Origin of the sequence: Janthinobacterium sp. PSPC1-1 (genome assembly GCF_049897625.1) — a bacterium.
Lineage (GTDB): Bacteria > Pseudomonadota > Gammaproteobacteria > Burkholderiales > Burkholderiaceae_D > Janthinobacterium > Janthinobacterium tructae.
The window spans coordinates 395,550-626,235 of the sequence record NZ_JAFCWP010000002.1 but is presented as its reverse complement, the minus strand read 5'-3'; the positions used below and the strand labels follow the sequence as shown (position 1 = coordinate 626,235).

Annotated in this window: 195 protein-coding genes, 5 tRNA genes, 2 pseudogenes and 2 riboswitches (2 of these 204 only partly in view); of the genes and pseudogenes, 44 read left to right on the top strand and 158 right to left on the bottom strand. The window is 61.4% G+C overall.

Annotated features, from left to right (window positions below):
- Positions 1-115: the 3' end of a TetR/AcrR family transcriptional regulator gene (locus tag ACP7EG_RS10345; RefSeq protein ID WP_426087515.1), read on the top strand. The gene continues 437 nt to the left of window position 1, outside the view; only the last 115 of its 552 coding nucleotides appear in the window; its start codon lies off the left edge, out of view; its stop codon occupies positions 113-115.
- Between the two features lie 7 nt (positions 116-122).
- Here ACP7EG_RS10345 and ACP7EG_RS10340 read toward each other — a convergent pair whose 3' ends face one another.
- From ACP7EG_RS10340 to ACP7EG_RS10210, 27 genes are all read right to left on the bottom strand, one after another.
- The gene (locus ACP7EG_RS10340; protein WP_426087514.1) at positions 123-800 is read right to left on the bottom strand and encodes a type 1 glutamine amidotransferase domain-containing protein; all 678 of its coding nucleotides are present in this window, start codon (positions 798-800) and stop codon (positions 123-125) included.
- A 22-nt stretch (positions 801-822) separates the two neighbouring features.
- Entirely contained in the window at positions 823-1,980 is a 1,158-nt protein-coding gene (locus ACP7EG_RS10335) for an iron-containing alcohol dehydrogenase (protein ID WP_426087513.1), read from the bottom strand.
- Between the two features lie 81 nt (positions 1,981-2,061).
- On the bottom strand, positions 2,062-2,670 hold the full coding sequence (locus ACP7EG_RS10330) for a TetR/AcrR family transcriptional regulator (RefSeq protein WP_426087512.1): 609 nt from the start codon (positions 2,668-2,670) through the stop codon (positions 2,062-2,064).
- Between the two features lie 121 nt (positions 2,671-2,791).
- Positions 2,792-3,571: an enoyl-CoA hydratase gene (locus tag ACP7EG_RS10325; RefSeq protein ID WP_099760866.1), complete on the bottom strand. Its 780-nt coding sequence runs from the start codon at positions 3,569-3,571 to the stop codon at positions 2,792-2,794.
- 73 nt (positions 3,572-3,644) lie between these two features.
- Entirely contained in the window at positions 3,645-4,841 is a 1,197-nt protein-coding gene (locus tag ACP7EG_RS10320; RefSeq protein WP_100875372.1) for an acetyl-CoA C-acyltransferase, read from the bottom strand.
- Positions 4,842-4,901: 60 nt separating this feature from the next.
- A complete protein-coding gene (locus ACP7EG_RS10315; protein WP_426087511.1) occupies positions 4,902-5,399 on the bottom strand; it encodes a PaaI family thioesterase in 498 nt (165 codons plus the stop codon).
- A gap of 11 nt (positions 5,400-5,410) precedes the next feature.
- Entirely contained in the window at positions 5,411-7,810 is a 2,400-nt protein-coding gene (locus ACP7EG_RS10310) for a 3-hydroxyacyl-CoA dehydrogenase/enoyl-CoA hydratase family protein (protein WP_426087510.1), read from the bottom strand.
- Positions 7,811-7,824: 14 nt separating this feature from the next.
- The gene (locus tag ACP7EG_RS10305; RefSeq protein ID WP_099760869.1) at positions 7,825-9,615 is read right to left on the bottom strand and encodes an acyl-CoA dehydrogenase C-terminal domain-containing protein; all 1,791 of its coding nucleotides are present in this window, start codon (positions 9,613-9,615) and stop codon (positions 7,825-7,827) included.
- Positions 9,616-9,695: 80 nt separating this feature from the next.
- Complete coding sequence (locus tag ACP7EG_RS10300) at positions 9,696-10,298, bottom strand: TetR/AcrR family transcriptional regulator (RefSeq protein WP_096233568.1); 603 nt, start codon at positions 10,296-10,298, stop codon at positions 9,696-9,698.
- A gap of 258 nt (positions 10,299-10,556) precedes the next feature.
- Complete coding sequence (locus ACP7EG_RS10295) at positions 10,557-10,946, bottom strand: RNA-binding S4 domain-containing protein (protein ID WP_096233566.1); 390 nt, start codon at positions 10,944-10,946, stop codon at positions 10,557-10,559.
- A complete protein-coding gene (gene clsB, locus ACP7EG_RS10290) occupies positions 10,943-12,106 on the bottom strand; it encodes a cardiolipin synthase ClsB (RefSeq protein ID WP_426087509.1) in 1,164 nt (387 codons plus the stop codon). The genes ACP7EG_RS10295 and clsB overlap by 4 nt, the downstream gene beginning before the upstream one ends.
- Positions 12,107-12,115: 9 nt before the next feature.
- A complete protein-coding gene (locus ACP7EG_RS10285; RefSeq protein WP_426087508.1) occupies positions 12,116-12,937 on the bottom strand; it encodes an endonuclease/exonuclease/phosphatase family protein in 822 nt (273 codons plus the stop codon).
- A 71-nt stretch (positions 12,938-13,008) separates the two neighbouring features.
- Positions 13,009-13,311, bottom strand: coding sequence for a hypothetical protein (locus ACP7EG_RS10280; protein ID WP_426087507.1), 303 nt, complete (start codon positions 13,309-13,311; stop codon positions 13,009-13,011).
- Positions 13,312-13,380: 69 nt separating this feature from the next.
- Positions 13,381-13,674: a hypothetical protein gene (locus tag ACP7EG_RS10275; RefSeq protein WP_426087506.1), complete on the bottom strand. Its 294-nt coding sequence runs from the start codon at positions 13,672-13,674 to the stop codon at positions 13,381-13,383.
- Positions 13,675-13,693: 19 nt separating this feature from the next.
- Positions 13,694-14,158, bottom strand: coding sequence for a dihydroneopterin triphosphate diphosphatase (gene nudB / locus ACP7EG_RS10270; protein WP_426087505.1), 465 nt, complete (start codon positions 14,156-14,158; stop codon positions 13,694-13,696).
- A gap of 85 nt (positions 14,159-14,243) precedes the next feature.
- Positions 14,244-16,046, bottom strand: a complete 1,803-nt coding sequence (gene aspS / locus ACP7EG_RS10265) for an aspartate--tRNA ligase (protein WP_289951355.1) — start codon at positions 16,044-16,046, stop codon at positions 14,244-14,246.
- 63 nt (positions 16,047-16,109) lie between these two features.
- On the bottom strand, positions 16,110-16,751 hold the full coding sequence (locus ACP7EG_RS10260; RefSeq protein ID WP_141171532.1) for a DUF502 domain-containing protein: 642 nt from the start codon (positions 16,749-16,751) through the stop codon (positions 16,110-16,112).
- 56 nt (positions 16,752-16,807) lie between these two features.
- Positions 16,808-17,113: an FmdB family zinc ribbon protein gene (locus tag ACP7EG_RS10255; RefSeq protein WP_426087504.1), complete on the bottom strand. Its 306-nt coding sequence runs from the start codon at positions 17,111-17,113 to the stop codon at positions 16,808-16,810.
- Positions 17,114-17,203: 90 nt separating this feature from the next.
- Positions 17,204-17,806: a methyltransferase gene (locus ACP7EG_RS10250; RefSeq protein ID WP_426087503.1), complete on the bottom strand. Its 603-nt coding sequence runs from the start codon at positions 17,804-17,806 to the stop codon at positions 17,204-17,206.
- Positions 17,807-17,825: 19 nt separating this feature from the next.
- Positions 17,826-19,397 (bottom strand): ubiquinone biosynthesis regulatory protein kinase UbiB, encoded by a 1,572-nt coding sequence (gene ubiB, locus ACP7EG_RS10245; RefSeq protein WP_426087502.1) that lies wholly within the window; start codon positions 19,395-19,397, stop codon positions 17,826-17,828.
- A complete protein-coding gene (locus ACP7EG_RS10240; RefSeq protein WP_426087501.1) occupies positions 19,394-20,032 on the bottom strand; it encodes a ubiquinone biosynthesis accessory factor UbiJ in 639 nt (212 codons plus the stop codon). The genes ubiB and ACP7EG_RS10240 overlap by 4 nt, the downstream gene beginning before the upstream one ends.
- Before the next feature lie 152 nt (positions 20,033-20,184).
- Entirely contained in the window at positions 20,185-21,129 is a 945-nt protein-coding gene (locus ACP7EG_RS10235) for a Tim44 domain-containing protein (RefSeq protein ID WP_426087500.1), read from the bottom strand.
- A gap of 31 nt (positions 21,130-21,160) precedes the next feature.
- Complete coding sequence (gene ubiE / locus ACP7EG_RS10230) at positions 21,161-21,895, bottom strand: bifunctional demethylmenaquinone methyltransferase/2-methoxy-6-polyprenyl-1,4-benzoquinol methylase UbiE (protein WP_034753359.1); 735 nt, start codon at positions 21,893-21,895, stop codon at positions 21,161-21,163.
- A 325-nt stretch (positions 21,896-22,220) separates the two neighbouring features.
- Positions 22,221-22,670, bottom strand: coding sequence for a gamma-butyrobetaine hydroxylase-like domain-containing protein (locus tag ACP7EG_RS10225; RefSeq protein ID WP_096233542.1), 450 nt, complete (start codon positions 22,668-22,670; stop codon positions 22,221-22,223).
- A 9-nt stretch (positions 22,671-22,679) separates the two neighbouring features.
- The gene (locus tag ACP7EG_RS10220) at positions 22,680-23,129 is read right to left on the bottom strand and encodes an HIT family protein (protein WP_426087499.1); all 450 of its coding nucleotides are present in this window, start codon (positions 23,127-23,129) and stop codon (positions 22,680-22,682) included.
- Complete coding sequence (locus tag ACP7EG_RS10215; protein WP_426087498.1) at positions 23,129-27,169, bottom strand: DUF3683 domain-containing protein; 4,041 nt, start codon at positions 27,167-27,169, stop codon at positions 23,129-23,131. The genes ACP7EG_RS10220 and ACP7EG_RS10215 overlap by 1 nt, the downstream gene beginning before the upstream one ends.
- Before the next feature lie 267 nt (positions 27,170-27,436).
- On the bottom strand, positions 27,437-27,928 hold the full coding sequence (locus tag ACP7EG_RS10210; protein ID WP_071079715.1) for a YqaA family protein: 492 nt from the start codon (positions 27,926-27,928) through the stop codon (positions 27,437-27,439).
- 201 nt (positions 27,929-28,129) lie between these two features.
- Between ACP7EG_RS10210 and ilvA the strand changes: the two genes are divergently transcribed.
- The 5 genes from ilvA to rapZ all read left to right on the top strand — a co-directional run bounded on the left by ilvA (position 28,130) and on the right by rapZ (position 33,536).
- Positions 28,130-29,665: a threonine ammonia-lyase, biosynthetic gene (gene ilvA / locus ACP7EG_RS10205; protein ID WP_426087497.1), complete on the top strand. Its 1,536-nt coding sequence runs from the start codon at positions 28,130-28,132 to the stop codon at positions 29,663-29,665.
- 133 nt (positions 29,666-29,798) lie between these two features.
- Positions 29,799-30,641, top strand: a complete 843-nt coding sequence (gene queF / locus ACP7EG_RS10200; protein WP_426087637.1) for an NADPH-dependent 7-cyano-7-deazaguanine reductase QueF — start codon at positions 29,799-29,801, stop codon at positions 30,639-30,641.
- Positions 30,642-30,974: 333 nt separating this feature from the next.
- Positions 30,975-31,457: a PTS sugar transporter subunit IIA gene (locus ACP7EG_RS10195; protein WP_096233534.1), complete on the top strand. Its 483-nt coding sequence runs from the start codon at positions 30,975-30,977 to the stop codon at positions 31,455-31,457.
- A 36-nt stretch (positions 31,458-31,493) separates the two neighbouring features.
- The gene (hprK, locus tag ACP7EG_RS10190) at positions 31,494-32,429 is read left to right on the top strand and encodes an HPr(Ser) kinase/phosphatase (protein ID WP_034753337.1); all 936 of its coding nucleotides are present in this window, start codon (positions 31,494-31,496) and stop codon (positions 32,427-32,429) included.
- A gap of 243 nt (positions 32,430-32,672) precedes the next feature.
- Positions 32,673-33,536 carry an RNase adapter RapZ gene (rapZ, locus tag ACP7EG_RS10185; RefSeq protein WP_426087496.1) on the top strand — a complete coding sequence of 288 codons (864 nt, stop codon included), beginning with the start codon at positions 32,673-32,675 and terminating at the stop codon, positions 33,534-33,536.
- Here rapZ and ACP7EG_RS10180 read toward each other — a convergent pair whose 3' ends face one another.
- The 8 genes from ACP7EG_RS10180 to ACP7EG_RS10145 form a co-directional block, all read right to left on the bottom strand.
- Positions 33,537-34,622 carry an enoyl-CoA hydratase/isomerase family protein gene (locus ACP7EG_RS10180; protein WP_426087495.1) on the bottom strand — a complete coding sequence of 362 codons (1,086 nt, stop codon included), beginning with the start codon at positions 34,620-34,622 and terminating at the stop codon, positions 33,537-33,539.
- A 133-nt stretch (positions 34,623-34,755) separates the two neighbouring features.
- Complete coding sequence (gene hpf / locus ACP7EG_RS10175; RefSeq protein ID WP_141171519.1) at positions 34,756-35,118, bottom strand: ribosome hibernation-promoting factor, HPF/YfiA family; 363 nt, start codon at positions 35,116-35,118, stop codon at positions 34,756-34,758.
- Between the two features lie 69 nt (positions 35,119-35,187).
- Positions 35,188-36,666, bottom strand: a complete 1,479-nt coding sequence (locus ACP7EG_RS10170; protein ID WP_096233527.1) for an RNA polymerase factor sigma-54 — start codon at positions 36,664-36,666, stop codon at positions 35,188-35,190.
- Positions 36,667-36,670: 4 nt separating this feature from the next.
- Positions 36,671-37,426: an LPS export ABC transporter ATP-binding protein gene (lptB, locus tag ACP7EG_RS10165; RefSeq protein WP_071079722.1), complete on the bottom strand. Its 756-nt coding sequence runs from the start codon at positions 37,424-37,426 to the stop codon at positions 36,671-36,673.
- A complete protein-coding gene (gene lptA, locus ACP7EG_RS10160) occupies positions 37,426-37,989 on the bottom strand; it encodes a lipopolysaccharide transport periplasmic protein LptA (RefSeq protein ID WP_426087494.1) in 564 nt (187 codons plus the stop codon). The genes lptB and lptA overlap by 1 nt, the downstream gene beginning before the upstream one ends.
- A 25-nt stretch (positions 37,990-38,014) precedes the next feature.
- Positions 38,015-38,626: an LPS export ABC transporter periplasmic protein LptC gene (lptC, locus tag ACP7EG_RS10155; RefSeq protein WP_426087493.1), complete on the bottom strand. Its 612-nt coding sequence runs from the start codon at positions 38,624-38,626 to the stop codon at positions 38,015-38,017.
- A 42-nt stretch (positions 38,627-38,668) separates the two neighbouring features.
- On the bottom strand, positions 38,669-39,202 hold the full coding sequence (locus tag ACP7EG_RS10150) for a KdsC family phosphatase (RefSeq protein WP_096233521.1): 534 nt from the start codon (positions 39,200-39,202) through the stop codon (positions 38,669-38,671).
- Positions 39,202-40,236: a KpsF/GutQ family sugar-phosphate isomerase gene (locus ACP7EG_RS10145; RefSeq protein ID WP_426087492.1), complete on the bottom strand. Its 1,035-nt coding sequence runs from the start codon at positions 40,234-40,236 to the stop codon at positions 39,202-39,204. Before ACP7EG_RS10145 ends, ACP7EG_RS10150 begins: the two co-directional genes overlap by 1 nt.
- 84 nt (positions 40,237-40,320) lie before the next feature.
- Between ACP7EG_RS10145 and ACP7EG_RS10140 the strand changes: the two genes are divergently transcribed.
- Entirely contained in the window at positions 40,321-42,300 is a 1,980-nt protein-coding gene (locus ACP7EG_RS10140; protein WP_426087491.1) for a cation:proton antiporter, read from the top strand.
- Between the two features lie 14 nt (positions 42,301-42,314).
- Here the strand turns inward: ACP7EG_RS10140 and ACP7EG_RS10135 are convergent, their stop codons facing one another.
- The 3 genes from ACP7EG_RS10135 to ACP7EG_RS10125 all read right to left on the bottom strand — a co-directional run bounded on the left by ACP7EG_RS10135 (position 42,315) and on the right by ACP7EG_RS10125 (position 45,584).
- On the bottom strand, positions 42,315-43,475 hold the full coding sequence (locus tag ACP7EG_RS10135) for a DUF484 family protein (RefSeq protein WP_426087490.1): 1,161 nt from the start codon (positions 43,473-43,475) through the stop codon (positions 42,315-42,317).
- A 34-nt stretch (positions 43,476-43,509) separates the two neighbouring features.
- Complete coding sequence (locus ACP7EG_RS10130; protein ID WP_426087489.1) at positions 43,510-44,361, bottom strand: MOSC domain-containing protein; 852 nt, start codon at positions 44,359-44,361, stop codon at positions 43,510-43,512.
- A 128-nt stretch (positions 44,362-44,489) separates the two neighbouring features.
- Entirely contained in the window at positions 44,490-45,584 is a 1,095-nt protein-coding gene (locus ACP7EG_RS10125; protein ID WP_081344939.1) for a type II asparaginase, read from the bottom strand.
- A gap of 133 nt (positions 45,585-45,717) precedes the next feature.
- Between ACP7EG_RS10125 and ACP7EG_RS10120 the strand changes: the two genes are divergently transcribed.
- Positions 45,718-46,212: a hypothetical protein gene (locus tag ACP7EG_RS10120; protein ID WP_426087488.1), complete on the top strand. Its 495-nt coding sequence runs from the start codon at positions 45,718-45,720 to the stop codon at positions 46,210-46,212.
- A gap of 17 nt (positions 46,213-46,229) precedes the next feature.
- Entirely contained in the window at positions 46,230-47,066 is an 837-nt protein-coding gene (locus ACP7EG_RS10115; RefSeq protein WP_426087487.1) for a MipA/OmpV family protein, read from the top strand.
- Positions 47,067-47,071: 5 nt separating this feature from the next.
- On the opposite strand, the gene ACP7EG_RS10110 is transcribed toward ACP7EG_RS10115, so the two are convergent.
- The 9 genes from ACP7EG_RS10110 to ACP7EG_RS10070 all read right to left on the bottom strand — a co-directional run bounded on the left by ACP7EG_RS10110 (position 47,072) and on the right by ACP7EG_RS10070 (position 58,445).
- Positions 47,072-49,519 carry a TonB-dependent siderophore receptor gene (locus ACP7EG_RS10110; protein WP_426087486.1) on the bottom strand — a complete coding sequence of 816 codons (2,448 nt, stop codon included), beginning with the start codon at positions 49,517-49,519 and terminating at the stop codon, positions 47,072-47,074.
- A 107-nt stretch (positions 49,520-49,626) separates the two neighbouring features.
- The gene (locus ACP7EG_RS10105) at positions 49,627-50,610 is read right to left on the bottom strand and encodes a siderophore ABC transporter substrate-binding protein (RefSeq protein ID WP_426087485.1); all 984 of its coding nucleotides are present in this window, start codon (positions 50,608-50,610) and stop codon (positions 49,627-49,629) included.
- A 1-nt stretch (position 50,611) separates the two neighbouring features.
- Complete coding sequence (locus tag ACP7EG_RS10100; RefSeq protein WP_426087484.1) at positions 50,612-51,382, bottom strand: ABC transporter ATP-binding protein; 771 nt, start codon at positions 51,380-51,382, stop codon at positions 50,612-50,614.
- Positions 51,379-52,329 (bottom strand): iron chelate uptake ABC transporter family permease subunit, encoded by a 951-nt coding sequence (locus ACP7EG_RS10095; RefSeq protein ID WP_426087483.1) that lies wholly within the window; start codon positions 52,327-52,329, stop codon positions 51,379-51,381. The genes ACP7EG_RS10100 and ACP7EG_RS10095 overlap by 4 nt, the downstream gene beginning before the upstream one ends.
- On the bottom strand, positions 52,326-53,282 hold the full coding sequence (locus tag ACP7EG_RS10090) for an ABC transporter permease (RefSeq protein ID WP_426087482.1): 957 nt from the start codon (positions 53,280-53,282) through the stop codon (positions 52,326-52,328). Before ACP7EG_RS10090 ends, ACP7EG_RS10095 begins: the two co-directional genes overlap by 4 nt.
- 13 nt (positions 53,283-53,295) lie before the next feature.
- The gene (locus tag ACP7EG_RS10085; protein WP_426087481.1) at positions 53,296-55,074 is read right to left on the bottom strand and encodes an ABC transporter ATP-binding protein; all 1,779 of its coding nucleotides are present in this window, start codon (positions 55,072-55,074) and stop codon (positions 53,296-53,298) included.
- Positions 55,068-56,852 (bottom strand): ABC transporter ATP-binding protein, encoded by a 1,785-nt coding sequence (locus ACP7EG_RS10080; protein WP_426087480.1) that lies wholly within the window; start codon positions 56,850-56,852, stop codon positions 55,068-55,070. The genes ACP7EG_RS10085 and ACP7EG_RS10080 overlap by 7 nt, the downstream gene beginning before the upstream one ends.
- A gap of 108 nt (positions 56,853-56,960) precedes the next feature.
- Positions 56,961-57,923 carry a FecR domain-containing protein gene (locus tag ACP7EG_RS10075; RefSeq protein ID WP_426087479.1) on the bottom strand — a complete coding sequence of 321 codons (963 nt, stop codon included), beginning with the start codon at positions 57,921-57,923 and terminating at the stop codon, positions 56,961-56,963.
- Positions 57,924-57,926: 3 nt separating this feature from the next.
- Complete coding sequence (locus tag ACP7EG_RS10070) at positions 57,927-58,445, bottom strand: sigma-70 family RNA polymerase sigma factor (protein WP_426087478.1); 519 nt, start codon at positions 58,443-58,445, stop codon at positions 57,927-57,929.
- Positions 58,446-58,918: 473 nt separating this feature from the next.
- Here ACP7EG_RS10070 and ACP7EG_RS10065 point away from each other — a divergent pair, with 473 nt between their 5' ends.
- Positions 58,919-60,631 (top strand): ATP-binding protein, encoded by a 1,713-nt coding sequence (locus tag ACP7EG_RS10065; protein ID WP_426087477.1) that lies wholly within the window; start codon positions 58,919-58,921, stop codon positions 60,629-60,631.
- A gap of 68 nt (positions 60,632-60,699) precedes the next feature.
- Here the strand turns inward: ACP7EG_RS10065 and ychF are convergent, their stop codons facing one another.
- The 8 genes from ychF to ACP7EG_RS10025 all read right to left on the bottom strand — a co-directional run bounded on the left by ychF (position 60,700) and on the right by ACP7EG_RS10025 (position 68,123).
- The gene (ychF, locus tag ACP7EG_RS10060) at positions 60,700-61,791 is read right to left on the bottom strand and encodes a redox-regulated ATPase YchF (protein WP_096233486.1); all 1,092 of its coding nucleotides are present in this window, start codon (positions 61,789-61,791) and stop codon (positions 60,700-60,702) included.
- 215 nt (positions 61,792-62,006) lie between these two features.
- Positions 62,007-62,591, bottom strand: a complete 585-nt coding sequence (pth, locus tag ACP7EG_RS10055; RefSeq protein WP_071079737.1) for an aminoacyl-tRNA hydrolase — start codon at positions 62,589-62,591, stop codon at positions 62,007-62,009.
- A gap of 115 nt (positions 62,592-62,706) precedes the next feature.
- Positions 62,707-63,318, bottom strand: a complete 612-nt coding sequence (locus ACP7EG_RS10050; protein WP_426087476.1) for a 50S ribosomal protein L25/general stress protein Ctc — start codon at positions 63,316-63,318, stop codon at positions 62,707-62,709.
- A 165-nt stretch (positions 63,319-63,483) separates the two neighbouring features.
- The gene (locus ACP7EG_RS10045) at positions 63,484-64,434 is read right to left on the bottom strand and encodes a ribose-phosphate pyrophosphokinase (RefSeq protein WP_034753270.1); all 951 of its coding nucleotides are present in this window, start codon (positions 64,432-64,434) and stop codon (positions 63,484-63,486) included.
- Between the two features lie 150 nt (positions 64,435-64,584).
- Positions 64,585-64,661, bottom strand: a tRNA-Gln gene (locus ACP7EG_RS10040).
- A gap of 78 nt (positions 64,662-64,739) precedes the next feature.
- Positions 64,740-65,624 carry a 4-(cytidine 5'-diphospho)-2-C-methyl-D-erythritol kinase gene (gene ispE, locus ACP7EG_RS10035; protein ID WP_426087475.1) on the bottom strand — a complete coding sequence of 295 codons (885 nt, stop codon included), beginning with the start codon at positions 65,622-65,624 and terminating at the stop codon, positions 64,740-64,742.
- Positions 65,621-66,271, bottom strand: a complete 651-nt coding sequence (locus tag ACP7EG_RS10030) for an outer membrane lipoprotein LolB (RefSeq protein ID WP_426087474.1) — start codon at positions 66,269-66,271, stop codon at positions 65,621-65,623. Before ACP7EG_RS10030 ends, ispE begins: the two co-directional genes overlap by 4 nt.
- A gap of 61 nt (positions 66,272-66,332) precedes the next feature.
- A complete protein-coding gene (locus tag ACP7EG_RS10025) occupies positions 66,333-68,123 on the bottom strand; it encodes a tetratricopeptide repeat protein (protein WP_426087473.1) in 1,791 nt (596 codons plus the stop codon).
- Positions 68,124-68,289: 166 nt separating this feature from the next.
- Here ACP7EG_RS10025 and mutM point away from each other — a divergent pair, with 166 nt between their 5' ends.
- The 5 genes from mutM to ACP7EG_RS10000 are packed head-to-tail and all read left to right on the top strand — an operon-like array spanning position 68,290 to position 74,695.
- Entirely contained in the window at positions 68,290-69,126 is an 837-nt protein-coding gene (gene mutM / locus ACP7EG_RS10020) for a bifunctional DNA-formamidopyrimidine glycosylase/DNA-(apurinic or apyrimidinic site) lyase (protein ID WP_426087472.1), read from the top strand.
- A 34-nt stretch (positions 69,127-69,160) separates the two neighbouring features.
- Positions 69,161-71,062, top strand: a complete 1,902-nt coding sequence (locus ACP7EG_RS10015) for a dynamin family protein (protein ID WP_426087471.1) — start codon at positions 69,161-69,163, stop codon at positions 71,060-71,062.
- A gap of 44 nt (positions 71,063-71,106) precedes the next feature.
- Positions 71,107-72,270: an A/G-specific adenine glycosylase gene (gene mutY / locus ACP7EG_RS10010; protein ID WP_426087470.1), complete on the top strand. Its 1,164-nt coding sequence runs from the start codon at positions 71,107-71,109 to the stop codon at positions 72,268-72,270.
- Complete coding sequence (locus ACP7EG_RS10005) at positions 72,270-74,075, top strand: sensor histidine kinase (RefSeq protein ID WP_426087469.1); 1,806 nt, start codon at positions 72,270-72,272, stop codon at positions 74,073-74,075. Before mutY ends, ACP7EG_RS10005 begins: the two co-directional genes overlap by 1 nt.
- Positions 74,072-74,695: a response regulator transcription factor gene (locus ACP7EG_RS10000; RefSeq protein ID WP_426087468.1), complete on the top strand. Its 624-nt coding sequence runs from the start codon at positions 74,072-74,074 to the stop codon at positions 74,693-74,695. The genes ACP7EG_RS10005 and ACP7EG_RS10000 overlap by 4 nt, the downstream gene beginning before the upstream one ends.
- A 37-nt stretch (positions 74,696-74,732) precedes the next feature.
- On the opposite strand, the gene ACP7EG_RS09995 is transcribed toward ACP7EG_RS10000, so the two are convergent.
- The 10 genes and pseudogenes from ACP7EG_RS09995 to pilM form a co-directional block, all read right to left on the bottom strand.
- Positions 74,733-77,954, bottom strand: a complete 3,222-nt coding sequence (locus ACP7EG_RS09995; protein WP_426087467.1) for a molybdopterin dinucleotide binding domain-containing protein — start codon at positions 77,952-77,954, stop codon at positions 74,733-74,735.
- Positions 77,955-77,964: 10 nt separating this feature from the next.
- On the bottom strand, positions 77,965-79,077 hold the full coding sequence (gene nrfD, locus ACP7EG_RS09990; protein ID WP_282408084.1) for an NrfD/PsrC family molybdoenzyme membrane anchor subunit: 1,113 nt from the start codon (positions 79,075-79,077) through the stop codon (positions 77,965-77,967).
- A 3-nt stretch (positions 79,078-79,080) separates the two neighbouring features.
- Positions 79,081-79,791 (bottom strand): sulfate reduction electron transfer complex DsrMKJOP subunit DsrO, encoded by a 711-nt coding sequence (dsrO, locus tag ACP7EG_RS09985; RefSeq protein ID WP_071079747.1) that lies wholly within the window; start codon positions 79,789-79,791, stop codon positions 79,081-79,083.
- 334 nt (positions 79,792-80,125) lie between these two features.
- Positions 80,126-81,262 carry a deoxyguanosinetriphosphate triphosphohydrolase gene (locus tag ACP7EG_RS09980; protein ID WP_426087466.1) on the bottom strand — a complete coding sequence of 379 codons (1,137 nt, stop codon included), beginning with the start codon at positions 81,260-81,262 and terminating at the stop codon, positions 80,126-80,128.
- A 1-nt stretch (position 81,263) separates the two neighbouring features.
- Entirely contained in the window at positions 81,264-82,883 is a 1,620-nt protein-coding gene (gene aroKB, locus ACP7EG_RS09975) for a bifunctional shikimate kinase/3-dehydroquinate synthase AroKB (RefSeq protein WP_426087636.1), read from the bottom strand.
- A gap of 102 nt (positions 82,884-82,985) precedes the next feature.
- Complete coding sequence (locus ACP7EG_RS09970) at positions 82,986-85,253, bottom strand: Ig-like domain-containing protein (protein WP_426087465.1); 2,268 nt, start codon at positions 85,251-85,253, stop codon at positions 82,986-82,988.
- A 55-nt stretch (positions 85,254-85,308) separates the two neighbouring features.
- Positions 85,309-86,634, bottom strand: a pseudogene (locus tag ACP7EG_RS09965) (type IV pilus secretin PilQ); the annotation flags it as partial.
- 98 nt (positions 86,635-86,732) lie between these two features.
- Positions 86,733-87,755 (bottom strand): pilus assembly protein PilP, encoded by a 1,023-nt coding sequence (locus tag ACP7EG_RS09960; protein WP_426087464.1) that lies wholly within the window; start codon positions 87,753-87,755, stop codon positions 86,733-86,735.
- Positions 87,756-87,770: 15 nt separating this feature from the next.
- Positions 87,771-88,343, bottom strand: coding sequence for a PilN domain-containing protein (locus tag ACP7EG_RS09955; protein ID WP_426087463.1), 573 nt, complete (start codon positions 88,341-88,343; stop codon positions 87,771-87,773).
- On the bottom strand, positions 88,340-88,981 hold the full coding sequence (gene pilM, locus ACP7EG_RS09950; RefSeq protein ID WP_426087462.1) for a pilus assembly protein PilM: 642 nt from the start codon (positions 88,979-88,981) through the stop codon (positions 88,340-88,342). The genes ACP7EG_RS09955 and pilM overlap by 4 nt, the downstream gene beginning before the upstream one ends.
- 292 nt (positions 88,982-89,273) lie before the next feature.
- Between pilM and ACP7EG_RS09945 the strand changes: the two genes are divergently transcribed.
- A complete protein-coding gene (locus ACP7EG_RS09945; RefSeq protein WP_096233453.1) occupies positions 89,274-91,619 on the top strand; it encodes a penicillin-binding protein 1A in 2,346 nt (781 codons plus the stop codon).
- A 128-nt stretch (positions 91,620-91,747) separates the two neighbouring features.
- Here ACP7EG_RS09945 and cyaY read toward each other — a convergent pair whose 3' ends face one another.
- Positions 91,748-92,077, bottom strand: coding sequence for an iron donor protein CyaY (cyaY, locus tag ACP7EG_RS09940; protein ID WP_071079755.1), 330 nt, complete (start codon positions 92,075-92,077; stop codon positions 91,748-91,750).
- 40 nt (positions 92,078-92,117) lie between these two features.
- On the opposite strand from cyaY, the gene lptM reads away from it, so the two are divergent.
- Positions 92,118-92,300 (top strand): LPS translocon maturation chaperone LptM, encoded by a 183-nt coding sequence (lptM, locus tag ACP7EG_RS09935; RefSeq protein ID WP_034778304.1) that lies wholly within the window; start codon positions 92,118-92,120, stop codon positions 92,298-92,300.
- Here the strand turns inward: lptM and ACP7EG_RS09930 are convergent.
- From ACP7EG_RS09930 to ACP7EG_RS09910, 5 genes are all read right to left on the bottom strand, one after another.
- On the bottom strand, positions 92,297-92,950 hold the full coding sequence (locus tag ACP7EG_RS09930) for a sulfite oxidase heme-binding subunit YedZ (protein ID WP_426087461.1): 654 nt from the start codon (positions 92,948-92,950) through the stop codon (positions 92,297-92,299). The two genes, lptM and ACP7EG_RS09930, sit on opposite strands and share 4 nt — an antisense overlap.
- A gap of 9 nt (positions 92,951-92,959) precedes the next feature.
- Positions 92,960-93,937, bottom strand: coding sequence for a protein-methionine-sulfoxide reductase catalytic subunit MsrP (gene msrP / locus ACP7EG_RS09925; RefSeq protein ID WP_096233447.1), 978 nt, complete (start codon positions 93,935-93,937; stop codon positions 92,960-92,962).
- Positions 93,938-94,009: 72 nt separating this feature from the next.
- Positions 94,010-95,161: a c-type cytochrome biogenesis protein CcsB gene (gene ccsB, locus ACP7EG_RS09920; RefSeq protein ID WP_034753239.1), complete on the bottom strand. Its 1,152-nt coding sequence runs from the start codon at positions 95,159-95,161 to the stop codon at positions 94,010-94,012.
- 48 nt (positions 95,162-95,209) lie between these two features.
- Positions 95,210-97,306: a cytochrome c biogenesis protein ResB gene (locus tag ACP7EG_RS09915; protein WP_426087460.1), complete on the bottom strand. Its 2,097-nt coding sequence runs from the start codon at positions 97,304-97,306 to the stop codon at positions 95,210-95,212.
- Positions 97,307-97,491: 185 nt separating this feature from the next.
- The gene (locus ACP7EG_RS09910; RefSeq protein WP_426087459.1) at positions 97,492-98,163 is read right to left on the bottom strand and encodes a c-type cytochrome; all 672 of its coding nucleotides are present in this window, start codon (positions 98,161-98,163) and stop codon (positions 97,492-97,494) included.
- Between the two features lie 186 nt (positions 98,164-98,349).
- On the opposite strand from ACP7EG_RS09910, the gene yihA reads away from it, so the two are divergent.
- On the top strand, positions 98,350-99,093 hold the full coding sequence (gene yihA, locus ACP7EG_RS09905; protein ID WP_096233441.1) for a ribosome biogenesis GTP-binding protein YihA/YsxC: 744 nt from the start codon (positions 98,350-98,352) through the stop codon (positions 99,091-99,093).
- 71 nt (positions 99,094-99,164) lie between these two features.
- Here yihA and ACP7EG_RS09900 read toward each other — a convergent pair whose 3' ends face one another.
- The 5 genes from ACP7EG_RS09900 to ACP7EG_RS09880 all read right to left on the bottom strand — a co-directional run bounded on the left by ACP7EG_RS09900 (position 99,165) and on the right by ACP7EG_RS09880 (position 106,783).
- Positions 99,165-99,971 carry a hypothetical protein gene (locus ACP7EG_RS09900; protein ID WP_426087458.1) on the bottom strand — a complete coding sequence of 269 codons (807 nt, stop codon included), beginning with the start codon at positions 99,969-99,971 and terminating at the stop codon, positions 99,165-99,167.
- 361 nt (positions 99,972-100,332) lie between these two features.
- The gene (locus ACP7EG_RS09895) at positions 100,333-103,443 is read right to left on the bottom strand and encodes an efflux RND transporter permease subunit (RefSeq protein ID WP_426087457.1); all 3,111 of its coding nucleotides are present in this window, start codon (positions 103,441-103,443) and stop codon (positions 100,333-100,335) included.
- Positions 103,440-104,612, bottom strand: a complete 1,173-nt coding sequence (locus tag ACP7EG_RS09890) for an efflux RND transporter periplasmic adaptor subunit (protein WP_426087456.1) — start codon at positions 104,610-104,612, stop codon at positions 103,440-103,442. Before ACP7EG_RS09890 ends, ACP7EG_RS09895 begins: the two co-directional genes overlap by 4 nt.
- A gap of 87 nt (positions 104,613-104,699) precedes the next feature.
- The gene (locus ACP7EG_RS09885) at positions 104,700-106,058 is read right to left on the bottom strand and encodes an ATP-binding protein (protein ID WP_426087455.1); all 1,359 of its coding nucleotides are present in this window, start codon (positions 106,056-106,058) and stop codon (positions 104,700-104,702) included.
- Entirely contained in the window at positions 106,055-106,783 is a 729-nt protein-coding gene (locus ACP7EG_RS09880; protein ID WP_035824023.1) for a response regulator, read from the bottom strand. The genes ACP7EG_RS09885 and ACP7EG_RS09880 overlap by 4 nt, the downstream gene beginning before the upstream one ends.
- 187 nt (positions 106,784-106,970) lie before the next feature.
- Between ACP7EG_RS09880 and ACP7EG_RS09875 the strand changes: the two genes are divergently transcribed.
- Complete coding sequence (locus ACP7EG_RS09875) at positions 106,971-107,486, top strand: Spy/CpxP family protein refolding chaperone (RefSeq protein ID WP_426087454.1); 516 nt, start codon at positions 106,971-106,973, stop codon at positions 107,484-107,486.
- Between the two features lie 99 nt (positions 107,487-107,585).
- Here the strand turns inward: ACP7EG_RS09875 and dsbD are convergent, their stop codons facing one another.
- From dsbD to rpsL, 38 genes and pseudogenes are all read right to left on the bottom strand, one after another.
- The gene (dsbD, locus tag ACP7EG_RS09870; RefSeq protein ID WP_426087453.1) at positions 107,586-109,532 is read right to left on the bottom strand and encodes a protein-disulfide reductase DsbD; all 1,947 of its coding nucleotides are present in this window, start codon (positions 109,530-109,532) and stop codon (positions 107,586-107,588) included.
- 158 nt (positions 109,533-109,690) lie between these two features.
- Positions 109,691-110,083 carry a 50S ribosomal protein L17 gene (gene rplQ, locus ACP7EG_RS09865; protein ID WP_010394482.1) on the bottom strand — a complete coding sequence of 131 codons (393 nt, stop codon included), beginning with the start codon at positions 110,081-110,083 and terminating at the stop codon, positions 109,691-109,693.
- A 133-nt stretch (positions 110,084-110,216) separates the two neighbouring features.
- Positions 110,217-111,194, bottom strand: a complete 978-nt coding sequence (locus ACP7EG_RS09860; RefSeq protein ID WP_008444343.1) for a DNA-directed RNA polymerase subunit alpha — start codon at positions 111,192-111,194, stop codon at positions 110,217-110,219.
- Between the two features lie 111 nt (positions 111,195-111,305).
- The gene (rpsD, locus tag ACP7EG_RS09855; protein ID WP_010394478.1) at positions 111,306-111,929 is read right to left on the bottom strand and encodes a 30S ribosomal protein S4; all 624 of its coding nucleotides are present in this window, start codon (positions 111,927-111,929) and stop codon (positions 111,306-111,308) included.
- 257 nt (positions 111,930-112,186) lie between these two features.
- Positions 112,187-112,591 (bottom strand): 30S ribosomal protein S11, encoded by a 405-nt coding sequence (rpsK, locus tag ACP7EG_RS09850; RefSeq protein WP_010394475.1) that lies wholly within the window; start codon positions 112,589-112,591, stop codon positions 112,187-112,189.
- Positions 112,592-112,608: 17 nt separating this feature from the next.
- Complete coding sequence (rpsM, locus tag ACP7EG_RS09845; protein ID WP_046681666.1) at positions 112,609-112,974, bottom strand: 30S ribosomal protein S13; 366 nt, start codon at positions 112,972-112,974, stop codon at positions 112,609-112,611.
- 14 nt (positions 112,975-112,988) lie between these two features.
- A complete protein-coding gene (gene rpmJ / locus ACP7EG_RS09840) occupies positions 112,989-113,102 on the bottom strand; it encodes a 50S ribosomal protein L36 (RefSeq protein ID WP_010394471.1) in 114 nt (37 codons plus the stop codon).
- Between the two features lie 42 nt (positions 113,103-113,144).
- Positions 113,145-113,363, bottom strand: a complete 219-nt coding sequence (infA, locus tag ACP7EG_RS09835; RefSeq protein WP_005663428.1) for a translation initiation factor IF-1 — start codon at positions 113,361-113,363, stop codon at positions 113,145-113,147.
- An 18-nt stretch (positions 113,364-113,381) separates the two neighbouring features.
- Complete coding sequence (gene secY / locus ACP7EG_RS09830; RefSeq protein ID WP_010394438.1) at positions 113,382-114,716, bottom strand: preprotein translocase subunit SecY; 1,335 nt, start codon at positions 114,714-114,716, stop codon at positions 113,382-113,384.
- A gap of 32 nt (positions 114,717-114,748) precedes the next feature.
- On the bottom strand, positions 114,749-115,180 hold the full coding sequence (rplO, locus tag ACP7EG_RS09825; RefSeq protein ID WP_034753211.1) for a 50S ribosomal protein L15: 432 nt from the start codon (positions 115,178-115,180) through the stop codon (positions 114,749-114,751).
- A gap of 30 nt (positions 115,181-115,210) precedes the next feature.
- Entirely contained in the window at positions 115,211-115,390 is a 180-nt protein-coding gene (rpmD, locus tag ACP7EG_RS09820; RefSeq protein ID WP_010394435.1) for a 50S ribosomal protein L30, read from the bottom strand.
- Positions 115,391-115,400: 10 nt separating this feature from the next.
- Positions 115,401-115,919 carry a 30S ribosomal protein S5 gene (gene rpsE, locus ACP7EG_RS09815; protein WP_010394433.1) on the bottom strand — a complete coding sequence of 173 codons (519 nt, stop codon included), beginning with the start codon at positions 115,917-115,919 and terminating at the stop codon, positions 115,401-115,403.
- A 9-nt stretch (positions 115,920-115,928) separates the two neighbouring features.
- Positions 115,929-116,291, bottom strand: coding sequence for a 50S ribosomal protein L18 (gene rplR, locus ACP7EG_RS09810; RefSeq protein ID WP_071079767.1), 363 nt, complete (start codon positions 116,289-116,291; stop codon positions 115,929-115,931).
- A gap of 13 nt (positions 116,292-116,304) precedes the next feature.
- Complete coding sequence (gene rplF, locus ACP7EG_RS09805; RefSeq protein ID WP_034778281.1) at positions 116,305-116,838, bottom strand: 50S ribosomal protein L6; 534 nt, start codon at positions 116,836-116,838, stop codon at positions 116,305-116,307.
- Between the two features lie 10 nt (positions 116,839-116,848).
- Positions 116,849-117,244 (bottom strand): 30S ribosomal protein S8, encoded by a 396-nt coding sequence (gene rpsH / locus ACP7EG_RS09800; protein ID WP_010394425.1) that lies wholly within the window; start codon positions 117,242-117,244, stop codon positions 116,849-116,851.
- Positions 117,245-117,258: 14 nt separating this feature from the next.
- Positions 117,259-117,564, bottom strand: coding sequence for a 30S ribosomal protein S14 (gene rpsN / locus ACP7EG_RS09795; protein WP_010394423.1), 306 nt, complete (start codon positions 117,562-117,564; stop codon positions 117,259-117,261).
- A gap of 2 nt (positions 117,565-117,566) precedes the next feature.
- Positions 117,567-118,106 (bottom strand): 50S ribosomal protein L5, encoded by a 540-nt coding sequence (gene rplE / locus ACP7EG_RS09790; RefSeq protein WP_010394421.1) that lies wholly within the window; start codon positions 118,104-118,106, stop codon positions 117,567-117,569.
- Between the two features lie 6 nt (positions 118,107-118,112).
- A complete protein-coding gene (gene rplX, locus ACP7EG_RS09785) occupies positions 118,113-118,427 on the bottom strand; it encodes a 50S ribosomal protein L24 (RefSeq protein ID WP_034753204.1) in 315 nt (104 codons plus the stop codon).
- A gap of 9 nt (positions 118,428-118,436) precedes the next feature.
- On the bottom strand, positions 118,437-118,805 hold the full coding sequence (gene rplN / locus ACP7EG_RS09780; protein ID WP_008444317.1) for a 50S ribosomal protein L14: 369 nt from the start codon (positions 118,803-118,805) through the stop codon (positions 118,437-118,439).
- Positions 118,806-119,058: 253 nt separating this feature from the next.
- Positions 119,059-119,331 (bottom strand): 30S ribosomal protein S17, encoded by a 273-nt coding sequence (gene rpsQ, locus ACP7EG_RS09775; RefSeq protein ID WP_010394415.1) that lies wholly within the window; start codon positions 119,329-119,331, stop codon positions 119,059-119,061.
- Positions 119,328-119,519 carry a 50S ribosomal protein L29 gene (gene rpmC, locus ACP7EG_RS09770; RefSeq protein WP_071079768.1) on the bottom strand — a complete coding sequence of 64 codons (192 nt, stop codon included), beginning with the start codon at positions 119,517-119,519 and terminating at the stop codon, positions 119,328-119,330. The genes rpsQ and rpmC overlap by 4 nt, the downstream gene beginning before the upstream one ends.
- A 12-nt stretch (positions 119,520-119,531) precedes the next feature.
- Positions 119,532-119,951, bottom strand: a complete 420-nt coding sequence (gene rplP, locus ACP7EG_RS09765; protein ID WP_017877854.1) for a 50S ribosomal protein L16 — start codon at positions 119,949-119,951, stop codon at positions 119,532-119,534.
- A gap of 2 nt (positions 119,952-119,953) precedes the next feature.
- A complete protein-coding gene (gene rpsC / locus ACP7EG_RS09760) occupies positions 119,954-120,778 on the bottom strand; it encodes a 30S ribosomal protein S3 (protein WP_034753199.1) in 825 nt (274 codons plus the stop codon).
- Between the two features lie 9 nt (positions 120,779-120,787).
- On the bottom strand, positions 120,788-121,120 hold the full coding sequence (gene rplV, locus ACP7EG_RS09755; RefSeq protein WP_170840583.1) for a 50S ribosomal protein L22: 333 nt from the start codon (positions 121,118-121,120) through the stop codon (positions 120,788-120,790).
- Positions 121,117-121,392 (bottom strand): 30S ribosomal protein S19, encoded by a 276-nt coding sequence (gene rpsS / locus ACP7EG_RS09750; RefSeq protein ID WP_008444295.1) that lies wholly within the window; start codon positions 121,390-121,392, stop codon positions 121,117-121,119. Before rpsS ends, rplV begins: the two co-directional genes overlap by 4 nt.
- 10 nt (positions 121,393-121,402) lie before the next feature.
- A complete protein-coding gene (gene rplB, locus ACP7EG_RS09745; protein ID WP_010394400.1) occupies positions 121,403-122,230 on the bottom strand; it encodes a 50S ribosomal protein L2 in 828 nt (275 codons plus the stop codon).
- Positions 122,230-122,547, bottom strand: a complete 318-nt coding sequence (gene rplW / locus ACP7EG_RS09740; protein WP_010394398.1) for a 50S ribosomal protein L23 — start codon at positions 122,545-122,547, stop codon at positions 122,230-122,232. Before rplW ends, rplB begins: the two co-directional genes overlap by 1 nt.
- Positions 122,544-123,164, bottom strand: a complete 621-nt coding sequence (rplD, locus tag ACP7EG_RS09735; protein ID WP_034753197.1) for a 50S ribosomal protein L4 — start codon at positions 123,162-123,164, stop codon at positions 122,544-122,546. Before rplD ends, rplW begins: the two co-directional genes overlap by 4 nt.
- A gap of 3 nt (positions 123,165-123,167) precedes the next feature.
- Positions 123,168-123,824 carry a 50S ribosomal protein L3 gene (gene rplC, locus ACP7EG_RS09730; protein WP_071079769.1) on the bottom strand — a complete coding sequence of 219 codons (657 nt, stop codon included), beginning with the start codon at positions 123,822-123,824 and terminating at the stop codon, positions 123,168-123,170.
- A gap of 215 nt (positions 123,825-124,039) precedes the next feature.
- Positions 124,040-125,449: a cell envelope integrity protein CreD gene (gene creD / locus ACP7EG_RS09725; protein WP_426087452.1), complete on the bottom strand. Its 1,410-nt coding sequence runs from the start codon at positions 125,447-125,449 to the stop codon at positions 124,040-124,042.
- Positions 125,450-125,535: 86 nt separating this feature from the next.
- On the bottom strand, positions 125,536-126,957 hold the full coding sequence (creC, locus tag ACP7EG_RS09720; RefSeq protein WP_426087451.1) for a two-component system sensor histidine kinase CreC: 1,422 nt from the start codon (positions 126,955-126,957) through the stop codon (positions 125,536-125,538).
- Positions 126,954-127,628 carry a two-component system response regulator CreB gene (gene creB, locus ACP7EG_RS09715; RefSeq protein ID WP_426087450.1) on the bottom strand — a complete coding sequence of 225 codons (675 nt, stop codon included), beginning with the start codon at positions 127,626-127,628 and terminating at the stop codon, positions 126,954-126,956. Before creB ends, creC begins: the two co-directional genes overlap by 4 nt.
- Positions 127,629-127,728: 100 nt before the next feature.
- Positions 127,729-128,574 (bottom strand): annotated as a pseudogene (locus tag ACP7EG_RS09710) (DUF817 domain-containing protein).
- A 215-nt stretch (positions 128,575-128,789) separates the two neighbouring features.
- On the bottom strand, positions 128,790-129,107 hold the full coding sequence (gene rpsJ, locus ACP7EG_RS09705) for a 30S ribosomal protein S10 (RefSeq protein ID WP_010394389.1): 318 nt from the start codon (positions 129,105-129,107) through the stop codon (positions 128,790-128,792).
- A gap of 179 nt (positions 129,108-129,286) precedes the next feature.
- Complete coding sequence (gene tuf / locus ACP7EG_RS09700) at positions 129,287-130,477, bottom strand: elongation factor Tu (protein WP_096233366.1); 1,191 nt, start codon at positions 130,475-130,477, stop codon at positions 129,287-129,289.
- A gap of 72 nt (positions 130,478-130,549) precedes the next feature.
- Positions 130,550-132,655, bottom strand: coding sequence for an elongation factor G (gene fusA / locus ACP7EG_RS09695; RefSeq protein WP_426074968.1), 2,106 nt, complete (start codon positions 132,653-132,655; stop codon positions 130,550-130,552).
- Positions 132,656-132,763: 108 nt separating this feature from the next.
- Positions 132,764-133,234, bottom strand: a complete 471-nt coding sequence (gene rpsG / locus ACP7EG_RS09690) for a 30S ribosomal protein S7 (RefSeq protein WP_065310159.1) — start codon at positions 133,232-133,234, stop codon at positions 132,764-132,766.
- Positions 133,235-133,386: 152 nt separating this feature from the next.
- Positions 133,387-133,770, bottom strand: coding sequence for a 30S ribosomal protein S12 (rpsL, locus tag ACP7EG_RS09685; protein ID WP_010394376.1), 384 nt, complete (start codon positions 133,768-133,770; stop codon positions 133,387-133,389).
- Between the two features lie 433 nt (positions 133,771-134,203).
- Here rpsL and ACP7EG_RS09680 point away from each other — a divergent pair, with 433 nt between their 5' ends.
- On the top strand, positions 134,204-136,129 hold the full coding sequence (locus ACP7EG_RS09680; protein WP_426087449.1) for a phosphoethanolamine transferase: 1,926 nt from the start codon (positions 134,204-134,206) through the stop codon (positions 136,127-136,129).
- A 9-nt stretch (positions 136,130-136,138) separates the two neighbouring features.
- On the opposite strand, the gene ACP7EG_RS09675 is transcribed toward ACP7EG_RS09680, so the two are convergent.
- The gene (locus tag ACP7EG_RS09675) at positions 136,139-137,725 is read right to left on the bottom strand and encodes a MutS-related protein (RefSeq protein WP_426087448.1); all 1,587 of its coding nucleotides are present in this window, start codon (positions 137,723-137,725) and stop codon (positions 136,139-136,141) included.
- 244 nt (positions 137,726-137,969) lie between these two features.
- Between ACP7EG_RS09675 and ACP7EG_RS09670 the strand changes: the two genes are divergently transcribed.
- The 7 genes from ACP7EG_RS09670 (at position 137,970) to ACP7EG_RS09640 (ending at position 146,221) form a co-directional block, all read left to right on the top strand.
- On the top strand, positions 137,970-139,235 hold the full coding sequence (locus ACP7EG_RS09670) for an efflux RND transporter periplasmic adaptor subunit (RefSeq protein ID WP_426087447.1): 1,266 nt from the start codon (positions 137,970-137,972) through the stop codon (positions 139,233-139,235).
- Between the two features lie 37 nt (positions 139,236-139,272).
- The gene (locus tag ACP7EG_RS09665; RefSeq protein ID WP_096233411.1) at positions 139,273-140,001 is read left to right on the top strand and encodes an ABC transporter ATP-binding protein; all 729 of its coding nucleotides are present in this window, start codon (positions 139,273-139,275) and stop codon (positions 139,999-140,001) included.
- A 9-nt stretch (positions 140,002-140,010) separates the two neighbouring features.
- Complete coding sequence (locus ACP7EG_RS09660; protein WP_426087446.1) at positions 140,011-141,321, top strand: ABC transporter permease; 1,311 nt, start codon at positions 140,011-140,013, stop codon at positions 141,319-141,321.
- 30 nt (positions 141,322-141,351) lie between these two features.
- Positions 141,352-142,587 (top strand): ABC transporter permease, encoded by a 1,236-nt coding sequence (locus ACP7EG_RS09655; RefSeq protein WP_426087445.1) that lies wholly within the window; start codon positions 141,352-141,354, stop codon positions 142,585-142,587.
- A 28-nt stretch (positions 142,588-142,615) separates the two neighbouring features.
- Complete coding sequence (locus ACP7EG_RS09650; protein ID WP_096233404.1) at positions 142,616-143,968, top strand: sigma-54-dependent transcriptional regulator; 1,353 nt, start codon at positions 142,616-142,618, stop codon at positions 143,966-143,968.
- Positions 143,969-143,982: 14 nt separating this feature from the next.
- The gene (locus ACP7EG_RS09645; protein ID WP_426087444.1) at positions 143,983-145,287 is read left to right on the top strand and encodes a sensor histidine kinase; all 1,305 of its coding nucleotides are present in this window, start codon (positions 143,983-143,985) and stop codon (positions 145,285-145,287) included.
- Positions 145,288-145,441: 154 nt separating this feature from the next.
- On the top strand, positions 145,442-146,221 hold the full coding sequence (locus ACP7EG_RS09640) for a spermidine synthase (RefSeq protein ID WP_298407193.1): 780 nt from the start codon (positions 145,442-145,444) through the stop codon (positions 146,219-146,221).
- A gap of 15 nt (positions 146,222-146,236) precedes the next feature.
- On the opposite strand, the gene ACP7EG_RS09635 is transcribed toward ACP7EG_RS09640, so the two are convergent.
- Positions 146,237-147,721, bottom strand: a complete 1,485-nt coding sequence (locus tag ACP7EG_RS09635) for a PLP-dependent aminotransferase family protein (RefSeq protein WP_426087443.1) — start codon at positions 147,719-147,721, stop codon at positions 146,237-146,239.
- Between the two features lie 106 nt (positions 147,722-147,827).
- Between ACP7EG_RS09635 and ACP7EG_RS09630 the strand changes: the two genes are divergently transcribed.
- Positions 147,828-148,487, top strand: a complete 660-nt coding sequence (locus tag ACP7EG_RS09630; RefSeq protein ID WP_426087442.1) for a pyridoxamine 5'-phosphate oxidase family protein — start codon at positions 147,828-147,830, stop codon at positions 148,485-148,487.
- Positions 148,488-148,567: 80 nt separating this feature from the next.
- A complete protein-coding gene (locus tag ACP7EG_RS09625) occupies positions 148,568-149,392 on the top strand; it encodes a class I SAM-dependent methyltransferase (protein WP_426087441.1) in 825 nt (274 codons plus the stop codon).
- 113 nt (positions 149,393-149,505) lie between these two features.
- On the opposite strand, the gene ACP7EG_RS09620 is transcribed toward ACP7EG_RS09625, so the two are convergent.
- From ACP7EG_RS09620 to ACP7EG_RS09610, 3 genes are all read right to left on the bottom strand, one after another.
- A complete protein-coding gene (locus ACP7EG_RS09620; RefSeq protein ID WP_426087440.1) occupies positions 149,506-151,143 on the bottom strand; it encodes a serine hydrolase in 1,638 nt (545 codons plus the stop codon).
- A 22-nt stretch (positions 151,144-151,165) separates the two neighbouring features.
- The gene (locus tag ACP7EG_RS09615) at positions 151,166-153,025 is read right to left on the bottom strand and encodes a M1 family metallopeptidase (RefSeq protein ID WP_426087439.1); all 1,860 of its coding nucleotides are present in this window, start codon (positions 153,023-153,025) and stop codon (positions 151,166-151,168) included.
- A gap of 118 nt (positions 153,026-153,143) precedes the next feature.
- Positions 153,144-155,537, bottom strand: coding sequence for a M1 family aminopeptidase (locus tag ACP7EG_RS09610; RefSeq protein WP_426087438.1), 2,394 nt, complete (start codon positions 155,535-155,537; stop codon positions 153,144-153,146).
- Between the two features lie 145 nt (positions 155,538-155,682).
- A riboswitch (yybP-ykoY riboswitch) is annotated at positions 155,683-155,852 on the top strand.
- A 21-nt stretch (positions 155,853-155,873) separates the two neighbouring features.
- On the opposite strand from ACP7EG_RS09610, the gene ACP7EG_RS09605 reads away from it, so the two are divergent.
- The gene (locus ACP7EG_RS09605) at positions 155,874-156,449 is read left to right on the top strand and encodes a TMEM165/GDT1 family protein (protein ID WP_096233392.1); all 576 of its coding nucleotides are present in this window, start codon (positions 155,874-155,876) and stop codon (positions 156,447-156,449) included.
- Positions 156,450-156,522: 73 nt separating this feature from the next.
- Here ACP7EG_RS09605 and ACP7EG_RS09600 read toward each other — a convergent pair whose 3' ends face one another.
- Entirely contained in the window at positions 156,523-165,150 is an 8,628-nt protein-coding gene (locus ACP7EG_RS09600) for a GH36-type glycosyl hydrolase domain-containing protein (RefSeq protein ID WP_426087635.1), read from the bottom strand.
- A 404-nt stretch (positions 165,151-165,554) separates the two neighbouring features.
- The gene (locus ACP7EG_RS09595) at positions 165,555-167,582 is read right to left on the bottom strand and encodes an aminotransferase class V-fold PLP-dependent enzyme (protein WP_426087437.1); all 2,028 of its coding nucleotides are present in this window, start codon (positions 167,580-167,582) and stop codon (positions 165,555-165,557) included.
- A gap of 153 nt (positions 167,583-167,735) precedes the next feature.
- On the opposite strand from ACP7EG_RS09595, the gene ACP7EG_RS09590 reads away from it, so the two are divergent.
- Together ACP7EG_RS09590 and ACP7EG_RS09585 are read left to right on the top strand one after the other, a co-directional pair.
- Entirely contained in the window at positions 167,736-168,233 is a 498-nt protein-coding gene (locus ACP7EG_RS09590; RefSeq protein ID WP_426087436.1) for an Lrp/AsnC family transcriptional regulator, read from the top strand.
- A gap of 196 nt (positions 168,234-168,429) precedes the next feature.
- Positions 168,430-170,337 (top strand): methyl-accepting chemotaxis protein, encoded by a 1,908-nt coding sequence (locus ACP7EG_RS09585; protein ID WP_426087435.1) that lies wholly within the window; start codon positions 168,430-168,432, stop codon positions 170,335-170,337.
- On the opposite strand, the gene ACP7EG_RS09580 is transcribed toward ACP7EG_RS09585, so the two are convergent.
- Entirely contained in the window at positions 170,300-170,800 is a 501-nt protein-coding gene (locus ACP7EG_RS09580) for a thioredoxin family protein (protein WP_426087434.1), read from the bottom strand. The two genes, ACP7EG_RS09585 and ACP7EG_RS09580, sit on opposite strands and share 38 nt — an antisense overlap.
- 293 nt (positions 170,801-171,093) lie before the next feature.
- Between ACP7EG_RS09580 and ACP7EG_RS09575 the strand changes: the two genes are divergently transcribed.
- The 3 genes from ACP7EG_RS09575 to ACP7EG_RS09565 all read left to right on the top strand — a co-directional run bounded on the left by ACP7EG_RS09575 (position 171,094) and on the right by ACP7EG_RS09565 (position 175,294).
- Positions 171,094-172,260 carry an HPP family protein gene (locus tag ACP7EG_RS09575; protein WP_426087433.1) on the top strand — a complete coding sequence of 389 codons (1,167 nt, stop codon included), beginning with the start codon at positions 171,094-171,096 and terminating at the stop codon, positions 172,258-172,260.
- Entirely contained in the window at positions 172,257-173,354 is a 1,098-nt protein-coding gene (locus ACP7EG_RS09570) for a M48 family metallopeptidase (protein WP_426087432.1), read from the top strand. The genes ACP7EG_RS09575 and ACP7EG_RS09570 overlap by 4 nt, the downstream gene beginning before the upstream one ends.
- A 128-nt stretch (positions 173,355-173,482) precedes the next feature.
- Positions 173,483-175,294: a DUF885 domain-containing protein gene (locus ACP7EG_RS09565; protein WP_426087431.1), complete on the top strand. Its 1,812-nt coding sequence runs from the start codon at positions 173,483-173,485 to the stop codon at positions 175,292-175,294.
- A 71-nt stretch (positions 175,295-175,365) separates the two neighbouring features.
- On the opposite strand, the gene ACP7EG_RS09560 is transcribed toward ACP7EG_RS09565, so the two are convergent.
- The 19 genes from ACP7EG_RS09560 to ACP7EG_RS09470 form a co-directional block, all read right to left on the bottom strand.
- On the bottom strand, positions 175,366-176,205 hold the full coding sequence (locus ACP7EG_RS09560; RefSeq protein WP_071079792.1) for an HDOD domain-containing protein: 840 nt from the start codon (positions 176,203-176,205) through the stop codon (positions 175,366-175,368).
- 76 nt (positions 176,206-176,281) lie between these two features.
- Entirely contained in the window at positions 176,282-176,914 is a 633-nt protein-coding gene (locus ACP7EG_RS09555; protein WP_096233374.1) for a transcriptional regulator, read from the bottom strand.
- Positions 176,915-177,826: 912 nt separating this feature from the next.
- The gene (gene rpoC, locus ACP7EG_RS09550; protein WP_096233372.1) at positions 177,827-182,068 is read right to left on the bottom strand and encodes a DNA-directed RNA polymerase subunit beta'; all 4,242 of its coding nucleotides are present in this window, start codon (positions 182,066-182,068) and stop codon (positions 177,827-177,829) included.
- A gap of 109 nt (positions 182,069-182,177) precedes the next feature.
- Complete coding sequence (gene rpoB / locus ACP7EG_RS09545; protein ID WP_282409781.1) at positions 182,178-186,284, bottom strand: DNA-directed RNA polymerase subunit beta; 4,107 nt, start codon at positions 186,282-186,284, stop codon at positions 182,178-182,180.
- Positions 186,285-186,528: 244 nt separating this feature from the next.
- Positions 186,529-186,900, bottom strand: coding sequence for a 50S ribosomal protein L7/L12 (gene rplL, locus ACP7EG_RS09540; RefSeq protein WP_010394320.1), 372 nt, complete (start codon positions 186,898-186,900; stop codon positions 186,529-186,531).
- A gap of 67 nt (positions 186,901-186,967) precedes the next feature.
- A complete protein-coding gene (gene rplJ, locus ACP7EG_RS09535; protein ID WP_029496119.1) occupies positions 186,968-187,510 on the bottom strand; it encodes a 50S ribosomal protein L10 in 543 nt (180 codons plus the stop codon).
- Between the two features lie 319 nt (positions 187,511-187,829).
- The gene (gene rplA, locus ACP7EG_RS09530) at positions 187,830-188,525 is read right to left on the bottom strand and encodes a 50S ribosomal protein L1 (protein ID WP_426087430.1); all 696 of its coding nucleotides are present in this window, start codon (positions 188,523-188,525) and stop codon (positions 187,830-187,832) included.
- Complete coding sequence (rplK, locus tag ACP7EG_RS09525) at positions 188,525-188,959, bottom strand: 50S ribosomal protein L11 (RefSeq protein WP_010394312.1); 435 nt, start codon at positions 188,957-188,959, stop codon at positions 188,525-188,527. The genes rplA and rplK overlap by 1 nt, the downstream gene beginning before the upstream one ends.
- Before the next feature lie 115 nt (positions 188,960-189,074).
- Positions 189,075-189,701 carry a transcription termination/antitermination protein NusG gene (gene nusG, locus ACP7EG_RS09520; RefSeq protein WP_034753130.1) on the bottom strand — a complete coding sequence of 209 codons (627 nt, stop codon included), beginning with the start codon at positions 189,699-189,701 and terminating at the stop codon, positions 189,075-189,077.
- On the bottom strand, positions 189,701-190,084 hold the full coding sequence (gene secE / locus ACP7EG_RS09515; protein ID WP_035823944.1) for a preprotein translocase subunit SecE: 384 nt from the start codon (positions 190,082-190,084) through the stop codon (positions 189,701-189,703). Before secE ends, nusG begins: the two co-directional genes overlap by 1 nt.
- A gap of 32 nt (positions 190,085-190,116) precedes the next feature.
- A tRNA-Trp gene (locus ACP7EG_RS09510) sits at positions 190,117-190,192 on the bottom strand.
- A 66-nt stretch (positions 190,193-190,258) separates the two neighbouring features.
- On the bottom strand, positions 190,259-191,449 hold the full coding sequence (gene tuf / locus ACP7EG_RS09505; protein WP_096233366.1) for an elongation factor Tu: 1,191 nt from the start codon (positions 191,447-191,449) through the stop codon (positions 190,259-190,261).
- Between the two features lie 88 nt (positions 191,450-191,537).
- A tRNA-Thr gene (locus tag ACP7EG_RS09500) sits at positions 191,538-191,612 on the bottom strand.
- A 43-nt stretch (positions 191,613-191,655) separates the two neighbouring features.
- Positions 191,656-191,729, bottom strand: a tRNA-Gly gene (locus tag ACP7EG_RS09495).
- Positions 191,730-191,799: 70 nt separating this feature from the next.
- A tRNA-Tyr gene (locus ACP7EG_RS09490) sits at positions 191,800-191,884 on the bottom strand.
- A gap of 233 nt (positions 191,885-192,117) precedes the next feature.
- A complete protein-coding gene (locus ACP7EG_RS09485) occupies positions 192,118-193,764 on the bottom strand; it encodes a response regulator (protein WP_426087429.1) in 1,647 nt (548 codons plus the stop codon).
- A gap of 122 nt (positions 193,765-193,886) precedes the next feature.
- On the bottom strand, positions 193,887-195,482 hold the full coding sequence (locus ACP7EG_RS09480; RefSeq protein ID WP_426087428.1) for a DUF3369 domain-containing protein: 1,596 nt from the start codon (positions 195,480-195,482) through the stop codon (positions 193,887-193,889).
- A gap of 63 nt (positions 195,483-195,545) precedes the next feature.
- Entirely contained in the window at positions 195,546-196,622 is a 1,077-nt protein-coding gene (locus ACP7EG_RS09475) for a J domain-containing protein (RefSeq protein ID WP_426087427.1), read from the bottom strand.
- A gap of 148 nt (positions 196,623-196,770) precedes the next feature.
- A complete protein-coding gene (locus ACP7EG_RS09470) occupies positions 196,771-197,922 on the bottom strand; it encodes a class I SAM-dependent methyltransferase (protein WP_426087426.1) in 1,152 nt (383 codons plus the stop codon).
- A 74-nt stretch (positions 197,923-197,996) separates the two neighbouring features.
- On the opposite strand from ACP7EG_RS09470, the gene ACP7EG_RS09465 reads away from it, so the two are divergent.
- The 4 genes from ACP7EG_RS09465 (at position 197,997) to pepF (ending at position 202,434) form a co-directional block, all read left to right on the top strand.
- The gene (locus ACP7EG_RS09465) at positions 197,997-198,785 is read left to right on the top strand and encodes an SDR family oxidoreductase (RefSeq protein WP_426087425.1); all 789 of its coding nucleotides are present in this window, start codon (positions 197,997-197,999) and stop codon (positions 198,783-198,785) included.
- A 213-nt stretch (positions 198,786-198,998) separates the two neighbouring features.
- On the top strand, positions 198,999-199,397 hold the full coding sequence (locus ACP7EG_RS09460) for a dihydroneopterin aldolase (RefSeq protein ID WP_099760963.1): 399 nt from the start codon (positions 198,999-199,001) through the stop codon (positions 199,395-199,397).
- Between the two features lie 5 nt (positions 199,398-199,402).
- Positions 199,403-200,365 carry a tRNA 2-thiocytidine(32) synthetase TtcA gene (gene ttcA / locus ACP7EG_RS09455; RefSeq protein ID WP_426087634.1) on the top strand — a complete coding sequence of 321 codons (963 nt, stop codon included), beginning with the start codon at positions 199,403-199,405 and terminating at the stop codon, positions 200,363-200,365.
- A 179-nt stretch (positions 200,366-200,544) separates the two neighbouring features.
- A complete protein-coding gene (gene pepF, locus ACP7EG_RS09450; RefSeq protein WP_426087424.1) occupies positions 200,545-202,434 on the top strand; it encodes an oligoendopeptidase F in 1,890 nt (629 codons plus the stop codon).
- A gap of 69 nt (positions 202,435-202,503) precedes the next feature.
- Here the strand turns inward: pepF and kefC are convergent, their stop codons facing one another.
- The 8 genes from kefC to hppD all read right to left on the bottom strand — a co-directional run bounded on the left by kefC (position 202,504) and on the right by hppD (position 217,701).
- Positions 202,504-204,318 carry a glutathione-regulated potassium-efflux system protein KefC gene (kefC, locus tag ACP7EG_RS09445; RefSeq protein WP_426087423.1) on the bottom strand — a complete coding sequence of 605 codons (1,815 nt, stop codon included), beginning with the start codon at positions 204,316-204,318 and terminating at the stop codon, positions 202,504-202,506.
- A gap of 62 nt (positions 204,319-204,380) precedes the next feature.
- Complete coding sequence (locus ACP7EG_RS09440; RefSeq protein WP_426087422.1) at positions 204,381-204,953, bottom strand: dual specificity protein phosphatase family protein; 573 nt, start codon at positions 204,951-204,953, stop codon at positions 204,381-204,383.
- A 10-nt stretch (positions 204,954-204,963) separates the two neighbouring features.
- A complete protein-coding gene (locus tag ACP7EG_RS09435) occupies positions 204,964-206,130 on the bottom strand; it encodes an MGDG synthase family glycosyltransferase (RefSeq protein ID WP_426087421.1) in 1,167 nt (388 codons plus the stop codon).
- Between the two features lie 85 nt (positions 206,131-206,215).
- Positions 206,216-208,012: a M14 family metallopeptidase gene (locus ACP7EG_RS09430; RefSeq protein ID WP_426087420.1), complete on the bottom strand. Its 1,797-nt coding sequence runs from the start codon at positions 208,010-208,012 to the stop codon at positions 206,216-206,218.
- A gap of 124 nt (positions 208,013-208,136) precedes the next feature.
- Positions 208,137-210,860 carry a TonB-dependent receptor plug domain-containing protein gene (locus ACP7EG_RS09425; protein WP_426087419.1) on the bottom strand — a complete coding sequence of 908 codons (2,724 nt, stop codon included), beginning with the start codon at positions 210,858-210,860 and terminating at the stop codon, positions 208,137-208,139.
- A gap of 163 nt (positions 210,861-211,023) precedes the next feature.
- Positions 211,024-212,547, bottom strand: coding sequence for a S41 family peptidase (locus ACP7EG_RS09420; protein ID WP_426087418.1), 1,524 nt, complete (start codon positions 212,545-212,547; stop codon positions 211,024-211,026).
- Positions 212,548-212,681: 134 nt separating this feature from the next.
- The gene (locus ACP7EG_RS09415; protein ID WP_426087417.1) at positions 212,682-216,278 is read right to left on the bottom strand and encodes an indolepyruvate ferredoxin oxidoreductase family protein; all 3,597 of its coding nucleotides are present in this window, start codon (positions 216,276-216,278) and stop codon (positions 212,682-212,684) included.
- Positions 216,279-216,573: 295 nt separating this feature from the next.
- Positions 216,574-217,701 (bottom strand): 4-hydroxyphenylpyruvate dioxygenase, encoded by a 1,128-nt coding sequence (hppD, locus tag ACP7EG_RS09410; RefSeq protein WP_426087416.1) that lies wholly within the window; start codon positions 217,699-217,701, stop codon positions 216,574-216,576.
- 125 nt (positions 217,702-217,826) lie between these two features.
- Between hppD and ACP7EG_RS09405 the strand changes: the two genes are divergently transcribed.
- Entirely contained in the window at positions 217,827-218,351 is a 525-nt protein-coding gene (locus tag ACP7EG_RS09405; RefSeq protein WP_070220829.1) for an Lrp/AsnC family transcriptional regulator, read from the top strand.
- Here ACP7EG_RS09405 and ACP7EG_RS09400 read toward each other — a convergent pair.
- The 4 genes from ACP7EG_RS09400 to ACP7EG_RS09385 form a co-directional block, all read right to left on the bottom strand.
- Complete coding sequence (locus ACP7EG_RS09400; RefSeq protein WP_096233337.1) at positions 218,343-219,056, bottom strand: GNAT family N-acetyltransferase; 714 nt, start codon at positions 219,054-219,056, stop codon at positions 218,343-218,345. The genes ACP7EG_RS09405 and ACP7EG_RS09400 overlap by 9 nt on opposite strands.
- Positions 219,057-219,142: 86 nt before the next feature.
- Positions 219,143-220,240: a multifunctional CCA addition/repair protein gene (locus tag ACP7EG_RS09395; protein ID WP_426087415.1), complete on the bottom strand. Its 1,098-nt coding sequence runs from the start codon at positions 220,238-220,240 to the stop codon at positions 219,143-219,145.
- A gap of 13 nt (positions 220,241-220,253) precedes the next feature.
- On the bottom strand, positions 220,254-220,970 hold the full coding sequence (locus ACP7EG_RS09390; protein ID WP_426087414.1) for a glutathione S-transferase family protein: 717 nt from the start codon (positions 220,968-220,970) through the stop codon (positions 220,254-220,256).
- Positions 220,971-220,982: 12 nt separating this feature from the next.
- The gene (locus ACP7EG_RS09385) at positions 220,983-222,938 is read right to left on the bottom strand and encodes a transglycosylase SLT domain-containing protein (protein ID WP_426087413.1); all 1,956 of its coding nucleotides are present in this window, start codon (positions 222,936-222,938) and stop codon (positions 220,983-220,985) included.
- Positions 222,939-223,075: 137 nt separating this feature from the next.
- Here ACP7EG_RS09385 and ACP7EG_RS09380 point away from each other — a divergent pair, with 137 nt between their 5' ends.
- Complete coding sequence (locus ACP7EG_RS09380; protein WP_426087412.1) at positions 223,076-223,603, top strand: 5-formyltetrahydrofolate cyclo-ligase; 528 nt, start codon at positions 223,076-223,078, stop codon at positions 223,601-223,603.
- 14 nt (positions 223,604-223,617) lie between these two features.
- On the opposite strand, the gene metF is transcribed toward ACP7EG_RS09380, so the two are convergent.
- The 5 genes from metF to metK form a co-directional block, all read right to left on the bottom strand.
- Positions 223,618-224,448 (bottom strand): methylenetetrahydrofolate reductase [NAD(P)H], encoded by an 831-nt coding sequence (gene metF / locus ACP7EG_RS09375; protein ID WP_099760976.1) that lies wholly within the window; start codon positions 224,446-224,448, stop codon positions 223,618-223,620.
- Positions 224,435-224,791 (bottom strand): phage holin family protein, encoded by a 357-nt coding sequence (locus ACP7EG_RS09370; RefSeq protein ID WP_034783534.1) that lies wholly within the window; start codon positions 224,789-224,791, stop codon positions 224,435-224,437. Before ACP7EG_RS09370 ends, metF begins: the two co-directional genes overlap by 14 nt.
- Before the next feature lie 195 nt (positions 224,792-224,986).
- A complete protein-coding gene (gene ahcY, locus ACP7EG_RS09365; RefSeq protein WP_426087411.1) occupies positions 224,987-226,411 on the bottom strand; it encodes an adenosylhomocysteinase in 1,425 nt (474 codons plus the stop codon).
- A gap of 24 nt (positions 226,412-226,435) precedes the next feature.
- Positions 226,436-226,504: riboswitch (S-adenosyl-L-homocysteine riboswitch) on the bottom strand.
- 86 nt (positions 226,505-226,590) lie between these two features.
- Positions 226,591-227,112 (bottom strand): hypothetical protein, encoded by a 522-nt coding sequence (locus tag ACP7EG_RS09360; protein ID WP_426087410.1) that lies wholly within the window; start codon positions 227,110-227,112, stop codon positions 226,591-226,593.
- Between the two features lie 142 nt (positions 227,113-227,254).
- Complete coding sequence (gene metK / locus ACP7EG_RS09355) at positions 227,255-228,421, bottom strand: methionine adenosyltransferase (protein ID WP_096233320.1); 1,167 nt, start codon at positions 228,419-228,421, stop codon at positions 227,255-227,257.
- Positions 228,422-228,609: 188 nt separating this feature from the next.
- On the opposite strand from metK, the gene ACP7EG_RS09350 reads away from it, so the two are divergent.
- The 3 genes in view from ACP7EG_RS09350 to dapF are tightly spaced (at most 11 nt apart) and all read left to right on the top strand, a layout consistent with a single transcriptional unit that may run on beyond the window.
- The gene (locus tag ACP7EG_RS09350) at positions 228,610-229,479 is read left to right on the top strand and encodes a lysophospholipid acyltransferase family protein (protein ID WP_426087409.1); all 870 of its coding nucleotides are present in this window, start codon (positions 228,610-228,612) and stop codon (positions 229,477-229,479) included.
- Positions 229,476-230,351 (top strand): lipid A biosynthesis acyltransferase, encoded by an 876-nt coding sequence (locus ACP7EG_RS09345; RefSeq protein ID WP_426087408.1) that lies wholly within the window; start codon positions 229,476-229,478, stop codon positions 230,349-230,351. Before ACP7EG_RS09350 ends, ACP7EG_RS09345 begins: the two co-directional genes overlap by 4 nt.
- Before the next feature lie 11 nt (positions 230,352-230,362).
- Positions 230,363-230,686, top strand: partial view of a diaminopimelate epimerase gene (gene dapF, locus ACP7EG_RS09340; protein ID WP_426087407.1) — the start only. It continues 540 nt past the right edge of the window; the window shows 324 of its 864 coding nt (coding positions 1-324); it begins with the start codon at positions 230,363-230,365; its stop codon lies off the right edge, out of view.

Genomic DNA, 230,686 nt, shown 5'->3' with positions numbered 1-230,686 from the left:
CGATGCGCTCGTCGATTTTTTACACGGCTATGCGCTGGCGGGCAGGCCGGCCAGCGAGACGCAATGGCACGCCTCGGTCGGCCTGATCCTGGCGGGCATGACCGCCGGTCACTAGCCGAGCATCAGGCCAGCAGCTTGAGCAGCGCCTGCGCGGCCGCTTCCGACGATGCGGGATTCTGGCCCGTGACCAGCAAGCCATCGGTGACGGCGTACGGCTGCCAGTCGCCCAGCTTGGAATACACGCCGCCGTTTTGCTTGAGCATGTCCTCGACCAGGAAAGGCACGATGGCGGTCAAGCCGACGGCGTCTTCCTCCGTATTCGTAAAGCCCGTCACCTGCTTGCCGCGCACCAGCGGCGTGCCATCCTGCGCCTTCACGTGGCGCAGCACGCCCGGCGCGTGGCAAACGGCGGCGACGGGTTTGCCGGCGGCGATCATCTGCTCGATCAGCGCGATCGAGTGCGGGTCTTCGGCCAGGTCCCACAGCGGACCATGGCCGCCCGGGTAAAACACGGCGTCAAAGTCGGCCGCCTTCACGTCGGCCAGCTTGCCCGTGTTGGCCAGCACGGCTTGCGCATCGGCGTCCTGCTTGAAGCGGCGCGTGGCGTCCGTTTGCGAATCCGGTTCGTCGCTTTTCGGGTCCAGCGGCGGCTGGCCGCCGTTGGGCGAAACCACCGTCAGCTTGGCGCCCGCTTCCTGCAAGGCATAGTAGGGCGCGGCGAATTCTTCCAGCCAGAAGCCGGTTTTCTTGCCGGTGTTGCCCAGTTGGTCGTGCGAGGTCAGTACCATCAGGATGTTCATGTTGTTTCCTTTTATGTCAGGGTTACAGTGCTGCTTCGAGGATACGGCGGCTGCGCGCGAGGTCGATATCGCGGTGTTCGCCGAGCGAGGTCATGCCGTGTGCTTCCAATTGTTTCAGTACCGCTTCCACCGCTTCCTGGCCCAGCTGGTAAGCGGACAAACGGGTCGGGATGCCCAGGCCTTCAAAGAAGGCGCGGGTGCTGGCGATGGCCATGTCGATGCGCTCGTCGTCGCTGCCCTGCGTGATGTTCCAGACACGTTCGCCATACTGTAGCAATTTGCCGCGTTTCTGTTCGCGCTGCACGTCCAGCAGTGCGGGCAGCACCAGGGCCAGGGTGCGCGCGTGGTCGATGTCATACAGGGCCGTCAGTTCGTGGCCGATCATGTGAGTGGCCCAATCCTGCGGCACACCGGCGCCGATCAGGCCATTCAGGGCCAGAGTGGCCGTCCACATCAGGTTGGCGCGGGTATCGTAATCGTCGGGCGCGGCGACCGCCTGCGGGGCGATCTCGACCAGGGTCTGCAGCAAGCCTTCGGCAAAGCGGTCCTGCACCATCGCCTGCGCCGGATAGGTCAGATACTGTTCCGTCGTGTGCACGAAGGCGTCGACCAGGCCATTGGCCACCTGCGTGGTCGGCAAGGTAAACGTTTTGCTGGGGTCCAGCACGGAAAACTGCGGGTACAGCAACGGACTGCGAAAACTCAGCTTGTCATGCGTGGCTTTTTTCGTCACCACGCCGCCGTTGTTCATTTCCGACCCCGTGGCCGGCAAAGTCAGCACCGTACCAAACGGCAGGGCTTGGCGCACATTGGCGCCGCCGCGCTCGGCGATTTCCCACGGCTCGCCGTCGTACAGGGCGGCAGCGGCGACGAACTTGGTGCCATCGATGACGGAGCCGCCACCGACGGCCAGCAGGAAGTCCAGTTTCTCGCCGCGCACCTGGGCCACGGCGCGCATCAGGGTCTCATAACTGGGATTGGGTTCGATGCCGCCAAACTCCTGCACCGTGCGCTGGCCCAGCGCAGCGCGCACTTCGGCCAGGGTGCCCGTCTTTTCCGCGCTGGCGCCGCCGTACAAGATCAGCACGCGCGCATCGTGCGGCACCAGCGTGGACAATTTGGCGACGGTATCAAGACCGAAGACGATACGGGTCGGGTTATGGAATTCAAAATTTTTCATGCTGTCGCTCCTTATTATTAGACTGGTCGTCTATGACTCACTCAAAAAAACGCGGACGTGGTGCGTCCGCTTGCTGGCTGTCTATCGGTAGCTGTGCGGCGGCAGCTGCAGCATCGCCAGGGTCGCCCGCCAGGCCGTTTGCAAGGCGCTGGCGTCGCGCCGCAGCTTGGTCAGCATGGCCGCGCCCAGCCACAGCTGGTACAAGGTGGCGGCCATTTGCGCCGGATCGGCCACCGATGGCAGCGAATCGTCCACCCTGCCCCGCGCGATGGCCAGGGCCAGCCTGGCGATGATGCGGTGGGTGCCATCGAGCAGCGCCACGCGCATCGGTTCGGACATGTCCGCCACTTCGCTGCTGAGCTTGACCACCAGGCAGCGGCAGTCGCAACCGCTGCCGTCGAGGCTTTCGCTGGTCCAGCTGGCCCAATACGCCATCAACGACTGCGCCGCGCTCTGGCCCGGCTGGCCCAGCACGTCTTCCATCCCGGCCAGGTAGCCGGTCACGTAATCTTCCAGCATCGCCTCGCCAAACAATTCCTTGGACTTGAAGTAATGGTAGAAGGATCCCTTGGGCACGTCGGCGGCCGACAAGATCTCGTTCAACCCCACGCCGGCAAAGCCCTTGCGCGTGATGATGGCCTTGCCCTGGTCAATAATGTGCTGGCGCACGTCGGTGTATTCAGCTTTCATGCGATGATTGTAGCACAATTAGACCAGTCGTCTAGATCAGGCAAACCACAAAGGCACTACTGGGGTCGGACCCTGAGGGTCCGACCCCGGCAGTGCCGCATTTGGGTTTGCTTCCTGGAACTTAGGCAAACTTCTTGAAATCCGGCTTCCTCTTTTCAAAGAAGGCCGTAAACGCTTCCTTCGCTTCGGCGCCGCCCAGCATGGCGCTGAACAGTTTGTTTTCGTCGGCGATGGCCGCCTTCATCGGCTCCATGCGGCTTTGCTTCATCAGGCGCTTGGTGGCGCGGATCGAGGCCGCTGGCAGGGCCACCAGCTTGGCGGCCTGGCCTTGCGCGTACGTCATCAGGTCGTACAGGGGCACGACTTTCGACACCAGGCCCATTTCCAGCGCTTCGCTGGCCGGGAAGGACTCGCCCAGCATCAGCTTTTCCGCCGCGCGCGGGTAGCCGGCCAGCTGCGTGAGCAGCAGGCTGGAGCCGAATTCCGGGCACAGGCCCAGCTGCGTAAACGGCATCGAGAAGCTGGCGTTGTCGGCCGCATACACCAGGTCGCAGTGCATCAACAAGGTCGTGCCGATGCCGATGGCCGGGCCGGAGACTGCCGCCACCACGGGCTTGCTGCTGCCGTACAGCGCGCGCATGAACTGGAACACGGGACGGTCATGGTCGAGCGAGCCATCCTTCGGGCGCGCCGTCTTCATGAAGTCATCGAGGTCGTTACCGGCCGTGAAAATCTCGCGCTTGCCGCAGATCAGGATGGCGCGTACTTCATCATCCGTCTCGGCCGCCACCAGCGCATCGGCCAGGGTCTGGTACATGGCGCCCGTAATCGCATTCTTGCGTTCCAGGCGGTTGAATTCCAGGGTGAGGATGCCCTCGCTCTTGCTGCACAAAATATCCATGTCGTCTCCAAAAAGATAAAGGGCGCCGGGGTAATCCCGCAGCGCCCTGTTTTATTGCTTTAGCCCGCCAAACTTATACGCGCTCAAAAATTCCGGCGGCGCCCATGCCGGCGCCCACGCACATCGTGACCATGCCGTACTTCTGCTTGGTCCGCTGCAGTGCGTGGATCACGGTGGCCGCGCGGATGGCGCCGGTGGCGCCCAGCGGGTGGCCCAGGGCGATCGCGCCGCCCATCGGGTTGACCTTCGATGGGTCCAGGCCCAGGTCGCCGATGACGGCCAAGGCTTGCGCGGCAAACGCTTCGTTCAGCTCGATCCAGTCCAGCTGGTCTTGCGTGATGCCGGCGGCGGCGCACGCTGCAGGAATGGCGAATTTCGGACCGATGCCCATGATTTCCGGCGGCACGCCGCGCACGGCGAACGAGGAGAATTTCGCCAGCGGAGTCAGGTTATGTTCGCGCAGGATTTTTTCGCTGACGATCAAGAGCGCACCGGCGCCGTCGGACATCTGCGAGCTGTTGGCGGCCGTGACGGTGCCCTTGGCGGCAAACACGGGTTTCAGTTTGCCCAGCGACTCCATCGACGAATCGGCGCGCGCGCCTTCGTCCGTGTCGACGGTGCGGCGCGATACGTCCACCTGGCCGGTGGCCAGGTTCGGCGTACGCGTGATGATTTCGACTGGCGTCGTTTCGGCCTTGAAGAAACCGGCTTGCTGCGCGGCGATGGCGCGGCGGTGCGATTCGACCGAGAAGGCGTCCTGCTGTTCGCGCGACACTTTCCATTGCTGCGCCACTTTCTCGGCCGTCAGGCCCATGCCGTAGGCCATGCCGATGTTTTCATCGCTGAACATGTCCAGGTTCATCGATGGGTGATGGCCCATCATCGGCACCATCGACATCGATTCGATGCCGCCGGCGATCATCACGTCGGCTTCGCCCACGCGGATGCGGTCGGCCGCCATGGCGATGGCCGTGATGCCCGAAGCGCAGTAGCGGTTGACGGTGACGCCACCCACGGTTTTCGGCAAGCCGGCCAGCAGCACCGAGTTACGCGCAATATTGAAGCCCTGCTCCGCTTCCGGGAACGAGCAGCCGATGATGGCGTCGGTGATCAGCGCCGGGTCGAGGCCAGGCGCTTGCGCCAGGGCCGATTGCAGCACGCGCACCAGCAGGTCGTCCGGGCGGGTGTTTCTGAACATGCCGCGCGGCGCCTTGCCGATCGGGGTGCGGGTTGCAGAGACGATGTAGGCGTCTTGAAGTTGTTTGCTCATTTTATTCTTTCAAAGATGTTGAACGAGGTTCGTGTTCTGTCGAATGTCCGGGATGCTGGTCTATCGCTTCTGCGACAAATACCAGTCCACCGTCACCTGTGCCGCCAGCGTGCCTTCGGCGTCGAAGATATCGACTGCCACGGGAAACGCCACCTTGCCATCCTGTGCCAGCTGCGCCTTCAATGCAGCCAGGTCGCCCGGTACCCGGCCTTCGGCGCGCGTCGCGCCCCGGGCCACCTTCTGGTACTGAATGCGCGACTCCTTGGCCACCGGGCGCAAGCCCAGTATCAGCTCGGCGAAGCCGCCAGCCATGGCCGCGCCGGACGCTGTTTCGGCCAGGGTGAACAAGGCGCCCGCGTGCTGCGTGCCCAGGTGATTATGCAGTTTGGGATCGTCCGGCATCGACACCTTCGAGGTGCCGGCGCCGATCTCGTCGATGCTGATCCCCAGCAGCCGCACGAAGGGCAAGGTGTCCATCATCTGTTGTTTGATACGGTCATACACCATGCTTGGCCTCACGCGCAGCAGTACTTTAAAAACAAGGGACAGGATCGTCATCGACGTTGTGCTTAGTTGCGTACCGGCTTACCGGTCTGCATCATGCCCATGATCCGTTCCTGGGTTTTCGGATGGTTCAACAGCTCCAGGAATGCCTTGCGTTCCATATCCAGCAGCCACTGTTCGCTGACGAAACTGCCCTGGTCCACGTCGCCGCCCGATACGATCTCGGCGATCATCTCGCCCAGCTTGAAATCGTGCGCCGAAATGAAGCCGCCGTCGCGCATGTTGACCAGCTGCGCCTTGATGGTGCCCCAGCCGTAACGGCCCGTGACCTGGATCAGCGACGGCAGTTGCGGACGGAAACCGGCGTCGAACATGGCGCGCGCTTCGACCTTGGCCACGTGCAACAGCTCGTAGGCGTTGAACACGATCACGTCGTCTTCTTTCAGGTAGCCCATTTTTTTCGCTTCCAGCGCCGATTTCGACACGTTGGCGGTGGCTGCATTGGTGAAGCCCGTTTTCAGGAATTGCAGGATGTCGTTACCCTTCGCTTCCTTGTAGGCGCGCTGCGCCGCTTCCTTCAAGCCGCCGCCGGCTGGAATCAGGCCGACGCCCACTTCCACCAGGCCGATGTAGGACTCGATCAAGGCCACGCGCTTCGAAGAGTGCAGCGCCAGCTCGCAACCGCCGCCCAGGGCCAGGCCAGCGACTGCAGCGATCACCGGCACGTTCGCGTATTTCAGCGACATGAAGGTGTTTTGCAGTTCGGCGATGATCGGGTCGACGGCTTTCACGCCGCCTTGCATGAAGGCTGGCAGGGCCGATTGCAGGTCGGCGCCAGCCGAGAAGGCACCGCCTTCGGCTGCGTCGGCGTGCCAGATCACCAAACCTTTGAAGTTCTTCTCGGCTTCGGCCAGCGCCAGTTTCAGGCCATTGATGACGCCTTCGCCGATCACGTGCATCTTGGTCTTGAACGAGATGATCAATACATCGTCGCCCGTATGCCAGACGCGCACGGATTCGTCTTCAAACACGGTGGTGCCGGCAGTCTTGCCGTCGATGGCGCCGCTGCCCAGGACGGGCGCGCGGAATGGCTGGCGGTCATACACGGCCAGGCTCGAACGGGGTACGAAGCTGTTCGACACGGCGGAGTAGGAACCTTCGGGCGTGTGCACGCCGCCTTTTTCAGCGACCGGACCTTCGAATACCCAGGCTGGCAAAGGTGCGTTGCACAGCGCATGGCCGGCGTCGATGTCTTCCTTGACCCAGTTGGCCACTTGCAGCCAGTTCGATGCCTGCCACGTTTCAAACGGACCAACGTTCCAGCCGAAGCCCCAGCGCATGGCGAAGTCGATGTCGCGCGCATTGTCGGCCACGGTGTCCAGATGAATGGCGATGTAGTGGAAAGCGTCGCGGAAGATCGCCCACAGGAACTGGCCTTGTGGATTCGTCGATTCGCGCAGCGCCTTCATCTTCTTGACCGGATCCTTTTCTTTCAGGATGCGGGCGATGATGTCGGCAGCCTTGGCGCCGCCAGCGACGTATTCACCAGTAGCGAAATCGAGGCGTTGAATTTCCTTGCCGACTTTCTTGTAGAAGCCCGCGCCGCTCTTCTGGCCCAGCGCGCCTTTTTCCACCAGCTGCGCCAGCACGGCCGGCGTCTTGTAGACGGCGGCGAAAGGATCGTTCGGCAGGTAGTCCTGCATGGTCTTGATCACATGGCCCATGGTGTCCAGGCCGACCACGTCCGCCGTGCGGAAGGTGCCCGACTTGGCGCGGCCCAGCTTGGAGCCCGTCAGGTCATCGACGACGTCCACGGACAGACCGAATTTCTCGGCTTCGTGCACGATGGCCAGGATGCCGAACACGCCAACGCGGTTGGCGATGAAATTCGGCGTATCCTTGGCGCGCACGACGCCCTTGCCCAGGGTGGTGGTCAAAAAGCCTTCCAGCTGGTCGGCGATTTCCGGCTTGGTGAACTCGGTCGGGATGATCTCGACCAGGTGCATGTAGCGCGGCGGATTGAAGAAGTGCACGCCGCAGTAGCGCGATTTCAGGTCGGCGTCGAAGCCTTCGGCCAGCTTGGTGATCGACAGGCCGGAAGTGTTCGAGGCGAAGATCGCGTTCGGGCCGATGTGCGGTGCGACCTTTTGATACAGGTCGTGTTTCCAGTCCATGCGCTCGGCGATGGCTTCGATGATCAGGTCGCAACCGGCCAGCAGGTCCAGGTTGTCTTCGTAGTTGGCCACCTGGATCAGCGACGCGTCATCCTTGTTGCCCAGCGGCGCAGGTGACAGTTTTTTCAGGTTCTCGATGGCGCGCAGCACGATGCCATTCTTCGGACCTTCTTTTGCGGGCAGGTCGAACAGCACGACCGGCACTTTCGCGTTGATGCAATGGGCGGCGATCTGCGCGCCCATCACGCCGGCGCCGAGGACGGCTACTTTTTTAACGATGAAATTGGTCATATTTTCCTCAAGTCTTAGAACAGGTCTGCGTCGAGTGCCATCAGGTTGGCCGAACCGGAACGCGCCTGACGGATCAGGGTTGCCGTTTCAGGCTGCAAGCGGGCGAAGTAGAAACGTGCGGTAGCCAGTTTGGCGGTATAGAACTTGTCGCCGCTGGATTCTTTTTCGAGGGCGATCTTGGCCATCTGCGCGAACAGGTAGCTGTAGATCATGTGGCCGACGACACGCAGGTATGGCACGCATGCCGCGCCCACTTCGTCAGGATTCTGGAAGGCTTTCATGCCGATTTCCATGGTCAGCTTGGTGACTTTGTCGCCCAGGTCGCCCAGTGGGGTGACGAATTCGCTCATCGCTTCATCGGTACCGTTGTCTTCGACAAAGGCCTTGATCTTTTCGCCGAACTTGCGCAGCTTGGCGCCGTTGTCGCCCAGGATCTTGCGGCCCAGCAGATCCAGCGACTGGATCGTGTTCGTGCCTTCGTAGATCATGTTGATGCGCGCGTCACGCACATACTGCTCCATGCCCCACTCCGAGATGTAGCCGTGGCCGCCGAACACTTGCATCGCTTCCGAGGTGGCGATCCAGGCGTTGTCGGTAATGAAGGCCTTGATGACAGGGGTCAGCAGCGCCACTTCGTCGGCGGCTTCCTTGCGCACGTCGGCGTCCGGGTGGTGCAGTTCGCGGTCGATCTGCAGCGCCACGTAGGAAGTGAAAGCGCGCGCGCCTTCGGCGTAGGCTTTGCCCGTCAACAGCATGCGGCGCACGTCAGGGTGCACGATGATGCGGTCGGCCGGCAGTTCAGGGTTCTTGATGCCGGACAGCGAACGCATTTGCGTGCGGTCCTTGGCGTAGATCAGCGCGTTCTGGTAGGCGATTTCCGTCAGGCCCAGCGACTGCATGCCCACGCCCAGGCGGGCCGCGTTCATGAAGACGAACATGGCGTTGAGGCCCTTGTTCGGCTGGCCGATGATCCAGCCTTTCGCGCCGTCCAGGTTCATCTGGCAGGTCGAGTTGCCGTGGATGCCCATTTTTTCTTCGATGGCGCCGCAGGTGATCGGGTTGCGTTCACCGACCGTACCGTCCGCGTTCGGCAGGAATTTCGGCACCAGGAACAGCGAGATGCCTTTCGAGCCTTCCGGCGCGTCCGGCACGCGGGCCAGCACCAGGTGCAGGATGTTTTCCGCCATGTCGTGCTCGCCGGCCGAGATGAAGATCTTGTTGCCGGTGATGGTCCAGGAACCATCCGCCTCAGGCAGCGCCTTCGAGCGCAGCAGGCCCAGGTCGGTGCCGCAGTGCGGTTCGGTCAGGCACATGGTGCCCGTCCATTCGCCCGACACCAGTTTCGGCAGATACACTTCCTTCTGGTGGTCGGTGCCGTGTTCCTTCAGGCACTCGTAGGCGCCATGCGACAGGCCAGGGTACATGGACCAGGCCTGGTTCGACGAGTTCAGCATTTCATAGAACGAATTGTTCAGCACGACGGGCAAGCCCTGGCCGCCGTATTGCGGATCGCAAGCCAAGGCTGCCCAACCGCCTTCGACGTACTGTTTGTACGCTTCCTTGAAACCTTTAGGCGTGGTCACGCTTTTCGTGACGGGATCGTGGTGGCAGCCTTCGCGGTCGCCGGAGTGATTCAGGGGGAACAACACTTCGGAGGTGAACTTGCCGCCCTCTTCCAGTACCTGGTTGATGATATCGGCGTCGACGTCGGCGTACGACGGCATTTGCTTCAGTTCTTCTTCCACTTGCAGGAACTCATGCAGAACGAATTGCATATCCCGGATTGGCGCGACGTATTGACCCATAATTTTTCTCCTGAAGGCGTTTAGCTAAAGTGTTGTACTTGTGAACTGCGTGTGCGTTGCTGCGGATACTGCCTGACGGCTTATTTGCTTGTGACGGAATTCTGGTACGACGCCAGCAGGCGGATAAAGCCCGCTTGCGCCCGTTCGATGCTGCCCGGCACGCGCAGGAAGCGCGCATCGTGATGCAGGGCCAGGATCAGGCCATACATCTCGTACACCAGCTGCTGGGCGTCCGTGTCTGCTTTCAGGTCGCCCGTGGCGATCGATTGCTCGACACAGCGCAACAGCGCGCCTTGCCAGGCCCGTACCATGGCCACCAGGGAGTCGCGGATGGGGCCGGGACGGTCGTCATACTCGACGGCGCCGCTGATATAAATGCAGCCGGAAGCGATTTCCACGCTGACCCGCTTGACCCAGCGCGCAAACATCGATTGCAATCGCTGGATGCCGCGTGGCTCTTTCATGCTGGGGAAAAAGACTTCTTGCTCGAAACGATAGTGGTAGAGCTTCAGCACTTCCATCTGCAAGTCTTCGCGCGAGCCAAAGTGGGCAAACACGCCCGACTTGCTCATGTTCATTTTGTCCGCAAGCAGCCCAATGGTCAGGCCTTCCAGGCCGTCGCGGCTGGACAGGTCCAGCGCCACGTCGAGGATGGCTGCACGGGTCAGTTCGCCCTTGCGCATGAATTTGACTGAAGTATTCAAGAGGTCCGTTCTAAAAGTGATGTTGCCGATTTGGCGGACTGAAGCGAGGGTAAAAAAAAGCACGCTTCGAAAAAATCCGAACGCTCGTACTATTATCCACTACCACGTAAAAGTCAAACGGGAACTTTAGAGCCGGCGTTCTATTGATGCAGCGCAGCATTTTTTGGCCGCGTGTTTGTAGCGATTTCAGGCAGGCAAAAGCGGTGCGCGCCCTTGCCTGACAGCAACAAGCGCGCCTCAGTCGAGGCCGCCTGCCTTGCTTAATTGACGGCGGTCGCGCTTGGTCGGCCGCCCCTTGATGGTGGTGCCCGGCTCGCGGAACAGCTTGCGCTCCTCCGCCAGCTGCTCGCGGCGGGCGATACTGGCCGGTGTTTCTCCGTACAGCAGACGCGCCACGGGTGCCGCGCCGCGCTTGTCGGACAGGCCCAGCACAGCCACTTCCCACGTTTCCGCGCCATTGTCGATGGCCAGCTCGTCGCCCACGCGCAGGCTGCGCGCCGGTTTCACGCGCTCGCCGCCCACTTTGACCTTGCCCGTATCGACGGCTTCGCTGGCCAAGGAGCGCGTCTTGAAGAAGCGCGCCGCCCACAGCCATTTATCCAGCCTTACCGTTGTCATCTCATTCATGCGTACTTGCCTACTGAAAAAATGCGCATCACCAGCCGGTACACGAGGAAGGCGGCTTCGTAGCCGATGCGCCGGACACGGCCGATGTGCTTGAAATCGTCCTGGTGAATCACGATGCCGTCGGCCACGCCCTGCTCGATGTGCTGGCGCAGGCTTTGCGCGAACGCCACGTCCTTGATGACCACGTTCGCTTCCTGGTTCAGGAACAGGCTCAGCGCGTCAATATTGCTCGAACCCACTGTCGCCCAGTCATCGTCGACCACGGCCACCTTGGCGTGCAGCTGCGTCTTGCGGTATTCGACGATTTTCACGCCGGCAGCCAGCAGTTTCGGATAAAACGAGTGCGCCACGGCATCTTGCATGCGAAATTCGCCCACGCCGATCAACAGCACCACGTCGACGCCCCGCTGGGCCGCCTGGGCCAGCGCGTGGCGCAGCTTGTGCCCGGGCGCGAAATACGGGTTGGCCAGCATCACGCTCTTGCGCGCCTGGCCCAGCGCCTGCAGGTAGGCGCGCTGGATGGTGCGGCGGTTACGCAGGTTGTCGCGCACGACGAAGCCAGCCACGACGGGATTCTTCGCCAGCTCCTTGCTGACCACGCGCATCTTGCGGTACAGCTTGATACGCCGTACCAGGTTCATCTTGCCCAACCGCGCCCACTGTGCCTGCACTTCTTCATGGATGGCGTCCACCAGCGGGCCCTTCACCTGCACGGCGAAATCCCAGCGCGGCGCTTCCAGGCTGATGCTGTGGTCATAGTCGCAAAACATGTCGTCGTTGATATTGATGCCGCCCACCAGGGCAATTTCTCCATCGGCGACGCAAATCTTGCGGTGCGTGCGCGTGATGCCGCGCCGAAACCACGGGTTGAAGATGCGGTGGTGCACGCCGGCCGCTTCCAGCTGCGCATGCATGGCTTTCACGCGGCGGTTGCCCGTGCCAAACCAGTCCGTGATCATGCACACCAGCACGCCGCGCGCGGCCGCGCGTTTCAGGGCATCGAGCACCAGGGTGCCCGTGGCGTCATCGGCAAAGATATACGTCTCGAAATACACTTCCGAGCGCGCGCCATCGATGGCGGCTATCAACGCGGGAAAGTAATCGGTGCCGCAATACAGCAGCTGGATGTTGTTGTGGGCGATGAAATTGACTGTGCGCATGCCGGCAGTCTACGCGAGTTTCAAGGCAGCAACGATCGGCGCGTGGTCCGACAATTTTGCCCATAGCGTGCCATGCATCACTTGCGCGCCTTCCACGTGGAAACCGCGCACATAGATGCGGTCCAGGCGGAACCACGGCAAGGCGGCGGGAAAGGTGCGCGCCGGTACGGGGACCGGTGTTTTCGTCTGACGTCGCGCCAGGGTGCGTACCAGGTCGCCCAGGGCCGAGTTCGACGCGCGCTGGTCGAATACCTCCACCACACCGAGCGCATTGCGCAGCTTGTCGCTGAGCGTGTTGCGCCAGTCGTTGAAATCGCCCGCGATGATGACGGGCTCGCCATTCGGCGCCGATTCCAGGACGGCGTCGATCAGCGCCTGCGTCTGGCGGCCCCGCCCCGATTCGAACAGGCCCAGGTGCACGACATAGCAGTGCACGTCGACCTGCGGCGTCTTGAGCACGCAATGCAGGATGCCGCGCTGCTCGTAGGCATGGTCGGAGACGTCGTGGTTGGTTTGCGAGGCGATGGGAAACTTGCTCAGCAAGGCGTTGCCATGGTGGCCATGGTCATACACGGCATTCATGCCATACGCGGAATGGTGTTCGGCGCCGGCAAAGAATTCATGCTGCGACGCTTCCGGCCAATGCTTGTGGCCGTTGTTCTCGGCGCCATAGCGGGCCGCATTGCGGTCATGCTTGCCTTGCACTTCCTGCAAAAAGACGACATCGGCATTGAAGAGAGCGATCGCCTGCTTCAAGGCGTGCACCCTGGGCAAGCCCCGCACGGAGGAGACACCCTTGTGGATATTATAAGTTGCTACGCGGATTTTCATGCCTTGATTCTACTCCCAGACAGGCCCCGCGCGGCGCCAACGTAGGTGCGCGTGCGCACCCAAGTCCCACTTTATCTGCCTGCCATCGCTCCCAGCAAACTATCGGCGGCGCTGATGCTGCCTACCACGATGCCGACGACCCACAAGCCCTTCACCAGTCTGGGTGCGCTGCTCCAGCTGAAGGCACCGCGTCCGCCGGCAAAGCAACGGGGATGCAGGAGAAATCCCAGCATCAGCAAGGGCAAGCCTGCCTGCGGCAAGCGGGCATGTGGCTGATCGGGAAAACACACGGCATACAGGGCGCCAAAGATCCAGGACAGGAAGATGGCGCCCAGGAGGCGCTGTTGAAAAGAAAGTTGAGGCCAGTTCAGCATGCAAGCCTTTCGTCATTCAGTAAAATTACCATTAAGGCAATAATACCATATAACAATAGTTGCAGCGGCTCACGCCAGCATGCGTCCCACGCCCGCCGTCACGCTGACGAGCAGCGCGGTAATGCCGGCAGCCCAGACGATCTTGACCAGCAGCGGTGCGCCGCGCCAGGCCACGGTGCGCTTGCCCTTGGCAAAGGCGCCCGGATGCAGCAGCCAGCCGATCGCCATCAGCGGCATGCCGATGGGCGGCGTGCGGCCAGGCACGGTGGAGCTGAACAGCAGGAAGATAAAGCACAGGCAAAAAACGATGCCCAAGGTGCCCAGCAGTTTTTGCTGCACAGTCAAGTGTAACCAGTTCAACATGGAATGCTTTCTAGGGAAATCAGGTGGGACGCGCCAGGCCCGTCATGGCCGGCAATTGCAAAATTGCTTCCGCGTTGGACGACGAGAAACAGCGGTCGGCCGCCGCCAGGTACGGCAGCCACGCGTACTGCAAGTGTTCGCGGGGACTCAGCGTAATCAGCGTATCGCGCGGCACTTGCACGCTGAACACGTGTTCCGTGTTGCGCGTCACGCCGGGCGCATAGCGGTGGCGCCAGATCGGATAGATCTCGTACACATTCGACAAGTTCCAGTCGCGCAGCACGATGTCGCATCCATCGACGACGATGCCGGTCTCCTCGCACAATTCGCGCGCGGCCGTCTGCAGCAGCGGTTCGTCGACGGCGTCGACGGAACCGGTCACCGATTGCCAGAAACCGGGCTGGCCCGCGCGCTCGATCAGCAAGACGTCCAGATCAGCCGTATGAATGACGACCAGCACGGAAACGGGAATTTTATGAGTCATATCAACAATGAAAAAGGCGCCTCGTCAGCGCCTCTTTTTGCATAGCATTATCAAACAGCGGCCGCCGCAGCGGCCGCATGCTGCATTACGCTACCTTTGGCTCGGCGCCGCGCAAACGGATATGCAGCTCGCGCAATTGCTTCTCGTCCACTTCCGACGGCGCTTGTGTCAGCAGACACTGGGCGCGCTGGGTTTTCGGGAAGGCGATCACGTCGCGGATCGAATCGGAACCCGTCATCATGGTCACGATACGGTCCAGGCCGAATGCCAGGCCGCCATGCGGTGGCGCGCCGTATTGCAGGGCGTCGAGCAGGAAGCCGAACTTCAGCTGCGCTTCTTCGGCATCGATTTTCAACGCGCGGAAGACCTTGCTTTGCACTTCTTCGCGGTGGATACGGATCGAACCGCCACCCAGTTCCCAGCCGTTCAAGACCATGTCGTAGGCCTTGGCGATGCAGGCGCCCGGATTGGTTTCCAGCATGTCTTCATGGCCGTCTTTCGGTGCCGTGAATGGATGGTGGGTCGCGGTCCAGCGGTCCGCTTCTTCGTCGTGTTCGAACATCGGGAAGTCGACCACCCACAATGGCTTCCACACGTCTTCGAACAGGCCGGCTTTCTTGCCGAACTCGCTGTGACCGATTTTCACGCGCAGCGCGCCGATGGCGTCGTTGACGACCTTGGCCTTGTCCGCGCCGAAGAAGATCAGGTCGCCGTCTTGCGCGCCCGTCTGCTCGAGAATCGTGGCCAGCACGTCGGCAGGCAGGAACTTGACGATCGGCGATTGCAAGCCTTCAGGGCCCTTGGCTTTCTCGTTGACCTTGATGTAAGCAAGACCCTTGGCGCCGTAGATGGCGACAAATTGCGTGTAAGCATCGATTTCCGAACGCGGCATGCTGCCGCCTTGCGGTACGCGCAGGGCCACCACGCGGCCGCCCTTCATGTTGGCGGCGCCGTTGAAGACCTTGAATTCGACCGTTTTCATGATTTCGGTCAAGTCCGTGAAGGCCAGCTTGACGCGCATGTCCGGCTTGTCGGAGCCGTACAGGCCCATCGCTTCAGCGAAATCCATCACCGGGAACGGGTTCGGCAAGTCGATGTTCAGGGTGTTCTTGAAGACGACGCGGATCATGTCTTCGAACAGGTCGCGGATTTCCTGTTCCGTCAGGAACGAGGTTTCGCAATCGATCTGCGTGAATTCAGGCTGGCGGTCAGCGCGCAAGTCTTCGTCGCGGAAGCACTTGGTGATCTGGTAGTAACGGTCGAAGTTAGCGACCATCAACAGTTGCTTGAACAACTGTGGCGATTGCGGCAAAGCGAAGAAGCTGCCCGCGTTCACGCGCGACGGCACCAGGTAATCGCGCGCGCCTTCTGGCGTGGACTTGGTCAACATCGGCGTTTCGATGTCGATAAAGCCCAGCGCGTCGAGGTACTTGCGCACTTCCATCGTCACCTTGTAGCGCAGGCGCAGGTTGTTCTGCATTTGCGGGCGGCGCAGGTCCAGCACGCGGTGCGTCAGACGCGTCGTTTCCGACAGGTTGTCGTCATCGAGCTGGAACGGCACGGGCACGGACGGGTTCAGCACTTCCAGTTCCGAGCAGACCACTTCGATCTTGCCCGATTTCAGGTTGTTGTTGATGGTGCCGTCGATACGGCTGGTCACGACGCCCGTCACGCGCAGGCAGAATTCATTGCGCACGGCTTCGGCGACCTTGAACATCTCCGCTTGTTCCGGGTTGCAGACGATTTGCACCAGGCCTTCACGGTCGCGCAAGTCGATGAAAATCAGGCTGCCGTGGTCGCGGCGGCGATGTACCCAGCCGCACAGGCTGACGGTTTGTCCCAGCATGGCTTCGGTGACGAGGCCGCAGTATTCAGTACGCATAGACATAAAATTCTCAGTTCAGGTTAGTGAGTGTTCAATCCGGCCACGTCCCGCGTGGGACGCCTGCCTTTATTCTTTGGCTGCCGGGGCCGGTACAGCAACAACTTCCGCAGGCGCTACCACGCCCATCGAGACGATATATTTGAGCGCCGCATCGACGCTCATGTCGAGTTCGACGACATCGCTGCGTTTCATCATCAGGAAAAAGCCCGATGTCGGATTCGGCGTCGTCGGCACGTACACGCTGACATAGTCGCCTACCAGGTGATTCGCCGCATCGCCGCCCGGCACGCCCGTCAGGAAAGCGATGGTCCAGGAATTCTGGTGCGGATACGGCACCAGCACGGCCTTGCGGAAGGCATTGCCCGACGGGGAAAACAAGGTATCGGACACTTGCTTGACGCTGGAATACAGGGAATTGACGATGGGTATGCGTTGCAGCAATTTTTCCCACAGCTTCACCACATAGTTGCCGACCAGGTTATTCGTCAGCAAGCCCGTGAAGAACACGATCAGTACCGTCAATACCGTGCCCAGGCCGGGAATGGTGCTCAGCGCGGGCACCTGGTGGCCGAACCAGACGCTGGGCTTCGTACTGCCGGGCACCAGCAACAGCGACTGGTCCATCGTGCTGATCACCAGATTCAAGACCCAGGCCGTAATGGCCAGGGGCACCAAAATCAGTAATCCGGTAATAAAGTATTTACGCATGCATCTCTCTGGTGGTGGTGGCGGGAGACGGATCTCACCGGCTCCATGGTACATCCTCAGTCGGTTTTGCTGGCGGCCGGTGCTGCGGACGCAGGCGCCGCGGCAGGCGCGCTCTCGGCGGCTGGGGCGGGCTTGGCACCATCGGCCGGGCCCGTCGGAATGGCCGTGGTGGGCGCCGTGCCGCCACGGAAATCGGTCGCGTACCAGCCAGTGCCCTTCAATTGGAAGCCGGCGGCCGTCAATTGTTTCTTGAAACTGGGCTTGCCGCACGACAGGCACACCGTCAGTACTGGATCGGAGATCTTTTGCAAGACGTCCTTGGCAAAACCACACTCGTCACAACGGTAAGCGTAAATCGGCATCTCTACTCCGAGAAAATCATCAAAAACCCTGAATTATAAAGCTTTTCCGCCATTCCCAGCGGAAAATGCCCGCTCGCTCAGCCGCTAGCCTCAGTCCGCCCGGCGGCGCCAGCGCATCCAGCGTTCCTTGCCGGCAAAGACGGCGATGGAATCGTCCACGGCCTCATCGGCCAGGCAGTCGAAATGCGGCGCCAGCAAGGCCTGCAATTGCTCACGCGACATGCCGAACGGCGGTCCCTTGGCATTGTCGTCAAAGAAAAAGTAGCCGGCCAGCATGGCTCCCGGCGCCAGCAGTTGCGCCCAGCGGGCCGCCACTTGCGGCCACATGGCGCGCGGCATGGCGCACAGGAAGGCCCGTTCATAGATCAAGTCCAGCGGCGCAACGGGTTCCCAGGCGAAGAAATCGGCTGCCACTACCTGCCCTGCCCGCGCACCGACGACGGCGCGCGCGGCGGCCACGGCGGCCGGTGAAAAATCGATGGCCGTGGCATCCCAGCCGTGATCGAGCATGAAGACCAGTTCATAGGCCGAGCCGCAGCCGGGAATCAGGCAGCGCAGCGGCGCCGGACTGTCGGCAACGAAGCGGCGCAAACGCGCAGGCACGCCGCCCTGGTCCCAGGGCGTAAATTGCTTCTCGAAACGCTCGTCCCAGAAGGCCGGCGAGAGCGGATCGCGGGTTTGAAAGTTAGCCATCACTTACATCCTGATCCAGTTAAAACGGCAGTTGATGCCAGCGCATGAACACTTGCAAGCCCAGCGCACCGAGCGCGAAGGCGCCCACGAAGTACACGATAAAACTCAACAAGCGGTTCGTCTGGCGTTGTTCCGCCAGCAAGGTTTTCATCAATTCCACATCGTTTTCGCGCGGCTCGCCATGCACCGTCAAGGCCTGGTGCAGCAAACGCGGCAATTGCGGGAAGATGTGCGCATAGCGGGGCGCCTCGGCGCGCAGGCGTTCCATGAAGCCTTGCGGCCCCACCTGGTTGCTCATCCATTTTTCCAGATACGGCTTGGCCGTTTGCCACAGGTCCAGTTCCGGATCCAGCTGGCGGCCCAGGCCTTCGATATTGAGCAGGGTCTTTTGCAACAGCACCAACTGCGGCTGCACTTCCACATTGAAGCGGCGCGAGGTCTGGAACAGGCGCAGCAAGACCTGGCCGAACGAGATATCTTTCAGCGGACGGTCGAAGATCGGCTCGCAGCAGGCACGCACGGCCGCTTCCAGCTCATCGACACGCGTGTCCTTCGGCGCCCAGCCCGATTCGATGTGTGCCTCGGCCACGCGCTTGTAGTCGCGCCGGAAGAAGGCGAGGAAATTTTGCGACAGATAATCCTTGTCGTAATCGTTCAACGTACCCACGATGCCGAAGTCCAGCGCGATGTAGCGGCCGAACGATTCGGGCGCGATCGACACGAGAATATTCCCCGGATGCATATCCGCATGGAAAAAGCCGTCGCGGAACACTTGCGTGAAGAAAATCTCCACGCCATCGCTGGAGAGCTTGCGCAAATCCACGCCGGCCGCCACCAGGCGGTCGATCTGCGACACGGGAATGCCCACCATGCGTTCCATGACGATGACGCTGCTGGAGCAATAATCCCAGTGCATTTCCGGCACCATCAGCAAGTCCGAGTTGGCGAAGTTACGGCGCAGCTGGCTGGCGTTGGCCGCTTCGCGCATCAGGTCCAGCTCGTCGTGCAGGTATTTGTCGAACTCGCCCACCACTTCCTTGGGTTTCAGGCGCTTGCTATCGGCCCACAGGCGGCTGGTCCAGTCGGCCGCGATATGCATCAGGGCCACGTCTTCGTCGATCAGTTTTTTCATGCCTGGACGCAAGACCTTCACGGCCACTTCGCGGCCATCTTTCAAGGTGGCGAAGTGCACCTGGGCAATCGAGGCGGACGCCACCGGCTCGCGCTCGAAGCGGGCAAACAGTTGATCCGGGTGCGCACCCAGCGACTTGACGATCTGCGCGATGGCCAGGTCGGAATCGAACGGCGGCACCCGGTCTTGCAGGCGCGCCAGTTCTTCGGCGATGTCGAGCGGCATCAGGTCACGCCGGGTCGACAGCACCTGGCCGAATTTCACGAAAATCGGACCCAGCTCTTCCAGCGCCAGGCGCAGGCGCATGCCCCGTGGCGACGACAGGTCGCGCCAGAAAATCAGAGTGTCGATCAATTTGGCGGTGCGGGGAACTTGCAGACCAGAAATCGCTATCTCATCCAGACCGTACTTGATGGAAACACGGATGATTTTAAACAGGCGCAGAAATTTCAATATCATGTAGACAAATCCGGTGAGGAGGACTGCGGCTGGAGGGCGGCGGCCGCCTTTTCCAGCCGGGCAAGGCGCTTGGCCAGGCGTTCGACATCATCGCGCACGCGCGTCACGCCAGCGGAATACTCTTGCAGGGTAGCAGGACGGATCAGCATCGGCTGTTCGTCGAGAAAATATTCAGCCACGTTTTCCGCCAGCTTTTGCTGGCCCGTGCGCACAAAGGCGGCGGCATCTTTCGCGCCGGAAACAAGGCGCGTAGCCAGCATGGGACCGAGTACTTTTTCCAGGTCGTGCTCGGCTTCCCAGCGCAAACCCTTGCTCAATTGCGAAATCGCATTGGCAAACTCGGCATCTCCTTCGATTTTTACATACGAAAACGCCCGCTCGCGGTTTTGCAGGATCAGCGGCACGTCGGACAATTTGACGCGGATGGTGACATTGGCCGGCATATCGGCCGGCGCCGCTTCCAGCATGCCGGCGCTGTCGACACGCAGGCGCAAGGCCACGGCGCCCGTGTCGATACAGGCCAGCTTGCCCGCGTGCACGGCCAGCTGCTGGCGCGCCCACGGCTCTTGCGCCAGCAAATGGTTGATGGTCGCGATGACGGGCGTCATCAGGGAGAGATCGGAAAATGGTGCCATCTATATACTGCGCGCCGCGCGCGCCCCTAAAAAGAAAAAACCGCCCGTAAAACAACGTGGGCGGTTTCGATCTTACCAGTTCGGCAGGAAATATCTGTCAAGCATCATGCATTGCGCATGAACTTAAGCCATTATTCAGCAAGTTTTGACAATTAATTCAATTGCTGGATGCCTGCCAAGACCCAGCCGCTGTTGCCGCTGACGGGTTTCGACATATTCCACACTTCCGCGAACGGCTCGGCTGCCGCGCCCGGCGCCGAACGGATCAGGCCCGTAAACTTCACGCTGGCCAGGTAATCGTTGACGCTCGTCTCGATGCCCAGCAATTCGGCATCGATGGTGACGACATCGGTAAAGTCTGGCTGCGCGCCCCGTTCCTGGATTTGCATCCGCAGTTCCCCATACACTTCCGGCGACGTGAATTCACGGATATCGTTGACGTCCGCCTTGTCCCAGGCCGCTTGCAGGCGAATGAAATTACTTTTCGCGTGGCGCAGGAAGGCTTCCTTGTCGAAGTCGCTTGGCACGCCCCATGGCGCAGCAACTGGCGCCGGCTTGTCCAGGCCGACGCCGGACGAAACGGGCTGCAGCGGCGGCAGCGGTGGAATACGCGAACCGATGTCGGGCACGTTGCCGGCCGGCGCAGGCTGGTTGCCGAAGCCGGCGAACGGCGCATTGCCCGAGTTGGCATTGCTGTCGCGCTTGCCGCGCACCATGCGGTAGATGAAGTAGGCCACGCCGGCCAGCAAAGCCACCATCAGCAGGGTACTGATCATGCTGGCCAGGGCGCCGCCCAGGCCGAAATGCGACAGCAGCGCGCCCAGGCCCAGGCCCAGCAAGGCGCCGCCGAGCAAGCCCTTCCAGCGGCTCGGTGCCTTGGCGGCAGGTGCCGGTGCGGGGGCTGGCGCAGGTTGCGCCTGGCGTGGCGCGGCAGCCGGTGCCGGGGTCGGCGCCGGTGCGGGCGCCTGACGGCCCACGTTTTGCGACTGGCGGCCAAACGAACGGCCACCGCCCATCGGACGGGCCAGCGCCTCGCCCAGCATGGATACCGTGGTCGCGGCCAGCATCATGCCGACCATAAATTTCTTCAATTTCATTCCATCTCCTAAAATCACCAACATTGATGCATTACATCTTGATACCGGTATGCAAAGCGGCAATGCCTGCCGTCAAATTGTAGTACTGCACGCGCTCCAGGCCCGCCGTTTCCATCATGGTCTTCAGCGTTTCCTGGTCCGGGTGCATGCGGATCGATTCGGCCAGGTAGCGATAGCTTTCCGCGTCGCCGGCGATTTTCTGTCCGAACCACGGCAAGACCGAGAACGAATACAGGTCATACGGCTTTTGCAGCGGCGCGGCCACCTTGGAAAACTCCAGCACCAGCAGCTTGCCGCCCGGCTTCAGCACGCGGCGCATTTCCGCCAGCGCCACATCCTTGTGCGTCATGTTGCGCAGGCCAAAGGCCACGCTGACACGGTCAAAATAGTTATCGGGAAACGGCAGTTTTTCCGCGTCACACAACAAGGTGGGGGTGAGCAAGCCGCGATTCAAGAGGCGGTCGCGGCCCACGCGCAACATCGATTCATTGATATCGGTCAACCAGACTTCGCCCGTGGGGCCCGCCTGCTTGGCAAACGCCTTCGACAGGTCGCCCGTGCCGCCGGCGATGTCGAGCACCTTGAAGCCGGGGCGCACGCCCGCGTTGGCAATGGTGAACGTCTTCCACAGACGGTGCAGCCCGCCCGACATCAAGTCGTTCATCACGTCGTATTTGGCAGCGACGGAATGGAACACCTTGGCGACTTCGCGCACTTTGTCGTCTTCTGCAACTGTTTTGTATCCGAAATGGGTCGTATTGGTCATGGTAGGCAGTCTGTTTGAACTTGCACGCATTATACAAGCGGCAGGCGCATTTCCCCCTGACGCCGGAGAAGGTATTGCCTTTCCACTACATTTGAAGCAAGCATTGCCGCCTGTGCATACGCCGCCAGCGGCCTCCAGGTCCTGCGTATAGCTGGCAAAGTCGGCCATCAGGCTTCCATGCTTTCATAGCGTGCCTCGTCGGCGTAGATCAGGATCAGGTATTCCATAGTCTCTTCTCCAAAAGAAAAATGCCCGCAAGCGCGGGCATTCATACGACGAACAGGGAGGCGGCAATCCGGCAAGATTACCGCACTATTTTTTCAGCTTAGTGTTTATGCCCGCAGCTGGGGCCATGCACGTGGCCGGAAGATTGCTTGACCGTCATGTCCGCCTTGGCGTCGCGGCCGCTGTCACCGGGGTAGCCGGCCGCCGCCAGCTGGTCCAGGTAGGCTTGCCACAGGGTCGCTTGCTGCGCGCCCAGCTTGTACAGATAGGCCCAGGTATACAGGCCGGAATTGTGGCCATCGCTGAAGGTGGGTTGCACGGCGTAGTTGCCGACAGGCTCCAGGCCCGTGATGCCCACCAGACGCTTGCCTAATTGCAAGGTTTCCTGGCCCTTGCCATGGCCCTGCACTTCGGCCGACGGCGAGTACACGCGCAGGTATTCGAACGGCAACGTAAATGTGCTGCCATCGTCGAAGGCCACGTCGAGCACGCGCGATTGGTTGTGCACGGTCAAGCCGGTCGGTTGGGGTGTTGCTGTTTTTTCAGTCATGACGATACTTTATGCGGATAAACGTTGAATGATGGCGTCGCGCAAGGCCGGCAACAGGGCGCGGCGCGCAGCCAGCACCTGGGGCGCCGTCTCGCGCTGGATCACCGCCCAGCTGGGGTTCGGGAAATGCGCATCGTCGCGGTAGCGGGGAATCACGTGCCAGTGCACATGCGGCGTCATGTTGCCGAAACTGGCCAGATTGACCTTTTCCGGCTGCATCACTTCACGCACGGCCAGCTCGACTTGCCACACGACTTCCATGACGTAATTGCGCTCACCGGGCGTCAAGTCCGTCATTTCCTTCACGTGCTTGTTCCAGATCACGCGGCAAAAGCCGGGGTAGCTTGGATCATCGACGGCCACCACGGACAAGCGCTCGCTGCGCCACAGCAAGGTCTCCAGACCCTGCTTGTTGGCGTAGCCGTCCAGCAACTGACACAGATCGCAAGGCGTGGACATTACACCAGCACCCGTTCGATGCCGCCGTCATTGGCGCGTTTCACGTAATCCGGCATCCAGTTCTCTCCCAGCAAGTGTTTGGCGATCTCGACGACGATGTAGTCGGCCGTCGTGCCCGAATCATCATTGTAGCGCGACAAGCCTTGCAGGCACGACGGGCAGCTGGTGAGGATTTTCACGTCACCCGTGAACCCGTCGCCGCGCAGCTTGTCGGCGCCCTTGACCATCTCTTCTTCCTTGCGGAAACGCACTTGCGTGGAAATGTCGGGGCGCGTGACGGCCAGCGAGCCCGATTCGCCACAGCAACGGTCATTTTTCTCGATCTTCACGTTATCCACCGTGCTGATCAGGGAATTGATGGTCTTGCCCGACTCTTGCAACTTCATCGGATTGTGGCATGGCTCGTGGTACATATAACGCGTGCCGTTGACGCCTTCCAGCTTGACGTTTTTCTCCAGCAAGTACTCATGGATATCCATGATGCGGCAGCCGGGGAAAATCTTTTCAAACTGGTACGTTGCCAGCTGGTCATAGCAGGTGCCGCACGACACCAGCACCGTCTTGATGTCGAGGTAATTGAGCGTGTTGGCCATGCGGTGGAACAGGACGCGGTTGTCCGTCATCATCTTCTCGGCCTTGTCGAACTCGCCAGCGCCCCGCTGCGGATAACCGCAGCACAGGTAGCCTGGCGGCAAGACCGTCTGCACGCCCACTTCCCACAGCATCGCTTGCGTGGCCAGGCCCACTTGCGAGAACAATCGCTCCGAACCACAACCGGGGAAGTAAAACACGGCTTCCGTATCGGCCGTGGTCGTCTTCGGATTGCGGATGATCGGAATGACTTTATCGTCTTCGATGTCGAGCAGCGCGCGCGCCGTTTTCTTCGGCAAGTTGCCCGGCATTTTTTTGTTGATGAAGTGAATCACCTGCGCCTTGACAGGCGGCTTGCCCGTCGATGGCGGCGGCGCCTTGGTCTGCTTCTTGGCAAACTTCTTCAGCAGATCGTGGCCCAGGCGCTGCGCCTTGTAGCCCCAGTCAATCATGACCTTGCGCGTGGCATTGATGGTCACGGGATCGGTGGCATTGAGGAACAGCATCGTCGCCTTGGTGCCCGGATTGAAGCTTTTCTTGTCCATCTTGCGCAGCAAGTTACGCATGTTCATCGACACGTCGCCGAAGTCGATGTTGACGGGACAGGGCGTGACGCATTTATGGCACACCGTGCAGTGGTCGGCCACGTCTTCGAACTCTTCCCAATGCTTGATGGAAATACCGCGCCGCGTCTGCTCTTCGTACAGGAAGGCTTCGATCAGCGAGGACGTCGCCAGGATCTTGTCGCGCGGCGAGTACAGCAAGTTGGCGCGCGGCACATGGGTCGCGCAGACGGGTTTGCATTTACCGCAGCGCAAGCAATCCTTGACGCTGTCGGCAATGGCGCCGATGTCGCTTTGCTGCATGATCAGCGATTCGTGGCCCATCAGGCCGAACGATGGCGTGTAGGCATTGCGCAAGTCGGCGCCCATGCTTGGCAGGTTCAGCAATTTGCCTTTATTAAAACGGCCTTCCGGGTCGATGCGCTGCTTGTAGCTGCGGAACTCGCCGATTTCTTCTTCCGTCAAAAATTCCAGCTTGGTGATGCCGATACCGTGTTCGCCCGAAATGACGCCATTCAGCGAGCGGGCCAGGATCATGATGCGGCCCACGGCGGCGTGGGCATCTTGCAGCATGTCGTAATTGTCCGAGTTGACGGGCAAGTTCGTGTGCACGTTGCCGTCGCCCGCATGCATGTGCAGCGCGACAAATACGCGCGAACGCAGGATGCGCGCATGAATCGCCGTCGCTTCGTCGAGTATCAGTTTAAAAGCGGCGCCATTGAAGATCTGGCGCAGCTGGGCGCGGATTTCTTGCTTCCAGGTGATGCGCACGGTGCGGTCCTGCACCACGTCGAACAGGGTGGCGTCCGGCTGTGTTTCCAGGCGTGCATCGAAGACGGGCAGCAAACGCTCCATGCCCAGTTCAGCCAGTTCGCCCTTCACGTCGGTCAGCGGACGATCCAGCTGGGCCAGCAGATAGGTCCAGCGTGCCGTGACTTGCGCCAGCAACTGCTGCGCCTGCTCGGCACGGTCGCCCAGCATTTCCGCGTCATCGACCCGGTCGTCCGAGGCGTCGTCGCTCTTGCCAATTGGCAAGTTACCCTTGGCAAAGAATTCACTCAGGGCATCGGCCAGTTGCAGCTTGTTCTTGATCGACAGTTCGATATTGATGCGCTCGATACCATCCGTGTATTCGCCCATGCGATTGAGCGGAATCACCACATCTTCATTGATCTTGAACGCGTTGGTGTGCTTGGCGATCGCCGCCGTGCGGGCGCGGTCGAGCCAGAATTTCTTGCGCGCTTCCGGGCTGACGGCAACAAAGCCTTCACCCACGCGGGTGTTGGCGATGCGCACCACTTCCGACGCCGCTTGCGCGACAGCATTTTCATCGTCGCCGACGATGTCGCCAAACAGGGCCATCTTCGGCAGCACGCCCCGCTTCGACTTGGTGGCGTAGCCGACGGCGCGCAGGTAGCGCTCATCCAGGTGTTCCAGGCCCGCCAGGCGGATGCTCGTGTATTGCTCGCCCTTGGCCGGCAAGCCATCGAGGTAATCCTTGATTTCCACGATCGACGGGATCGCATCGCGCGCCTGGCCAAAGAATTCCAGGCAGACGGTGCGGGCGAATTTCGGCATCTTGTGCAAGATCCAGCGCGCCGACGTAATGAGGCCGTCGCAGCCTTCTTTCTGGATGCCCGGCAAGCCGGCGAGGAATTTGTCCGTCACGTCCTTGCCCAGGCCCTCTTTACGGAACTTGCGGCCAGGAATTTCCAGGATTTCCGTCTTGAACGGCGCGTTCGGTTTCGTCGCGTCGCGCGTGCTTGGGTGACGCCATTCCAGCTGGAAACGTGCCAGTGCGATATCGTGGATCTTGCCCAGGTTATGGTCCAGGCGCGTGACATCGAGCCAGTCGCCGTTCGGGTCGACCATGCGCCACGACGCCAGGTTGTCCAGCGCCGTGCCCCACAGCACGGCCTTCTTGCCGCCCGCATTCATGGCAACGTTACCGCCGATGCAAGAAGCGTGGGCCGAGGTCGGGTCGACGGCAAACACGAAACCAGCCTTTTCCGCCGCTTCCGACACCTTGTTCGTGATCACGCCCGCGCCCGAATTGATCGTCGCATATTCGTGGTTCAATCCCGGCAAGACCGTCATTTCCACGGCACCCAAGGTGATGAGTTTTTCCGTGTTGATGACGGCCGACATCGGCGTCAATGGAATCGCGCCGCCCGTGTAGCCGGTGCCGCCGCCGCGCGGGATGATGGTCAGCCCCAGCTCGATACAGCCCTTCACCAGGCCGGCCATTTCCTCTTCCGTGTCGGGCGTGAGCACGACGAACGGGTATTCCACGCGCCAGTCGGTGGCATCCGTCACGTGCGACACGCGCGTCATGCCGTCGAAGCGCACATTGTGTTTTTCCGTGTAGCGGCCCAGCACCTTGACCGTGCGCTTGCGCAAGTCATAGGTCTTGCGGAATTCGTCGCCGAAGTCGGCCACGGCCTTGCTGGCCGCTTTCAGCAGCAGTTCCACGTTGGCGCTGCGCGCCTTGGCCACTTCCGGCGCTTCGCCACTGGCCGCGACGTCGCCGCCGGCCGCATCGATGCCCAGGCGGCGCTTGTCGACTTCGGCCAGGCGGTGATGCAAGGCATCGATCAAGCCCTGGCGGCGCTTCGGGTTGTCGAGCAAGTCATCCTGCAGGTAGGGGTTGCGGCGCACCACCCAGATATCGCCCAGCACCTCGTACAGCATGCGGGCCGAACGGCCCGTCTGACGGGCGCCGCGCAGCTCGTCGAGCAGGCGCCAGGAGTCCTCCCCCAACAGGCGTATGACGATCTCGCGATCGGAAAACGACGTGTAGTTATACGGGATTTCGCGCAGGCGGCTTGCTGCGGGACCATTCGGCGTTTCTGCCAGTAAAGCTTGGATATGTGCGGGAGCGTTCATGGAATGTGGTGACGATGTGGACTGGACCCTAAAGGACCATTTTATCTTATTGCGCCGCACCATGCCGGAACAGCCTTAGGCCGCCTAAGGTTTAAGCACCTCATCCGCTGCCATAGCAAATACGGAAAAGCCTACTTTTGCATGAATAAAAAACCAGTTTCCATGATTTTTTGACGCAAAAATGCCAAGAATCGGACTCTACTGCAAACTATCGAACTGCCCAAAAATAGGGCAAACAGGCGTTGCATTACGCCCGTTTGCGTGCCGTTACGCCAGCATTTGCCCGATCCGGTGCCACACGCCATCGGGCACGTACAGCAGCAAAGCCGTCATGCTCAGGTAGCGCGCGCACTTGCCGATGGCCATGTAGGCCACGCTGGGCCAGAACGGCAGCTTGAGCCAGCCCGCCAGGGTGCACAGGGGGTCGCCCACGAGGGGCAGCCAGGCCAGCAACATGGTCTTGGCGCCATAACGGGCCAGCCAGCGGAACCAGCGCGTGTCGCGCTCCTTGGCGAACGCCTGCTTGGCCCGGTAGCCCATCCAGTAGTCGACCATGCCGCCCAGGGTATTGCCCAGGGTGGCGACGCCGATGGCGGCCCAGAACAGTGCGGGATTGGCCTTGATGACGGCAAACACGGCCGGCTCCGAGCCGAGCGGCAACAAGGTGGCGGAAATAAAGCTGATCAGAAAGACCGAGGTCAGCCCGACTTCCGGTGCTGCGATCAACTGCAGCAGCCAGGCGATTGCGGATTCGATCATGGAACACTTCGCGATGCAGTAAGGCTCTCCATTATAATGAAGAGCAGCCTGCGCGCCGCACACATCGCGCCAGCCGGCAAAGGCATACCCGCCCGCAGTTCCACAGAGCATTATTGTCGCCAGGCTATCCGCCGCGGCGCCGCCGCTATCGACCGACACGCTCCAGTACCTTTCTGGCCCAGAATCACTTGCTAGCAGACTATGAACATCGACTACCTCAAGAAAATCCTGACCGCCCGCGTCTATGACGTCGCCACCGAAACGCCGCTGGAACTGGCCCCTGCCCTGTCGCAGCGCCTGAACAACCAGATTTACTTCAAGCGCGAAGACATGCAAAGCGTGTTCAGCTTCAAGATTCGCGGCGCCTACAACAAGATGGCCCAGCTCAGCGATGCGGAACGCAAGCGCGGCGTCATTTGCGCTTCGGCCGGCAACCACGCCCAGGGCGTGGCCCTGTCGGCCGCGCGCATGGGCTGCCGCGCCGTCATCGTCATGCCCACCACCACGCCCCCCGTCAAGATCGACGCCGTCAAGGCGCGCGGCGGCGTGCATGTGGAAATCGTGCTGCACGGCGAGTCCTACACGGACGCCTACAACCACGCGCTGACCCTGGAAAAAGAACAGAAGCTGACCTTCGTGCACCCGTTCGACGATCCGGACGTGATCGCCGGCCAGGGCACGATCGGCATGGAAATCCTGCGCCAGCATTCCGGCCCCATCCACGCCATCTTCGTCGCCATCGGCGGCGGCGGCCTGATCGCCGGCGTGGCTGCTTATGTGAAACAGATTCGCCCCGACATCAAGATCATCGGCGTGCAAACGGTCGATTCGGACGCCATGGCGCGCTCGCTGAAAGCGGGCGAACGGGTCACCCTGCCCGACGTGGGCCTGTTTTCGGACGGCACGGCCGTGCGCCTGGTGGGCGAGGAAACCTTCCGTTTGGCGCAGCAATATGTCGATGAGATCATCATCGTCGACACGGACGCCATCTGCGCCGCCATCAAGGATGTGTTTACGGATACGCGCTCCATTCTGGAACCGGCCGGCGCACTGGCCATCGCGGGCGCCAAGGCCTACGTGGAGCGGGCCAGCCTGAGCAAACACCCCATCGTCAACCAGACGCTGGTCACCATCGCCTGCGGCGCCAACATGAATTTCGACCGCCTGCGCTTCGTCGCCGAGCGTGCCGAGCTGGGCGAGTTCCGCGAAGCCGTGTTTGCCGTCACCATGCGCGAACAGCGGGGCAGCTTCAAACGCTTCTGCTCGCTCATCGGCGCGCGCAACGTGACGGAATTTAACTACCGCATCAGCGATGAAAAAGCCGCGCACGTATTCGTCGGCATCCAGATTGCCGACCGGCATGAATCCGGGGCGATGGCGAAGAAATTCGAAGAGCATGAATTCAAGACGCTGGACTTGACCCACGACGAGCTGGCCAAGTCGCACATCCGCCACCTGGTCGGTGGCAAGAGCCGCCTGGCACAGGACGAGCTGCTGTACCGCTTTGAATTTCCCGAGCGCCCCGGCGCGCTGATGCGCTTCCTCGACAGCATGGCGCCGAACTGGAATATTTCCCTGTGCCATTACCGCAGCCAGGGCGGCGACGTGGGCCGCATCCTGGTGGGCCTGCAAGTGCCGCCCGATGAGATGGGAGAATTCGCCCGCTTCCTCGATACCCTCGGCTATCGTTATTGGGATGAGAGCAGCAATCCTGTGTACAAACTGTTCCTCGGGTAATAGCAGGGTCAGTCGCTTCGCGATCGGAATGCACCCCACCGGGGCGCATTCCCCCGTCGGGTCTGACCCCGGTCCCTGCCGTTGGGTTGAAATAGGCTACCATGCGTCCTTGACCGAACTACGCCACACGACCATGACCACCACCAACGACCTCGCCGAACAATCTCCCCTGGGCAAAAGCTCCGCCTACCGCAGCGATTACGCACCGGAATTGCTGTTTCCGATTCCGCGCCAGGGCAAGCGCGACGAGCTGGAATTGCACGGCACCTTGCCGTTCTTCGGCCTCGATATCTGGAATGCGTACGAACTGTCTTGGCTGAACCAGCGCGGCAAGCCGCAGGTGGCCATTGCCAAGGTCAGCGCGCCGGCCGATTCGCCGAACATTATCGAGTCGAAATCGTTCAAACTGTACCTGAACTCGTTCAACCAGACCAAGCTGGATAGCCCGGAAGCGTTGCTGACCTTGCTCAAGCAGGATTTGTCGAATGGCTTTGGCGCGCCCGTGCAAGTGGAACTGACCTTGCAGGAAGATTTCGGCAAGCTGAAAATGGGCGAATTCGACGGCGTGCTGCTCGACCGCCTGGACCTGGAAATCACGCAATACACGCCCTCGCCGCTGCTGTTGAAGGCGGCACTCGATGAAGCACCGGTGGAAGAAAAACTCGTCTCGCACTTGCTCAAATCGAATTGCCTGGTGACGGGCCAGCCCGACTGGGGCAGCGTGCAGATCACGTATGCGGGACCACAGATCGACCAGGAAAGCCTGCTGCGCTACCTGATCGGTTTTCGCGAACACAATGAATTCCATGAGCAATGCGTGGAGCGCATTTTTGTCGATATCTTGCGCCAGTGCAAGCCGCAAAAACTGTCCGTGTATGCGCGCTATACACGCCGCGGCGGGCTCGATATCAATCCGTGGCGCAGCAACTTCAGCACGGGAGCGATGCCGGGCAATCTGCGTAATGCGCGCCAATAACCTCGCGCAATACCTTTAAATCATGCCAACAGGAATGTTGGCTGTGTTTTAAAACAACGTTACCGTAGTGCCGCAGAGCATGTCAAAGACGCTGAAAAATCGGAAAATCGGCATTCGGCGGCGGAAAAATCTGTTCGCCGTGTGTTTTTAATCAAGAAATAGCCGATACACCCCGGTGTTATTTTTTTGCTAAAATGATGGCGACATGGGCTGTAGCGCGCACTGTGCCCGCAGCGCGCGTATACTGTTGAGAATTGGCGTTACAGGCCGCAGAAACAGGCCTATAATTCGGCTCGCAAGCCCTCTGCGCATTGCACCATTTCATTGAGTGTCATGACTAATCTTAGCAAAATACTATCCCTCGAAAACGTCCTGCTGGACCTGGAAGTGTCCAGTAAAAAGCGCGCCTTCGAGCAGGCCGGCCTGATCTTCGAAAACAATTACGGCATCGCCCGCTCTACCGTTTCGGACAATCTGTTTGCCCGCGAACGCTTGGGCTCGACAGGCCTGGGCCATGGCGTGGCCGTACCGCATGGCAGGGTCAAGGGCAGCAAGACCCTGAAAGCCCCGCTGGGCGCCTTCGTGCGTCTGGCCGAGCCGATTCCGTTCGAGTCGCCCGATGGCAAGCCCGTCAATCTGCTGTTTTTCCTGCTGATTCCCGATCATGTCACCCAGCAACATCTGGAAATCCTGTCGGAAATCGCCGAAATGTTTTCCGACGATGCCTTCCGCACGGCGCTGGCCACGGATCCGGAACCGAAATCCGTGCATTCGCGCATCGTCAATTGGCAACCCAGTCTGCAAGCGACGGGTTAAACTTCAGGTATTCCTCCACTCCTGAAGAAGACTGCCATGTTGCAAACGCCGCTGACGATACAACGCCTGTACGACGATAATCGTGAAAGTCTGCAACTGGGCTGGTTCGCCGGATTTCCCGGCGGCGAGCGCCTGATCTCGGGCGACGTCTCGTCGGCCGCCGACCAGGTAGGCCACTTGAACCTGATCCATCCGGGCCGCATCCAGGTCTTCGGCCACCAGGAAATCAATTATTATCAGCGCCTGAAGGTCAACACGCGCACCCATGTGATCGGTGAACTGATCGCCGGCGGCCCACCCGCGCTGATCATCGCGCAAGGGCTGGAAACGCCGCCCGATATCCTCGCCATCTGCGACGAGCAAAACATTCCCCTGTTCTCGACCCCGCTGCCGGCCGCGCAAGTGATCGACTTCCTGCGCGTCTACCTGTCCAAAAAGTTGGCGCAACGCATCATCATGCATGGCGTGTTCATGGACGTGCTGGGCGTGGGCGTGCTGATCACGGGCGATTCGGGTCTGGGCAAGAGCGAGCTGGGGCTGGAACTGATTTCGCGCAGCCACGGCCTGGTGGCCGACGACGCCGTGGAATTCTCGCGCATCGCGCCCAACATGATCGAAGGCCGCTGCCCGCCCCTGCTGCAAAACCTGCTGGAAGTGCGGGGCCTGGGCTTGCTCGATATCAAGGCCATCTTTGGCGAAACGGCCGTGCGCCGCAAGATGCGTTTGAAACTGATCGTGCACCTGGTGCGCCGCAACGCGCTGGAAGAGGAAGTCGAACGCCTGCCCTTCCTGTTCCCCACGGAAGACGTGCTCGGCTTGCCCGTGCGCAAGGTCGTCATCCCCGTCGCTGCCGGCCGCAACATCGCCGTGCTGCTGGAAGCGGCCGTGCGCAATACGATTCTGCAGCTGCGCGGCATCGATACCTTGCAGGAGTTCATGGAGCGGCAACGACTCGCCATGAGTGGCGATTAACAGCGTAGGTCGGATTAGCGGGGCAAAGCCCCGCGTAATCCGACAACATTGTTAGCGGGTGTCGGCAGGAGCCCTCGCTTGCAAGCGAGGACCGTTACGCAGGCACGCAGCCATGCTGCGTGAATTCCCTGCTGCACCGCTTTGCGCTAAGCCGACCTACGAAATACACATATGAAATTGCAATCATTTGTAAAGATCATTGCCTTGGGAGCACAGTGCCGATCTTTATTGTATGATCGGCGTATGCATATCGTCCTTATCACCGGAATATCCGGCTCCGGTAAATCCGTCGCGCTCAATGTGCTGGAAGATACCGGCTACTATTGTGTCGACAACCTGCCGCCGGCCTTGCTGCCCAGCCTGGTGCAAACCTTGCTCGACGAAGGCACACCGCAACTGGCCGTCGCCGTCGATGCGCGCAGCGCCGAGTCGCTGTCCAGCCTGCCGCACAATGTGGCCCTGCTGCGCGACCAGGGGCACGACGTCAAGGTGATGTTCCTCACGGCCACCACGCATTCGCTGGTGGCGCGCTTCTCGGAAACGCGGCGCAGCCATCCGCTGTCGCACGAATTGCGTCCGAACCAGAACCCCGCCAGCCGCCGCACCCTGATCGAATGCATCTCGGAAGAACGCGAGCGCCTGTCGACCATCGAACAGCTGGGCCATGTGATCGATACTTCGGAACTGAGCGCCAATAAATTGCGCGCCTGGATCAAGGATATCGTCGCCTCCGAACGCGCGCCGCTGACCCTGTTCTTCGAATCGTTCGCCTTCAAACTGGGCGTGCCGCTGGACGCCGATTTCGTCTTCGATGTGCGGGCCTTGCCGAATCCCTATTACGACCTCGCGCTGCGTCCGCTCGACGGACGCGATGCGCCCGTGATCGCCTTCCTCGACGCGCAGCCGAGCGCGCTGGAACTGCTGGCCGACATCCGCGCCTTCATCGAGAAATGGTTGCCGTCATTCAAATCGGACAACCGCAGCTACCTGACGGTGGCGCTCGGTTGCACGGGCGGCCAGCACCGCTCCGTGTACATGGCGGAACGGCTGGCGCAATACTTCGGCCCCAACGAAAGAGTCGTGCTGCGCCACCGCGAGCGCGCTTAATCAGTCGAGGTGGCGCAGCGGATGCGCCGTGGCCGGCCAGACGGGCACAAAGAAACGCGCCACCATGGCCGCATCGACCTCGTCCAGGCTGGCGGGGTTCCAGCGTGGCGCATTGTCCTTGTCGACCACCAGCGCGCGCACGCCTTCCAGCACTTCGCCATGCGCGAAATTGTGGCGCACCACGCTGCGCTCCAGGCGCAGGCAGTCGGCCACACCCAGGTGAGCACCGCGCTGCAGCAATTCCAGGGTCACCGACATCATCAGCGGCGAACGCAAACGCATGGCCGCCAGGGCCTTGCCTGCGAACGCGCTGTCGTCCTGCGCCAGCGACGCCATGATGGCCGCCACGGAAGGGGCGCCGAAATGGCGGTCCAGCGCCGCGCGCGCCGTGGCCAAAGGAGAAGCCCCCGCCTCGGCCTGGAACGGTGCCGCCAGCGCCTTGATGGCCACCGGCAAGGCCTCGCCCGGCGTCGATTCGAACAGGGCCAGCAGCGCCCCCATCTGCGCCTCGGGCAGGTAGACATCGGCCAGCCCCGTGTACAGGGCATCGGCCGCGTTGATCGTCAAGCCCGTCAAGCCCAGGTACAGGCCCAGCTGGCCAGCCAGGCGGGACAGAAAATAACTGCCGCCCACGTCCGGGAACAAGCCGATATTGACTTCCGGCATGGCCATGCGCGTGCGGCCCGTGACGATGCGCAAGCGATTGCCGGGCCCGGCTTGTGCCACGCCCATGCCGCCACCCATGACCACGCCATCCATCACGGCGATATAAGGTTTCGGGTAAAAATGAATGACATGATTTAAGGCGTATTCTTCCGTAAAGAAATCTTCCAGCAATGCACTGCCGCCTTGCGGCGTAGCCAGGCCCGCATCGTAAAAGAAACGGATATCGCCACCGGCGCACAGGGCTTTTTCGCTGCTGGAACGGATCACGACGGCGTCCACCTGCGGATCGTCGCGCCAGGCCAGCAAGACGGCACTCAGGGCGCGCACCATCTCCAGCGACAGGGAATTGAAGGCTTTCGGACGGTCGAGCACGATGTGCCCGGTGCGGTTGCGGATGGAGGTCTGGACGAAGTCGCTCATGGCAGGCAGGAAAGAAGTGAAAGTGCCAACATTTTAGCGCCTGCGCGGGGAAGATTGCGTTCAAAAGGTCCGGGCGCAAAAAAGGGCGCAATGTGCGCCCTTAGTTGATCACAACTGCTGGAAGCGGGTGGCCTTAAACGGCGACGACGGCGTCTTCCTCGGAGTTGTCTGGCAGATGCTTGATCGCCTCTTTACCGTGCCCTTGCACTTTGGTTTTGTACTTCATCACTTGCCTGTCCAGCTTGTCGATCAGGATATCGATTGCGGCATACAGGTCGTGCGCCAGGCTTTCCACATAGACTGTTTTGCCACTCAGACGCAGGTTGACTTCGGCCTTTTGACGTTTTTCTTTCTCTTTGAGGTTATCCACGGTCAGAATCACGGCGATATCGATAACTTGATCGAAATGACGTTTCACGCGCTCCAGCTTCGTTTGTACGTATTCACGGATGGCTGGTGTCACTTCGAGATGATGTCCGCTGATGGTGAGATTCATACACACTCCTAAAGATGATCGGGTTCGTGCGGTCCATCCTATCCGGCCCGCAGAGGAACCGAAAAAAACTTACAAACACTTACGCAGGCTCACTGGCGGAATTTTCAACGCTTCCCGGTATTTGGCAACAGTACGTCGCGCAATCACCATGCCTTGTTCCCCCAGCATGTCCGCAATCTTACTGTCGGATAAAGGATTTTTAGGGTCTTCTGCTCCTGTCAGTTGCACGATCAATGCCCGTATCGCCGTCGATGATGCTTCGCCCCCCGCTTCGGTGGCGACGTGGCTACCAAAGAAATATTTCAACTCAAACATGCCATGCGGGGTCAGCATGTACTTTTGGGTTGTTACCCGCGAGATAGTACTCTCGTGTAAACCCAGTGTATCAGCTATTTCACGGAGCACAAGGGGGCGCATGGCAACGGCCCCATGCGAGAAAAAGTTCTTTTGTCTTTCTACTATCGCCTGCGCCACACGCAAGATCGTGTCGAAACGCTGGCGCATATTCTTGATCAGCCACTTGGCTTCCTGCAATTGCGCGCCCATGGCGCCCTCGCCCTTGCCCTGCTTGAGCAAGTTGGCGTACATGGCGTTGACGCGCAGGCGCGGCATGACGTCGTTGTTCAGGGTGACTTGCCAGCCATTGCGCGCGCGCTTGACGACGACGTCGGGCACCACGTAATCGGACACATCCGAGGCGAACACGGCGCCCGGATGCGGATTGCACTGGCGAATCACCGTCTGCGCTTCACGCAAGTCTTCTTCGTCGCAATCGAGGGCTTTTTTCAGCTTGTTGAAATCGCGCTGGGCAAACCAGGCCAGGTGCTTTTCCACGATGACGAGGGCCATGCGCCGCGTTACCATGGCGACGTGCGGCAAGCGCTTGATTTGCAGCGCCAGGCATTCGGACGCGTTGCGCGCACCCACACCGGGCGGATCGAAACTTTGCAGCAGGGACAAGGCCGTGCGCATCTCGTCGGCATCGATTTCCAGCTCTTCCGGCAAGCGCGCCAGGATGTCGTCGAGCGACTCTTCCAGGTAGCCATTGTCGTCGAGCGCGTCGATGATCAGCTCGACCAGCGCGCGGTCGCGCAACTCGAGCACCGTCACGCGCATCTGCTCCATCAGGTGCTCGCGCAGGGTGCAGTGGTGGGCCTCCAATTGCGGACGCGAATCTTCGTCGTCGGGCGCCTTGCCCCGGCTCGCCTCGCTCCAGTCGCTGTCGCCGCCATCCGCGGCGGCCGGGCTGTCGCCCGCTTCGCCGTCAAAGGTTTCCGCTTCGGCTGGCGCCGCGGGTGCATCCTGGCCTGGCGGCTGGGGCGGTGCTTCGGCCGGCGCGGCCGTGGAACTCAGGGCCCCGTCGGACAGCAGGCGCAGCGAATGGTCGAGCGGATCGTCGAGGCGCTCGAGCAAGGGATTGTCCGTCAGCAGTTGCTCTAGTTCCTGGTGCAATTCCAGGGTAGACAATTGCAACAGGCGTATCGATTGCTGCAACTGCGGCGTCAGTGCCAGGTGCTGCGAAGTGCGCAGCTGCAATGATTGTTTCATTGGCTCACATGCGGAAGTGTTCGCCCAGATAGACCCGGCGTACCGACTCGTTCGCGATGATGTCGTCGGGGCGTCCCGACGCCAGCACCGAGCCCTGGTTGATGATGTAGGCACGGTCGCAGATACCCAGCGTCTCGCGCACATTATGGTCGGTGATCAGCACGCCGATATTGCGCTCCTTCAAGAAGCGCACGATACGCTGGATCTCGATCACGGCGATGGGGTCGACACCGGCAAACGGTTCGTCGAGCAGCACGAAACGCGGGTCGGTGGCCAGCGCGCGGGCGATTTCCACACGGCGGCGCTCGCCGCCCGACAGGGACAGCGCCTGATTCTCGCGCAACTTTTCAATTTGCAAGTCGGCCAGCAATTTATCCAGGCGCTCCTCGATCTCGGCCTTCTTCAAAGGACGGCCTTCGACGGTCTGGATTTCCAGCACGGCGCGGATATTGTCTTCCACCGTCAGCTTGCGGAAGACGGACGCTTCCTGCGGCAGATACGACAGGCCCATCTGCGCGCGGCGGTGGATCGGCAGGCGGGAAATATCCACGCCGCTGATATCGATGGTGCCGCCATCGGACGGCACCAGACCGACGATCATGTAGAACGAGGTGGTCTTGCCGGCGCCGTTCGGGCCCAGCAAACCCACCACTTCGCCGCATTCGACTTGCAGCGAGACATCATGCACGACTTGCCGCTTGCCATAGGTTTTTTGCAGCCCGCGAACGATCAGGGTGCTGCCGCAACGAGTATTGTCCATTATTTCTTTCCTGGCGCGGGCGTGGCCGGTGCCTTGGGCTTCGGCTGGATCACCATGCGCACGCTGCCACCGTCCGGGGTGCTGGTGCCGCTGTTGGAATTTTCCATCGCAAATTCTTCCTTGCGGCTGTCATACGAGATGAAGGCGCCATTGGCCACGTCGGTCACTTTCGTGCCTTCCAGGCGCGTCAGCTTGGCCCTGGAAAACAGTTTCACCACTTCCGTCTTGTTGTCGTATTCCACGCGCTCCGCTTCGCCTTCGACCCACAGGTCGCCCGCGCCATCGCGCTTCTGGCGGAAGGTGGCCAGCTTGCCGGGATCGGCCCAGAAGGTAATGAACTGGTAGCCTTGCGGATCTTCCGTGATCAGGGCCCGGCCTGCCTTCATGGTCAGGGTGCCCTTGACCAGCACGACGTCGCCCGTCAGGGTGCGAATCTGCTTGACGTCATCAACATGGCCGCTGCGTGCCGTGATGACGGCTTCCTTCTCGGAATCGGCCTTCTCGGCATGCGCCACGCCCATCATGGCCAGAGAAAATACGGTCAACAGCAAGATATTCTTCATAGTATGGTTTCCTTGTTTCATTCTGTCATTTTGCCGCCGCGGCCGGGCGCGGTTTCGGCGGGAGGACCATGCGCAGCGCATTCTGCACTTCCACCACGCCGGTGGCGTTATTGGCCTTCATGCCGACGCCATTGATGCGCGAGGCGCCCGTCAGGATATCGACAGGCACGTCCGTTTCCATTCTTTCCTCATCCGGGAATACCGTCAGCGCTTCCGTCTTGACTGTCAGGTTCTGCGCCTTCGGACTGGCCACGCGGTCGATCACGACATTGCGGTGCAGTTGCAGCCGGGTATTGTCCTGGTCGATATGCGCCAGTTCCGCATTCATGTTCATCGGCGGCATGCCTGGCGTGAGCTTGCGCACGAAAGGCTGATCGATATCGGATGAATCATCGAGCGGATAATGCGTGAGCTTGGTGCCCGACACGATATAGCTGGGCTTACCCGTCAAGTCCATGCGCACCAGGCTGAAATTGGTGATGAAATAGTCGGGCTCATCCTGATGCTTGCTGGCCGTGATGTCCTGGGCATTCTTGTTCATTACTTCCAGCAGCCAGAAGCTGCCCAGCGCAAAGACAACTGCCCCCAGCACGGTAAAAATCATGCGCCAGCGATGGGCGCCTCCTGGCTTACGCATAGGATTTCACTCTTTCAAATGTCACTGGCGGCAAGGCGCGCCTCACTCCAGGAACGGCGCCATGACGCGCGCATAGTTGTCCTGGGCGCGCAGCAGGAATTCGCAGATCTCGCGCACCGCGCCGCGACCGCCGCCGGCCTGCGTCACATGGTGCGCCAGGCCCTGCACTTCCGGACGCCCGCCCGGCACGCTGACGGCAAAGCCCACGCGGCGCAGGATGGGCGCATCGATGACATCGTCGCCGATATAGCCGCATTGCTCTTCCGTCAAGCCCGTCAGCGCCAGCAGCTCGCGAAACGGCGTCAGCTTGTCGTGACCGCCCTGGTGCACATGCGTAATGCCCAGGTCTTGCGCGCGGCGCGCCGTGATGGCCGAGCGGCGCGCGCTGATGATGGCCGTCTGCACGCCCGATTCCTGCAGCAGCTTGATGCCCAGGCCATCATACACATTAAACGTTTTCATCATCTCGCCATCCGGGCCGAAATGCAGGCTGCCGTCGGTGAGCACGCCATCGACGTCAAAGATCATCAGTTTGACCTTGGCTGCGCGCGCCAGGTTGTCCGCTACGCTATCCATCAGATCACCTTCGCTTGCGTCAGATCATGGATATGCAGCGCGCCCACCAGCTTGCCGTCGGCATCGACGACCAGCATCTGGTTGATGCGGAACTGCTCCATCACGGCCACGGCGTCGACGGCCAGGCGCTCGGGTGCGATGCTGCGCGGCTGCGCATGCATGACGTCGCGGATCGCCACTTGCGTGAAATCCTGCACGCGCTCGAACATGCGGCGCAAGTCGCCATCGGTAAACACGCCCACGGGGCGCTCATCCGCATCGACGACGGCCGTCATGCCCATGCCCTTCTTCGTCATTTCTTCCAGCGCCTGCAGCAAGGAAGCGTCCACGGGCACCTTCGGTACACGTTCGCCGCTGCGCATGACGTCATGCACGTGCGTGAGCAGGCGGCGGCCCAGGGCGCCGCCCGGGTGCGAGCGGGCGAAATCTTCTTCCTTGAAGCCGCGCAAGTCGAGCAAGGCCACGGCGATCGCGTCGCCCAGCGCCAGGGTGACGGTGGTGCTGGCCGTCGGCGCCAGGTTCAGCGGACAGGCTTCTTTCTCAACAGAAATATCCAGGTGGACGTCGGCCAGCTGGGCCAGGCTGGAGTTCGGCTTGCCCGTCATGGAGATGAGCACGCCCCCCATACGCTTGACGACGGGCATGATGGCCATCAGTTCCGACGATTCCCCGGAGTACGATATGGCAATAAAAGCATCGTCCGAGGTAACCATGCCCAGGTCGCCATGGGCCGCTTCGGCCGGATGCACGAACAGGGCCGGCGTGCCGGTGGAAGCGAGGGTGGCGGCAATCTTGCGCGCGATATGGCCGGACTTGCCGATGCCGGAGACGACGACACGCCCCTTGCATTGCAGCAACATCGCCACCGCGCGGCCCACGCTGTCGTCCGTGGCCAGGCGCTCGCGCAGCGCAACGATGGCGTCGGACTCGATCTGCAAGGTGGTACGGGCCAGCGCGACGGCGCGCTCGGTCGTCGCTTGCATGTCAATTCGATCAAAAGCTTTCAGCATTGTTTTTTCATGGGTTACACTCATGCCCAAAGTATAAACGAATTAGGAAAGCAAAAAACTTGCCAGTCACAACAAACAACGATTTCCATTGACCGCACCGGGCAACCCATGTTTTCCTCGCTTGAACTGACCCTGATGTTACTCGGCAGCGCCGTGCTGGGCGTGGTCGCTTTCAGAATGTTGCATCTGCCGCCCATGCTGGGCTACCTGGCCGTCGGCATCGTCATCGGCCCCCACGCGCTGGGCCTGGCAGCCGAGAACGAAGCCAGCCATACCCTGGCCGAATTCGGCGTCGTCTTCCTGATGTTTTCCATCGGACTCGAATTCTCGCTTCCCAAGTTTCTCGCCATGCGGCGCATCGTCTTCGGCCTTGGCATGGCGCAGGTGGTCACCACCATCATCGCCACCGTCGTCTTCGGCTGGTTCGTCGGACGCTACCTGTCCGCCTACATCCACCTGAGCTGGCAAGCCGCCTTCGCCCTGGGCGGCGCGCTGGCCATGTCGTCGACGGCCATCGTCTCGAAAATGCTCACGGAGCGGCTGGAACTGGAAAGCGAACACGGCCGCAAGATCATCGGCATTTTGCTATTCCAGGACCTGGCCGTGGTACCCCTGCTGATCCTGATTCCCGCCCTCACGCGCGATTCCGACAATCTGGCCGAAACCCTGGCCTGGGCGGGCGGCAAGGCCCTGGTTGTCCTCATTTTGCTCTTGTTTATCGGCCAGAAGCTGGTGCGCGGCTGGCTGACCATCGTCGCCAAGCGCCGCTCGCAGGAATTGTTCATGCTCAACCTGCTCTTGATCACGCTGGGCGCGGCCTGGATCACGGAGCGGGCCGGGCTGTCGCTGGCTCTGGGGGCGTTTGTTGCCGGCATGCTCATTTCCGAGACGGAATTCAAGCACCAGGTGGAAGAGGATATCAAGCCCTTCCGCGACGTGCTGCTGGGCCTGTTCTTCATCACCGTCGGCATGCTGCTCAATATCCGCGTGGTGCTCGACAACTGGTGGCTGGTCTTGCTGCTGCTGTGCGGCCCCGTGCTGCTGAAATTTGCCCTGATCGCGGGCCTGGCCCGGCTGTTCGGCTCCAGCAACGGCGTGGCCTTGCGCACGGGACTGGGACTGGCGCAGGCGGGCGAGTTCGGCTTCGTGCTGCTGAACCTGGCTGGCGGCATCAAGCTGATGGATCCGTTCGTCGTGCAGGTGGTGCTGGCCTCGATGGTGCTGTCGATGCTGGTGGCGCCCTTCCTCATCGCCAAGTCCGACGCCATCGTCATGAAGCTGGCGGCCAACGACTGGATGATGCAATCGCTGGCGCTGACCAAGATCGCCACGCGCACCATGGCGTCGCAGAAACACGTGCTGATCGCCGGCTTCGGGCGCAGCGGGCAAAGCCTGGCCACCCTGCTGGCGGAAGAAAAGATCGAATACCACGCGCTGGACCTGGACCCGGAACGGGTGCAGGAAGCGCAGCTGGCTGGCGCCCACGTCTCGTATGGCGACGCGGGCCGGCGCGAAAGCTTGGTGGCGGCCGGCATCTACCGGGCCAGCGCCGTGGTGATCACCTATGCAAATACCCCCTCGGCACTGAAGTTATTGCATTTACTCAACGACATGGCGCCCACCTTGCCCGTCATCGTGCGCAGCCACGACGACAGCGACCTCGACCAGCTGAAAAGCGCGGGTGCGGCCGAAGTGGTGCCGGAATTGATGGAAGGCAGCCTGATGCTCGCCTCGCACGCGCTGATCATGATGGGCGTGCCCCTGCGCCGCGTGGTGCACCGGGTGCAGGCGGCGCGCGAGGAACGCTATGCCTCACTGCGCGGCTATTTCCATGGCTCCAGCGATGCGGGCGACGATGCCGAGCTGGAACGCCTGCATACGGTCACCGTCAGCGAGGGCGCGCAGTGCGTGGGCTTGCCCTTGAGCACGCTCGACGTGGCCGGCTGCGGCGCGACCGTGACGGCCATCCGCCGCGGCCGTGGCCGCCTCGATGTCACCCCCGAGACGCAGCTGGCCAGCGGCGATGTGATCGTGCTGCGCGGCAGCGCGGATGCCGTGGCCAAAGCCGAAACATTATTATTGAAATAGTCAGCCGATCTTGGTCAGCCGATCTGCGCCTGCCAGCTGATGACCTTGTTGCGTCCGCCCGCCTTGGCCTGGTACAGGGCCTGGTCGGCGTGCGCCACCAGCTGCTGCGCCACCGTTTCGATGGGTAGCAGTGCCGCGTCCGCTTCCAGGCTGGCCACGCCGATCGACACGCTGACCCACGCTTGCGCGCTGCCCGGCAAATCAAACATGGTGCCGGCGATGCTGGCGCGGATGCGTTCGGCAACAAAGGTCGCGCTGTCGAGATCGGCGTCGATCAGCAGGACGACGAATTCCTCGCCGCCGAAGCGGCCCAGCGCATCGGAACGGCGCAATTCCGTGCGGATGCGCGTGGCCACTTCGCGCAGTACTTCATCGCCGCCCTGGTGGCCATAGGTGTCATTGACCAGCTTGAAATGGTCGATATCGATATACATACACGAAATGCAATAATTCTGGCGCCGCGCGCGGCCGATTTCTTCCAACAGCCGGCGGTCGATATAGCGGCGGTTATAGACGCCCGTCAAGGAATCGGTCAGGCCGATGTATTTCAGCATTTCATTGCTGATCACGTTTTCCAGGCAAATGGCGATGATGGAGGCCATGTGCTTGATGAAATCCGTGCCCAGCGAAGGCATGAAGCGCGTCACGTCGCCGCTGGCCAGGTTCAGGCTGCCAATCAGGCGCTTGTTGCGCAGCAAGGGCACCAGCGCCACGCTGCGCAGGGAAGCGTCGATGCCGGGAAAACGGGGGCCATGCACGGCGGCGTCGAACTGCCCCAGCAGGGGCAAGGGCGGCAGGGCCGCTTCCCCTTCGGGAACGGGCTTTGGTGCAGCAAAACCCAGCTCCGCCACGGCATGCACGAACAGCAACTGCGGAAAGGCGCTGAAATCGACGCCCAGTTTTTCCATCACCAGCACGATATCGTCATCCTCGTCGAGCAGGCTCAAGGTGACGCCGTCGAGGTCGGAGATCACGGGCAAGGTACGAAAAATGGTGCCGATCAACTCGGGAAAGGTGGACGCGCTGACGATTTCCAGGTCAAACGCCTGGTGGCGGCACATGATGTCGTGGTTGCGCTCGACCTGTTCCAACAGGAAAGCCATGCGCGCGCGCAAGGCCTGGTTTTCGGCTTCGAGGCTGGCAATGCGCGGGTCCGGCGGTATTGCTTGATTCATAGAAACCTTAAACCCTTCTGTACGGGCGCCATGCTTAAAATGCCAGTTCGAAACCGATGTCCTGCCCCACCACGATGCGCTCGTCGCCGCCGTCGGTGACGATGGCGTTCATGCCGAAGCAGATGGCGCCATCGAGTTCGGGCTTGGCGCGATAGCCATGCATGACGTCGAGCGGGTCCGGTCCCGGCACGCCCGTGGCCTGGTCCACCGACGGGATCGGGCAGCGCGAGCACGGCTTGACGGGTTTTAACACGGTGGCACCAAATTGCAGGAACGCGGCGTAGTCTTCCTCGAAGGCACCGATATCGCCGATGACCAGGTTGGGGCGGAACCGGTTCATCGGTAGCGCCTCGCGGCCGGCGGCGCGCAACTTGTCATTGACATCGGCTAGCGAGGCACTGCCGGCGATCAGCACCGGGTAGCCGTCGGCAAACATGGTCGAGGCGGCCACACCGTCCGTCCACTTGGTACTGGTGGCGCGCACCACGTCCGGGTGAAAGCGCACCAGGCGGCACGGCACGCCGATGGCGTTGGAAAACCAGGTGGCAGTGACCTCGTCGCAATCGTAGGCGCGCACGCTATCGTCCCACACTTGCACCTCCAGCATGGGCGCCAGTTGCGGATGCGGCAAGCCCAGCTCGATTTCCAGGCGCAGCATGCCCGGCGCGCGCAGCTCCAGCGTGGTGGCCTTGATGGACGGCACGATCAGCGCCATGCGCGGATGTTCGCGCTGGGTCAGGAAGCGGCCCTGCGCATCGACCACCATCCATTCGCGGTCGAACACGTGTTCGCTCATCAGCCCTGAGCGCGTCAGGACCGCCTCGCGCAAATGGATGCCGGCGCACGATTTGATCGGATACAGGATGATGTCGGACAGGATAGCCATGAACAGGGGACAAGGAACAGTGTTGCTGCTTCTACCAGGAAATTATTCAGATGCGAAGTATGGCAGCAAAGCGGGCAAGCGTAAATCAGCCAAGCCCAGCCGCAGTGGCTGGGCCGGCGTGACGGCGATCAATAGGTATAGAAAATACGCTGGATTTCTTGCGTACTGTTGGTCTTGGTCAAGGCCAGCATCAGCAGGATGCGGGCTTTTTGCGGGTTCAGGGTGTCGGACACGACACTGTCGAGTTCATCGTCGTTGGCTTCGCCATTGCGCGCCACGATACCCTGGCCGACGCGGCTGGAACGCACGATCAGCACGCCCTTTTGGCGCGCTTCCACCAGGGCCGGCTTCATTTGCGCGGCCACGCTGCCATCGCCCACGCCCGCGTGGATGATGCCCTTGGCGCCAGCGGCAATAAACGCGTCCATGCCGACACGGTTCATGTTGGCGTAACCATACACGATGTCCACTTGCGGCAAGGCATCGAGCTTGCTGATGTCAAATTCCGATTCCAGGGTGTGCTTGCGCGTCGACTGGCGGTAGAAAAAGGCCTTGCTGCCCTGGATGTAGCCAAGCATGCCCAGTTCCGGCGACTTGAAGGTGTCGGTGGTCGACGTGTTCGTCTTGGTCACTTCGCGCGCCGCGTTGATCTGGTCGTTCAAGGCCACCAGCACGCCCTTGCCCACGGCTTCCTTGCTGCCAGCGAGCATCACGGCGTTGTACAGGTTGATGGGACCATCGGCCGAAATGGCGGTCGACGGCCGCATGGCGCCCACCACGACCACGGGTTTGTGGCTCTTCACGGTGAGGTTCAGGAAATACGCCGTCTCTTCGATGGTATCGGTGCCGTGCGTGACGACCACGCCATCGACATCGTTCGAGGCCAGCAGCACGTTGATGCGTTTGGCCAGGGCCAGCCAGTGGCTATTGCCCATGCTTTCGCTGGCGATCTGGAACACTTGCTCGCCTTTCACATTCGCCACTTTTTTCAGTTCCGGCACGGCCGCGATCAGGCGCTCGACGCCCACGGTGGCCGAGGTGTAGCCGACGGTGGTGGTGCTGTCGGCGCCACTGCCGGCGATGGTGCCGCCCGTGGCCAGAATCACCACATTCGGCAATTTGACGGCCGCTTGCTGCGCGCGCGCCGGGGACGCGGCGATAAAGCCCATCAGCAAGGTGGTCAGCATCAGCTGTGCACAAGAATGGAATTTGCGTGAAAACATGGTGCTCCCGTGAGGTGTACTGTCAAAAATAACAACGTCGTGTGCAAATTATATGTCATCCATGCCGGGGGAAATCTCCAATTCATGCGTAGCGCGCAAACGTGCGCGCCTGCGCATGCGCTACAGTGGCGCCATGTCCACACTACTCCCCTTCCGCGCTTGCCTCGTCCTGCCGCTGATCCTGATCGCGCTGGGCGCCTGCTCCACGCAAACCGAACTGCGCATGGCAGCGCAGCAGGAGCAGTTCGCACGCGAGGCGGCCAGCCAGGGCGACTGGGCGCAAGCCATGCGCAGCTATGCGGCCGCGGCCGACAATGCCGAACTGGGCCATGGCGACTTCGCTTGGCAGGCGCGGCTGCATCACCAGGCGGGACGCGCCGCCAGCGGGGCCTGCCGCTACGATGCGGCCGAGTTTCATTTCCGCCAGGCCATCGCGCTGGCAAAGAAGAGCGAATACTCGAGCGCCCTTAGCTACAAGGCGCTGATCGACCAATATGACCGCCAGGGCAAGGCGACGGAAGCCCTGGCAGTGCGTAACGAACTGGGCTTTCATCAATCGTGGGCGCTGGGCGCCTTTGCCGACCGGGAATCGCTGCCGGTGGGCAAGCATTGCGGCACACCGCCCTAGCACAGGAAAGTGTGCCGATGAGAGTGACACGCACGCTGCTGGCCACATCCGCCCTCTTCGCCGGCATCGCACCCGCATGCGCTGCCGAGCCAGCGTTACCCTTATGGGAAGCGGGCATCTTCGGCGGCACGGCCGTCACGCCCGCCTATCCGGGCGCCAGCGAGCGCTCGACGCGCAGCCTGGCCCTGCCCTATTTGATTTATCGCGGGAAAGTGCTGCGTGCCGATCGCTCCGGCGTGGGCGCGCGCCTGCTCGACACGGAGCGGGTGGAGTTCGACGTGGGTTTCGCCCTGTCCTTGCCGGCCAGGTCCAGCGACGTGCCGGCCCGGCGCGGCATGCCGGACCTGGGCACCCTGGTGGAATTTGGCCCGCGCCTGAAAATCAAGCTGGCCGAACCGACCCGCAACAGCCGCCTGGGCCTGGAACTGCCCTTGCGCGCCGTCATCGAAGCGCGCGGCGGCCTGCGCCGCCAGGGCGCCACGTTCGAGCCACGCCTCGTGTATGCACTGCAAGGCGATCAGCAGGCATGGCACGTCGATGCCAGCCTGGGCACCGTACTGGGCAATGCCGCCATCAACGATTACTTTTATGGCGTCAGCCCCGCGTTTGCCACCGATCAGCGTCCGGCGTATGCGGCAAAAAGCGGGCTGATGCTCACGCGCCTGGGCCTGGGCGGTTCCTACCGGCTGCACCAGGACTGGCGCGCCTTTGCCTTTTTGCGCTATGACAACTACGCAAGCGCCGCCAACCGTACCAGCCCCCTGCTGCGCCAGAACAGCGGCACCTCGGCCGGCGTCGGCTTGCTGTGGACATGGCAACGTTCAAGCAGCCTGGCGCGCAGCCCGGATGACTAGCCGGCTTAAAAGTCCGTCGTGGCCGACAGCATGAAAGTGCGCGGCGCGCCCAGGCCCAGGCTGGTCCATTGCGGCAACGCCCAATACGCCTTGTTGCCCACGTTGCTCACGCTGGCGCGCACGGTCAACGGCCGGCCGGCGGCACGGGTGGCATAGCGCGCGCCCAGGTCAAATACGCTGCGGCCCGGTATCGACAATGAATTGTCTTCATTGATGTATTGCTTCGATGCCAGCGTCGCGTTCGCCGTCAGGGTCAGCCCCGGCACTGGCGGCGCATCCCACTCCACGCCCAGCTTGGCCTGCAGCTTGGGCACACCCGCCGCCTGCTTGCCCTGGTTGACGCCGTCATCCGTCCTGGCCAGGGTCGGGTCCACATAGGCGATACCGCCCATCAGGCGCATGTCGCGCACGGGCGAGCCGAAAAATCCCCAGTCGACGCCGCGGTTGCGCTGCTCGCCGCCAAACGAAAAGATATTGCTGACCGGGTCAATATAGCTGCTGGGACGTTTGATTTCGTACACGCTGAGCGTATGGGCGAATTCGCCCAGGTCGACCTTGACGCCGGCCTCCATCTGCTTCGATTTATACGGGGCAAACACTTCCCCCGCGTTGGCCGCCGTCATGGGGGCCGTCGCACCCTGACTCAAGCCTTCGATGTAATTGGCGTACAGCGCGATATTCCTGGCGGCTTTGACCAGCAGGGCGACGGCCGGCGTCGTGGCAGCGGCGTCATAGCGGGAGGTTCGCGCGCCCGTCTTCACGTTGAAGCTATCGTTGAGCACTTCCTGGCGCCGCAAGCCCACCGTCAGTTGCACTTGATCCTGCGCAAATGACAGGGTATCAACCAGACCATAGCTGGCCAGGCGCAATTCCGTCTTCGAAATTTGCGGTGCCTCGAAGCGGGTCGCTGGACCCCAGACGGGATGGTAAATATTCGTGATCCAATCTTGCGCCAAGGTATTCCTGCGGCCGAACTGCTTGTCCGTGTGGTGGTAATACGTGGCGTTGGCCGCCCATTGATGGCTGATGCCGGCTGTGCGGAAATTGCCCTTCACGCCCACTTCCGCCGATTGTTTTTCCAGCTTAAAACCCAGGTCGGCCAGATTGGTGCGGTAGTCACCGGCCGTATTGAACACCTGGATCAGGTAGGCGCCCGTCGACTGGTAATCGGCCTTGCCGGCGCCGATGGCGGCATACGCCATCAATTGTTCGTTGACGTCATATTCGCCGCGCAGCATGGCGCCCTTGTCCTTCGTGTCATAGAAGGCCCAGCTAGGATTGAGCAAGGTCTCCGCTTTCGGCGGACGCGGCACGGGCAGGCCGGCGGCCAGGTTGACGCCACGGTTCAAACCCCGCGCGCGGTCTTCGCTGCTGTACAGGTCGGCGGACAGGCGCGCGCCAACGCCGCGCCAGTCGAGTCCCACGGATGCGAGCTGGGTCTTCTTTTTCTGATGCTCGATGGCGCCATCGCCGTCGCGGTAGACGCCGTTGATGCGGATGCCGAATTGCTTGTTTTCACCAAAACGCTGGCCCAGATCAATATGCCCACCCCATTGCGCATCCGACATATACGACGCCGTCACGCGCGCCAGCGGCGTCTCGCCCGCGCGCTTGGGCACCAGATTGATGCTGCCGCCCACCGAACCGCCCGGCGGCATGCCGTTGAGCAAGGCCGATGGGCCTTTCAGCACTTCGATGCGCTCGAACATCTCGGGCGAGGTACGGTACACGGGCGAAACGCCGAACAGCCCGCCAAACGCGACGTCGCTGGTGCCGGAACTGAAACCGCGTATCGAGTAATTCTCGCCGATGATGCCCGTCATGCCGCTGCTGAAGACGGTGGGATCGGCGGCCGAGATCACATCGGTGATATCGCGCGCTTGCCGGTCTTCGATGAATTTATCCGTATAGCTGATGGTGTTGAACGGGGTTTCCATGAAATCCTTGTCGCCCAGAAAACCCACGCGCCCGCCGGACGCCACTTGCCCGCCTGCGTAGGCATCGGTGACAGTGTTGCCTTTGCCCCACACCGTCACGGCCGGCATGGTTGCGGCGGCCTCTGCACTGGCGCTGTGCGCCGGCTCGCGGCGCAGCGTGTAGCTGCCATTGCCCTCGCGCACAGCCTGCAAGCCGTGTCCGCGCAGCAATTCGTAAAATCCTTCGGGCACGCTGTAACTGCCGGACAGGCCGGCGCTGTTCTTGCCCTGCAGCAAACCTGCATCGACCGTCAGTTCGACGCCCGCCTCGGCCGCAAAGGTGTTGAGCGCCAGGCCCAGTGCACCGGCCGGCACGCTGAACGCTTGCCGGACTTGCGCCGCTTGCGCAAAGGCCGGCGGGGCCGCCACGCTCAGCGCCCCCATGGTCAGGCCCGTGACGAGCGCCAGTTGCACGGCGGTGGCGATACGGTTCAGGTTCAAGGCGGGAAGGTGGCGTGTCGCCATGCGTGTTGCCATAAGTTAAGTCCTTTTCAGATGGGATGATTGCTTGTTCTCACCCTATCTCCCGAACGAAAAGGCAAAACCCTCAATGCAAATACGAATCATTACGAAAATAGATTATATTATTGATAGCCCTTGAGCACATCGTCGATCACCCGTTTCAGCGACGTCACGCTGGCTGCCGTGATGTACCAGGCATCGGCATCGACGAAGACGACACGGCCATTCTTCCAGGCATTGGTCTGGCGCAAGAGCGGATTGGCCATCTGTTCGGCCGTCATGACGGGACGGTGTTCCATCACGGCCGTACGGTCGACAACATAAATGATGTCGGGATTGGCTTGCTGGATGAACTCGCTGGAAATGGGCTGCCCATGCAAGCCCGCCTCGATGGCCGTGCTGGCCGGTTTAACGCCCAGCGCATCGAAGACGAAGCCGTAGCGCGACTGCACGCCGAATGCACTGAAGGCGCCATTATTGTGCAGCACGATCAGCGCCTTCTCGGGACGCTCCTGCGTCACCTTGCGCGCGTCCGCCACCTTCGCATCGAGCTCGGCGGCCTTCTGGCGAGCAAGGTCTTCCTTGCCGAAGATACGCCCCAGTGTCAGCAAGTGTTGCTTGACCACCTCGATGTGCTTGCTCTCGCTGTTCTGGTAATCCACATCGAAGTGCAAGGTGGGCGCGATCTGGCTCAACTCCTGGTAGTGGTTGGCCTGGATCGACGTCATCAGCACCAGGTCGGGCTGGAGCGCGTGGATATGTTCGAGATTCGGCTGCACGATGGCGCCCAGGTCGCGGATGTCCTGGTCGTCCTTGTAGCGGGTAAGAAAGTGCGGCACATAATCCTTCACCATGCCGGCCACGGGCACGCCCAGCTGATCGAGGAAATCGACTTCGTTCATGTCGAGCACGGCCACGCGCCGGGGACGCTGTTCGATCACCGTCGTGCCCAGCTTGTGCACGATGGTGATGGGAGCAAACGCCGGCTGTGTGGCCGAGGCGGCAGGCGCCGGCGGTACGCTCGCCGTCTTGTCGGTACAGCCTTGCAAGACGGCCATGGCGGCGAGCAGCACGGCGATTGCCAGACGGGATTGGTTGCAGATCATCTCAAGCTCCTGTTGGGGTAAAGTAATTACAGACGCAGCCGCGCTCGTTGCGCACGATGTGGAAATCGATGTCGTACAGGGCGCGCAAGCGTTCCTCGGTGACGACCTCGTGCGCGGGGCCAGCAAAGCGCACGGCGCCGCCCTGCATGGCGACGATGTGGTCCGAGTAATTGGCGGCGAAGTTGATGTCGTGGATCACCAGAATCACGGTGCGGCCCTGCTCGTCGCACAGGCGGCGCAGGGCGCGCATGATCTGCACGGCGTGTTTCATGTCGAGGTTGTTGAGCGGCTCATCGAGCAGCAAAATGTCCGTCTGCTGGGCAATCGTCATGGCCAGGAAGGCCATCTGGCGCTGGCCGCCGCTCAGTTCATCGACATACGCGGCACGCAGCGCTTCGAGCGACAAAAAGGCGATCGCCTCATCGATGGCGAGCCGGTCCTGTGGCGTCAGCGTGCCACGGCTGTAGGGGAAGCGGCCGAAGGCGACCAGTTCTTCCACCGTCAGGCGCAGGTTGAAATCGGGCGACTGGCGCAGGGTGGCCACTTGCCGTGCATAGTCAGCAATGCGAATGTCCGCGATGCTGCGCCCGCCAAGCAGAATTTCCCCCTGCTCCGCTTCCAGCAGGCGCGCGATGAGCATCAGCAAGGTCGTCTTGCCGGCGCCATTCGGTCCGATCAATGACGTCACTTTCCCCTTGGGAAACTGCGCGCTGACGTTGCCCAGCACGCGCCTGGCGCCGTAGCTTTTTTCAATCTGTTTGACATGGATCATGCGGTGCCTCGGGTGCGGACCATGAGCGCGAGGAAGTACGCGCCACACACCAGGTTGACAAGGATGCCGACGGTGGTCCGGTAGTTAAAAACGTGCTCGACCAGCAACTGGGCGGCCAGGAAGATGGCGATGGCGATGGCGCAGCCCAATGGCAAGGTGACGCGATGGCGTGCCGTGCGGGCCAGGGCATAGCTGGTGTTTGCCACAAAGATGCCCATGAAGGCTGTCGGCCCCAGCAGACTCGTCGACACCGCTACCAATATGGCGATCAGCGCCAGTTGCAACTGCACCATGCGCCGGTAATCGATACCGAGCGAGATGGCTTGCTCGCGACCCAGCGCCAGCACGTCGAGCGCCGGCAAGGTTTTCAGCACGGCCACGCAGGCGGCACCCACCAGCAGGGCCGAGGTCAACAATTGTGCGGGCTGCGCCTTGTTGAACGATGCCTGGCTGAATCCTTGCAGGATGGCAAATTCGCCGGGGCTGATGCGCAGCTGGATGAACTGGGTAAACGTGCCGATCACCATCGTCAGCACGAATCCCAGCAGCAACAGGAAATACACGTTGTTCTTGCCATCACGAAACAGCCAATAGTGGATGGCCCAGGAATACGCCAGCATCAGCGCGATCGACACGACAAAATTGCCGTTCTGTCCCAGCAGCACCACGCTGTGCATGCCCATCGCCAGGATCAACAGCGACTGCAGCAGCAGGTACACGGCTTCGTAGCCCATGACGGCCGGCGTCAATATCCGGTTGCCGGCGATGGTCTGGAACACGATGGATGAGACGGCCACGCAGACGCCGCCGATGGCAATGGCGGCCAGGCGAGAGATGCGCTTGGGGATGATGTAATCGAAGTCAAAATTCGCGCCGAGGAAGAGAAAGGTCAGCGCCAGGGCAAACACAGCCAGCCACAGCGTCCGCTGCTTGAATAGCCGCTTCATCGCCGCCCCAGGATGATCAATATGAGGAACAGCAGGCCGCCCACGCCGCCCGCCGTCAGGCCGATCGGCACCTCGAACGGGTAGATCAGCAAGCGCCCGGCGATGTCGCAAGCCAGCAGCAGCGAGGCGCCGCACAGGGCCACGATGGGCAAGGTGCGGCCCAGGTTGTCGCCATGGCGCAAGGCCACCAGGTTCGGGATGGCCAGCCCGACAAACGGGATGGCGCCCACCGTGATCACTGTGGCCGCCACCGTGACGGCTACCAGCATCAGGCCCAGCGCCACCGTGGCCGCATAGTTCAAGCCCAGGCTGGTGGCCATGCCTTCTCCCATGCCCAGCACGGTAAAGCGTTGCGCGTACAGATACGTAAGGACAACGATGGGCAAGATCAGATAAATGATTTCATAGTTGCCCTGCACGATGCGCGAGAAATCGCCGAGCAGCCAGCCCTGCATGCTTTGCAGGATGTTGTTGCGGTAGGCATAAAACTCGGCCACGGCACTCAGCACGCCGCCATACACGAGGCCGATGACGGGCACCAGAATCGTGTTCTTGAAGCGGATACGGCGGATCAGCGCCACATACAGCAAGCTGGCGGCAAAGCAAAAGGCCAGCGCGAACGCCATCTTGCCCGCCGTGCCCGCTGCGGGCGCCACGGTCAGCGACACGAGAATGCCCAACTTGGCCGCGTCGAGGCCGCCCGAGGTGGCCGGCTCGACGAATTTGTTACGCACGATGTGCTGCAGGATGACACCGCAGACGGACAGGCCCACGCCCGTCAGCACCAGCGCCGCCAGGCGCGGCAGGCGGCTGGCCGTGAGGATCAGCCATGCATCAGCGGACAGCGCGTCGGACAGCGCAAACAGCTGCGTCCAGGCAATGTGCCTGGCACCGACCAACAGCGAGGCGCAACACAGGATCAAGAACAGGAACAGCAGACGCGCTTGTGTCAAATCGTCATCCCGTTCATTGCTGCGGCGCGGCGCAGGCGATGCGCCAGCCCTTGGCCGCCTGGCGCTGGGCCAGGAAATGGGCATACAGGCCGTCCTGCGCGCGCAAGGTGGCTGGCGCACCCTGCTCGCGGATCGTGCCGCCATCAAGCACGACGATCTGGTCGGCCATGGCCACCGTCGACAGTTGGTGGGCGATGACGATCACCGTGCGCTTGCCGCGCAGCCGCGCCAGCGCCTCGGCGATGGCCGCCTGGTTTTCCGCATCGAGCGCGGCTGTCGCTTCGTCGACCAGCAAAATCGGCGCATCCTTGATCAGCGCGCGGGCAATCGCAATGCGTTGGCGCTCGCCACCGGACAGGCGCGCGCCGCCCTCGCCCACGGGCGTATCGAGTCCCTGCGGCAGGCGGGCGATGATTTCGGCCACGCCCGCCTGGCGCGCCGCGTCCAGCACTTCGGCATCGCTCGCGTCCGGCTTGCCTATGCGGATGTTGTCGCCGATGCTGCCGTGGAACAGATAACTGTCCTGGAAGATCTGGCTGATCTGCCCTGCCAGTTGCTCGCTGGACAGGTTACGCACATCGACACCGCCCACCAGCACGCTACCCTGGCTGGCGTCGAAGAAACGCGCGATCAGGCGTACCAAGGTCGTCTTGCCGGAGCCGGAAGCGCCGATCAGCGCCGTCATGCTGCCCGGTGCAATCTGCAGATTGATGTCCGTCAATATGTCAGGCTGGTCCTGTGCATAGCGGAAAGCCACGCCGCGCAGCTCGACGGAACCATCGCGCGGCGCTTGCGGCGCTGGAGCTTCCGGCAAGGGCTGCACGGCGAAAATATCGCGCGCCGCGTCCAGCGGCCCCCGCGCGCCGCGCAGCACTTCGCCATAGCTGGCCACTTCCTGCAGCGGGTCGACAAAGCGCACCACCAGCAGCAGCGCCACGATGACAGAACTAGCGTCGCCCGCAGCGGATGCAGCACCCAGCAGGCTCTGCAGCCACAGCGCGGCAGCGGCCAGCAAGGCGGCGAAGATGGCTTGCACGGCCCAGGCGTTGAGCACCGACGACAGGGCCGACAGATAAATCAGCCGCGAGCCCGCATGGCGTTGCTCGTCGATGGCTTGCTGCAGGAAACGCGTGCCGCCACCACCGCCGTTACCATCGCCGTTACCATTGAAAGCGCGCAAGACGGACTGCGCTTGCGCAAACTCCACCAGACGCTGGCTGGTCTGAGCAAAATGCCGGTGGTAGGCATCGTCGGCGCGCTGGCCCAGGTGCGCCGTGAGCCGCAAGGCGCCCGCCAGCAGGGGCAGCGCCAGCAGCGCCATGACGCCCAGCTGCCAGTGCAGCGCGAACAGCGCGGCCACCAGCACCAGGGGCGTGACGGCGCCGCAAATGACGGGCGTGAGCACGTGGGCCGGCAGTTGCGCCACGTTCATCATGCCCTGCGTGATGACGTGGCCCAGTTTCGCCGTGTTTTCCGGCGTGAACCAGCCAACGGGCAGGCGCGCCACATGCTCGCCCAGGCGCTGGCGCGCCCCTTGCAGCACCGTCACGCCCACGCGCACACCCGCCTTTTCCACCTGGCGCCGCCAACCCCAGCAAGCGACCAGCCCGGCCAGCAGCACCAGCAACCACAGGGCCGCGCCGCCCGTGTCACCAGCCAGCAGCCGGCCCAGCGCCAGCACCAGCGCGGTGATCGTCAGCCCGCTGAGCACGCCATACGCGACGGCCATGGCACAGTAGCGGCGCAAGACAGGCGCATCATCTCCCAGCAATTGTATGAAAGTCTTCAGCATGACGGGGTCGCCTCTTCCTCGGTATCCTCGTAACCGCCCAGCGCCCACAGTTGCGCGTAGCGGCCCTTGTCTGCGAGCAATCCGGCATGGCTGCCCTGCTCGACGATGGCGCCGTTCTCGACGACGATGATGTGGTCGGCGTGCATGATGGTATCGAGCCGGTGCGCGATCACCAGCAGGGTGCGGCCCCGGGCAAAGCGCGACAGCGCGTCCTGGATCGCCACCTCGTTTTCCGCATCGGCCGCCGCCGTGGCTTCATCGAGCACCAGCACGCTTGGATCGAGCAGCACGGCGCGGGCGATGCTCACGCGCTGCAGCTCGCCGCCGGACAGTTGCGCATCCTCACCGATCACGGAATCGTAGCCGCGCGGCAAGGCCAGGATGCGTTCGTGGATGTTCGCCAGGCGCGCCGCTTCCTCAACCTCGTCGCTGCTGGCCGATGGCCGCCCCAGTGCAATGTTCTCGCGCACGCTGGCGTGGATCAATCGCACTTCCTGCAGCACGAAACCGACGCGCCGGTACAGCTCAGGCGTGGCGATGTGCCGCAGGTCGACACCGCCCAGGGTGATGCGCCCCTCGCTCGGGTCGAAAAAGCGCAGCAGCAGCCGCGCCAGGGTCGACTTGCCGGAACCGGAGGCGCCGACGATGGCCGTCACCGTGCCAGCTTGCAAAGTGAAACTGATATCCGACAACACCTTGTTCTGCCCGTCATAGGCATAGCTGACGCCTTCCAGGCGGATCTCGGTGCCGTTCGGCAATTGCTGCTGATCCGGCCCCGGCTGCGCCAGCACGGGTGTATCGAGCAAGGTTTGCACGCGCTGGGCGGCGCCCGTGGCGTTATTGAGGTCGTGCGTCAGGTAATGCAGCAGCAACATGGGCGCGGAAATGCCGGGCGCCACCAGGGCGAACGGCAGGATGTCCACGGGCGCCATCCAGTCCAGGGCCACGAAGGCCGTACCGGCAAGCACCACCACGCCCAGCACGGCGACGGGCGCGATCAGCGCATTGGCATTCGCCATCGAGCCGACCAGCGGCCGCGTAAACGCGGCAAAAGAGTCGGCGAACGCATCGACGGCCGCGCGGTAGCTGCCATGCGCGCGGCCCGTGGCGCCGAAGGCCTTGACCACGGGAATGCCATTGACGAACTCCACCACCGCATTGTTGATGCGCCCCATGCCGGCGACGAATTGTTCCATATTGCTTCCGCTGGCCTTCATGGCCCGGCCAAAGAACAGGAAAAAGCCGGGAAACGGCAAGATCGCGACGATGGCCAGGCGCCAGTCCATGGCGAACAGGTACACCACCGAGATAGCGATGGCGCCGACGGCGCGTCCCGTCGTCGTATAAAAATGGGCAGTGAGGCTGTGCAAGGTATTGATGTCGTCCTGCATCGCCTGCTTGACCTCGCCCGAGGCCCGGCTAGTGAACCAGCCCAGCGGCACTTGCCCCAGGCGCTGCATGGCTTGCAGGCGCAATTGATGGGTGAGGCGGTTATCGGCCAGGTGGGCGGCCAGCTCGCCCAGCGACATCAGCGCCATGCCGGCAAACAGGCAAGCAACGCTGGCGATGATGGTGGGCCAGAGATCACCTTGCGCCAGTACAGGGTCCAGGGCGATTTGCGCGATGTGCGCGATGCCCGCCAGCGGCACCAAGGTGAGCATGGAACCGGTGCCGGCGAGCACAGCAGCGGCGATCAGGCGGCCGCGGATGGGGTGCAAGATCCGGCTGATGGGGCCGGCCTGCCTGGGTTCGGCCGGGGCCGCGTGATGGGTACTCATGGAAAAAGAACAGGCATGGTGTCAGAAGAAAAGAGTGGCTCTCACCCTATATCCCGAACGAGATGGCCAAACCCTCAATCCTGCCTGCAGAAAATTTTCAAAGGCATATCAGGACGCCGCCTGGACGGTCACCCAGTAGCGCGTGCGCGCAACAATCTGCACCGGCAAGGCCAGCGCCAGGTTGTGCAGCGCGCGGTCCGTATCGCGCAAGGAAAACACGCCGTTGACGCTCAGGCTGGCCACGGCCGGATCGCAGCGCAGCAGGCCGGGCCGGTAGCGGGCAAGTTCCGCAAGCAGGTCATCGAGGCGCAGGTTGTCGGCCACCAGCACGCCCTTCGTCCAGGCTGCGGCGCTGGCGGAGGCAGGCGCGCCAGACTGCACGATGTCGGCCGAGAAGACGGCGCCCTGGCCCGTGGCGATGCGCACGGGCCGCTCCGGCGCATGCGCGAGGCGCACCTCGACGGCGCCCTCGAAGACGGCGACGCGCGACGTGTGTTCGTCTTGCCGCAAAGTAAAACGCGTGCCCAGGGCCCGCACCGTGCCGTGGCGGCCCTGCACGCGGAAAGGCCGCTGCGACGGGTCGTGGGCCGTGGTGACGAGGATTTCCCCTGCCCGCAGGATCAGCCGGCGCTCGCTGGCGTCGAAGCGCACGTCGATGGCGGAAGCGGAAGCGAGCATCACGCGCGTGCCGTCAGGCAACATGATTTCGCGAATTTCCCCTTTCTCCGTAGCGTGGCCAGCCATGGCCACTTGCCAGGCATCCATGCCGCGCGCCGCATACAGCATGCCGCCCACGGGCAACAGCACGGCCAGCACCTTCAGGGCACGGCGGCGGTTCAGGTAGGCGGCGCAGGCCGGTTCGCGCAGCGCATGGCGGGCCACGTCACGCGGCACGCTGTGCAGCTTGCCTTCGAACGCTTGCAGGCGCTGCCAGGCGAGGTCGTGGTGCGGATGGGCAGCGCGCCAGCGGGCACACTCGGCCTGGTCCTCGTCGCTGGCGTCATCGGACCACAGGCGCGCCATCCACCGGGCAGCCTGCTGGACGATGGCCGGCGCAATCAGCACTTCCATGGCTCAGGCATCCTGCCCATGCAAGGCTTGGTAGCAGGCCAGCAAGCCGGCGGCGATGTATTTTTCCACGGACGAAACAGAAACGTGCAGTTCGGCGGCGATGTCGCGGTAACTCATGCCGTCGAGTTTGCACAGCAGCAAGGCTTGGCGCGCCTTGGCCGGCAGCCGGTGCAGCACGGCGTCGATTTCCGCCAGCGCTTCCAGCACCAGGGCGCGCTCTTCCTCGGACGGCGCCAGCGCTTCGGGCACCAGGGCCAGCACTTCCAGGTAGGCCGCTTCGATCTGGCGACGGCGGTACAGGTCGATGACCATGCCGTTGGCGATCTGCGTCAGATGACGCCGCGACTCCCCGGCCGGCGGTACGCGCCCCGTCTTCATCAGGTGCAGGTACACGTCGTGCGCCAGGTCGGCTGCATCGAAGGCATTGCCCAGCTTTCGGCGTAACAAGCCCCGCAGCCAGCCATGGTGGTCGGTGTACAAACTGCTGACTTGCTGCTGAAGCGCTAACTCGGCGGTGCTCACGATACCCTTCCTGTCGCCAACGGCCGGCAAGAACAGGCGCATCGGATTATAAATGAGAATTATTCTCATTGTACGCGGAGTCACAAGGAAAGCGCAATACGGCGACGCGCAGCAAACGCTGTCAGTGCTGTTGTTGGACCGGCCTCAGCAGCCGGAAGGCGGCCCACAGCGAAGGCCGGTAGAGGTGCAGTGCGGCCGCCAGCAGCACGCACCATGCCAGCGGGGCAAGCGGCCCCAGACGCTGCGCAAAAAACGCATGGCTCTGGTGCAACTGACTGCCCACGCCAGGCCGTCCGTCTTGTCCGCATGATGCACGCGGCGAGGGGAAGGAAATTTGCTAAAATATCTTTTGTCATGTGGTTTAGCAACACAGACAGCAGCGTCTTTCACAAAACCACAGCGCCTGTCGCTCAACAATATGCAGCCCGCCCTATCCGACCGGAAGCGGCCGTTGCGAACCAAGGGCAGTAAGCATGAACGACATTCACCGTGCCGGTACCGCCGCACGCGCAGCCCAGCCTGCGCTCCTGAAAGCGGGCGTACTACAGGAAGCCATCTTCAACAGCCCCTATTTTTCCTGCATCGCCACCGATGCACAGGGCGTGATCCAATTATTCAATGTCGGTGCCGAGCGCATGCTGGGCTATCAGGCAGACGAGGTGATCGACCAGATTACGCCGGCCGGCATATCCGATCCGGCCGAGGTCATCACCCGCGCCGCCGCCCTCTCGCAAGAACTCGGTACGCTGATCGCTCCCGGTTTTGAGGCGCTGGTCTACAAGGCGTCGCGCGGCATCGAAGACAGTTATGAGCTGACATATGTGCGCAAGGATGGCAGCCGCTTCCCCGCGATCGTCTCGGTGACGGCGCTGCGCGATGCGGACGACGCCATCATCGGCTATCTGCTGATCGGCACCGACAATACCGTGCGCAAGCATGCGGAGCAGGAGCGCGAGCTGCTCAATCGCGTGCTGAGCGACAATAGCATCGAACTGGAAAATGCGCGTGCGCAAGCGGACAAGGCCAACCGCGCCAAGTCGGAATTTCTGTCGAGCATGAGTCATGAGTTGCGCACGCCGCTCAACGCGGTACTGGGCTTTGCCCAGCTGATGGCGTCGGACACGCCGCCGCCCAGCGCCTCGCAGCAACGCTCGCTGGAGCAGATCCTCAATGGCGGCTGGTATCTGCTACGCCTGATCAATGAAATTCTCGACCTGTCGATGATCGAATCGGGGCGGGTCGCCATGTCGCGCGAGGCGATGGCGCTCACCGAAGTCTTGCGCGATTGCCGCGCGATGATCACGCCGCAGGCGCAAAAGCGCCACATCACGCTGACCTTCCCTACACTCGACCAGCCGTTCTACGTACATGCCGACTTGACGCGCGTCAAACAAGTGGTCATCAACCTGCTGTCGAATGCGATCAAATACAACCGCACGGGCGGCAGCGTGCAGGTGGAATGCAAACCGCGTGGCGACAAAGTGCGCCTGAGCGTGCGCGACACCGGCAACGGCCTGAGCGCCGAGCAATTGCAACAATTATTCCAGCCGTTTAACCGGCTGGGACAGGAAGCCGGCACCGAGGAAGGCACCGGCATCGGCCTTGTGGTCACCAAGCAACTGGTCGAGCTGATGGGTGGCACGCTGGGGGTGGAGAGCGAGGTCGGGGTCGGCACGCTGTTCTGGATCGAATTGGCAGCCTCATCTGCTCCTGAATTGCAACTCGGCGAGCATGCCGGGAATATGGGCCGGGAGCCATCGGCTGATGCGCCGCTCGATGCGCCGCGCCGCAAGGTGCTGTACGTGGAGGACAATCCGGCCAACCTGATCCTGGTCGAGCAATTGATCGCGCGCCGCAGCGACCTGGGCATGCTCAGCGCCGTCGATGGCCACCTCGGCATCGCGCTGGCGCGCCAGCACCAGCCCGATCTGATCCTGATGGACATCAACCTGCCCGGCATCAGCGGCACCGAGGTGCTGGGTTTGCTGCGCGTCGATCCGCTGACGGCGCACATCCCCGTCATCGCCTTGTCGGCCAACGCCCTGCCGCGTGACGTGCGCAAAGGCCTCGACGCCGGCTTCCTGCGCTATCTGACCAAGCCCATCAACGTACCCGAGTTCATGGAGGCGCTCGACACGGCGCTCAGCTTGACGGCAGCGTCGGCAAAGGGCGCCACAACGCCATAGCGTGCTGTACGCGCGCCAGAAACAAAAAAACCTCGCATGCTGCGAGGTTTTTTTTATCTGCCAGGCCTTTAGACGTTGAACAGGAAGTTCAGCACGTCGCCATCCTTGACCACGTATTCCTTGCCTTCGGCGCGCATCTTGCCCGCTTCCTTGGCGCCTGCTTCGCCCTTGTAGGCGATGAAGTCGTCATAGGCGATGGTTTGCGCGCGGATGAAGCCGCGTTCGAAGTCGGTGTGGATCACGCCGGCCGCTTGCGGTGCCGTGTCGCCCACATGGATGGTCCAGGCGCGCACTTCCTTCACACCCGCCGTGAAGTAGGTTTGCAGGCCCAGCAGCTTGTAGGCGCTGCGGATCAGGCGGTCCAGGCCCGGCTCTTCCAGGCCCATGTCAGCCAGGAAAGCGCCCTTGTCGGCGGCATCCAGATCGGCGATTTCCGCTTCCATCGATGCGCAGATGGCGACGATGGGTGCGTTTTGCGATTGTGCGTAGGCCGTCAGCTGGTCCAGCAGCGGGTTGTTGGTAAAGCCCGTGTCGGACACGTTGGCCACGAACATGGCCGGCTTGGCCGTGATCAGGCACAAGGGCTTGATCAGTTCCATTTCGTCGGCGTCCAGGCCCATCGCGCGCACCGGTTTGGCGTCGTTCAGGTAAGGCATCATGCGTTCCATGATGGCCAGCAGCTTGGCCGCGTCCTTGTCGCCCGAGCGGGCTTTCTTGTTTTCGCGATGAATCGCTTTTTCCACGGTGCCCATGTCGGCCAGCGCCAGTTCGGTCTGGATGACTTCGATATCGTCGAGCGGGCTGATCTTGCCGGCCACGTGGATGACGTTGTCATCTTCAAAACAGCGCACGACGTTGACGATGGCGTCCGTTTCGCGGATGTGCGACAGGAACTGGTTGCCCAGGCCCTCGCCCTTCGATGCGCCAGCCACCAGGCCGGCGATGTCGACGAATTCCACGATGGCGTTGACCGTGCGTTCCGGCTTGACGATGGCGGCCAGCGCATCCATGCGCGGATCCGGCACTTCGACGACGCCGACGTTCGGCTCGATGGTGCAGAACGGATAGTTTTCAGCCGGAATGCCGGCTTTCGTCAGTGCATTGAACAGGGTGGACTTGCCGACGTTCGGCAAGCCGACGATACCGCATTGGAGACTCATGGAAAACCTTTAATAATCAAAGCACATGGCGCCGTCTATCGGCGTGCTTGCCGTGCTGTTAGGGAAAACGGAGCTATCGCTCGCCGTTTTCCGGGAATGGTGCGTGTGCTGCATTTCAAGGGGTCAATTGTACCCCTGACAGGCGCGCTTCAAAAGCCCGATGATGGGCAAATGACGCCAAAACAGCCGTATCGTGATGCCATCAGGCCCTGTTCTCAAGCCGTATGCAACTTCATGGTCGCCGCCTCGAACTTGCCTTCGACGATCTGCGGCATCACCTGCAAGGATTTCTCGATGGCTTGCTCGATCAGCTCCTGGTCTTCGCGGCGCGGGCGGTGCAGCACGAAATCGGCCACTTGCTGCTGCAGGCTGAGGGTGCGTGGGTGACCGATGCCCAGGCGCAAGCGCCAGTAATCCTGCGTGCCCAGCGCGGCCGTGATGTCTTTCAAGCCATTGTGGCCGCCGGCCGAGCCGCCCTTCTTCAGGCGTGCAATGCCGGGCATCAGGTCGAGCTCGTCATGCACAACCAGCACTTCATCGGCGGCGATCTTGAAGAAGCGCGCCAGCGCGCCCACGGACTGGCCCGAGCGGTTCATGAAGGTCAGCGGTTCGAGCAGCCAGACTTCCTTGCCGGCGATCGACGTTTTTGCCAGCATGGCGTTATAGCGCGAATCGCGCTGCAAGCGCGTGCCGGGCAAGCTGTTGGCAAGATTGTCCACCAGCCAGAAACCGGCATTGTGGCGGGTTTGTTCGTATTCGGGTCCCGGGTTGCCGAGGCCGACGATCAGGCGTATGGGCATGGCTGTATCTGCAATGAAAAAGAAAACATTATCGGTGAAAACAGGCAGAAAAAAACCCGCGCGGCGAACCTGGCGGGTTTTTCCTTGCGACTACCGCATTGCTGCGGCGGCAAAATTACTTCTTGTCGGCTTCGACAGCAGCAGCTGCTTCAGCTTCAGCAGCAACGTGGCCAGCCGGTACCGAAGCGGTAGCGATGGTCAGGTTGGCGCCGTGGGCGACAACGGTCACGCCAGCTGGCAGGACCAGGTCGCCGACGTGCAGCGAGTGACCGACGTCGATGTTCGACAGGTCAACGTTGATGAATTCTGGCAGTTGGCCTGGCAGGCACGAAACTTCGATTTCGTTGGCAACGTGGCTGATGGTCGCGCCATGCAGTTTGACTGCTGGGGAAACGTCAGCGTTGACGAAGTGCAGCGCCACTTTCACGTGGATAGCTTGCTTGGCGTCGACGCGCTGGAAGTCAGCGTGCAGAACCAGTTGTTTGTATGCGTGGACTTGGAAGTCGCGCAACAGAACTTGCTGGGAAACGCCGTCGATTTCCAGATCCAGGATCGACGAGTGGAACACTTCTTTTTTCAACGCGTGGTACAGGGCGTTGTGATCCAGCGAGATCAGCACCGGGGCTTCAGCGCCACCGTAGACGATACCAGGGGTTTGGCCGGAAATGCGCAGGCGGCGGCTCGCTCCGGAACCTTGCAATTCGCGTTTAAATGCGATAATTTTCATGTGAAACTCCAAGATGAACAAGGCTTGCGCCTTGTGTTATGAAGATTCCCGCGACCAGGAATCTTCGGAAATGGGCGCATACGCGCCCCGAAAACTAAAACACTGCGGCGCAACAGGCAAAAAGCCGGTCGCGCCGCAGGCATTACGTCTTTTCTATTTATCGAATTAGTCGATAAAGAGGGAAATGACCGAATCACCCTTGATGATGCGCTTGAACGTCTCGGCCAGCAGCGGCGCGCACGTCAATTGACGGATCTTGCCGCAGGCCAGGGCCGCTTCGGACAGGGGGATCGTGTCGGTCACGACCAGCTCATCGAGTGGCGAAGCCGAAATACGGTCGATCGCCGGGCCGGACAGCACCGCGTGCGTGCAATACGCCACGACTTTTTTCGCGCCGCGCTCTTTGAGCACTTCGGCAGCCTTGGTCAGGGTACCTGCCGTGTCGACCATGTCATCCATGATCACGCAGTTGCGGCCTTCGACTTCACCGATGATGTTCATCACTTCGGACACGTTCGCTTTTGGACGACGCTTGTCGATGATGGCCAGGTCGCAGCCCAGGCGTTTTGCCAGGGCGCGCGCACGTACCACACCGCCGACGTCCGGCGACACCACCAGCAAATCCTGGTAGTTTTTCTTTTGCAGGTCACCCAGCAAAATTGGCGAAGCGTAAATATTGTCGACTGGGATATCGAAGAAACCTTGAATCTGGTCAGCGTGCAAGTCCATGATCAGGACGCGCTCGACACCGGCTTCTTCCAGCATGTTCGCCACCACCTTGGCCGAAATCGCCACACGCGCGGAGCGTGGACGACGGTCTTGGCGGGCGTAGCCGAAGTAAGGAATCGCGGCGGTGATACGGCCAGCGGAAGCACGTTTCAAGGCATCAACCATCAGCATGATTTCCATCAGGCTGTCGTTGGTTGGAGCACAGGTGGATTGCAAAACAAAAACATCCTTGCCGCGCACGTTTTCGTTAATCTCGACCATTACTTCGCCGTCGGAGAATTTCGAAACGTTTGCTTTACCGAGAGGGATGCCGAGGTTTTTTGCGACCCCCTCTGCCAACGCTGGATTCGCGTTGCCGGTAAAAACCATCAGGTTTTCGTAAGCCATGGGAGTCCCAAGAGGTGATATAGAAGTCTTGAAAAGCACTAACCGGGCATAAGCCCGGTCAGTCATTGTTTAGAATATGCCGCGTGGCGACATATCTGCTTTTTCCCGTACTGGACGCCAACTTCGCATCGACAGACTACGGTGAAATGGTGGCAGGGGAAGAAGGATTCGAACCTTCGCATGCTGGAATCAAAATCCAGTGCCTTAACCAGCTTGGCGATTCCCCTACGTTACTGACTGCTTGCCGTCATGTTGGCCAGTATTATACCGACTATTTGACGCTAAGCAAAATCTTTTTTTGCTCTCTACAACATGGTGAGCATCGGGTGGCGACTCAGCGCTTTTGCCTTCCAGGCGATCCAGACTGGTGGCACATTGCTGAGCACCGCATCCGCTTCTTCCTGACTGCCAAACGCACTAAACACACAAGCACCGGAACCAGTCATCCTGGCCTCACCGTAAGCACCCAGCCATTCTACCGCATCTGCTACCGGCTTGAAAAGACTGCATGCTACTTGCTGTAAATCATTCTTACCAAACCCGCCCGCATCGTTTCCTTCTGCGAGGTACCTGGAAAAGTCCGCTATTGTGACGGGTTCGGTATTTCTCGTCAAGCCTTCCGCGCAAAAAATTGCAGCGGTGGGCACTTGCACGCCCGGCTCGATCACCACATACCAGTATTCTGGTGTGGCGACAGGCTGCAAGGCCTCGCCCACGCCTTCGGCAAAGGCATTCTCGCCAAAGATGAAAAACGGGATATCGGCGCCCAGCGGCAAGCCCAGCGCCATCAATTCCTCGCGCGTCAATCCCGCTTGCCACAAACGGTTCAGCGCCATCAACGCCGTGGCCGCGTCGGACGAGCCGCCCCCCAGGCCACCGCCCATGGGCAGCACCTTGTCGATGGCGATATCGACGCCGCGCGGCAAGGCACCCTTGCGGCGCAGCACTTCGGCCTGCAGCAATTTCGCGGCGCGGATGATCAGGTCCTGCTCCTGCGGCACGCCGGTCAACGCCGTCACGCGGACAATCGCCGTGTCGTCGCGCAGCGCGAAGTGCAAGGTGTCGCCATGGTCGAGCAATTGGAACACCGTCTGCAGCAGATGGTAGCCATCGGCGCGGCGGCCGTTGACGTGTAGAAATAAGTTCAGCTTGGCCGGGGCCGGGCAATTGTTCAGGGTCGTCAGTGTCATGGTGCAGGTGCGGAAGTGGCGGGATCGAGCACGATGCGCAGCGAGACGGCATCGGCCTGCGCGCTGGCATTGCGTTCGGCATCGATACGCCGCGGTTGGGGCAAGGTGCCAGGTGCGTTGTCGGCAGCATTTTGCCCTACTTCTTGCCACGACACATAGCGCAAACGCCAGCCGTCTTTGGTGGTCACGCTGTCGTTCGCGGGCGAAGCGACGAAGCGCTTGCCATCGGCGCCCACGGCGTATCCCTGCAGCCAGTCGCGCAAGCCCGACACGGGCAAGGACCAGCCCAGCATCTGCGCGCTCAGGGTATCGACATCGGGCGCGCTGCGCGGCGCCTTGCCGCTTTGCGTCAACACGGCCTGCTGCGGCGTGACGGCAATCGTCGCCAGGGTGCTGCCGACGGGCGAATACAGGGTCACGTCCGTGCGCGCGGCAGTCTGCTGCCAGTTGAAATTGACGGTCGCCGATTCGGGCTTGTCATCCTTCTGGTACACCACGTTCAAGCGGCCCGTCAGCTCCACCTGTTCGCGGTAGGGCGCGACGGTTTGAGCGGATGGCGCGGCGCCTGACGAGAATGGGGAAGTCAGGGTCGAGCAGGCCGAGAGGGACAGGCACAGGACAGTCAGGGGCAGGAGATGTTTAGACATGGGCAAAAGGAAAAACCAGCGCCATGGCGCTGGTTTTTTATAGTGGAGTTAATCAATTCAATCACAGACTGACATTCAGGCGCGCCAGGGTGCTTTTCAGCGCATCGTTTTTCGGGTCCTTGCTACGCGCATCGCGCCACAGTTTTTGCGCTTCATCCTTGTCGCCCTTCTGCCACAGCACTTCGCCCAGGTGGACGGCGATTTCCGGATCGCTGCGCACGGCATAGGCGCGGCGCAAGGCGTTTTCCGCCGCGGCCAGGTTGCCCATGCGGTACTGCACCCAGCCCATGCTGTCCATGATGAACGGGTCGCCCGGCGCCATCTGCAAGGCTTTTTCGATCAGCGCATGGGCTTCTGGCAAGCGGATGCCCCGTTCGGCCAGCGAGTAGCCCAGGGCGTTATACGCATGCTGATTGTCGGGCGCCAGCGCCATCACGCGGCGCAGGCTCGCTTCCATCAGCTCGAGTTTATCCAGGCGCTCGGCCAGCAAGGCGTAGTCGTACAGCAGTTCCGGATTGTCGGGGAAGCGCAGCAAGGCATTTTCCAGCACCGTGTAGGCGCTTTGCACATAGCCGGCGTCGCGCAGGAATTGCGCATCGACCAGCAGCACCTGCGCCTGGCTTGCCGGATCGTCCGTTTCGATTTCCGTCAGCGCCTTGCGCGCCGCATCGAGATTGCCGCCACGGGCGATCAGCTGGGCGCGGCGCAAGCGCGCCTCGACATAGCCGGCGGAAGCGCTGTTGTCGACCTTGTCCAGCCAGGCGATGGCGCCGGCCGTGTCGCCGCGCGTCTCGGCGATCTGCGACAAAATCATCAGGGCCTTGAACGGATCGCGCGTGTCGCCAGGGGATTTGTCGAGCACGGCCAGGAAGCGCTTGAAGTACTGCTCCGCACCCTTGGTGTCTTCCAGCTGCAGCGCCACGATGCCCAGCGCATACAGGGCGCCCACGTTATCGGGCGAGCTTTTCAGCAGCAGCAGGAACTGGTCGCGCGCTGGCTCCAGCTGTTTTTGTTCGACCAGCAGGCGCGCATAGGCGCCGCGCACTTCGACGGCGTCCGGATTCTTTTGCAGGAAAGCGGCCAGCACCCTGCCCGCCGCCTCGGGCTCGCCCGTCACCTGCGCCAGGGTCAGCACGGCCAGCTCGGAGTTCGGCTTGATGGCCAGCGCCTTGTTCGCTTCGCCGATGGCGCGCTCACGCTCGCCGATCGACAGGGCGCCCTGCGCCAGCACCAGGTGCGCTTCGAACATGTCCAGGTAAGGCTGCGCCAGGCGCGTCACCATCGAATAGGCATACAGCTTGTCATTCGAGCGCGACAGGATCTGTTGCATCTGGAACAACGCCACGCCGCGCGCGCCCGCCGGCGCATTGGCCAGGCGCTCGGCGAAAATCGGTTCCGCCTCTTCGATCTTGTCCGTCAACACGACGAAGCCGAGGAAGAACTGCGTCGCCTCGTCCGAGTCGGGCGCCAGCTCGCGCCACAGGCGGATGGCCGCCAGCGCTTCGCCACCCTGCTTGGCGGCCAGCGCCATTTCCGAAGCGCGGCGCGCCAGGCGCGGGTCGCGCGTCTGCTGCGCCGCCACCATCATCGTCACGTACGGCCCTTGCCACTGGCCGCTCTTGAATTCCATTTCAGCGCGGGTCAGCTTGTACAGCAAGTCGCTGCTCAACTCGACCTTCGGCAAACTCTCTGCCTTGGCGTCCGCCTTGGACTCGGCACCCTCTTCCTGCGGCGCGGCGGGCGCGGCCGCAGAGGGGCCGGCCGCAGCATTGGCGGGGGCGACAGGCGTCTGTGCCATGGCATGCGTGGCCATCAGGGCAGACAAGGTTACAATGGCGAAAGCGTTTTTCAAAGGCGGATCCTGGCTAAACGGCAAAGTTTGATTCTACGCCCAACGCGGCTATCGCGTACTTCACGTATGTAACGAAATATATACGTCGTGCTGGCATAGCCGGCCCGGACCAGCCATCGGCCGACAACCCGCCTGTTTTTACCCGGTTTTCAACCATTCGAGCCCTATGCCAGAATTGCCAGAAGTCGAAGTCACACGGCGCGGTGTCGCGCCCCACATCGAGGGCCGCGCCGTGCGCGCCGTCGTGCTGCGCCGCGACGGCCTGCGCTGGCCCTTCCCCCCGGCCCTGGGCGAACAATTGTCGGGGCAAACCATCGGCCTGACGGGGCGGCGCGGCAAGTACCTGCTGATCCACTTCCGCCACGGCACGCTGATCATCCACCTGGGCATGTCGGGCCATTTGCGCGTGCTGCCGACGGGGACGGAGGCGCAAAAGCACGACCATTTCGACCTCGTCGTGGAAGACGCGGACGGCGGCAGCCAGGTGCTGCGCATGACGGACCCGCGCCGCTTTGGCGCCGTGCTGTGGCACGACGAGGCCGACGGCCCGCTGGATAGCCATGCGCTGCTGCGCGGCCTGGGCACGGAACCGCTGGAAGGCGGCTTCACGGGCCAGCTGCTGTTCGAAAAAACACGCAACAAGGGCACCAATATCAAGCAGGTACTGATGGCGGGCGACATCGTCGTCGGCGTGGGCAATATCTATTGTTCCGAAAGCCTGTTTCGCGCGGGGATCAACCCGAAGACGCCGGCCCGGCGCATCGGCCTGGCGCGCTATGAGAAACTGGCGCAATCGATCCGCGACGTGCTGGCCGAAGCCATCGTGCAAGGCGGCAGCACCCTGCGCGACTTCATCGGCGTGAACGGCCAGTCCGGCTACTTCCAGCAGACATATTTCACGTACAACCGCGCGGGCAAGCCATGCCGCGTGTGCGGCGCGACTATCCGCCAGATCGTGCAGGGACAGCGTTCCACGTTTTACTGCGTGCATTGCCAGAAATAGCTGTCAACAGTAAGTCATAGGCAAAGGGAGCCAGATGGTCAGAGACCTGGAACAATACAGCGCATGGCGGCAGGACGTGCAGGCCGCCTTGCAGGCATACCGGCAAGGCGCCAGCGCGGCGGGCCTGGTCGACGGCGCTTCCGCGCTGCGCCTGGCGCGCTGCGTCTCCCGCCTGGCTGACGACCGCTTGTCGGTGGCCTTCGTGGCGGAATTCTCACGCGGCAAATCCGAGCTGATCAACGCCATCTTCTTTGCCGGCTATGGCCAGCGCATCCTGCCCTCGGGCGCGGGCCGCACCACCATGTGCCCCACCGAGCTGCTGTACGACGCGGCCTGGCCGCCATCGATCCGGCTGCTGCCCATCGAGACGCGCGCACAGAACCTGTCGACCAGCGACTACCGCGACCTGCCCGCCGCCTGGACCGTCCTGCCCCTGAACATCGATGCGGGCGGCGACATGCAGGAAGCCATCCGCCAGGTCAGCCTGACGAAAAAAGTCAGCGTGGAAGAAGCGGCGCGTTACGGCCTGTACGACGCCGACGACGCGGACGCCCCCGCCATGCTCGACGAAGACGGCCAGGTGGAAATTTCCATGTGGCGCCACGCCATCATCAACTTCCCCCATCCGCTGCTGAAACAGGGCCTGGTCATCCTCGATACGCCCGGCCTGAACGCCATCGGCACGGAACCGGAACTGACCCTGAACCTGATTCCGAATGCGCATGCGGTGCTGTTTATTTTAGCGGCCGACACGGGCGTCACGCGCAGCGACATCGAGGTATGGCGCAACCATATCGGCGCCGGCGCCGGACGCCTGGTGGTGCTCAACAAAATCGACAGCATGTGGGACGAATTGCGCGGCGACCTGGAAGTGGCGCAGGCCATCGAGCGCCAGCAGGTCAGCGTGGCGCATCTGTTGACGCTGGACGCTGGCCAGGTGTTTCCCGTGTCGGCGCAAAAGGCCCTGGTGGGCAAGATCAACCACGATGCGGCGCTGCTGGAAAAGAGCCGTCTGCAGGCGCTGGAGACGGCCCTGTTCGAGGAGCTGATCCCCGCGCGCAAGGACATCATCCGGCGCCAGCTGGCGTTTGACCTGGACGCCATCGAAGCGGCGCAGCAAGTGCAGGCGGCGGCCCGCGCGCGCGGCATCGCCGAGCAGCTGCACGAGCTGCACAGCATGCGCGGCAAGAACCAGAGCGTGATCGCCCACATGATGCGGCGCATCGATATCGAGAAGAAGGAATTCGACAGCAGCCTGTTCAAGCTGCAAGCGACGCGCGCCGTGTTTACCCGCCTGTCGACGGAGCTATATACGAGCCTGGGCATGGACATCGTGCGCGACGATATCGATGGCGTGCGTGCGGCCATGCAGCGCAGCCGCTTTTTCACGGGCCTGCGCGAGGCCGTGCGCCAGTATTTCGAGCGCATCGCCAGTAACCTGGACCGTTCGGAAGGCAAGACGGCCGAGATCACGGAAATGATGAACGTGATGTACCGCAAATTCGCCTCCGAACACGGCCTGGCACTGGCCGCGCCGATGCCGTTTTCGCTGGCCCGCTACCGCCAGGAGATCGCCGACATCGAAGCCGTGTATCACAAGCAGTTCGGCACGGCGACCCTGCTCACCACCAGCCGCGTCGTGCTGATGGAAAAATTCTTCGACACCATCGCCTCGCGCGTGCGCCGCAGTTTCACCAACGCCAATGACGACGCCAGCGCCTGGCTGAAAGTCATCATGGCGCCCCTCGAAGCGCAGATCGTCGAGTACAAGGAACAGCTGAAACTGCGCTTTGCCTCGATCCAGCGCATCCACGACGCCACCGGCACCCTGGAACAGAAAATCGCCGGCTTCGAGGCCAGCCTGGCGGCGCTCGAACGCGACAAGGCGCAGCTGGCGCAATTGCTGGCTGCCTTGCGCGCGGCCAGCGCAAACTGAACGCAACATCAGCACCATCAAACAACAAAACACTGGAATCCCGCATGAAACGTCTGCTGCATCCGCTCTCGCCCGCCACGGGCGCGGCACCATTTGAAGACTATATCGACCCGACTTTTTCCGCCACCGTCATCGCCTGGCAAAAGCAGCATGGCCGCCACGCGCTGCCATGGCAAAACACGCGCGACGCCTACCTGATCTGGCTGTCCGAAATCATGCTGCAGCAAACGCAGGTCACCGCAGTACTCGGCTACTATGCGCGCTTCCTCGAACGCTTCCCCACCCTGCGCGATTTGGCGGCAGCACCGGTGGAAGACGTGATGGCGCAATGGAGCGGCCTCGGTTACTACACGCGGGCACGCAACCTGCACAAATGCGCGCAGCGCGTAGTCGCCGAATACGATGGCGTCTTCCCCAGCGACCCGGCCCTGCTGGCCGACCTGCCCGGCATCGGCCGCTCGACGGCGGCCGCCATCTCCGCGTTTTCCAGCGGCACGCGCGCGGCCATCATGGACGGCAACGTCAAGCGCGTGTTTGCGCGCACCTTCGGCATCGATGCCTATCCCGGCGAGAAACGGGTCGAGGAAGCCATGTGGCGCCGTGCCGAAGCGCTACTGCCGGAGACTGGCATCGAAGCCTACACGCAGGGCTTGATGGACTTCGGCGCCACCCTGTGCACGCGCAGCAGCCCCGATTGCGGCCGCTGCCCGCTGCAACCACGCTGCGTGGCTTACGCCACCGGCCGCACCAAAGATCTGCCTGTACGCAAGCCGAAGAAAACCAGCCCGGAAAAGCACGCCGTCATGCTGGTCGTCATCGACGACGGCCAGGTGCTGCTGGAGCAGCGCCCCGGCTCGGGCATCTGGGGCGGCTTGCTGTCGCTGCCCGAACTCGATGGCCATATGCTGGCCGATGCAGACTCGCCGCGAGAGATAGACCAGCAGGTACTGGCACGCGCCGTGGCGCCGTTCGGCGAGATCGAGACGCAGGAACGCTTGCTGCCCATCGTGCACGTCTTCACCCACTACAAGCTGCACATCGTGCCCTGCCGCATCACCCTGGCGCGCCGCCTGGCGCTGGCCGGGGAAGCGACGCACGTCTGGTACGACGGCACGAAAATTGCCGACGCGCCGCTGCCCGCGCCCATCAAGAAACTGCTGCTGGAACTGTTCGGCGATGCGCGTGCAGCGCAGCGCAGCATGTTCTAGTGCGGCGTTTTTTACTGTTCGCGCTGACGGCGCTGTGCCTGCACAGCGCGCAAGCGGCTGACGCGCTGCCGGAGGTACGCATCGGTGTACTCGCCTACAAGGGCGGCGACGCCGTGCAGCAGGACTGGTCGTACGTGACGCGCCACCTGCAAGCGAGCATCCCCGGCATCCGTTTTACATTGGCCGACTACGACCAGGCGGGCCTGACGCGCGCCGTGCACTCGCAAGCGATCGCCTTCGCCATCACCAGCAGCGGCCATTACGTGGCGCTGGAACACAGCGACGGCGCCAGCCGCATCGCCACGATTGAATCGCCGTGGACGGACTCGCCGCGCCAGGCCATCGGTTCGGCCATCGTCGTGCGCAGCGCGTCGCCGCTGCATGACCTGGCCGACCTGGCGGGCAAGAACGTGATGGCGGTGGCACCCGATGCGTTTGGCGGCTACCAGATCGCCGCACGCGAACTGCGCGAAGCTGGCATCGATCCCACGCATGATTTTGCCAGCCTGCGCTACAGCGGCTTTCCCTCGCAGCAGATCGTCGAAGCCGTGCGGGCGGGACGCATGGATGCCGGCATCGTGCGCACCTGTCTGCTGGAACAGATGGTGGCGCGCGGCGAAGTGCGCGCCGATGAACTGCGCGTGATCACCACGCGCCCGATTCCCGGTTTTCGCTGCGCCAGCTCGTCGCGGCTGTATCCGGACTGGCCCTTCGTGGCCCTGCGCCAGACGCCGCCGGCGCTGGCGAAAAAAGTGGCGCAGGCCCTGCTGGCCATGCCGCGTACCGATGAAGGTTACAGCTGGACGGTGCCCAGCGATTACCAGATCGTCGATGAACTGTTCCGCGAGCTGCGCATCGGCCCCTACGCCTACCTGGACAAGCTGACGTTCGAGACGGCCCTGCGCCGCTACTGGGGCTGGATGCTGCTGGTGCTGGCCTTGCTGGTGGCCTGGGCCGTGCATACGGTGCGCGTGGAATACCTGGTCAGCCGACGCACGGAGCAATTGCGCGCCGCCCAGCACCAGCAGCGCGCGCTGGAAGAACAGGCGCGCCAGCGCCAGGCCACGCTCGACCACACGGCGCGCCTGGCCATCCTGGGCGAGATGGCCAGCGCCATTGCGCATGAATTGAACCAGCCGCTGGCGGCCATCGGCAATTTCGCGCGCGGCATGGCGCGTCGCATCGCGGCGGGCCGGCTCGATGCGGCGCCACTGCTCGACGGCGCGCAGGAAATCGCCACGCAAAGCGAACGCGCGGGCGCCATCATCCGGCACATCCGCGCGATGGCGCAAAAGCGTCCCGCGCACAGCACGCCCTTCGCCCTGGCCGACGCCGTGGAGCAGGCGGTATCGCTGTTCCGCGCGGCCCATCCGCAAGCGCGGATCGATTGGCGCCACGACACGGCCAGTCCTGACGCGCGCGTGCTGGCCGACCCGCAGCAAGTGCAGCAGGTGCTGCTCAATTTGCTCAAGAACGCGCTCGATGCGCAGCTGGAAAACGACAATCCGGGTCACCCCATCGGCGTGCTGCTGCATCGCGAAAACGGCGCCTGCACGGTGGCCGTGCGCGACGCCGGTTGCGGCCTGCAGGCGGCGCAGATGGCGCGCCTGTTCGAACCCTTTTTTACCACCAAGGCCGAAGGCCTGGGCTTGGGCATGTCGCTCAGCAAAAGCATCATCGAATCGTTCGGCGGCAGCCTGTCGGCGCACGCCAACGCCGATGCGCCAGGCTTGACGGTCTGGTTCCGCCTGCCCGAAGATGCCGGTATGGAAGCGCACAAGGAAATACAAGAGGAAACACCATGAACGAAAGCGATGCGATCATCTTTGTCGTCGACGACGACGCCGCCATGCGCCGCTCGCTGGCCTATCTGTTCGATTCGGCCGGCTGGCAAGTGGCGACGTTTGAATCGGCGCGCGACTTCCTGCAGCGCTATGATGGCCATGCGCCCGGTTGCTTGCTGCTCGACGTACGCATGCCTTTGATGAGCGGACTGGAACTGCAACAGGAGTTGAAGAATAAAACCGGGCACGCCATATCTCTGCCCGTGATTTTCCTCAGTGGCCATGGCGACCTGGCCATGGCCGTGCAGACGATGAAGGCCGGCGCCTGCGATTTTTTGGAAAAGCCGTGCAAGGACCAGGTGCTGCTGGACGCCGTCTCGCGCGCCGTGGCCCGCAGCGTGGATGAGAGCCGCAACGCCGCCAGCGCGAATACGGCGCAGTCGGCGCTGGCCAGGCTCACCGCGCGCGAGCGCGAAGTGGCGCTGCTGATGGCCGAAGGCAAAGCCTCGAAAGTCATCGCCCGCGAGCTGGGCATCAGCGACAAGACGGTGCAGGTACACCGCCATAACACGATGGAAAAACTGGGCCTGCACTCAGCAGCCGAGGTAGCCCGGCTGCTGATGGCGGGTGGGCAGCTTTAACCGGGGTCAGACCCGCCGGGTCTGACCCCAGCCGTTCCTAAGCCCGCACGATGCGCGCCGGCAGTCCCTGCCGCACCGACGTGCCCGACACGGGATCGACAAACACGTTCTTGTCGCCGCGGCTGGGGTCCGTCAATCCCAGATCGTTCAGGTTGATGCCCGCGCCGATGGCCGGCTCGTCGGGCTGACGCGACTTGCCGATGCGGTGGGCCCGCGCGCCATGCTCCTTGTGGCCAAAGCCATGTTCAATGGCGATCACACCCCGCTGCACCCCATGGCGCAGCATCACCGTGGCCCTGGCCCTGCCGCCCGGCGTTTCCAGAAAAATTTCATCGCCATTTTCCAGTTTCAAACGCGCCGCATCATCAGGATGCACGGCAACCGGGTTGTCAGGATGGATGCCGCGCAAGCGCCGTGCGCCGATACTGTAGGAGTTCTGCAGCGCCGATTTAAAACTGATCAACTCGAATGGCCACTCGCTGGCCGGATACGCCTTGCGCACGGGCGTGCCGTCAGCAAACGCCGCCACTCTCCAGGCGGGCGTACCGGGGAAGCGTTTGCCGCTCAAGCTGTTCTTGCTCACGCCCAGGCCCTCGTTGTACAGCATCATCGGTTTCAGATAGCGATGCGTGGACCAGTCCTGCGGATACGGCGTCTCATCAAGCACCGGCACGGGAGCTGCCGGCGCCTTGGCATTCGCGGGCGGCGGCAGGCGCAGGCCGAACATCTCGCCATAGCTCTGGTAGCGTCCTCCGCGCGCCAGCATGAAGGCCACCTTGCGCCACTCTTCCGGCTTCAGTGTGCGCTCCAGTTCGGGACGGATGCGCGCCACGCCGGACAGTTCGATGTCGTCGTCGCTCGCTTCCGGCACGGCCGTCTTGCCCTGCCAGGCGATGTTGGCGCCGCCGCGCAGATACCAGTCTTCCGCGCGCAGCAAGGGGAAGCGCTGGCCATCCATGTCCTGCAAGGCCTCCGGGCCGAAGCCCGGCAAGGCCATCGTTTTGGCCAGCGCGATGAAGAACGATTCCATGCAGATGGTCTGGCCATCCGGCGTTTTCTGCACGCGCGGTTCGACCACGGGCCAGCGCGCCGTGCTCATTTTGACGGGCATGCCGCCCCAGGCGCCGGCCCAGCCCCAGCTTTCATACAGCAAGGTATCGGGCAGCAGGTAGTCGGCAAATGCCGAGCTTTCATTGATGAAGGGGTCGATGGCGACGATCAGGGGAATCTTCTTCGGATCGGCCAGCTCCTTGCCGATCTGCGCGCGCAAGCCCGTAATGCCGTAGACAGGATTGCAGCTCCACAGGATCAGCGCCTTCAAGGTGTACGGGTAGCCATTCATGGCGCTGGTGAGCCACTCGGTCGCCAGCGCGGGCGCGTTCGGATACCACGGCGCCCTGGCCGGATACGCCTTGCCCGCTTCCTTCTTCAGCTTGAATTCCGAGGTTTTTTCATAGGGCACATTGCGCCCGATCGGCATGCCCGTCGCCTTGATCTCGCCGTCGAAACTCTCGAGGTTATAACGCGGCCCAGGCCCCGCATCCTTGAAGCTGCCGCCATTGACCAGCGTGCCGCCCTTGCGGTTCAAGTTGCCGATCAGGGTATTGAGCATGACCAGCGCATACGCGTTATAAAAACCCGCGCCCGACATCATGCCGCCATGCGCATTGACGGCGGCGCGCTTGCCGTGGCTGGTAAGTTCCTGCGCCAGGCCTTCGATGATGTCGCGCCCGATGCCGCAGGCAGCTGCGTATTCATCCATGCTGTGGCGCTGCGCTTCTTCGTTCAACATCGTCATGGCCGTCTTCAGATGCAGCGGCGCGCCCGCCACCTCCAGCGGACCGTCGAAGAACAAACGACCCTCGCCCTTGGCGGCATTGTGCGGCACGATGGCTTGCGTGGTGGCGTCGATCACGCAAAAGGCGTCTCCATCCTTGTAGCGCTCTTCTTCCGCCAACTCCACCGCGCCGATGTCCGAAGCGCGCAGGTAGCGGCCGTCGCGCGGATGGCCTTTTTCGTTGATGATCAAATGCGTGGCGTTGCACCAGGCGGCCTCGCCTGCCGCTTCCGCCACCTTCAGGTTCGGCTGCGCGAGGAAGTTGCGGTCATAGCGTTCGTGTTCGATGATCCAGCGGATCATGGCCATGGCCAGCGCGCCATCCGTGCCCGGCTTGATCGGTACCCAGCGGCTGCGGTCGCCCGCTGCCAGGCTGTCGGCATTCGTCAGCACCGGGTCGACGACGACGTAGCTGAAATCGCGCTTGCCCGAGCGGGCTTTCGCGATCAGCGTGCCCTGGCGCTTGAACGGATTGCCCGCATTGCCCGGCGCCGTGCCCACAAAAATGCAGAATTCCGTATTTTCCAGGTCCACTTTCGCATGCGGCATTTTCTTCATGTCGCCGAACATGGCGCCCGAGCCGCTGCGATACGCGCCGCCGCAATACGAACCATGATTGACCAGGTTCAAACTGCCGTACGACTGCTTGAAAAAGCGCGTGCCAAACGCCAGGCGACCGTCGTCCGTGCTGCACATCAAGCCCACCTGGTTGACTTGCGGCCCCAGTTCCGGCTGCGCCGGATCGATCGGTTTTTCCAGCTCGCGCAAGGCGCGCAAGCCCTGCACCTGGCCTTCGCCAAACAGGTCGCCGCCTTCCGTCACTTCCTTCACCAGCTGATCGAAGGCGATCGGCTCCCACTGGCCGCCACCACGCGGTCCCACGCGCTTCATGGGCGCCAGCACGCGGAACGGCGACTCCATCTGTTCCAGCACGCCATTGCCACGGCCGCAAGCGGTCGAGCGGCCTTTCAGCCCCTTTTCCTGGAAGCGCGAGAGCGACACAAAACTGTCGCGTATCGAGGTCTGGTAAGGCAGCGCCGGGTCGGCCGACATGGGGCTGTAGGGATTGCCCGCCACGCGCAGCACCTTGCCGCTTTTTTTATCCAGTCGCACGCGCACGCCGCAAAACGTGGTGCAGCCCATGCACATGGTGTAGCTGACCTGCTGGTCCGGGTTGACGGTCAATTTCCCCGTCGCCGTGTCGACGGAAAACTCGGGCGGCAGGGAATTGCCGTGCAAGCGCTGTACGGGTTTGTCCTTGCCCAGCGCGTGATCGACCATGCGGCCGGCCGTGGTGGAAAAGCTGGCGGCAAAGGCGGCCAGGCCGCCGCCGATGGCGCCGTAGCGCAGCAGCTTGCGGCGCTTTTCGTTTTCATCTTCAGGGACGTCGTTGCGGTCGTCGTTATTTGTGTGTTCGTTCATTTTTTACTCCTCAGTGCGTGGCCATGGCGGGACGGCTGCGTGCAGCGACGACGCGTCCGGCCCATGGCAAAAATTCCAGCATCAGCAACAGCAGCGCGATCCACAGGCCGGCCGTGCCGATGATCCCCAGCAAACCGTCATTGCCCATCGGCAGGTGGTAGTCGTACAGGCCCGCACCCGTTTTCGGGATCGTCTGGCCACCGATGAAAATCGTCCAGCGCATCATCCAGGCGCTATGCAGCGCGATCAGGCCATTCACCAGGCCACTTGTGGCCGGGCGCCAGATGGCCAGCGCCATCGGCACGATGGACGACAGCACGGCCCAGACGGCCGTGAACTGCCATTGCGGCATGCCCGCCACCTGGGTAAACGCCATGCTGTGGCTGGCGCTCACGCCGGAGAGACTGACGAACAGCCAGCCGCCGCCCAGCGCCAGCACCAGCGCCAGCGACAGGGCCAGCGCGCGGTTCAGCGATACTTCCAGGGCCTGCTCGCGACCCGGCAGGAAGCGGTTGAACAGCAACGCCAGGCCAACAGCCCCGACAAAGGCCGTGGCAGCAAATTGCGCCGGCAGGAAAGGCGTGAACCACAGCGGACGGGCGCGCACCACCATCACTTCCATGCCCGTGTACAGGCCCACGACAAACGCGGCGAGCAAGGTGAAGGCGGCGGCGGTGACAATGGCCTTGCGCGATGCGGCGCCACCGCGCCCGGCCAGGCGGTACAGGAAAGCCAGACGGTCCTGGCCCTGCCCCCGCGTGGCGAAGTCCACGCGCAGCGCCAGCCATGCGTACAGCATCAGACAGCCCAGATACAGGGGAATGAAGAACGAGCCCCACGACATCCACGACTGCGGCTGGAAGTAAATATAGAAGTGATAGAAGCGGCCCGGCCCGTGCAGGTCGGCCAGCAGCGCCACAGGCGCCGTCATGCCGCACACGAGGGACGCCAGCAGCGCGATGCGCCCCAGGCGTTCATACGCCTTCCGGCCGAAGACGAAGTACGGCAAGGTTAGCATGAAGCTGCCGTAACTGAGGCCGATGAGGAAAAAATACTGCACCGCCCACGGCAGCCATGCCGCTTCGCGCGTGACGTTGACAATTTCGGTGATGTGGCTGTCCATGGTTTATTTCCCGTGTTTGCTCGGTTGCCAAAGTGTCGCTTCGCCCTCGACGTGGCCGGCGAAGCGCGTGTCCAATCCCAGGTAGAACACGTGGGGCTGGGTACCCTGTTCGGGTTTCAGCACTTTCACCTTGTTCTCGGTGAGCAGCTGGTGCACCATGCTTTCAGGGTCATTCAGGTCGCCGAAGATGCGCGCGCCGCCGACGCAGGTTTCCACGCAGGCCGGCAGCAGGCCTTCGTCGACGCGGTGCGCGCAGAATGTGCATTTGTCGGCCTTGCCCGTTTCGTGGTTGATGAAACGCGCGTCGTACGGGCAGGCTTGCACGCAGTAGGCGCAGCCCACGCAGCGGTCGCCATCGACGACGACAACGCCATCCTTGCGCTGGAAGGTGGCGCCCACGGGACAGACGGGAATACAGGGGGGATTGGCGCAGTGGTTGCACAGGCGCGGCAGCATGTAAGTGCCGCAGCGGTTCTCTTCCTTGACTTCATAGGTCGAGACGACGGTGCGGAAGCTGTTTTCCGGTACGGCGTTTTCCATGATGCAGGAGACCGTGCACGCCTGGCAGCCGATGCACTTCTGCACATCGACCACCATCGCCCAGCGCTGCCCGCCTTCGCCCTTGGTGGCGGCCTTGCCGGGCAGCGGCGCGATGGCCGCGCCGATGGTAACGGCTGGCAAGGCGCGCAAAAAACTGCGGCGCGATTCAATCATGACACTCTCCTTGACTATGGGCGGCAAGCCCTTGTTGACTTGCTGCCATGATAGAAAAGAAGTTGCCGTACGGATATTGGGGTGATCGGGTGGGGACCTAGATGATCATGCCAATTGACAGGATCGACAATGCGGAGTAGCGGGTAGGTCGGATTAGCGGGGCCGCCGAGGCGCGCCAGCGCGTAATCCGACAACATTGTTGGCATGAAGTGTCGCGGTGTCGCGCAGACAGGTCGGATTCCCCATGAGCGCTTGCATTGGTAGGTCGGGTTAGCCGGCACGGCGTAACCCGACATGAAGCGTCGCGCGGGCATGTCAGCCCACGCAGTGACCGTTACAGCTCGTCGAGCGAATACAGCCGGCGGTGCTCGCGGATCGCGTAGCGGTCCGTCATGCCGGCGATGTAGTCGGCGATCTTGCGCGCCTGCTTGGTCACATCCTCGCCATTGACCTGATAGTCGGGCGGCAGCAGGGCCGGTTCGGCCATGAAGCTGTCGTACAGTTCGCGCACGATGCGGCTCGCCTTGACCCGCATGCGGTTGACCTGGTAGTGGCGGTACAGGTTTGCTCTTAAAAAGCGTTTCAGGTCCGTCGCGTCACGGCGCATGGCGTCCGAAAAACGGATCAGCGGGGCATTGGCACGCACTTCGTTCACATCGCGCGGCGCCGCGTCGAGGATCAGCGCATTCGACGTGACGATCAGATCGTCGGCCAGGGCCGTGATCAGCCGGCGCAAGGTTTCGTAGATGGCGCGCCGGCCCGACAGGCCTGGAAACGCCTGCTGCACCTCGCGCCACAGGCGGCCAAAGAATTCCACCTCTTCCAGCTGTTTGATGGTGATCAGGCCCGAACGCAGGCCGTCGTCGATATCGTGGCTGTTGTAGGCGATTTCATCGGCCAGATTGGTCAGCTGCGCTTCCAGGGTCGGTTGCGTGCGGTCGATGAAGCGCTGGGCCACGGGCCCCAGTTCGCGCGCATGCGCCAGCGAGCAGTGTTTCAATATGCCTTCGCGCGTCTCGAACATCAGGTTCAAGCCATCGAAGGCGCCGTAGTGCTCTTCCAGCGTGTCGACCACGCGCAGGCTTTGCAGGTTGTGCTCGAAGCCGCCGTGCGCCTGCATGCACTCATTGAGCACGTCCTGGCCCACGTGGCCGAATGGCGTATGGCCCAGGTCATGCGCGAGCGCGATGGCTTCCACCAGATCTTCATTCAGGCGCAGGTTGCGCGCGATGGAGCGGCCCACCTGCGCCACTTCCAGGCTGTGCGTCAGGCGCGTGCGAAACAGGTCTCCCTCGTGATTGAGGAACACCTGCGTCTTGTATTCGAGGCGGCGGAAGGCCGAGGAATGGATGATGCGGTCGCGGTCGCGCTGGAACTGGCTGCGCGAGGCGTGCGCCGCCTCGGCAAAGCGACGTCCCTGCCCCTGTGCCGAATGGGCCGCATAGGGGGCCAGGAAGTCTTCGGGCAGCATCTTATTGCACTCCGGCGGCCAGGGTGGCCAGCACCAGTTCGTGCGGCGCGGACGTGATGCACGGGCTGCCCAGGGGTTTCAACAGGATGAACTTGATGGCACCGCCCTCGTTCTTCTTGTCCACTTCCATCAGTTCCAGCCAGCGCGCGACACCGAGGTCGGGCGCCTTGACGGGCAAGCCGGCGGCGGCGACGAGTTTACGCAAGCGCTCCACGGCCGCCTGGTCGATATACCCCATGCGGCAGGACAGGTCGGCCGCCATCACCATGCCGCAGCCGACGGCTTCGCCGTGCAGCCAGTGGCCGTAGCCCAGGCCAGCCTCGATGGCGTGGCCGAAGGTGTGGCCGAAGTTCAGGATGGCGCGCAAGCCGCCTTCGCGTTCATCCTGGCGCACCACGTCGGCCTTGATTTCGCAGGAACGGGCGATGGCGTAGGCCAGAGCGCCCTTGTCGCGCGCCATCAGCTTGGCCATGTTCGCCTCGATCCAGTCGAAAAACGCCGCATCGATGATGGCGCCATGCTTGATCACTTCGGCCAGGCCGGCCGACAGCTCGCGCGCCGGCAGGGTTTCCAGGGTCGAGGTGTCGGCGATCACGGCGCGCGGCTGATAAAACGCGCCGATCATGTTCTTGCCCAGCGGGTGGTTGATGCCCGTCTTGCCGCCGACGGAGGAATCGACCTGCGCCAGCAAGGTAGTGGGCACCTGCACGAAGCCGATGCCGCGCATGTAGCTGGCCGCCGCATAGCCGGTCAGGTCGCCGATCACGCCGCCGCCGAGCGCCACCAGGGTGGTCTTGCGGTCGCATTTGTTGGCCAGCAGCGCGTCGAAGATCTGCATCAGGCTGGCCCAGTTTTTATATTCTTCGCCGTCCGGCAGGACGATGCAGATCACTTCGCGGCCATCGCTGGCCAGTGCTGCCTGCAGGCGGCCCAGGTACAGGGGCGCGACGGTGGTATTGGTGACGATGGCCACCTTGTGGCCGCTGATATGGCGCAGCAGCGCATCGGCGTCGGCCAGCAGGCCGGGACCGATGGCGATCGGGTAACTGCGTTCGTCGAGGTCTACGCTCAACAACATTTTGGATTGCTCGTTCATCGAAGGCTCTGCATGAATGACGCAGTTGGGCGAAGCCTCGCATTCGAGGCTGGCCAGCTGCATCAGGATGGTCTGAACCATCGATTGTACGTTAGGACGGCCCGTGTCGATGACAATGTCGGCCACTTCCATGTAATGGGGTTCGCGCTGCGCCGTCAGCTCTTCGAGCTTCCTGCGCGGGTCGGCCGTCTGCAGCAGTGGGCGATTCTTGTCGTGGCTGGTGCGCGCCAGGATGTTGCTGACGCTGGCGCGCAGGTACACGACCGTGCCCCGTTCCTTCAGGTAGGCGCGGCTGTCGGCATTGAGGATGGCGCCGCCGCCGGTGGCCATGACGATGCCTTCCTGGGCGCTCAGGTCGCGGATGACCTCGGCCTCGCGCCGGCGAAAGCTGGCCTCGCCCTCGATTTCAAAGATCCACGGGATGGTCGCTCCCGTGCGTGCCTCGATTTCGTGGTCGGAATCGACAAAGCGCAAGCCCAGCTTGCGGGCCAGAATGCGCCCGATGGTGGTTTTGCCTGCGCCCATGAGGCCGACAAGGAAAATATTACTGTTGGAAATTTCGGACACTTTTTATATCAATCAGAAAATAAGCGGGCGCCGCCTTTACGGCACCCGTTTCCCCTTGCGTCAAGGACAGGAGAATGTCAGTCTAAACGGGTAACTGGTGGCGTTACCCAGCGGCGTCGTCACTGTTACATTAAACGTGCTGACCACATTCGCTACACAATTTGTCGGCGTCAGGCTGTTAATTGTAACGGCATGCCGGCCTCCCTGGTTACCTTGAATGTTGCCTCCGGTACGGTCATCCACGCCAAGCGTGTTGTGCGGATAGATATTCTGGATGCTATCCGGGGTGATGGATCCGACTCCATTGATCATATTCGTGATCGCGACAGTCGTCCCTGAAGGCATGGGATTTTGATGCAAATCGCTCAATCGCAGACTGAATTGACGCACTGCAGAGGCCGAAACGCTCCCCAGATCATAAGTGCTGCGATCCAGGCTTACCTGGGCCGACTGATCGAACAGCGTGACATTGTCGGCATGGCTACCGCTTAAAAAGATGGCGATCTTCGCGAACAGCGTCTTGCTGCCGTCCGAAGTGCTGGCGCAGACGGTTGCCAGGCCTGGCCACAGGCTGTCGGGCGTGCCGCCATGGCTGACGTCATTGCAGGGCGTCACCGGCGGATTGGTCGCCACGCGCGGGTTCTGGCTGCGGAAGTCGACCGAGCAGCCGCCGTTCATGGTGGTGCAGCCGCCCATGCTGGACGAGCCGATGGCGCCCAAATTGCTCTGAAATGCCACTGGCGTCCCATCCGGAACAGGGTTGCCCGCTTGATCTGCCAGCAAGATAGTGACGGTCGTGGCAGGGGTGCCTACGGGGCTGTCATACGACCAGCCTTCCACGCTGGACTTGACGGAGCTGAGCGAAAACGCCGTTTGCACAGGCAAACCCGTCGTTACCAGGATGGAATCGGACAAGGTGGAAATGCCAGAGGCCAGGCTGGCCTTGACGCGGAAGGTGGTCGGGGTGGTGCCGGAATTGACGGTGGTAATCACATCACCGTTGGCATCCGTGGTGTCTGTCACTTTATTGAGCGTCATGCCAGGGCCGTTCAACAGTGCAAACGTCACTACCTGGCCGACCAGCGGTTTGTTGAAAGTATCGAATACGCGGAAAGTCAGCGTGGCCATTTCCGTGCGCGCTATACCGCCCTGCCCTTGAATCACGATCGATTTTCCTACCGGACTGACGGCGGAAAACTGTACCGATGCCGGCGCGACGCGGCCGATCGGCAGCGTCGCGTGATACATGGAAGCGCTGCCCATCACTGTGGCATTGACCATATCGTAGTCATTGCAGCCCAGGTCGCGGAAAACAGCCGTAGCCTTGCCGTTGACTACCGGCACGCCGCTGGTCACGCTAGCCTTGCCGGCCTGCACGCAAGTCGAACTGAAATTGACCGTCTGGCCTGATCCCGTGTACAGGCTGGTACCAGCCATGACATCGACCGTGACGTTGGTGGTGCCATAGGCCGCGATGCTGGCGGGCGAAAACTGCATGTTGCTCGCTATCAGGTCGGTCGCTCCCAGCACATAATTGATCTGACTGCTGGCGACGGCGCCATTGGCCGTCGTCGTCGCACGCAACGTGGCGGCGCCACTGGCCGACAGGCTGAATGGCCGCAACGTAACGCTGGCCGTGCCTGTTGCATCGGTCAGTGCCGTTCCTACCGATGGTGACATCACTGCCATGGTATTGTCAGTCGAGAATGCTACCAGCACGTCGCTGATCGGTTTTCCGTTTAAATCGGAAACCAACGCCTTGGCCGTCAGCGGCGTAGCGCTCGACAAGGCATTGCTGGCGTTCGCTCCGCTCAGCAAGGAAAGCGTCATTTTCGCGCCAGCAGCCTGCGCCGCCTTGATTTCATAGCTCGCTTCGCCGCTTATCGTGGCGGTGCCCGCCGCGACAGTGGCCGTCAGCTTGCCCGCGCCAGTGACCGTCGCATTCAAGGCCGAGACAGTGATGCTGGCATAGCCTTTGGCGTCCGTCAGCGCCGTGCCATTGGTCGACGACAGCTTTACCAGTGTGGGATCGGAAGCGAAAGTGACGACCGTATTGCTGACCGGAGCACCATTTTTATCGACCACCAGCGCCTTGGCCGTCAGCGGCGCAGTGCTGCTTAGCGTACTGCCAGGCTGGTCGGCTGCGTTAAACAGGCTCACCGTGACCGTCGCGGCCACGCCGCCCGTCGTACCACCGCCATTACCGCCATCAATGGTCGGATCACCGCCACCGCCGCCGCAAGCGGCCAGTACAGTGCTCAAGACCAGCAAAGCCAGCCAATTCAATGCCCTACTCCAAGAAGTATTGCCTAAAGAGAAATTCCGCATAGTCGCCATCAGTCCGCTTTCGTTTGCATTGTTACTTAAACGTAAAGATGTGACATTAACGTGTTGCTGGACGATCTGCCACTATTTTCGGCGTAATAAACACCATCAGTTCCGTTTTTTCTTGACTGCGGCCCGTGCTGCGGAAAAAAACACCGAGCACGGGGATGTCGCCCAGCAGCGGCACTTTGCTGTCCGTACCCCGTTCGGACTGCTGATAAATGCCACCCAGCACCACCGTGCCGCCGTCTTCCACCATCACCTGCGTGCGCACATGCTTGGTGTCGATGGCGAAGCCGGAACGCGTTTCCTGGCCCACGCTATCCTTGTTCACATCCACTTCCAGCACCACGTTGCCGTCCGGCGTGATCTGCGGCGTCACTTCCAGGCGCAGGTTCGCCTTGCGGAACGTGATCGACGTGGCGCCGCTGCTGGTAGCCACCTGGTAGGGCAATTCGATGCCCTGCTCGATCAGCGCCAGCACCTTGTCGGCCGTCACCACGCGGGGGCTGGAAATGATCTTGCCCCTGCCATCGGCTTCCAATGCGGACAATTCCAGGTTCAAAAAGCGATTGGCGGCCGCCGAAAACAGGCTCAGGGCGAAGCTGGCCGGTTGCAAGCCATTGATGCTGGCGGCAGGCAAGTTGACGAATTGCGTGTTCGGCACGAAGGCGCCGCTGCCTGCCACCGTTTGCCCCGTCGCCTCGCCCACGCCTTGATACGTACCGCCGATGGCCGCGCGGCGTCCGCTGCCGCCCAGGGAAAAACCGGGCAACTGGGCCGCTGCCAGGCGCTGGTCCGTAAAACCCAGGCGCGCGCCCAGGTTGCGGCTGAAGCTGTCGTTCGCCTCGACGATGCGCGCCTCGATCATCACTTGTCGCGTTGCAATATCTGTCTTGGCGATCAGCTGACGGATCTGCTCCAGGCGCGCCGGCACGTCGGTGACGAACAACTGATTCGTGCGCGGCTCGATCAGCACGCTACCACGGCGCGACAGCAACCGGCTGCGCCCTTCCCCCGCATCGAGGCCGAACACGCTGCGGAACGCTTCCGCCTTCTGGTAGTTGAGCTGGAAGATGGCTGATTGCAAGGGTTCGAGTTCCGCGATCTGCGCGCGCTGCTCCAGTTCCAGTTTTTCGCGCGCCAGCATTTCCTCGCGCGGCGCGATCCACAGCACGTTGCCATTGCGCCGCATGTCCAGTCCCTTCGCCTGCAACAGAACGTCGAGCGCCTGGTCCCACGGCAAGTCGCGCAGTCGCAGCGTCAGGTTGCCCGTCACGCTGTCGCTGGCGATGATGTTTTGCCCCGACGCATCGGCCAGGATGTGCAGGGCCGCGCGCACGCCCACGTTCTGGAAATCGACGGAGATTTTCTCGCCGGCATACAGGCGCGGCGCCGTCACCTGCACCACCGCCTCGTCCCCGGCCAAGGCGGCACCATGCAGCAATAGCCAATACATCGAACACATCCACACAGACGGCTTCATGGCGTAGCCTCCGGCACACTGGCCCTGGCGTCACCCGGCTTTTGCAGGGAGAGGCTGCCATGCCGCTCGCGCCACCCGCCGCCCGCGTCCGGCAGCAACTCTTTGTACTGCAGCGCCTGTTCGCTGATTTGCGTGACCCGGCCGTGGTCTGGCCCCAGATACTGGCCCACCGCTACCCGGTACACGCGCTGGCCCGCCAGCAGCAGCGCGCTCAGGCGGCCAGACTGCTGCACACTGCCGACCATGCTGATGGCCGGCAAGGCCACGCTTTCCAGCGGCTCGCGCACACGGCGCGGGTCGGGCCCGGCCACGCTGCCATGCTGAGCCGGCGCGCTTGCCGCCGGCAAGGCACCAAAAGGGTCGGCCAAGGCAGCGGCCGCGTACGCCTGCGGCGCGACAGCGGCAAGCGGGCGCCATGCTGGCGCGCCGGTCTTTGGAGGCAATGCCGCTTGCGCCGCCAGCTCCCCCGCTTCGGGCAAGCGATACGCGTGCAGCACGGCATCCAGGGTCAGCAAGCGATCCTTGCCCAGGGTCAAGGCCAGCTCATGCACCGTGACGATGCGCGCCAGGCGCGCCAGGTCCGCCAGCAACGCGCCCATGGCGTGATAGCCGCCGCGCAACTGTATGGCGATCGGCAAGGCGACATACGGCGTTTGCGGCCGGGCCGCGCCCGGTTTGAACAGCGAAACTTGCAGGCCGCGCGACTGGCCTGCGGCGTTAATGTCCGTCAACAACAGCGCCATCGCCTGCGGGTCGGGCAATTGCCGTTCCAGCTGGGCCAGCTCGGCACCAGCCTGGCGCCGCTGCGCACGCCACTGCGGCAACTGGCTCGCCCTGGCTTGCGCCGCCAGATACCCGGCGCGCAAGCGGCCCTCCTCTCCTTGCGCCACCTGCACGGCGGCCACCAGTCCAGCCAGCCAGGTGGCGTGCAGCAGCGCGGCCACCAGCGTACCGGCCAGGGCAGCGCAAGCGAGGCGCGCGGGCAGCGGCCACAGCGACGCGGTCTTCAAGCTCAGCATGATCAACCTCCACGACTAAGATTGCCCAGCGGGTGTCAACGCCAGCCGTATCGTCCATTCCACGGCGCCCTCTGCCGCGCCGGGCACTTCCAGCCGCACTTCCACCAATGCCGGCCGGGACCAGGGTGCTGCCTGCTCCAGCGCCTGCAGCAATGCTGCGACCTTTTCCTGCGAAATGGCATGCCCTTGCAGGCGCACCATCGCCGATTCCTGGCGCACACTGTGCAAGGCCACACCGGCCGGCATCGCCCGCGCCAGCGCGTCCAGCATGCGCACCCAGGCATTGCGTTGTTCTTGCAAACTGGCAATGGCCCGCTGGCGCAGCAGCAGCGCCGCCGTCTCGCCCTGCACCCGTTTGCCGGAGATGAGGACGGCATTCACCTGCTGCATGGCATGGCGCCAACCCTCCTGGCGGCGCAGCTGCGCGTCGAGCTGCTGCTGCAGCCAGGCGCCTGCCGCCAGGGCCAACAGCAATCCCAGCAGCGCCCCACAGGCCAGTTGCCACAGCAGCAGCTGACTGCGCCGGCGCCGTGCCGCCTGGCGATGCGGCAACAGGTTGATGCCTGGCACTTGCGCCACGGCCGTCATCGCGCGTACCGGTGCAACGCCAGCCCCCAGGCCAGCTGATAACTGAGGCCGCCGTCCGGCAAGGCTTGCCAGCCACCCTGCGCGAGTGCCGCCTGCAGGGCCAGCGCCTCGCTATCCATGACGACGGGCGTCAAGCCGGCCGCCGTAGCCGCATCGAGGCGGCGCTGCACACTGGCGCGCCGCGCCGCCACCAGCAGCACTTCGATCTCCTGCTGCGTCTGGCCGGCAAACGGTGGCGCCGGCCCCAGCTGGTAAAAATCCAGGCTGGCGTCTTCCAGCGCAAACGACATGTATTGGGCCGCTTCCAGTTCCACCAGGATTTCCAGCTGTTCCTCCGGCAAACCGGCGGGCAGGCGGATCGCATGCGTGATCAGGGCCGTGGCCGGCATGGCCAGCGCCACGCGGGTGCAGGCGCTGCCACTGTTGCGGCATGCCAGGCGCACGGCGCTGGCCAGGCCCTGCGGATCTTCGACATGACCTTCCAGCATCACTCCTGCCGCCAGCGCGGCGCTGCCGCAATGCCGGCATGACAGTGTTCCCCGCCGGCGTCTTAACTCGACCACGCGCACGGCATCGTCCGCCATGTCGACGCCCAGCAAACCGATGCCAAGAAAACTGCGGATGGATATGTTTTTCATAGAGAAACGTCAGCGTGGGAGGGGGTGCTGCCATCCGCAAGCCTAGTCCTGGCAGCGCTGGCTTGTAAACGGATTTCACGCTGGTGTCTGCGGCGCGCGGCGCCTATCTGGCCCGGCCGTGATCTGGCGCAGAATAATTGTTACCAAATCCTGGTTGCCAGCGGGCCAATACACGCTTATATAGAGTATCTACAAGTTTCTACACTCCCCCAGGCAAGCGCCACGGCGCGCTGCCACCCCGGCAAGCTCGCTTATAATTGGCCGGCATAATTAACCGAAAGACATACGACGCATGACATCTTCAAACTCCGCTGGCTCCGCTGGCTCGAAGCCGCCCACCAAGGGCAGCAAACCCAAACGTTTTCTGCTGATGGCGCTGGTATCGCTGCTGGGCCTGGGCATCGTCGGCGTCTTGCTGGTGGTCTTTGGCCTGGCCATGGCCTATCCGAACCTGCCGGCGCTCGATACCTTGACCGATTACAAGCCAAAAATGCCGCTGCGCGTGTTCACGTCCGACAGTGTGCTGATCGGCGAGTTCGGCGAAGAACGGCGCAACATGGTGCATATCAAGGATATTCCCGATGTCATGAAGAAAGCCGTACTGGCCATCGAAGATGACCGTTTCTATGAACATGGCGGCGTCGACTATCTGGGCATCACCCGCGCGGCACTGCACAACCTGACGGGCGGCGCCAAGCAAGGCGCCTCGACCATCACGCAACAGGTGGCGCGCAATTTCTTCCTGTCCAGCGAACAGACCTTGAAGCGCAAGGCGTATGAAGTCTTGCTGGCATGGAAGATCGAGAAAAACCTCAGCAAGGACCAGATCCTCGAAGTGTATATGAACCAGATTTATCTGGGACAACGCGCCTACGGTTTCGCCTCGGCCGCGCAAATCTATTTCGGCAAGAATATCCAGGATCTCACCGTCGCCGAAGCGGCCATGCTGGCCGGCTTGCCGAAGGCGCCGTCGGCCTACAACCCCGTCGTCAATCCGAAACGCGCGCGCATGCGCCAGCAATACATTCTGCAGCGCATGGCGCAGCTGGGCTACATCACGCCGGCGCAGTTCGAAGAAGCGAAAAATGAAGAGCTGAAAGTGAAGACCGACAGCAGCGCCTTCGGCGTGCACGCGGAATACGTGTCTGAAATGGCGCGCCAGCTGGTCTACGAGCAATTCAAGGAAGACACGTATACGCGCGGCCTGAACGTCTACACCACCATCACCAAGGCCGACCAGGACGCCGCCTACATCGCCTTGCGCAAGGGCGTGATGGATTACGAGAAACGCCACGGCTACCGCGGCCCGGAAGCGTATATCGAGATTCCGAAAACCAAGGCCGAAGCGGACGACGCCATCGAGACGGAGCTGGCCGATCACCCGGACAGCGACGACATCATCGCCGCCATGGTGCTGCAGGCATCGCCCAAATCCTTGCAGGCAGTCACGTCGGCCGGCGAAGAAATCACCATTACCGGCCCCGGCCTGACCTTCGGCGCGGCCTGGCTGTCGGAAAAAGCGGCACCGAACCGCCGCATCAAGCGCGGCGCCGTGATCCGCGTCATGCAAGAAAACAACGCCTGGGTCTTGACGCAGATGCCGGAAGTGCAATCGGCGTTCGTGTCGGCCAGCACCACCGACGGCGCCATCCGCGCCATGGTGGGCGGCTTCGATTACAACCGCAACAAGTTCAACCACGTCACGCAGGCGTGGCGCCAGCCCGGTTCGGCCTTTAAGCCCTTCATCTATTCCGCTTCGCTGGAACGGGGTCTGTCGCCAGCCACCATCATCAACGACGCGCCGATCTCGTTCGATGCGGGCCAGACGGGCGGCCAGGCGTGGGAACCGAAGAACTACGACAGCAAATACGATGGTCCGATGACCATGCGCAAGGGTTTGATGAAATCGAAGAACATGATTTCCATCCGCATCCTGCACAAGATCGGCGCCAAGTATGGCCAGGAATACGCGACGCGTTTCGGCTTTGACGCGGACAAGAACCCGCCATACCTGACCCTGGCCCTGGGCGCCGGTAACGTGACGCCGCTGCAGATGGCGGGCGCCTACGCCGTGTTCGCCAATGGCGGCTACAAGATCAACCCATACCTGATTGCCAAGGTCACCGATAGCGATGGCAATATCTTGTCGCAAGCCAAGCCGGACCTGGCGGGCGAGGAAGCCAACAGAGTCATCGACGAGCGCAATGCCTTCATGATGAACAGCATGCTCAACGACGTCGTGCGCTTCGGCACGGCCAACAAGGCCATGGCCTTGAAGCGCCCTGACCTGGCCGGCAAGACGGGCACCACCAACGATTCCATCGATGCATGGTTCGCCGGTTACCAGGCCAAGCTGGTGGGCATCGCCTGGATCGGCTACGACCAGCCGCGCAACCTGGGCAACCGGGAAACGGGCGGCGGCCTGGCCTTGCCGATCTGGATCAGCTACATGGCGAAGGCATTGAAAAGCATTCCCGTCGAGGAACGCGCCGTGCCGGAAGGCCTGATCCGCGTGGGTGATGAGTATTACTATGCGGAAAATCCACCGGGCACGGGCGTAGGCAGCCTGGAAGGCGCGGCGCGCGGCACGCCGGAAGAAGAAAAAGCGAAAGAAGCTGTGAAAAACGAGCTCTTCTAATGGCAATGTCGTAAGTCGGGTAGGTCGGATTAGCGGCGAAGCCGCGTAATCCGACACCACCCAACCTTTCAGCAAGCAAAAAGGGCAGCCCATGCAGGCTGCCCTTTTTTATTGTCGCGGCGAAAAGCTTATTTCAGGACCACGGGCGCGCCCGCCTGCTCGCTGGCCATGCTGGACAAGGCGGCAAACAATTCCGAGCCGTCGCGCGTGTTGATCCATTCATCGCCCACGCGTTTGTAGTGAAAACCGCCGGAACGGGCGGCCACCCACATTTCGCGCATGGGGGCTTGGCTGTTGACGATGATTTTTGTGCCGTTGTCGATGAATTCGATTTCCAGCACATTGCCGCTGCGGCTGCATTCGACGTCGAGCACGTCTTCATCGTTCAGCCGGTCCAGCGCCGTGGCGATCTGGGTCAGGGTGGCTTCGGCCAGGGCCAGGAATTCCGATTCGCTCATGCTACACTCCAAAGATCTTAATCAAACCGTGATTCTAATCGTGAAGTCATCCTCAGCGTTTTATATCGGCACCGCCATTGTGGTTTCCAGCGTCCTGGCCGGCTGCGGCCAGCCCGGTCCCCTGTACCTGCCCAAGCCGCCTGCGGCCAAGGGCGCGCCAGCCAAAGGCCCGGTCGAACCGGCACCCGTGCCACCGCCGCCCGTGATCGTGCCGGCCACCTAAGCAGAACGCACCGGGGTGGCGGCATTCGCCGCCCTGGCGCTTTTTACGCGTTTATTCCAGGCGAAAACCACGCGAATTAACAACAGTAGCACGACGATGCTGCCAAACAGGATAGGTTGCGCGAAATTGTGCTTGCCTGCCTTCATCCACCAGAAGTGCAGGATACCCAGCGGCGCGATGACGTAGATCAACCGGTGCAGCCACTGCCAGCGCTTGCCGCCCAGCCGTTTTACCATGCCATTCGTGCTCGTCACGGCCAGCGGAATGAGCAAGATAAAGGCAATAAAACCCACCGTGATGAACGGGCGCTTGAGTACATCCTTCCACATTTCCTGCACATCAAAAAAGTGATCGAACCACAGGAACGTCGTGAAGTGCAGCGCCGCGTAGAAAAACGCGAACAGGCCCAGCATGCGGCGCAGCTTGATCAGCCAATTCCATTGCGTGAAGCGCCGCAAGGGCGTGACAGCCAGGCTGATACAGAGAAAATACAGGGTCCAGTCACCCGTGCCGCGCGTGATGAATTCCAGCGGCTCCACCAGTTGCCCCGTGTACGTCAGCCAGACCATGCGCGCGAACGGCAGCAGCGCCAGCAGAAAAACCAGGCTTTTGAATAGCGACAATTGTCTCGGCGTGGGGTTGAGGGCCATGGTCGTTCCTTAAAAGAACTTCTTCAGATCCATGCCCGCGTACAAGGAAGCGACATCGTTGTAGCCGTTGAACATCAGGGTCTTGCGCTTGCGCGTGAGAAAACCGTCTTCGCCGATGCGCCGCTCGGAAGCCTGCGACCAGCGCGGATGATCGACGTTCGGGTTCACATTCGAGTAAAAACCGTATTCGGACGGCGCCGACAGGTTCCAGGACGTGCGCGGCTGCTCCTTGACGAAACGGATCTTGACGATGGATTTGGCGGATTTGAAACCATATTTCCACGGCAAGACCATGCGCACGGGCGCGCCATTCTGGTTCGGCAAGGTTTCGCCATACATGCCCAGGGTCAGCAGCGCCAGCGGATGGTTCGCTTCATCGATGCGCAAGCCTTCCGTATACGGCCACTGCAGCACTCTGCTGCCCACGCCCGGCATTTGCTTCTTGTCGGCCAGGGTAATGAATTCCACATACTTGGCATTGCCCGTCGGCTCGACCTTCTTGATGATTTCCGAGAAGGAATAACCGACCCACGGGATGACCATCGACCAGCCTTCCACACAGCGCAGCCGGTAGACGCGCTCTTCCAGCGGCGCCAGTTTTAACAGCGCATCGAGATCGAGCGTCATGGGCTTCTTGACCTCGCCTTCGATGCTGACCGTCCACGGCCGCGTGCGCAAGGTGCCCGCGTTTTGCGCCGGGTCGCTCTTGTCCGTGCCGAACTCATAGAAATTGTTGTAGCTGGTGGCGTCTTTATAGGCCGTCTGCTTTTCCAGCGCCGAATAGGCGGGATTGAGTTTGGCAGCCAGCTTGGGATTGGTGCCTTGCGCGAACGCTTCGCGGCTGGCCATTTCCAGCAAGGCCGCACTGGACATCGAGCCCAGCGCGACTTGCTTGATGAAGCTGCGGCGCGATTCAAACACGGCGCGCGGCGTGATTTCGGAAGAAAACGGCAATTCAATGCCGTTGGGACTGCGCTTGATCAACATGGCGGCTCCGGAAAAAGGTGATTGGATATACCTTACACCAGTTTTTCCGGGCCGTTCATGACGCTTCTGTCATTAAAGTTTGCCGTAAGAATGCAGGCCGGAGAGGAACATGTTGACACCTAAAAACGCAAACGTCGTCACCAGCAAGCCCACCAGCGCCCACCACGACGCGACGCGGCCGCGCAAGCCCGTCATCAATCGCATGTGCAGCCAGGCTGCATAGTTGAGCCAGACGATTAGCGCCCACGTTTCTTTCGGATCCCACGACCAGTAACCACCCCACGCTTCGGCCGCCCACAGGGCGCCCAGGATGGTCGCTACCGTGAAGAAAGCAAAGCCCACGGAAATGGCCTTGTACATGACGTCGTCGAGCACTTCCAGCGACGGCAGGCGGTCGACCAGGTAGCCGCTCGATTTGAGCAGATACGCCGCCGCCACCATGGCCGACAGGGCAAAAGTACCGTAGCCGATGAAGTTGGCCGGCACGTGGATCTTCATCCACCAGCTTTGCAGGGCCGGCACCAGCGGCTGGATTTCGGCCGCGTCGCGCGTGACCGTGTACCACATCAGGAACACCACGGCCGCCGAAATGACCAGCATGACGAAGGCGCCCAGCTGGCGCGTCGCATAATGCTGCTCGTAGTACAGGTAGAACATGGCCGTGATCAAGGAAAACAGGATGAACACTTCATACAGGTTCGACACGGGGATGTGGCCCACGTCGGCACCGATCAGGTAAGACTCGTACCAGCGCACCAGCATGCCCGTCAGCCCCAGCACCACGCCGGCCCAGCACAGCAGGGAGCCGACGGACGAGCCGAATTCCGAGCGCGCCACCAGGCCGATCCAGTAGAACAGGGTCGACAGCACGAAAAGCGTGCCCATCCACAGAATGGCGGATTGGCTCGACAAGATGTATTTGAGGAAGAATTTCTGGTTCGCCATCTCAAGGTGGCCTGCGTACAGCTCGATGGCGAACAGCGACAGCACGGCTGCCACGGGGATCAGCCAGCGCACGGGCTTCCAGTACCAGCCCAGCCACGCAAACGTGGGCGCCGCTGCCAGCAGGATGGCCTTTTCATAGATATCCATGAAGGCGCCAAAGCGCATCAGGCCGAACAGGGAGGCCGCCAGCAAGCCGGCGCCATACAGCCAATCGATCAGGCTCAGGCGCTTGAAAAATCCTGGTTCCTGCGTATATATTTGCTTGTTTGCCAATTCCATATTTTCTCCATTCCCGGCGACGCGCAAGCGCCCCGGACACAGCGCAGCTTACGCCGATTGCGGCAGCTTTGCCTTCAAAGTCTCAAATTCTTTTTCAAAATCCAGCGTCTTGCGTTGCGTGCTCATGGCCATCAGGGCTTCGCTGCCGCCTTCGCCATCCTTGATCCACACCCACAGGCGGCGCTCGCGGATATAAAACATGGAAAACACGCCGATCACGAGGAACAGGCAACCGAGGTACACCACGCTCTTGCCCGGCGAACGCGTCACTTGCAGCACGGACGCCTTGATTTCTGTGAACTCGTCGAGCTGCAGATACACGGGCGCGCCATAGAAGAAGCTGTCGGACAGCGCATTCGTGGCCAGTTGCAGGAAGCGGCCGTGCTTGTCATCGGCCTCGATGGCTTTCAAGCCATCCTGGGCGCGCGCCGCCTGCCACAAGTCCCACAGGCTGCCATTCAAGATTTTCATGAAGATATCGGCCGCTTTTTCTTGCTCGGCGGCAGGAATTTTCTCCAGGAAACGCGAAATGGCGAGGAAACCGCCCTCTTGCCCATTGCCGGCAAAGATGCCCAGGCTTTTCGCCGCCGATTCCTGCAACTGGCCGCGTAGGGCTTCCGCGTTCGCCTGCGGCATGGCGCGGGCCGCATAGCGCGCGGCAGCTTGCTGGCGCAGCGCGGGATCTTGCAGCGCGGCACGCAAACGCATCCATTCCGTCACGCTGTAATTGTCATCGACGGGAATGCGCAGATAGCTGAACGGGTCACTGGGATTGACGCGCATGCCGGCCAGAAACACCGTCGTGCCATCCACGGTGACAGGCTGCATGTAATTCTGGTACTCGCGTGCCTGGCCCGTCTTGTCGCGCAATTTGTATTGCACCGAAGGGCCCACGTTCTTGAGATCCTTGTTATTCGCATTCTTCGCGGCCGAACCGAGGCGCTTGTCCAGGCCGACAGCAAATTTATCGTTGAAACTTTCCGCCTTGCTGACGGCGCGCACATCCTGGCCGGCGCTGAGGTTTTCCACGTTGAAGGGGCGGAAACCCGACCATTCCACCGTGTAGGAATTGCCATCGCTGCGCTCGAGCGGCGTGCTGCCGCCCACTTCGCCGCCGATATCGAAGCGTTTCGTCGTCTTGCCCGTCATGGGAAAACCCGTCAACTTGAGCTTGCTGCCGCCATCCTCAAAGCTGGACTGGTACAGGGCCAGGCCCTTGTACAGCAGCGGCTGGTTGACTTTGATGGTGGCTGGGAAACTTTCACCCGTGACATGGTCGGTGATGACGACATCGCTGGCGAACAGCTTCGGCATGCCCGTACTGTAGAAATCGATGTGGAATTTTTTCAGCAAAATCGTAATGGGCAGATCCTGGATCAGCACGCCATCGGCCTGGGGAATGATGGCCGTGTTGCTCGACGAGCCTTCCGGGATCATGGTGTTGCCGCGGAAAGTAGGATTTGACAGGCTCAAGCGGTGCTGAGCGGGAATGTCGGCAATCACGCCGCTGCCAGAAAACGGCGTCTTGCCAAAGAACCATTGTTGTACGCGGATCGGCATTTCCGAGTCGAGCAAGCCGCCCACGCAGATGATGACGATGGCGCCGTGGGCAAAGATATAGCCCCATTTATTGGCCGCGCCGCGTTTGGCCGCCACCAGGGTGGCGTTGTCCTTCTCGACCACTTTGGCCGCATAGCCGCTGTCTTTCAGGCGCATCACCATCTGCTGTGCCAGCACGGCGCGCGGCAGCGGCACCTGCCATTCCATCTTGTGATGGAAATTGCGCAACGATTGCTCGCGCACATTGTCGCGCCAGCTGCGCATATCCTTGAGCATCTTCGGCGCATTGCGCACGATGCACAGCGAGGTCGAGGCGACGAGGAAACCCATGATCACCAGGAACCACCAGGCCGAATACACGGAATACAGGCTCAGCTTGTCGAAGACAGCGAACCAGAACGGACCGAACTGGTTCACATAATTGGGCATGGGCTCGTTCTGCTTGAGCACGGTGCCGATGATGGAGGCGACGGCGATCAGGGTCAGCAGGCTGATGGCAAAGCGCATCGACGAGACCAGCTCGACGAATTCAGCCAGGCTGCGGCGTTGGGTCTTTAACTCGATTCCGGTCGTGCCTGTGCTCATACGTGGATACTCATACGGGATATGCAATCTTCAAGAAAATGTGGCATGGAGCAGATAGTTTCTGCGCGCAAGGCGGCAGCATACTCCAGTTTTGGCCCCTGCCATAAAAAAGGGCAGCCTGTTGAGACGGCCGCCCTGGTTCATGCGCGATGGTGCGCCTGGCAATCTCTTGCCACTATGAAAACTTACTTCAGGCCGGCGATGTAATCGGCCACGGCGGCAATCTCGTCATCCGACATGCGGGCGGCGATGGTGTGCATTTGCGCGCTGTTCTTGCGGGCATCAGCCTTGGTGCTGCGGAACATGGTCAGCTGGGCCACCGTGTAGTCCTGGTGCTGGCCGGCGATGCGCGGATACTGGACGGGAAGACCGTTGCCCGTCGCGCCATGACAGCTGGCGCAGGCAGCAACTTGCTTGGAAGCAATGCCACCGCGGTAGATTTTCTTGCCCAGATCAATCGTATCCTTGTTTTTCGCGGCGCCCGGCTTGGACAGCTGCGTGCCCAGGTAGGCGGCGATATTCTTCTTGTCAGCGTCGCTGAGCATCTTCGCGTACGTCGTCATGACGGGCTGGTTGCGCTCCGGCGTGGTGAAATCGACCAGTTGCTTGTAGATATAGCTTTCGTGCTGGCCGGCCAGCTTCGGGTTGACCGTGATGGTCGAGTTACCGGCCGCACCATGGCAGGAGACGCAGGCAGGCAAGCCGCGCGCCGCATCGCCATCGGCGTACAGGGTAGCGCCCTTGGCGGCATCGGCCTTGACGGCAGGTTTCGGTGCTTCGACCGCGGAAGCAGTTGCCGATACAGCCAGCAAAGCGAGCAGCATGGATTTGATAAACGGTGAAAACGCACGATTCATTCAGGCACCCTGAGACAGTGAGAAATTAGTGGTGGACATTGCCGCGCTCCTGAGATTTTTGATTTATTTTCAGGGCCGCAAGCCGCATCGCTGCTACGCCGGCAACAATTAACAATCCCTTATTGTACAATAGCTTCTTGGCGTTATCGCTCCCTTATCGCTCCATTTTGTTGCTTTACTACTCCCATGTCAAAACTCTGGCAAGCCCGCTTCTTTACGACCGTCAACCAATTGCGTGACCTGCCCGATACCACGGTGCCGGAAATCGCTTTTGCCGGCCGCTCCAATGCCGGTAAATCGACCGCCATCAACATCTTGTGTAATCAGAAAGGCTTGGCGTTCGCCTCCAAGACACCTGGCCGTACCCAGCACATCAACTACTTCTCCATCGGCGGCGCCCATGTGGCGCAGCACCGCAAGGATGCCACCATCGTCGAAGAGATCGAATGCCTGCTGGTCGACTTGCCTGGCTACGGCTACGCGGAAGTCTCGGGCTCGGCCAAATTGCACTGGCAGCGCCTGCTGGGCGACTACGTCCAGCGTCGCGAGCAATTGGCAGGCCTGGTCCTGATCATGGATTCGCGCCGTCCGTTCACCGACCTGGACGTCCAGATGCTGGAATGGTTCGCCCCGACGGGTAAACCGATCCACTGCATCCTGACCAAAGTCGATAAGCTGAACCGCAATGAATCCGTGAATGCGCTGCGCCAGGCGAAAGCCAAGCTCGACAGCTATGTGGACGAAGACGGCATCGGCTTCCCGTTCACCGTGCAACTGTTTTCCGCATTGAAGCGCGTCGGCATCGACGAAGCCAATGACAAGATCATGGAACTGGCCGGCATCAGCGAAGATGGCGCGGCCCAGATGGTCGAACTGATCGACATGGAAGACGACGTCGAACCGGAAGCGGGAACCGACAAACCGGCTTGATCCACATCAACGCTGCGTAAAAAAAAGGCTGCCCGTTCACACGGTGCAGCCTTTTTTGATTGCGCTCGATGTTAGCGCCGTCCCGGCCCTGGCCGCTTCTCCGAAAAGAATTCCTGGCGCAGGAAGGCGCTCAGTTCGGCCGTGTCTTCCACGCGGGCGCTGAGGTTGACGTTGCGCCCCAGGCGCCGCGATTCCCAGACGAAATCACCGGGCTTTTCGGCGCGGATCAGCTGGATCATCTTCTTGATGATGGCCGTTTCGATATCGGGTTCATTACCCAGTTCGACTTTTTCCTGCTTCAGCCAATTGCGCTTGAAGTTGCCATTCCAGCCCTTGAACTTGACTTCGGCGCTGAAGGAGGTCTGGTTGACGATGGAAAACACGCCACCCGAATCCTCGCGGTCGCTGCCCGAATTGCGGCCCTGGGCACCGGCGATATTCGCCTTGGCCACGCGCATGGCGCGGTCGTTCTCGCTTTCCTCGGCCGGCGGCGTGGGGTTCTGCGCCTGGCGCTGCTTGCGGCGCTGCTCGATCATCGAGCTCATGTCTTCAGCCGGCGGCGGCGGCAACGGCACTTTCGATACCAGCGGCGGCGTGAATGTTTCCAGTTTTGGCTTGTCGCGCGGCACATCCTTCGTCACCACGCGCTTGCTCGGGGCCGGCGGCGGTTTCACCTTGGCCACTTTTGTGTCCTTCGGTTTCGGCGTGGGTTTCGGCTGCGGCTTCGGTTGCGGCTTGTCCTTCAGGGGCGCGATGTAGACCATCGCGCTTTCCTTCTTCGGCGGCGGGATCTTTTCAATCGTGTCGCTGCGAAACAATGCATACGCCGCCAGCAGCACGTGCAGCAAGACGGACACACCCAGCGCAACCTTGCGCATGGTGCTGGTCCTGGACCCGTAGGCCGGCACTGGCTGGATCACTTGCCCGCAGGTGGGGCAAACATCGGAATCGGCAGCCAACAAATGGGTCGTGTCATGCAAAATGAATCGTGCTTTCTGTGTAGCGAAGAAATAACATTACAGGGCAGCCATAGTGCCAGAGTCCCTTGCTTTTGGGAACACTTCCTCGGCCTTTCCAACCCGAAGCGTACAGGATAGCGACATTCCTTGCAGCGCTGACCAGAGTACCCGAGCCGTCCCTTGACGGTTGTTACCGTATGTATCACTGCCCATACAAAACCGGCGCCCCATTCACGCAGGAATGGGGCGCCGGTCACGGATCAACGAGCCACGCACGTGCTCAAGCCTTGTTGTCGAGTGCCACCAGTTGCTCGTCCGTCACCGGCCCCGTGCCGCTGTACTTGTCCAGGAACAAATAGATGACGGGGGTGATGAACAGGGTAATCACTTGCGAAAACAGCAATCCACCGACCACGGCCAGACCCAGCGGCTGGCGCAGCTCGGCGCCGGCGCCCAGGCCCAGGGCGATCGGCAAGGCGCCCATCAGGGCAGCCGCCGACGTCATCATGATGGGACGGAAACGCAGGATGCAGGCCTGACGGATGGCTTCAGGCGGGCTCATACCCTCGTTGCGCTGCGCATGCAGGGCAAAGTCAATCATCATGATGGCGTTTTTCTTGACGATACCGATCAGCATCAAGATACCGATGATGGCGATCATGGTCAGGTCCATGCCGAACAGGCGCAAGGTCAACAGCGCCCCCACGGCCGCCGACGGCAAGCCGGCCAGGATGGTCAGCGGGTGGATGTAGCTTTCATACAGCACGCCGAGCAGCACATAGATCACGACCAGCGCGGCGATGATGAGGATGATCTGGCTAGCCTGCGAGTCCTGGAACACGGCCGCATCGCCACCGTAGCGCGTGATGATGGAGGCCGGCAAGCTCATGCCCTTGCCCATCGCGTCGATCTTGCCCGTGGCGACACCCAGCGGCACGTCCGGTGCCAGGTTAAAGGAGATCGTCACGGCCTGCAACTGCCCCTGGTGATTCACGGACGTGGGGCCAATCGTGCGTTCCACATAGGCAATACTCGACAGTTTCACCAGTTCGCCCGACTTGCTGCGCACGGACACGCGCGTCAGCGCATCGTCATACTGGCGATCCGCCGTGGCCGCTTCCAGGATCACGTAATAGCTCGCCGCCGAAGAATAGATGGTCGACACTTGCCGCTCGCCAAAGGCGCTATACAGGGCCGTGCGGATATCGGACATTTGCACGCCCAGCAGATTGGCCTTGTCGCGGTCGATCCGCAGGGACGCCTGCAAGCCCTTGATCTGCGAATCGCTGGTGACGTCGCGGAACGCGGGATCGGCGCGCATGCCAGCAATAAACTTTTCCGCCCAGTCATTCAAGGCATCGGGACTGACGCTTTGCAAGGTGTACTGGTAGCGGCTCTTGCTCTGGCGTCCGCCCAGCTGCAAGTTTTGCACGGGACGGAAATACACGGCCATGCCGGGCACGGTACTCGTCGCGCGGCGCAGGTTTTCCAGCACCACGGGCATTTTCGGCCGTTCGCTGCGCGGTTTCAGCACCATGAACATGCGGCCCGTGTTGCCGCCGCCGACGAACGAGGTCACATCCTGCACGCTGGGGTCCGCCTTGAGCACGGCCGCCACGCGCGCTTGCAAGTCCTGCAATGCCGCAGAAGAAATATCCTCCGACGCTTCCGTATTCACCTGGATCTGGCCCAGGTCTTCCTCGGGGAAGAAACCCTTCGGAATGGTCGCGTACAGCAGCACCGTCAGCGCAAAGGTACACACGGCAACAAACAGCACCACGTTGCGGTGCGCCAGGGCCTTGTCGAGCAGATGCACATATCCGTTGCGCAACTTCGTGAACCCCGCCTCGAAGTGGCGGCCGATGAAGGACTTTTCGCCATGCGTGGGGTCGCTGTCATTGTGTTCGCGCGAGTCGGCCGGCAGGAAGCGGCTGGCCAGCATCGGCACCAGGGTCAGCGACACGATGGCCGAGACGAGGATGGACAGCGAGACGACGACGGCAAACTCGTGGAACAGCAAGCCGATCACGCCCGGCATGAAGAAGATGGGGATGAACACGGCCACCAGCGAGACGGAAATAGAAATAATGGTGAAACCCATTTCTTTGGCGCCCACCAGAGCCGCCTGGATCGGTTTCTTGCCCATCTCGATATGGCGCACGATGTTTTCCAGCACCACGATGGCATCGTCGACCACCAGGCCCACGGCCAGGGTGATGCCCAGCAGGGAGATATTGTCGAGGCTGTAGCCGAGCCAGTACAGCAGGGCCAGCGCTCCGAGCAGGGAAATGGGCATGGTGACGGCGGGAATGAAAGTGGCGGCCGCGCGGTGCAGGAACAAAAAGATCACCAGCACCACCAGGATCACCGTCAGGGCCAGGGTCAGATTGACGTCGTGGATCGCTTCGCGGATCGAGACGGAACGGTCGTTGACCAGGCTGATCTGGATGGAGGCAGGCAATTGCGCCTTGAAACCTGGCAAGAGTTTGCGCACGGCATCGACCACTTGCACCGTGTTCGCATCCGGTTGGCGCTGCACCAGCAAGGTGATCGAGCGCTCGCCATTGAAACTGCCGGCCGTCTTGGTTGACTGGAAACTGTCTTCCACTTCGGCCACTTCCTTCAGCCGCACGGGCTGGCCATTGCGCGTGGCGACGATGAGTTCGGCAAAATCGGCCGCCTTCATCATCTGCGGGTTGCCCTGGATGGTCAGCGTCTGGCTGGGGCCGTCGAGGATGCCCAGCGGCGAATTCGTGTTCGAGGCGCGCAGGGCCTGGGCCAGCTCGTCCATCGTCAGGTTGCGCGCGTTCATCAGGTCGGCACGGGCACGCACGCGCACGGCGAAGCGTTTCTGGCCATTCACGCTGACCTGGGCCACGCCAGGCAAGGTCGACAGGCTGGGCGCAATCAGGTTTTCCGCATAATCATTCAGATCCGACAAGTTCAGCGATGGCGACGTCATCTGGATGAACAGCACCGGCGCATCGGCCGGATTGACTTTGCGGTAGGACGGCAAGTCCGTCATTTCCGTCGGCAACTGGCGCTGCGCGCGCAGCAGGGCCGCCTGCACGTCGACGGCGGCCTCGTTGACATTGATGCTGGCGTCAAACTCCAGGGTCAGCGACGTATTGCCCAGGGTACTCGTCGAGGTGATCAGGCTCAGGCCGGCAATCGTGGAAAACTGCTTTTCCAGCGGCAAGGCCACGGAAGACGCCATGGTCTCGGGGCTGGCGCCAGCCAGGTCGGCACTCACGTTGATGACGGGCGTGTTATAGCTCGGCAAGGCCGCCACGGGAATGTGGCCATACGCCAACACGCCGGCCAGGATAATGCTCAGGGACAACAGCACCACCATGACGGGGCGGCGGATGCTCAGTTCGGACAGGTTCATGCTGGCTTGCCCTGCGGTGCGGCAGCGCCATCGGCGGCCTTGTGTTTTTCCACCAGGCGCACCTTGCCACCAGGACGCAGGTTCTGCTTGCCGTCGACGATGACTTGCTCGTCGCCGGTCAATCCGGTGACGACGGCATTCGGGCCGAACGCATACACGCGGGCAATCTTGCGCACCTTGGCCGTATTATCGGCTTCCATCGAATACACGAAGATGCCCGTGGTATTGGTGATGATGGCGTTTTGCGGGATGACCAGCGCATCCTTCAAGGTGCGCACCGTCAGCTGCGTATTCACATACTGGCCAGGCCACAGGTCGGTACCGCCATTATTGAAACGGGCCTTGACCTTGATCACGCCCGTGGCGGGATCGACGGCATTGTCGATGAAACTCAGTTTACCGTCGAGCTGCTTGCCGCCCGCATCGGCCAGCAGCGCCTTGACAGCCACCTCGCCCGCCTTCTGCGCCGCCAGCAAGCCCGACAGACTGCTTTCCGGCAAGGTGAAGACCACATCGATCGGGTCGAGCTGGGTGATGCTGGTGAGCGAAGTAGTCGGCTGCACCAGGCTGCCCGCGTACACATTGATGGCGCCCACGCGGCCCCCCTGCGGCGCGCGCAGGACGGTGTAGCTGGAATCGACCTGGGCGGCGCGCAAGGCGGCCTGGTCGGCGGCCAGCAAGGCGCGTGCCGCGTCGAGCTGGCTTTGCAGGGTATCCACGGCGCCCTGGGCGATGAAGTTCTTGCTCAGCAAATCCTGGCTGCGTTTGAGCTGGCGTTCGAGGTCCAGCACCGAGGCGCGGTCACGCAATACTTGCGCCTGCGCCTTGTCGACATTCGCATGTTCGCTGCGCGCGTCCAGCGTAAACATCAGTTCGCCCTGTTTGACGAACTGGCCTTCGCGGATGTGCACCTTGGTGATCGTACTGGTCGTCTGCGGATGCAGGTCGACGCTGCTGATGGGCGTCACGCTGCCATTGGCTTGCAGCAGCATTGGCACATCCTGGCGCACGGGCGCGATCACGCTCACCGTGGTCGGTCCCTGTGCGCCCTTGCCCCCTTTGCCATCCTGCCCACCGGCCGCTTTGCCCGACTGATGATTGAAATACCAGATGCCGCCACCGATACACAGGGCCGCACCCACGAGGATTGCCAGGCTAGTCTTTTTCATTGTTCTGTCACGCTGTTGCAGCGCAGGGCCGCAGGTTGAAGGTAGTTGCCAGGGGGCGTAAAGCCCAATATTGTCGCACGGAAATGCTCACTTCCCCGCGTAATACTCTGGCACGATCAGGGTGACTTCCAGTCCACCGTCGACATGATTGAGCAGTGAAACCGTGGCGCCATGCTGCTCGGCGATGTTGCGCGCGATGGTCAGGCCCAGGCCCGTGCCGCCCGATTCGCGCGAACGCGAGGTCTCGATACGATAAAACGGTTCGAACACTTTGGCCAGCTGATCTGGCGCAATACCCGGCCCGCCGTCGCGGATGCGGATGCGCGCCGCGCCGGCGATGCGCTCGACCGTCACCTGCGCGTACTGGCCATATTTGACGGCATTGTCGATCAAGTTCACCAGGCAACGCCGCATCGCGATGGGCCGGCCCATCAAGGCCATGCTGGCCTGCCCGGCCAAGGTCACGTTCTGGCCGGCATCGGCCGCGTCGGAGCAGACGCTGTCGAGCAGGGAATCGAGATCGAGCGCCTGCATCGCTTCCGTGCTATCCATCGAGCGGGCCAGGTCCAGTCCTTCCTTGACCATGCTCTGCATGGCCGACAGGTCGCCCACCAGGCGCTCATACAACTCTGTATCGGCCACCTTTTCCAGGCGCAGGCGCAGGCGCGTCAGCGGCGTCTGCAAGTCGTGCGTGATGGCTGCCAGCATTTGTGTACGCTGGGAAATATGTTGGCGTATGCGCGCCTGCATGGCATTGAAGGCGGCGCTGGCCTGGCGGATCTCGCTGGCGCCCGACAGGGTCAGCGGCGGATGGTTGATGTCGTTGCCCAGATCTTTTGCTGCCTGCGCCAGCTGTTTCAGCGGACGCATGGTCATGCGCGTGACCAGGTAGGCGAGGATGGCGATGCTGATCAGGAAAGGCAGCAGAGTCATCCAGTCATTATGTTCATTGAACGGTGGCTGCTGGCGCGGCGGCAAGACCATCAGGCGCAGCACGTGGCCATCCTGCATGCGCACGTCGAGGTTTTCGCAGGTGCCGCCCCAAGGCTTGGCGCCGAACATGCCCGGCGACTGGCGCGGCTCGATACAGGCGGCCGGGCGTTCGGCCAGCGCGCTGACCTTGAAACCCTCGCCCAGCTTGGCTTGCAGGGCGCTGGAAAATTCCGTCGGCGTACCGGGCTTATGTTCCGTGTCGGGACGCAATTCCAGGCGCACGCTGCCCTTGTTGGCCACCTTCAGGTAGGCGGCGCGCGAGGCCAGCGGCACCACGTCGGCCGCCATCACCAGCTGCTCGGCCCGCTCGACGGCGTGGTAGTCGCGGTATTGCTCGATGGCGCGCTGGCGTTCGCCCACGGCCAGCCACTGCGTCAGCGCGGCCGAAGCGACGATGCCGATCAGCAGAAACATGAAGACTCTGCCCGTCATCGACCCCAGAAAGGCCTTCACGCGTGCGGCTCCACGTTGACTTGCCCGGCCAGCACGTAGCCGCCATTGCGCACGGTCTTGATGATTTGCGGCAAACGGGCATCTTCACCGAGCTTTTGCCGCAAGCGGCTGATCTGGATATCGATCGAGCGGTCGAACGGGTCGGCGTCGCGGCCCTGCGTCAGGTTCAGCAACTGGTCGCGGTTGAGCACGCGGTTCGGGTGTTCCAGGAACACGCGCAGCAAGCGGAACTCGGCGCCCGACAGCATGATCACCAGGCCCGTGGGATTGAGCAGGTGGCGCGCCGTGAGGTCCAGGGTCCAGCCGGAAAAACGGATTTGCTGCGCCTTGTCAGACGGCACGTTCGACGGCATGGCATGGCTGCGGCGCAGCACGCTGCGTATGCGCGCCAGCAATTCGCGGGGTTCGAACGGTTTCGGCAAATAATCGTCGGCGCCCATTTCCAGGCCCAGGATGCGGTCCAGCGGCTCATTACGCGCCGTCAACATGATCACCGGCACGGTCGATTGGGCACGCAGCTTGCGGCACAAGGTCAGGCCATCATCGCCAGGCAGGTTCAAATCGAGCACGATCAGGTCGGGCCGCGTTTCATCGAGAATCTTCCACATGGCCGTGCCATCTGCCGCGCCCAGGGTACGGTAGGCGTTCGTTTCCAGGTAGTCCGCCAGCAAGCTGCGGATGTCGCGGTCATCGTCGACGATGAGAATTGTAGAAGTGGGTTCCATGGTACGAATTATCCCCACTTCCCCCGCCCTTGCACAGCGCATTTGTATCGTCTTGTATATAGGAGACCCGAAGAAACATATAGATACAAACTGTCTGGCAGCGGACACTTCGGGGAAACATGGAGCGTCCACCATGGATTCATGTGCAGCAACATGTACATCCCTCATCTTTTACAAAGGAATCCAGATGAACGCCTCAATGACAACCTTGCGCAAGAATTTGATCATCGCCATGAGCGTACTCGGCATGGGTGCGGCATCGCTGACCGTCCACGCCCAGGAAGCGGCCGCCAGCGCGCCTGCCGCCAGCACCAAGATGCAACATGACGGCCAACGCGGCCCGCACCGCGGTGGCAACCCGGCCGAACGCATGGCCAAGTACCAGGCCCGTCTGCACGACAAGCTGAAGCTGACAGCCGCGCAGGAACCGGCCTGGGCCACTTTCACGGCCGCCAATGCGCCGAAAAAACCGATGGGCGACTGGAAAGCCAAGCGCGAAGCGATGGCCAAGCTGTCGGCGCCGGAGCGCATGGAGCAGTGGATCGCCATGTCGAAGGAACGCATCGCCAGCCAGGAAAGCCGCCTGGCCTCGCTGAAAACTTTTTATGCCGTGCTGACGCCGGAGCAAAAGAAAGTGTTTGATGACAGCGTGCCGGGCGGCAAGCACGGTGGCCATCGTGGTGGTCACCATAAAGCAGGCTGAGCGTAGGTCGGATTAGCGGTGGAACGCCGCGTAATCCGACAACATTGTTGGCGCTGAACGTGGTGGTGTCGGATTACGGCCCGAAGGGCCTAATCCGACCTACTCGTCAAGCTTGCGCAAGGAAGTCAGGAACGTCGATGCATTCTGGAAGCCGATCACGCGCGACTGGGCGATCTCCTGCCCCTGCGGGTTGAACATGATGATGCCAGGCGGCCCGAACAGCTGAAAACGTTTCAGCATGGCCTTGTCGTCCGCATCATTGGCCGTGACATCCACTTGAAGCAGCACGGCTTGCCCCATTTTCTCGCGCACGGCAGGGTCGACGAAGGTCAGCTTTTCCATCTCGATGCACGACACGCACCAGTCCGCATAAAAGTCCAGCAAGGCTGGCTTGCCACCCAGCTGGGCCAGCGCCGCATCGAGCTGCGCCACGGTCTTTACACGTGTAAAAGGTTGCGCGTGCACCTGGCCACCGCCCAGGTGCGCCAGCGGCGCCAGCGGGTCGCGGCCACCGCTGGCCACGCCCACCAGTTGCATCGCACCCAGCACGGCAAACACCAGGCCGAAGGCCTTGGCCACCCAGGCGTTCTTCGCACCGCTCTTGCCCACCAGCAGATACATGCCGTAACCGACGAACAGCACCGTCCAGCCCAGCATCTGCACGGCGCCCGGCAGCACGGGCGACACCAGCCACCAGGCCACGCCCAGCTGCAACACGCCAAAGAAGCGCTTGACGGCATCCATCCAGGCGCCGGCGCGCGGCAGCAAGGTGCCGGCCGAGACGCCCACCAACAGCAACGGCACGCTCATGCCCACCGCCATGGCAAATAAAGCGCTGCCGCCGATGACGACGTCGCGCGTCTGACTGATGTACAGCAAGGCACCGGCCAGCGGCGCGGCCACGCATGGCCCCACGATCAGGGCGGAAATGGCGCCCATGACGAATACGCCCGCCAGGCGACCCGACGATTGCTGGTTCGACACGGACGTCAGCTTGCCTTGCAGGAAAGCCGGCACTTGCAGCTCATAAAAACCGAACATCGACAGCGCCAGGCCCGCCATCAGCAAGGCGAAAAAGCCAAGCACCCACGGATTTTGCAGTTGGGCCGCCAGGCCTTCGCCCGCCAGCCCGGCCGCCACGCCCAGCGCCGTATAGACGATGGCCATGCCCAGCGCGTACGTCAGCGACAGCAGCAAGCCACGCGAACGGCTGACCTTGGCGCCATCACCGATGATGATCGACGACAAAATCGGCACCATCGGCAGCACGCATGGGGTGAACGCCAGGCCCAGGCCCAGCAGCATGAACAGGGGCACGATGACCAGCAGCTTGCCGCCCTTCAGTGCCGCTTCGATCTTGCCCATCTCGCTTTGCGCAGGCGCGGAACTTGCCGCCACGGGGGCCGCCGCTACCGGCTCGGGCGTGCTGATGATGTCCGCCTGGGGAATGCTCAGCACGGATACGCCTGGCGATGCTTGCGCCTGCGGCCCGTTGACGGCCGCCGTGTCGACTGCCGGCGCAGCCGGCAAGGCGAACTTCGACGCCACGCCGCCCGGCGCCATGCTCTGGCCGCCGCCACCGCCCACCAGCTGGGCCGTGGCATCCTGCGGCGCATAGCACAGGCCCTTGTCGGAACAGCCCTGTCCCGTCGCCTTCAGGGTGAAGGCGCCAGCGGCCTGCACGGGAATCGTGATGGTGAGGGTCTTGCGGAACGTTTCCACGTTCTTCTGGAAGGTCTCGTCAAACTTGACCTTGCCAGCCGGATACACGGGCGTGCCCAGCTTGGCGCCCACGGCGTCGAACTTGAAGCGCTCATGGTACATATAGTAACCATCGGCAATCACATAGGTGACGGCGATGGTGGACGGATCCTGCATGCGGGCGGAAAATTTGAAAGCCAGTTCGGGATCGAGGAATTCATCGTCGGCGCGGGCATGGCCGGCGCCGAAAATGGCGATCAACAGGAAGAAACAGGCAGCAAACCAGGTGAGCAAAGGATGGCGTGGCGCGGCGCGCGCAGTGGCGCTGGAGAGGAGACGGGACATGAACTACCTTTTCGACCATTCGACAGAGGACGCGCGGAGCAGGCAGCGCTTGTGCCGGGCCGGCGCGAAAGGAGAATAGTACACTGCGGTAAGAATGACTGCAGCAGAAAACAAAAAAGCCAGGCTAGGCCTGGCTTTCTCAGATACAACCGGCGGGATTACTCGCCAGCGATTTCAACTGCTTCGGTCGTGTCTGGACGATCCATCAGTTCGACGAACGCCATAGGAGCGTTATCGCCTACGCGGAAACCCATTTTCAGGATGCGCACATAGCCGCCGTTACGGTTGGCGTAACGTGGGCCCAGTTCAGCGAACAGCTTCAAGACCATTTCACGATCGCGCAGGCGGTTGAAGGCCAGACGCTTGTTTGCCAGGCAGTCAGTTTTGCCCAAGGTCAGAATTGGCTCGACAACGCGGCGCAGTTCTTTTGCTTTTGGCAGGGTGGTTTTGATCGCTTCGTGACGCAGCAGCGATACTGTCATGTTGCGCAGCATTGCCAGACGGTGGGACGAGGTACGATTCAGTTTACGGAGGCCGTGACCGTGACGCATGATAAATCCTTTCGGTGAGTGTTTAAATTCCAGCTCTTCGATCGATGAAGCTAGTGCAACATCGCGGGCCGGTTTGGTGCTTCAAAATAAAAGCCTGGGACACCTGTCCCAGGCAGTTTGCTACAACTACGAATTACTTTTCCAGGCCGGCAGGCGGCCAGTTTTCCAGCTTCATGCCCAAGGTCAAGCCGCGCGATGCCAGCACTTCCTTGATTTCGTTCAGGGACTTGCGGCCCAGATTTGGCGTTTTCAGCAGTTCGTTTTCCGAACGTTGGATCAGGTCGCCGATGTAGTAGATGTTTTCCGCTTTCAGGCAGTTCGCCGAACGCACGGTCAACTCCAGGTCGTCGACTGGACGCAACAGGATAGGATCGACCAGCGGAGCGCGCGATGGCGCTTCGGCGGCAGCTTCCGTGCCTTCCAGGGCAGCGAACACATTCAACTGGTCCACCAGAACGCGGGCCGACTGGCGGATCGCTTCTTCCGGCGAGATCACGCCGTTGGTTTCGATGTTGATGATCAGCTTGTCCAGGTCGGTACGCTGTTCGACGCGAGCCGATTCAACGAAGTACGATACACGGCGCACTGGCGAGAACGACGCGTCCAGGATGATGCGGCCGATGGTCTTGTTCGTATCTTCCGACAGACGACGCACGTTACCAGGAACGTAGCCGCGGCCTTTTTCAACCTTGATCTGCATGTCCAGCTTGCCACCAGCGGTCAGGTGGGCGATCACGTGGTCAGGGTTGATCAGTTCGACGTCATGCGGCAGGTCGATGTCGGAGGCCAGGATCGCGCCTTCGCCTTCTTTTTTCAGGGTCAGTGTTACCGAATCGCGGTTGTGGACTTTGAAAACCACACCCTTCAAGTTCAGCAACAGATCGACGACGTCTTCTTGCACGCCATCGAGGGAGGAATATTCGTGGACGACGCCGGCGATCGTCACTTCGGTCGGCGCGTAGCCTACCATCGACGACAGCAAGACGCGGCGCAACGCGTTACCCAATGTGTGGCCATAGCCGCGCTCGAACGGTTCCATCACGACTTTGGCGTGACCTGCACCGAGAGCTTCAACATCGATAATACGTGGCTTCAACAAACTGTTTTGCATGAAATGTCCTTTTCAATACCCTCGGCTCATTACACCGATAAGGCTGATGGCATTAGTGAAACGCCCACTTTACAAAAGCAAAGTGGGCGGAGATCTTGCTACTGACTACTATTAACGCGAGTACAGCTCGACGATCAGCGATTCGTTGACGTCGTTAGCGATTTCGTTACGCTCTGGCAGGGACTTGAAGGTGCCTTCCATTTTCTTGGCATCAACCGAAACCCAGCTAGGCATACCAACTTGTTCAGCCAGCGACAGTGCTTCAACGATACGCACTTGCTTTTTCGATTTTTCACGAACAGCAACGATGTCGCCAACTTTAACTGCGTACGAAGCGATGTTCACAACGATACCGTTCACGGTGAACGCTTTGTGGCTGACCAATTGACGCGCTTCAGCGCGGGTCGAACCAAAGCCCATGCGGTAGCAAACGTTGTCCAGACGCGTTTCCAGCAACTTCAACAGCGTTTCGCCGGTGTTGCCTTTACGACGGTCTGCTTCAGCGAAGTAGCGGCGGAATTGACGTTCCAGCACGCCGTACATGCGTTTTACTTTTTGCTTTTCGCGCAGTTGGTTACCGTAGTCCGAGGTGCGGGCGCCGGATTTGACACCGTGCTGGCCTGGTTTGACGTCCAGTTTGCACTTGCTGTCGAGCGAGCGACGTGCGCTCTTCAGGAACAGGTCAGTACCTTCACGGCGGGAGAGTTTTGCTTTAGGTCCGATATAACGTGCCACGATGCTTCCTTTTATTAATGATAACGCCCCAGCCACATGCATGATCAAACACGCTGCTGCGGTTAGGCGCTAGTCTGACTCAGCTTCAATCAGACGGTGGCTGAAAACGAAAAACCCGCCAAATGGAATTTGACAGGCAAGAACAGCCGGGCAGTATAACCGTTTCCGGCTCACTGCTCCAGCGATTTCACACAACTGTACTGAGTTACAACAGATAACAAAGCAGCTGGCGCCGAAGCGCCCTCTGCAACACTATCTTAGATACGACGGCGTTTCGGTGGACGGCAACCGTTGTGCGGTACCGGCGTCACGTCCTGGATCTCGGTGATCTTGATGCCCAGGTTGTTCAGCGCGCGAACAGCGGATTCACGACCAGGACCTGGGCCCTTGATACGTACTTCCAGGTTCTTGACGCCACACTCAACAGCCACTTTACCAGCGGCTTCCGCGGCGACCTGCGCTGCGAACGGGGTCGATTTACGCGAACCCTTGAAGCCTGCACCGCCGGAGGTAGCCCACGACAAGGCATTGCCTTGACGATCGGTGATGGTAATGATGGTGTTATTAAACGAAGCGTGGACATGTGCAATGCCTTCAGCGACGTTCTTTTTAACCTTTTTACGCACGCGTGCTGATGCGGCGTTATTTTGCGACTTAGCCATAATTATTCCCTAGCGGATTATTTTTTCAGCGATTGAGCGGCTTTACGCGGTCCCTTGCGGGTACGTGCGTTCGTACGCGTACGCTGGCCACGGCAAGGCAGACCCTTGCGATGACGCATGCCGCGGTAGCAACCCAGATCCATCAAACGCTTGATGTTCATGGACAGTTCACGACGCAGATCGCCTTCGACGATGAATTTACCTACTTCATCGCGCAGTTTTTCCAGTTCGCTGTCATCCAGATCTTTGATCTTTTTGTTGGTTGCTACACCGGTCGATGCACAGATTTTCTCTGCGCGTGGACGGCCAACACCGTAGATGGCTGTCAGGCCGATAACGGTATGCTGATGATTTGGGATATTAACCCCTGCAATACGTGCCATTTGTTATTCCTCGATTAACCTTGACGCTGCTTGTGACGTGGTTCCACGCAGATTACGCGGACTACGCCTTTGCGCTTGATGATCTTGCAGTTGCGGCAGATCCGCTTGACTGATGCGAGAACTTTCATTTTTGGGCTCTTTCTTTCGCTTCTTTGGTTTGATTCAGTGTGTTACTTGGTACGGAACACAATGCGGGCTCGGCTCAGGTCGTACGGCGTTAACTCCACCGTCACCTTGTCTCCAGGGAGAATGCGAATATAGTTCATCCGCATTTTACCTGAAATATGCCCGAGCACCACGTGTCCGTTCTCCAGCTTCACTCGAAATGTTGCATTTGGGAGATTCTCAAGAATCTCGCCCTGCATCTGTATGACGTCGTCTTTTGCCATTCGGTATGTTTACCGCGCTTAACGCGTCGGAATTCCGCCCTTGAAATTTGCTTTGCGCAGCAGCGAATCATATTGCTGCGACATCACGTAGTTCTGTACTTGCGCCATGAAATCCATGGTGACAACTACAATAATCAATAAAGAAGTACCGCCGAAATAGAATGGTACTTTCCACTGGGCTTGCATAAATTCCGGCAATAAACACACCAGGGTGATGTAGACTGCGCCGGCAAGTGTCAAGCGTGTCAGGATCTTGTCGATGTAACGGGCTGTCTGCTCGCCTGGACGAATCCCGGGAATGAACGCACCGCTTTTCTTCAAGTTATCCGCTGTTTCTTTGCTGTTAAACACCAACGCTGTATAGAAGAAACAGAAAAACACGATCGCCACTGCGTACAACAGCGCATGGATAGGCTCACCAGGCCCCATCGATGCTGCCAAATCTTTCAAGAACCGCACCGCAGGGTTAGCGTTGTCGGCGCCCTTTGAAAACCAGTCCACGATAGTGGCCGGAAACAAGATGATCGAAGAAGCAAAGATCGGCGGGATCACGCCGGCCATGTTCAGCTTCAACGGCAAATGGCTGGTTTGACCGCCATAAATCTTGTTGCCTACCTGGCGCTTCGCGTAATTGACCAATATTTTGCGCTGACCGCGTTCGACGAATACAACGAAGTACGTTACCAGTGCTACCAGAATCACGATGAAAATCGCGCTGAAGCTGCCGATCGAACCATTCGACACCTGAGTGAACAAGCCACCCAACGCCGACGGCAGACCTGCTGCAATCCCGGCAAAAATGATGATCGAGATGCCATTCCCCAAGCCACGCTCGGTAATTTGCTCACCCAACCACATCAAAAACATTGTTCCGGTCAACAAAGTGACGACCGTCACGAAGCGGAATGCAAGACCAGGTTCCAACACCAGACCAGCTTGCGACTCCAGTGCGACTGCAATGCCCAACGCTTGGAACAGTGCCAGGGCAACCGTGAAATACCGGGTGTACTGGGTGATCTTGCGACGACCTGCTTCGCCTTCTTTTTTCAACGCTTCCATCTGCGGTGACACGATCGACAGCAATTGCATGATGATCGAGGCCGAGATATAAGGCATGATACCCAGCGCAAACACTGTAAAACGAGACAAGGCACCGCCCGAGAACATGTTGAACATGCCCAGGACGCCGCCTTCGTGCTCCTTGAACAGCGAGGCTAATTGTGTCGGGTCAATCCCGGGAACCGGGACGTGAGCACCGATACGATAAACCACCAATGCGCCAAGCAAAAACCAGAGCCGTCCCCAAGGGAAACCGGCCGCTGCACTTTTAGCAAGTTGTGGATTAGTCGCCAATTTTCGCTCCGATCAAGCTGTTAGCGGTCAACTCAGGCTACCGAGCCGCCGGCTGCTTCGATGGCGGCTTTCGCGCCAGCGGACACTTTCAAGCCCTTCAAATTCACCGCTTTGGTGATTTCGCCGGACAAGATCACGCGCACGTCACGGGCCAACACGCCCAGAACGCCAGCTTGCTTCAAGACCAGAATGTCGACATCGCCAACCGCCAGGTTGTTCAGATCGGACAGGCGCACTTCAGCTTTGAAGGTTGCGTGCATCGATTTGAAACCGCGCTTAGGCAGACGGCGTTGCAGAGGCATCTGACCGCCTTCGAAACCGACTTTATGAAAGCCGCCCGAACGCGATTTCTGACCTTTGTGACCACGACCCGAGGTTTTACCCAGGCCGGAGCCGATACCGCGACCGACGCGACGCTTGTAGTGCTTAGCGCCTTCGGCTGGTGCAATAGTATTCAATTCCATGATTTGCTCCGTTCGTGTAAGCCCGAAGGCTTACCCGACAACTTTAACGAGATACGATACTTTATTGATCATGCCGCGTACGGATGGGGTGTCTTGCAATTCGGAAACCGAATTTACACGACGCAGACCCAGACCGCGCACGGTAGCGCGATGCGATTCGCGCGTACCGATCAAGCCCTTGACCAATTGCACTTTGACTGTGTTTGTCATTTTGTCCACCTTAAGCCAGAATGTCTTCAACCGACTTGCCGCGTTTGGCAGCGATATCGGAAGCAGTGCTCATTTTCGACAGGCCGTCCAGCGTAGCGCGTACCAGGTTGTATGGGTTGTTCGAACCGGTGGATTTCGCCACCACGTCCGTCACGCCCATCACTTCGAAGATAGCGCGCATGGCGCCACCAGCGATCACGCCAGTACCAGGCTTAGCTGGGTTCATCAGGACCTTGGAGGCGCCGTGACGACCAACAACCGTGTGATGCAAGGTACCGTTTTTGAGCGGTACTTTGATCAGGTTGCGACGGGCTTCTTCCATTGCCTTCTGCACGCCAACTGGCACTTCTTTCGATTTGCCCTTGCCCATGCCGACGCGGCCATCGCCATCACCAACTACGGTCAGCGCGGCGAAACCCATGATACGACCACCCTTGACCACTTTGGTCACGCGGTTGATCGCGATCATTTTTTCGCGCATGCCATCATCCGGCTTGTCGCTTTGCATTTTTGCTTGCATTTTTGCCATGATTGATCCTTAGAACTTCAGACCGGCTTCGCGTGCGGCTTCTGCCAACGCTTTCACACGGCCGTGGTAACGGAAACCGGAGCGGTCAAACGCAACTTCGGTAATCCCTGCTTTCAACGCTTTTTCAGCGACGCGCTTGCCGATCAAGGCTGCAGCAGCGGCATTGCCGCCTTTGCCGGATTGGCCTGCCAGTTCAGCGCGGACTTCCGCTTCAGCCGTCGAGGCCGAAACCAGGATTTTTGCATCCGGGCTGATCAGGTTGGCGTAAATATGCAGGTTGGTGCGGTGCACCGACAAGCGATTTACTTTCAATTCCGCAATCTTGATGCGGGTTTGGCGTCCGCGGCGAAGCCGTGATTCTTTCTTATCCATCGTCAGCCCCTAATTACTTCTTCTTGGTTTCTTTAAGCTTAACCACTTCGTCCGCATAGCGAACGCCCTTGCCTTTATAAGGCTCAGGAGCGCGGTAAGCACGAACTTCAGCGGCTACCTGGCCAACCTGTTGACGGTCGATACCTTTAATCAGGATCTCGGTCGGGGTTGGTGTTGCGCAGGTAACGCCAGCTGGCATGTCATGCACTACAGGGTGCGAGAAACCCAGGGACAGATTCAACTTGTCGCCTTGAGCTTGCGCCTTGTAACCCACGCCTACCAGGTTCAGCTTTTTCTCGAAACCCTTGGTGACGCCAACAACCATGTTGTTGACCAGTGCGCGCAGCGTGCCGGACATGGCATTGGCTTCGCGGCTGTCATTCGCCACGTCGAAACTCAGGGTTCCTGCATTGTTTTCCACTTTGACCTGGCCGGTGAGGGCCTGGGAAAGTACGCCCAGCGGGCCTTTTACGGTGATCGCTTGTGCGGAGATGGCGACTTCGGCGCCAGCTGGCACTACGATAGGCATTTTAGCTACTCGAGACATGTGTAACTCCTTAAGCCACGTAGCAAATAACTTCGCCGCCGACACCGGTAGCGCGTGCTTTGCGGTCAGTCATGACGCCTTGCGGAGTCGACACGATCGCCACACCCAAGCCATTCATCACAACAGGGATCTCGTCTTTACCCTTGTAGACGCGCAGACCCGGACGGGACACGCGCTCCAAGCGCTCAATAACGGGACGGCCAACATAATACTTCAAACCGATTTTCAGTTCCGCTTTGCCACCAGCTTCGGTAACAGCGAAATCTTCAATGTAACCCTCGTCCTTCAGGACGCTGGCAATCGCAATTTTGACTTTCGACGATGGCATGGCCACGGTCGTCTTTTGCACGCCTTGTGCATTGCGAATGCGGGTCAGCATATCGGCGATAGGATCGCTCATACTCATTGCATATTCTCCTATTACCAGCTTGCTTTTGTCATACCCGGAATTTCACCACGCATGGCGAATTCACGGAGCTTGATACGACCCAGACCGAATTTACGGAATGTGCCGCGCGGACGACCAGTGATGGCGCAACGATTACGTTGACGCGTCGGGTTCGAGTTACGTGGCAGCGCCTGCAATTTCAGGCGAGCTTCGTAGCGCTCTTCTTCCGATTTCGATTGATCATCGACGATGGCCTTGAGAGCTTCGCGCTTAGGGGCGAATTTCGCCACCAGGTCAGCACGCTTGATCTCACGATTAATCAGTGACAGTTTGGCCATGATCAGTTCCTGAAAGGGAATTTAAAGGCGGCGAGCAAAGCTTTGGCTTCGTCATCGGTCTTAGCGGTTGTCGTGATGCTGATATTCATACCGCGCAACGCGTCAATCTTGTCGTATTCGATTTCAGGGAAAATGATCTGTTCCTTGACACCGATGTTGTAGTTACCACGACCATCAAATGCACGGCCGTTCACACCACGGAAATCGCGTACGCGCGGCAGAGCCACGGTAATGAAGCGATCCAGGAACTCGTACATGCGAGCGCCGCGCAGGGTGACCATCGTACCGATCGGATAACCTTCACGGATTTTGAAGCCTGCGATCGCTTTGCGGGACTTGGTGGTCACTGGCTTCTGGCCGGCGATCTTGGTCAAGTCAGCAACTGCGTGCTCGAGAACTTTTTTATCCGCGATTGCCTCACCAACACCCATGTTCAGGGTGATTTTGGTCAGGCGTGGAACTTCCATTACCGACTTGTAACCAAACTTGCTGGTCAGGTCGGCAACGACTTTTTCTTTATAGAATTCTTGGAGACGTGCCATGATTTCTTAAGCCTTCACTACTTCGCCGGAGGATTTAAAGATGCGAACTTTCTTGCCGTCCACTTCTTTGAAACCCACGCGATCTGCCTTGCCAGTCGCTGCATTAAACAATGCAACGTTGGACACGTGAATTGGCATGGTCTTATCGACGATACCACCAGTTACGCCAGTCATCGGGTTTGGCTTAGTCGCTTTTTTAGCGATGTTAATGCCGTCAACCACGATATGTTCAGCATCGATACGCTGCTGTACCACACCACGTTTGCCCTTGTCTTTCCCGGTCAGAACGATGACTTCGTCGTTTTTACGAATCTTATCCATTACGACTCCTTACAGGACTTCCGGTGCCAGGGACACGATTTTCATGAACTTCTCAGTACGCAGTTCGCGTGTGACAGGTCCAAAAATACGGGTACCGATCGGTTCCAGCTTGGCGTTCAACAGAACGGCGGCGTTGCCGTCGAACTTCACCAGGGAACCGTCTTGGCGGCGAACACCTTTAGCGGTGCGCACAACCACGGCGTTATAAATTTCACCTTTTTTGACACGGCCACGTGGCGCAGCAACCTTAACGGTTACCTTGATCACATCGCCAATGCCAGCATAACGGCGCTTGGAGCCGCCCAATACCTTGATGCACATTACTTCTTTGGCACCGGTATTGTCAGCCACTTCGAGCCGGCTTTCAGTTTGAATCATAGTATTCTCTTTCCCAACTTAAGCCGAAGAATCCACACAATGTAGACCCACGGTCAGTCTTGGTCCCGCCAGAGCCGCCCTGCTGGGCTTCACTGTTTGGGTGCATGACCTTCATACATTAACTGACCGCGAATGCTACTGTCTGTGACCAGACACTTTGCGGCGTTACATGAACGAAGCCCGCAAGTATTACATACAATTTGCGGGCCTGCAAGTACTAATTAAAAGCCACCGCCGAAGCGGTGGTTTTTATTTAAACGGTTGGTGCGGCTTGAACCACACGTGTCACCGTCCATGCCTTCGTTTTGGAGATCGGGCGACCTTCCTGGATCTCGACCGTATCACCGGCCTTGACTTGGTTGGTCTCGTCATGCGCGTGATACTTGTTCGAGCGCATGATGATCTTGCCATACAAAGGATGTTTTACGTGGCGCTCGATCAGAACGGTAACGGTCTTGTCCATCTTGTCCGAAACCACTTTACCGATCAGCGTGCGCTTGAGCGACTGTTTCACTGGTTCGTTCATTTGGCTTCCTTCAGATTCATTACCGTCTTCACACGCGCGATATCGCGGCGTACCTTCTTGAGCTGCGAAGTGTTGCTCAGCTGCTGCGTAGCGATTTGCATACGCAGGCCGAACTGTGCCTTCAACAAGTCATTCAGCTCTTTTTGCAGAGCTGGCTGGTCTTTGCCGCGGAGTTCAGTTGCTTTCATATTCAACTCCAATTATTGGCCGACTTGACGTACGACAAACGTCGTAGCCAGTGGCAGTTTAGAGGCGGCAAGACGGAAAGCTTCCCGTGCCAGCGCTTCATCAACGCCATCCATTTCGTACAGTACTTTGCCTGGCTGAATTTCAGCGACGTAGTACTCAGGATTACCCTTACCGTTACCCATACGGACTTCAGCCGGTTTGTTCGAAATCGGTTTGTCCGGGAAAATACGGATCCAGATACGGCCACCGCGCTTGATGTGACGCGTCATTGCACGACGCGCCGCTTCAATTTGACGCGCAGTGATACGACCGCGCGCAACTGCCTTCAGACCGAATTCGCCAAACGACACGGCGGTGCCGCGGCTGTGCGAAATACCGGTATTACGGCCTTTCTGCTCTTTACGATACTTTCTGCGTGCTGGTTGCAGCATGATTATTCTCCTGCTTTCTCAGCTGGTGCTGCTGCGGCGGCCGGTTTAGCGGCGGTACGCACACGTGCACCTGGTGCTGTGGATGGTTTCGCACCGGCACCGGCTGGACGCGGACGGCCAGCTGGCTTGCCATCGTCACGGCGTGGGCCGCGGCTTTTCTTCTCGTCAGCTGGGGTATCGATGACTGGTGCATCGCCGTTAGGCGCGCGGTCACCCTTGTATACCCACACCTTGACACCGATGATGCCGTAGGTGGTCGATGCTTCGCTGGTACCGTAGTCGATATCGGCGCGCAGGGTATGCAGAGGCACGCGGCCTTCGCGGTACCACTCTTTACGCGCGATTTCGATACCGTTCAGACGGCCGGACGACATGATCTTGATACCGAGAGCACCCAGGCGCATTGCATTTTGCATTGCACGCTTCATGGCGCGGCGGAACATGATCCGTTTTTCCAGCTGCTGAGCGATCGAATCGGCGATCAGTTGCGAGTCGATTTCTGGCTTGCGAATTTCTTCGATGTTCACGTGAACAGGTACGCCCATGATCTTGGTCAGCGCGGACTTCAGTACTTCGATGTCTTCGCCTTTTTTACCAATGACCACGCCTGGACGCGAGCTGTAGATCGTGAAGCGCGCGTTCTTGGCTGGGCGCTCGATAACGATGCGACCAACGGATGCGTTCTTCAGTTTCTTTTTCAGGTAAGCACGTGCTTTCAAGTCTTCGTTCAGCATGGCAGCGAAATTACCGTTGCCTGCATACCAGCGCGAAGCCCAGTTACGGGTGACCGCCAGACGGAAACCGGTTGGATGAATTTTCTGACCCATCGTGGCTCCTTAGTTACCGACAGTCACGTAAACGTGACAGGATTGTTTCGAAATACGGTCGCCACGGCCTTTTGCACGCGCGGTGAAGCGCTTCAGGACCGGGCCCTTTTCGACGTAGATCGTTTTCACGAACAATTCGTCGATGTCCGCACCATCATTGTGCTCGGCATTCGCAATAGCGGATTCCAGAACACGTTTGATGATCGCAGCACCTTTTTTCGGGCTGAATTGCAAGATGTTGAGTGCAGCGTCAACTTTCTTGCCACGGATCAGGTCAGCAACCAGGCGGCCCTTTTGGTCCGACAGGCGCACACCTTTGAGGATAGCTTTAGTTTCCATTATTTCTTAGCCTTTTTGTCAGCTGCATGACCCTTGAACGTACGGGTCAGTGCGAATTCGCCGAGCTTGTGACCAACCATGTTTTCGGAAACATAAACCGGCACGTGCAGCTTGCCGTTATGAACCGCGATCGTCAGGCCGATAAAGTCAGGCATGATTGTCGAACGACGCGACCAGGTTTTGATTGGCTTTTTGTCTTTGGCTGCTTGCGCGGCTTCAACTTTTTTCACCAGGTGGGCGTCACAGAACGGCCCTTTTTTCAATGAACGTGTCATGTGCTACCCCTTATTTCTTGCCGCGGCGCGAGACGATCATGGAAGTCGTACGCTTGTTGCTGCGTGTTTTCTTACCCTTGGTCTGTTGGCCCCATGGCGAAACTGGATGACGACCAGCTGCTGTTTTACCTTCACCACCACCGTGCGGGTGATCGACCGGGTTCATGACCACACCGCGAACGGTAGGACGAACACCGCGCCAGCGCATCGCGCCAGCTTTACCGATTTTACGCAGGCTGTGCTCGGCATTACCGACTTCACCAACCGTTGCACGGCACTCGATGTGCACGCGACGTACTTCACCCGAGCGCAGACGCACTTGAGCATAGGTACCTTCACGTGCCATCAGCACAACGCCAGCGCCAGCGGTACGTGCCATTTGGGCACCTTTACCTGGCAGCATTTCGACGCAATGCATCACGGTACCGACTGGGATGTTACGGATTGGCAAGCAGTTACCCGATTTGATCGGTGCTTCCGAACCGTTCATCACGCTGTCGCCAACGGCCATGCCTTTGGTTGCGATGATGTAGTGACGTTCGCCGTCGGCGTAGCACAACAGAGCGATATTCGCGGTGCGGTTTGGATCGTATTCGATACGTTCCACTTTCGCTGGAATACCATCTTTGGTGCGCTTGAAGTCGATCAAGCGATAGTGTTGCTTATGACCACCACCGATATGACGGGTGGTGATGTGACCGTTGTTGTTACGACCAGCGGTCTTGGATTTCTTTTCAACCAGGGCAGCGAACGGACGACCTTTGTACAGGTCTGGGTTCACCACCTTTACCATGCCGCGACGGCCTGGCGAGGTTGGTTTCATCTTAACGAGTGCCATTATGCAGCCTCCTCGGAGAAGTTGATTTCCTGGCCAGGCTTCAGGCACACGAAAGCACGCTTGGTATGGTTACGACGACCGTTGAACTTGCCGGTGCGTTTCTGCTTACCTTCGCGGTTTGCAGTTTGCACGGACAGGACTTCAACCTTGAACAGCAGTTCGACCGCTGCCTTGATTTCAGGCTTGGTTGCATCCGGCAGTACGCGGAATACAATTTGCTCGTTCTTTTCCGCGACCATGGTGGCCTTCTCGGAAATCACGGGCGCCAACAGCACCTTCATCAAGCGTTCTTCGCTATGTTTCAAAATCGCGCTCATGCCAGCATCTCCTCAATCTTGGCCAATGCAGCTTTGGTGACCAGGATCTTCTTGTAGAACACCAGGGACATCGGGTCTGCGTGACGTGGCTCAACGACGAGTACGTTAGGCAGGTTGCGCGATGCCAGTTCCAGGTTTTCGTTCAGAACGTCGGTGATGATCAGAACCGAATCAAAGCCCAGGCCGTTCAATTTTTGCGACAACAGCTTGGTCTTTGGCGCGTCGATCGTCAGATCGTCGATGACGATCAGGCGCTCTTCGCGAGCCAGCTGCGACAGGATCGAGCAGATACCTGCGCGATACATCTTTTTGTTCACTTTGTGGGTGAAGTTTTCGTCAGGCGAGTTCGGGAAAATCCGACCACCGCCGCGCCACAGTGGCGACGACGACATACCAGCACGAGCGCGGCCGGTACCTTTTTGGCGCCATGGCTTTTTCGTCGTGTGGTGAACTTCTTCACGGTCTTTTTGCTTGCGGTTACCACTACGTGCATTCGCTTGATACGCGATGACGACTTGGTGGATCAGCGCTTCATTGTAGTCACGGCCGAAAATCGTATCGGCTGCAGCAACGTTCGAGGCGGCTTGACCTTGCGCATTCAGAAGCTTGAGTTCCATCGTTTAAGCTCCCTTCTTGGCTTTGGTTTTGATGGCTGGCGAGACAACTACCTGGCCATTTTTCGCACCTGGAATCGCGCCTTTGACCAGCAACAGCTGACGGTCGGCATCGATACGGGCGATCACGAGGTTCTGGATCGTACGGTTAACGTCACCCAGATGACCGGTCATGCGCTTACCAGGGAAAACGCGACCTGGATCTTGTGCCATACCGATGGAACCTGGAACGTTGTGCGAACGCGAGTTACCGTGCGTGGCACGGCCAGAAGAGAAGTGATAACGTTTGATAACGCCTGCATAGCCTTTACCAATGGTAACGCCTTGCACGTCGATCTTTTGACCGACTTCGAACAGGGAAGCAGCGACAACATCGCCAGCTTTCAGTTCAGCGGCTTTAGCAGCATCGACACGGAACTCTTTCAACAGAGTACCGGCTTCAACACCAGCTTTAGCGTGATGACCAGCAACAGCTTTGGTCACGCGGGAAGCGCGACGTTGACCGAATGCGACCTGAACAGCGGAGTAGCCATCTGTTTCAGGGGTTTTGATTTGCGCAACACGGTTGTTCGATACGTCCAACACGGTGACCGGGATCGAATCCCCTTCATCCGTGAAAATGCGCATCATACCAACCTTGCGACCGAGAAGGCCTAGGCTCATTTTTTCTCCATTCCCACCTGCGATTGGGCGGGGCTTGTTTAACTACAAAGTAACGTAGGATCCAAAAAAGACGAATCCATACCGAAGCCGGCTAGTATATAGCACAAAAACCCTTGACGCAACAAGTTAACACGAGGTATGTCAAAGTGTTGCGCGCCGCCTCTGCGACAGTTGCCGGCGGCGCTGCAAAGGTCGGCTAATGTAGCATACATCACCTATTCATGCGGCTCTGCAGCGGGCGCCGCTGCGCCCTTGCCCACTTGATACCAGTCAACTTTACGCGTCGCCACCATGATGGCGGCCAGCACGGCGAACAACAGGATGCTGCCCATCACCAGCGCATTGCTTTCCGAGCTCAGCAAGCCATACAGGGCGCCATACAGCGCCGTCAGCGCCATGCCGAAGCCGATCCCGCGCCAGGCATTGTGCAGCACGTGCACCAGGTAAAAGCTGGTCAGCGCAATACAGGCGGCGCTGGCGATCAGGTAGGCGGCGAGGAAGGCGATGTGCTCGGCCAGGCCCACCAGCAGCAGGAAGAAGATCACCAACGACAGGCCCACCAGCAAGTACTGCACCGGGTGGATCGGCAGACTCTTCAAAATTTCAAAGATGAAGAAGGCGGCAAAGGTCAGTGCCACGAATAGCAAGCCATACTTGGTGGCACGGTCCGATTGCGAATACACGTTCACCGGCTCGATGAAGCCCACGCTGAAGCGGTCCACCTGGCCCAGCGGGGCACTGTCGGGCACCTTGAATTCTCCCTCGATGGTGTTCAGCTGCGTTTGTGCATTGGTCGCCAGCGAGGAGATGCTCCACTCGACCTGAAAGCCATCGGCGTTGATCTGGCGGAATTTCGGCGACGGCAGGAAGCGTCCGCCAAACTGCGGATGGGGCCAGTTCGACTTGATGCTGACCTGGCTGTTTTTCGCCACCGGCACGAAATGCTGGCGTTCGATACCGTCCAGCCCCAGGTCAAAGCTGAATTTCACCTGTTGCGTTTGCGCCAGCGGCATGGCGCCCAGCGGCGCGTGCAGGCCGCTGCGGAAGGCAAACAAGTCGGTGCCCTGCTCGAACTCGATCTTCTGGCCGCCCCAGTCGATTTTCGGGATATTACGGATGCCGCGCACGTCCTCGATGGATAGCGCGACGAAAGGCGTGCCCAGGGTCACGCGCGAGTCCGGCGACTTGCGCGGCAGTTGGCCGACGGCCGGCACCGTGAAGTCGCCCTTGAAGGCATGCTGGCCGCTGTACACCAGCACCTGGTGGATGCCGCGGTAGCGGCGGTCCGCATCGATGCTGCCATTGATCAGCAGGTTGTTCGGGTACACGAGCAGGCGGCGTTGCATCATGCGGCGCAGCAACTCGGTGCGCACAGGCGACTTCGCTTCCTTGTCGTCGCTCTTGGCCACTTCCACGCGCTCTTCATATTGCTCTGTGTAGGGGATCACCAGGATGGGACCGATGATGGTTTGTTCGCGCACCGAATCGGCGGCGATGCTGTTGACGGCTTCCTGGCGGAATTCCATCCGTTCCTTGATCGTTTCCTGAATCATCAGCAGAGGCAGGCCGATCAGCAACATCAGGCCGAACACGATCAACGCTTTGACTAAGAGGGTTTTTTGCATGGCGCATCCTTGAAGTAAGGATGCCAGTGTAAAAAAGCTGTATGCGCTGACGATGCAGTCCGTGTGAAGCCAGCAAATAAAGTGCGCTAGGCCAGCGGCAGGCACAGGCGCGCGCAGGCGCCGCCATCCGGATGATTGAGCACTTTGACCGTGCCGCCATGCAGGGAGGCGACTTCGCGTACGAAGGGCAGGCCCAGGCCCGTGCTCTTGCCGGCGCTCGGGCGCGGCAGGGAATAGAAGCGCTCAAAGACGCGTTCCAGCGCATACGCGGGGATGCCCTCACCGCGGTCGCGCACGGCGATTTCCACCTGGCTGCCGTGGCGCTGCGCCGTCAGCTCGATACAGCTACCCGGTGGCGCGAAGCCGGCCGCGTTGTCGAGCAGGTTGCCCAGCGCCTGGCGCAGCAGCAGGGCGTCGCCCGCCACACTCCCCTCTTCCGCCTGCACCTGCAGGCGCACGCCGCGCGCCGCCAGGGTGGCGGCTGCGTCCTGCGCCACTTGCGCCAACAGCGGCCCCAGCGCGATGCGCTCGGGGTTATCCAATCGCTGCTGCTTTTCCACGCGCACCAGGGCCAGCAGCTTGTCGATCAGTTGCCGCTGGCGCGCATTCTGTTCCAGGATACTGGCGAGGAACTGGCGCCGCTCGGCCGGCGGCATGTCTTCCTGCAGCAGCTCGGCCGATGCCTGGATGGCGGCGATCGGGCTTTTCAATTCATGCGCCAGGGTGTGCATCAGCTGCTCCACGTATTCCTTGCCTTCCAGGCGCGTGCGCATCGCCTCCAGCGCCCGCCCCAGAGTGCCGATCTCGTTGCTGCCCAGCGCCGGCAGCGCCACCTTGCGCCCTGCTTCCACGTCGCCGATGTAATGCATCAACTTGCCCAGCGCATGGTGCAGCCACCAGGCAAATGCCAGGCCGATCAGCAACGACAGCAGCAGCAGGATGGCGCCGCGCTGCAATATCTTGCGCTGGCTGCGCTCGACAAACGCTTGCACGCTGGCATTCGGCTTGGCCACCGTCAGCACGCCGATCACTGCATTGCCGTCGCGGATCGGTGCGGCCACGTGCATCACCGTCGACATCTCGTCGTCGGGCCGGCTGCGCGTGCTGCGTGCGCCATACTTGCCCTGCAAGGTCAGATACACGTCATTCCAGCGCGAATAGTCGCGCCCCACGTCGCGGCCGCTGGAATCGAACAGCACGATGCCGTGCCGGTCCGTGATGGTGATGCGGTAATCGAGCGTGCGCTTGCGCACGCCATTGATATTGACGTCCACGCCATGGCGCGCATAGTCCTGCATGCGCTCGGCCACGGGCGATTGCGCCAGCGTGCCCGCCTTCAAGTCGGGCGCCACCAGGCTGGCCAGCAGTTGCGAGGTATCGACCAAGGTGTCTTCCAGGGTCGAGCGCACACCCGGCTTGACCTGCTCCATGAAGACGTTCAGCAAGAACCACGCGGCCAGGCCGACGATCAGGAAGTAGCCGAGCAGGATGCGCAGGCCGATCTTCATGCGCCGGCCAGGCTGTAGCCGAGGCCACGGTGAGTGTGGATGGGGTCGGCCTGCGCATCGATGGCGCGCAGCTTGGCACGCAGCGATTTGACGTGCGCGTCGACGGTACGCTCGAGCGTGTCGGGCGCCCCGCTCCACACACGCGCCATCAGCTGCGCGCGCGACAGCACGTGGCCGGGATGCTCGAGCAGGGTTTTCAACAACAGGTATTCATAGCGGGTCAGGTCCAGCGGCTGGCCGTGAAACAGTACTCTCGCCTCCAGCGCGCGCAATTCGAAGCGCGCCGGCGCTGGCGCGGCGCCTGCGCCTGCGCGGCGCAGGATGACGCGGATGCGCGCCACCAGTTCGCGCGGCGAGAACGGCTTGGTGACGTAATCATCGGCGCCGATTTCCAGGCCGACGATACGGTCGATTTCATCGCTGCGGGCCGTCAGGAAGATCACCGGCACCTCGGAAAACTGGCGCAGCCGGCGACACACTTCCAGCCCGCTCATGTCGGGCAAGCCGATATCGAGCACCACCAGCTGCGGTGCGGCCTCACTGCGCAGCACGGCAAGCGCCTGCTCACCCAAGGTCACATGGCGCGGCGTAAAGCCGTCCGTGCGCAAGGCATAGGCGATGCTGTCGGCGATCGCCTGTTCATCTTCCACGATCAGGACAGTCTTGGACATGGCGGCGGCACACATTAATGGACAAGTCCGGAGTATCCCTGAAGCGGGCAAGCGGCGTCAATCGCGCGCCTTGCCGTGCGCGGGCAAAATGCCGCCCGAGCTAAGGCTGGGCGACGTGGATGCTGGCCTTGATGTGCTTGAGGTGGGCCACGATGGTGAACGTCATCACCACCAGTAGCGACCATGAACTCCATTTGCTGACATGCACCACCGACCAGGCGCCAAGCTGGTTCGGATAACGCCACACGCCCTAGAAGGTGCTGATGTTTTCGGCCAGCCAGATAAAGAAGCCGACCAGCACAAAACCGAGCAGCAAGGGCATGCTGCGGTCGCGGTCGAGCGGACGGAACACCACGCTGGTGCGCGCGTACAAGCCCAGCGCGCAGGCGGCAAGATACCAGCGGTAGTCGCCGATGTAGTGATGGGTGAAGAAGTTGGCGTAGATGAGCAGCGCGATCAGCACCGCCATCCAGTACGGCGGATGGTGGCGTATGCGCATATCGAGCAGGCGCCAGGTCTGGATGATGTAGCTGCCGACGGCCGCATACATGAAGCCGGAAAACAGGGGCACGCCGAACACCTTGGTATAGGCGAAGTCGGGATAGCTCCAGGACTGGATCGTCCCCGAGACCTTGAACACTTCCAGCGCGAAGCCGACCGCATGAAACAGGCAGATGGCTTTCAACTCATCCCACGTTTCCAGCCCGCTCCATACCATTGCAACCTGGATCGCCAGCGCTACCAGCAGCAGCACGTCATAGCGCGGCAGGCCAAACAGGCCGGCGCGCGGCACCAGGAACACGGCAGCAAAAAACAGCCCGACGAACAGGCACGCCCTCGCCTCCTTGATGCCGAAATACAGGAATTCGGTCAGGAAACGCGGCCAGCCGCGCAAGCGCTGACGGGGCGCAGCATTTAACAGGTGAGTATCGAGGGCATTAAGCATGCAGCAACTTTATCGACCGGCCGCGACACTGTAAAGCGATTTTGCATGCGTACGGCGGCGCCGCCCATGTTCGCCATGCACCAATAGCAATGGGGCCGGGCGCACTCACGATTGTGAGCAGGCCCGGCCCCATCATCAGGCAGCGGGACACCCCGCCAGCCTGGAACAGCTGTCAACACCTGGTGCTACGGTATTGTCAGCCGCCCTTGAAACTCTTATTGCAGTTTGATTTCAACATCAACACCAGCTGGCAGATCCAGCTTCATCAGCGCGTCAACGGTTTTGTCCGTTGGGTCAACGATGTCCATCAGGCGTTGGTGCGTACGGATCTCGAACTGATCGCGCGAAGTTTTGTTGACGTGCGGGGAACGCAGCACATCGAAACGTTGAATACGGGTAGGCAGTGGTACTGGGCCTTTGACGACAGCGCCGGTGCGCTTCGCGGTTTCAACGATTTCCAGAGCGGACTGGTCGATCAGTTTGTAATCGAAAGCCTTCAGGCGGATACGGATTTTTTGGTTTGGTGCCGACATGATATTTCCTTAAAAGAACGAACCGCGCGGTCTGCACGGCAATGAGGTCATACGGGAATTTCTGACGCAACAACCGTCAGGGTCGACATGATAGCACCAAAATGCTTGCCAACCCCGCCAGTTGAATAAAAAGAAGGGCGCCGGGCGACGACGCGTCTTCTTTTATGCAGGCTTAAGAATTAAGCCAGGATTTTTGCAACAACACCAGCGCCGACGGTACGACCGCCTTCACGGATAGCGAAGCGCAGGCCTTCTTCCATCGCGATCGGGTTGATCAGCTTGACGGTGATCGACACGTTATCGCCTGGCATAACCATTTCTTTGTCTGCTGGCAACTCGATCGAACCAGTCACGTCCGTCGTGCGGAAGTAGAACTGTGGACGATAGTTGTTGAAGAATGGCGTATGACGGCCGCCTTCGTCTTTCGACAGAACATAGATCTCGCCGGTGAAGTGCGCATGCGGCTTGATCGAGCCTGGCTTGGCCAGAACTTGACCACGTTGCACGTCTTCACGCTTGGTGCCGCGCAGCAGCAGACCAACGTTGTCGCCTGCTTGACCTTGGTCCAGCAGTTTGCGGAACATTTCCACGCCGGTGCAAGTCGTTTTGACGGTATCGATAATACCAACGATTTCGATCTCTTCGCCGACTTTAACAATGCCGCGCTCGATACGACCGGTAACCACGGTACCGCGACCCGAGATCGAGAACACGTCTTCCACTGGCATCAGGAAAGCACCGTCAACAGCGCGCTCTGGCGTTGGGATGTAGGAATCGAGAGCATCGGCCAGACGCAGCACTGCGTCAACGCCCATTTCGCCTTCTTTGCCTTCCAGCGCCATACGTGCCGAACCTTTGATGATAGGCACGTCGTCGCCAGGGAACTCATACTTCGACAACAGCTCGCGCACTTCCATTTCAACCAGTTCCAGCAGCTCTGCGTCGTCGACCAGGTCGCACTTGTTCAGGAACACGATGATGTATGGAACGCCAACTTGGCGAGCCAGCAGGATGTGTTCGCGGGTCTGTGGCATTGGGCCGTCAGCTGCGGAGCATACCAGGATCGCGCCGTCCATCTGCGCAGCACCGGTAATCATGTTTTTGATGTAATCGGCGTGGCCTGGGCAGTCAACGTGCGCGTAGTGACGCGCTGCCGTTTCGTACTCGACGTGGGCGGTGTTAATCGTGATACCGCGCGCTTTTTCTTCTGGTGCTGCATCGATCTGGTCGTATGCTTTAGCTTCGCCGCCGAATTTCTTCGACAGAACCGTTGCGATTGCAGCGGTCAGCGTGGTTTTACCGTGGTCGACGTGGCCGATGGTGCCGACGTTGACGTGCGGCTTGGTCCGTTCGAATTTACCTTTTGCCATTTTATTCTTCCTTAGAACAATGATTTAAATGTAGGGACCGGCATTCTCGTGAAAGCCGGCCCGGAACTTCTATTACTTAGCTTTCGAGCTTACGATCGCTTCAGTCACATGCTTAGGTGCTTCAGCATAGTGCTTGAATTCCATCGTGTAAGTCGCACGACCTTGGGTCGACGAACGCAACGATGTGGCGTAACCGAACATTTCCGACAGAGGCACTTCGGCCTTGATGATCTTGCCGCCACCACCAGCAATTTCATCCATGCCTTGCACCATACCGCGACGCGACGACAGATCGCCCATCACGGTACCGGCGTAGTCTTCCGGCGTTTCCACTTCCACGGCCATCATCGGCTCCAGGATGACTGGCGATGCTTTGCGGCAGCCATCTTTGAATGCCATCGAAGCGGCCATGCGGAATGCATTTTCGTTCGAGTCAACATCATGGTACGAACCGAAGAACAGCGTGACTTTAACGTCAACAACTGGATAACCAGCCATCACGCCCGAAGTCAGCGTGTCGCGCACACCTTTTTCAACTGCAGGGATGTATTCGCGAGGAACGGTACCGCCCTTGATCGCGTCAACGAATTCGAAGCCCTTGCCCGGTTCTTGCGGTTCGATCTTCAGAACCACGTGACCGTATTGACCACGACCACCCGATTGCTTGACGAATTTGCCTTCCGACTCTTCGCACACTTTACGGATCGTTTCGCGGTAAGCCACTTGTGGCTTGCCGACGGTCGCTTCAACGTTGAATTCGCGCTTCATGCGGTCAACGATGATGTCCAGATGCAACTCGCCCATACCGGCGATGATGGTCTGGCCCGATTCTTCATCGGTACGCACGCGGAACGATGGATCTTCTGCTGCCAGACGGTTCAGCGCCAGGCCCATTTTTTCCTGGTCGGCCTTGGTTTTTGGCTCGACTGCCTGCGAAATCACCGGCTCAGGGAAGACCATGCGTTCCAGCACGACGCTTGCCTTTTCGTCGCAAAGCGTATCGCCTGTGGTGGTGTCTTTCAGACCCACGACGGCAGCGATGTCGCCAGCGCGCATTTCCTTGATTTCTTCGCGCTCATTGGCTTGCATCTGCACGATACGGCCAATACGCTCACGCTTCTGCTTCACGGAGTTCAGGACCGAATCGCCCGAATTCAACGTGCCCGAATAGCAGCGGATGAAGCACAGCTGACCGACGAACGGATCGGTTGCGATCTTGAACGCCAATGCCGAGAATTTCTCATTGTCGTCGGCTGCGCGCTCAACTGGCTGCTCGTCCTCGTCCAGACCTGGGACAGGTGGAATGTCGATTGGCGATGGCAGGTACTCGATGACCGCGTCCAACATGGCTTGTACGCCCTTGTTTTTAAAGGCGGTACCGCACAGCATTGGAACGATTTCGCTGGCGATGGTACGCTGACGCAGAGCAGCCTTGATCTCGGCTTCCGACAGTTCGCCTTCTTCCAGGTACTTGTTCATCAGTTCTTCGGACGCTTCAGCAGCGGCCTCAACCATGTTTTCGCGCCACTTGGCAGCTTCAGCCGCCAGATTCGCTGGAATTTCGCCGTATTCAAACTTCATGCCTTGCGAAGCGTCATCCCAGATAACTGCTTTCATCTTGACCAGATCGATAACACCGGTAAAGAGGTCTTCAGCGCCGATAGGCATCTGGATAGGCACTGGGTTGGCCTTCAGGCGCGAACGCATCTGATCGTAGACCTTGAAGAAGTTGGCGCCGGTACGGTCCATCTTGTTCACGAAGGCCAGACGTGGCACTTTGTACTTGTTAGCCTGACGCCATACCGTTTCCGATTGTGGCTGCACGCCGCCGACTGCACAGTAAACCATGCAGGCGCCATCCAACACACGCATCGAACGTTCTACTTCAATGGTGAAGTCAACGTGACCTGGGGTGTCGATGATGTTGATGTGATGCGGAGGGAAATTGTTTGCCATGCCCTTCCAGAAGCACGTAACAGCAGCCGAGGTAATCGTGATGCCGCGCTCTTGCTCTTGCGCCATCCAGTCGGTGGTGGCAGCGCCATCATGGACTTCGCCCAGCTTGTGGTTCACGCCCGTGTAGAACAGGACGCGCTCGGTGGTGGTCGTCTTACCTGCATCGATGTGAGCGGAGATACCGATATTGCGGTAGCGCTCAATGGGGGTCTTGCGGGCCATAATTAATCCTAAATGAATGGACAAAACCGAGCAGCATTTTTTTGCAAAAATGAGCCCGGCCTCGAACAACAGATGCTTGACAGCCACCTTGCGGCAGCTGGCTTTATATTAGAAGCGGAAATGCGAGAACGCTTTGTTCGCTTCAGCCATACGATGGACTTCGTCGCGTTTTTTCATCGCGCCGCCGCGGCTTTCAGCCGCTTCCATCAGCTCACCGCCGAGGCGTTGTGGCATCGATTTTTCGCTGCGCTTGTTAGCAGCTTCACGCAACCAACGCATGGACAGAGCCATACGACGGACTGGGCGAACTTCGACCGGCACCTGGTAGTTTGCACCACCGACGCGACGGGATTTCACCTCAACCAGCGGCTTGGCGTTGTTGATTGCGGTAACAAAAACTTCGAGTGGATCTTTGCCCGATTTTGCTGCGATGTGCTCGAAAGCACCGTAGATGATGTTTTCTGCAACCGATTTCTTACCGGACAGCATCAGCACGTTTACAAATTTAGCGACATCAGTGTTGCCGAATTTTGGATCTGGCAAAATTTCGCGCTTGGGTACTTCACGACGACGTGGCATATCAATTCCTTTCAATCTTCAGTTGAGCGCGCGTTCTTCGCACACTCGCGGACGACCATCATAGTCTTCCACTTACTCGACCAGATGCGGTCGACTACATTCACTTAGCTAGTTGCCACTGAGCGAAACTTGGGTTTGCTGCGTACAACTTATTACTTCTTGCCTGCTTTAGCGCGCTTGGTACCGTACTTCGAACGCGATTGCTTACGGTCTTTAACGCCTTGGGTATCCAGAGCACCGCGAACCATGTGGTAACGCACACCCGGCAAATCCTTGACGCGACCGCCGCGCAACAGCACAACACTATGCTCTTGCAGGTTATGGCCTTCACCGCCAATGTACGAAATGACTTCGAAACCATTGGTCAGGCGAACTTTAGCGACTTTACGCAGAGCCGAGTTAGGCTTCTTTGGAGTCGTGGTGTAAACACGTGTGCAAACGCCACGTTTTTGCGGGCTGTTTTCCAGCGCCGGCGATTTGCTCTTCACGGTCAAAGCGACGCGTGGATTGCGAATCAATTGATTGATGGTTGGCATCGTTATAAATCCAACAAAAAACTACGATTAATAACCCGGGCAAGATGCCCGGCGACTAAAACCTCGTCCCGCTTTCATCTACTGCGCACCGGAGGCGCCCTCAGCCACTCGATAAGGAGCGGCCATGAAATGCCAAGTAATGCGTAAACGATGAGCAGAATAAAATCGAGAACTCGCTAGTTTAGACCTTGTGTTACAGGGGGTCAATCAGTTTACCGCTTTTTGCTATAAAAAAAGGCAAAAAAGCGGCACTTTTGTGGCATTTTGACTAATCTTTGGCTGCGGCGCGTGGACGCCGGCACCTCGCAGTGCTTGATGATTTGGCATTCTTTCTCTGCAACCAAGCGTCGGACGCGCGCATTCTTGTACGACCGCAAGACAACAAAAGGATTGATAATAGCGGACATTTTTCGCTGCCCTCCCGCTCACCCTTATGCGCTCCTTGCTTCGCCCCGCCACTCTGTTCCTGCTCCTGACGTATGCCTTGCTGACGGCCGTGCCCTTCGTCCCCGCGCTGCTGGGGCGTGCGCTCGAGCATCCCTGGCAGATGCTCACCTTCGAGCTGCTGGCCTGGCTGGCCGTCTGGAGCGTGTTCAAGCGTCCCGCCTACTTCCACTGGCTGCTGGTGCCCGCCTTCCTGGCCCTGCCGACGGAAATCTACCTGTTCATCTTCTATGGCCAGGGCATTTCCACGCACCACCTGGGCATCATCTTCGAAACCAGCCCCAAGGAAGCGATGGAATTCCTCGGGCAAAAAGTGTGGCTGATGGGCGCCGTCATGCTGGGCGTGATCGCCTGGTGCGCGCTGGGCTGGTATGCCGCCACGCGCACGCGCGACCTGGACTGGCGCGGCAAGACGCGTCCGGCCGCCTTCGTGCTGCTGCTCCTGCTGGGCGGCTTCTGGTGGTATGGCTACGAATTCGGTTTCGAGGCCAAGGTTCTGCATAGCGCCCCCGCGTCGGCCAAGGCCAGCGGGCCGTCGGCCAGCGGCAAGGCGGGCGCCTCCGGCTTCGGCGACGCCAGCTCGGCCGAAGACGAAACGGCCGAAGAAGACGAGGAAAGCAGCAAGCCGGAGAACGCCAGCATCGCCGGCGCCGACGAAACGGGCCTGGGCTGGCCCAGCCTGCCCCACTGGGCGCGCCTGCCCTACGCGTTCGACACCATCAGCAATTCCTGGCCCTTCGGCCTGGCCGCGCGTGGCTTCGATTTCTACAAGGAACGCAAGTACCTGGCCGAGCTGGGACAGAAAAGCAGCAGCTTCCGTTTCGGCGCGCACCAGCAACAGCCCGATGCCCATCCGGAAGTGGTGGTGATGGTGATCGGCGAATCGTCGCGCTACGACCGCTGGAGCCTGAACGGCTACGAACGCGACACCAATCCCCTGCTGAAACAGGAAAGCAACCTGGTGCCGCTGGCCGACGTCATCACGGCCGTTTCCGCCACGCGCCTGTCCGTGCCGGTCATCATCTCGCGCAAGCCGGCCACGCAAAGCCTCAAGGATGGGTTCTCGGAAAAATCCTTCCTCACCGCCTACAAGGAAGCGGGCTTCAAGACCTACTGGCTGTCGAACCAGATTTCCTTCGGCCAGTTCGATACGCCCGTGTCCGTGTTTGCCAAGGAAGCGGACGTGGTGCAATTTTTGAACCTGGGCGGCTTTACCAACAATTCGAACTTCGACCAGATCCTGTTCGACCCGTTCAGGAACGCGCTGGCCGACCCGGCGCCGAAAAAACTCATCGTGCTGCACACGCTGGGCAGCCACTGGAACTACAGCCAGCGCTATCCGAAGCAATTCGACAAGTGGCAACCGTCGCTGTTCGGCGTCGACAAGCCCGTCTACACGGACACGGCCATCAAGCCACAGTTGAACAACAGCTACGACAGTTCCATCCTGTACACGGACTGGTTCCTGTCGAACGTGATCGGCATGCTGAAGGACGATGGCCAGCGCACCGCCCTGCGCAGCTCGCTCGTCTACGTGGCCGACCATGGCCAGACCCTGTACGACGGCACCTGCCGCCTGGCCTTCCATGGTCACAACACGCAATTCGAATTCCACGTGCCCGCCTTCGTCTGGTATTCGCCGCAATTCCAGCAGCACTATCCGGACAAGGTGACGCAGTTGCAGCGCCATCAGAAGGCGCGCCTGTCGACGGAAAATATGTTCCACACGCTACTCGACCTGGGCGACATCCGCTTTCCCGGCGAACAGCCCGAATGGAGCATCGCCAGCCCCCGCTTCAAGCAGCACAAGCGCTACGTCGACAGCTACGGCTGGACCAACTACGACAACGCCATCATCCGCGGCGATTGCCGCGAAGTGATCGACAAGAGCACGCCGGAAAAGCAGGACAAGTAAGGGCGGTCATCAGGCCCGTTCGAGCACGCCGCCGCAATCGGCCGGTTGCGCCATGTGCGTGCTGAGCCAGTCGAAGACACGCCCGGCCTTGTCCGCGATACCGGCGTCAAAACCGCGCTGCGCCAGCAGGGCGATGCCATTCGTGGCCTGCAGCACGCCGGGCGCCAGCTGCAGCGCGCCCCCTTCATCGCGGCGCACGCACCACGGCGCCAGGCAGTCTTCCAGCAGCGGCCCCAGCACCAGGTTGTGCGACGAGACGATCACCAGGTGGCGCGCGGCCAGGGAATGCAGCACGGCGGCCGCAGCCGCCACCGATTCAAGGTGGTTGGTGCCGCGAAAAATCTCGTCGATCAGGAACAGCGCCGGCGCCCCGCCCTCGGCCAGCGCCAGCAATTCGCGTGCGCGCCGCAATTCGGCGATATACAGACTTTCGCCGCCATCGAGCGAGTCTTCATTCTGCATGCTCGAATACAGGGGCAGCATGGGCACCTGCGCCGCCTGCGCATAGCAAAAGCCGAAGGCGCGCGCACTGATCAGATTGAGGCCCACGGCGCGCAGCAAGGTACTCTTGCCGATGGCATTCTGGCCCGAGATGAAGGCGCCGCGGCCATCGAGTTGCAGCGACAGCGGCACGGCGCCGTCCAGCAGCGGATGCACCATGGCATCGAGCGACAACTGCCGCGCATCGGCTTCCTGCGCCCAGCAAAACTGTGCGCGACCGCGCAGGTGGCGCGCCAGGGCCAGATCCGCCTCCAGGTCGGCCAGCAGCAGGAAGCTCTGGCGCAAGAAGGCGCGTTCGCGCCGCACCACGCGCAGGCTGTGAAAGTAGCGCCGGATATTGCCCAACATGAGCCAATCGTCATATTCGCTCAGCAGGGGAATCATCTTGATCCAGCGTAGCGGCGTGATCTGGCGATTGATCACGCCGGCAGCCCGCCCACCTTCGCGCAGGTCCGCCGTGAACGCAGTATCGAGCGCGCCCAGGCGGCCATGCACCAGCAGTATCTGCTGCAAGGTAAAGACGCTGCGCTCCCACGGTTTGCAACGCTCGTAAAAACGCATCTGCAACGCCATCAGCAAGAGCCAGACGGGCACCGCGACGGCCCATGCCAGCGGCGCAAACAGCCACGCGGCCAGCAGCGACGCCAACAGCGCCAGCGTCGGCAGCAGCAGCCAGCGGCTCCACCACGGCGGTGCTGGCGGCGCTGCACCGCACAGCAGCGCCGCCACTTCCATGTCTGCCGTGCGCAGCGGCCGCATGGCTTGCTCGATCACTGCCTGCTGTGCCGGCGCGGCCAGCAAGGCCGCGATACGCGCCCGCGAGGCGGCGTCCGCCGTGCCGCCGGCCAGGCGCTGATGCAATCGCTGCTGGCCAAGAATGCTGGTCTGATCGGCGAGCTGCATATGGTAGTCATCGACCAGCATTTCGTCCCAGGTCTGTTCATCGAGCTGGACCGGGCCAGCTTCGACCTGCTGCAACATGGCAATGTCGCTGCGGGCAAAGGGGTAATCGAATTCCGCCGGTTCAGGCAGGCTGGCAAACTGGCGCAGCCAGGGGCCCAGGCGGGCAAAAAGGGAGGGCGAAGGCGACATCATGCTCCAAAGAAGGGGGTCAGCATGGCGCCGCGCGCCATCACTGCATGGGCCGCAGATCAGGTCGATTGCCAGAATATCAAGATCCATGCGCACACGCCGCGACACTGCCGCGCACGCGGACACCGACTGGACAGCGCGGACATGGCGGACAGCCGGACGCCAAAAAAATTTCCCATTCAAATCAACGACTTGATAACTGGCACGGATCGTGCATTAGAAAAATCATTCTCCACGAGACCTGACCATGATCCGCGATACCTCCTCCCAAGACGCCGTACTGTCCGCCCCTCCGGGCCAGCGCCACAAGCAACGTGCCCTGCTGCTGGCCGGCGCCGTCATCGTCATCGGCGGCGCCGTCGCCGTATTTGCCGGCTGGCGCAACAGCGAACATTCCGTCAATGCCAGCCGCCTGCGCATCGCCGAGGTCACGCGCGGCACCCTGATTCGCGACGCCGCCGTGAATGGCCGCGTGGTGGCCGCCATCAGCCCCACCCTGTACTCGACCACGGTGGCCACAGTGACCCTGAAGGCCAAGGCGGGTGACACGGTAAAAAAAGGCGACATCCTGGCCGTGCTGGAATCGCCTGACCTGTCCGACGCCCTGAAACGGGAGCAATCGAGCGTGCAGCAACTGGAAGCCGAGGTGGCACGCCAGCAGATCCTGGCCAAGAAGCAGAAGCTGCTGGCGCGGCGCGAAGCCGATACGGCGGAAATCGAACGCCTGTCAGCGCAGCGTACCCTGGAACGCTACGAAAGCGTGGCGCAAGTGGGCATCATCGCCAAGATCGATTACCAGAAGGCCAAGGACGCGCTCAATTCGGCCGACATCCGCAGCAAGCACGCTTCGCAGGCGGCGGGCCTGGAAAGCGAGGACGTGACCCTGGCCTTGAAAACCAAGGCGAATGAACTGGAACGCCAGCGCCTGAGCCGTGACAACGCCCAGCGCAGGGTCGACGAACTGACCGTGCGCGCCCCCGTCAACGGCTTCATCGGCACCCTGTCGGTCGCCAACCGCAGCGTGGTGCAAGCCAATACGGCGCTGATGACCCTGGTCGACCTGTCGCAGCTGGAAGTGGAGCTGGAAGTGCCAGAAACGTATGTGGCAGATATCGGCCTGGGCATGAGCGCGGAAATCGAAACGGGTGCCATCAAGGCGACAGGAAAACTCTCGGCGCTGTCGCCGGAAGTAGTGAAAAACCAGGTGCTGGCGCGCGTGCGCTTCAACGGCGAACAGCCGGCAGGGCTACGGCAAAACCAGCGCATCACGGCGCGCCTGCTGATCGACGAAAAGCCGAATGTGCTGATGCTGGCGCGCGGCCCCTTCGTCGAGGCAGAAGGCGGCCGTTTCGCCTATGTGGTGCGCGACGGCGTAGCCATCCGCACCCCCATCAAGATGGGCGCTACCAGTGTCTCATCCGTGGAAATTCTCGATGGCCTGAAGCTGGGCGACAAGGTCGTCGTCGCCGGCACGGAATCGTTTGAAAACGCTGCCCGCATCTCCCTCAATTAATCAGCTGCATCCACTCCATTCCATCAAGAGGTCCACCATGCTGCGCATGCAAAATCTGAACAAAGTCTATCGCACCCACATGATCGAAACGCACGCGCTGCGCGGCTTCGACATCCACGTCAAGCAAGGTGAATTCGTCACCGTCACAGGCCCTTCCGGCTCCGGCAAGACGAGCTTTCTGAACATCGCTGGCCTGCTGGAAGAATTCACCGACGGCGAATACATCCTCGACGGCGTTAACGTGAAGGGCATGAACGACAATGCCCGCTCGCGCCTGCGCAATGAAAAACTCGGCTTCATCTTTCAGGGCTTCAACCTGATTCCCGATCTGTCGCTGTTCGACAATGTCGACGTGCCGCTGCGCTATCGGGGCTTCAACAGTGCCGAGCGGCGCGAACGCATCGAGGATGCCTTGGCCAAGGTGGGACTGGCCTCGCGCATGAAACACTATCCGGCCGAACTGTCGGGCGGCCAGCAGCAGCGCGTGGCGATCGCGCGCGCGCTGGCCGGCTCGCCCAAACTGTTGCTGGCCGATGAACCGACCGGCAACCTGGACACGCAAATGGCGCGCGGCGTGATGGAACTGCTGGAAGACATCAACGCGCAAGGCACCACCATCCTGATGGTCACGCATGATCCCGAACTGGCACTGCGCTCGCAGCGTAACGTGCACATCATCGATGGCCAGGTCTCGGACCTGGCGCACAAGGGGCCGACGCTGGCCAGCAGCCAGGCCAAGGCCGGCAACAACGCCGCCACTGTCTGAGGATAGCCCATGTTCCAGTACTACTTTCTGCTCGGCCTGCGCAGCCTGCGCCGCAACCCAGCCCTGACGGCACTGATGGTGCTGACCCTGGCCATCGGCGTGGCCGCCAGCATCTCTACCCTGACCATCCTGCATGTCATGTCGGGCAATCCCCTGCCGCACAAGAATGGCCGCATGTTCGTGCCGCTGGTCGACAATGGCTCCCTCTCCGGCTATACGCCGGGAAATGCATCGGGCGACAAGCAGCTCAGCTACCGCGACGCCGTCAATTTCCAGAACAGCAAAATGGGCGAGCGGCGCAGCGTCATGTACGGCGTGGGCGGTGCCATCGAGCCGCAGCGCAAGGACATCGGCGCCTTCACGTCGCAAGGCCTGGCCGCCTACCGCGATTTCTTTCCCATGTTCGAGACGCCCTTTCTGCATGGCCAGCCATGGAGCGAGGCCGACGATGCCGCCGGTGCCGACGTCATCGTCCTGTCGCGCAAGCTGGCAGAAAAGCTGTACGGCGACAGCAATCCTGTGGGCCAGCGCATGACGCTCATGGGTTTCCAATACCAGATCACGGGCGTGCTCGATAAATGGGAACCCGTGCCGCGCATCCATCGCATCATCGGCAGCGGCGCCTTTGGCAGCGAGGACAGTTACTTCATCCCGTTTACCAGCGCGATCCGCCACCAGACCAGCCATAACGGCAGCATGAACTGCAGCGGCAACCGGGAGCCGGGCTACCAGGGCACGCTCGATTCGGAATGCACGTGGATGCAGTTCTGGTTCGAGATGGCCAACGACGGCCAGCGCGGCGAATTGCAAAACTACCTCGACAGCTATGCGCAGGAGCAGCGCAAGCTGGGCCGCCTGAAGCGCAATGCCCCCAACCAGCTGTTCAGCATCGATGAATGGCTGGTGCACCTGCGCGTGGTGGGCAATGACAACAAGCTGTCGGCCTGGCTGGCCTTCGGTTTTCTGGCCCTGTGCCTGGTCAACACCATCGGTCTGCTGCTGGCCAAGTTCTCGGTACGCGCCGCCGAGGTGGGCATCCGCCGCGCACTGGGTGCCTCGCGCAGCGATATCTTCCGCCAGTTCCTCGTCGAGACCACCGTCATCGGCCTGGCCGGCGGCATATTGGGACTGTTGCTGTCCTTCGGTGCGCTGGCACTGATCGGCATGCAGTCGAAGCAGCTGACCGTCGCCGCGCACATGGACTGGGTGATGCTGGCCATGACCTTCGTCATCTCGGTGGCCGCAGCGATCCTGGCGGGCCTGCTGCCGACCTGGCGCGCCTGCCAGGTGACGCCGGCCATCCAGCTCAAATCCCAATGACAGAATCAACCGCACACGAATAGGATCACCATGGAAATCCGACCCATCCTGTCTGCGCTGATGCGCAGCAAAACCGGCGCCATCCTGGTCGCCGTGCAAGTAGCCCTGAGCCTGGCCATCCTGGCCAATGCCCTGCATATCGTCAACGTGCGCCAGGAAGTGGCGGCGCGACCCAGCGGCGTGGCGGCGGAGGGCGACGTCTTCCACCTGCTGGCGCGCAACCTGCGCCCGCTGGGTCACAACGAAGAACTCGCGCTGCAAAAGCGCCTGGCCGCGGCCGCGCGCGCCGTGCCGGGCGTCGTCTCGGTAGCGCAGGTGAGCCAGGTACCGTTGTCGCGCAATGGCAGCAACAGCGGCTTCGCCGCCAGCCGCAAGCAGGAAAATAGTTCCGCCATTGCCGCCGTGTATATCACGCCCGACCCCCTGATCAAGACCTGGGGGCTGCAGCTGCTGGAAGGACGTGACTTCACGCCAGGCGAGATCGTCGAAATCGACCAGAACGTGACGGAAGAATTCCCCCCGCAAGTCATCGTCACGCGGGCAATGGCCGAGAAAATCCACCCTGGTGGCGGCAGTGCGCTGGGCATGCCCCTCTTCCTGGGTACCGGCGAAGGAGCGCAGCAATTGCAAGTCGTCGGCGTCGTCGAGCGGCTGCAGAGCCAGGGGGCGGAAGTGGGTGACAAGGGCGAGTATTCGGTGCTGTTTCCCGTACGCCTGACGGGCGACGGCGATACCCTGCTGACCATCCGTGCCGAAGCGGGCCAGCGCGACCGCGTGATGAAAGAAGCCGAGCAGGCCATCCGCGCAGCCACGCCGGACAAGCTGATCGTACGCCTGCGCACGCTCGATGAAGACCGCGACACGCGCTACCGCGCCGACCGCGCGATGTCGTGGATGCTGATCACGGTTTCGGCCCTGCTGCTGCTGGTCACCGCCAGCGGCATCGTCGGCATCGCCAGCCTGTGGGTGACGCAGCGCAGGAAACAGATCGGCGTGCGGCGCGCCCTGGGCGCGCGCCGCGTCGACATCCTGCGCTATTTTTTGACGGAGAATTTCATGATCACCAGCGTCGGCGTGGCTGCCGGCGTGCTGCTGGCCCTGGGCTTGAACCAGCTGCTGGTGAGCCAGCTGGAAATGGCACGCCTGCCCCTGCCCTACCTGCTGGGTGGCGCGGCCGTCTTCTGGCTACTGGGCCTGGGCGCCGTGTACGGCCCGGCATGGCGCGCAGCCAGCATTTCGCCAGCCACTGCCACCCGCAGTACCTGAGCCGGCACCTGAGTGATATGCTGCGCGCATGCCTACCGTACTGATTATTGACGACAATGCCGCCGTGGCCATCGCGCTGGACGTGCTGTTTTCCCTGCACGAGATCGACGCCGTGCGCGCCGCCTCGCCCGAGGAGGGAATGCACCTGCTCGAGCGCCACGCCATCGACCTGGTGGTGCAGGACATGAACTTCACGGCCGACACCACCTCGGGCGAGGAAGGCAGCGCGCTGTTCCACGCCATCCGCGCGCGCTACCCGGACCTGCCCGTGATCCTGCTGACGGCATGGACCCAGCTCGACGCGGCCGTCGACCTGATCAAGTCCGGTGCGGCCGACTACCTGGCCAAGCCATGGGATGACCGGCGCCTGATCGCTTCCGTGCAGAACCTGCTGGAACTGGGACAGGCCAACCGCGCGCTGCGCCAGCGCGTGGTGGCCGAGCGGCGCCAGCGCCACGCCCTGGAACACGACTTCGACTTGCGCGGCATGGTGTGGCAAGACCCGGCCACCGAAAGAGTGGTGCACCTGGCGTGCCAGGTGGCGCGCGCCGACGTGCCCGTGCTCATTTCAGGGCCGAACGGCAGCGGCAAGGAACGCATCGCCGCCATCGTGCAAGCCAATTCGCAGGTCGCCAGCGGTCCCTTCGTCGTGCTCAATTGCGGCGCCGTGCCGGTGGAGCTGATCGAGGCGGAACTGTTCGGCGCCGAGGCGGGTGCCTATACCGGCATCACGCGCGCGCGCGATGGCAAGTTCGACGCGGCCGACGGCGGCACGCTGTTCCTCGACGAGATCGGCAACCTGCCGCTGGCCGGACAAATGAAACTGCTGCGCGTGCTGGAAACGGGACGCTTCGAGCGCCTCGGCTCAAACCGCGAGCGGCAAGTGAAAGTGCGCGTCATCAGCGCCAGCAACGCCGACCTGCCGGCGATGATCAAGGCGGGCACGTTTCGCGAAGACCTGTTCTACCGCTTGAACGTGATCGAACTGCGCCTGCCGCCGCTGGCCCAGCGCCCGCTGGACATCCTGGTACTGGCGCGGCATTTCCTGGGCAGCGAAAAAACCCTGGACGCGCAGGCACAGGCCACCCTGCTGGCGCACGGCTGGCCGGGCAATGTGCGCGAACTGAAAAACGTCATGCAGCGCGCCAGCCTGCTGACGGCCGGCCCGGTGATCGGTGCGCAGGAAACGGGTTTGCCGCTGGCGGATGTTGCATCGCCGCGCGCGCCGCAGGATGCCGCCGCGACGGAACCGGACCGCGACAGCGTCGTTGCCGCCCTGGCGCGCGCGCACGGCGTGGTGGCGCAGGCAGCGCAGGAACTGGGCCTGTCGCGCCAGGCGCTGTACCGGCGCATGGAACGCCTGGGCATCGCGCGCGGCTGATGGCATTGCGTCCCATGCGCCTCTCCCTGCTCACGCGCTGGACGGCGCTGATCGTCACCTTGCTGGTGCTGGGCATCGTCATCGCCCTGCTGCTCGCGCATTTTTTGCCAGGCCAGCCGCTGCTGGTACTGGCGGGCACCCTGCTGTGCGTGCTGCCGGTGGCCGTCATTACCATCCGCGCGCAGCTGCAATCGATGCTGTCGCTGTTTCGCGCCTTGAGCGGCACGGTCGCCAGCTACCAGGATGGCGACTTCGGCTTCAGCTTGCGCTGGCCGCAGAACGATGAACTGGCCGACCTGGTGGCGGCCCACAATGCGCTGGGCGACGTGCTGCGCAAGCAGCGCCTGGACCTGGTGCAGCGCGAACTGCTGCTCGACACCATGGTGCAAAACACGCCGGTGGCCATGCTGCTGGTGGCCGAGGGCAGCGCCATCGTCTACGCCAACCTGGCCGCGCGCCAGTTGCTGCACCACGGCCGCCGGCTCGAAGGACGCCACCTGGCCGACATCGTGCGCGAGGCAGCGCCGGCCCTGGCCGAGGCGCTGGCGCGCCGCAACGACGGCTTGTTTACCAGCGGCGAAGGGGAACAGGAAGAGGTGTATCACCTGGCGCGGCGCAGCTTCAGCCTGAATGGGCGCAAGCATGAACTGCTGCTGCTGCGCCAACTGACCCTGGAACTGCGGCGCCAGGAAGTACAGACCTGGAAAAAAGTCATCCGCGTCATCAGCCATGAGCTCAACAACTCGCTGGCGCCACTGGCCTCGCTGGCCCATTCCGGCGCCGAGCTGGTACGCCGCGGCCAGACCGAACGCCTGCCGCAAATCCTCGCCACCATCGAGGAACGCACGCGTCACCTGGAAACCTTCATCCTCGGCTATGCGCGCTTTGCCAAGCTGCCCGCGCCGCGCCTGGCGCCATGCGAGTGGCAACCCTTCCTCGACAGCCTGGCTTCGCAAGCGGCCTTCACGCTCGACGGACCGCCGCCGGCGCAGGCAGCCGTGTTCGATGCGGCGCAAATGCAGCAGGCGCTGCTGAACCTGCTCAAGAATGCGCTGGAGTCCGGCTCCAAGCTCCAGCACATCGGGCTGCACGTCAGCCAGGCGCAAGGCCAGTTGCGCATCGAAGTGCGCGACCGGGGGCCGGGCATGAATGGCGCCGTGCTGGAAAACGCGCTGGTGCCGTTTTACTCCACCAAACGCAGCGGTACGGGACTGGGCCTGGCCCTGGCGCGCGAGATCGCCGAAGCGCATGGCGGACGCATCACCCTGGCCAACCGCGAAGGCGGTGGACTGGCGGTGACATTGATTCTTCCCTGCTGAACCTTGCCCCGGTTGCCGCACCGCAAACGGATGCCATGATGCTGGCCGGCCCGGGCCTGCTGGGCTTTCTGGCACGGCGCCGCAAACAATCTTGATCTCCCCACCCAAAAGACGCCTCGGCGTCTTTTTTTCAGTCGGCTGCTACACTGACGCCATGACGACCGACTTTACCTCCACCAGCCATACCGCTTTCAGCCACCCGGGCCACCCGCCGGCCACCACCACCGAACACCGCGGCATCCGCTACCTGCACCTGGGTACCAAGTGGGTGCAGGGCGCCATGCGCCTGGACAAACCCGATGCCATCGAGCTCGAATACGTGCAGATGATGATGATGTGGATGCTGTTCAAGACGCAGCCAAAACGCATCGTGCAGCTGGGACTGGGCAGCGCTGCGCTGACCAAATTCAGCTACCGCCGCTTCCCCGATGCCACGGTCACAGCCATCGAACTCAATCCGAACGTGATCGCCATCTGCGGCGCCCAGTTCGCGCTGCCGCCGAACGACGCGCGCCTCGACGTGCGCGAAATGAATGCGCTCGACTTCGTGCTCGATCCTGCCAACCATGGCACGGTCGATGCGCTGCAAGTGGACCTGTACGACGAAGACGCGCGCGGTCCCGTGCTCGACACGCCCGAGTTCTACCAGGCCTGCTTCGACTGCCTGGCAGACGACGGCATCATGTGCACGAATGTCTTCGGCGACTTCCCCAACTACGACAAGAACTTGCAGGCGATGGAACTGGTCTTCGACGCCGTTGTCTGGGTGCCGGAAACGGAAGATGAAAACATCGTCGTGCTGGCCTTCAAAAAATCGCCATCGCTCGACTTCAGCGACTTGTACGAACGCGCCGCCACCATCAAGAAGCAATTCAACCTGCCCGCCAAGAATTGGGTCAACGGCTTGAAGCAGTGGATGCAGGACCAGCAGTAAGGCCGTAGCGCCGCATCACGCCGGCAGCAGCGCGCCCAGGCGGCGCGCCAGACCGTCCATGTTTTCAGCCGGCACCTGCGCATAACCGAGCAGGAAACCATTCCAGCCGGCGCCCTCGCCCCTCCTCTCACCCGTGCCGTGCGCGGACAACGCCAGCGCCACGATGCCGTCCTGCGCAGCGCTGCGGCTCAACGCCAGGTCATCCCACTGGACGTCTTGAAAACGCAGCGCCAGGTGCATGCCGGCCGTGCCGCCATGGATGACCGCGCCCGCACACGCATGGCGCTGCAATGCCTCGCTCAAGGCGTCGCGGCGCTGGCAATACAGGCGGCGCATGCGACGCACGTGGCGCGCAAACAGGCCGCTGCGCAGGAACTCGGCCAGCGCCAGCTGTTCGGCCACGCGCCCCCGTGTGGCGCCCTGCGCCTGCATCTGCGCGAAGGCCCCGGCCAGCCCTGCCGGCACGACAATAAAGGCCAGGCGCAAGGCCGGAAACATGGTCTTGCTGAACGTGCCCAGATACACGACGGGCGCGTCGGCCACCAGTCCCTGCATGGCCGCCAGGGGCGGGCCGCCATGGCGAAATTCGCTGTCGTAATCGTCTTCGATGATCAGGGCGCCAAAGGCGCGGGCACGTTCGAGCAGCGTCATGCGGCGCGCGGGACTGAGCACGCTGCCGGTCGGATACTGGTGCGACGGCGTGGTGTAGATCAGGCGCGGCGGCGCCGCGTTCCAGTCGTCGTCCGTCGGTGCGATGCCATCCATGTCGACGGCGATACCCGTCACCTGCAGGCCGGCGCCACGACCCGCCGCCAGCGCGCCGCCATAGCCGGGGTGCTCGATCCACAAGGTGTCGCCCTGGTCGGCAAAGGCGCGCAAGCACACATCCAGGCTGCTCTGCGTGCCATCCGTGATGAACACCTGGCCCGCATCGCACACGACGCCGCGCGCGGCGCGCAAATGGTCGGCGATGGCCATGCGCAGCTGCGGCTCGCCGGCAGGGTCGCCGTAATTGAGCTGGCGCGGCGTCAGCGCGCGCCACGCGCGGTCCAGCATGCGCCGCCACTGCGCCAGCGGGAATTCATCCAGCGCCGGCACGCCCGGCGCGAACGCCCCCATCGCGTCGGCGGGAAACACCACCGTCGCATTCCTGTCCTGTCCCGCCACGCCGCGCAAATGTTGTGCGCGGCGCGACAAGCCATCCTTGCTACCGGCCGGCGGCGCCACCACCGACCGGCCGACGTTGCCGGCGACCACGGTGCCGCGCCGGTCCGGCAAGACAAAACCTTCGCTGGCCAGCTGCTCGTAGGCGTACAGCACGGTATTGCGCGCCAGTCCCAGTTCGGCCGCCAGCACGCGCGTGGCGGCCAGCCGCGTGCCGGGAGCCAGCTGGCCACCGCGGATCGCCGCGCGCAGGCATTCATGCAGCAGGCGCTGGCGCGACCAGCCCCGCTCGCGGTGCGTGCGTTCGAAAGCGTTCAGCAGCAATGCATAATCCATGCGACTCCCGTTATGGCTCTAAATTATTTCTAACTTCTGGATCTTTTTTCAGGGCCAGATGCCGATTATAGTGCGGCCTGCTTCCTCAACCAACCGGATTTTCGCCATGACCGCTGTCGCCCTCCCTCCCAGCCCCCGTACCCGCGTGCGCCGCGTCGCCGAACTGGCCAGCTACGAGCAAGCCACCCTGTATGCCATCGTCGACGCCGCCTTCCTGTGCCATATCGCCTTCCGCGACGACAAGGGCAGCCATTGCATCCCGACCGCCTGCTGGCGCATCGACGGCCACCTGTACATCCATGGCTCGAACGGCAGCCGCATGCTCAAGCAACTCGTCAACGATACCGACGTGTGCGTGACCATCACACATCTCGACGGCCTGGTGCTGGCGCGCTCGGCATTCAATCACACCATGAACTACCGCTCGGCGATGGTCTACGGGCAGTTTGACAAGGTGAGCGACATCGGCCAGCAGCATGCGGCCATGGATGCGCTGATGGAAAAGCTGGCGCCGGGACGCCTGGCGCAGGTGCGCGGCGGCAACGCCAAGGAATACGCGGCCACCACCGTGCTGCGCATCGCGCTCGACGAATGCGCCGTCAAGCAGCGCAAGGGTGGCCCGCTCGACGACGCGGGCGACATGGCGCACGTCGTCTGGACGGGCGAACTGCCTTTTACGCACGGCCGTGGCGCGGCCATCGCCGATGCGCTCAACACCAGCGACATGCCCGCGTATGCCGCCGCATGGCCGGCGGAATCCGCTTGACCGGCCAGCGTGCTTGCCCGATGATCGGCGTTGATGGCGATAGCCACCAATCGACCCACTCATGAATGGAGCAGATGATGATGAAGCGAGTATCCCTGGCCGCGGCCCTGACGGTCATGCTGGCCTGCGGCGGCAGCGGTGCGGCACTGGCGGCCGACAGCGGCGACGCAGCCTTGAAGGCGGCCATCGCCGGCAGTGCACGCACGCCGGCCAACGCGCTGCGCGACAGCGCCCGGCACCCGTATGAAACACTGACGTTCTTCGGCATCAAGCCGAGCATGACGGTGGTGGAGCTGGCGCCTGGCGGCGGCTGGTACACGGAGATCCTGGCGCCCTACCTGCGCGACAACGGCAAGCTGATCGCCGCCGGCAACGATCCTCAATCCACCAGCGAAGGCGCACGCCGTGGCGCGGCGCGCTTCCAGCAAAAACTCGACGCCAATCCCGCCGCTTTCGGCAAGGTGGAGATCGGTGCCTTCGCACCGCCCACCACCTACCGCATCGCGCCCAAGGGCACGGCCGACATGGTGCTCACCTTCCGCAATATCCACAACTGGATACCCATCGGCGAAACAGGCATGCAGACCTTGTTCAAGGAAGTGTATGACAGCCTGAAACCGGGCGGCGTGTTCGGCGTCGTTGAGCACCGCCTGCCGGCCAGCAAGGCACAAGATGCCACGGCCAGCAGCGGCTACATGCACGAAGCGTATGTGATCAAGCTGGCCGAAGGCGCAGGCTTCAAGCTGGCGGCCAGGTCCGAGGTCAACGCCAATCCGAAAGACACGGCAGACCATCAGGGCGGCGTCTGGGCCTTGCCGCCCACCTACGCCAACAAGGATGTCGAGCGGGCCAAATACACGGCCATCGGCGAGAGCGACCGCATGACCCTGAAGTTCGTCAAGTAGGTCGGCTTAGCGCGGCAACGCCGCGCGTAATCCGACAACATCGTTGGCGGCGGTGATGGCGTCGGCGGTAGTGGCGTCGGGTTACGCGCTGCGCGCTAACCCGACCTACCGGTTTATTTTTTTACTTCCTTGGGTTTCACCGGCACCAGGCTCAGGTCCTGGAAGTCGTAGCTGAAATCCGTCTCGGCCGACACGGGCGCCATTTTCACGCGGTCGATGCTGCCATCGGGATTGAGGGAGAACGTCACGTAGGCATCGGCGTTGAAATTGCGCTCCTTCCAGCGCACGATGAAGGTGTCGTGCTGCCAGTGTTCCAGCTCGCCCGTCAGGTCCGGCGTGCGTGTGAAGCTGAGGATGTGTTTTTTCCCTTCCGGCTTGATCACGACCTTGCCATACCAGGCATCCTCGTACTCGCCGTCATACGCGGCCAGCGGCAGCGATGGCTGCGATTTCGCCGCGCGCGCGCTCGACGCCTTGCCCTGCTTTTTCACCTCTTCGGCATGCTGCTCCTCCTCCACCTTGGCCACCAGCGCCAGCCAGTCCGACGCCGGCGCCTGCAGGTAATGGTCGAGGATGCGCCATTGCAGCGCCGTCATGGAACCGCCATTTTCTGCATTGGTGAGTATGGCCACGCCCAGTTTCGCTTCCGGCACCATCACCACGCGCGAATAAAAGCCCTGCAGCGCGCCGCCGTGCATGGCCACTTTCATGCCCTTGTAGTCGCGCAGCTGGAAGCCCAGGCCATACGCGCTGAAGTTCGGTTTTGTGGCGGCCAGTGCCGGTTTAGGCTCGGCAATCTTGATCGGCGTTTGCGCCGTCCACATCTCGCGGCCCTGCTTTTCGCTGAACAGGCGCGCGTCCTTGCCATCCTTGTCTTTCACGCCGGCGATCTTGCCTTCGTCGAGCAGCACCATCATCCACTTGGCGATATCTTCCGCATTCGTGTTGATGCCGACGGCGCCCACGGCGTTCGGCACGGGCATGGATTTGACGGCGGCGATCTTGCCGTCGATCTTGCTGTGCGCATTGGCGACGTCGGGGTTACCCACGTTTTCCGCCAGGCTGGTGGTGGTGCCCGTCATGCCCAGCGGCGCCAGGATGCGTTCGTGCATGGCCTCGCCCCAGCTTTTCCCCGCCTTGTCGGCGATGATCTTGCCGGCGACGATGTACAGCAGGTTATCGTAGGCATAGCTGTTGCGAAAACTCGTGGCCGGGCGGATGTAGCGCAGCTTCTCGATGATTTCGTCCGTGCTGAACGTGGTGGTGGGCCACCACAGCAAGTCGCCCGCACCCAGGCCCAGGCCACTGCGGTGCGTCAGCAAGTCGCGGATGGTCATGGCGCCCGTCACGTAGGAATCGTGCATCTGGAAGCCGGGCAAATGTTTGGTGACGGGATCGTCCCAGGCCAGCTTGCCTTCGTCAACCAGCATGGCCAGCGCGGCGGCCGTGAAACCCTTCGAGTTCGATGCCACTTCGAACAGCGTCTTGGCGTCGACGGATGCCGGTTCGCCCAGCTTGCGTACGCCAAAGCCCCTGGCGGTGATGACCTTGCCATCCTTGACGATGGCGATCGCCATGCCGGGCACGTCGAACACTTTCAGGGCAGTGGCGACGTCACGCTCAAGGTCGAAGGCCGGCGCGGGGGCCAAAGCAGCAGCAACGACGGGGATGTCATCGGCTGCCAGCGCCGGCATGGTGATGCTGGAAAACGCCAGCACGATGGCGGCGGCGAGGCGGTTCATGGTATGCATGGTCAGGATGTCCAAATAAGGTTCAATGCGCTTGCGCGGCCATCAATTTATCGACGCTTTCCTGCGTCACCGGGTGGTAGCGTTCACGCGCCTGCGCATACACGTCCTTGGCCCAGGCATGGCCTTGCGGCGTCTTCATCAAGGCGCCGTACAGGGGCACGACGAACTTCTGGCGACCCACGCTCATCAGGAATGCCTGCAAGGGCTGGCGCACGTCGTAGCCGGCGTTCACGGCAGCGAGATAAAAGCGGTAGGCGACTTCATTGTTGCCGCTCTTGCCCACGCCGTAGACCTGGTCCAGTTCACGCAATTGCGCCGCGCTGGCCTTGTTATTGATGTCGTTCAGGAAGTGCATCGATTCGATGGCGATCCACTTTTCCATGCCCAGGTCTTTGGTGGACAGCTCGCCCTTGAGCCAGGCGTCACGGTGCTGGTCGAGCAGCGCCAGGCGCGGCGAGACGACGCGCTGCGCGCTGGCCGGCACGCCCGTGCCATACAGCCATTCATCGAGTTCCGCTGGCGGCATCACGTCCGGATGCTGCGCCAGGAGGTTCTTGCGCAGGTAGGCGATGAACTGCTCCGTCGTCACGCTCTGGAACGCATGCTGGTCGAACCAGCCGCGCAGGAAAGGATCGAACACGGCGCGGCCGGCACGGCGTTCCATGGTGGCCAGGAACCAGGCGCCCTTCGGATAAATGATGCCGTCATCCGTGTACGTTTCCGCCGGGTTGGCGTCCGCATCGCGCGTGATCAGCGCCGTTTTCGCCGCCGGCAATTCGCGGATCGAGGCGGCCAGTTCTTCCTGGTCGACCTGCACGCCCATCTGCGCCACTTCGCTGCCATACAACTGCTCGACGATGCGCGTGGTGACATAGGTGGTGAAACCTTCGTTGAGCCACATGTGCTTCCACGAGGCGTTGGTGACCAGGTTGCCCGACCACGAGTGGGCCAGTTCATGCGCGATCAGGTCGACCAGGCTGCGGTCGCCCGCGATCATGGTCGGCGTAAGGAAGGTCAGGCGCGGGTTTTCCATGCCGCCGTAGGGGAACGATGGCGGCAGCACGATCATGTCATAGCGTCCCCAACCATACGGCCCGTACAGCGCTTCGGCCGCCTGGATCATCTTTTCCGTGTCGGCCAGCTCGTATTCGGCCGCCTTGATGCGCGGTGGCTCGGCATACACGGCCGAACGGGGACCAAGTTTGCGCACTTCCAGTTCGCCGATGGCAATGGCCAGCAGGTACGATGGAATCGGCTGCGGCATCCTGAATTTCCAGCCGCCCTTGCCCGTCGCCTTGTCGTCATTCTCGGCGCTCATCACGACGCGCATGCCCGCTGGCGCATCGATGCGCGCGCTGTAGGTAAAACGCACGGCCGGCGTGTCCTGCGATGGCACCCACGAGCGGGCATTGATGCTTTGCGACTGGCTGAACATGAAAGGCAGCTTGCCCGACATGGTCTGCTGCGGCGTGAGCCACTGCAGCGCGATGGCGTTCGGCGCCGTGTGATAGTAGACGCGCACTTTGCCCGGCTGGTCCGTGGTGGTGATGCGCAGCGCCTGGCCCTTTTCCGGGTCGGCCTTGTCCAGCTGATACGGCGCCATCTGCCATGCGCCGCGCTTGTCCTGTACCTGCACTTTCGCGATCGACAAATCGCGCGTATCGAGCACCAGGGTGCGCGCCGCCGGGTCGATCCAGTTCAGTGACAGCTCGGCATATCCGGAGAGCGTTTTTTGCTTGAAATCGGCTTTCAGGTCCAGCTGCAGGTCGCGCGTACGCACCTGGTCGTAACGCGCGTAGCTGAGGGGATCGGCGTGCGCTGCCAGGGTCACCTGGCAAAGTAGCGCACAGCCCAGCGCGCGCAGGAAGGTCAAAGTTTGCATGGTCGTCTTTTGAATGATTTGCGAAAGCCCCGGTCCGTGTGCGCCGGGGCGTCGCGCAGAATAGCACTTCCGGCGCAGGCCGGCAGAAAAAAGCGCCGGGCTGGCCGGCGCTTTTTTCCTATTTCGTATCTGGCCGGACTTCGGGCTTGGCCTCGGGCGCCTTCAGCGGCGTATTAAAATCCTTCATCAGGTTATTCTTGTCGCGGTCCAGCTTGAACAACTCCAGGCGCGATGGCGTGATTTTTCTCGGCCAGGCGTTGTTGCTGGTGTCGATATCAGCCGTCTCCCAGTACGGGTCTTGCACCAGCCCCACCATCGGCTCGTCCGTGACGATGACCTTGCTGATCTTGTGCGGCGCATAGCGCCACACTTCGGCCGGCACGCGCTCGATGATCTTCTTGCCGCTTTTCAGTTCGATTTCCAGGATCAGCGGCATCACCAGGCCGCCGATGTTCGAAAAATCGACCAGGTACAGATGCTTGCCCATGTTGCGCTGCTCCAGCAGCTTTCTCTCCCACGGCTCCAGCGTTTCCTGCTCTTCCGCATAGCTGTTGCGGTCCTTGTTGGTGACCGTGAAGTCATCGTGCCGGTTATAGAAATCCTTCAGCGCGGGGTCCAGCTCCACCTTCTTCGGCAACGCCTTGTTGCGCTGGTCCGAGATCGAAATCGGCTGCGCCGCCTTCTGCGCCTTCTTCCACGCCTTTTCCGTTTCCGGATTCTTCGTGCTCACGCCATATTCGCTGATGCCGTCGATGCTGATATCAACCGCATCGGTGGTATAAAACCAGCCGCGCCAGAACCAGTCCAGGTCGGTGCCGGAAGCGTCTTCCATGGTGCGGAAAAAGTCGGCCGGCGTGGGCCGCTTGAACTTCCAGCGCAAGGCGTACTGCTTGAAGGCGAAGTCGAACAGTTCGCGTCCTAAAATGGTTTCGCGCAGGATGTTGAGCGCCGTGGCCGGCTTGTCGTAGGCGTTCGCCGTGAACTGCAACAAGGACTCGGAATTGGTCATGATGGGCACCTGGTTCTGGCTGCGCATGTAGTCGACGATCTTGCGCGGCTCGCCATTCCAGGACGGGAAATGCTCTTCCCACGCCTGCTCGGCCAGGTACTGCAGGAAGGAATTGAGGCCCTCGTCCATCCACGTCCACTGGCGCTCGTCCGAGTTGACGATCATGGGGAAGTAATTGTGTCCCACTTCGTGGATGATCACGCCGATCAGGTCATATTTTGCCGTCTTCGAATACGTGAGTTCGCCCGTCTTCTTGTCCTTCACGGGGCGCCCGCCATTGAACGCAATCATCGGATACTCCATGCCGCCCACGGCGCCGTTGACGGAAATCGCGTTCGGATACGGATAGTCGAAACTGTACTTGTTGTACTGCTCGATCGCGTGCACGACGGCGCGCGTGCTGTACTGCTGCCACAGCGGGTTGCCCTCGTTCGGATAGTAAGACATGGCCATCACGCGCTTGCCGCCGCTGTCCAGCCCCTGCGCATCCCAGATGAACTTGCGGCTCGACGCCCACGCCACGTCGCGCACATTGGCCGCCTTGAAGTGCCAGGTTTTCATGCCCGCCGCGCGGCCCTTTTCCGCCGCCAGCGCTTCGGCGGGCGTGATCACCAGCAGCGGCGTATTGCTGTTTTTTGCGCGCGCCAGGCGTTCGCGCTGCGCCGCGCTCAACACGCTGGCAGGATTTTGCAGCTCGCCCGTGGCGGCCACCACGTGGTCGCCCGGCACCGTCAGGTACAACTCGTAGTCGCCGAACTCCAGCGTGAATTCACCGGAGCCGAGGAATTGCTTGTGTTGCCAGCCAACGGCATCGTAATACGCGGCCATGCGTGGAAACCACTGTGCGATCTGAAAAATCGTGTTCTTGTCGTCTTCAAAATATTCATAGCCGGAGCGCTCGACCAGCACCTTCTGGTCATTAATTTTATAGGACCAGTCGATGCCAAAGCTGATGCTCTGGCCGGGTGCCAGCGCCACCGGCAAATCGATACGCAGCATGGTCTGGTTGACCACATACGGCAGCGGCTTGCCGCTGGCTGCCTTCACGGCGGTGAGCTTGAAGCCGCCGTCGAATTCTCGGCCCGCATGGAGGGCGCGCAAGTCTTCGAATTTCAGCGCTTCCTCTTCGGTGCCGCTGAGCCAGGCCTGCCGCGACGGCGCGCTCAGGACGCGGCGCTGGTCAGCATCCTGGCGCAAGCCATTCTGGTCCAGCTGCAGCCACAGATACGCCAGGCTGTCCGGCGAGCGGTTGTGGTAGGTGATCTGCTCGCTGGCCGTGATTTCGCGGCGCGCTTCGTCCAAGGTGGCGCGGATCACGTAATCGGCGCGCTGCTGCCAGTAGGCGTGGCCCGGCGCGCCGGACGCCGTGCGGTAGTTATTCGGCGTGGGCAGCAATTCTTCCAGCTGGCGGAACTTGTCGTCGAAGGGCGCCGCGGCGCACAGGCCGGGCAAGGGAGCAAACAAGGTCAAACACAAGGCAAGCAAGCGGACAAGGACCGGCATGGCGCATTCCATCTGGGAGTCGAGGACAGACTGCATTCTAAGTCGAGTCTGTTTGCAAATCGCTCATTGTTGTGGAAGTCCCACACACCAGCCAGTGCCATGCCCCGGCAGCACTGGCGCCAGCACGGGCATTGGCGTATGATGCGCCTCGAACATTGGGGAGTAGTCGTCCCGCGGTCTTGCCGCGGGAACCTGTATCAACATAATTGGCCCGCAGGCCATGGTGCAGGTGGTTGCAGAACTTGACGAGACCATTGATCCAGGGCGGCGGCATGGGCCGGAGTCGCCCATGGATCATTGGTTAATTCGTCCGGCCCGCGTACCTCTTGCAATCTCATGGAAGCATTCCTCATCTCCACCGGCATCGTCGGTCTCGCTGAAATCGGCGACAAAACCCAACTCCTGGCCTTTTTGCTGGCGGCCAAATTCCGCAAGCCTTTGCCCATCGTGCTGGCGATTCTCGTCGCCACCATCGCCAACCACGCGTTTGCCGCCGCCGTCGGCGCCTGGATCACCAGCATGCTGGGGCCCGACGTGCTGCGCTGGGTACTCGGCGTCTCCTTTTTGGCCATGGCCGCCTGGACCCTGATCCCCGACAAGCTCGACGAAGACGAGACGAAGCTGGCCAAGTATGGCGTCTTCCTGACCACCCTGATCGCCTTCTTCATGGCGGAAATGGGAGATAAAACGCAGGTGGCGACCGTGGCGCTGGCGGCGCGCTACCACGACATTGTTTCCGTCGTGCTGGGCACCACCTTCGGCATGATGCTGGCCAACGTGCCGGCCGTGTACCTGGGCGACAAGATCGCCAACCGCGTGTCACTGCGACTGGTACACGGCATCGCGGCGCTGGTGTTTGCCGTGCTGGGCGTGGCGACCCTGCTGGGCGCGGGCGCGGCTTTGGGCTTCTGACCAATGTCGGCAACATGCATACCGGCGCGCTGATCCTGAACGGTCAGCGCGCTTTCTTGAGACGTGGACAAGACTACACCAGCAATAGCACCGCATACTCGCGGCCCTCGTCGCGCAGGGCGATGCTGTTGCCCTCCTGCGCCACGCCATCGAGCGACAGTCCTGCGGGCCGCCCCTGTGCCTTTTCCACCGTGATGGCATAGCTGCTGGCACCGAAGCGGTAATGCAGCTTGAAGCTGTCCCATTCGGCCGGCATGGTCGGCAGCAGGCGCAGCATGTTCGCTTCGCGCGTCAAGCCCAGCAGGGATTCAACGATCAGCCGGTACAGCCAGCCCGACGACCCCGTGTACCAGCTCCAGCCGCCGCGCCCCACGTGCGGCGCCACGGCATACACGTCGGCCGTCACCACATACGGCTCGACCTTGTAGCGTTGCACCGCCTGCGCATCCACGCCATGGCGTACGGGATTGATCATGCGCAGCAGTTCCCACGCTTTTTCGCCATCGCCCATGCGGGCAAACGCCATCGCCGTCCAGATGGCCGCATGCGTGTACTGACCGCCGTTCTCGCGCACACCCGGCACATAGCCGCGGATATAGCCGGGATTGAGATCGGATTTGTCGAACGGCGGATCGAGCAGCTGGATCACGCCGGAATCTCGGCGCACCAGGCGCGCATCGACCTGGCGCATGGCGCCGGCCACGCGCTCCTTGTTGGCCGCGCCCGACAGCACGCCCCAGCTTTGCGAAATCGAATCGATCTGGCATTCCTCGTTGGTGTGCGATCCCAAGGGCGTGCCGTCGTCGAAATACGCGCGCCGGTACCACTCGCCATCCCACGCATGTTCCTCGACATTGGCCGCCAGTTTCACGGCTTCGTCGCGGCAGAACTGGGCGAACGCCGCATCGCCGCGCAGCACGGCCACCTCGGCGAAGCGCTGCAGCACTTCGTACAGGAAGAAGGCCAGCCACACGCTCTCGCCCTTGCCGTGTTCGCCCACCTTGTCCATGCCGTCGTTCCAATCGCATGAGCCCATCAGGGGCAAGCCGTGCACGCCCAGGCGCAAGCCATGGCGGATGGCACGCACGCAGTGCTCGTACAGGTCGGCCGACTCGCCCGAACGCACGGGCAGGTCGTAATACGAGTCTTCCTCCGGCTTGACGGCGCGCCCTTCAATAAAGGGGGCCACTTCAGACAGCACGTTGACGTCACCCGTGGCGATCACATAGCGGCAGGCCGCCAGCGGCAGCCACAGGTAATCGTCGGAGCAATGCGTGCGCACGCCCCGGTCCGACGGCGGATGCCACCAGTGCTGCACGTCGCCCTCGACAAACTGGTGCGCCGCGCACAGCAGCAAGTGCTTGCGCAGCAGCTGCGGCGCCGTGTGGATCATGGCCATCGCATCTTGCAGCTGGTCGCGGAAACCGTAGGCGCCGCCCGACTGGTAATAGCCGCTGCGCGCCCACAGGCGGCAGGCGATGGTCTGGTACATCAGCCAGCCATTGGCGATCACGTCCAGCGACGGATCGGGCGTTTCGATGCGCACGGCGCCCAAGGTACTCTCCCAGTGCGCGCGCACCGCGTCGAGCGCACCGCGTGCCGCATCCTTGCCCGCATGGCGCTGCACCATGGTGCTGGCGTCGGCATTGCGGCGCCCGCCCACGCCGAGGATGAAGACAATTTCGCGCTCCTGCCCCGGCTGCAGTTCAAACGGCACCTGGATCGCTGCGCACGCGTCCAGCCCCGTGCCCGCCTTGCCGGACAGGCGCACGCGCCGCAGCGCCGCCGGCTGCGCCAGACTGCCGTTACGGCCGATGAATTCATTGCGGTCGCAGGTGATGGAGCGGATGCTGGCGTCGGTATTGAAAAAGCCGACACGGCCTGAAAACTCCGTGTTGTAGTTATTGCGCGCAAACAGCGCGCCGCTGATGGTGTCGACCTCGGTCGCCACGTGCATGCAGGACTTCGCGCGCAGGTCGCCCATCACCCATTCCACGTAGCCTGTGACGGACAGACGGCGCGGCACGCCGCTGTCGTTGCGCACCTTGATGACGGAGTATTTGACGGCCGCGTCGAGCGCTACATAGGTGCACAATTCGGTGGCGATACCGCCCTCGCTGTGTTCAAAAATGCTGTAGCCAAAGCCATGGCGCGTCACGTAGTCGCCGCTGCCGCGCGCCGGCAGGGCCGATGGCGACCAGAACTGGCCGGTTTGCTCGTCGCGCACGTAAAACGCTTCGCCGGACAGGTCGGAGACAGGGTCGTTCTGCCATGGCGTGAGGCGGAATTCATGCGCATTCTCGCTCCAGGTATACGCCTGGCCGCCTTCCGACACCACGGTGCCGAATTGCGCGTTGGCCAGCACGTTCGACCATGGCGCCGGCGTCTGTGTGCCTTCTCCCGTGGTGATCACATATTCGCGCCCATCGGGCGTAAAACCACCGAGGCCATTTTCCAGGATCAGCGCGCGCTTTGGCGCCCGGTACGGTACGCCGCCCTGTTCACGGGCAGAATCCTGCAGCAGCGGCGGCATGCGCAGCACGGGACTGGGCGGGCGCTTGACCTGTTCGGCCAGGGTGCCGCGCAAGTCGCTGATGATGGCGCGCGCCACCGATTGCAGCAAGATGCGGTCTTCGTTGGCAATCTGCTCGGCCAGGCGCACGAAAATGCCGCCCGGGCGGTCGATCGCCTGCGCATCGATGCCCGAGGCGATCAGCCCCATGATCTGGTCGTGCAGCAGCTGGCGGTAGCCCGACTGGTCCTCGTACCAGATCACCAGATCGACTATCAATCCTTTCAGGCGCCAGTAGGCATGCGCCTGCACCATCTGGCGCGCCAGTTCGATATTGGCCACGTCGCGTATCTGCAGCAGCACGATGGGCAAGTCGCCGGAAATGGCATACGCCCACAGGCCGGACTGGCCGCGCTGGTTCTTGATCAGGATGCCGGCCTCGGCACGCAGGGTCGCATTCGGGTAGATCACGGCATTGGCCAGGCGCGCATACAACTGCGCGTCCGCTTCGCTGGCATTCAACTGGCGCAGCACCACCTGGCTGTGCGTCCAGGCCAGTTCGAACACGCGGTCGGCCAGGTGGCGATCCTGGTATTTGTCGATCAGGTGCAGCGCCGCCTCGCGCTGCTCCACCATGCCGGTCACGCTATCGACCGTGACCGCCTGGTCCGGTTCGAGCGTGATGACGTAGCGGATGGCCACGATGGGGTCGAGCACGGAACCGTGGCCACCACTCAGCGGACCACTCTCCTGCAACGCCAGCGGCAGCTGCGCCGTGTTGCCGCGGCCGATGAAGCGCGCGCGGTCCGTCTCGAACGACACGGCATAGTGTTCGATATCGTGCACGGTCATCACATGCAGCAGCCACGGCATCTGCTCGTCTTTCGAGCGGGGCCGGCGCGTGCATAAAATCGCATTTTCATGCGCCAGGATTTCCGTCTGCACGAACAGCTTGCTGAACGCGGGATGCGCCGCATCGGCCGCCGCCGGCGCCATCACCACTTCGGCAAAGCTGGTGATCTCGATGCGCCGCTGGCGGTTCGAATTGTTGCTGATGCGCGTGCGGCGGATTTCGATGTCGTCCTCGGGCGAGACGACAATTTCCGTGTACAGGTCGAGGCCATGGTCGGCACGGCGAAATTCCGCGCGCCCCTCGGAGAAAATCACTTCGTACTTCTTCGGCTCGGCCAACGTCGGCTGATACATGGTGGACCAGACGGCACCGTCGTCGAGGTCGCGCAAATAACAGAAATTGCCCCAGTTGTCGCGCGTGCTGTCCTCGCGCCAGCGCGTCACGGACAGGTCTTTCCAGCGGCTGTAGCTGCCGCCCGCATTGCTCACCATGACGTGGTAGCGGCCATTCGACAGCAGCTGCGTTTCGGGCACGGCGCTGTTGGCTTGCGTGAGGATGCGCATCGGCATGGCCTGCTCGGACGCGCCGCTGCGCAGCACCGCCAGCTCGGCCGTGTTCGAGTAAAACGCGCCTGCCTGCGGCGTACGTTCCTGCAGCACCAGCAAGGCCGATTGCAGCAGCGGATCGGACTCGAAACGGCGCTGCATCGGACGGTCGTGCAGCAGATAGCTGAGGGCCAAAAAGCCCATGCCCTGGTGATGCACCATGAACGAGCGAATGATGGCGCTGCCCTGACCGCGCGGCAGGCGCGCCGTGGTGAAATCGATGGCTTCAAAGAAGCCGTAGCGGCCCATGTAGCCGGCCGCCTGCATGCGCTGCAGGTTCTGGCACGACGCTTCCGGCTGCACCATCAAGCCCATCATGCTGGCGTACGGCGCCACCACCAGGTCGTCGGCCAGGCCCCGCTTCAGGCCCAGTCCCGGCACGCCAAAGGCGCGGTACTGGTAATTCAGGCTGGCGTCGACCGTGTTGTAGCCGGATTCGGATATCCCCCACGGTACGTCGCGCTGGCGACCATAGTCGATCTGCGCCTCGATGACGGAGTGGTAGGTCTGGTCGAGCAGGGTATTCGGATAATTCGGCATCACCAGGAGCGGCATCAGATACTCAAACATCGAGCCGCTCCACGACAGCAGCACGGGCTGGCCCGCCACCATGCACAGCTGGCGGCCCAGCGCAAACCAGTGCTCCTGCGGCAGCTGGCCCTGGGCGATGGCAATGAAGCTGGCCAGGCGCACTTCGGATGCGAGCAAGTCGTAGCAGCTGGGGTCCAGGCGCCGTTCGCTGACGTTGTAGCCGATGGCCAGCAGTTTTGTGGACGGGTTGTACAGGAAGCCGTATTCGATCTGCGCGAAGTCGCGCGCCTGGCCCGCCGCGTGGGCGATGTCGCGCATGTGACGGCCCGCCTGTTCGCGGCCTTGCGCCAGCCATGCGGCCAGCTCGGAAGGAAAGCCTTCCGTCGTCTCCAGATTGGCCAGTTCGCGCAGGGTCGGCACGCGCAGCCACGCCGCATCGAGGCCCGCCTGTGCCGCCCACGGCGCCAGTTGCAGCAACTCGGCCAGCGCCGCGCGGCACTGGCGCGCCAGCGCGCCGCTCCACATGGCCAGCTCGCCATCGTCGCTTTGCAAGGTCAACGACAACAGTGCGTCGGCCGCGCCATTCGCGGCACTCAGGTAGGCATGCCATTCGGGCAGACTGGCTGGCGCGGCCGGCATCTGCAGCAGCGCCAGCGATGCGCGCACCTCCTTGCCTTCGCCTTCTGCGGCAATGAATTCCTGCAGTACCTGCGCCGTCGTGCGGATGCCGTCCACGATCTGTGGCCCCATGATGGGAGCGTCATACAGTTCCACCAGGCCGGGCTGCAAGGTCAGCAGATGGCCGGCCAGGTTGCCGCTGTCCACCGTCGAGATGTACATGGGCTGCAGCGCCTTGAGCGTTTGCGTGTCGTACCAGTTGTAGAAATGCCCCTGGAAGCGCTCCAGTTCCCCCATGCTGCGCAAGGTGGCGCGGCTGCGCTCGATCAACTGGCCCATGGTGAGATAGCCGAAATCGTAGGCCGTCAGGTTGGCCAGCAGGGCCAGGCCGATATTTGTCGGCGAGGTGCGGTGCGCCACCACCAGGTTCGGATGCTCCTGCATGTTATCGGGCGGCAGCCAGTGATCGTCCGGTCCGACGAAGGTCTCGAAATAGGCCCAGGTCTTGCGCGCCACGCCATGCAGGAAACGCCCCTGCTCGGCCGACAGGCGCGCCACGGCCCGTTCGATGGGGCGGCTGATCCACCAGGCGATGGCGGGTGCGGCCAGCCACAGCAGCAGCACCACGGCGGCAGCCGGCAACGCTGCCGGGCGCCAGTGCAGCAAGGCGGCAAAGGTGGCCAGCGCCAGCGCGGGCGAGCACCACATGGCGCGCCAGCTGTCTGCCTGCGAGCCGGAAGACGTATGCAGGTTCGAGGCACGCCAGTCGAGCAAATGCTTGTGCGACACGCCTAGACGCCACAGGGTGCGGGCGATGGCATCGAGGCTGATCCAGGCCTCATAAGGCAGGAAGACGAGGGTCAGCATGGCATGCGAAAACTGCACGCCGCAGCGCCGCTCGAACGCGGCCAAATGCTGGCGCCACAGAGTGTCGCGCGGTTTGCGCAGCAGATCGTACAGAGCCGAAAAAACGGGCGGCAGGAAGATGATGGCCAGCACCGCCACGCTCCAGAAAACCACGTGCGGCAAGAAACCCCACACCAGCAGCAAGGACAAGGTGGTGGCCGGCGCCACGATGCTGCGGCGCAGGTTGTCGAACAGCTTCCAGCGCGACAGCATCGACAGGGGATTGCGTTCGCGCTTGCCGGCGCGGCCCGGCACGCGGCCCAGCAACCAGCCGATCAGCTGCCAGTCGCCGCGTATCCAGCGCTGGCGGCGGCTCACGTCGGCGTCATAGCGGGCCGGGTATTCTTCATACAGTTGCGAGTCGCTGAGCAAGCCGGCGCGCAGGTAACAGCCTTCCAATAAATCATGGCTGAGGATTTTATTGTCGGGCAGGCGCTGGCCCAGCACGCGCTCGAACATGTCGAGGTCATAGATGCCTTTGCCGATGAAGGAGCCTTCATAAAACACATCCTGGTACAGGTCGGAGACGGTGCGCGTGTAGGGGTCGATGCCCGGTTCGCCGCCGCACAGCAGCTCGTAGCGCGAAGCGTTCGCGCTGGGCAGCGCCACGGCCACGCGCGGCTGCAAGATGCCGTAGCCGGCCACCACGCGCGTGCCGGCCGCGTCCAGCACGGGACGGTTCAGCGGGTGCATCATGGTGGCGATGAATTCGCGCGCCGCGTCGCGCGGCAGCTGCGTATCGGTGTCGAGCGTGATCACATATTTGATCGTGCGCAGGCCGCGCAACTCGCCTTCCACCAGCGAGAATTTGTCGCGTGCCCCGCCGCGCAAAAACGCGTGCAGGTCGGACAATTTTCCGCGCTTGCGCTCCTGCCCCATCCACGCATTCTGCTGCGAATTCCACAAGCGCGGACGGTGCAGCAGCAGGAATGGCCCCGCATGACCCAGCTCTTCCGGGTCGGCCGGTTCGCCATTGTCCTTGAACTCGGCGCCTTCCACGCGGTATTTATCGTTCAAGCCACGGATGGTCTCCTGCGCCTGGCGCAGCAAGGCCTCGTCGCCCGGCATCGTTTGCGCGGACGCATCGACAAAATCCGTCAGCAGGCAGAAACGCAGGTTCGGATCGCGGTTGGCCAGATAGCGCACTTCCAGCGCCTCGCACAGGGCAGCCACGTTGTCCTCGCTGTAGATCAGGGTCGGCACCACCACGATGCCGCGCCCGTCCGACGGAATACCGGCCTGGTAGTCCATGCGCGGCAGCGGATGCGGCGACGTCATCAGGGTTGCCAGCCAATTCACCACGGCCACGGCCAGCTGGCTGCTGCCCAGCAGCGCCAGCACGCCCAGCGCCGCCAGTGGCCAGCCCTGCACGCCATGGCGCACGGCGCGCTCGAGCAGCAAGGCGCTCGTCGCCAGGGCCAGGAACGAGATGGCCCCAAGGTAGACGGCCAGCGGCGCGGCGCGCGCCGTATGCTGCAGCGCCTCGATGAAAGGCAGCTTCGCACCGGCCTGCTTTTCCAGCACCAGCACGCCGCGCCCCACCAGGTAAAAGCCGATGTGGCCACGGCGCGCGTCATTGCCGTTGCCGTGCGTATGCGCCAGCTGCACCACCATCTCGGCGACGTCCACTTCGCTGCGCGCGCTGCGCCTGGCGATACGTTCGATGGCGTGGCGGTAGCTGTCGCGCGTGGCGAAATCCATCAAGCCATACGTGCCGGCCGGGTCCAGGCGCAAGGTCTGCTCGACCACGCTCATGGTCTCGACAAATTCCTGCCAATCCATGGTGCCGAGAAAACGCAGGCTGCCGATGCTGTTGGCGATCGACACCTGGTCGGCCGCCTGCTGCCCGATCTCGGACTGGATCTGCTGCTCGATGGTGAGGCCCGACTCGGCCAGCTTGTGCGTCAGCCACGACAGGGCCAGGGTCAGCGAGGAACTTTGTCCCCCCAGGCGGCGCGACAATTCGGCCACGAAGGCGCTGGTCATCGGCGGATTCGAACGCGCCATGTCCGCTACCAGCAGGATCAAGCCACTGGGATTGCGCTCGGCGATGTCCGTCATCTGGTCGGCCCAGGTATTGGCCAAGTCGCGCTGCATGCGGTCATCGGCCACACGCGCGGCGACGCGGCGCAGGTTTTCGATCAGGGCCAGGCGCAGCATGATGGGCACGGCCCACAGTTCACCCAGCGTCAGGGTGGCGACATCCTGGTAAGCCTCGATGAAATGGCACAGGTTTTCCAGGTCGACGCGGCCATCGCCATGCGAGATGATTTCCAGCGCAATTTTATACACGCGCGGGCAGCCCGCGTCCACGCCCGACGTCAGCCGTGGCAGCTCCTTGCTGTAGTTCTTCGGCAAATGGCGCCGCGTGGTGCGGATCTGCTCTTCGATCAGGTAAAAATTATCCAGCAGCCATTCCGAGGCGGGCGTAACCTGCCGCCCGCTTTTCACCGTGGCCGTCAGTTCGTTGACGGTGGCCGTGATCAGGGCCGCATTGTCGGCCAGGCGCGCCAGCAGGCGGTCGCGGCCATGGTGCTTGCCCACCGCGTGGCCGGCGGCCACATGCTTGCCGTGGGCGGCCATCTGCATGGCGCTGAATAACTCGGAACGCAGGGGCAAGGCATCGTCGCGCGCAGCGTCGAAACTGTCCGGTGCAAGGGGATGGTCGCGGAAGATTTCCTTGAATTTGGAAAGCCGTTCCTTGATCTGCTGCGTGACGACTGCGGTGTACTCTTTCAACTTGGCCTCGCTAGGTGCGCGCAGGCAACCGGCGGCCACCGTCACGCTGGCCAAGTCTGGAAGAACACGATCGGACACTGGCGAAGACGGAAAGCGAAGCGCCGGAGCGTTGCGACGAATCTCAGGGTATAGGGAGATTTTCTGAACTTCATCGTAGGTGCGCCCTGCGGGCAAGACCGTGCGCTAGCGTACATACCCGAGGTTTTAGGGACGTGCAGGCAAAGAAATCAGCCCGTTCAGGGTGGAAAAATGCCGGGAGGAAACGAAGGGGAGAAAATAAACGGAGACACCGTGCCAATGATGGCACGGCGCAACATTCCCGAGGAGAAACTTCAGCCCCGTCAGGCCGCGATGGCCAGCGGGTGGCGCGTCGCTTCCGCCATCGCCATACCGCCGTTGAGTTGCCATGCCGCAGCATGGCCCAGGCGGCGCAGACAGGCGCTAGCGCGCGCGCTGCGGTTGCCGCTGCGGCAGAAAAAGACCAGCGGGCTTTGAGGCTGCTGCAGCCATGCAGCCACCTGCCCTGCCAGGCGACTCAGCGGTACGCTGTGCACGGCGCAGCCCTCGAACACAGTTCCGGCGCAGGCCGCGTGTTCATACGCTTCGCGCACGTCGACGAGGATGGCGTCGGGATGCTGGCGCAGAAAAGCGGGCAAGCTGGCCGCATCGAGCTGCAGTTCGCTCGCAGGGGCTGCGTCTTCGCGTGCGGCGCGCACGGTGCAGCAGATGCTGCCATCGTCGCGTGCGCCGCACAGCACGGTGTCCGGCGTCAGCAGCGCCGCATCCAGCAAGGGCCTCAGCGCCTCGGGCGCCAGGGTGCCGATGAAGGCGAAGCGCTGCCCCAGCAAATACACATGGTTTTCGCCACACTCGATGCGGCGCAAACGCTGCTGGCCCAGTGCCAGCTCACCGTCGATATCGATGCGGCCCACCTGTTCGATAGCGAGTTCCTGCAGCAAGGCCAGGCGCGCCACGCCATGGTCGGCGGGCGCCGTCGTGTGCACGATGGCGCGCAAGGCCAGGTGCTGGCAACGGATGAAGGCAGCCAGGCGCGGCACGAGCGCGGCGGCGGGATCGATGACGACGCAACTGGCGCTGGCAGCGTCGCTGAGCAGCCAGGTGCACTGGCCATCGACGCTCAGCTGGATTATGCCGTCCTGCGGCGATGGCGTCAGCGCCGACGGCATCAGACAACTGCTGCGCAGCGCTTCGCCGCAGCGCTCGATGCGCGCGCAGGCGGCCGCTATCGTCGCCGCATCGATCAGCGGGCCGAACGACAAACGGATGGCCGAGCTGGCGCGCCATTGCGGCACGTGCATCGCTTCGAGCACATAACTGGGCAGGGCCTTGGCGGCGGAACAGGCGCTGCCCGAGCTGACGCGCACGCGCGCCGCGTCGAACAGGTCCAGCAGCTCTTTCGAGGACAGGCCCGGCACGGAAAAATTGAGCGTCGTCGACAAGGACAGGTCGAACGGCATATTGAAAACGATGCCGGGGAAAGCCTGTTCCAGGCTGGCCACCAGCTGCGCGCGGAAAGCCGCCAGTTCCGCATGGCTGCGGAAGGTCTTGCCATCGTCCAGCGCGGCCAGCACGGCACCCAGGGCGGCGATGCCGGCCATGTTCTCCGTGCCCGAGCGCAGGCCCGCTTCCTGGCCGCCGCCCATCATCAACGGTGTAAATGGCGCGCCGGCGCGCACATACAGCATGCCGATGCCCTTCGGTGCATACAGCTTGTGGCCGGAGAACGGCGCATAATCGATGCGCGTGGCGGCCAGGTTCAGTTTCAGCTTGCCCAGCGCCTGCACGCAATCGACCATCCAGTAGGCGTCCGCACCACGCTCCTGCAGCAGTTGCGCGATGGCGGACAAATCGCTGATGACGCCCGTTTCATTATTCGCCGCCATCGTGCACAGCATGGCCGCGTCGCCGATCAGCGCATCGAGTGCCTGCAGATCATGGCGCCCGTGTGCATCGACGGGCAGCTTGCGCACTTCCAGGTTCAGGCCCAATAAACGGTTCCAGTGCGCCAGGCTTTCCGGCACGGCCTTGTGCTCGGTCGCGCCATACAGCAGCAGGCTGCCGATGTGCTTGCCCGCAGCGCGCCGTTCGCGCAGCGCGCACAGGGCCGACAGCACGGCCGTCTGGATGCCTTCAGTGGCGCCGCTATTGAACATCAGTCGGCCGTCGCCCACGCCAAGCAGGCCGCTGGCGCGCTGGCGTACGCCATCCATCATGGCCTTGGCCTGCAATCCCGTGGCATGGGTGCTGCTGGGATTGCCATAGCCCTGCTCCATCGCTTGTCTGGCCGCGGCAACGGCGGCGGGCAACACGCAAGTGGTGGCATTGCTGTCGAGGTAGATTTCTTTCATGATGGCAGTCTGAGTATTCTCTAAAAAGGGTGCAGCGCAAGTAGCTGGAACGTATGGATAGTTTACCGGCACGCTGCCGTGAAGATATGCCAAAAGACACTGCAACTACGCTACTATGCAGCATGTTCATGCTATAAAAATCTGAATAGTAAAATGAATTCACCAAACACCTCGCTCGACAAATTCGACTGCGCCATCCTCGCCGCCCTGCAGCAGGATGGCACCCTGTCGATCGCCGCTCTCAGCGAGAAGATCGGCTTGACCAGCACGCCCTGCTGGAAACGCGTCAAGCGCCTGGAGGAAGAGGGCTATATCGAGAGTCGCGTGGCCATCGTCAACCGGCAAAAAGTGGGCTTGCCCGTGACCGTCTTCGTCAGCGTGCGCACGGGACAGCACGATGAAAAATGGCTGCGCCGCTTCGCCGCCGCCGTCATCGTCTTGCCCGAGGTACAGGAATTTCACCGCATGAGCGGTGACATCGACTACCTGCTGAAAGTCGTCACCACCGACATCAAGGGTTATGACACCTTCTATAAAAAGCTCATCAAGGCCGTACAGCTGACGGGCGTGTCGTCCGCCTTTTCCATGGAACAAATCAAATGCAGCACGGAATTGCCGCTGGAATTGATCGCCCACGGCTTGCCTGCCTGAACGTTTTTCCACCCCGCGCAGGTGGACATGAAAAGCACGCATGTTAACGGCTTGCGCTTGTTACCATAAAGCAACACAACACATTAAATACGGCATACCTCCGCTATATCCCTGTTATCCGTCGCTATACTGCGCACTTGTCCGTCCCCTTCTGGCAACCTCTGCCGGTCGCGCGGGCCCATTCCCAGGGTCTTCCATGCATCTGCTTCGCCATCTCTCCATCCAGAAAAAACTGATGTTCAGCATGGGCTTATGCCTGCTGCTTTTCATGGGAATTTCATCCTTCCTCAGCGTGCGCATGAGCAGCGACTATGTGCGCGAGCGCGTCGTCGGCCAGGAACTGCCAGCCCAGGTGGGCGAAATCCGCAATGATGTGCTGCGCCAGATCAACCAACCGCTATCGGTCGTGCAAACGATGGCCAATGATGTCTTTTTGCAAGACTGGGAAGACGCGGACCTGGCGGACAGCGGCTTGCCGACCTTCCAGCGCTACGCGAAGATGCTCAAGGAAAAAAACAAGGCAGCCGTCGTCAGCTGGAGTTCGCAAACTGCGTCCAGGTACATGACCGATGCGGGCCTGATCCGCACACTGGACAAGCAACAGGCAGCCGATCATTGGTTCTTCAGCATGCTCGACGAAAACAAACAGTACGCGATCAATCTGGACCGCGATCCAGCCTCGGGCAGTTTCATGCTGTTCCTGAATGCGCGGGGCCAGACGGCCGGTGGCAAGGCCGTCATTGCAGGCATGGGCTTGAGCGTCGACGCCATGGCCGACACCATCCGCAGCTACAAGGTCGGCCAGACGGGCCATGTCTACCTGGTACGCGCCGACGGCAACCTGCTGATCCACCGCGATCCGGCCCTGGCCGACGGCAAGCATCAGTTGCAGGACTTGCCCGGCTTTACTGCAGCATTGAGCAAGACTCTGCTGACCGGCAACAAATACACCTTTGCCAGTTATGCGGCGCCGGCCGGCAAGCAGCTCGTCGCCGCGTCCTTCGTGCCGGAATTGAATCTGTATGTGATGGCCGAAGTGCCGGAAGCGGAAGTGCTGGGCAATGTCACGCGGTCGGCCCTGATCGCCGCCCTGATCGCCGGGCTGGTCGGTGGCGGCATCGCCCTGTGCATCATTTATGTCATCAGCCGCGCCATCGCCGCCCCCGTCGCGCGCGCAGCGGACATGCTCAGCGAGATCGCCAGCGGGAACGGCGACCTCAGCCGCCGCATGCCCGTCGAGTCGGAAGACGAGGTTGGCGCACTGGCTGCCGCCTTCAACCGTTTCGTCGCATCGCTGAACGTAACGATACGCGAAGTTCGCGACAGTACCGGGGCGATTGCCAGCGCATCGAGCCAGATCGCGTCGGGCAACCTGGACCTGTCGGCACGCACGGAAACCCAGGCATCGAGCCTGGAAGAGACGGCGGCAGCCATGGAAGAACTGACATCGACCGTGAAACAGAACGCGGACAACGCGCGCCAGGCGAACCAACTGGTGGTATCGGCTTCAAGCCACGCCGTCAAGGGTGGCGAAGTGGTCGGACAAGTCGTGCAGACGATGGGCGAGATTACAGAAAGTTCGCGCAAGATCGCCGACATTATCGGCGTGATCGACGGCATTGCCTTTCAAACCAACATCCTCGCCCTGAACGCGGCGGTCGAGGCGGCGCGCGCGGGCGAACAGGGCCGCGGCTTTGCCGTAGTGGCGACAGAAGTGCGCAACCTGGCGCAACGTTCGGCAGCGGCGGCCAAGGAAATCAAGGACTTGATCGTCGACTCGGGCAGCAAGGTGGAAGCGGGCAGCAAGCTGGTCGACTCGGCCGGCGCCACCATGCAGGACATCGTCGTGTCGGTCCAGAGGGTCGCCGACCTGATGGGAGAAATCGCTTCAGCCAGCCAGGAGCAAAGCCAGGGCATCGCGCAAGTCAATGCCACCGTCACGCAAATGGATGACGCGACCCAGCAAAACGCGGCTCTGGTGGAAGAAGCAGCAGCGGCAGCCCAATCCTTGCAAGATCAGGCCGGCCGGCTGGCGCAGGTGGTCAGCGTCTTCAAGCTGGAAGAAATTACATCGCCGGTGCTTTCACGCTCGCCGCTTGCTTGAAGAAATCATAAATGCCGCTTTCACTCATGCGGCGCGCATTCGCCAATTCGCCGCCCTTGGTGGCGTACAGCACTTGGTTGTTGTCGCTCGATACCAGCACGGCAGCCGGGATGCCTTTCTTGAGCGGATTGCCATAGGTTTGCGCCACGTCCAGGTTATGGTCGAAGTTGCCCACGTCGACCTTGACGACCTTGAACTGCTGCTGCATCAACTCGGCGTTCTTGCCTTCCTTCAATGCCTTGTCGAGCGCGCGGCAATCCTCGCACCAGTTGGCGCCAAAGATCAGCAAGACAGGCACGTGCGCCGCCTTGGCCTCGGCCAGCGCGCGCGCCACGTCTGCCTTGGCGTCGGCCGCCGCGTTGTAAGGCAAATGCGGCGTGGCGACCGGGTTGGCCGGTGTCGGCGCGGCGGCAATGGCGGTGCCGGCAAGCAGCAAGCTGGCAAGAAGAATGGAAAGGCGCATGCGGGACTCCTGAAAGAAATCGTGAGGCCAGCTGGACAGCTGCCAGCGGGCGTGATTGTCTAGAATATGCCTGCTTGTGGGAAATATCCACCATTTAATTGCACTGTGCTTATGCGGAAAACGTATAAGCGGCACCAAAAGAGCCTACCATCATCGCGGTCTCCTGGAACTTGCTGGAGCAACACGGCTTGCAAGCGGTCTGCGCCGGGGATTGCTGCCCCCGGCAGCGAAATGCAACGCATGGGATAATCTCGGGCTCACACTGAGCAACGCGGCCCGAACGCGCCCTCCCCATGACGACTTCTTTCCTGGCACGCTGGCTGCCGCAACCGAACAACGGCAGCCGCCGCGAACAAGCGCGCGCTTGCGCGGGCGCCATCTGCGGCTTGCTGCTGACTGGTCTCATCTGCCATTTCCTGCTGGCCCCCGACAGCGCCAGCGTCTACCTGATCGCGCCCATGGGCGCCTCGGCCGTGCTGCTGTTCTGCCTGCCAGCGAGCCCGCTGGCGCAACCGTGGTCGGTGGTCGGCGGCAATGTCGTCTCCGGCCTGGTCGGCATGGCCTGCGTCAAATGGTTAGGATCTGGCGTGGGCGTGGCGGCGCTGGCCGCCTGCCTGGCCATCAGCGCCATGTTTGCCCTGCGCTGTTTGCATCCGCCCGGCGGCGCCGTGGCGCTCACCACCGTCGTCGGCGGTGCCAGCGTGCATGCGGCCGGCTTTGAATTCGTCTTCATCACCGTGCTGTTCAATTCCGCCGTGCTGGTCGCTTGCGCCGTGCTGTACAACAACCTGACGGGACGCCGCTACCCGCACATCCAGCAACTGGTCGCGCCGCATCCGCACGCCACCAGGGATGACGTGCCCAGCAACCGCCTGGGCTTTTCGCCGGATGACCTCGATGCGGTCTTGCGCCAGCACAGCGAAGTGCTCGACATCAGCCGCGACGATTTGCAAGCCATCTTCCTGCAAACGGAAATGCGCGCCTACCAACGCCGCTTCGGCGTCGTCACCTGCACCGACATCATGTCGAAAGATGTGCTCAGCGTGGAATTCGGCACCCCGCTCGATGTGGCCTGGCGCACCATGCGCGAGCACGACGTGGGCGCCTTGCCCGTGTTAAACCGGGCACGCCGCGTCATCGGCATCATCACGCAGACGGATTTCCTGCGCCATGGCGGCCTCGACGATTATCAGGGCATGCGCCAGCGCCTGCGCGGCTTGCTGCAGCGCAGCGGGCTTTCCCACAGCGACAAGCCCGAGGTGGTAGGCCAGCTGATGACGCCGTCGCCGCACACGGCCCGCCTGGGCACGCCCATCATCGACCTCGTGCCCTTGATGGCCGACGCCGGCTATCACCATATTCCCATCCTCGACGATGACGAGCGCCTGGCCGGCATCATCAGCCAGTCCGACCTGATGGCGGCCTTATATGCAAGCCGCTTTGCCGAGGCGGCCGCATGACGCCATTCCAGGCACTGCTGACCGGCCCCGAGGGCGGCGCCCCCGGCACACCCGTCAGCGCGCATTTTTTCGGCAGGCAGCTGGCCATCGACGCGCCCGGCCATAACGTGGATGTGACGCAGCTGGTCGTCAGCGTGGGCGGTATCGATGGGCCGGAACTGTTCCTGAACTGGCTCGACGCACAAGGACGGCAAGCCTCGCTCAAGCCGCTGACAGCGAGCGACATCGCCATCGTCTTGCGCGAAGCGCCACCCGCGCTGCAGCCGCAACTGCAGCGCCTGTGGAGCGAGCGCCAGCGCAACCGACGGCAAGTGTCGGGCTGGCTGGCTGGCTTGACGGGCGCGACCATTGTCGCTGCCGCCCTGCTGTGGTGGCAGGGTAGCCATGCCATCGGCGCGCTGGCGGGTTGGATCCCCTTGTCGACGGAAAAGCAGCTGGGTGAACTGGCTCTGGCGCAAGTGCGCGCGCAGGGCGGCATCAGCGAGCACGGCGTGGCGCAGCAAACGCTGCAGGAGATCGGCCGCAAGCTGACAGCGGGGTCGCGCTACCAGTACCGCTGGCTGGTCAAGCAGGATGACACGGTCAACGCGTTTGCCATGCCGGGCGGCATCATCGTCGTGCATACGGGCTTACTGCGCCAGGCGGGCGATCCGGGCGAGCTGGCCGGCGTGCTCGCGCATGAAGTACAGCATGTGGAACAGCGCCATTCGCTGCGGCAAATGATCAGCAGCCTGGGCTGGGGCGCCCTGGTGGGCCTGACCATCGGCGACATCAGCGCCGTGGCCGCCATGCTGGCGCACCAGGCCGGCACCCTGTATTTCAGCCGCGACATGGAAGAGGAAGCGGACCGTCTGGGTTTGCTCGCCTTGCAACGCGCACAGATCCGTCCCGACGGCATGCTGCGCTTTTTTCAGAAGCTCGATGACAAGGACAAGGCCAGTGTGCCGGGATGGATTTCCTCGCACCCGCAGACGGCGGCGCGCGCGCAACAAATCCGAAGCCTGGTCGCCGCCACGCCCTGCCCCGCCTGCGTGCCATTGCACAGCAGCGGCTGGCAGCAGATGAAAGCGGCCCTCCCGCCTACGGCAAAATAGCAACATTCCCCTCATACAATTTATCCAACCGTGCTGGGCAATGGCGTATGCTTACGCCCCGGCGGCCCCCGGCCACCCCGACCTCGCTACGCCTCCGTTCATTCCCCTCCTTACAAAGGACATCGCGCATGAAGCATCGTTTTGCCGCCGGCACCCTCGGCACCCTGGCCATCTCCCTGTTGCTCGCCTACGCGCCCATGGCGCAAGCAGTCCAGCCCATTGCCAAAAGCGTGGCCGTCAGTGCGCCGAAAGCCAAGCAGCAGTTGCAAGTGCTGGCCGACCAGTACTACGATGCGCAGGCCCGTTTCGAGCCGATCAACGCCACCGAAAGCGGCGACAACCGTTTTGACGACCAGCTCGGTTCAGCCATCGTGCCTGCCGCGCGCGCAAAACAGTTCGCCCTGTACCGCCAGTACCAGAAGACCCTGCGCAGCATTGCCCGCGCGCAGCTGTCGCACCAGGACCAGATCAACTACGATATCCTCGACTATGAACTGGCGACGGCGCTGAGCTTCGAGCGCTTCCCCGAATACCTGCTGCCGTTGAACCAGATGGACAGCATGCCCGTCACCCTGGCCAATTATGCGGGCGGCGAGGCATCGCAACCGCTGACCACGGTCAAGGAGTATGACGCTTACCTGAGCCGTATCGGCCAGTTGCCGGGCTGGATAGACCAGGCCATCGCCAACATGAAAGTCGGCATGCAAAAGGGCATCGTGCTGCCGAAGGCGCTGACGGAGTCGGCCCTGCCGCAATTCAAAAAGCTCGTCAGCGCCACGCCGCAGGACAGCGTCTATTACACGCCCATCAAGAACTTGCCGGCCAGCTTTTCCGAGGCCGACAAGGCGCGCCTGACGCAAACCTACACCGTCATCATCGCGGCCAAGCTGATGCCTGCGCTGCAGCGCCTGTCCACCTTCATGGAGCGCGATTACCTGCCGGCCGGCCGCACGAGCAGCGGCTGGAGCGCCCTGCCCGATGGCGCTGCCTGGTACCAGGCGCGCGTGGCCGGCAGCACCACCACGGATTTGAAACCGGAGCAGATCCACGCCATCGGCTTGAAGGAAGTGGCGCGCATCCAGGAACAATACGCGATCGTGGGACCGAAGATGGGCTACACCGGCCCGGCCGCCGGCTTGCCCGTGTGGGTCTCGGAACAGGCAAAATACCGCCCGTTCAAGACGGAGCAGGAAGTACTCGACGTCTACCGCAAGTTGAACGTGCTGCTCGACAGCAAATTGCCCGCCCTGTTCACCCTGGTGCCGAAAGCGCCGCTGGACTTGCGCCTGGAACCTGAACTGAGCCGCGACACGGCCGCCGACCACTACACGGCGCCTGCCGCCGACGGTTCGCGCCCCGGCGTATTCTGGTCCGTCGTCACCGATCCGAAACTGTATGGCGACACGGGCATGACCACCTTGTTCCTGCACGAAGGCAAGCCTGGCCACCATTTCCATCTGGCGCTGGTACAAGAGATGGACTTGCCGAACTTCCGCCGTTTCGGCGGCAACAATGCCTTCACGGAAGGCTGGGCCCTGTATGCGGAAACCCTGGGCAAGGAAATGGGCCTGTTCGACGACCCGACCCAGTACTTCGGCCACTTGAACGACGAGATGCTGCGCGCCGTGCGCCTGGTGGTCGACACGGGCTTGCACACCAAGGGCTGGACGCGCGAGCAAACCATCAAGTACATGCGCGATACCCTCGGCTATGACGCCGTGGCGAAAAGCGAAACGGAACGCTACATGGCGTGGCCGGGACAGGCGCTGGGCTACAAGATCGGCTCGCTGAAGATCGTCGAACTGCGCCAGCGCGCGCAAGCTGCCTTGGGCGACAAGTTCAGTCTGCCGAAATTCCATGAAGTCGTGCTCAGCGACGGTACCTTGCCTTTGAAACTGCTGGAAGCCAAGGTCGACCGGTGGATCGCGCAGCAGAAGTGAAGCGCAAGGCCTGAAGGCAAAACGGCAGCACCTCGATGGCGCTGCCGTTTTTTCGCCGCTGGCGTTTTCAGTTACACCAGCAACGCCGCGCTCATCGAGCGTACTTCCTCGTTTGACTCGGCCAGGATGCTTTGCAGGGTTTCGTTGTCGATAATGAAATCGATGACGGAATCGGAAGGCGTGAGCATTTCCACGTACGTCACCTGCAACGGCGACGGCACGGGCGACAGTTGCTTGGCCAACAATAAAGTATCGAGCAGGGAATCGGGAGGAATGGACAGCAATCCATCGCGCAAGCCTTCGATGGCGTCGCTCACGGCCAGCGGTATCAGCAGCTTCTTCATGACTTCGCGGGAAATGATTTCTTCGGCGGACTCCATCCAGTGATCCGCATCGTCGTCGAGCAGGCCAGGAAATTCATCGGCACGCGACAACAAGTAAAAACCACCCACCTCATGCACGATGCCGGCGAATAGCGCCGTGTCCGCATCGACGTGCGTCACGCGGCGGGCCAGCACGTGCGCCAGCGCCGCCACGTGGGCAGTGTGCTCCCACAGCTGTGTCGCCTTCTGGCGCAGCACGGGGTCGATGATCTTGCTGCCGAACTGGCGCACCACCATGGCCGCCACCAGCGCATACAGATTGCGGTAACCCATGCGCATGACGGCAGCGCGCACGCTGGTGACGGGCGCCGCATCGCCACGGCTGTACACGGCCGAATTGGCCAAGGCCACCGTGCGCGCCGCCAGCAAGGGTTCGGCCAATACCAGTTTGATGGCATGATCGATATGGCAGTCCGGTTCGGCCAGAGCCAATTGCAATTGCAGAGCTGAATTAACACTCGTGGGAAACGTTAATTCGCCGCGCACTGCCTGGGAAACAATTAAACCGAAAGCCTGTAGTTTATTCATCATACGATCAATCCGCCTCAGAGTTTTTTCTAGCTAATAATTTCATGCAGCAGAAATTGAATGCCAGTCCCGGCCTTTAGAATACAGATGGCAAGTCATTCACTTGCAAGGAAGCGTCTGGTAATGCCAGCGCCTGCAATAGCGATTCATCGCCGATGACAAACAACTTCGGCTGCTGTAATACCTGCAGCAGAAATGGCTGACCTTCGCGCAGACGCCGGCGATAATCGGCCAGCGTATATAAGTTGGGATTGATTTTACGCCTTAAGGTTCGCTCGGCCGGGGCCAATCCTGTCAACAGATCGCCATAATTGGCGTCCTCGCCCACCAGCAGCAAGTCGATGGCGCTACCGGGCATATCCTGTCCCTTCGCTGTGGCACCAGACACGAAGGCCAGGTGCAACTGGGCACGCAAGGGCGCCAGGGTCGCGCTGAGCACGCCAACGATGCCGAAGGTTTTCTGCACCAGTCCGCTCAGCTCGGGATACACGAGACTTTCCTTGTTGGGCCAGAAGCGCCGCACATTGCCAATCCGCTCCGAAGTGATGAGGCCGGAATCATGCAGGCGGCGCAGTTCGCGCTGCGCCGATGCGCTGCCCAGGCCCGTCAAACGCATGATCTCGTTCAAGTGAAAGCCTTCATTCACGCGGACAAAGAGCAAGCCCAGCAGTTTCTGCTGGGCGGGAGTAAACAGGGCTTGGGCAATCATGCGCCAAATCTTAGCATGAATAAACTGGAAACTGGCGTGGTGAGGACAATAGTACGTGATAGCACCACGACGCGGTGCTACGCGACCAGCAGCAGTTGGACGAATACATGCGGGAGACGTAGCGCTTGCCCAACTGCGGGTAGCCAGCCATCAGTCATCCTTGTGAGCGCTCACTTCCGATCCGTTGACACCAAGCGCATCACCTGGGTTTACCCATCAATTCAAACATTCCCATGCGATAGTAACTCGGCCTTATTGATTCACAAACCAAACGGGATAATTTCGGCATATAGCTTTGATTCCAATCCCATCCATGAATAACAGTGCGACTTTCATTACATCGTGCATTTTCCACTTACCCGTACAGCAAATATTTCAATTCACCGTGTATAAATAACGTTTTTCAATAGTGATAATCCGGGATATAAATGGGTCAGCATGATTTTCGCATTCCCCGCTATTCGTGCGCATGCTTCGGATAAGCGCACAGGCATAAAAAAACGGCACCCGAAGGTGCCGTTCTTGTCAGCTGACAGCGTAGATTACGCTTCGTCGCCGTGGTGTTGCTGGCTTTCGATAGCTAAGTAGGTCGCAATAAATTATTGTGATTTCTGACTTCTATAACCGGCGCTCTGCGGTGTTGCCCGCTGCTAGCAGTGCTCGCACTGCGTCGCAGCTGGCGCCTTGCAGAGCATCCGGTTCTGTTCGTCATAACTTCACAATAATTTCCCACGACCTACTTAGCAAATCTTCGGTGGCTTCACTGGCCAGGGCGGCCTTATCGACCGGCAGCGGGGCTTGAGACTCCTCCACTTCCCACGCTGCCTTCTCCTTGCGTGTGCGGTGGAAATGCGCCGTACGGACAAAAAAACGGCACCCGAAGGTGCCGTTCTTGTCAGCTAGAAGCGTAGATTACGCTTCGTCGCCGTGGTGTTGCTGGCTTTCGATATCCTGCAACGCTTCGGCAGCTTCGCCGGCCATCGAGGCTTTCTCGGCCAGCAGCAGTGCTTGACGCTCTTCCACTTCCCACGCTTCTTTTTCTTTGCGTGCGCGGTGGAAGGCCAGGCCCGTACCGCCAGGAATCAGGCGGCCGACGATGACGTTCTCTTTCAGGCCGCGCAAACCATCGCGCTTGCCCATGATCGCCGCTTCCGTCAGCACGCGGGTGGTTTCCTGGAACGATGCGGCCGAGATGAACGAATCGGTCGACAGCGAAGCCTTGGTAATACCCAACAGAACGTTTTCGTAGGTCGCAGGAATTTTGTTTCCGGCTTCCATCAGGTCGTTCTGATCCAGCAGTTCCGAACGCTCAACCTGCTCGCCAACGATGTAGTTGGTGTCGCCAGCATTGACGATCTGTACGCGGCGCAGCATCTGACGCACGATCACTTCGATGTGCTTGTCATTGATCTTCACGCCTTGCAGACGGTACACGTCTTGCACTTCGTCGACGATGTAACGTGCCAGCGCTTCGATACCCAGCAGGCGCAGGATGTCTTGCGGATCGGCTGGGCCGTCCACGATCATCTCGCCCTTGTTCACGACCTGGCCGTCATGCACCAGCACTTGTTTGTCCTTGGTGATCAAGAACTCATGCTTGTTGCCGTCCATGTCCGTGATTTCCAGACGCTGCTTGCCCTTGGTTTCTTTACCGAACGCAACCGTACCCGTGACTTCCGCCAGCATACCGGCATCTTTCGGCGAGCGCGCTTCGAACAGTTCCGCAACGCGTGGCAGACCACCGGTAATATCGCGCGTTTTTTGCGATTCGGTAGGAATACGTGCCAGCACTTCACCAACCGATACCTGTTGACCGTCCTTGACCATGATCAGCGCGCCGACCTGGAAGCCGATCGCCACCGAGTGTTCGGTGCCGGCGATCTTGACTTCTTCGTTCGCCTCGTTGATCAACTTGACTTGCGGACGCAACGTTTTCGTCAACGAACCGCGACGTTTCGCATCGATCGCCACCAGGGTGGACAGACCGGTCACTTCGTCGACCTGACGGGCTACGGTGACGCCTTCTTCGACGTTCTCGAAACGCACTTGACCGGCGTATTCGGTAATGATCGGACGGGTCAGCGGATCCCACGTTGCCAGGGCCGTACCGGCCTTGATGACCAGGCCGTCCTTGACGATCAGGGTCGCGCCGTACGGCACTTTATGACGCTCACGCTCACGGCCGTGGTCGTCGGTGATCAGCACTTCGCCGGAACGGGAAATGACGATTTGCGCGCCCTTGCCGTTCGTCACGTAACGCATGGTTGCCGTGAAGCGGATGGTACCGTTCGACTTGGCTTCCACCGACGATGCCACTGCCGCACGCGATGCCGCACCACCAATGTGGAACGTACGCATGGTCAGCTGGGTACCCGGCTCACCAATCGACTGCGCTGCCACCACACCGACGGCTTCGCCGGCGTTGACCAGCATGCCGCGGCCCAGGTCGCGGCCATAGCACTTGGCGCACAGGCCGAAGCGCGTGTCGCAAGTCAATGGCGTACGCACCTTGACTTCATCGATGGACAGACGCTCGATCTCTTCGACCATGTCTTCGTCCAGCAACGAACCGGCTTCGTACAGCGTTTCCTGGGTTTCAGGATTGACGACATCGTGCACGGTAACACGGCCGAGGATACGGTCGCGCAGCGCTTCGATGACTTCACCACCTTCGACCAGCGCCTTCATCAGCGCGCCGTTCATGGTGCCGCAATCGTCCTCGATCACCACCAAGTCTTGCGTCACGTCAACCAGACGACGCGTCAGGTAACCGGAGTTCGCCGTTTTCAGCGCCGTATCGGCCAGACCTTTACGCGCACCGTGGGTCGAAATGAAGTACTGCAAAACGTTCAGACCTTCGCGGAAGTTCGCGGTAATCGGCGTTTCGATAATCGAGCCATCCGGTTTGGCCATCAGACCACGCATACCGGCCAACTGACGAATCTGGGCTGCGGAACCGCGCGCGCCGGAGTCGGCCATCATGTAAATGGCGTTGAACGATTCTTGCGTCGACTTGGTGCCGTCGCGGCGGATCACGTCTTCGACTTTGAGCTGGTCCATCATGGCCTTGCCGACTTCATCCGAGGTTTTGCCCCAGATATCGACTACCTTGTTGTAACGCTCGCCGGCGGTCACGAGACCCGAGGCGTATTGCTGTTCGATCTGCTTGACTTCCGATTCGGCCGCCGCGATCAGGGTGACTTTTTGCGGCGGTACCAGCATGTCGTCGACGCAGATCGAGATACCGGCGCGTGTCGCCAGGCGGAAACCCGATTGCATCAGTTTGTCTGCGAACACCACGGTGGCGCGCAGGCCGCACTTGCGGAACGACGTGTTGATCAGCTTGGAAATTTCTTTCTTTTTCAGCGCGCGGTTCAGAACGGAGAACGGCAAGCCTTTAGGCAGAATTTCCGACAGGATCGCACGGCCGATCGTCGTTTCGTAGCGGGTGATCGTTTTCTCGAATTCGCCCGTTTCGGCGTTTTTCGGGTATTCGGTAATACGCACGGTCACGCGGGTCGTCAGTTCGACTTCCTTGTTGTCGTAGGCGCGGATCACTTCCGAGACGTCAGGGAACATCATCCCTTCGTTCTTCGCATTGATCGCTTCGCGCGTCGCGTAGTACAGACCCAGCACGATATCCTGCGACGGCACGATCGACGGTTCGCCGTTCGATGGGAACAGGATGTTGTTCGATGCCAGCATCAGGGTGCGTGCTTCCATCTGCGCTTCGATCGACAGAGGAACGTGGACCGCCATTTGGTCACCGTCAAAGTCGGCGTTGAATGCGGCGCAGACGAGTGGGTGCAACTGGATGGCCTTGCCTTCAATCAGGACTGGCTCGAAAGCCTGGATACCCAGACGGTGCAGCGTCGGTGCGCGGTTCAACATGATCGGATGTTCGCGAATCACGTCTTCCAGGATGTCCCACACGACCGGCTCTTGAATCTCGACCAGCTTTTTCGCCGCCTTGATCGTGGTCGCCAGACCCATCAGTTCCAGTTTATTGAAAATGAATGGTTTGAACAGTTCCAGCGCCATCAGTTTCGGCAAGCCGCACTGATGCAGCTTCAATTGCGGGCCGACGACGATGACCGAACGACCGGAGTAATCGACGCGTTTGCCCAGCAAGTTTTGACGGAAACGGCCGCCCTTGCCCTTGATCATCTCTGCCAGGGATTTCAGCGGACGCTTGTTGGCGCCGGTCATCGCTTTACCGCGACGGCCGTTGTCCAGCAGCGAATCGACCGCTTCTTGCAGCATGCGCTTTTCGTTGCGCGTGATGATCTCTGGAGCGCGCAGCTCCATCAGGCGTTTCAGACGGTTGTTACGGTTGATGACGCGGCGATACAGATCGTTCAGATCCGAGGTCGCGAAACGGCCACCATCCAGTGGTACCAGCGGACGCAGTTCCGGCGGCAACACCGGCAGCACTTCCATGATCATCCAGTCAGGCTTGATGCCCGAACGCTGGAACGCTTCCAGCACTTTCAGGCGCTTGGCGTATTTCTTGATCTTGGCTTCGGATTTCGATTCCTTCAGTTCCACGCGCAGGGTTTCGGCATCGCGGTGGATGTCGATCGAGCGCAGCAGTTCACGGATACCTTCGGCGCCCATGAAGGCGGTGAAGTCGTCGCCGTACTCTTCGTACTTGGCGGCGTAGTCGTCTTCCGACATGATCTGGCACTTCTTCAGCGGGGTCATGCCTGGATCGGTCACGACGTATGCTTCAAAGTACAGCACGCGTTCGATGTCCCGCAGGGTCATGTCCAGGACCATACCCAGACGCGACGGCAGCGACTTCAGGAACCAGATGTGCGCGGTTGGCGAGGCCAGCTCGATGTGGCCCATGCGCTCGCGGCGCACCTTGGCCAGCGTGACTTCGACGCCGCACTTTTCGCAGATCACGCCGCGGTGTTTCAGGCGCTTGTACTTGCCGCACAGGCATTCGTAATCCTTGATCGGGCCAAAGATCTTGGCGCAGAACAGGCCATCGCGCTCAGGCTTGAAGGTACGGTAGTTGATGGTTTCCGGCTTTTTGACTTCGCCGTAGGACCACGAACGGATTTTCTCAGGCGAAGCGAGACCGATCTTGATTGCATCGAAGGTCTCGTTGGTCTGTACTTGCTTGAATAGATCGAGCAGTGCTTTCATGTATCACTCCAGAGGTGATTAAATTTCTATATTCCTGAGACTACATTGCCCGGCGTGGTTTCCCAGCCGGGCTTTGTGTTTCCCAAACCAAATGACAGGTGGCTGTCTTTTAGTTGCGTTCGAGGTCGATATCGATACCCAGCGAACGGATTTCCTTGACCAGCACGTTGAACGATTCCGGCATGCCGGCGTCGATCACGTGGTCGCCCTTGACCAGGTTCTCGTACACTTTGGTACGGCCATTCACGTCATCGGACTTGACGGTCAACATCTCTTGCAAGACATACGACGCGCCATACGCTTCCAGTGCCCAGACTTCCATCTCACCGAAACGCTGACCACCGAACTGGGCTTTACCACCCAGCGGCTGTTGCGTCACCAACGAGTAAGGACCGGTCGAACGCGCATGCATCTTGTCATCGACCAAGTGATGCAGTTTCAGCATGTGCATGACGCCGACAGTGACCTTGCGTTCGAAGGCTTCACCGGTGCGACCGTCATACATGGTCACCTGGTTCTTCGACGGGGTCATGCCCAGGTTCTTGGCGATGTCGTCCGGATACGCCAGGTCCAGCATGCGGCGGATCTCTTCTTCGTTCGCGCCGTCAAACACTGGCGTGGCGAATGGCACACCTTTTTTCAGATTCTCGGCCAGTTTCATGATCTCTTCATCATCAAACTTGTCCAGATCTTCCGCGCGGCCATTGTCGTTGTAGATCGTCGTCAGATACTTGCGCATTTGCTCGACCTTGGTTTGCGCCTTCAGCATTTCGCCGATGCGGATACCCAGACCCTTGGCAGCCCAGCCCAAGTGAGTCTCGAGAATCTGACCAACGTTCATCCGTGAAGGAACACCCAGCGGGTTCAGCACAACGTCGGCTGGCGTGCCGTCGGCCATGTATGGCATGTCTTCCACAGGAACAATACGGGAAACCACACCCTTGTTACCGTGGCGACCTGCCATCTTGTCGCCCGACTGCAGGCGGCGTTTCACGGCCAGGTACACCTTGACCATTTTTTGCACGCCTGGTTGCAGCTCATCGCCTTGCGTCAGTTTCTTGCGCTTCTCTTCGAAGGCCAGATCGAACTGGTGACGCTTCTCGTTGATCGATTCCTTGATCGCTTCCAGCGCTACCGCTGCATCGTCGTCCGCAGGGCGGATGTCGAACCAGTGGTATTTGTCCAGATCGGCCAGGTAATCCTTGGTGATCTTGGCGCCTTTGGCCAGCTTTTTAGGGCCGCCGTTGACAACTTTGCCGATCAGCATTTTTTCCAGACGCTGGAAGGCATCGCCTTCCACGATACGCATCTGATCGTTCAGATCCAGACGGAAGCGTTTCAGTTCGTCATCGATAATTTGCTGAGCGCGCTTGTCGCGCACGATGCCTTCACGCGTGAAGACTTGCACGTCGATCACGGTACCGATCATGCCCGAAGGCACGCGCAGCGACGTATCTTTTACGTCCGAAGCTTTTTCGCCGAAAATCGCGCGCAGCAACTTCTCTTCCGGGGTCAGCTGGGTTTCGCCTTTCGGTGTCACTTTACCGACCAGGGTATCGCCGGCCTGGACTTCAGCACCGATGTAGACGATACCGGACTCATCCAGACGTGCCAGCTGATTTTCAGCCAGGTTCGAGATGTCGCGCGTAATTTCTTCCGCGCCCAGTTTCGTGTCACGGGCAACCACCGACAACTCTTCGATGTGAATCGAGGTGTAGCGGTCGTCCTTGACGACGTTTTCCGAGATCAGGATCGAATCTTCGAAGTTCAGACCATTCCATGGCATGAAAGCCACGGTCATGTTCTGGCCCAGTGCCAATTCACCCAGGTCGGTCGATGCGCCATCGGCGATCACGTCGCGCTTGGCAACACGGTCGCCCACTTGCACGATAGGACGCTGGTTGATGTTGGTGTTCTGGTTCGAACGGGTGTACTTGATCAGGTTGTAGATGTCGACGCCCACTTCACCAGCGGTGGCTTCGTCATCGTTGACGCGAATCACGACACGGCCCGCATCGATGTAATCGACGATACCGCCACGCAAGGCTTGCACGGTGGTGCCCGAGTCGACCGCAACGGTGCGTTCGATACCGGTACCGACCAGCGCTTTTTCAGGACGCAAGCAAGGCACAGCCTGGCGTTGCATGTTGGCGCCCATCAATGCACGGTTTGCATCATCGTGTTCGAGGAACGGAATCAGCGAGGCAGCGACGGAAACGATCTGGCCTGGCGCCACGTCCATGTACTGGATGCGCTCCGGGGAGACCAGGATGGTTTCGCCGGCTTCACGGGCCGAGACCAGTTCATCGGACAGCGTACCTTCATCGCTGATGGTCGCATTCGCCTGAGCGATGATGTAGCGGCCTTCTTCGATGGCGGACAGGTAGTCGATCTGATCGGTAATCTTGGAACCTTCGACCTTGCGGTATGGGGTTTCCAGGAAGCCGTATTCATTCAGGCGGGCATACAGAGCCAGCGAGTTGATCAGACCAATGTTCGGACCTTCCGGTGTCTCGATCGGGCAGACGCGGCCGTAGTGGGTCGGATGCACGTCGCGCACTTCAAAGCCGGCGCGTTCGCGTGTCAGACCGCCGGGTCCCAGAGCCGATACACGGCGCTTGTGGGTAATTTCCGACAGAGGATTGGTTTGGTCCATGAACTGCGACAGCTGGGACGAACCGAAGAACTCGCGAATCGCAGCCGAAATCGGCTTCGAGTTGATCAGGTCGTGCGGCATCAGGTTGTCCGCTTCGGCTTGGCCGAGGCGTTCCTTGACGGCGCGTTCAACACGCACCAGGCCGGCGCGGAATTGATTCTCGGCCAGTTCGCCCACGCAACGTACGCGACGGTTACCCAGGTGATCGATATCGTCGACTTCGCCGCGGCCATTGCGCAGTTCCACCAGGATCTTGATCACGGCCAGCACGTCTTCGTTCGACAGGGTCATGGCGCCGGTCAGTTCATCGCGGCCAATGCGGCGATTGAACTTCATGCGGCCCACGGCCGACAGGTCGTAGCGGTCCGAGTTGTAGAACAGACCATTGAACAGCGCTTCAACGGAGTCTTCCGTTGGCGGTTCGCCTGGACGCATCATGCGGTAGATCGCCACTTTCGCAGCCATCTGATCGGCGGTGTCGTCGATACGCAGGGTTTGCGAAATGTAGGCGCCTTGATCCAGGTCGTTGGTGTACAAGGTCTGGATTTCGGAAATGCTGGCGTCGCGCAGGCGACCCAGCAGATCTTCCGTCAGCTCATCGTTCGCGGAGGCGACGACTTCACCGGTGTCGCCATCGACGATGTTCTTCGCCAATACGCGGCCCAGCAGGTAATCTTCCGGTACCGAAATGTGCTTGATGCCGGCAGCTTCGATATCACGCACGTGCTTGGCGTTGATACGCTTGTCTTTCAGCACCAGGGTCTTGCCCGACTTGTCGACGATGTCAAAGCGCGCCACTTCGCCGCGCAGACGTTCGGCGACGAATTCCATTTCCGCGCCTTCGGAGCGCAGGTTGAAATTGTCGAAGACAAAGAAATTGGCCAGGATTTGCTCATGCGACATGCCGATGGCTTTGAGCAGGATCGTCACTGGCATCTTGCGGCGGCGGTCGACGCGGAAGAACAGGATGTCTTTCGGGTCGAACTCGAAGTCCAGCCACGAGCCGCGGTAAGGAATGATACGCGCGGAGAACAGCAGTTTACCGGACGAGTGAGTCTTGCCGCGGTCGTGCTCGAAGAACACGCCAGGCGAACGGTGCAGCTGGGAAACGATAACCCGCTCCGTGCCGTTGATCACGAACGAACCGGTGGTCGTCATGAGCGGCAATTCGCCCATGTAGACTTCCTGTTCCTTCATCTCTTTGACGACAGGCTTGGTTGGCGATTCCTTGTCCAGGATCACCAGGCGCACTTTCGCGCGCAGCGGCGACGCGAACGTCAGGCCACGTTGTTGACATTCTTTGACGTCGAAGGCAGGATCACCCAGGACGTACGACAAGAATTCGAGACGCGCAAAACCATTGTGCGACACGATAGGGAAAATCGAAGTGAAAGCCGACTGCAGGCCATCATTCTTGCGGCCGGACGGTGCTATGTCCTCTTGCAAGAAGCTATGATAAGACTCGAGCTGGGTCGCCAGCAGGAACGGAACGTGGTGAACGTTGGCGCGCTTCGCGAATGATTTGCGAATGCGTTTCTTCTCAGTAAATGAGTAGTGCATGGACACTCCGTGAGTGACAGAAAGGATAGAAAATTCAGGTTTTGCAAGTGTTCGTTTGCACCGCTGCGTGTGACACAGACGAAACCTCAAGGCTCTGCTTTCCGGCTTGAATCGAATAAAAACTGCTGCTACAACTACATGACAAATACGATGCAGACGACAAAGGAGCCAAAGTCGGATTTCCCCCCTTGCGAGGGGAAACCTCAGACTTTGACTCGGGCGCTAACTGCCGCCGGTACAGATATTACTTGATCGAAGCGGTTGCGCCGGCTTCTACCAGTTTCTTCTGTGCTGCTTCAGCGTCAGCTTTCGACACTGCTTCTTTCACAGTTTTTGGTGCGCCATCGACCAGGTCTTTAGCTTCTTTCAAGCCCAGGCCGGTGATTTCGCGAACTGCTTTAATGACGCCAACTTTGTTTGCGCCGAAGCTGTCCAGGATGACGTTGAATTCGGTTTGTTCTTCAGCAGCTGCTGCTGGGCCTGCTGCAGGACCGGCCGAAGCCATCGCTGCTGCGGACACGCCGAATTTTTCTTCGAATGCTTTAACCAGGTCGTTCAGGTCCATTACGGACATGGCGCTAACTGCTTCCAGGATATCGTCTTTGCTAATTGCCATTTTGAAACTCCTAAATTTATTACGTTAGTTACATCAGATTGGTACTGAGAGAAAAAAGCGCGCGCAATTAAGCGGCTGCTGGGGCTTCTTCTGCTGCTGCTTCTTCTGCAGGAGCTTCGGCGCCTTCGCCTTTTTTCGCTGCCAGGGCAGCCAGACCACGTGCAAAGCCCGAAACCGGAGCCAGCATAACGCCCAACAACTGCGAAATGAGGACTTCACGGCTAGGAATGCTCGCCAACGCGGTGACAGCAGCTGTATCCAGCGGCTTGCCTGCGTAGTTACCTGCTTTGATGACCAGTTTGTCGTTGGTTTTAGCGAAGTCAGCGATGACTTTAGCTGCTGCAACGGCATCGGCCGAGATCGAGTAGATCAACGGGCCGGTCATGGCATCTGCCAGGCTGGCGAATGCGGTACCTTCAACGGAGCGACGAGCCAGAGTGTTTTTCAACACACGCAGGTACACGCCTTGGGCACGCGCTTTAGCACGCAGTTGCGTCAAGTGACCAACCTGGATGCCACGATATTCGGCCACGACGATCGTTTGCGCATTTGCTACTTGTGCGGAAACTTCGGCGACGACGGCCTTTTTGTCATTCAGATTGAGACTCACGGTCAACCTCCTTAAATGATGTTCGGCAATCACAACCGAGTGGTTGAGCGCCTTGCATCGGTTCGAACACGGCGTCCGAAGTCAAGAAGTACTAAACTGAGCGGATGGATTCACGCAGCATGAGGACTACAAAACTTGTTCGGGTACACCATCTGCGTTGGGCACTTGCCGTTGCCGGCAAGCCTATTAACCTTCTGCATGTGCGATCGCAGTCGGCCCAACGGTCTTTGATTGTCTGCCTGCCTGGTGCGAACACCGGGCAGACAGCCCAAAGATGCGCCCGCAGCGCCCGAAGGCGCCACAGGACTTGATTCTTTACTTAAGCTGCCAGGCTAGCCTGGTCAACACGGACGCCAGCGCCCATGGTCGACGACAGCGAAACTTTGCGCAGGTACACGCCTTTGCTCGATGCTGGCTTGGCTTTGTTCAGTGCGTCGATCAGTGCGACCAGATTCGATTTCAGATCTGCGTCAGCGAACGATTTACGGCCGATGGTAGCGTGGATGATACCGGACTTGTCGGTACGGTACTGAACTTGACCGGCTTTCGCGTTTTTCACGGCGGTAGCGACGTCAGGAGTAACAGTGCCAACTTTCGGGTTAGGCATCATGCCGCGTGGGCCCAGGATCTGACCCAGGGTACCAACGATACGCATGGTATCTGGCGAAGCGATAACGATATCGAAAGGCATGTCGCCGGCTTTGATACGCTCAGCCAGGTCTTCCATACCAACGATGTCGGCGCCAGCTGCTTTAGCGGCTTCTGCTTTTTCGCCCGACGCGAAGACTGCCACGCGTACGGTTTTGCCGGTACCAGCTGGCAGCACGACGGAGCCGCGCACCACTTGGTCGGATTTCTTAGGATCAACACCCAGTTGTACCGATACGTCGATCGATTCATTGAACTTGGCCGTTGCGCATTCTTTGATCAGAACGACAGCGTTGTCGAAAGCGTACACTTTGGTACGGTCGACTTTGGCTTTCAAAGCCTTGATACGTTTGGATAACTTAGCCATTATACAACACCTTCCACCGTGATACCAATCGAACGAGCGGAACCAGCGATGGTGCGTACAGCAGCATCCATGTCGGCAGCGGTCAGATCAGGGGTTTTCAATTTAGCGATTTCTTCAGCTTGTGCGCGGGTCAGCGTACCGACTTTGTCGGTATGTGGCTTCGGCGAACCTTTGGTGATCGCAGCAGCTTTTTTGATCAGGTAGGTTGCTGGAGGCGTCTTCATCACGAACGTGAAGGACTTGTCCGCAAACGCGGTGATCACGACTGGAATCGGCATGCCTGCTTCCAGACCTTGGGTCTGTGCATTGAAGGCTTTGCAGAATTCCATGATGTTCAGACCACGTTGACCCAGAGCTGGACCGATTGGTGGGGATGGGTTTGCTTTACCAGCTGGTACTTGCAGCTTGATAAAACCAATGATTTTCTTTGCCATGATGGCTCCTATCTTGGATTGAGTAGTAGCGCCCCGCCGATCCTACCCTGGCGGGGCTCCTCTGACCGGATTTCACTGAGACTGCCGTGACGCTCCTGGTGGCGCTTGATAATACTTAAACTTTTTCGACCTGGCCGAATTCGAGTTCCACCGGAGTAGCGCGGCCGAAGATCGTGACCGAGACGCGCACTTTGGATTTCTCGTAATTGACTTCTTCGACATTGCCGTTGAAATCGGTGAACGGACCATCCTTGATGCGCACTTGCTCGCCCACCTCGTACAAGGTTTTTGGACGGGGCTTTTCAACACCTTCCTGCATCTGCTTCATGATGCCGTCGATTTCGCGCGCGGAGATCGGCGTCGGCTTGTTCGACTTGCCACCAATGAAACCGGTAACCTTGCTGGTGTTCTTCACCAAGTGCCAGCTCTCGTCCGTCATTTCCATTTCAACCAGCACATAGCCAGGATAGAAACGACGTTCGGTGACGGACTTCACACCATTCTTGACTTCGACAACTTCTTCGATCGGCACCAGGATCTGGCCGAACTGGTCTTGCATGCCCGCGCGCTCGATGCGCTCGGTCAGCGCGCGCATGACGCTTTTTTCCATGCCGGAATAAGCATGCACGACATACCAGCGCTTGCTGCTGACTGGCACGCTCAGCGCTGCACCAGTGTCCGCTACCGGAGCGTCGCCCGGAACGGACTCGTCCGCTGCTTCATCATGCACATTTTCGCTCATTATTTTTTCCAACCCAGAATTACGTCATACAACAAAAACTCGAGCAATTTATCCGTGCCCCACAGGAAAATCGCCATGACCAGCACAAAGGCAAACACGATCGCAGTAATCTGCGTGGCTTCTTTGCGGGTAGGCCAAACGACTTTCTTGGTTTCGCGCACAGCTTCTTTGGCGAAATTGAGAAATTCACGGCCGGTCGTCGAGATATACAAGAGTGCAACAGCAATAACCAAACCAGCCACAAGCGCGCTTGCACGCACCAGAGCTGGTTGGCCTGCCAGGTAATAAAACCCGACTACTCCTGCAATCGCAGCCACTATTGCCAGCGCGACTTTTATCTTGTCACTCGACGTGCTAACGGTTTGCACGGATTGATTTGACATTTTTCTACTTTCGGTGCCCTGCACCTTGACGGTGGCAGGGACGGAGGGCATCGAACCCCCAACCTTCGGTTTTGGAGACCGACGCTCTGCCAATTGAGCTACGTCCCTACGTAAAACTTTCGAGGAGTGCTATTCTACCACCCAGGACGCCCCGGGTGGAAGCATAACATTTCCTTATGCGAGGATTTTTGCAACCACGCCGGCGCCGACGGTACGACCGCCTTCACGGATAGCGAAGCGCAGACCTTCTTCCATCGCGATCGGGTTGATCAGCTTGACGGTGATCGACACGTTATCGCCTGGCATGACCATTTCTTTGTCTGCTGGCAACTCGATCGAACCAGTCACGTCCGTCGTGCGGAAGTAGAACTGTGGACGATAGTTGTTGAAGAATGGCGTATGACGGCCGCCTTCGTCTTTCGACAAAACATAGATCTCGCCGGTGAAGTGGGCGTGCGGCTTGATCGAGCCTGGCTTGGCCAGAACTTGACCACGTTGCACGTCTTCACGCTTGGTGCCGCGCAGCAGCAGACCAACGTTGTCGCCTGCTTGACCTTGGTCCAGCAGTTTGCGGAACATTTCCACGCCGGTGCAAGTCGTTTTGACGGTATCGATAATACCAACGATTTCGATCTCTTCGCCGACTTTAACAATGCCGCGCTCGATACGACCGGTCACAACGGTACCGCGACCCGAGATCGAGAACACGTCTTCCACTGGCATCAGGAAAGCACCGTCAACAGCGCGCTCTGGCGTTGGGATGTAGGAATCGAGAGCATCGGCCAGACGCAGCACTGCGTCAACGCCCATTTCGCCTTCTTTGCCTTCCAGCGCCATACGTGCCGAACCTTTGATGATAGGTACGTCATCGCCAGGGAACTCATACTTCGACAACAGCTCGCGCACTTCCATTTCAACCAGTTCCAGCAGCTCTGCGTCGTCGACCAAGTCGCACTTGTTCAGGAACACGATGATGTATGGAACGCCAACTTGGCGAGCCAGCAGGATGTGTTCGCGGGTCTGTGGCATTGGGCCGTCAGCTGCGGAGCATACCAGGATCGCGCCGTCCATCTGGGCAGCACCGGTAATCATGTTTTTGATGTAATCGGCGTGGCCTGGGCAGTCAACGTGCGCGTAGTGACGCGCTGCCGTTTCGTACTCGACGTGGGCGGTGTTAATCGTGATACCGCGCGCTTTTTCTTCTGGTGCTGCATCGATCTGGTCGTATGCTTTAGCTTCGCCGCCGAATTTCTTCGACAGAACCGTTGCGATTGCAGCGGTCAGCGTGGTTTTACCGTGGTCGACGTGGCCGATGGTGCCGACGTTGACGTGCGGCTTGGTCCGTTCGAATTTACCTTTTGCCATTTTGAACTCCTAATGATTTGATTAGATTGCTCAGGCACACGCCCGACGGTCTGGTTTGAATTGCTTCTGTGCTGCCTGCTGCGAATTCTGGTGCCCTTGACGTGGATCGAACACGTGGCCTCTCCCTTACCAAGGGAGTGCTCTACCACTGAGCTACAAGGGCTGTAATTTGTTGCATGCGATGCATCAAGCATCTGAACGGAAACTGGAGCGGGTGAAGGGAATCGAACCCTCGTCGTAAGCTTGGAAGGCTTCTGCTCTACCATTGAGCTACACCCGCGAGGTATCGTTCACTTATCTTCACTTACTTGCTATTACTTTGCTACTACCCAGTTTTCCTTGCAAAAACTTGGTGGAGGGGGCTGGATTCGAACCAGCGTACTCATAGAGAACAGATTTACAGTCTGTCGCCTTTAACCACTCGGCCACCCCTCCGCGGGAACCGCAGAGTATGAAGCATCTACTCACAACTGTCAACCTTATTTACCGATGCCTGACTGCTGCATTTGCGTATAAAGAAGAAGTTGGCTGCTTCGGGGCGTGATTATAAGCTCCCGATTTGAGAATGTGCAAGGGTTGGCGCGAAAAAGTCGACTTTTTTTCGCATTTTTTTATCTCCCCCGGCTGCAAGCCGCATTTTTCCGTCATTCGCCCCGCATTTTCCCCTTTCACCGGGCGTCAGGCGGATGCATCCAGGAGTTGCCAAGCGGCTTATATTTACGCAACAACTGCTGATGCAGGCCCGATAGCACGGGCAATTTGGGGTTGCGTGGGTCCAGGCGGCGCACACCGGCAATAAACGTCAGCGCCTGCTGCCCCATGCGCTCATCCCAGCCTTCGTGTTCCAGGCATTTCAATACCGCCACGGCCGCATTGAAGACTACTTGCGGATTGTCGGGCAAGCGCGTGACGGCTTCGCCCATCAGATCGACGGCGCCGCGGAAATCGCCGTCTCCCGCCCTGGCGGCGCCCGCTGCCACCATATCGGCCACTTCCTGGCGGCTTTGCCGCGCCAGCGCCTTGGCCAGTTCCTCGCGCCCCGCCAGCTCGAAGACGGCCATGGCGCGCGTCATGGCCGCGCTGTCGGGCGCATTGCGCATGACTTCACGCATCACCTCGGCGGCGCCGTCTTCGCGCCCGTGCGCCAGGCAGTGGCGCGCCAGCTCCGTTTTCAGCGTATTCGAGCTGCCCACGCTATGCCGGTTGGCAGCCAGGGCGGCGTCGAGCGATTGCTGCAGGCGCTCCTCGTTGCCCGTATGCGCATGCAGCATGGCGCTGCACAGAGCACTGCACAGCTCCGCATTCTTTTGTCCCCCCATCGACTTGTCGAGGTCGCGGATCACGGCGCCCACCTGTAGCGGATCGCCCTTGCGCACCAGGGTCTGCACCAGGCGCACATGGTCTTCCGGGTCGCGGAACTCCGAATACTTGGCCTTGCTGACCACCAGCTTCATGGCTTTTTCCGCCATCTCGATATCGTCGGCCGCCAGGGCCGCCTCACCCAGCCGGCGCAAGCGGCGCACGGCATGCGGCGACAGAGCCACCGCCTCGCTCAGCGCCGCCTGCGCCAGTTCCGGCTTGCCTTGTGCCAAGTGCGTGCGCGCCAGCCAGTCATACGCATCGAGAAAGCGTTTGTTGTTTTCCAGCAGCCCTTCCAGCGTGCCCTGCGCCGCTGCGTACTCGCCCAGCAGGAATTGCGTCTTGGCCTGCCCCAGGCGCGCCCAGCCGATGGACTTGGCTTGGTACAGGGCTGCGTAGATCGGCTCGGCGTCGGCCGCCTCGCCCAGCAGCAAATGCAATTCCGCGCGCAGGCGCAGGAAATCGGTGGCGTAACGGGGATACAGGCTGGCGCCCTCGGCGCAGGCGGCAATCGCCGCGCGCTCATTGCCCACGTCGATCAGTGCATACACGGGCACGAAGGCATTGCGCTTGTCCAGCGCGCGGCCGATGCGCTCGAGCATGTTCTCAGCGGTGAAGGGCTTGAGGATGTAATCGGTGGGCAGCAGCTCGACGGCGCTGACTACCTTGGCGAAGCTGCCTTCGCCCGTGACCATGAAAAACATGGTCGACGCATGCATCAATTTGTGGTGGCGCAAGTCTTCCAGCATCTGCTGGCCATCCTGCCCGCCGTCGAGGTCGTATTCGCACAGGATCAAATCATACGATTTGCTGCCCAGCATGCGGATCGCCTGGCCCGAGCTGGCCGCGTCATCGATCTTCGCCAGGCCGCACAGGTTGAGCATATTGTGCAGGCTGGCGCGCATGCCCGGATGCGGCTCGATGATCAGTGCGCTGAGACCCTTGAGTTCTTTCATGTCGTAATGTCCGAAAACTCCGCGGCGCGCCACACTGGTGCGTGGCGCCGGCCAGCATGAGGCAGCCGAGTATATGACGGCGCCGCGCGCAAGGGAATGGTGTGCTGCCGAAAAACGCCAACTCAGGTGGTGGCGCGCTCCGGATGCCACAGTTGCGGCTCGTGATCGATCAGGTCCAGCAGCGCCGTCACCACTTCCGGATCGAACTGGCTGCCGCTACGCTGTTCGATGTATTCGCGCACCTGCGGATACGGCCACGGCTCCTTGTAGGGCCGCTCGTGCAGCAAGGCATCGAAGACGTCGACCACGGCAACGATGCGCGCGGCCACGGGAATATCGCGCCCCACGAGGCCGTTCGGATAGCCGGCGCCATCAAAATGCTCATGGTGGCCGCCGGCGATCTGCGCGCCATACGTGAGGTAGCTGACGCCGTCGACCATGTTGGCGGCCCGCTCGAGAATGGTGCGCCCGACGCTGGCATGCAGCTGCATCTGCGTCCGTTCCTCGTCCGTATGCTTGCCCGGTTTGAGCAGCACGGCGTCCGGCGTGGCCACTTTGCCCACGTCGTGCAAGATGCTGGCCAGGCCGATCATGTCGAGCAGCTGCGGCGTGAGCTCGTCGGCATACACGCCGCGCTGCTGCATGCGGCGGGCGATGGCGTCGGACAATTGCTGTACCCGCCGCACATGGCCGCCCGTGTCGCTGTCGCGGAACTCGGCCAGGTCGGCCAGCGCCACCACGGTCGCTTCCTGCGCCTTGCGCAGCTGGCCGAACATGTACAGGTTGTCGAAGGCGGCGGCGATGCGCTGGCAAAATACTTCCAGCAAGTCGCGCTGGATCTGCGCCAGCGGCCACGGCGGCGTGACGGAGATGGCCAGCTCGCGGTTGCCTTCCGTGTGGATGAACAGCACATTGGCCGGATGCTCGAACTGGCTGCGCTTTTCCGCAAACGCCTTGGCGATGGTGGCGGTGAGCGCATGCTCGGCCGGCATGGCTTCCGACTCGGCCAGCATGGCATAGCTGCCCGTGGCGGCGACCACCTCGGGCCGCCCGGCGCCGCCCTGCATCAGGCACAGCACGCCGTCGGCACCCACGTCGAGAATGGCGCTGACCTGGTTGAGCACGCCGGAAGCGAATTCGCGCAGCGAATGGATCTGGTACAGATTGGTGGCGCCGGCGAGGATCTTGCCCAGGCCAATGCGGCTGCGCTCGAGCATCATCAGGCTCTCGTAGGCACGCAAAGCCGAGATGACGGTGGTAAACAGCTTCTGCGTCGTCAGCTCCGTCTTGGCCTTGTAATCGTTGATGTCGTATTCGATGATGACGCGCTGCTCGGGCGCCTGGCCCGGCTGGCCCGTGCGCAGCACGACGCGCACGATGGAGTTGTTCAGGTCGGCGCGGATGCGCTTGGCGAGGATCAGGCCGGCGTCATCCGTTTCCATCACCACGTCGAGCAGCACCAGCGCGATATCGGGCGTGTCGCGCAGGATGTCATACGCTTCGCGGCCGCTGTAGGCGGAGAACAGTTCCAGTTCGCGCCCCTTGAAACTGACATTGCGCAGCGCCAGCCGCGTGACCGCATGCACATCGACATCATCATCGACGATCAGTACACGCCACAGGCGCTGGTCAGGCGCGGCCAGCCCGGCAGGACTGGCCACCGGCTCTTCTTCGTCGAGCAGCCAGTTATCATCTGCATCGGCTTTGAGGTCGGTCATGAATACTCCTAATGGATAAGGTCGATGTGGACGCTGCGTTGACGCATATCAAGCATAATCAGATTAGATGCTGCTTACAACAGGATTCTTCACGCCATCCTCGCCAACGGCCGGCGCCGGCGCCGATGCGCCGCCACGCGTGGTGCCACCACAATTGTCCTGGCCCGGCCCGACTGCCTGGTAGCGCACTTCATACTTGCCAGCGCTGAGCTGTTCCACCAGCAGTTTGTCGTTCGCGAGGATGTACAAATAGCGCACGTTCGAGCGCCGCTCCGTGTCATACAGTTTGACGAACATGGGCGCGGCATTGTGGCTGTTGTCGATGCTGATGGCCAGCTCCTCGCCCTTGTTACCGATCAGGAATCCATCGACATAGCCGGAATGCGTCGGCCAAGGCTCACCATTCGGCGCCACCAGCGCTGCCGACTCGGCCTTGCCTGTGCCATCGCAGACGGGCGAGATGGCTTTCAAGCTCAGCTGGGAAACGGCCAGCACGCGGATCTCGGGCGTCTTCGCTTCCTGCGGTTCAGGTGCATACGGTTTGCCCACCGCCCAGCTGTCGACCGCCACCGCCTCGCCTTTCGATGACGGCGGCGCGGCGCTGGCCGCTGGCGCATGCGGCTGGGCGCCATCGCGGGCCAGGCCGCTCCAGGCCGATGCCAGCGCGACCGGCACGGGCGGGGAGGTATCGAGCATCAGCAAGGCGCCCAACCAGCCCAGCAACAGGCAGACAAGCAGGCTCAGCCACCAGCGCCAGTTGCGCCAGACGGGCTGCAGGCCGCGTCGCGGCTTGCCCTTGGATGGCGGCACATCTTGTGCCCAGGCATGCTCATGCGACTGGGCATGGCCTTTCGCGCGGCCATCGCGGCCCTTGCCTTCTTCGTGATGGGTGCTTTCCAGCCATTCGATTTCCCACTCCTCGGCAGCGATCCACTCGTCGTGTTCCCTGCGGCGTTGTGGATCGGACAAGGTGCCATAGGCGCTGTTGAGGATCGCCATGATGCGGGCGGCCTTTTCGTCGCCGGGGTTCTTGTCCGGGTGGTATTTCTGGCTGAGGGCTTTATACGCGGCACGTATGACTTCCTGCGGCGCCAGGCGCGCCACCTTCAGGTTGTCATAGTGTGTATGTATCTTTCCCATCGTTCTATCTTGAAATCGGTGCGCGGCGACGGGTTCTTGCAGGATGGAACCGTGCTGTGTCGGTCATCATAAACGATATGACAAGATAATAACCACCGGCGGACAGGAAATTACAGGGCGACACTGCCCTGTCTTGATATTGCCGCGATTACAGGCGATGACTGCGGTCAGCGGACAACAAGGCTTCCGGCAACGCGACGCGGTGCCCCACCGCCAGCACCTTGAACAATTCCCCCATCTCGGCCGGCGAGACCAGCTTTTGCACGGCGCTGGCCTGCGGCAAGTACGTTTTGACCTGCTCAGGATCGGTGCGCAGCAGCAAGTCGCCGATGCCAGAGCCCAGCAGGAAGGACGCCTGGTTCATGTACGCGAGCACATCGAGGCCCGCATCCTGCGCCGCCACCGCCATGGCCGTAAAGTCGACGTGGGCCGTGATGTCTTGCAAGCCGGGCAGATAAAACGGTTCCGCATGGGCGTGGTGGCGGTAATGGCACATCAGGGTGCCCGTGGCGCGCAAGTCCAGGTAGTACTCGTGCGCCGGGAAACCATAGTCGAACAGCACGGCCGCGCCGCCCTTGCCATTGGTCAGCATGCGCGCCAGCGAACGCATGAAGCCGCAGGCGACGCCGTGGATTTCGCTGACATAGCCGACCGGCAAGGCATCGGCCTCGGGCACCTGGGCGGCGATCTGCGCGGCCACGTCGGCACCGGCCGGGCGTTCGACAAACACGAACTGGCCATCGGCAATGCTGACATCGAGTTCGCACCAGCCGGCGGGTGTCTTGCTGATCAGGTTGACGGGCATGGCGTCCAGCACTTCATTGCCGAACACGGCGCCCTCGAAACTGTCGGGAAAACCGTCGAACCACACCACTTGCGGGAAGGCGGCCAGCGCCAGCTCCTGGCGCGCGCGCAATTCGCCGGATAACTCGACGATCGCATACTGGTCTATATGGATGCCGGCGCTGGCCGCTTCCGTCAGGATGTCGCAGGCCAGCTTGCCCGTGCCGGCGCCGAATTCGAGGATGCGCGGGGCCGTTTGCGCCATAATAGCGGCTGCCACATGGGCCAGGGTGGCACCGAACAGGGGCGAAATCTCCGGCGCGGTTGTAAAATCGCCATCTTTGCCCAGCTTGGCGGCGCCGCCGCTGTAATAGCCGAGGTCAGGCGCGTACAGCGCCAGCTCCATGAAGCGGGCAAAGGGAATGGCGCCGTCATTGCGCGCGATTTCGGCGGCAATCTGGTGCTGCAAGGCATGGGACGCGGCCAGCGCGTCGCTATCGGGTACGGGAAGAGACATACCCGCATTGTAGCGAATCGGCGGCGCATGCCGCCAGTGTGGCATCCACCGAATATCTCAACCATAGCAAAGACATGACAGAAGCAACGACAACGCCATTCGACAGCACTCCCCGCGTCGCCCTCGTCACGGGCGCGGCGCGCCGCATCGGCCGCGCCATCGCGCTGGGCCTGGCGCGCGACGGCTGGGATATCGCCGTCCATTACCGCCACTCGCGCGAGGAAGCGCTCAGCCTGGTGGCGGAAATCACGGCGCTGGGCCGCCGCGCGCAAGCGTTCCCCTGCGACCTGGCGCAGGAAGACGCCGTGCGCCAGTTGTTGCCGCAGGCACAGGCGGCGCTGGGGCCGGTTACTTGCGTGGTCAACAACGCATCGTTGTTTGAATACGACAATGCGGGCGATTTTTCCGTCACTGCGCTCGACGCCCACATGCACGCCAACCTGGCCGCCCCCATCCTGCTGGCGCAGGCGCTGTACCAGGCCACCCCGGCAGGCGAGCAAGCCGTGGTCATCAACTTGCTCGATCAAAAACTGTACAATCTCAATCCTGATTTTTTGTCGTACACCCTGTCCAAGGCGGCGCTGCTGTCGGCGACCACCATGCTGGCCCAGGCGCTGGCGCCGAAAGTGCGCGTGGTGGGCATTGCCCCCGGCATCACCATGGTCTCCGGCGAGCAGACGGAAGCGAACTTTGCCAAGGCGCATGAAAACACGCCGCTGGGACGCTCCAGCACGCCCGAGGATGTGGCCGACTGCGTCTGTTACGTGGCCGGCGCGCGCGCGCTGACGGGCACGACCCTGCTGGTCGATGGCGGCCAGCATTTGATCGGCTTGCCGCGCGACGTCATGTTTTTGACCAAATAATCAGCAGTCCTAAGTAATCCTCAGGAAATTATTGTGAATTTATGACGAACAGAACCGGATGCTATGCAAGGCGCCCGCTGCGACGCAGTGCGAGCACTGCTAGTAGCGGGCAACGCCGCAGAGCGCCGGTTATGGAAGTCAGAAATCACAATAATTTATTGGGGGTTACTTAGCAAACAACCAGCATTCCAGCATCCCCTAAAAGGTAAAACTATGTCGTCCGCCCTGTACCACCCTCGCCTGGCCGATTGCCGCCGCCTGTTCCTGCGCAATTACGAAATCCTCATCAACATCGGCGTCTACGACTTCGAGAAAAAGGGCGAGCAGCGCGTCCTCATCAACGTCGACCTGTACATTCCCCTGGCCCTGTCGACGCCCAAGGATGACCAGCTGGAAGAAGTGGTCGACTACGACTTCATGCGCGAAACCATCGCCAAGCGCATGGCGCAAGGCCACGTGCAGTTGCAGGAAAGCCTGGTCGACGACGTGCTCGCCGCCATGCTGGCGCACCCGCGCGTGCGCGCCGCGCGCGTGTCGAGCATGAAACCGGACGTGTATCCCGACTGCGAAGGCGTGGGCGTGGAAGTATTCAAGATCAAGGATGAAGCATGAACAACATGAGCAATAGCGCAGTGATGGAACCGACGACCACGGCCGTGGAATTCCCGGCCAATGTGGAAGCGCAGAAACTGGCGCGCAAGAAGGCGGAAAAGATCGCCCTGGAAAACAACAAGCTGCACAAGCGCTTGTGCCGCCTGGTGGGGCAAGCCATCGGCGACTTCAATATGATCGAAGACGGCGACAAGGTGATGGTGTGCCTGTCCGGCGGCAAGGATAGCTACGCGCTGCTGGACATCCTGATGACCTTGCGCGAACGCGCGCCGATTCATTTTGATATTGTCGCCGTCAACCTGGACCAGAAGCAGCCGAATTTTCCACCGGAAATCCTGCCCGCCTACCTGACGGAACTGGGCGTGGCCTTCCACATCGAAAACCAGGATACCTACAGCATCGTCAAGCGCCTGATCCCGGAAGGCAAGACCACCTGCTCGCTGTGCTCGCGCCTGCGCCGCGGCATCCTGTACCGCGTGGCCGACGAGCTGGGCGCCAACAAGATCGCCCTGGGCCACCATCGCGATGACATCCTGGAAACGTTCTTCCTGAATATGTTCTTCGGTGGAAAACTGAAGGGCATGCCGGCCAAGCTGCAATCGGACGACGGCAAGCACATCGTCATCCGCCCGATGGCGTACGTGAAGGAAGAAGACACGCAGCGCTATGCGGAAGTCAAGGGCTTCCCCATCATCCCATGCGACCTGTGCGGTTCGCAGGAAAACCTGCAGCGCAAGCAGATCAAGGGCCTGATGCGCGAATGGGACAAGAAATTCCCCGGCCGCGTGGAAAGCATCTTCTCGGCGCTGTCGAACGTGGCGCCGTCGCACCTGATGGACCCGAAATTGTTCGGCTTCAAGGACTTGAAGGCCGATGGCCTGGCCAACCCCATGGGCGACATCGCCTTCGACGAAGAGCCGTGCTCGACGCCGACCACGTTCGGCACGATCCCGCTGCAAGCGCTGTAAGCCGCTGTTGTAAGCCCGTGTTGTTTCGCCGCCACCGCCCAGGTGGCGGCATCCCTCCTCTTTCCCCCTGCCTCCATTTGCTGTACCGTAGTCAGCTCTGCCGGTACGCGATGTGTCACGCGCGCATTCCTGCCCGGCGGTCAGCACGCATTCTTCCGACAACCTCACTGGAATGAACCATGACGCCATCCGCGCTCAAGCGCCCCCTGCTATTCTCCCTGCTGGCCCTCGGCCTCGCCGCCGCCTCTGCCGCTCCTGCGCCGGCCCCCGCGCCCACCGACCGCCAGGCCGACCGCTGGGACCTGACGGCGCTATATCAAAACGATGCCGCCTTCGACGCCGACGCGAAAAAGCTGGCGGCCCAGCTGCAGCAACTGGGTGCCTGCAAGGGGCAACTGAAAGCCTCGCCGGCCCGCCTGAAAAGCTGCCTGGACCTGGTCGCCGAGGCGCGCAAGCGCGTCAACACGCTCTATACCTATGCGGCGCAGTACTACGACCAGGATACGGGCGACAGCAAGGGTAACCAGCTGAACCAGCGCGCCGCCCTGCTGGGCAACGACTTCACCCAGGCGACGACCTTTTTGCAGCCGGAAATCCTCGCCCTGGGCAGCAAACGCATCGATGCCATGCTGGCCAAAGACCAGGGCTTGCAGCTGTACCGTTTTCAATTGAGCAACATGCTGCGCAGCGCGCCGCACACGCTCGACGCGGCCGGCGAACAGCTGGTGGCGCAATTCGGCCTGGCGACGGGTTCGGCCGCCAGCGTCTACCGCACCCTGGCCAATGCGGAAATCCCGTGGCCAACCGTGACACTGTCGGACGGCACGCAAGTGCGGCTGGACCAGGCGGCGTACACCAAATACCGGGGCGACGACCAGCGCGCCGACCGCAAGCTGGTGTTCGACGCCTTCTTCGGCAAGTGGAAAGAGTATGAACGCACGTTCGGCGAAACCCTGTACGGCCAGTTGAAAACAGATACCGCGTATGCGAAGGTGCGCCATTACGCCGATTCGCAGAGCGCCGCGCTGGACGCCGACCATTTGCCGCCGGCCGTCTACCAGACCCTGATCGCGCAAACCAACGCCAACCTGCCCACCTTGCACCGCTACTTCAAGCTGCGCGCACGCATGCTGGGCATCAAGGACCTGGCGTACTACGACATCTATGCGCCGCTGCTGAAAAGCGACCGCACGTTCCCGCTGGCCGAGGGCAAGCAGATGATGCTCGCTTCCGTCGCGCCGCTGGGTCCCGACTACGTGAAAGCCCTCACGTCGGCCGTGGAGGCACGCTGGATGGATGTGTATCCGCGCCCGCGCAAGGTGGCGGGCGCCTACATGAATGGCGACGCGTACGACGTGCACCCGTTTGTGCTGCTCAACTACACGGACAATTACGAAGCCGTCAGCACCCTGACGCACGAATGGGGCCACGCCATGCACTCGGTGCTGGCCAACAAGGCGCAACCTTCCATCTATGCGCCGTACAGCATCTTTGTCGCGGAAATCGCCTCGACGACGAACGAGGCGCTGCTGCTCGACGCGCGCCTGAAACAGGCCAAGGATGACGACGAGCGCCTGCTGTACCTGGGAGCGGCACTGGAAAACCTGCGCGGCACGTTCTTCCGCCAGGCCATGTTTGCCGAATTCGAGGCGGCCATCCACGGCAAGGTGGATAAAGGAGAATCGCTGACGGGCGAGCAGATGACGGCCATCTATGCCGGCATCCTCAAGCGTTACCACGGCGAAGCGCAGGGCGTCATGAAGATCGATCCCGCCTACGCGCTGGAATGGGCGTATGTGCCGCATTTCTATCACGGCTTCTACGTGTTCCAGTACGCCACCTCCATCGCGGCGGCGCAGGATTTTGCGCAGCGCATCCTCGACAAGGAGCCGGGCGCGCTGGCCGCCTACCTGAAAATGCTCAGCGCGGGCGGCTCGGCCTACCCGTATGAGCTGGTGAAGGCGGCCGGCGTCGACCTGGCCTCGCCGAAACCGTACCAGGCGCTGGTGGCGCGCATGAACGGCATCATGGACCAGATCGAGGCGATTGAAGCGAAGCGGGGGAAATAAGCCGACACCACCAATAACGCCAACAACGCCAACAACGCCAACAATGTGTCGGATTACGCGGCTTCGCCGCTAATCCGACCTACCGTTTTCCGCTTCCGCGGCCGCAAACGCCGCCGCATCGCTCTCGAACATGTCTTCCAGCTCCTCGCGCGCCTGGCGCGTGAGGGACATGACTTTTTGCTGGTCCTGGAAGTGCGGCGCCACTTCCAGCAGGGTCTTGAGGTTATGTGCACGGAAGATGCCGGCCGCGCGCTGCGCCCGTTCCGCGCTGAATCCCACCTGGCGCAAGGTCTGCTCGCCCAGCAGCAACGCTGCGGCAAAGGTCTCGCGCTCGATGATGCTCACGCCGCGCTTCATCAATTCATAGTAATGCGTGACGTTGCGCGCGCGCGCCAGGATCGTCAGTTCGGGCAGGCGCAGGCGCACGGCGTCGACCAGCGCCAAGCTGTCGTCCACATTGTCGATGGCGATCACCAGCGCCTTCGCCTTCTCGATACCGGCCGCCACCAATAAATCCACGCGCGTGGCGTCGCCATAAAACACTTTAAAGCCGAACTTGCGCAGCAGCTCGATCTGGTCCGGATCGTGGTCGAGCACCGTCACGCCGATTTTATTGGCCGCCAGCAGGCGGCCGATGATCTGGCCGAAACGGCCAAAGCCGGCGATGACGATGGGATTGTCCTGCACCTCGATATGGTCGTCGGGACGGCGCTTCTTGTCGCCTCGCAGGCGCGGCGCGACGAACTTGTCGTGCGCCAGCAGCAGCAAGGGCGTGGCCACCATCGACAAGGTCACCACCACGACCAGCAGCGCGGCCGTCTGCGGCGCAAACACATGCGCGGCATCGGCGGCGGCAAACACGACGAAGGCGAATTCGCCGCCCTGCGACAGCAGCAGCGCAAAGAACAGCTGCTGGCCGCGGGGAATGTCGACAAACTTCGACAACCCGTACAGCAAGGCGATCTTGACCGCCAGCAGACCGGCCACCAGGGCCAGGATCAGCAAGGGCTGGGCACGCAGCACGCCGAAATCGACGGACATGCCCACGGCGATGAAAAACAGGCCCAGCAACAGCCCCTTGAACGGCTCCAGGTCGGAAATGAGCTCATGGCGGTATTCAGAATCGGCCAGCAGCACGCCCGCCATGAAGGTGCCCAGCGCCATCGACAGACCCACCGATTCCATCAGCACGCAAATGGCGATCACCAGCAGCAGGGCAAACGCCGTGAAGATTTCGCGCAAGTCCGTTTTGGCGATGAAGCGCAGGATGGGATTGACGAGAAAGCGCCCGCCGATCACCAGCGCCGCCAGCACGGCGGCCAGCTTGGCCACGCGCAGCCAACCCGGTTCGCCGCTGTGCGTGACCAGGCCGCCCAGCAGCGGCACCAGCGCGATCATGGGAATGGCGGCGATATCCTGGAACAGCAAAATGGAAAAGCCGGCGGAACCGGCCGGCGTGCTCATCAATTTTCGTTCCCCCAGGGTGGCCAGCACGATGGCCGTCGACGACAGCGACAGCCCCAGCGCGCCCACCAGCGCCGTGCGCCAGTCCACGCCAAAGGCCATGGCCACGGCGCACAGCCCCGCGCTGACGACGCCCACCTGTGCCCCGCCCCAGCCGAAAATGGGACGGCGCAGCAGCCACAATCGTTTGGGTTCGAGCTCCAGGCCGATCAGGAACAGCAGCAGCACCACGCCGAATTCGGAAAAGCTGAGGATCACCTCGACATTCTTGATCAGGCCCAGGCCCCAGGGACCGATGACGACGCCGGCCACCAGGTAGCCCAGCACGGCGCCCATGCCCAGGCGCTTGGCCAGCGGCACCATGATGATGGCCGCCACCAGGTAAAACAGTATGTTGATGAGAAAGCTGTGGTGTTCCATGCGGATTCCGGAAAAACGTGATTGGAATCGCAATCATGCCTGAAGTAGCGCGCCGGCGGGGGTCAAGGCTGCGGAGAGTCGATGCGCGCGCGCAGTTCGTCGAGATTCACGCGCGACAGATAGCGTTCGATGTTTTTCCACACGGCGTGGTAGCCGTAACCGCCATTTTTCAGCTCATCGATCGCCTTCTCGCGCGGCCAGCCCTGGTACAGCATGCGGTACATGGCGGCCATCATGCCCGTGCGGTCGGCGCCGTGCAGGCAGTGCAGCAGCACGGGCCCATCCTGCCCGGCGGCGCGGATGGCACGCATGGTCGCTATCACCTGCCGGTCGCCGATGGCCCAGGTATTGATGGGAATGCGGATGGCGCGGATGCCGCTGCCATCGAGCACTTGCGTATCGGAGTGGAAGGAGCGCAGGCTGATCACGGTCTTCACACCCAGCGCCTGCAGCTGGGCCACGTCGGCACTATCGAGCCTGGCGCTGCGGTACAGGCCCGGCGTGACCTGGTGCAGGTTCGACACCTGCGGCAACGGCGTCGCCCAGTCCGGATGGCGTGGCGGCGATGATTGTGCTCCGGCCGGCGCGGCGGCCAGCCCCAGGGCGAGGGTCAAAAGTACTGCATGCAACATCATGGCTTCCTTGTTATCGCAGAACGGCGCCAGCGCGGCCGTCGTCCAGCACCAGCGCCAGCACGTCGCCGGCGGCGCGCGGGCGGCCCAGGGCCAGGGCTTTCGCGCGCATGGCTTGCAACTGCTGCGGATGGTCGAGCAACAGGCGCACGCGGTATTCCAGGGTGACGGCATCGAATGCCTTCAGGGCCACGCCCTGCTCCAGCAGATAATCGGCGTTGCGCTCTTCCTGGCCGGGAATCGGCGCGTTGACGATCATGGGCAAGCCCAGCGCCAGGCATTCGGAAGTGGTCAGGCCGCCCGGCTTGGTGATTACCAGGTCGGCGCACGCCATCAACCGCTCCACTTCGCCGGTAAAGCCTTGCGCCAGCAGGCGGCCCGGATACTGGCCGGCCAGATCCTGCAGCGCCGCCAGCGCGGCGGCGTTTTTCCCCGCCAGCACGATCAACTGGAAGTCGCCGTCCAGCGCCAGCAGGCGCGCGGCGACGGTATCGAGGCTGCCCAGGCCCGCGCCGCCGCCCATCAGCAGGATCGTCGTGCGCCGCGGGTCGAGACCGAACGCCTGCGCGCACTGCACGCGCTCGGGCACCTGCGCAAACGCGGGCATGATGGGGATGCCCGTCACGTGGATGCGGTCGGAGGGGATGCCTTCGTGGCGCATGCGGAACGCCACCTCGTCGGTGGCAGCAAAATAGCCGTGCATCCGTTCGTGCACCCACATGCGGTGTAAATCGAAGTCGGTGACCTGTACCCACACGGGGCAGGCCAGCTGTTCCTGGCGCAGCGCGCGCGACAACAGTTCGGCCGGCAAGAAATGCGTGCAGATGATGGCGTCGGGCTGGAAGGCGGCGATCTGCGCCATCAGGGCACGCGTGTTGAGGCGCTCGATGCCACGGCGCAAACGCTGCATCGAGCTGTCGCGCGGCGCATCGTGGCTGGCGTGATACAGATAACCCCACAGCGCGGGCGCCTTGTTGACCAGCTTGATGTAAAAATCCGTGTACAGCTTGCGGAACGCGGGCGTGACGAAATCCATCACATCGAGGTGGCTGGCGATGGCGGCACTCCCCTCGCCGTCATCCTGCGTGGCATACGCCTCGATGGCTTGCGCCGCGCGCAGATGACCGGCGCCGGCCGAGACGCTCAACAGGAGAATTCTTTTCTGCTTTTTTTCTGTCATGGGAAACCGATACATGGAACAGGTGGGCGCTGACGCGGAGGATAGAAAGAATAGCATTTCCGCGTCACGCTCATCATGAGCCTTGTCAATCCATGAAACTGACGGGCGCCACGTCGACGCGCATGACCGGGTACAGGTTCAAGCGCTCATCCCACGAGGCGTGGCGGCGGGCGAAAAACTCCAGGCGCGCATGCGGATTCCTGGCAAACTCGGGCTCGTCGGCCAGCTTCTGCCGGAACTGCGCCGCCAGTGCCGGGTCGGCCGCCAGCTGCGCGCGCGCCACATCCTCGGCCACATAGTCCTCCATGTATTCCTTGCGCTCGAACGCCGTGTTGAAGCTGCCCCAGGCCAGCAGCGAGTCGGGCGCGCGCGGCTCGAGCAGCGCCATCACCAGGCGCGCCTTCGGCTGGTTGACGGGCACGTACAGCACACCCGCATCGACCAGGCGCTCTTCCTTCTGCCATTCGCCCTGTACCGCCGCCGTCTGGCGTCCCTCGAACGACTGCGCGCCAAACTTCACCCGCGTGGCGCGGAAGACTTCCACCTTCTGCCTGGCGAAGATGCTGCGCATTTCCCGGTAGGCAATGCCGTGCTGGCGCAGTTTGGCGCCCACCATGGCCGCCTGCGCGCGTGGCACCAGGTAGCCGGCCTTCGGCGCGGCCACCTGCAGGTCGGGCACGATCTCGTCGCGCAGCGGCACGTTCCAGATTTGCGGCGTCTTTTCGTCATAGCGCGTCATCAGCGCGCCCGACACTTCGGACGGCGTGCGCGTATAGGCATAGCCGCGAAATGCGATCATGCGGCTTTTCTCAGTGGTTTTATACGTGAGCGGCAAGGTGCTGCCGGCCATCTGCGTCGCGCGCGCGTCCGCCTCGAGCGCCGTTTGCCGCCACTGCGCTCCATGCTGGGCTACTTGCGATAGCAGCGAGACGATGGTGTTGCGCGTGATGCGCACGCGGGTCGGGTAGTCCTTCCACGAATGAGTTTCCACCAGCACGCCGAAACGGTTACGCAACAGGAAATAGCCGTGCGAAAAGCGCGGGTTCGGCGTCGAATCGACAAAACCCGACTGCGGATTGTCTTCTTCGGCAAATGACATGTAGAACGGCTTCGGATCGGAACCCTGCTTTGCCAGGTCGGCCAGCACGCCGTCGCGCAGCGCCGTTCCCGCCGCGCGCAAGGCGGCATCGCCCGCATGCACGGGTTCGACCTGGATGGAGATATCGGGTTCAAACTGCGCGCCGTCCGTCACGTGCAAGTCGACATACGCCAGCGGATCCCAGGCGTTCACCAGCGCCAGCATGTGCTGCATCTCGGGCGTATCGGCCTTCATGTATTCGCGGTTCAGATTGTAGTTTTGCGCCGTGCTGCGCCAGCCCATTTCCACGGGACCGCGCTGGTTCGGCCGGTTCCACTGGCCGAAGCGCTCATGGCCGTCGACATTGAAGACCGGCACGAACAGCAGCACCTGCTTGTCCAGCGCGCCGGGCGCCGCCTTGCCTTCCAAAACTTCGCGCAGGGCCAGGAAACCCGCGTCCTTACCGTCGATTTCGCCCGCATGGATGCCGCCCTGTACCAGCAGTACCGGCAGCTTGCGGCGCGCCGCTTCGTCCGGCGTCAGCGCGCCCGTGTTGGAAACGGCCAGCGCCAGCATGGGGCGGTTTTCCGGCGTGCGGCCAAATTCAAAGCAGCGCACCTGTTTCGGATGGTGCTCCTCGAAACGCCGGCACAAGGCTTCCACTTCCTCGTAGCGGCCCGTACTCTTGAAACCTGAGTACTCGGCCGCCGTTTTCAGGGAAAACAGCCGCATATCGCGCGCGGCATGCGCGTTGACGGCAAACAGGGACAACATGGCGGCGGACAGCAGGGCGTGGCGTAGCATCAGGCGAGCTCCATCAAGGGGGACAAGCGGACAATTATAGAGTGGCGGTCAGGTAAAAACGCCGCGCAAAGTAAAAAAGCCGGAACAGCGTCTGCTGCTCCGGCCTTGCTTTGGCAAGCGTGAATTACGAGCCGAAGTGGTAGTTGAATTCTACCCAACCCTGGCGTCCTTGCGGGCTGTAGCTGCCCACCGGGTAGTACGGCCAGCCGCCGCTGTCGTCGCGCTTGATCTTGTCAAACACGTTGTTGACGATCAGTGACAGCGTGGCACGGTCGTTGATGCGGTACACGGTGCTGATATTGGCCAGCGCCGTCGGCGTCAGGTAGCCGGTACCGCCGCCGTTCGGGATCTTGCTGTAGCGGCTGACCAGCAAGGTGTTCGACCAGTCCCCTGCACTCCAGTTGACGCTCAGGTTCAGCTTGTCACGCCAATCCGAATTGTTCAGCGATTTGAGCTCGTCGATCTCTTCGTCGCCAGCAAATTGCTGCGATTTATTGCTCAGCACCTTGGCGTAATTGGCCTTGAAGGCAAAGCGGCCATAGTCCGCCGTGCGCAGCAAATACTTGACGCTGATGTCGATACCGCTGCTGCTCTGCTTGGCCGCGTTGATCGGATTGACCGTGATGGTCTTGATCTCGCCGGCGCGGTTCAGGGCATTGGCCGCGAAACGCTCGACGCGGCCCAGGGTATCGGCGCAGGTAGGCGAATTGATGTCGAGCTTGCCCAGGCGGCAATCGGCTTCGTCGCGCAGGATCTTGTCCGCGCTCAGGTTCGTCACCAGGTCGTCGATCTTGATGTTCCAGTAATCGACGGAGACGTCGAAATTCGAACTTGGCGACCAGACGGCACCCACGCCGAACGACTTGCCTTTTTCCGACTGCAGATCCTTGCTGCCGTTCTGCACATAGTCGGCGCCAGGTGATTTATTCGCGTAGTCGCAGTCCTCGATGGCCTGTCCGGCAGCGCCGCAGCGGTAGTAATCGGTGGTGCTCGAGTAGTAACCGGTGCCGCGCGCCTTGTAGATATAGTTCATGTCCGGCGCGCGGAAGCTGGTGGCGTAGTTGGCACGGAACAGCAGCTCCGGTGCGGGACGCAGTTCCAGGCCGCCGTTGTAGGTGAACTTGCCATCGCTGCGGCCGGCAAAGCTGTAGCGGTCATAACGGCCAGCCAGGGTACCGGTCAGCTTTTCATGCAACGGCAGGTTCACTTCCGCGCCCAGCGCATAACGCGTGCGCGTGCCGGCCGTGATATCGGACTTGGTGGCGACGTTGAAGTAACCGTCGTTCAGGCGCGCATCGGGCACATTGCTGAAGCCCTGCTTGCCCACTTCGGCGATGGTGGCGATCTTTGCCACGCCAGCGGGCAGCTGGAACAGGTCGCCATTCGTGGCCAGGCTCAGGGTGTTCGTCCAGGCCTTGTCGTCGCTGTCGGAATTGCCCGTGATGCTGTCGAATTCGGCCGCCGTCACGCGGCGCGACAAGCGGGCCGGATCCGGTGCGTAGATCGGCACGCCGGCAGCGTCGGTGCCCAGTTTCGGACCCAGGAAGAAGCTGTCGATATTGGCCAGCGCGCGCGGCGTGTGGCTTTCGCTCTTGTACACCGAGGCGTTGTAGTTCGCTTCATACTGCCAGGACGACGTACCGGGAATGCGGCCCTTGGCGCCCAGCGAGATGGCGGTGGCCAGGTCGTCCCACTTGCGGTTGTAACGCTCCACGCCGCCCATTTCCTCGGGCGAGATATAGCGCGTCCACGCTTCGTATTTGTTCGTATTCTGGTTGCGGAAATAGCTGCTGCCCGTCGACGACGACGTCCATGTCGGGCCGCGCGTATTGTTTTCCGTCGAGTTTTTTCCGATCAGGAAGTCGGCGAACAGGGTCGTTTCCGGCGACAGCTCATAGTTGGCGCTGCCGAACACGTTCTGGCTGCGGTTCTTGGTTTGCGTGGTCCAGTAAGTGGGGCCGACTTTCGGGCTGGCGCAATAGCTGCCATTCTTCGCCTGGTACTTGACGACGCTGCCGCCGAACAGGTCACCGAACTGCTTGCAGGTGTCGCCCAGGTCCACATACGTGCCGGAGGTGCCCGCCTGTACCACGCGGCGCGAGGCGATATTCGTCGGCGTCCCCGAGCGGGTGGCCATGAAGTCGCGCTGCAGGCTCGACAGCGGATCGCGCTGGCTCAGCTCCACGCTGAACAAGGTGTGCAGCTTGTCGAAATTGCCGCCGCCCGTCAGCTGCACGCGCTGGTTGCCGGCGCCGCCGCGCGTGGTGCCGCCCGCCTTGACGTTGATATCGAAACCTTCCGTCTGCTTTTTCAGGATCACGTTGACCACGCCGGCGATCGCGTCCGAGCCATAGATGGCCGAGGCGCCGCCGTTGAGTATCTCGATACGGTCGACGATGCTCGACGGGATATTCGCCAGGTTGGTAAAGTTGACCGTGCCTTCATAGGCGACGGGGAAGTCGGCCAGGCGGCGGCCATTGAGCAGAATCAAGGTGTGGTTCGGACCCAGGCCGCGCAGGCTGATGGTATTGGCCGACGGCGTGAACGTGTTGCCGAAGTCCTCGCCTTGCGTAAAGCCGCTGTTCTGTACCTGATTGGTCAGCGCATCGAAGACGTTTTTGTACCCTTGCTTGGTGATTTCATCGCCCGTCAGGATGGTGACGGACGATGGTCCCTCCAGACTGGCGCGGGGAATGCGCGAACCGGTGACCACGACGGCTGGCGGGGTGGCCGCCGGCTGCTTGTCCGCTGCGGGCGCTTGCGTTTGCGCGTGCGCCTGCCATGCGGAACCGCCCAGGATGGCCAGTACGGCGATGGTGAGCGGTGGCAACTTGAATTGTATAGGCATCTTTGGGCTTCTCAAGGTTAGGGAGAAGGCGAAAGATATCAAGATGCCAGCAATTACAAAACGAATGGATTCATCTTTCCATATATCAAAATTGTTATATGGAAAGATTCATGAGCAGGAAAACGCCAGGCGCCATGGCGAGGCCATGGCAGAAGCAGACGCTTTAATGGCGAATGACGGCAATTTCCTTGTAGGCCGGCCGCAGCAGCCGCGTCGCCGTGTCGGCGGGACTCTGCATCGAACTCAACAGCCTGGTCGCGCCTGTGGCCGGCGTGCAACTGCCGCTGCTGCGATAGCGCAACGCCGCCGCCAGCATGCCTTCGGCCGGATCGCCCAGCTGGTGCTGGTAATCATCCGTCACGTCGCAGGTCGGCGCCATGCCGTCGGCAAAGTCGCCAAAGCCCTTGGCATTGACGCCCTGAAACTGCACCGCGAAATAGGTGGTGCCGCAATTCGGCGCAGGGTAAAAACCGTAGGGCTTGCCGCACGTCGTGCCGCCGATCAGGTTGACTTGCACATCCACGCCGCGCAAGCCGTTGATGATGGCTTCGCTGGCCGAGCAGGTATTGCCCGTCGTCAGCAAGGTCACCCGCGTCAGCCCCAGCGAGGGCAATGGCGTGCCCTTGGGGAGGGGATTCGGGCCGGGAAAACCCTGGCTTTGCGCATGGAATGGCACGGGTGCTTTCGGCCGGGTCTTGTCATTGAAGAGCACCTGCTCAAAGGTCTTGCCGGTGGTGACTTGCGGGCCGGCAATCATGTAAGCGAGTTCGCTGGCGACATCCAGATAGCCGCCGCCGTTGTAGCGCACGTCGAGCACCAGGTCGCTGATGCCGGCCGCCTGGAAGCGGCGCATGGTCTCGACCAGCTGGCGCTCGGCGACATTATTGTGGGTGTTGAAGGTCAGATAACCCACCTTGCCCGTGGGCGTGTCGATGATGCGCTCGTTCTGCACGGCGCTCGTGCTGACCTCGACCGCCTGCAGGGTGGCGTTTCGCACCGTTCCGTCACGGCTGAAACTGAGCGCATGCGTGCCTTGGGCCGCAGGGAACAGGCCGGCGTTGATGATCTTCACGCTGGCCGCGTCCGCGGCATTGACGAAATCGACGCCATCGATGCTTTGCAGCAGGTCGCCCCGCTGCAAGCCCGCCAGGGCCGCCGGCGAACCTGGTTCGACGATCGAGATCACGGCCTTGCGCGGTGGCGTGTTACGCGTCTGCGCCAGCAACATGCCGTAGCCCAGTTCGATGCCATTCTGCGCCTTCTCCCACTCTGCCGTTGGATACGTGAAATGGAACTGGTCCTTGGGCTTGCCGGACGCCGTCGTGGCCGTTGTTTTCAGCACGTCGAAATACGCGATGGGCGTGGTGAAGCTTTGCGGCTGGTACGAGGTCGGCACTTCGCGGTACCACAGATACGTTTCATCGATCCAGCTGCGCACCCACGTCAGTTCATCGAGCAGGGTGCCCGGCTTGTCGATGCTGCTGCCGCTGCGCGGCGCCTCACAGCGGTTCGCCACCGTGGATGCAGCGACCAGCGCCGCAGGATCCGTCGGCGTGACGGGCGGCACAACGGCCGCGGTGTCGCTGCCGCCACCTCCGCCGCCGCAGGCACTCAACAGCAACGCAATGGAAAGGACGACAGGACGAGCAAGGGGCACAGGCAAGGAGGAAAAGCGCAGGGAACGCATGACAAACTTTCCGAAAAGAAATTATCGAAAAATTATAATATGTTTTGCAAGCAGGCGTTGTTTTCTTTGACACAATGGCGCCCGTAGGCGCCATTGTGTCAGCGTCATACTCACACCATCACACCATCACACCATCACGCCACGCTGGCCGCCACGGGCGCTGCCACGACGGGCGGCAGCGGCGTCGGCGCGTTGAAGGCGATCAGCAAACTGGCTTCCTTCTCTTTCGCCGCCTTCAAATGACGTTCCTTCACGTGACCATAGCCGCGGATGTCTTCCGGGATGCTGGCAATGGCCACGGCTTGCGCCAGCTTGGCCGTCGTCAGTTTCGGCAGCAAGCCGCCCACCGTCGCGCGGTATTCAAGAATCAGCGCGCGCTCCGTCTTGCGCTCGGCCGTATGGCCGAACACGTCGAAGGCCGTGCCGCGCAAGCCCTTCAACTTGGCCAGCACGCCGAAGGCCTTCAGCATCCACGGGCCATATTCCTTCTTGATCAAATGGCCCTGGGCATCCGTTTTTGCCATGATCGGTGGCGCCAGGTGGAACTTGAGCTTGATATCGCCCTCGAACATGGCGGCGATCTTCGCCTGGAAGGCGCCGTCCGTGTACAGCCGCGCCACTTCGTACTCGTCCTTGTAAGCCATCAGCTTGTAGAAATAGCGGGCCACGGCTTCCGTCAGGCGTAGATGCGGGCCATTCAGGGCGCTTTCAGCCGTGCGCACCTGGCTGATGAAGTCCAGGTACTGCTGCGCATAGGCGCGATCCTGGTAGGCCGTCAGCAAGGCGACTCTTTTTTCGATGATGTCGTCGAGCGTGTCGATGCGCTTGAATTCCACCACTTTCGCTGGCGTCGTCATGCGCACCAGGCTGGCCGTATCGTGGGCGCCCGCGCGGCCCCAGTTGAAGGCGGCCTTGTTGAACGCCACCGAGACGTTGTTCAAGTCGATGGCCTTCATGATCGACGCCTCAGTCAACGGCACCTTGCCCTTTTGCCAGGCATAACCGAGCATGAACATGTTCGTCGCGATGGAGTCGCCCATCAGCGCCGTGGCGATCTGGCCCGCGTCGATGAAATCGACATGATCCGTACCGCAGGCCTTTTCGATTTCCATGCGCGCCGAAGCACCGGGGAATTGCCAGTCCGGGTTCTTCACAAACGCGGCCGTCGACGAGCTGGTCGAGTTGATCATGGCCCAGCTGCGGCCTTCTCCCATGCGCGACAGGGCGTCGCGGCTGGCCGTGACGATCAAATCGCAGCCGATCACCAGGTCGGCCGCACCGGTGCCGACGCGCGTCGAGTGGATGTCTTCCTGGCGATCCGCCAGGCGCACGTGCGACATCACGGGGCCGCCCTTTTGCGCCAGGCCGCTCATGTCGAGCACGGAACAGCCCTTGCCTTCCACGTGCGCCGCCATGGCCAGGATCTGGCCCACGGTGACCACGCCGGTGCCGCCAATGCCGGTGACCAGAATGCCGAACGGCTCGGCCGTCGAAGGAATCGTCGGCGTCGGCAAGGCCGGCGCGGCCGGTGCGTCCTTGTCGGCGGCAGCGGCTTTTTTCGGCTTTTTCAGGCCGCCGCCTTCCACCGTCACGAAGCTGGGGCAGAAACCCGTCGTGCACGAGAAATCCTTGTTGCAAGACGACTGGTTGATCTGGCGCTTGCGCCCCAGTTCCGTTTCCAGCGGTTCCACCGACAGGCAGTTCGATTGCACGGAGCAGTCGCCGCAGCCTTCGCAGACAGCTTCGTTGATGACGGCGCGCTTGGCCGGGTCCGGGTATTCATTGCGTTTCCGGCGACGACGTTTTTCCGAAGCACAGGTCTGGTCGTAGATCATGGCCGACACGCCGGGCATGTCGCGCAGTTCGCGCTGCACGTCCATCAGTTCCGAACGGTGGCGCACGGTGACGCCTTCGGCCCAGGCGTAATCGGACGGGTATTTTTCCGGCTCATCGGTGACGACGATGATGGGACCGACGCCTTCGGCGGCGATCTGGCGCGAAATGATCGCCGGAGACAATGGGCCATCGAATTCCTGGCCGCCCGTCATGGCCACCGCATCGTTGAACAGAATTTTGTAGGTGATATTCACCTTGGCCGAGACGGCGGCGCGGATGGCCAGGATGCCCGAGTGGAAATACGTGCCGTCACCTAGGTTGGTAAACACGTGCTTTTCATTCGTGAACGGCGCCTGCCCCACCCAGGTGACGCCTTCGGCGCCCATGTGGGTAAATGTCGACGTTTCGCGGTCCATCCACAGCACCATGTAGTGGCAGCCGATGCCGGCCAGCGCGCGCGAGCCTTCCGGCACCTTGGTCGAGGTATTGTGCGGGCAGCCGGAGCAGAAGAACGGCGTGCGGTCCTTTTGCGGATCGGGTTTCGCGCTGATGGCCTTGAGGACGTTTTCCTTCGCTTCCAGGTAGGCGATGCGCTCCTTCACGCGCTGCTCGACGGGGTGACCGGCGTAATAGCGCGAGATGCGGCTGGCGATCGCGCGCGCGATCATGGCCGGGTTCAGCTCATACGTGGCTGGCAGCAGCCAGTCGCCGTGACCGGTGCCCTTCTGGTTGCTCCATTCGCCCGTGTCGTCGAACTTGCCGACCACGCGCGGACGCTCGCCATCCTTCAGGTTGTACAACTCTTCCTTCAGCGCGTATTCGAGGATCTGGCGCTTTTCTTCCACCACCAGGATCTCGTCGAGACCCTTGGCGAATTCGTGCACGCCATCCGCTTCCAGCGGCCAGGTCATGCCGATCTTGTACAGGCGAATGCCGATATCGGATGCCGTTTGCTCGTCAATGCCCAGATCGGCCAGCGCCTGGCGCGTATCCAGGTAGGATTTGCCGGCCGTGATGATGCCGATGCGCGCCTTCGGACTGTCCCAGATGATTTTATTGAGCTTGTTGGCACGCGCATAGGCCAGCGCCGCATACCATTTATAGCTGTTCATGCGAACTTCTTGTTCCAGCACCGTGTCGGGCCAGCGGATATTCAAGCCACCGGCCGGCATCTCGAAGTCGGTGGGCAGCACGATCTGCACACGGTCCGGGTCGAAATCGACGGCGGCGCCCGACTCGATGATGTCGGTTACGCATTTCATCGAGACCCACAGGCCCGTGTAGCGGCTCATGGCCCAGGCGTGCAAGCCGTAATCGATATATTCCTGCACCGACGACGGGTACAGCACGGGGATGCCGCAGGCGTTCAGGATATGGTCGGACTGATGCGCCGTGGACGACGATTTCGCCGCATGGTCGTCGCCGGCCAGCACCAGCACGCCGCCGTGCTTGGCGGAACCGGCGTTATTCGCGTGCTTGAAGACGTCGCCGCAGCGGTCGACGCCGGGGCCCTTGCCGTACCACATGCCGAAGACGCCGTCGTACTTCGCGTCTTCGAACAGATTCGTTTGCTGCGTGCCCCAGACGGCCGTGGCGGCCAGGTCTTCATTCAGGCCCGGGTGGAATTTGACGTGGTGTTCATCGAGGTATTTCTTGGCCTTGATCGCCGTCATGTCGACGGACGTCACAGGCGAACCGCGGTAACCGGTGATATAGCCGGCCGTATTCAGGCCAGCTTTCAGGTCGCGCTCGCGCTGCAGCATGGGCAGGCGGATCAGCGCTTGCGTGCCCGTCATGAAGGCGCGGCCACGTTCGAGCGTGTATTTGTCGTTCAGGGAAATCTCGGACGCGTGCGCGCCCGGCTCAAGACTCGAGCCCTTGATTGGTGCATTCATTACTTGTCTCCATTATTCTCTGTGCTACGCGTGCAAAGTCGGTTGAACTCACACGTACCGGCTGGGCTTTGTGAGCATGCCGGTGCGGAAAAATGACTTGTTTGTCGTAGACTACCACAGGAATGCGCGCAGTTCTTTTGCTGCACTGCACTCCCGTGTTCTTGCCTTTTTGCTGCTTTTTAGTACCTCGTCATGCTGGCAATGTCGGATTACGCTGCGCTAATCCGACCTACAGCCAGCATCAATCTGTAGGTCGGCTTAGCCGGAACGGCGTAAGCCGACAAACACCACCAGCTTACGCCGCGTTCGTATCTTTCAGCACGCCGCGCTTGATCTGGTCCAGCTCGATCGATTCGAACAGGGCGCGGAAATTGCCTTCGCCGAAGCCCTGGTCGCCCTTGCGCTGGATGATCTCGAAGAAGATCGGGCCGATCACTGTCTGCGTGAAGATTTGCAGCAGCAGTTCGCGTTCCGTTTCCGTGCTGTGGCCATCGATCAGGATGCGCAGGCGGCGCAGTTCTTCCAGCTGCTCGCCGTGGTTCGGCAGGCGGCGGTTGACCAGTTCATAGTACGTTTCAATCGTATCCTGGAAATCGATACCCGTATCACGCATGCCTTGCACGGAAGCATAGATATTGTCCGTGCCCAGCGCGATGTGCTGGATGCCTTCGCCATGGTACTGGTCCAGGTATTCAGCGATCTGCGACTTGTCGTCCGACGATTCGTTGATCGGGATGCGGATCTTGCCGCAGGGCGAAGTCATGGCCTTCGACTTGAGGCCCGTCAGCTTGCCTTCGATGTCGAAATAACGCACTTCGCGGAAATTGAACAGGCTTTCATAGAACGTCGCCCATTCCTTCATGCGGCCACGGTGCACATTGTGCGTCAGGTGGTCGATATACGTCAGGCCATGGCCGACGGGGTTGGCGACGGCGCCGGGAATGGCGACGAAGTCGACGTCATAGATGCTGATGTCGCCGATGCCGCCCGGTGCGGCAGCGCCTTCCTTGTCGGCGCCCTTGCCGCGCCAGCGGTCGACGAAGTACAGCAGCGAATCGCCCACACCCTTGATGGCGGGGATATTGAGCTCCATCGGTCCCGTTTTATTGTCGAAACCCCAGGCGCCCAGTTCCAGCGCGCGGCGGTACACAAAGGCCGCATCGTCGACGCGGATGGCGATGGCGCACACGGACGGGCCGTGATGGCGGGCAAAACGCTGCGCGAACGAATCTTGTTCGGCATTGATGATGAAATTGATGTCGCCCTGGCGATACAGGGTCACATCCTTGTGGCGGTGGCGCGCGATGGCCGTGAAGCCCATGTTCTCGAACAGCTTGCCCAATGCTTTTGGGTCTGGTGCTGCATACTCGACGAACTCGAAACCATCGGTACCCATCGGGTTATCCCAAGGCTGAAATTGCATGATGTCTCCTCCAAGAAGTAGCGCACAGTATAGGCGTGGGTCACGGGCATTAAATGCCAAAGATCTCCCGAACAATCATGATTTGCGCAATAATATTGCGTGAAACGAGAACCACCGGAGGGAGCATGAGCAAAATTACGCTGGATAAAACGGACCGCAAGATCCTTGCCGTCCTGCAGGCCGATGGCCGCCTGTCGAATCAGGACGTGGCCGAACAGGTCAGCCTATCGCCGTCGCCATGCTTGCGCCGCGTCAAACGGCTGGAAGAAGCGGGCGTCATCCGCCAGTACGTGGCCCTGCTGGACCCGGAAAAGATCGGCCTGGGCTTGCTCGCCTATGTGAATGTGCGGCTGGAAAAGCACAGCGACGCCACCGCGCACAGCACGGCGCGCGTGTTGGCGCCCAACCTGGTGACGAATACCTCGCCGCGCGCCGACTTCGCCGTGGCCGTGGCGCATTGGCCGGAAGTGGTGGCGTGCTATGCGATGACGGGCGAAATGGATTATTTATTACGCGTACACGTGGAAGACATGGAGCACTTTTCGCGCTTCATGATGGCCACCCTGTTGCGCCACCCGGCCGTGCTGGACGTCAAATCGAGCTTTGCCTTGCAGCGCATCAAGGATACGACGGCCCTGCCCTTACTGTGACGGCGGTGACGGTGGCTCGGGCTTCTTCTTGCGCCCCGGCAAGCGATCCCACAGTTTGAATGCGGCGCGCGCGTTCGCCTTGAGCGTGTAGTCGAACATGGCAAACTGCTCCTGCACGGCTTCCTGCAGCATGCTGGTCGGGTTCGGCGGCAATAGTTTCAAGTAAGCATCAGCTTCGCCATAGTCGCGCTGGATTTCCATGCCCGCCTTCTTGGCGATATGCATCATCGTCTTGTTGGACGACAAGCAATGCATGTACAGGGTATCGACATCGTTGTTGCGGCAGTGTATCGCCGCCCGCTCGAACAGTTTCGACCCGACGCCCATGCCGCGCATGGATTTCGACACGGACACGCCAAACTCGGCCACCTGCTCCTTGTCCGTGACGACACTTTTCGCCGGCGACTTGTCCTTCGGCGCGAACGCCAGATGCCCCACGCCCACCAGCTTGAACAGGCTGTTGTAGACGCCATAAATCATGTCGCGCGAGAAATCCATCTTCTGCACGTACTGGGCCACGAGTTCATCGGGCAAGGTGCTGCCGAAGCGCAGCAAGCGGTCGCTTTTCTCCAGAGAGAGAAAATGCTTCATCATGCGGCGCCGGTCGCGCTCATGCAACTGCTTGACGAGCACGCTCGGGCGCCCGCCGCCGCTACGGCTGAGCCAGCGGCGAAACGGATTTTGAAACAGCTTGGGTAAGGTCACGACGACTCCTGGGGCGGTGCTGCGGCACGTCAGGCCGATATTGTGCAGTGCAACATTATGGCGCCATTGTAGCCTATTCGCGCCATTCAAGCCTGGACCAGGAATGCTTGCACGGCGGCCACCCGCGCCGCGTGGATGACTTCGGGGATGCGTTTCGGCTCCGTACAACCTTGCGCCAGCGCGCCCGCGTTGACGGCGCGCGCCGCGTCCAGCCCGCCCTGCAAGCGCACCGCTTGCGGGAAATCGCCCGCGACCAGCCCATCGCACGCCACCGCTTGCAGCAGTTGCGCAAAGCGCTGCGGCTTGCGCAAGCCGTCGCAGCGTTCGCACAAGCTCACCACGGCTTCGGCGTGCAACTCCAGCGCACCGTTGATCTGGTCCAGCTCGCGCGCCGCCATGACGGCCAGCTCGCGGCACTCGTTGGGCACGCGCAGGCGCTCGCTCAGTTGTTCAATGGCATCTTTCGGCAGGCGCAGCAGCAGGGCGGCGAAGCGCACGGGCAAGTCAAGGCCTTGCGCGGCCGCATGGTCGATGACCTGCAGCAAGCGCTCGCTGAGCGTGATTTCTGGCACGATGCGCGCCAGCGCGCCGCATTCCTGCAGCACCGTCAGCATGCGCGACGGCCGCGCTTCCATCAATCCTTTCGCCACTTCCTGCCACACGCGTTCGGCCACCAGGGCATCGACTTCGCCGTCCAGCACCATCTGGCGCATCAGTTCCATGGTGGGCGGTGCCACCGTAAAAGTATCGAAACGGGCGGCAAAGCGAGCCAGGCGCAAGATACGCACGGGGTCTTCGCCGAAGGCGTCGGAAACGTGGCGAAACACTTGGTTTTGGATATCCTGAATACCGCCGAACGGGTCGGTCAGGCTGCCGTCCTCGGCTTGCGCGATGGCGTTAATGGTGAGATCGCGCCGCACCAGGTCGTCCTCCAGCGTGACGTCGGGCGCCGCGTGGAAGACAAAGCCCCGGTAGCCGGGCGCCGTCTTGCGTTCCGTGCGGGCCAGCGCGTATTCTTCCTGCGTCTTCGGGTGCAGGAAGACAGGAAAATCCTTGCCGACGGGCCGGAAGCCCTGGCGCAGCATGTCCTCGGGCGTGGCGCCCACGACGACGTGGTCGTGGTCTTTCACGGGCAAGCCCAGCAGTTGGTCGCGCACCGCGCCACCGACCGTGTAAATCTTCATGGTGAACTTCTCTTTAATCGGGTAATTCCGCGTCGTGCTTGGCCGCGACTTCCGTCTCCGCCAGCGCTTCCGTGATCCAGCGCGCCACGGCCGGGTGCGCCTGCACGCGCTCGCAATACGCGTTCAGCGCCGGTGCCAGACTCACGCCATACGTGCGGAAACGCATGACGACGGGGGCAAAATACGCATCGGCGATGGAAAACTCGCCAAACAGGAACTGGTGGTGGCCAAAGCGCGACAAGCACTCTTCCCAGATTTCGCTGATGCGGCCAATGTCCGCCTGCGCGGCGGCCGTGCGGCCCCGTCCCGGCAACTTGGCCTTGATATTCATCGACATATCCGTGCGCAAGCCGGAGAAACCGGAATGCATTTCCGCGCAGATACAGCGCGCCATGGCGCGCGCGGCCACGTCTTGCGGCCACATGTGTTTGTCAGGGAACTGCTCGGCCAGGTATTCGCAGATGGCCAGGCTGTCCCAGATCGTGATCTCGCCCGCCAGCAGCACGGGGACCCGGCCGCAGGCCGAATACTCGGCAATTTTGGTGGCCGTGTCGCTCTGGTCGAGCAGCACGCGCACTTCCTGGAACGGGATGCCGAAGGCCGTCATGGCCACCCACGGGCGCATCGACCAGGACGAGTAATTCTTGTTGCCGATGATGAGGGTCAGGCCCGGCTCGCGCGCGGCGGCCAGGGTTTGCGTCAGGCTGGGATCAAGGATGGTCGTTTGCATGGTCGGCTAGCTTTAGTTGGATGATGGCAAATCGGCAGAAACGGCGCTATTCTTCGGTCCCACGGTGCCCAGGCGCGCCTTCAGCGACTGCGGGCGCTTCTCGAACAGGGCCGCATAATACGTGGCGTTGGCCATCACGTTTTTCACGTAGCCGCGCGTTTCCGTGTACGGAATGATCTCCGCGAAGACGGCGCCTTCCAGCGGGCGCGTCATGGTGGCGCGCCAGATGCGCAAGCGTCCCGGCCCCGCGTTGTAGGCGGCGCTGGCCAGCACTTGCGAACCATCGAGGCCACCGAGCACCATGTTCAGGTAATTCGTGCCCAGCAAGACGTTGGTGCGCACATCGCTCAAGGTTTCCGTAACGAAATCGGTGAGGCCGATCTTCTTGGCGACATAACGGGCCGTCGATGGCATCACCTGCATCAGGCCCGAAGCGCCCACATGCGATTGCGCATCCATGATGAAGCGCGATTCCTGGCGGATCAAGCCATACACCCAGGCTTTGTCCAGGCCCAGGGTTTGCGTGGCCGGGTGCATGACGTCGTCGTGCGGCGTCGGGTAGCGCTGCGTATAGTCCACTTCCAGGCGCGTGCGGTCGGACGTATTGACCATGCGATCGAGCACATTATTCTGGCGCGCAAATTCCGCAGCCGCCAGATGCTGGCGATCCGTCATCGAACGCAATTCCCAGTTCCACTCGCGCGTGCCTTCGAAGCGCAAGCGCATGTTGAAAAATTTCAGCGCCCGCTGCAAGCCCGGATTGGCGGCCATGGCGGCAATTTCCGTGGGGCTGACGGGCTGGCCCGGCGGCGGCAAGACCAGATGATTACCCAGCTCTTCGTTGGCCAGCAAGCCATAGAAATTCGATTGTTCGCTAATCGAGCGGTACAGGGTGTCGGCTTGTGCATTCGGGCGGCCCGGCGTTTCCGCCTGCTGCGCACGCGCCAGCCAGTAGACCCAGGTGGGGTCCGTGCGCAGCGAGGCCGGCATGGCCTGGATGGACGACTTCACCAGGGGCCAGTTGCCTTCGCGCAAGGCAATGCGCGTTTTCCACTGCATCTGCTCCTGGGTCAACGGTGCGCCATTGGATTTTTGCCAATATTCAAACGCTTCCGGCGCCAGCGAATACGATGCCTGCAAGGCCAGGCTGGCCCAGCCGATGGCCTGTTCCTGCGCCGTCAGCTGCGCGCTGGCTTTTTGCAAGGCCACCACACCGAGTTTTAATGTGCTTTTCGCCATGCGGCCGACAGCCACCAGGTACATTTCATGGTCGGCACGGCTAGGTCCAGGTCCCTTGGCCAGCATCAGCGCCGGCAAATCGATGGCTTGCGCCATCTTCGCGTCGGACGCGCCCAGCAGCAGCGCGATGCGGCGCGCCGGGCCCGTGGCGTTGGTCTGGCCCGCCAGGCGGATCTGCGCCCACAGGTCGTTCGTGTCGAACTGGCCATTTTGCGCCAGCACGGAGATCAGGCTGCCGCACGCTTCGCCATAGCCGGGCGGCGAGACGAGCAGGTTGCGCGCTTCGGGCGCCACGTTCTGCCCCTTGGCCGCGCGCGACATCAGCGCATAGCACTTGAGCTGGGTGTCGTCGTCGAGGGCGAATTGCGGGTATTGCTCGTCAAACACGACCCAGTCGCGCTTGCGGCCCAGCTCCAGCAGCCAGTCGTTGCGGAAACGATCGGCGATGGCGCTGCCCTTGTAGCGGTTCAGGTAATCGCGAAATTGCGCCTCGGTCAGCTGTTTGATGCGCGGTTTCAGCCGATAATAGTCAACATACGATGGAATCTGGTAATTCGTCAGGCGCCCCGCATAAAAGTCGGCTTTTTCGGCGTCATCCTTGCGCGCGGCGTCGCGCAGCAGCAGGAAGGCATCGTCCTCGCTGCGCGTGTCGGGTGCGGCAGGAGAGGCGGTGGCGGACACCTGGGCCAGGGCGGCCAGGGGAGACAAGGCCGATGCAACACACAGCATCGTGCCGGCAATCCATTTCAGTGGGGAAATCAATGTACGACTCTCAATCTTAACTTGATGGTGATATGAATAGCGACCCTAGAATAACATGCGATCCGGCTACACGGCCACCCATTGCGCCACAGGATAAGGCCGGCTTGCGCAAGGCCCTGCTGGCGGCCCGCCGCGCCCTGCCCGAGACTACCCGCGCGGGATGGGATGCGGCCATCGCGCAGCGCCTGCTGGACTGGTGCGCACAGGAAAAAGTCGAGGAACTGGGCGTGTACTGGCCCCTGCATGGCGAGCCGGACTTGCACGGCGCGTATGCGCAGCTGGCCGCGCGCGGCGTGCAATTATGCCTGCCGGTGGTGCTGGAAAAGCATGCGCCGCTGGCATTTTCCGCCTGGACGCCCGGTGAAGCGATGGTCAAGGATGGCATGGGCGTAGCCGTGCCGGCCCAGTTGCGCCTGCGCCCGGCGCCCGCCACCCTGCTGGTGCCCTGCCTGGGTTTTAATACGGAACGTTACCGGCTCGGCTATGGCGGCGGCTATTACGACCGCACGCTGGAGCAAACGCCCCGTCCCCGCACCTTGGGCATCGCCTATGCCTGCCTCACGGCACACTTCGCAAGTGGTGAATACGACATCGCCCTCGATCACATCATGACCGAGGGCGATCTGTTCTAACGCATCAGAACGGTTTATTTCACCAGGCGCTGCCACAGTGCGGTAGTGGGCGCCGCCTGGTTCATGCTATAGAAATGCAAGCCTGGCGCGCCGCCTTCCAGCAAGCGCTCGCACAAGCCCGTCACCACGTCCAGGCCGAAAGCCTTGATGGATGCGCTGTCGTCGCCGAAGCTGGCCAGTTTCAGACGCACCCAGCGTGGAATTTCCGCGCCGCACATGTCCGAAAAGCGCATCAATTGCGTGTAGTTCGTGATCGGCATGATGCCAGCCACGATAGGCACGTTGATGCCCATCTTCTGCGTCTGCTCGACAAACTGGAAATACGCGTCGGCATTGTAGAAGTACTGGGTGATGGCCGCATCGGCGCCAGCCTGCACCTTGCGCGCAAACGCCTGCAGGTCGTCCTGCGGCGAACGCGCTTGCGGATGCACTTCCGGATAGGCGGCCACTTCGATATGGAAATGGTCGCCCGTCTCGGCGCGGATGAATTCCACCAGCTCGTTGGCGTAACGAAACTCTCCCGAGGCGCCGTAGCCGCTGGGCAAGTCACCGCGCAAGGCGACGATACGGCTCACGCCCGCCGCCTTGAAGTCGGCCAGCACGGCGCGGATCGATGCGCGCGAACCGCCCACGCAAGACAGATGCGGCGCGGCTTGTTCGCCGGCCGCCAGGATCTCGCGCACGGTATCGAGCGTGCCCTGCTGCGTAGTGCCACCGGCGCCGAAGGTCACCGAGAAATACTTCGGCTGCAATTCAGACAACTTGATACGCGTGGCGCGCAGCTTTTCCGCCCCTTCCGGGGTTTTCGGCGGGAAAAACTCAATACTGAAATTATGCTTTTCCATCGTCATTACTCAAAAGTAAGGTCGACAAGGCCCAGGAAATGATGCTGTACAGAATGGCACCACCCACGGCAGACCAGAAACTGGCGACATGGAAACCATCGATCACCTGCGCCACCAGCCAGAACAGGAAGCCGTTGATGATCAAAATGAACAGGCCCAGCGACAAGAATGTCACGGGCAGGGTCAGCAAGATCAGCAATGGGCGGATCAGCGCATTGACCAGCCCCAGCACGGCAGCGGCCAGCAGCGCGGTCCAGCCGCTGCTCATCGTCACCGAGTGCATCAAATAAGGGACGGCAAACAGGGCTGCCGCATTGATAAACCAAATCAGTAGCAAGCGCATTTCTCTAGCCTGTCAAAAAAGATATTGAGACAGCACAGTGACGGCTGTCTCTAACGATACACCGATCAGTCTTGTTGCCTCAGGAACCGTAGCGAGCGGATGCGCGGCGTGGCCGAGAAGCGCAGCTGTGCTTTAGCACAGTGAGCATCGCCGGCCGCGCCCCGCGCCGCGCAGTAGGTTCATGAGGCAACCATCTTAATAGCGGTAGTGCTCTGGCTTATAGGGGCCTTCTTGACGCACGCCGATGTAGTCGGCTTGCTCTTGCGTCAGTTCCGTCAGCTGCGCATTCAACTTTTTGAGTTGCAAACGGGCGACTTTTTCGTCCAGGTGTTTTGGCAAGGTGTACACGCCGACCGGGTAGTTGGCCGTGTTCGCGTACAGCTCGATCTGGGCGATCGTCTGGTTGGCAAACGACGAGCTCATCACGTACGACGGGTGGCCCGTGCCGCAACCGAGGTTGACCAGGCGGCCTTCGGCCAGCAGGATGATGCGGCGGCCCGACGGGAAGATGATGTGGTCAACTTGCGGCTTGATGTTTTCCCACTCGTATTGCTTCAACGAAGCGACGTCGATTTCATTGTCGAAGTGACCAATGTTGCAGACGATGGCCTGGTCTTTCATGCGCGTCAGGTGATCGTGCGTGAGGATGTGATAGTTGCCGGTGCAGGTGACGAAGATGTCGCCGTGTTCGCAGGCGTAATCCATGGTCACCACGCGGTAGCCTTCCATCGCCGCCTGCAGTGCGCAGATCGGATCGACTTCCGTCACCCACACTTGCGCCGACAGGGCACGCATGGCTTGGGCAGAACCCTTGCCGACGTCACCGTAACCGGCGATGACGGCCACTTTACCGGCGATCATCACGTCGGTGGCGCGCTTGATGCCATCGACCAAGGACTCGCGGCAGCCATACAGGTTGTCGAATTTCGACTTCGTGACGGAATCGTTGACGTTGATCGCAGGGAAAGCCAGCTTGCCTTCCTTGTGCATCTGGTACAGGCGGTGCACGCCGGTGGTGGTTTCTTCCGTCACGCCGAGGATTTCCGGCAGGCGCTTCGAATACCAGGTCGGATCGGCCAGCAAGTGTTGCTTGATCGAGTTGAACATGCAGATTTCTTCTTCCGAACCGGGATTGGCCAGCACCGACAAGTCGGTTTCCGCGCGCACGCCCAGGTGCAGCAGCAGGGTAGCGTCGCCGCCATCGTCGAGGATCATGTTCGAGTAGACAGCCTTGCCGTCCACGTTCGGCCATTCAAAGATGCGGTGCGTGTATTCCCAGTAGTCGTCCAGCGACTCGCCCTTGACGGCGAACACAGGCGTGCCGGCGGCAGCGATGGCGGCGGCAGCGTGATCTTGCGTCGAGTAAATGTTGCACGATGCCCAACGCACTTGCGCGCCCAGTGCTTCCAGGGTCTGGATCAGCACGGCGGTCTGGATGGTCATGTGGATGGAACCGGTGATGCGCGCGCCTTTCAGGGGCTGCGCTGCCGCGAATTCTTCGCGGATGGCCATCAGGCCAGGCATTTCCGTTTCAGCAATCTTGATTTCTTTATTGCCCCATGCGGCCAGAGTGATATCGGCGATGGTGTAGTCGTGTTGCGATTTGAGTACGGCGTTCATCACGCCCTCCTTTCAGTTGAAAAAGGTACGTGAGCGCAGTTGCAGGATATTCCGAGCCTGGCGAATTTCTTCGTCGCAACGCTCCTCGGACACTGCATCATAACATTGGCCATGTGCCGGCGGCAACCATTAGTCAAGTGGGCCGGCCGCCTGGCAGATCCGCGACGCGCGCTGGCGCGCTATGGTTTCTGCGGCGGCCAGTTCTTGCCCTGGCTGAGACAGCTGGCGCGCGCGTCGGCATCCAGACGCCGCATTATTTCATCGGCCAGGTCGCGCAGGATGGGTATCATGTCCGTATCGGCCTTGCTGCCGTCGGTCGGGTAATTCGCGGCGCGCATGGCCCATTTGCAGGTGATCACGGGATCGGGCTTGATATTCGCGCGCCAGGCATCGGGATCCGTGGCGAGAAAACCACTGTCCGCATAGATGGTGAGCACATGCAAGGCCTGGCGTGCCGACATTTGCCCCATCAACTCGGTGAGTTCGGGCCGCATCTGCACCGGCGTTGCCAGCGAGCCATCGGGGAAAATAAATTTGCCGGCCGCCGCCAGGGTCAGCACGGCATGGCCATCGCCCTCTTCTGCCTTGTCCAGCCATTGCCCCACCGTCAGCGTGGCTGGCGCCGCCACCGCCAAGGCAGCGGACAGGCCGAATGTCGCCACCAGAACAACAAGCAGCGAGCGTACGTGCAACACAGTCATGGATTTCCCTAATTGGTTTATTTGCAATGAATTGTAGCGTATCCCTACGGCAATGCCGTTCCGTACGCACTGTCGCGTGCACCCATGAAAAAAAGCGCCCGCGGCCTGCTGGCCGGGGCGCTTCTCATGCAAGCGGGCTAGATTACTTCAGGCCGGCAGCGTCGCGCAGCAGGGCGACCTTGTCGGTGCGTTCCCACGTGAATTCCGGCTCTTCGCGGCCGAAGTGGCCGTAGGCGGCGCTCTTCTGGTAGATCGGGCGCAGCAGGTCGAGCATTTGCACGATGCCTTTTGGACGCAAATCGAAGTGCGCCAGCACCAGCTTGGCGATTTCCGCGTCAGGAATCACGCCCGTGCCTTCCGTGTAGACGGTGATGTTGATCGGCTTGGCCACGCCGATGGCGTAGCTGACCTGCACCTGGCATTGGCGCGCCAGGCCGGCCGCGACGATGTTTTTCGCCACGTAACGGGCCGCGTAGGCTGCCGAACGGTCGACTTTCGATGGGTCCTTGCCCGAAAACGCGCCGCCGCCGTGCGGAGCTGCGCCACCGTAGGTGTCAACGATGATCTTGCGGCCGGTCAAGCCGCAATCGCCTTGCGGACCACCGATGACGAAACGGCCCGTCGGGTTGACGAGGAATTTGGTCTCCGTCAGCCATTCGCGCGGCAGGATCGGCTTAATGATTTCTTCGATGACGGCTTCTTCGATCTGCTTGTGCGAGATTTCCGGCGCATGCTGGGTCGACAGCACGACCGTGTGCACGCCGACGGGGCGGCCATCGACGTAGCGCAGGGTCACTTGCGATTTCGCATCCGGACGCAGCCATGGCAAGCGGCCATCCTTGCGCAGCTGCGACTGGCGCTCGACGAGGCGGTGCGCGTAGTGGATGGCGGCAGGCATCAGCTCGGCCGTTTCATCGCAGGCGTAACCGAACATCAGGCCCTGATCGCCAGCGCCTTGATCCAGGTCAATCCCAGCACCTTCATCGACGCCTTGCGCGATGTCGGGCGACTGCTTGTCGTAGGCCACCAGCACGGCACAACCCTTGTAGTCGATGCCGTATTCCGTGTTGTCGTAACCAATACGTTTGATGGTTTCACGCGCAACTTGAATATAATCCACATTGGCGTAAGTGGTAATCTCGCCAGCCAGCACCACCAGGCCCGTGTTGCACAGGGTTTCGGCAGCCACGCGGGCGGTCGGATCCTGGGCCAGGATGGCGTCAAGGATGGCGTCGGAAATTTGATCGGCAACCTTGTCGGGATGGCCTTCCGAGACGGATTCGGAAGTGAAGAGATAGTCGTTTGACATTGCAAGCTCCTGATTACTATGTGAATGTTCTGTCGCAGTAAAAAGGATATTGCCTGCGACGCTTTAGCGATATTTATATTCCGCTTCGCAAGTTGTCTATTAACTCAGCGGTTACTGCATACGTGGTATTTTACGCTTCTTAAAAAATTTTGGCACGGCAACACGCCATTCCTGGAAACAGCTTATTCATGTTAGTCCCAATTTTCCGCTTTTTATCCCTCTTTCCCCTGCCCGTCCTGCATGGCCTGGGCGCTGCGCTCGGCTGGGTGATTTACGCCATTTCCCCGTCCTACCGGCGCCGCATGCGCGAGAACATGCAGGGTGCGGGGTTTTCGCAACACTTGCACACGGCCGTGGCCGAAGCGGGCAAGAGCGTGCTGGAATTGCCCTTCATCTGGTGCGCACCGCCCGAGCGCGTGGCGCGTCATGCCACCGTGGAAAACTGGGAACTGGTGGAAAGAGCCTTGCAACACGGCCGCGGCATCGTCTTCCTGACGCCGCATTTGGGCTGCTTTGAAATCGTCGCCCAGCAAATCGCCCTGCGCACGCCGCTCACCGTGATGTACCGCCCGCCCAAGCGCGCCGCCCTGAAACCGCTGATCGAAGGGGCGCGCGCGCGCGAAAACCTGATGCTGGCGCCGGCCAACATGTCGGGCGTGCGCATCTTTGCCAAATGCCTGAAAAAAGGCCAGCCCATCGGCCTGCTGCCCGATCAGGTGCCGCAAGAGGGTGAAGGCGTGTGGGCCGATTTCTTCGGCCGTCCCGCCTACACCATGACCCTGCCTGCCAAGCTGGCGCAGATGGGCGGCGCCGAAGTCATCATCACCTACGCCGAACGCCTGCCGGGCGGGCGCGGCTATATCGTGCATTTCGTGCCATTTACCGAATCGCTGGACAGCACTTCTGCCGAGCAGGCGCGCACCATCAATGCCGCCATGGAAGAATTGATCGCGCGCAGCCCGGCGCAATACCTGTGGAGCTACAACCGCTACAAGGTGCCGCGCGGCGCGCCGCCGCCCACGCCGGCCAGCCCCGAAGCGGCCAAGGAGCAGCCATGAGACTGCTGATCGCCTTCATGTGGCTGCTGCACTGGCTGCCCCTGCCCATCCTGGGCCGCTTCGGCGTGGCCGTCGGCAGCCTGTTGTTCATCGCCATGCCCACGCGGCGCGCGATCGCCTTGACGAATCTGCGCTTGTGCATGCCGGAACTGACGGAACAGCAGCGTGTGGCGCTGGCGCGCCAGCATTTCCAGGCGTATTCGCGCAGCGTGTGGGAGCGCAGCATCCTGTGGTGGTCGTCGGAAGCACGCCTGAACCGCCTGATCAAAAAGGTGCCCGCCTTTCCGGGCCAGCAGATCGCGGCCAAGCCCACCATCCTGCTGTGCCCGCACTTCGTCTGCCTCGACGTGGCCGGCGCCGCCACGGCGATGGAAATTTCCGCATCATCGATGTATGTGCAGCAAAAGAACGCCGCCTTCGACCAGGCCCTGCGCGCCGGCCGTTCGCGCTTCAAGCCACCCAAGCTGTTTACGCGCCAGGATGGCATCAAGACGATTCTGCGCGCGCTGCGCGACGGCTTGCCGTATTTCATGCTGCCGGACATGGATTTCGGCGAAAAGGATGCGGAATTCGTGCCCTTCTTCGGCGTGCCCGCCGCCACCCTGACGGCCACGGCGCGCCTGGCGCTGGCCGCCAAGGCGCAAGTGATTCCCGTCATCGCCACCTTTTTGCCCAATTACCAGGGCTGGCAAGTGACGTATTACCCGGCCTGGGACGATTATCCGGGCGACGACATCACGGCCGCCACACGCCGCATGAACGAATTCATCGAAGAGCGCGTGCGCGAAGCGCCGGCCGAGTATTTCTGGACGCATAAACGCTTCAAGACGCGTCCGCAAGGCGAAGCGTCGTTCTATAACCAGCACAAGTGATACGGCAAAACATGAAACTCCAATTTACCAAGATGCATGGCGCCGGCAATGACTTCATCGTCATCGATGCCATCAATCAAGATATCGACTTCACGCCGGCCCAGTGGCAGCGCCTGGCGGACCGCCGTTTCGGCATCGGCGCCGACCAGATCCTGGTGGTGGAAAAGCCGCGCCTGCCCGGCTGCGACTTCCGCTACCGTATCTATAACAACGATGGCGGCGAAGTCGAGCAATGCGGCAACGGCGCGCGCGCCTTCGTCAAGTTCGTCAGCGAAAAAGGCTTGTCAAGCAAGGCGAGCATCCGCGTGGAAACCATGGCCGGCATCATTGCACCG

What these genes read in the sequence shown, in the direction of transcription:
- ACP7EG_RS09605 (WP_096233392.1), top strand. Translation starts at nt 155,874, where the DNA reads ATGGAAGCATTCCTCATCTCCACCGGCATCGTCGGTCTCGCTGAAATC.
- ACP7EG_RS10105 (WP_426087485.1), bottom strand. Translation starts at nt 50,610, where the DNA reads ATGATCTGCAACCAATCCCGTCTGGCAATCGCCGTGCTGCTCGCCGCC.
- ACP7EG_RS09350 (WP_426087409.1), top strand. Translation starts at nt 228,610, where the DNA reads ATGTTAGTCCCAATTTTCCGCTTTTTATCCCTCTTTCCCCTGCCCGTC.
- ilvA (WP_426087497.1), top strand. Translation starts at nt 28,130, where the DNA reads ATGAACATCGACTACCTCAAGAAAATCCTGACCGCCCGCGTCTATGAC.
- rpsL (WP_010394376.1), bottom strand. Translation starts at nt 133,770, where the DNA reads ATGCCAACCATCAATCAATTGATTCGCAATCCACGCGTCGCTTTGACC.
- ttcA (WP_426087634.1), top strand. Translation starts at nt 199,403, where the DNA reads ATGAGCAATAGCGCAGTGATGGAACCGACGACCACGGCCGTGGAATTC.
- ACP7EG_RS10080 (WP_426087480.1), bottom strand. Translation starts at nt 56,852, where the DNA reads ATGAGTACCCATCACGCGGCCCCGGCCGAACCCAGGCAGGCCGGCCCC.
- ACP7EG_RS09615 (WP_426087439.1), bottom strand. Translation starts at nt 153,025, where the DNA reads ATGCAAACTTTGACCTTCCTGCGCGCGCTGGGCTGTGCGCTACTTTGC.
- ACP7EG_RS09430 (WP_426087420.1), bottom strand. Translation starts at nt 208,012, where the DNA reads ATGCTACGCCACGCCCTGCTGTCCGCCGCCATGTTGTCCCTGTTTGCC.
- ACP7EG_RS09655 (WP_426087445.1), top strand. Translation starts at nt 141,352, where the DNA reads ATGGAAATCCGACCCATCCTGTCTGCGCTGATGCGCAGCAAAACCGGC.
- ACP7EG_RS09890 (WP_426087456.1), bottom strand. Translation starts at nt 104,612, where the DNA reads ATGAAAAAGACTAGCCTGGCAATCCTCGTGGGTGCGGCCCTGTGTATC.
- ACP7EG_RS10320 (WP_100875372.1), bottom strand. Translation starts at nt 4,841, where the DNA reads ATGAGCAAACAACTTCAAGACGCCTACATCGTCTCTGCAACCCGCACC.
- ACP7EG_RS09470 (WP_426087426.1), bottom strand. Translation starts at nt 197,922, where the DNA reads ATGTCTCTTCCCGTACCCGATAGCGACGCGCTGGCCGCGTCCCATGCC.
- ACP7EG_RS10095 (WP_426087483.1), bottom strand. Translation starts at nt 52,329, where the DNA reads ATGAAGCGGCTATTCAAGCAGCGGACGCTGTGGCTGGCTGTGTTTGCC.
- ACP7EG_RS09960 (WP_426087464.1), bottom strand. Translation starts at nt 87,755, where the DNA reads ATGCTGAGCTTGAAGACCGCGTCGCTGTGGCCGCTGCCCGCGCGCCTC.
- ACP7EG_RS09635 (WP_426087443.1), bottom strand. Translation starts at nt 147,721, where the DNA reads ATGGATTATGCATTGCTGCTGAACGCTTTCGAACGCACGCACCGCGAG.
- ACP7EG_RS09395 (WP_426087415.1), bottom strand. Translation starts at nt 220,240, where the DNA reads ATGAAGATTTACACGGTCGGTGGCGCGGTGCGCGACCAACTGCTGGGC.
- fusA (WP_426074968.1), bottom strand. Translation starts at nt 132,655, where the DNA reads ATGGCCCGCAAGACCCCCATTGAGCGCTACCGCAATATCGGTATCTCC.
- rplB (WP_010394400.1), bottom strand. Translation starts at nt 122,230, where the DNA reads ATGGCACTCGTTAAGATGAAACCAACCTCGCCAGGCCGTCGCGGCATG.
- infA (WP_005663428.1), bottom strand. Translation starts at nt 113,363, where the DNA reads ATGGCAAAAGACGACGTCATACAGATGCAGGGCGAGATTCTTGAGAAT.
- ACP7EG_RS09910 (WP_426087459.1), bottom strand. Translation starts at nt 98,163, where the DNA reads ATGAATCGTGCGTTTTCACCGTTTATCAAATCCATGCTGCTCGCTTTG.
- lptB (WP_071079722.1), bottom strand. Translation starts at nt 37,426, where the DNA reads ATGGACAATACTCGTTGCGGCAGCACCCTGATCGTTCGCGGGCTGCAA.
- ACP7EG_RS10170 (WP_096233527.1), bottom strand. Translation starts at nt 36,666, where the DNA reads ATGAAACAATCATTGCAGCTGCGCACTTCGCAGCACCTGGCACTGACG.
- rpsJ (WP_010394389.1), bottom strand. Translation starts at nt 129,107, where the DNA reads ATGTCGGCACCAAACCAAAAAATCCGTATCCGCCTGAAGGCTTTCGAT.
- ACP7EG_RS09970 (WP_426087465.1), bottom strand. Translation starts at nt 85,253, where the DNA reads ATGCGGAATTTCTCTTTAGGCAATACTTCTTGGAGTAGGGCATTGAAT.
- ACP7EG_RS10260 (WP_141171532.1), bottom strand. Translation starts at nt 16,751, where the DNA reads ATGCGTAAATACTTTATTACCGGATTACTGATTTTGGTGCCCCTGGCC.
- ACP7EG_RS10085 (WP_426087481.1), bottom strand. Translation starts at nt 55,074, where the DNA reads ATGCTGAAGACTTTCATACAATTGCTGGGAGATGATGCGCCTGTCTTG.
- ispE (WP_426087475.1), bottom strand. Translation starts at nt 65,624, where the DNA reads ATGACACTGACGACCCTGAACAATTGCCCGGCCCCGGCCAAGCTGAAC.
- rplK (WP_010394312.1), bottom strand. Translation starts at nt 188,959, where the DNA reads ATGGCAAAGAAAATCATTGGTTTTATCAAGCTGCAAGTACCAGCTGGT.
- ACP7EG_RS10210 (WP_071079715.1), bottom strand. Translation starts at nt 27,928, where the DNA reads ATGATCGAATCCGCAATCGCCTGGCTGCTGCAGTTGATCGCAGCACCG.
- rpoC (WP_096233372.1), bottom strand. Translation starts at nt 182,068, where the DNA reads ATGAAAGCACTGCTCGATCTATTCAAGCAAGTACAGACCAACGAGACC.
- queF (WP_426087637.1), top strand. Translation starts at nt 29,799, where the DNA reads ATGACCACCACCAACGACCTCGCCGAACAATCTCCCCTGGGCAAAAGC.
- ACP7EG_RS09625 (WP_426087441.1), top strand. Translation starts at nt 148,568, where the DNA reads ATGAAGCGAGTATCCCTGGCCGCGGCCCTGACGGTCATGCTGGCCTGC.
- ACP7EG_RS09405 (WP_070220829.1), top strand. Translation starts at nt 217,827, where the DNA reads ATGAGCAAAATTACGCTGGATAAAACGGACCGCAAGATCCTTGCCGTC.
- ACP7EG_RS09580 (WP_426087434.1), bottom strand. Translation starts at nt 170,800, where the DNA reads ATGCGCCTTTCCATTCTTCTTGCCAGCTTGCTGCTTGCCGGCACCGCC.
- ACP7EG_RS10120 (WP_426087488.1), top strand. Translation starts at nt 45,718, where the DNA reads ATGTCCACACTACTCCCCTTCCGCGCTTGCCTCGTCCTGCCGCTGATC.
- secE (WP_035823944.1), bottom strand. Translation starts at nt 190,084, where the DNA reads ATGTCAAATCAATCCGTGCAAACCGTTAGCACGTCGAGTGACAAGATA.
- hprK (WP_034753337.1), top strand. Translation starts at nt 31,494, where the DNA reads ATGTTGCAAACGCCGCTGACGATACAACGCCTGTACGACGATAATCGT.
- ACP7EG_RS09585 (WP_426087435.1), top strand. Translation starts at nt 168,430, where the DNA reads ATGCATCTGCTTCGCCATCTCTCCATCCAGAAAAAACTGATGTTCAGC.
- mutY (WP_426087470.1), top strand. Translation starts at nt 71,107, where the DNA reads ATGAAACGTCTGCTGCATCCGCTCTCGCCCGCCACGGGCGCGGCACCA.
- yihA (WP_096233441.1), top strand. Translation starts at nt 98,350, where the DNA reads ATGTCAAAACTCTGGCAAGCCCGCTTCTTTACGACCGTCAACCAATTG.
- rpoB (WP_282409781.1), bottom strand. Translation starts at nt 186,284, where the DNA reads ATGCACTACTCATTTACTGAGAAGAAACGCATTCGCAAATCATTCGCG.
- ACP7EG_RS09630 (WP_426087442.1), top strand. Translation starts at nt 147,828, where the DNA reads ATGACCGCTGTCGCCCTCCCTCCCAGCCCCCGTACCCGCGTGCGCCGC.
- ACP7EG_RS10045 (WP_034753270.1), bottom strand. Translation starts at nt 64,434, where the DNA reads ATGGCTTACGAAAACCTGATGGTTTTTACCGGCAACGCGAATCCAGCG.
- ACP7EG_RS10110 (WP_426087486.1), bottom strand. Translation starts at nt 49,519, where the DNA reads ATGGCAACACGCATGGCGACACGCCACCTTCCCGCCTTGAACCTGAAC.
- ACP7EG_RS09650 (WP_096233404.1), top strand. Translation starts at nt 142,616, where the DNA reads ATGCCTACCGTACTGATTATTGACGACAATGCCGCCGTGGCCATCGCG.
- ACP7EG_RS10295 (WP_096233566.1), bottom strand. Translation starts at nt 10,946, where the DNA reads ATGAATGAGATGACAACGGTAAGGCTGGATAAATGGCTGTGGGCGGCG.
- aroKB (WP_426087636.1), bottom strand. Translation starts at nt 82,883, where the DNA reads ATGGGCGCAGGCAAAACCACCATCGGGCGCATTCTGGCCCGCAAGCTG.
- ACP7EG_RS09565 (WP_426087431.1), top strand. Translation starts at nt 173,483, where the DNA reads ATGAAGCATCGTTTTGCCGCCGGCACCCTCGGCACCCTGGCCATCTCC.
- ACP7EG_RS10220 (WP_426087499.1), bottom strand. Translation starts at nt 23,129, where the DNA reads ATGTCCACGCCTTGCGATCTGTGTCAGTTGCTGGACGGCTACGCCAAC.
- lptA (WP_426087494.1), bottom strand. Translation starts at nt 37,989, where the DNA reads ATGAAGAATATCTTGCTGTTGACCGTATTTTCTCTGGCCATGATGGGC.
- pilM (WP_426087462.1), bottom strand. Translation starts at nt 88,981, where the DNA reads ATGAAAAACATATCCATCCGCAGTTTTCTTGGCATCGGTTTGCTGGGC.
- ACP7EG_RS09475 (WP_426087427.1), bottom strand. Translation starts at nt 196,622, where the DNA reads ATGGGAAAGATACATACACACTATGACAACCTGAAGGTGGCGCGCCTG.
- creC (WP_426087451.1), bottom strand. Translation starts at nt 126,957, where the DNA reads ATGAAGATCGGCCTGCGCATCCTGCTCGGCTACTTCCTGATCGTCGGC.
- metF (WP_099760976.1), bottom strand. Translation starts at nt 224,448, where the DNA reads ATGGAAAAGCATAATTTCAGTATTGAGTTTTTCCCGCCGAAAACCCCG.
- rpsN (WP_010394423.1), bottom strand. Translation starts at nt 117,564, where the DNA reads ATGGCCAAACTGTCACTGATTAATCGTGAGATCAAGCGTGCTGACCTG.
- dsrO (WP_071079747.1), bottom strand. Translation starts at nt 79,791, where the DNA reads ATGATTGAATCGCGCCGCAGTTTTTTGCGCGCCTTGCCAGCCGTTACC.
- ACP7EG_RS09435 (WP_426087421.1), bottom strand. Translation starts at nt 206,130, where the DNA reads ATGACAGAAAAAAAGCAGAAAAGAATTCTCCTGTTGAGCGTCTCGGCC.
- ACP7EG_RS09900 (WP_426087458.1), bottom strand. Translation starts at nt 99,971, where the DNA reads ATGCGCAAGGTTGCGCTGGGTGTGTCCGTCTTGCTGCACGTGCTGCTG.
- ubiE (WP_034753359.1), bottom strand. Translation starts at nt 21,895, where the DNA reads ATGACCAATACGACCCATTTCGGATACAAAACAGTTGCAGAAGACGAC.
- ACP7EG_RS10145 (WP_426087492.1), bottom strand. Translation starts at nt 40,236, where the DNA reads ATGAGTGTAACCCATGAAAAAACAATGCTGAAAGCTTTTGATCGAATT.
- ACP7EG_RS09415 (WP_426087417.1), bottom strand. Translation starts at nt 216,278, where the DNA reads ATGAATGCACCAATCAAGGGCTCGAGTCTTGAGCCGGGCGCGCACGCG.
- hpf (WP_141171519.1), bottom strand. Translation starts at nt 35,118, where the DNA reads ATGAATCTCACCATCAGCGGACATCATCTCGAAGTGACACCAGCCATC.
- rplX (WP_034753204.1), bottom strand. Translation starts at nt 118,427, where the DNA reads ATGGATAAGATTCGTAAAAACGACGAAGTCATCGTTCTGACCGGGAAA.
- ACP7EG_RS10115 (WP_426087487.1), top strand. Translation starts at nt 46,230, where the DNA reads ATGAGAGTGACACGCACGCTGCTGGCCACATCCGCCCTCTTCGCCGGC.
- ACP7EG_RS09670 (WP_426087447.1), top strand. Translation starts at nt 137,970, where the DNA reads ATGATCCGCGATACCTCCTCCCAAGACGCCGTACTGTCCGCCCCTCCG.
- ACP7EG_RS09485 (WP_426087429.1), bottom strand. Translation starts at nt 193,764, where the DNA reads ATGAAAGAACTCAAGGGTCTCAGCGCACTGATCATCGAGCCGCATCCG.
- metK (WP_096233320.1), bottom strand. Translation starts at nt 228,421, where the DNA reads ATGTCAAACGACTATCTCTTCACTTCCGAATCCGTCTCGGAAGGCCAT.
- nudB (WP_426087505.1), bottom strand. Translation starts at nt 14,158, where the DNA reads ATGACTCATAAAATTCCCGTTTCCGTGCTGGTCGTCATTCATACGGCT.
- ACP7EG_RS09595 (WP_426087437.1), bottom strand. Translation starts at nt 167,582, where the DNA reads ATGAAAGAAATCTACCTCGACAGCAATGCCACCACTTGCGTGTTGCCC.
- cyaY (WP_071079755.1), bottom strand. Translation starts at nt 92,077, where the DNA reads ATGAGCGAATCGGAATTCCTGGCCCTGGCCGAAGCCACCCTGACCCAG.
- ACP7EG_RS09420 (WP_426087418.1), bottom strand. Translation starts at nt 212,547, where the DNA reads ATGCGTTCCCTGCGCTTTTCCTCCTTGCCTGTGCCCCTTGCTCGTCCT.
- ACP7EG_RS09680 (WP_426087449.1), top strand. Translation starts at nt 134,204, where the DNA reads ATGCGCTCCTTGCTTCGCCCCGCCACTCTGTTCCTGCTCCTGACGTAT.
- creB (WP_426087450.1), bottom strand. Translation starts at nt 127,628, where the DNA reads ATGTCCAAGACTGTCCTGATCGTGGAAGATGAACAGGCGATCGCCGAC.
- rpsK (WP_010394475.1), bottom strand. Translation starts at nt 112,591, where the DNA reads ATGGCTAAGTCGCAAAATAACGCCGCATCAGCACGCGTGCGTAAAAAG.
- tuf (WP_096233366.1), bottom strand. Translation starts at nt 130,477, where the DNA reads ATGGCAAAAGGTAAATTCGAACGGACCAAGCCGCACGTCAACGTCGGC.
- rpsM (WP_046681666.1), bottom strand. Translation starts at nt 112,974, where the DNA reads ATGGCACGTATTGCAGGGGTTAATATCCCAAATCATCAGCATACCGTT.
- rpsE (WP_010394433.1), bottom strand. Translation starts at nt 115,919, where the DNA reads ATGGCAAAAATGCAAGCAAAAATGCAAAGCGACAAGCCGGATGATGGC.
- dsbD (WP_426087453.1), bottom strand. Translation starts at nt 109,532, where the DNA reads ATGTCCCGTCTCCTCTCCAGCGCCACTGCGCGCGCCGCGCCACGCCAT.
- rpmC (WP_071079768.1), bottom strand. Translation starts at nt 119,519, where the DNA reads ATGAAAGCAACTGAACTCCGCGGCAAAGACCAGCCAGCTCTGCAAAAA.
- hppD (WP_426087416.1), bottom strand. Translation starts at nt 217,701, where the DNA reads ATGCAATTTCAGCCTTGGGATAACCCGATGGGTACCGATGGTTTCGAG.
- ACP7EG_RS09425 (WP_426087419.1), bottom strand. Translation starts at nt 210,860, where the DNA reads ATGCCTATACAATTCAAGTTGCCACCGCTCACCATCGCCGTACTGGCC.
- ACP7EG_RS09610 (WP_426087438.1), bottom strand. Translation starts at nt 155,537, where the DNA reads ATGCCGGTCCTTGTCCGCTTGCTTGCCTTGTGTTTGACCTTGTTTGCT.
- ACP7EG_RS10255 (WP_426087504.1), bottom strand. Translation starts at nt 17,113, where the DNA reads ATGCCGATTTACGCTTACCGTTGTGACGAGTGTGGTTTTGCCAAGGAC.
- ccsB (WP_034753239.1), bottom strand. Translation starts at nt 95,161, where the DNA reads ATGGAATTGGCAAACAAGCAAATATATACGCAGGAACCAGGATTTTTC.
- ACP7EG_RS09460 (WP_099760963.1), top strand. Translation starts at nt 198,999, where the DNA reads ATGTCGTCCGCCCTGTACCACCCTCGCCTGGCCGATTGCCGCCGCCTG.
- ACP7EG_RS10100 (WP_426087484.1), bottom strand. Translation starts at nt 51,382, where the DNA reads ATGATCCATGTCAAACAGATTGAAAAAAGCTACGGCGCCAGGCGCGTG.
- pepF (WP_426087424.1), top strand. Translation starts at nt 200,545, where the DNA reads ATGACGCCATCCGCGCTCAAGCGCCCCCTGCTATTCTCCCTGCTGGCC.
- aspS (WP_289951355.1), bottom strand. Translation starts at nt 16,046, where the DNA reads ATGTCTATGCGTACTGAATACTGCGGCCTCGTCACCGAAGCCATGCTG.
- rplW (WP_010394398.1), bottom strand. Translation starts at nt 122,547, where the DNA reads ATGAGCGCGATTTTGAAACATAGCGAAGAACGCTTGATGAAGGTGCTG.
- creD (WP_426087452.1), bottom strand. Translation starts at nt 125,449, where the DNA reads ATGCAAAAAACCCTCTTAGTCAAAGCGTTGATCGTGTTCGGCCTGATG.
- rplN (WP_008444317.1), bottom strand. Translation starts at nt 118,805, where the DNA reads ATGATTCAAACTGAAAGCCGGCTCGAAGTGGCTGACAATACCGGTGCC.
- ACP7EG_RS10335 (WP_426087513.1), bottom strand. Translation starts at nt 1,980, where the DNA reads ATGAAAAATTTTGAATTCCATAACCCGACCCGTATCGTCTTCGGTCTT.
- ACP7EG_RS10135 (WP_426087490.1), bottom strand. Translation starts at nt 43,475, where the DNA reads ATGAATCAAGCAATACCGCCGGACCCGCGCATTGCCAGCCTCGAAGCC.
- rplE (WP_010394421.1), bottom strand. Translation starts at nt 118,106, where the DNA reads ATGGCACGTCTCCAAGAATTCTATAAAGAAAAAGTCGTTGCCGACCTG.
- rplP (WP_017877854.1), bottom strand. Translation starts at nt 119,951, where the DNA reads ATGCTGCAACCAGCACGCAGAAAGTATCGTAAAGAGCAGAAAGGCCGT.
- mutM (WP_426087472.1), top strand. Translation starts at nt 68,290, where the DNA reads ATGCCAGAATTGCCAGAAGTCGAAGTCACACGGCGCGGTGTCGCGCCC.
- ACP7EG_RS09875 (WP_426087454.1), top strand. Translation starts at nt 106,971, where the DNA reads ATGAACGCCTCAATGACAACCTTGCGCAAGAATTTGATCATCGCCATG.
- rpmD (WP_010394435.1), bottom strand. Translation starts at nt 115,390, where the DNA reads ATGACAAACACAGTCAAAGTGCAATTGGTCAAGGGCTTGATCGGTACG.
- ACP7EG_RS09555 (WP_096233374.1), bottom strand. Translation starts at nt 176,914, where the DNA reads ATGATTGCCCAAGCCCTGTTTACTCCCGCCCAGCAGAAACTGCTGGGC.
- ACP7EG_RS10300 (WP_096233568.1), bottom strand. Translation starts at nt 10,298, where the DNA reads ATGCGCAAGGGCGAACTGACCCGTGCAGCCATCCTCGACGTGGCGCTG.
- rplR (WP_071079767.1), bottom strand. Translation starts at nt 116,291, where the DNA reads ATGGATAAGAAAGAATCACGGCTTCGCCGCGGACGCCAAACCCGCATC.
- ACP7EG_RS09385 (WP_426087413.1), bottom strand. Translation starts at nt 222,938, where the DNA reads ATGCTGTGTGTTGCATCGGCCTTGTCTCCCCTGGCCGCCCTGGCCCAG.
- msrP (WP_096233447.1), bottom strand. Translation starts at nt 93,937, where the DNA reads ATGTTGATCAAGCGCAGTCCCAACGGCATTGAATTGCCGTTTTCTTCC.
- ACP7EG_RS10305 (WP_099760869.1), bottom strand. Translation starts at nt 9,615, where the DNA reads ATGGGTCAATACGTCGCGCCAATCCGGGATATGCAATTCGTTCTGCAT.
- ACP7EG_RS09995 (WP_426087467.1), bottom strand. Translation starts at nt 77,954, where the DNA reads ATGAACGAACACACAAATAACGACGACCGCAACGACGTCCCTGAAGAT.
- ACP7EG_RS09930 (WP_426087461.1), bottom strand. Translation starts at nt 92,950, where the DNA reads ATGGCCCTCAACCCCACGCCGAGACAATTGTCGCTATTCAAAAGCCTG.
- rpsC (WP_034753199.1), bottom strand. Translation starts at nt 120,778, where the DNA reads ATGGGTCAGAAAATTCATCCAACCGGTTTCCGTCTGGCGGTCACCCGT.
- ACP7EG_RS10195 (WP_096233534.1), top strand. Translation starts at nt 30,975, where the DNA reads ATGACTAATCTTAGCAAAATACTATCCCTCGAAAACGTCCTGCTGGAC.
- ACP7EG_RS10125 (WP_081344939.1), bottom strand. Translation starts at nt 45,584, where the DNA reads ATGTTTTCACGCAAATTCCATTCTTGTGCACAGCTGATGCTGACCACC.
- ACP7EG_RS09980 (WP_426087466.1), bottom strand. Translation starts at nt 81,262, where the DNA reads ATGCTGCCCGAAGACTTCCTGGCCCCCTATGCGGCCCATTCGGCACAG.
- ACP7EG_RS10235 (WP_426087500.1), bottom strand. Translation starts at nt 21,129, where the DNA reads ATGAAATTGAAGAAATTTATGGTCGGCATGATGCTGGCCGCGACCACG.
- ACP7EG_RS09345 (WP_426087408.1), top strand. Translation starts at nt 229,476, where the DNA reads ATGAGACTGCTGATCGCCTTCATGTGGCTGCTGCACTGGCTGCCCCTG.
- ACP7EG_RS10310 (WP_426087510.1), bottom strand. Translation starts at nt 7,810, where the DNA reads ATGACCAATTTCATCGTTAAAAAAGTAGCCGTCCTCGGCGCCGGCGTG.
- rplD (WP_034753197.1), bottom strand. Translation starts at nt 123,164, where the DNA reads ATGGAACTCAAGCTTCTGAATGCGCAAGGTCAAGCCGCCTCGAACGTT.
- ACP7EG_RS10340 (WP_426087514.1), bottom strand. Translation starts at nt 800, where the DNA reads ATGAACATCCTGATGGTACTGACCTCGCACGACCAACTGGGCAACACC.
- ACP7EG_RS10130 (WP_426087489.1), bottom strand. Translation starts at nt 44,361, where the DNA reads ATGGCTATCCTGTCCGACATCATCCTGTATCCGATCAAATCGTGCGCC.
- ACP7EG_RS10315 (WP_426087511.1), bottom strand. Translation starts at nt 5,399, where the DNA reads ATGACGATCCTGTCCCTTGTTTTTAAAGTACTGCTGCGCGTGAGGCCA.
- rplL (WP_010394320.1), bottom strand. Translation starts at nt 186,900, where the DNA reads ATGGCAATTAGCAAAGACGATATCCTGGAAGCAGTTAGCGCCATGTCC.
- ACP7EG_RS10065 (WP_426087477.1), top strand. Translation starts at nt 58,919, where the DNA reads ATGAACGACATTCACCGTGCCGGTACCGCCGCACGCGCAGCCCAGCCT.
- rpsS (WP_008444295.1), bottom strand. Translation starts at nt 121,392, where the DNA reads ATGACACGTTCATTGAAAAAAGGGCCGTTCTGTGACGCCCACCTGGTG.
- rpsH (WP_010394425.1), bottom strand. Translation starts at nt 117,244, where the DNA reads ATGAGTATGAGCGATCCTATCGCCGATATGCTGACCCGCATTCGCAAT.
- ACP7EG_RS10285 (WP_426087508.1), bottom strand. Translation starts at nt 12,937, where the DNA reads ATGAAAATCCGCGTAGCAACTTATAATATCCACAAGGGTGTCTCCTCC.
- ACP7EG_RS10000 (WP_426087468.1), top strand. Translation starts at nt 74,072, where the DNA reads ATGAACGAAAGCGATGCGATCATCTTTGTCGTCGACGACGACGCCGCC.
- ubiB (WP_426087502.1), bottom strand. Translation starts at nt 19,397, where the DNA reads ATGATATTGAAATTTCTGCGCCTGTTTAAAATCATCCGTGTTTCCATC.
- ACP7EG_RS09955 (WP_426087463.1), bottom strand. Translation starts at nt 88,343, where the DNA reads ATGACGGCCGTGGCGCAAGTGCCAGGCATCAACCTGTTGCCGCATCGC.
- ACP7EG_RS09570 (WP_426087432.1), top strand. Translation starts at nt 172,257, where the DNA reads ATGACGCCATTCCAGGCACTGCTGACCGGCCCCGAGGGCGGCGCCCCC.
- ACP7EG_RS10250 (WP_426087503.1), bottom strand. Translation starts at nt 17,806, where the DNA reads ATGGCTAACTTTCAAACCCGCGATCCGCTCTCGCCGGCCTTCTGGGAC.
- ACP7EG_RS09440 (WP_426087422.1), bottom strand. Translation starts at nt 204,953, where the DNA reads ATGATGTTGCATGCAGTACTTTTGACCCTCGCCCTGGGGCTGGCCGCC.
- pth (WP_071079737.1), bottom strand. Translation starts at nt 62,591, where the DNA reads ATGCCCATACGCCTGATCGTCGGCCTCGGCAACCCGGGACCCGAATAC.
- ACP7EG_RS09390 (WP_426087414.1), bottom strand. Translation starts at nt 220,970, where the DNA reads ATGCAAACGACCATCCTTGATCCCAGCCTGACGCAAACCCTGGCCGCC.
- ACP7EG_RS09640 (WP_298407193.1), top strand. Translation starts at nt 145,442, where the DNA reads ATGACGACCGACTTTACCTCCACCAGCCATACCGCTTTCAGCCACCCG.
- ACP7EG_RS09860 (WP_008444343.1), bottom strand. Translation starts at nt 111,194, where the DNA reads ATGCAAAACAGTTTGTTGAAGCCACGTATTATCGATGTTGAAGCTCTC.
- ACP7EG_RS09370 (WP_034783534.1), bottom strand. Translation starts at nt 224,791, where the DNA reads ATGCGCTTGCTACTGATTTGGTTTATCAATGCGGCAGCCCTGTTTGCC.
- rplO (WP_034753211.1), bottom strand. Translation starts at nt 115,180, where the DNA reads ATGGAATTGAATACTATTGCACCAGCCGAAGGCGCTAAGCACTACAAG.
- ACP7EG_RS10180 (WP_426087495.1), bottom strand. Translation starts at nt 34,622, where the DNA reads ATGAGCGACTTCGTCCAGACCTCCATCCGCAACCGCACCGGGCACATC.
- ACP7EG_RS10325 (WP_099760866.1), bottom strand. Translation starts at nt 3,571, where the DNA reads ATGGATATTTTGTGCAGCAAGAGCGAGGGCATCCTCACCCTGGAATTC.
- ACP7EG_RS09360 (WP_426087410.1), bottom strand. Translation starts at nt 227,112, where the DNA reads ATGACTGTGTTGCACGTACGCTCGCTGCTTGTTGTTCTGGTGGCGACA.
- ACP7EG_RS09620 (WP_426087440.1), bottom strand. Translation starts at nt 151,143, where the DNA reads ATGCATACCATGAACCGCCTCGCCGCCGCCATCGTGCTGGCGTTTTCC.
- ACP7EG_RS09465 (WP_426087425.1), top strand. Translation starts at nt 197,997, where the DNA reads ATGACAGAAGCAACGACAACGCCATTCGACAGCACTCCCCGCGTCGCC.
- rplQ (WP_010394482.1), bottom strand. Translation starts at nt 110,083, where the DNA reads ATGCGTCACGGTCACGGCCTCCGTAAACTGAATCGTACCTCGTCCCAC.
- nrfD (WP_282408084.1), bottom strand. Translation starts at nt 79,077, where the DNA reads ATGGACAGCCACATCACCGAAATTGTCAACGTCACGCGCGAAGCGGCA.
- kefC (WP_426087423.1), bottom strand. Translation starts at nt 204,318, where the DNA reads ATGGAACACCACAGCTTTCTCATCAACATACTGTTTTACCTGGTGGCG.
- tuf (WP_096233366.1), bottom strand. Translation starts at nt 191,449, where the DNA reads ATGGCAAAAGGTAAATTCGAACGGACCAAGCCGCACGTCAACGTCGGC.
- ACP7EG_RS09945 (WP_096233453.1), top strand. Translation starts at nt 89,274, where the DNA reads ATGACATCTTCAAACTCCGCTGGCTCCGCTGGCTCGAAGCCGCCCACC.
- ACP7EG_RS09660 (WP_426087446.1), top strand. Translation starts at nt 140,011, where the DNA reads ATGTTCCAGTACTACTTTCTGCTCGGCCTGCGCAGCCTGCGCCGCAAC.
- clsB (WP_426087509.1), bottom strand. Translation starts at nt 12,106, where the DNA reads ATGCGCACAGTCAATTTCATCGCCCACAACAACATCCAGCTGCTGTAT.
- rplA (WP_426087430.1), bottom strand. Translation starts at nt 188,525, where the DNA reads ATGGCTAAGTTATCCAAACGTATCAAGGCTTTGAAAGCCAAAGTCGAC.
- ACP7EG_RS10075 (WP_426087479.1), bottom strand. Translation starts at nt 57,923, where the DNA reads ATGGAAGTGCTGATTGCGCCGGCCATCGTCCAGCAGGCTGCCCGGTGG.
- ACP7EG_RS10225 (WP_096233542.1), bottom strand. Translation starts at nt 22,670, where the DNA reads ATGACTGAAAAAACAGCAACACCCCAACCGACCGGCTTGACCGTGCAC.
- rapZ (WP_426087496.1), top strand. Translation starts at nt 32,673, where the DNA reads ATGCATATCGTCCTTATCACCGGAATATCCGGCTCCGGTAAATCCGTC.
- ACP7EG_RS10150 (WP_096233521.1), bottom strand. Translation starts at nt 39,202, where the DNA reads ATGGATAGCGTAGCGGACAACCTGGCGCGCGCAGCCAAGGTCAAACTG.
- nusG (WP_034753130.1), bottom strand. Translation starts at nt 189,701, where the DNA reads ATGAGCGAAAATGTGCATGATGAAGCAGCGGACGAGTCCGTTCCGGGC.
- ACP7EG_RS10280 (WP_426087507.1), bottom strand. Translation starts at nt 13,311, where the DNA reads ATGCTGAACTGGCCTCAACTTTCTTTTCAACAGCGCCTCCTGGGCGCC.
- ACP7EG_RS10030 (WP_426087474.1), bottom strand. Translation starts at nt 66,271, where the DNA reads ATGTCTAAACATCTCCTGCCCCTGACTGTCCTGTGCCTGTCCCTCTCG.
- ychF (WP_096233486.1), bottom strand. Translation starts at nt 61,791, where the DNA reads ATGAGTCTCCAATGCGGTATCGTCGGCTTGCCGAACGTCGGCAAGTCC.
- ACP7EG_RS09915 (WP_426087460.1), bottom strand. Translation starts at nt 97,306, where the DNA reads ATGAGCACAGGCACGACCGGAATCGAGTTAAAGACCCAACGCCGCAGC.
- ACP7EG_RS10240 (WP_426087501.1), bottom strand. Translation starts at nt 20,032, where the DNA reads ATGGCACCATTTTCCGATCTCTCCCTGATGACGCCCGTCATCGCGACC.
- rpmJ (WP_010394471.1), bottom strand. Translation starts at nt 113,102, where the DNA reads ATGAAAGTTCTCGCATCAGTCAAGCGGATCTGCCGCAACTGCAAGATC.
- ACP7EG_RS10215 (WP_426087498.1), bottom strand. Translation starts at nt 27,169, where the DNA reads ATGAACGCTCCCGCACATATCCAAGCTTTACTGGCAGAAACGCCGAAT.
- ACP7EG_RS09575 (WP_426087433.1), top strand. Translation starts at nt 171,094, where the DNA reads ATGACGACTTCTTTCCTGGCACGCTGGCTGCCGCAACCGAACAACGGC.
- rplF (WP_034778281.1), bottom strand. Translation starts at nt 116,838, where the DNA reads ATGTCTCGAGTAGCTAAAATGCCTATCGTAGTGCCAGCTGGCGCCGAA.
- ACP7EG_RS09560 (WP_071079792.1), bottom strand. Translation starts at nt 176,205, where the DNA reads ATGAATAAACTACAGGCTTTCGGTTTAATTGTTTCCCAGGCAGTGCGC.
- ACP7EG_RS10330 (WP_426087512.1), bottom strand. Translation starts at nt 2,670, where the DNA reads ATGAAAGCTGAATACACCGACGTGCGCCAGCACATTATTGACCAGGGC.
- ACP7EG_RS10275 (WP_426087506.1), bottom strand. Translation starts at nt 13,674, where the DNA reads ATGTTGAACTGGTTACACTTGACTGTGCAGCAAAAACTGCTGGGCACC.
- ACP7EG_RS09590 (WP_426087436.1), top strand. Translation starts at nt 167,736, where the DNA reads ATGAATTCACCAAACACCTCGCTCGACAAATTCGACTGCGCCATCCTC.
- ACP7EG_RS09645 (WP_426087444.1), top strand. Translation starts at nt 143,983, where the DNA reads ATGCGCCTCTCCCTGCTCACGCGCTGGACGGCGCTGATCGTCACCTTG.
- ACP7EG_RS09480 (WP_426087428.1), bottom strand. Translation starts at nt 195,482, where the DNA reads ATGACCGACCTCAAAGCCGATGCAGATGATAACTGGCTGCTCGACGAA.
- ACP7EG_RS09880 (WP_035824023.1), bottom strand. Translation starts at nt 106,783, where the DNA reads ATGGAACCCACTTCTACAATTCTCATCGTCGACGATGACCGCGACATC.
- ahcY (WP_426087411.1), bottom strand. Translation starts at nt 226,411, where the DNA reads ATGAACGCCGTACTCAAATCGCAACACGACTACACCATCGCCGATATC.
- rpsQ (WP_010394415.1), bottom strand. Translation starts at nt 119,331, where the DNA reads ATGAACGAACCAGTGAAACAGTCGCTCAAGCGCACGCTGATCGGTAAA.
- ACP7EG_RS10015 (WP_426087471.1), top strand. Translation starts at nt 69,161, where the DNA reads ATGGTCAGAGACCTGGAACAATACAGCGCATGGCGGCAGGACGTGCAG.
- ACP7EG_RS10050 (WP_426087476.1), bottom strand. Translation starts at nt 63,318, where the DNA reads ATGAAAATTATCGCATTTAAACGCGAATTGCAAGGTTCCGGAGCGAGC.
- ACP7EG_RS09665 (WP_096233411.1), top strand. Translation starts at nt 139,273, where the DNA reads ATGCTGCGCATGCAAAATCTGAACAAAGTCTATCGCACCCACATGATC.
- ACP7EG_RS10140 (WP_426087491.1), top strand. Translation starts at nt 40,321, where the DNA reads ATGTTTTCCTCGCTTGAACTGACCCTGATGTTACTCGGCAGCGCCGTG.
- ACP7EG_RS09895 (WP_426087457.1), bottom strand. Translation starts at nt 103,443, where the DNA reads ATGAACCTGTCCGAACTGAGCATCCGCCGCCCCGTCATGGTGGTGCTG.
- rplC (WP_071079769.1), bottom strand. Translation starts at nt 123,824, where the DNA reads ATGAGCCTAGGCCTTCTCGGTCGCAAGGTTGGTATGATGCGCATTTTC.
- rpsG (WP_065310159.1), bottom strand. Translation starts at nt 133,234, where the DNA reads ATGCCACGTCGTCGTGAAGTACCCAAGCGCGAAATTTTGCCAGATCCA.
- lptC (WP_426087493.1), bottom strand. Translation starts at nt 38,626, where the DNA reads ATGCGTAAGCCAGGAGGCGCCCATCGCTGGCGCATGATTTTTACCGTG.
- ACP7EG_RS09675 (WP_426087448.1), bottom strand. Translation starts at nt 137,725, where the DNA reads ATGATGTCGCCTTCGCCCTCCCTTTTTGCCCGCCTGGGCCCCTGGCTG.